The organism is Ciceribacter thiooxidans (genome assembly GCF_014126615.1).
Classification (GTDB): Bacteria; Pseudomonadota; Alphaproteobacteria; order Rhizobiales; family Rhizobiaceae; genus Allorhizobium; species Allorhizobium thiooxidans.
In genome coordinates, this window is the sequence record NZ_CP059896.1 from 1,965,729 (window position 1) to 2,190,398 (window position 224,670).

General features: G+C 63.0%; 224 protein-coding genes, 5 tRNA genes, 3 pseudogenes and 1 riboswitch (1 of these 233 cut by a window edge). Of the genes and pseudogenes, 121 read left to right on the forward strand and 111 right to left on the reverse strand.

Features of this window, described 5'->3' with window-relative positions:
* Positions 1–495 precede the first annotated feature (495 nt).
* Both H4I97_RS09440 and H4I97_RS09445 read left to right on the forward strand, forming a co-directional pair.
* Positions 496–714 (forward strand): hypothetical protein, encoded by a 219-nt coding sequence (locus H4I97_RS09440; RefSeq protein WP_148175404.1) that lies wholly within the window; start codon positions 496–498, stop codon positions 712–714.
* A gap of 73 nt (positions 715–787) precedes the next feature.
* The gene (locus tag H4I97_RS09445) at positions 788–1,396 is read left to right on the forward strand and encodes a hypothetical protein (RefSeq protein ID WP_148175403.1); all 609 of its coding nucleotides are present in this window, start codon (positions 788–790) and stop codon (positions 1,394–1,396) included.
* A 49-nt stretch (positions 1,397–1,445) separates the two neighbouring features.
* Here H4I97_RS09445 and H4I97_RS09450 read toward each other — a convergent pair whose 3' ends face one another.
* The 4 genes from H4I97_RS09450 to H4I97_RS09465 all read right to left on the reverse strand — a co-directional run bounded on the left by H4I97_RS09450 (position 1,446) and on the right by H4I97_RS09465 (position 3,073).
* Positions 1,446–1,964 carry a hypothetical protein gene (locus H4I97_RS09450; protein ID WP_148175402.1) on the reverse strand — a complete coding sequence of 173 codons (519 nt, stop codon included), beginning with the start codon at positions 1,962–1,964 and terminating at the stop codon, positions 1,446–1,448.
* Between the two features lie 16 nt (positions 1,965–1,980).
* Entirely contained in the window at positions 1,981–2,184 is a 204-nt protein-coding gene (locus tag H4I97_RS09455) for a hypothetical protein (protein WP_182304398.1), read from the reverse strand.
* Positions 2,185–2,218: 34 nt separating this feature from the next.
* Entirely contained in the window at positions 2,219–2,560 is a 342-nt protein-coding gene (locus H4I97_RS09460; RefSeq protein ID WP_182304399.1) for a hypothetical protein, read from the reverse strand.
* A gap of 78 nt (positions 2,561–2,638) precedes the next feature.
* Complete coding sequence (locus tag H4I97_RS09465) at positions 2,639–3,073, reverse strand: Arc family DNA-binding protein (protein ID WP_148175399.1); 435 nt, start codon at positions 3,071–3,073, stop codon at positions 2,639–2,641.
* Between the two features lie 107 nt (positions 3,074–3,180).
* Here H4I97_RS09465 and H4I97_RS24915 point away from each other — a divergent pair, with 107 nt between their 5' ends.
* From H4I97_RS24915 to H4I97_RS09490, 5 genes are all read left to right on the forward strand, one after another.
* On the forward strand, positions 3,181–3,369 hold the full coding sequence (locus H4I97_RS24915) for an Arc family DNA-binding protein (RefSeq protein WP_182307597.1): 189 nt from the start codon (positions 3,181–3,183) through the stop codon (positions 3,367–3,369).
* A 10-nt stretch (positions 3,370–3,379) separates the two neighbouring features.
* Positions 3,380–3,766, forward strand: coding sequence for an Arc family DNA-binding protein (locus H4I97_RS09475; RefSeq protein ID WP_182304400.1), 387 nt, complete (start codon positions 3,380–3,382; stop codon positions 3,764–3,766).
* Positions 3,767–3,770: 4 nt separating this feature from the next.
* Positions 3,771–4,520 carry a hypothetical protein gene (locus H4I97_RS09480; protein ID WP_182304401.1) on the forward strand — a complete coding sequence of 250 codons (750 nt, stop codon included), beginning with the start codon at positions 3,771–3,773 and terminating at the stop codon, positions 4,518–4,520.
* Between the two features lie 241 nt (positions 4,521–4,761).
* Positions 4,762–4,941 (forward strand): hypothetical protein, encoded by a 180-nt coding sequence (locus tag H4I97_RS09485; RefSeq protein ID WP_182304402.1) that lies wholly within the window; start codon positions 4,762–4,764, stop codon positions 4,939–4,941.
* Positions 4,942–4,945: 4 nt separating this feature from the next.
* Entirely contained in the window at positions 4,946–6,037 is a 1,092-nt protein-coding gene (locus H4I97_RS09490) for a tyrosine-type recombinase/integrase (protein WP_182304403.1), read from the forward strand.
* 2 nt (positions 6,038–6,039) lie between these two features.
* Here H4I97_RS09490 and H4I97_RS09495 read toward each other — a convergent pair.
* Positions 6,040–6,115 (reverse strand) — tRNA-Thr (locus H4I97_RS09495).
* A 173-nt stretch (positions 6,116–6,288) separates the two neighbouring features.
* Between H4I97_RS09495 and H4I97_RS09500 the strand changes: the two genes are divergently transcribed.
* Positions 6,289–7,062, forward strand: a complete 774-nt coding sequence (locus H4I97_RS09500) for an NAD kinase (RefSeq protein ID WP_182304404.1) — start codon at positions 6,289–6,291, stop codon at positions 7,060–7,062.
* 12 nt (positions 7,063–7,074) lie between these two features.
* Positions 7,075–7,590, forward strand: a complete 516-nt coding sequence (locus H4I97_RS09505; RefSeq protein ID WP_182304405.1) for a hypothetical protein — start codon at positions 7,075–7,077, stop codon at positions 7,588–7,590.
* A 31-nt stretch (positions 7,591–7,621) separates the two neighbouring features.
* Here H4I97_RS09505 and H4I97_RS09510 read toward each other — a convergent pair whose 3' ends face one another.
* Positions 7,622–8,275, reverse strand: a complete 654-nt coding sequence (locus H4I97_RS09510) for a TetR/AcrR family transcriptional regulator C-terminal domain-containing protein (RefSeq protein WP_182304406.1) — start codon at positions 8,273–8,275, stop codon at positions 7,622–7,624.
* A 160-nt stretch (positions 8,276–8,435) separates the two neighbouring features.
* Here H4I97_RS09510 and H4I97_RS09515 point away from each other — a divergent pair, with 160 nt between their 5' ends.
* Positions 8,436–9,650: a multidrug effflux MFS transporter gene (locus H4I97_RS09515; protein WP_182304407.1), complete on the forward strand. Its 1,215-nt coding sequence runs from the start codon at positions 8,436–8,438 to the stop codon at positions 9,648–9,650.
* Between the two features lie 60 nt (positions 9,651–9,710).
* Here H4I97_RS09515 and prfB read toward each other — a convergent pair.
* From prfB to H4I97_RS09530, 3 genes are all read right to left on the reverse strand, one after another.
* Positions 9,711–10,842 (reverse strand): peptide chain release factor 2 gene (prfB, locus tag H4I97_RS09520; RefSeq protein WP_182304408.1). Its coding sequence is split into 2 segments (ribosomal slippage): positions 9,711–10,772 and positions 10,774–10,842, totalling 1,131 coding nucleotides; the frame shifts between segments, so codons are not numbered across the junction.
* Between the two features lie 91 nt (positions 10,843–10,933).
* Positions 10,934–13,393, reverse strand: coding sequence for a penicillin-binding protein 1A (locus H4I97_RS09525; protein WP_182304409.1), 2,460 nt, complete (start codon positions 13,391–13,393; stop codon positions 10,934–10,936).
* A gap of 272 nt (positions 13,394–13,665) precedes the next feature.
* Positions 13,666–14,862, reverse strand: a complete 1,197-nt coding sequence (locus H4I97_RS09530) for an N-acetylmuramoyl-L-alanine amidase (protein WP_244658770.1) — start codon at positions 14,860–14,862, stop codon at positions 13,666–13,668.
* Positions 14,863–15,523: 661 nt separating this feature from the next.
* On the opposite strand from H4I97_RS09530, the gene H4I97_RS09535 reads away from it, so the two are divergent.
* Complete coding sequence (locus H4I97_RS09535; RefSeq protein ID WP_182304410.1) at positions 15,524–18,346, forward strand: Rne/Rng family ribonuclease; 2,823 nt, start codon at positions 15,524–15,526, stop codon at positions 18,344–18,346.
* A gap of 90 nt (positions 18,347–18,436) precedes the next feature.
* On the opposite strand, the gene H4I97_RS09540 is transcribed toward H4I97_RS09535, so the two are convergent.
* Positions 18,437–18,997: a GNAT family N-acetyltransferase gene (locus tag H4I97_RS09540; protein WP_182304411.1), complete on the reverse strand. Its 561-nt coding sequence runs from the start codon at positions 18,995–18,997 to the stop codon at positions 18,437–18,439.
* Positions 18,998–19,093: 96 nt separating this feature from the next.
* A complete protein-coding gene (locus H4I97_RS09545) occupies positions 19,094–20,251 on the reverse strand; it encodes a pyridoxal phosphate-dependent aminotransferase (RefSeq protein WP_182307599.1) in 1,158 nt (385 codons plus the stop codon).
* Positions 20,252–20,451: 200 nt separating this feature from the next.
* Between H4I97_RS09545 and H4I97_RS09550 the strand changes: the two genes are divergently transcribed.
* From H4I97_RS09550 to aat, 5 genes are all read left to right on the forward strand, one after another.
* Positions 20,452–21,213 (forward strand): DsbA family protein, encoded by a 762-nt coding sequence (locus H4I97_RS09550; RefSeq protein WP_182304412.1) that lies wholly within the window; start codon positions 20,452–20,454, stop codon positions 21,211–21,213.
* Positions 21,214–21,343: 130 nt separating this feature from the next.
* Positions 21,344–21,781, forward strand: coding sequence for a type II 3-dehydroquinate dehydratase (gene aroQ, locus H4I97_RS09555; protein ID WP_182304413.1), 438 nt, complete (start codon positions 21,344–21,346; stop codon positions 21,779–21,781).
* 21 nt (positions 21,782–21,802) lie between these two features.
* Positions 21,803–22,276, forward strand: coding sequence for an acetyl-CoA carboxylase biotin carboxyl carrier protein (gene accB, locus H4I97_RS09560; RefSeq protein ID WP_182304414.1), 474 nt, complete (start codon positions 21,803–21,805; stop codon positions 22,274–22,276).
* Positions 22,277–22,281: 5 nt separating this feature from the next.
* Complete coding sequence (accC, locus tag H4I97_RS09565) at positions 22,282–23,631, forward strand: acetyl-CoA carboxylase biotin carboxylase subunit (RefSeq protein WP_182304415.1); 1,350 nt, start codon at positions 22,282–22,284, stop codon at positions 23,629–23,631.
* Between the two features lie 9 nt (positions 23,632–23,640).
* Positions 23,641–24,258: a leucyl/phenylalanyl-tRNA--protein transferase gene (gene aat / locus H4I97_RS09570; protein WP_182304416.1), complete on the forward strand. Its 618-nt coding sequence runs from the start codon at positions 23,641–23,643 to the stop codon at positions 24,256–24,258.
* A 498-nt stretch (positions 24,259–24,756) separates the two neighbouring features.
* Here the strand turns inward: aat and H4I97_RS24550 are convergent.
* From H4I97_RS24550 to H4I97_RS09585, 3 genes and pseudogenes are all read right to left on the reverse strand, one after another.
* A pseudogene (locus H4I97_RS24550) lies at positions 24,757–25,194 on the reverse strand (DUF2155 domain-containing protein); the annotation flags it as partial.
* 97 nt (positions 25,195–25,291) lie between these two features.
* Positions 25,292–25,690 carry an NADH:ubiquinone oxidoreductase subunit NDUFA12 gene (locus tag H4I97_RS09580; protein WP_129331190.1) on the reverse strand — a complete coding sequence of 133 codons (399 nt, stop codon included), beginning with the start codon at positions 25,688–25,690 and terminating at the stop codon, positions 25,292–25,294.
* Between the two features lie 105 nt (positions 25,691–25,795).
* Positions 25,796–26,263 carry a GNAT family N-acetyltransferase gene (locus H4I97_RS09585; protein ID WP_182304418.1) on the reverse strand — a complete coding sequence of 156 codons (468 nt, stop codon included), beginning with the start codon at positions 26,261–26,263 and terminating at the stop codon, positions 25,796–25,798.
* A gap of 100 nt (positions 26,264–26,363) precedes the next feature.
* On the opposite strand from H4I97_RS09585, the gene H4I97_RS09590 reads away from it, so the two are divergent.
* On the forward strand, positions 26,364–26,756 hold the full coding sequence (locus tag H4I97_RS09590) for a hypothetical protein (RefSeq protein WP_210297073.1): 393 nt from the start codon (positions 26,364–26,366) through the stop codon (positions 26,754–26,756).
* A gap of 6 nt (positions 26,757–26,762) precedes the next feature.
* On the opposite strand, the gene H4I97_RS09595 is transcribed toward H4I97_RS09590, so the two are convergent.
* From H4I97_RS09595 to H4I97_RS09605, 3 genes are all read right to left on the reverse strand, one after another.
* Complete coding sequence (locus tag H4I97_RS09595) at positions 26,763–27,260, reverse strand: GNAT family N-acetyltransferase (protein ID WP_182307600.1); 498 nt, start codon at positions 27,258–27,260, stop codon at positions 26,763–26,765.
* 8 nt (positions 27,261–27,268) lie between these two features.
* Positions 27,269–28,771, reverse strand: coding sequence for an Asp-tRNA(Asn)/Glu-tRNA(Gln) amidotransferase subunit GatB (gene gatB / locus H4I97_RS09600; RefSeq protein WP_182304420.1), 1,503 nt, complete (start codon positions 28,769–28,771; stop codon positions 27,269–27,271).
* A 123-nt stretch (positions 28,772–28,894) separates the two neighbouring features.
* Positions 28,895–29,404, reverse strand: a complete 510-nt coding sequence (locus tag H4I97_RS09605) for a GNAT family N-acetyltransferase (RefSeq protein WP_182304421.1) — start codon at positions 29,402–29,404, stop codon at positions 28,895–28,897.
* 407 nt (positions 29,405–29,811) lie between these two features.
* On the opposite strand from H4I97_RS09605, the gene H4I97_RS09610 reads away from it, so the two are divergent.
* On the forward strand, positions 29,812–30,069 hold the full coding sequence (locus H4I97_RS09610) for a YjhX family toxin (RefSeq protein WP_182304422.1): 258 nt from the start codon (positions 29,812–29,814) through the stop codon (positions 30,067–30,069).
* Positions 30,070–30,103: 34 nt separating this feature from the next.
* On the opposite strand, the gene H4I97_RS09615 is transcribed toward H4I97_RS09610, so the two are convergent.
* From H4I97_RS09615 to H4I97_RS09630, 4 genes are all read right to left on the reverse strand, one after another.
* The gene (locus H4I97_RS09615) at positions 30,104–30,559 is read right to left on the reverse strand and encodes a GNAT family N-acetyltransferase (protein WP_244658612.1); all 456 of its coding nucleotides are present in this window, start codon (positions 30,557–30,559) and stop codon (positions 30,104–30,106) included.
* Between the two features lie 20 nt (positions 30,560–30,579).
* Positions 30,580–32,058 (reverse strand): Asp-tRNA(Asn)/Glu-tRNA(Gln) amidotransferase subunit GatA, encoded by a 1,479-nt coding sequence (gatA, locus tag H4I97_RS09620; protein ID WP_182304424.1) that lies wholly within the window; start codon positions 32,056–32,058, stop codon positions 30,580–30,582.
* A gap of 92 nt (positions 32,059–32,150) precedes the next feature.
* Positions 32,151–32,438 carry an Asp-tRNA(Asn)/Glu-tRNA(Gln) amidotransferase subunit GatC gene (gatC, locus tag H4I97_RS09625; RefSeq protein ID WP_148155654.1) on the reverse strand — a complete coding sequence of 96 codons (288 nt, stop codon included), beginning with the start codon at positions 32,436–32,438 and terminating at the stop codon, positions 32,151–32,153.
* Positions 32,439–32,508: 70 nt separating this feature from the next.
* Positions 32,509–33,213 (reverse strand): metal-dependent hydrolase, encoded by a 705-nt coding sequence (locus tag H4I97_RS09630; protein WP_182304425.1) that lies wholly within the window; start codon positions 33,211–33,213, stop codon positions 32,509–32,511.
* A 220-nt stretch (positions 33,214–33,433) separates the two neighbouring features.
* Between H4I97_RS09630 and H4I97_RS09635 the strand changes: the two genes are divergently transcribed.
* Entirely contained in the window at positions 33,434–33,730 is a 297-nt protein-coding gene (locus H4I97_RS09635; protein ID WP_129331198.1) for an alkylphosphonate utilization protein, read from the forward strand.
* 8 nt (positions 33,731–33,738) lie between these two features.
* Positions 33,739–34,236 (forward strand): Holliday junction resolvase RuvX, encoded by a 498-nt coding sequence (gene ruvX / locus H4I97_RS09640; RefSeq protein WP_182304426.1) that lies wholly within the window; start codon positions 33,739–33,741, stop codon positions 34,234–34,236.
* Here the strand turns inward: ruvX and H4I97_RS09645 are convergent.
* From H4I97_RS09645 to H4I97_RS09655, 3 genes are all read right to left on the reverse strand, one after another.
* Positions 34,170–34,505: a DUF6105 family protein gene (locus H4I97_RS09645; protein WP_182304427.1), complete on the reverse strand. Its 336-nt coding sequence runs from the start codon at positions 34,503–34,505 to the stop codon at positions 34,170–34,172. The genes ruvX and H4I97_RS09645 overlap by 67 nt on opposite strands.
* Positions 34,502–34,672: a hypothetical protein gene (locus H4I97_RS09650; RefSeq protein ID WP_182304428.1), complete on the reverse strand. Its 171-nt coding sequence runs from the start codon at positions 34,670–34,672 to the stop codon at positions 34,502–34,504. Before H4I97_RS09650 ends, H4I97_RS09645 begins: the two co-directional genes overlap by 4 nt.
* A 222-nt stretch (positions 34,673–34,894) precedes the next feature.
* Positions 34,895–36,547, reverse strand: coding sequence for an acyl-CoA dehydrogenase family protein (locus tag H4I97_RS09655; protein ID WP_182304429.1), 1,653 nt, complete (start codon positions 36,545–36,547; stop codon positions 34,895–34,897).
* A gap of 124 nt (positions 36,548–36,671) precedes the next feature.
* Here H4I97_RS09655 and H4I97_RS09660 point away from each other — a divergent pair, with 124 nt between their 5' ends.
* Genes H4I97_RS09660 through dprA form a run of 4 tightly spaced genes read left to right on the forward strand, consistent with a single transcriptional unit; the run spans position 36,672 to position 40,721 of the window.
* Positions 36,672–37,628 (forward strand): aspartate carbamoyltransferase catalytic subunit, encoded by a 957-nt coding sequence (locus tag H4I97_RS09660; protein ID WP_182304430.1) that lies wholly within the window; start codon positions 36,672–36,674, stop codon positions 37,626–37,628.
* Positions 37,625–38,923 carry a dihydroorotase gene (locus H4I97_RS09665; protein ID WP_182304431.1) on the forward strand — a complete coding sequence of 433 codons (1,299 nt, stop codon included), beginning with the start codon at positions 37,625–37,627 and terminating at the stop codon, positions 38,921–38,923. Before H4I97_RS09660 ends, H4I97_RS09665 begins: the two co-directional genes overlap by 4 nt.
* Positions 38,924–38,944: 21 nt before the next feature.
* Positions 38,945–39,562, forward strand: a complete 618-nt coding sequence (plsY, locus tag H4I97_RS09670; RefSeq protein WP_182304432.1) for a glycerol-3-phosphate 1-O-acyltransferase PlsY — start codon at positions 38,945–38,947, stop codon at positions 39,560–39,562.
* 4 nt (positions 39,563–39,566) lie between these two features.
* On the forward strand, positions 39,567–40,721 hold the full coding sequence (gene dprA, locus H4I97_RS09675) for a DNA-processing protein DprA (protein WP_182304433.1): 1,155 nt from the start codon (positions 39,567–39,569) through the stop codon (positions 40,719–40,721).
* Here dprA and H4I97_RS09680 read toward each other — a convergent pair.
* Positions 40,695–40,907, reverse strand: coding sequence for a hypothetical protein (locus H4I97_RS09680; protein WP_148155662.1), 213 nt, complete (start codon positions 40,905–40,907; stop codon positions 40,695–40,697). The genes dprA and H4I97_RS09680 overlap by 27 nt on opposite strands.
* Positions 40,908–41,164: 257 nt before the next feature.
* Between H4I97_RS09680 and topA the strand changes: the two genes are divergently transcribed.
* From topA to rpmG, 6 genes are all read left to right on the forward strand, one after another.
* Positions 41,165–43,825 (forward strand): type I DNA topoisomerase, encoded by a 2,661-nt coding sequence (gene topA / locus H4I97_RS09685; protein ID WP_182304434.1) that lies wholly within the window; start codon positions 41,165–41,167, stop codon positions 43,823–43,825.
* Positions 43,826–43,885: 60 nt separating this feature from the next.
* Positions 43,886–46,180, forward strand: a complete 2,295-nt coding sequence (rnr, locus tag H4I97_RS09690; protein WP_244658771.1) for a ribonuclease R — start codon at positions 43,886–43,888, stop codon at positions 46,178–46,180.
* Between the two features lie 30 nt (positions 46,181–46,210).
* Positions 46,211–46,663 carry a DUF983 domain-containing protein gene (locus tag H4I97_RS09695; RefSeq protein ID WP_182304436.1) on the forward strand — a complete coding sequence of 151 codons (453 nt, stop codon included), beginning with the start codon at positions 46,211–46,213 and terminating at the stop codon, positions 46,661–46,663.
* On the forward strand, positions 46,660–47,346 hold the full coding sequence (locus H4I97_RS09700) for an NUDIX hydrolase (protein WP_182304437.1): 687 nt from the start codon (positions 46,660–46,662) through the stop codon (positions 47,344–47,346). The genes H4I97_RS09695 and H4I97_RS09700 overlap by 4 nt, the downstream gene beginning before the upstream one ends.
* An 11-nt stretch (positions 47,347–47,357) precedes the next feature.
* Complete coding sequence (locus tag H4I97_RS09705; RefSeq protein WP_182304438.1) at positions 47,358–48,542, forward strand: MFS transporter; 1,185 nt, start codon at positions 47,358–47,360, stop codon at positions 48,540–48,542.
* 92 nt (positions 48,543–48,634) lie between these two features.
* Positions 48,635–48,802: a 50S ribosomal protein L33 gene (rpmG, locus tag H4I97_RS09710; RefSeq protein WP_112687186.1), complete on the forward strand. Its 168-nt coding sequence runs from the start codon at positions 48,635–48,637 to the stop codon at positions 48,800–48,802.
* A gap of 561 nt (positions 48,803–49,363) precedes the next feature.
* On the opposite strand, the gene H4I97_RS09715 is transcribed toward rpmG, so the two are convergent.
* Complete coding sequence (locus H4I97_RS09715; RefSeq protein WP_182304439.1) at positions 49,364–50,737, reverse strand: PleD family two-component system response regulator; 1,374 nt, start codon at positions 50,735–50,737, stop codon at positions 49,364–49,366.
* 18 nt (positions 50,738–50,755) lie between these two features.
* A complete protein-coding gene (locus tag H4I97_RS09720) occupies positions 50,756–51,127 on the reverse strand; it encodes a response regulator (protein WP_182304440.1) in 372 nt (123 codons plus the stop codon).
* A gap of 124 nt (positions 51,128–51,251) precedes the next feature.
* Here H4I97_RS09720 and H4I97_RS09725 point away from each other — a divergent pair, with 124 nt between their 5' ends.
* Complete coding sequence (locus tag H4I97_RS09725) at positions 51,252–51,545, forward strand: DUF3572 domain-containing protein (protein ID WP_148160807.1); 294 nt, start codon at positions 51,252–51,254, stop codon at positions 51,543–51,545.
* 20 nt (positions 51,546–51,565) lie between these two features.
* On the opposite strand, the gene H4I97_RS09730 is transcribed toward H4I97_RS09725, so the two are convergent.
* Positions 51,566–52,147: a GNAT family N-acetyltransferase gene (locus H4I97_RS09730; protein ID WP_182304441.1), complete on the reverse strand. Its 582-nt coding sequence runs from the start codon at positions 52,145–52,147 to the stop codon at positions 51,566–51,568.
* Between the two features lie 72 nt (positions 52,148–52,219).
* On the opposite strand from H4I97_RS09730, the gene H4I97_RS09735 reads away from it, so the two are divergent.
* Positions 52,220–53,503, forward strand: a complete 1,284-nt coding sequence (locus tag H4I97_RS09735) for a DNA polymerase IV (RefSeq protein WP_182304442.1) — start codon at positions 52,220–52,222, stop codon at positions 53,501–53,503.
* Between the two features lie 219 nt (positions 53,504–53,722).
* Complete coding sequence (locus H4I97_RS09740; RefSeq protein ID WP_182304443.1) at positions 53,723–54,967, forward strand: L,D-transpeptidase family protein; 1,245 nt, start codon at positions 53,723–53,725, stop codon at positions 54,965–54,967.
* A 30-nt stretch (positions 54,968–54,997) separates the two neighbouring features.
* Here H4I97_RS09740 and dnaE read toward each other — a convergent pair whose 3' ends face one another.
* From dnaE to H4I97_RS09875, 27 genes are all read right to left on the reverse strand, one after another.
* Positions 54,998–58,486: a DNA polymerase III subunit alpha gene (gene dnaE, locus H4I97_RS09745; RefSeq protein ID WP_182304444.1), complete on the reverse strand. Its 3,489-nt coding sequence runs from the start codon at positions 58,484–58,486 to the stop codon at positions 54,998–55,000.
* Between the two features lie 457 nt (positions 58,487–58,943).
* Positions 58,944–59,633, reverse strand: a complete 690-nt coding sequence (locus H4I97_RS09750; protein ID WP_182304445.1) for an ABC transporter ATP-binding protein — start codon at positions 59,631–59,633, stop codon at positions 58,944–58,946.
* 14 nt (positions 59,634–59,647) lie between these two features.
* Complete coding sequence (locus H4I97_RS09755; RefSeq protein WP_182304446.1) at positions 59,648–60,955, reverse strand: lipoprotein-releasing ABC transporter permease subunit; 1,308 nt, start codon at positions 60,953–60,955, stop codon at positions 59,648–59,650.
* Positions 60,956–60,975: 20 nt separating this feature from the next.
* Entirely contained in the window at positions 60,976–62,298 is a 1,323-nt protein-coding gene (proS, locus tag H4I97_RS09760; protein ID WP_182304447.1) for a proline--tRNA ligase, read from the reverse strand.
* 545 nt (positions 62,299–62,843) lie between these two features.
* On the reverse strand, positions 62,844–63,113 hold the full coding sequence (locus H4I97_RS09765) for a DUF1467 family protein (RefSeq protein WP_182304448.1): 270 nt from the start codon (positions 63,111–63,113) through the stop codon (positions 62,844–62,846).
* Between the two features lie 155 nt (positions 63,114–63,268).
* Positions 63,269–63,673 carry a methylmalonyl-CoA epimerase gene (gene mce / locus H4I97_RS09770; RefSeq protein ID WP_182304449.1) on the reverse strand — a complete coding sequence of 135 codons (405 nt, stop codon included), beginning with the start codon at positions 63,671–63,673 and terminating at the stop codon, positions 63,269–63,271.
* Positions 63,674–63,752: 79 nt separating this feature from the next.
* The gene (locus H4I97_RS09775; protein ID WP_182304450.1) at positions 63,753–65,420 is read right to left on the reverse strand and encodes a ribonuclease J; all 1,668 of its coding nucleotides are present in this window, start codon (positions 65,418–65,420) and stop codon (positions 63,753–63,755) included.
* Between the two features lie 17 nt (positions 65,421–65,437).
* Positions 65,438–66,205 (reverse strand): biotin--[acetyl-CoA-carboxylase] ligase, encoded by a 768-nt coding sequence (locus H4I97_RS09780; protein WP_378143785.1) that lies wholly within the window; start codon positions 66,203–66,205, stop codon positions 65,438–65,440.
* The gene (gene nuoN, locus H4I97_RS09785) at positions 66,202–67,647 is read right to left on the reverse strand and encodes an NADH-quinone oxidoreductase subunit NuoN (RefSeq protein ID WP_182304452.1); all 1,446 of its coding nucleotides are present in this window, start codon (positions 67,645–67,647) and stop codon (positions 66,202–66,204) included. The genes H4I97_RS09780 and nuoN overlap by 4 nt, the downstream gene beginning before the upstream one ends.
* Positions 67,648–67,665: 18 nt before the next feature.
* The gene (locus tag H4I97_RS09790) at positions 67,666–69,177 is read right to left on the reverse strand and encodes an NADH-quinone oxidoreductase subunit M (RefSeq protein ID WP_182304453.1); all 1,512 of its coding nucleotides are present in this window, start codon (positions 69,175–69,177) and stop codon (positions 67,666–67,668) included.
* A complete protein-coding gene (nuoL, locus tag H4I97_RS09795; RefSeq protein WP_182304454.1) occupies positions 69,177–71,168 on the reverse strand; it encodes an NADH-quinone oxidoreductase subunit L in 1,992 nt (663 codons plus the stop codon). The genes H4I97_RS09790 and nuoL overlap by 1 nt, the downstream gene beginning before the upstream one ends.
* Positions 71,169–71,175: 7 nt before the next feature.
* Positions 71,176–71,484 (reverse strand): NADH-quinone oxidoreductase subunit NuoK, encoded by a 309-nt coding sequence (gene nuoK, locus H4I97_RS09800; RefSeq protein WP_112687152.1) that lies wholly within the window; start codon positions 71,482–71,484, stop codon positions 71,176–71,178.
* A gap of 28 nt (positions 71,485–71,512) precedes the next feature.
* The gene (locus H4I97_RS09805) at positions 71,513–72,127 is read right to left on the reverse strand and encodes an NADH-quinone oxidoreductase subunit J (protein WP_182304455.1); all 615 of its coding nucleotides are present in this window, start codon (positions 72,125–72,127) and stop codon (positions 71,513–71,515) included.
* A 156-nt stretch (positions 72,128–72,283) separates the two neighbouring features.
* Positions 72,284–72,775, reverse strand: coding sequence for an NADH-quinone oxidoreductase subunit NuoI (gene nuoI, locus H4I97_RS09810; RefSeq protein WP_112687148.1), 492 nt, complete (start codon positions 72,773–72,775; stop codon positions 72,284–72,286).
* A 39-nt stretch (positions 72,776–72,814) separates the two neighbouring features.
* Positions 72,815–73,858, reverse strand: coding sequence for an NADH-quinone oxidoreductase subunit NuoH (gene nuoH, locus H4I97_RS09815; protein ID WP_129331226.1), 1,044 nt, complete (start codon positions 73,856–73,858; stop codon positions 72,815–72,817).
* Between the two features lie 12 nt (positions 73,859–73,870).
* Complete coding sequence (gene nuoG, locus H4I97_RS09820) at positions 73,871–75,952, reverse strand: NADH-quinone oxidoreductase subunit NuoG (protein WP_182304456.1); 2,082 nt, start codon at positions 75,950–75,952, stop codon at positions 73,871–73,873.
* Between the two features lie 182 nt (positions 75,953–76,134).
* On the reverse strand, positions 76,135–76,839 hold the full coding sequence (locus H4I97_RS09825; protein WP_182304457.1) for an NADH-quinone oxidoreductase subunit E: 705 nt from the start codon (positions 76,837–76,839) through the stop codon (positions 76,135–76,137).
* 13 nt (positions 76,840–76,852) lie between these two features.
* Positions 76,853–78,157 carry an NADH-quinone oxidoreductase subunit NuoF gene (gene nuoF, locus H4I97_RS09830; protein WP_182304458.1) on the reverse strand — a complete coding sequence of 435 codons (1,305 nt, stop codon included), beginning with the start codon at positions 78,155–78,157 and terminating at the stop codon, positions 76,853–76,855.
* A gap of 11 nt (positions 78,158–78,168) precedes the next feature.
* Entirely contained in the window at positions 78,169–79,335 is a 1,167-nt protein-coding gene (locus H4I97_RS09835) for an NADH-quinone oxidoreductase subunit E (RefSeq protein ID WP_182304459.1), read from the reverse strand.
* 18 nt (positions 79,336–79,353) lie between these two features.
* Complete coding sequence (locus H4I97_RS09840; protein ID WP_182304460.1) at positions 79,354–79,596, reverse strand: hypothetical protein; 243 nt, start codon at positions 79,594–79,596, stop codon at positions 79,354–79,356.
* Positions 79,596–80,786: an NADH-quinone oxidoreductase subunit D gene (locus H4I97_RS09845; protein WP_182304461.1), complete on the reverse strand. Its 1,191-nt coding sequence runs from the start codon at positions 80,784–80,786 to the stop codon at positions 79,596–79,598. The genes H4I97_RS09840 and H4I97_RS09845 overlap by 1 nt, the downstream gene beginning before the upstream one ends.
* Before the next feature lie 56 nt (positions 80,787–80,842).
* The gene (locus H4I97_RS09850; RefSeq protein WP_148155684.1) at positions 80,843–81,181 is read right to left on the reverse strand and encodes a four helix bundle protein; all 339 of its coding nucleotides are present in this window, start codon (positions 81,179–81,181) and stop codon (positions 80,843–80,845) included.
* Positions 81,182–81,277: 96 nt separating this feature from the next.
* The gene (locus tag H4I97_RS09855; RefSeq protein WP_182304462.1) at positions 81,278–81,880 is read right to left on the reverse strand and encodes an NADH-quinone oxidoreductase subunit C; all 603 of its coding nucleotides are present in this window, start codon (positions 81,878–81,880) and stop codon (positions 81,278–81,280) included.
* 18 nt (positions 81,881–81,898) lie between these two features.
* A complete protein-coding gene (locus tag H4I97_RS09860) occupies positions 81,899–82,480 on the reverse strand; it encodes a NuoB/complex I 20 kDa subunit family protein (protein WP_129331235.1) in 582 nt (193 codons plus the stop codon).
* The gene (locus tag H4I97_RS09865; protein ID WP_112687300.1) at positions 82,471–82,836 is read right to left on the reverse strand and encodes an NADH-quinone oxidoreductase subunit A; all 366 of its coding nucleotides are present in this window, start codon (positions 82,834–82,836) and stop codon (positions 82,471–82,473) included. The genes H4I97_RS09860 and H4I97_RS09865 overlap by 10 nt, the downstream gene beginning before the upstream one ends.
* Before the next feature lie 233 nt (positions 82,837–83,069).
* Positions 83,070–83,146 (reverse strand) — tRNA-Asp (locus tag H4I97_RS09870).
* A gap of 86 nt (positions 83,147–83,232) precedes the next feature.
* Positions 83,233–83,309 (reverse strand) — tRNA-Asp (locus H4I97_RS09875).
* A gap of 342 nt (positions 83,310–83,651) precedes the next feature.
* Here H4I97_RS09875 and H4I97_RS09880 point away from each other — a divergent pair.
* The 22 genes from H4I97_RS09880 to H4I97_RS09985 all read left to right on the forward strand — a co-directional run bounded on the left by H4I97_RS09880 (position 83,652) and on the right by H4I97_RS09985 (position 102,024).
* A tRNA-Val gene (locus H4I97_RS09880) sits at positions 83,652–83,727 on the forward strand.
* 93 nt (positions 83,728–83,820) lie between these two features.
* Positions 83,821–85,386, forward strand: coding sequence for a site-specific integrase (locus tag H4I97_RS09885; protein WP_182304463.1), 1,566 nt, complete (start codon positions 83,821–83,823; stop codon positions 85,384–85,386).
* 103 nt (positions 85,387–85,489) lie between these two features.
* Positions 85,490–86,722 carry a phage portal protein gene (locus tag H4I97_RS09890; RefSeq protein ID WP_182304464.1) on the forward strand — a complete coding sequence of 411 codons (1,233 nt, stop codon included), beginning with the start codon at positions 85,490–85,492 and terminating at the stop codon, positions 86,720–86,722.
* Positions 86,719–87,126, forward strand: coding sequence for a gene transfer agent family protein (locus tag H4I97_RS09895; RefSeq protein ID WP_182304465.1), 408 nt, complete (start codon positions 86,719–86,721; stop codon positions 87,124–87,126). Before H4I97_RS09890 ends, H4I97_RS09895 begins: the two co-directional genes overlap by 4 nt.
* On the forward strand, positions 87,123–88,697 hold the full coding sequence (locus tag H4I97_RS09900) for a phage major capsid protein (protein WP_182304466.1): 1,575 nt from the start codon (positions 87,123–87,125) through the stop codon (positions 88,695–88,697). Before H4I97_RS09895 ends, H4I97_RS09900 begins: the two co-directional genes overlap by 4 nt.
* 3 nt (positions 88,698–88,700) lie before the next feature.
* Positions 88,701–89,312 (forward strand): hypothetical protein, encoded by a 612-nt coding sequence (locus H4I97_RS09905; protein WP_182304467.1) that lies wholly within the window; start codon positions 88,701–88,703, stop codon positions 89,310–89,312.
* Positions 89,309–89,695, forward strand: coding sequence for an HNH endonuclease (locus tag H4I97_RS09910; RefSeq protein WP_182304468.1), 387 nt, complete (start codon positions 89,309–89,311; stop codon positions 89,693–89,695). The genes H4I97_RS09905 and H4I97_RS09910 overlap by 4 nt, the downstream gene beginning before the upstream one ends.
* Positions 89,692–90,312, forward strand: a complete 621-nt coding sequence (locus H4I97_RS09915; RefSeq protein ID WP_182304469.1) for a hypothetical protein — start codon at positions 89,692–89,694, stop codon at positions 90,310–90,312. The genes H4I97_RS09910 and H4I97_RS09915 overlap by 4 nt, the downstream gene beginning before the upstream one ends.
* Positions 90,309–90,611, forward strand: coding sequence for a head-tail connector protein (locus H4I97_RS09920; RefSeq protein ID WP_182304470.1), 303 nt, complete (start codon positions 90,309–90,311; stop codon positions 90,609–90,611). Before H4I97_RS09915 ends, H4I97_RS09920 begins: the two co-directional genes overlap by 4 nt.
* Positions 90,601–91,026: an HK97-gp10 family putative phage morphogenesis protein gene (locus tag H4I97_RS09925; protein WP_182304471.1), complete on the forward strand. Its 426-nt coding sequence runs from the start codon at positions 90,601–90,603 to the stop codon at positions 91,024–91,026. The genes H4I97_RS09920 and H4I97_RS09925 overlap by 11 nt, the downstream gene beginning before the upstream one ends.
* 3 nt (positions 91,027–91,029) lie before the next feature.
* Positions 91,030–91,443, forward strand: coding sequence for a DUF3168 domain-containing protein (locus H4I97_RS09930; RefSeq protein WP_182304472.1), 414 nt, complete (start codon positions 91,030–91,032; stop codon positions 91,441–91,443).
* A complete protein-coding gene (locus H4I97_RS09935) occupies positions 91,443–91,760 on the forward strand; it encodes a phage head closure protein (protein WP_182304473.1) in 318 nt (105 codons plus the stop codon). Before H4I97_RS09930 ends, H4I97_RS09935 begins: the two co-directional genes overlap by 1 nt.
* Complete coding sequence (locus H4I97_RS09940; RefSeq protein WP_182304474.1) at positions 91,757–92,152, forward strand: phage terminase small subunit P27 family; 396 nt, start codon at positions 91,757–91,759, stop codon at positions 92,150–92,152. Before H4I97_RS09935 ends, H4I97_RS09940 begins: the two co-directional genes overlap by 4 nt.
* Complete coding sequence (locus H4I97_RS09945; RefSeq protein WP_244658614.1) at positions 92,152–93,789, forward strand: terminase large subunit; 1,638 nt, start codon at positions 92,152–92,154, stop codon at positions 93,787–93,789. The genes H4I97_RS09940 and H4I97_RS09945 overlap by 1 nt, the downstream gene beginning before the upstream one ends.
* An 11-nt stretch (positions 93,790–93,800) precedes the next feature.
* Positions 93,801–96,509: a D-alanyl-D-alanine carboxypeptidase family protein gene (locus H4I97_RS09950; RefSeq protein ID WP_182304475.1), complete on the forward strand. Its 2,709-nt coding sequence runs from the start codon at positions 93,801–93,803 to the stop codon at positions 96,507–96,509.
* Positions 96,510–97,326: 817 nt separating this feature from the next.
* Positions 97,327–98,004, forward strand: coding sequence for a hypothetical protein (locus H4I97_RS09955; protein WP_182304476.1), 678 nt, complete (start codon positions 97,327–97,329; stop codon positions 98,002–98,004).
* A 125-nt stretch (positions 98,005–98,129) separates the two neighbouring features.
* The gene (locus H4I97_RS09960; protein ID WP_182304477.1) at positions 98,130–98,366 is read left to right on the forward strand and encodes a hypothetical protein; all 237 of its coding nucleotides are present in this window, start codon (positions 98,130–98,132) and stop codon (positions 98,364–98,366) included.
* 140 nt (positions 98,367–98,506) lie between these two features.
* Positions 98,507–98,977: a hypothetical protein gene (locus tag H4I97_RS09965; protein WP_182304478.1), complete on the forward strand. Its 471-nt coding sequence runs from the start codon at positions 98,507–98,509 to the stop codon at positions 98,975–98,977.
* A 101-nt stretch (positions 98,978–99,078) separates the two neighbouring features.
* Positions 99,079–99,612 carry a hypothetical protein gene (locus H4I97_RS09970; protein WP_182304479.1) on the forward strand — a complete coding sequence of 178 codons (534 nt, stop codon included), beginning with the start codon at positions 99,079–99,081 and terminating at the stop codon, positions 99,610–99,612.
* The gene (locus H4I97_RS09975; RefSeq protein WP_182304480.1) at positions 99,609–99,824 is read left to right on the forward strand and encodes a hypothetical protein; all 216 of its coding nucleotides are present in this window, start codon (positions 99,609–99,611) and stop codon (positions 99,822–99,824) included. Before H4I97_RS09970 ends, H4I97_RS09975 begins: the two co-directional genes overlap by 4 nt.
* Before the next feature lie 150 nt (positions 99,825–99,974).
* Positions 99,975–101,162, forward strand: coding sequence for a DUF262 domain-containing protein (locus H4I97_RS09980; protein WP_182304481.1), 1,188 nt, complete (start codon positions 99,975–99,977; stop codon positions 101,160–101,162).
* A 10-nt stretch (positions 101,163–101,172) separates the two neighbouring features.
* The gene (locus H4I97_RS09985) at positions 101,173–102,024 is read left to right on the forward strand and encodes an MAE_28990/MAE_18760 family HEPN-like nuclease (RefSeq protein WP_182304482.1); all 852 of its coding nucleotides are present in this window, start codon (positions 101,173–101,175) and stop codon (positions 102,022–102,024) included.
* Positions 102,025–102,242: 218 nt separating this feature from the next.
* Here the strand turns inward: H4I97_RS09985 and H4I97_RS09990 are convergent, their stop codons facing one another.
* The gene (locus tag H4I97_RS09990) at positions 102,243–103,031 is read right to left on the reverse strand and encodes a carbon-nitrogen hydrolase family protein (protein WP_182304483.1); all 789 of its coding nucleotides are present in this window, start codon (positions 103,029–103,031) and stop codon (positions 102,243–102,245) included.
* 245 nt (positions 103,032–103,276) lie between these two features.
* Entirely contained in the window at positions 103,277–104,293 is a 1,017-nt protein-coding gene (locus tag H4I97_RS09995; RefSeq protein ID WP_182304484.1) for an NAD-dependent epimerase/dehydratase family protein, read from the reverse strand.
* 256 nt (positions 104,294–104,549) lie between these two features.
* Here H4I97_RS09995 and H4I97_RS10000 point away from each other — a divergent pair, with 256 nt between their 5' ends.
* On the forward strand, positions 104,550–105,536 hold the full coding sequence (locus tag H4I97_RS10000) for an aldo/keto reductase (protein WP_182304485.1): 987 nt from the start codon (positions 104,550–104,552) through the stop codon (positions 105,534–105,536).
* Positions 105,537–105,615: 79 nt separating this feature from the next.
* Here the strand turns inward: H4I97_RS10000 and H4I97_RS10005 are convergent, their stop codons facing one another.
* Together H4I97_RS10005 and H4I97_RS10010 are read right to left on the reverse strand one after the other, a co-directional pair.
* Entirely contained in the window at positions 105,616–107,814 is a 2,199-nt protein-coding gene (locus tag H4I97_RS10005; RefSeq protein ID WP_182304486.1) for an esterase-like activity of phytase family protein, read from the reverse strand.
* Positions 107,815–107,917: 103 nt separating this feature from the next.
* Positions 107,918–108,817 (reverse strand): DMT family transporter, encoded by a 900-nt coding sequence (locus H4I97_RS10010; RefSeq protein ID WP_182304487.1) that lies wholly within the window; start codon positions 108,815–108,817, stop codon positions 107,918–107,920.
* Positions 108,818–108,998: 181 nt separating this feature from the next.
* A riboswitch (FMN riboswitch) is annotated at positions 108,999–109,149 on the reverse strand.
* Between the two features lie 75 nt (positions 109,150–109,224).
* Here H4I97_RS10010 and H4I97_RS10015 point away from each other — a divergent pair.
* Positions 109,225–109,740 carry a VHL beta domain-containing protein gene (locus H4I97_RS10015; RefSeq protein ID WP_182304488.1) on the forward strand — a complete coding sequence of 172 codons (516 nt, stop codon included), beginning with the start codon at positions 109,225–109,227 and terminating at the stop codon, positions 109,738–109,740.
* Between the two features lie 109 nt (positions 109,741–109,849).
* Here H4I97_RS10015 and hupB read toward each other — a convergent pair whose 3' ends face one another.
* The 4 genes from hupB to H4I97_RS10035 form a co-directional block, all read right to left on the reverse strand.
* Positions 109,850–110,125: a DNA-binding protein HupB gene (hupB, locus tag H4I97_RS10020; protein WP_182304489.1), complete on the reverse strand. Its 276-nt coding sequence runs from the start codon at positions 110,123–110,125 to the stop codon at positions 109,850–109,852.
* A 205-nt stretch (positions 110,126–110,330) separates the two neighbouring features.
* Positions 110,331–112,751: an endopeptidase La gene (gene lon, locus H4I97_RS10025; RefSeq protein ID WP_182304490.1), complete on the reverse strand. Its 2,421-nt coding sequence runs from the start codon at positions 112,749–112,751 to the stop codon at positions 110,331–110,333.
* 447 nt (positions 112,752–113,198) lie between these two features.
* Positions 113,199–114,476 carry an ATP-dependent Clp protease ATP-binding subunit ClpX gene (clpX, locus tag H4I97_RS10030; protein ID WP_182304491.1) on the reverse strand — a complete coding sequence of 426 codons (1,278 nt, stop codon included), beginning with the start codon at positions 114,474–114,476 and terminating at the stop codon, positions 113,199–113,201.
* A gap of 301 nt (positions 114,477–114,777) precedes the next feature.
* Entirely contained in the window at positions 114,778–115,410 is a 633-nt protein-coding gene (locus tag H4I97_RS10035) for an ATP-dependent Clp protease proteolytic subunit (RefSeq protein WP_182304492.1), read from the reverse strand.
* A 486-nt stretch (positions 115,411–115,896) separates the two neighbouring features.
* Between H4I97_RS10035 and H4I97_RS10040 the strand changes: the two genes are divergently transcribed.
* The 3 genes from H4I97_RS10040 (at position 115,897) to H4I97_RS10050 (ending at position 120,379) form a co-directional block, all read left to right on the forward strand.
* Positions 115,897–117,159 (forward strand): GGDEF domain-containing protein, encoded by a 1,263-nt coding sequence (locus H4I97_RS10040; protein WP_182304493.1) that lies wholly within the window; start codon positions 115,897–115,899, stop codon positions 117,157–117,159.
* A 159-nt stretch (positions 117,160–117,318) separates the two neighbouring features.
* A complete protein-coding gene (gene ggt / locus H4I97_RS10045) occupies positions 117,319–119,076 on the forward strand; it encodes a gamma-glutamyltransferase (protein WP_182304494.1) in 1,758 nt (585 codons plus the stop codon).
* A gap of 55 nt (positions 119,077–119,131) precedes the next feature.
* Positions 119,132–120,379: a cytochrome P450 gene (locus tag H4I97_RS10050; RefSeq protein WP_182304495.1), complete on the forward strand. Its 1,248-nt coding sequence runs from the start codon at positions 119,132–119,134 to the stop codon at positions 120,377–120,379.
* Here H4I97_RS10050 and H4I97_RS10055 read toward each other — a convergent pair.
* Positions 120,327–121,376, reverse strand: a complete 1,050-nt coding sequence (locus H4I97_RS10055; RefSeq protein WP_182304496.1) for a helix-turn-helix transcriptional regulator — start codon at positions 121,374–121,376, stop codon at positions 120,327–120,329. The genes H4I97_RS10050 and H4I97_RS10055 overlap by 53 nt on opposite strands.
* A 106-nt stretch (positions 121,377–121,482) precedes the next feature.
* On the opposite strand from H4I97_RS10055, the gene H4I97_RS10060 reads away from it, so the two are divergent.
* The gene (locus H4I97_RS10060; protein WP_182304497.1) at positions 121,483–122,145 is read left to right on the forward strand and encodes a glutathione S-transferase family protein; all 663 of its coding nucleotides are present in this window, start codon (positions 121,483–121,485) and stop codon (positions 122,143–122,145) included.
* A 40-nt stretch (positions 122,146–122,185) separates the two neighbouring features.
* Here the strand turns inward: H4I97_RS10060 and H4I97_RS10065 are convergent, their stop codons facing one another.
* Both H4I97_RS10065 and H4I97_RS10070 read right to left on the reverse strand, forming a co-directional pair.
* Positions 122,186–122,530: a cupin domain-containing protein gene (locus H4I97_RS10065; protein WP_182304498.1), complete on the reverse strand. Its 345-nt coding sequence runs from the start codon at positions 122,528–122,530 to the stop codon at positions 122,186–122,188.
* Positions 122,531–122,581: 51 nt separating this feature from the next.
* Complete coding sequence (locus H4I97_RS10070) at positions 122,582–123,865, reverse strand: O-acetylhomoserine aminocarboxypropyltransferase (RefSeq protein ID WP_182304499.1); 1,284 nt, start codon at positions 123,863–123,865, stop codon at positions 122,582–122,584.
* Between the two features lie 164 nt (positions 123,866–124,029).
* Between H4I97_RS10070 and H4I97_RS10075 the strand changes: the two genes are divergently transcribed.
* On the forward strand, positions 124,030–124,458 hold the full coding sequence (locus tag H4I97_RS10075) for a DUF6455 family protein (RefSeq protein WP_182304500.1): 429 nt from the start codon (positions 124,030–124,032) through the stop codon (positions 124,456–124,458).
* Here the strand turns inward: H4I97_RS10075 and H4I97_RS10080 are convergent.
* Positions 124,455–124,883, reverse strand: a complete 429-nt coding sequence (locus H4I97_RS10080; protein ID WP_182304501.1) for a CoA-binding protein — start codon at positions 124,881–124,883, stop codon at positions 124,455–124,457. The two genes, H4I97_RS10075 and H4I97_RS10080, sit on opposite strands and share 4 nt — an antisense overlap.
* A gap of 131 nt (positions 124,884–125,014) precedes the next feature.
* Between H4I97_RS10080 and H4I97_RS10085 the strand changes: the two genes are divergently transcribed.
* A complete protein-coding gene (locus H4I97_RS10085; protein ID WP_182304502.1) occupies positions 125,015–125,365 on the forward strand; it encodes a hypothetical protein in 351 nt (116 codons plus the stop codon).
* Between the two features lie 116 nt (positions 125,366–125,481).
* Here the strand turns inward: H4I97_RS10085 and H4I97_RS10090 are convergent, their stop codons facing one another.
* Positions 125,482–125,913, reverse strand: a complete 432-nt coding sequence (locus tag H4I97_RS10090; protein WP_182304503.1) for a VOC family protein — start codon at positions 125,911–125,913, stop codon at positions 125,482–125,484.
* A gap of 190 nt (positions 125,914–126,103) precedes the next feature.
* Entirely contained in the window at positions 126,104–126,934 is an 831-nt protein-coding gene (locus H4I97_RS10095) for an enoyl-CoA hydratase (protein ID WP_182304504.1), read from the reverse strand.
* A 104-nt stretch (positions 126,935–127,038) separates the two neighbouring features.
* On the opposite strand from H4I97_RS10095, the gene H4I97_RS10100 reads away from it, so the two are divergent.
* The 7 genes from H4I97_RS10100 (at position 127,039) to H4I97_RS10130 (ending at position 132,199) form a co-directional block, all read left to right on the forward strand.
* Positions 127,039–127,515 (forward strand): PaaI family thioesterase, encoded by a 477-nt coding sequence (locus tag H4I97_RS10100; RefSeq protein WP_182304505.1) that lies wholly within the window; start codon positions 127,039–127,041, stop codon positions 127,513–127,515.
* 231 nt (positions 127,516–127,746) lie between these two features.
* Positions 127,747–128,211: a 50S ribosomal protein L13 gene (rplM, locus tag H4I97_RS10105; RefSeq protein WP_112687076.1), complete on the forward strand. Its 465-nt coding sequence runs from the start codon at positions 127,747–127,749 to the stop codon at positions 128,209–128,211.
* A gap of 2 nt (positions 128,212–128,213) precedes the next feature.
* Complete coding sequence (rpsI, locus tag H4I97_RS10110) at positions 128,214–128,684, forward strand: 30S ribosomal protein S9 (RefSeq protein ID WP_182304506.1); 471 nt, start codon at positions 128,214–128,216, stop codon at positions 128,682–128,684.
* Positions 128,685–128,835: 151 nt separating this feature from the next.
* On the forward strand, positions 128,836–129,789 hold the full coding sequence (gene speB, locus H4I97_RS10115; RefSeq protein WP_182304507.1) for an agmatinase: 954 nt from the start codon (positions 128,836–128,838) through the stop codon (positions 129,787–129,789).
* A 68-nt stretch (positions 129,790–129,857) separates the two neighbouring features.
* On the forward strand, positions 129,858–130,790 hold the full coding sequence (argC, locus tag H4I97_RS10120; RefSeq protein WP_182304508.1) for an N-acetyl-gamma-glutamyl-phosphate reductase: 933 nt from the start codon (positions 129,858–129,860) through the stop codon (positions 130,788–130,790).
* Positions 130,791–130,830: 40 nt separating this feature from the next.
* Positions 130,831–131,220, forward strand: a complete 390-nt coding sequence (locus tag H4I97_RS10125; RefSeq protein WP_182304509.1) for a VOC family protein — start codon at positions 130,831–130,833, stop codon at positions 131,218–131,220.
* 151 nt (positions 131,221–131,371) lie between these two features.
* Positions 131,372–132,199, forward strand: a complete 828-nt coding sequence (locus tag H4I97_RS10130) for a DODA-type extradiol aromatic ring-opening family dioxygenase (protein ID WP_182304510.1) — start codon at positions 131,372–131,374, stop codon at positions 132,197–132,199.
* 17 nt (positions 132,200–132,216) lie between these two features.
* Here the strand turns inward: H4I97_RS10130 and H4I97_RS10135 are convergent, their stop codons facing one another.
* On the reverse strand, positions 132,217–133,320 hold the full coding sequence (locus H4I97_RS10135) for a COX15/CtaA family protein (RefSeq protein WP_182304511.1): 1,104 nt from the start codon (positions 133,318–133,320) through the stop codon (positions 132,217–132,219).
* Positions 133,321–133,460: 140 nt separating this feature from the next.
* On the opposite strand from H4I97_RS10135, the gene H4I97_RS10140 reads away from it, so the two are divergent.
* Positions 133,461–133,670 carry a DUF2842 domain-containing protein gene (locus tag H4I97_RS10140; protein ID WP_112687064.1) on the forward strand — a complete coding sequence of 70 codons (210 nt, stop codon included), beginning with the start codon at positions 133,461–133,463 and terminating at the stop codon, positions 133,668–133,670.
* A gap of 133 nt (positions 133,671–133,803) precedes the next feature.
* Positions 133,804–135,069, forward strand: a complete 1,266-nt coding sequence (locus tag H4I97_RS10145) for a GNAT family N-acetyltransferase (protein WP_244658615.1) — start codon at positions 133,804–133,806, stop codon at positions 135,067–135,069.
* Between the two features lie 21 nt (positions 135,070–135,090).
* Here H4I97_RS10145 and H4I97_RS10150 read toward each other — a convergent pair whose 3' ends face one another.
* Positions 135,091–137,304, reverse strand: a complete 2,214-nt coding sequence (locus H4I97_RS10150) for an exopolysaccharide transport family protein (protein WP_182304512.1) — start codon at positions 137,302–137,304, stop codon at positions 135,091–135,093.
* Positions 137,305–137,487: 183 nt separating this feature from the next.
* On the opposite strand from H4I97_RS10150, the gene H4I97_RS10155 reads away from it, so the two are divergent.
* Together H4I97_RS10155 and H4I97_RS10160 are read left to right on the forward strand one after the other, a co-directional pair.
* Entirely contained in the window at positions 137,488–138,063 is a 576-nt protein-coding gene (locus H4I97_RS10155) for a polysaccharide biosynthesis/export family protein (protein WP_182304513.1), read from the forward strand.
* 3 nt (positions 138,064–138,066) lie between these two features.
* Positions 138,067–139,209, forward strand: coding sequence for a glycosyltransferase family 4 protein (locus H4I97_RS10160; protein WP_182304514.1), 1,143 nt, complete (start codon positions 138,067–138,069; stop codon positions 139,207–139,209).
* Between the two features lie 12 nt (positions 139,210–139,221).
* On the opposite strand, the gene ftsH is transcribed toward H4I97_RS10160, so the two are convergent.
* The gene (gene ftsH / locus H4I97_RS10165) at positions 139,222–141,045 is read right to left on the reverse strand and encodes an ATP-dependent zinc metalloprotease FtsH (protein WP_182304515.1); all 1,824 of its coding nucleotides are present in this window, start codon (positions 141,043–141,045) and stop codon (positions 139,222–139,224) included.
* A 204-nt stretch (positions 141,046–141,249) separates the two neighbouring features.
* Between ftsH and H4I97_RS10170 the strand changes: the two genes are divergently transcribed.
* The 4 genes from H4I97_RS10170 to H4I97_RS10185 are packed head-to-tail and all read left to right on the forward strand — an operon-like array spanning position 141,250 to position 145,548.
* Entirely contained in the window at positions 141,250–142,806 is a 1,557-nt protein-coding gene (locus H4I97_RS10170; protein WP_182304516.1) for an undecaprenyl-phosphate glucose phosphotransferase, read from the forward strand.
* Positions 142,803–144,041: an O-antigen ligase family protein gene (locus H4I97_RS10175; protein WP_182304517.1), complete on the forward strand. Its 1,239-nt coding sequence runs from the start codon at positions 142,803–142,805 to the stop codon at positions 144,039–144,041. Before H4I97_RS10170 ends, H4I97_RS10175 begins: the two co-directional genes overlap by 4 nt.
* Complete coding sequence (locus H4I97_RS10180; protein ID WP_244658616.1) at positions 144,038–145,240, forward strand: glycosyltransferase family 4 protein; 1,203 nt, start codon at positions 144,038–144,040, stop codon at positions 145,238–145,240. Before H4I97_RS10175 ends, H4I97_RS10180 begins: the two co-directional genes overlap by 4 nt.
* A complete protein-coding gene (locus tag H4I97_RS10185) occupies positions 145,237–145,548 on the forward strand; it encodes a hypothetical protein (RefSeq protein ID WP_244658617.1) in 312 nt (103 codons plus the stop codon). The genes H4I97_RS10180 and H4I97_RS10185 overlap by 4 nt, the downstream gene beginning before the upstream one ends.
* 149 nt (positions 145,549–145,697) lie before the next feature.
* Here H4I97_RS10185 and H4I97_RS10190 read toward each other — a convergent pair.
* The 7 genes and pseudogenes from H4I97_RS10190 to H4I97_RS10220 form a co-directional block, all read right to left on the reverse strand.
* Positions 145,698–145,774, reverse strand: a tRNA-Pro gene (locus H4I97_RS10190).
* A gap of 94 nt (positions 145,775–145,868) precedes the next feature.
* Positions 145,869–146,402: a MerR family transcriptional regulator gene (locus H4I97_RS10195; protein WP_182304519.1), complete on the reverse strand. Its 534-nt coding sequence runs from the start codon at positions 146,400–146,402 to the stop codon at positions 145,869–145,871.
* Positions 146,403–146,537: 135 nt separating this feature from the next.
* A complete protein-coding gene (locus H4I97_RS10200; RefSeq protein ID WP_129331273.1) occupies positions 146,538–146,876 on the reverse strand; it encodes an integration host factor subunit alpha in 339 nt (112 codons plus the stop codon).
* A 107-nt stretch (positions 146,877–146,983) separates the two neighbouring features.
* Positions 146,984–147,954 (reverse strand): annotated as a pseudogene (locus tag H4I97_RS10205) (beta-ketoacyl-ACP synthase III).
* 18 nt (positions 147,955–147,972) lie between these two features.
* Positions 147,973–149,019 carry a phosphate acyltransferase PlsX gene (gene plsX / locus H4I97_RS10210; RefSeq protein ID WP_182304521.1) on the reverse strand — a complete coding sequence of 349 codons (1,047 nt, stop codon included), beginning with the start codon at positions 149,017–149,019 and terminating at the stop codon, positions 147,973–147,975.
* A gap of 109 nt (positions 149,020–149,128) precedes the next feature.
* The gene (locus H4I97_RS10215; RefSeq protein WP_182304522.1) at positions 149,129–149,692 is read right to left on the reverse strand and encodes a YceD family protein; all 564 of its coding nucleotides are present in this window, start codon (positions 149,690–149,692) and stop codon (positions 149,129–149,131) included.
* On the reverse strand, positions 149,689–150,240 hold the full coding sequence (locus tag H4I97_RS10220; RefSeq protein WP_244658618.1) for a ubiquinol-cytochrome C chaperone family protein: 552 nt from the start codon (positions 150,238–150,240) through the stop codon (positions 149,689–149,691). Before H4I97_RS10220 ends, H4I97_RS10215 begins: the two co-directional genes overlap by 4 nt.
* A gap of 252 nt (positions 150,241–150,492) precedes the next feature.
* Here H4I97_RS10220 and H4I97_RS10225 point away from each other — a divergent pair, with 252 nt between their 5' ends.
* Positions 150,493–150,987: an outer membrane protein assembly factor BamE gene (locus H4I97_RS10225; protein ID WP_182307604.1), complete on the forward strand. Its 495-nt coding sequence runs from the start codon at positions 150,493–150,495 to the stop codon at positions 150,985–150,987.
* A gap of 114 nt (positions 150,988–151,101) precedes the next feature.
* Here H4I97_RS10225 and H4I97_RS10230 read toward each other — a convergent pair whose 3' ends face one another.
* The 4 genes from H4I97_RS10230 to ribH all read right to left on the reverse strand — a co-directional run bounded on the left by H4I97_RS10230 (position 151,102) and on the right by ribH (position 155,612).
* Positions 151,102–153,240, reverse strand: a complete 2,139-nt coding sequence (locus H4I97_RS10230; protein ID WP_182304524.1) for a sodium-translocating pyrophosphatase — start codon at positions 153,238–153,240, stop codon at positions 151,102–151,104.
* A gap of 179 nt (positions 153,241–153,419) precedes the next feature.
* Positions 153,420–154,643 carry an MFS transporter gene (locus tag H4I97_RS10235; RefSeq protein WP_182304525.1) on the reverse strand — a complete coding sequence of 408 codons (1,224 nt, stop codon included), beginning with the start codon at positions 154,641–154,643 and terminating at the stop codon, positions 153,420–153,422.
* 21 nt (positions 154,644–154,664) lie between these two features.
* A complete protein-coding gene (gene nusB, locus H4I97_RS10240; protein ID WP_182304526.1) occupies positions 154,665–155,150 on the reverse strand; it encodes a transcription antitermination factor NusB in 486 nt (161 codons plus the stop codon).
* 3 nt (positions 155,151–155,153) lie between these two features.
* Positions 155,154–155,612, reverse strand: coding sequence for a 6,7-dimethyl-8-ribityllumazine synthase (gene ribH / locus H4I97_RS10245; RefSeq protein ID WP_182304527.1), 459 nt, complete (start codon positions 155,610–155,612; stop codon positions 155,154–155,156).
* Positions 155,613–155,913: 301 nt separating this feature from the next.
* On the opposite strand from ribH, the gene H4I97_RS10250 reads away from it, so the two are divergent.
* A complete protein-coding gene (locus H4I97_RS10250; protein WP_182304528.1) occupies positions 155,914–156,255 on the forward strand; it encodes a hypothetical protein in 342 nt (113 codons plus the stop codon).
* Positions 156,256–156,343: 88 nt separating this feature from the next.
* On the opposite strand, the gene H4I97_RS10255 is transcribed toward H4I97_RS10250, so the two are convergent.
* The 7 genes and pseudogenes from H4I97_RS10255 to H4I97_RS10285 all read right to left on the reverse strand — a co-directional run bounded on the left by H4I97_RS10255 (position 156,344) and on the right by H4I97_RS10285 (position 162,737).
* Entirely contained in the window at positions 156,344–156,979 is a 636-nt protein-coding gene (locus tag H4I97_RS10255) for a riboflavin synthase (RefSeq protein ID WP_182304529.1), read from the reverse strand.
* Positions 156,979–158,064 carry a bifunctional diaminohydroxyphosphoribosylaminopyrimidine deaminase/5-amino-6-(5-phosphoribosylamino)uracil reductase RibD gene (gene ribD / locus H4I97_RS10260; RefSeq protein WP_378143736.1) on the reverse strand — a complete coding sequence of 362 codons (1,086 nt, stop codon included), beginning with the start codon at positions 158,062–158,064 and terminating at the stop codon, positions 156,979–156,981. The genes H4I97_RS10255 and ribD overlap by 1 nt, the downstream gene beginning before the upstream one ends.
* A 3-nt stretch (positions 158,065–158,067) precedes the next feature.
* Positions 158,068–158,544, reverse strand: a complete 477-nt coding sequence (gene nrdR, locus H4I97_RS10265) for a transcriptional regulator NrdR (RefSeq protein ID WP_182304530.1) — start codon at positions 158,542–158,544, stop codon at positions 158,068–158,070.
* A gap of 9 nt (positions 158,545–158,553) precedes the next feature.
* Positions 158,554–159,842 (reverse strand): annotated as a pseudogene (glyA, locus tag H4I97_RS10270) (serine hydroxymethyltransferase).
* A gap of 166 nt (positions 159,843–160,008) precedes the next feature.
* Positions 160,009–161,346, reverse strand: a complete 1,338-nt coding sequence (locus tag H4I97_RS10275) for a L,D-transpeptidase family protein (protein ID WP_182304531.1) — start codon at positions 161,344–161,346, stop codon at positions 160,009–160,011.
* 312 nt (positions 161,347–161,658) lie between these two features.
* On the reverse strand, positions 161,659–162,168 hold the full coding sequence (gene ldtR / locus H4I97_RS10280; protein ID WP_182304532.1) for a transcriptional regulator LdtR: 510 nt from the start codon (positions 162,166–162,168) through the stop codon (positions 161,659–161,661).
* 131 nt (positions 162,169–162,299) lie between these two features.
* Positions 162,300–162,737: a DUF6163 family protein gene (locus H4I97_RS10285; protein ID WP_182304533.1), complete on the reverse strand. Its 438-nt coding sequence runs from the start codon at positions 162,735–162,737 to the stop codon at positions 162,300–162,302.
* Positions 162,738–162,942: 205 nt separating this feature from the next.
* Between H4I97_RS10285 and hemB the strand changes: the two genes are divergently transcribed.
* From hemB to H4I97_RS10310, 5 genes are all read left to right on the forward strand, one after another.
* Complete coding sequence (gene hemB, locus H4I97_RS10290; RefSeq protein WP_182304534.1) at positions 162,943–163,956, forward strand: porphobilinogen synthase; 1,014 nt, start codon at positions 162,943–162,945, stop codon at positions 163,954–163,956.
* A 79-nt stretch (positions 163,957–164,035) separates the two neighbouring features.
* Complete coding sequence (locus H4I97_RS10295) at positions 164,036–164,494, forward strand: RDD family protein (RefSeq protein WP_182304535.1); 459 nt, start codon at positions 164,036–164,038, stop codon at positions 164,492–164,494.
* A gap of 180 nt (positions 164,495–164,674) precedes the next feature.
* Positions 164,675–166,504, forward strand: coding sequence for an SLC13 family permease (locus H4I97_RS10300; RefSeq protein ID WP_182304536.1), 1,830 nt, complete (start codon positions 164,675–164,677; stop codon positions 166,502–166,504).
* Positions 166,505–166,531: 27 nt separating this feature from the next.
* Positions 166,532–167,299 carry an arginyltransferase gene (locus H4I97_RS10305; protein ID WP_182304537.1) on the forward strand — a complete coding sequence of 256 codons (768 nt, stop codon included), beginning with the start codon at positions 166,532–166,534 and terminating at the stop codon, positions 167,297–167,299.
* A gap of 1 nt (position 167,300) precedes the next feature.
* Positions 167,301–168,185: a DMT family transporter gene (locus tag H4I97_RS10310; RefSeq protein ID WP_182304538.1), complete on the forward strand. Its 885-nt coding sequence runs from the start codon at positions 167,301–167,303 to the stop codon at positions 168,183–168,185.
* A gap of 2 nt (positions 168,186–168,187) precedes the next feature.
* Here the strand turns inward: H4I97_RS10310 and H4I97_RS10315 are convergent, their stop codons facing one another.
* Together H4I97_RS10315 and parC are read right to left on the reverse strand one after the other, a co-directional pair.
* Complete coding sequence (locus tag H4I97_RS10315) at positions 168,188–169,282, reverse strand: Acg family FMN-binding oxidoreductase (RefSeq protein WP_244658619.1); 1,095 nt, start codon at positions 169,280–169,282, stop codon at positions 168,188–168,190.
* Positions 169,283–169,490: 208 nt separating this feature from the next.
* Positions 169,491–171,767, reverse strand: a complete 2,277-nt coding sequence (parC, locus tag H4I97_RS10320) for a DNA topoisomerase IV subunit A (RefSeq protein ID WP_182304540.1) — start codon at positions 171,765–171,767, stop codon at positions 169,491–169,493.
* Positions 171,768–171,986: 219 nt separating this feature from the next.
* Between parC and H4I97_RS10325 the strand changes: the two genes are divergently transcribed.
* The 3 genes from H4I97_RS10325 to H4I97_RS10335 all read left to right on the forward strand — a co-directional run bounded on the left by H4I97_RS10325 (position 171,987) and on the right by H4I97_RS10335 (position 175,768).
* On the forward strand, positions 171,987–173,180 hold the full coding sequence (locus H4I97_RS10325; RefSeq protein WP_182304541.1) for a YdgA family protein: 1,194 nt from the start codon (positions 171,987–171,989) through the stop codon (positions 173,178–173,180).
* 158 nt (positions 173,181–173,338) lie between these two features.
* Positions 173,339–174,748, forward strand: a complete 1,410-nt coding sequence (locus tag H4I97_RS10330; RefSeq protein ID WP_182304542.1) for a cytochrome P450 — start codon at positions 173,339–173,341, stop codon at positions 174,746–174,748.
* A 12-nt stretch (positions 174,749–174,760) separates the two neighbouring features.
* Positions 174,761–175,768: a lysophospholipid acyltransferase family protein gene (locus H4I97_RS10335; protein WP_182304543.1), complete on the forward strand. Its 1,008-nt coding sequence runs from the start codon at positions 174,761–174,763 to the stop codon at positions 175,766–175,768.
* A 716-nt stretch (positions 175,769–176,484) separates the two neighbouring features.
* Here the strand turns inward: H4I97_RS10335 and aspS are convergent.
* Positions 176,485–178,275, reverse strand: a complete 1,791-nt coding sequence (aspS, locus tag H4I97_RS10345) for an aspartate--tRNA ligase (protein WP_182304545.1) — start codon at positions 178,273–178,275, stop codon at positions 176,485–176,487.
* A 221-nt stretch (positions 178,276–178,496) separates the two neighbouring features.
* Between aspS and H4I97_RS10350 the strand changes: the two genes are divergently transcribed.
* The 6 genes from H4I97_RS10350 (at position 178,497) to H4I97_RS10375 (ending at position 184,928) form a co-directional block, all read left to right on the forward strand.
* Entirely contained in the window at positions 178,497–179,732 is a 1,236-nt protein-coding gene (locus H4I97_RS10350) for an MFS transporter (protein ID WP_182304546.1), read from the forward strand.
* 87 nt (positions 179,733–179,819) lie between these two features.
* On the forward strand, positions 179,820–181,232 hold the full coding sequence (locus tag H4I97_RS10355; RefSeq protein ID WP_182304547.1) for a multicopper oxidase family protein: 1,413 nt from the start codon (positions 179,820–179,822) through the stop codon (positions 181,230–181,232).
* Between the two features lie 35 nt (positions 181,233–181,267).
* Positions 181,268–182,152 carry an MBL fold metallo-hydrolase gene (locus tag H4I97_RS10360; RefSeq protein WP_182304548.1) on the forward strand — a complete coding sequence of 295 codons (885 nt, stop codon included), beginning with the start codon at positions 181,268–181,270 and terminating at the stop codon, positions 182,150–182,152.
* 135 nt (positions 182,153–182,287) lie between these two features.
* Positions 182,288–183,433 carry a ribonuclease D gene (gene rnd, locus H4I97_RS10365; RefSeq protein ID WP_182304549.1) on the forward strand — a complete coding sequence of 382 codons (1,146 nt, stop codon included), beginning with the start codon at positions 182,288–182,290 and terminating at the stop codon, positions 183,431–183,433.
* A 4-nt stretch (positions 183,434–183,437) separates the two neighbouring features.
* Complete coding sequence (locus tag H4I97_RS10370; protein WP_182304550.1) at positions 183,438–183,914, forward strand: GNAT family N-acetyltransferase; 477 nt, start codon at positions 183,438–183,440, stop codon at positions 183,912–183,914.
* 3 nt (positions 183,915–183,917) lie between these two features.
* The gene (locus H4I97_RS10375; RefSeq protein WP_182304551.1) at positions 183,918–184,928 is read left to right on the forward strand and encodes a small ribosomal subunit Rsm22 family protein; all 1,011 of its coding nucleotides are present in this window, start codon (positions 183,918–183,920) and stop codon (positions 184,926–184,928) included.
* An 82-nt stretch (positions 184,929–185,010) separates the two neighbouring features.
* Here the strand turns inward: H4I97_RS10375 and H4I97_RS10380 are convergent, their stop codons facing one another.
* Together H4I97_RS10380 and H4I97_RS10385 are read right to left on the reverse strand one after the other, a co-directional pair.
* Positions 185,011–185,280, reverse strand: a complete 270-nt coding sequence (locus tag H4I97_RS10380) for a hypothetical protein (RefSeq protein ID WP_182304552.1) — start codon at positions 185,278–185,280, stop codon at positions 185,011–185,013.
* Positions 185,281–185,408: 128 nt separating this feature from the next.
* The gene (locus H4I97_RS10385; RefSeq protein ID WP_182304553.1) at positions 185,409–185,816 is read right to left on the reverse strand and encodes a DUF2000 family protein; all 408 of its coding nucleotides are present in this window, start codon (positions 185,814–185,816) and stop codon (positions 185,409–185,411) included.
* On the opposite strand from H4I97_RS10385, the gene H4I97_RS10390 reads away from it, so the two are divergent.
* A complete protein-coding gene (locus H4I97_RS10390; protein WP_182304554.1) occupies positions 185,815–186,720 on the forward strand; it encodes an AraC family transcriptional regulator in 906 nt (301 codons plus the stop codon). The genes H4I97_RS10385 and H4I97_RS10390 overlap by 2 nt on opposite strands.
* A gap of 9 nt (positions 186,721–186,729) precedes the next feature.
* On the opposite strand, the gene ppx is transcribed toward H4I97_RS10390, so the two are convergent.
* The 7 genes from ppx to queC all read right to left on the reverse strand — a co-directional run bounded on the left by ppx (position 186,730) and on the right by queC (position 194,261).
* Complete coding sequence (gene ppx / locus H4I97_RS10395) at positions 186,730–188,250, reverse strand: exopolyphosphatase (RefSeq protein ID WP_182304555.1); 1,521 nt, start codon at positions 188,248–188,250, stop codon at positions 186,730–186,732.
* Positions 188,251–188,260: 10 nt separating this feature from the next.
* Entirely contained in the window at positions 188,261–190,453 is a 2,193-nt protein-coding gene (locus H4I97_RS10400) for an RNA degradosome polyphosphate kinase (protein WP_182304556.1), read from the reverse strand.
* Positions 190,454–190,518: 65 nt separating this feature from the next.
* Positions 190,519–191,232 carry a DnaA regulatory inactivator HdaA gene (hdaA, locus tag H4I97_RS10405; protein ID WP_182304557.1) on the reverse strand — a complete coding sequence of 238 codons (714 nt, stop codon included), beginning with the start codon at positions 191,230–191,232 and terminating at the stop codon, positions 190,519–190,521.
* Positions 191,233–192,357: an AI-2E family transporter gene (locus tag H4I97_RS10410; RefSeq protein ID WP_182304558.1), complete on the reverse strand. Its 1,125-nt coding sequence runs from the start codon at positions 192,355–192,357 to the stop codon at positions 191,233–191,235.
* A gap of 106 nt (positions 192,358–192,463) precedes the next feature.
* On the reverse strand, positions 192,464–193,198 hold the full coding sequence (gene queE / locus H4I97_RS10415) for a 7-carboxy-7-deazaguanine synthase QueE (RefSeq protein WP_182304559.1): 735 nt from the start codon (positions 193,196–193,198) through the stop codon (positions 192,464–192,466).
* Positions 193,195–193,551, reverse strand: a complete 357-nt coding sequence (queD, locus tag H4I97_RS10420) for a 6-carboxytetrahydropterin synthase QueD (RefSeq protein ID WP_148174816.1) — start codon at positions 193,549–193,551, stop codon at positions 193,195–193,197. Before queD ends, queE begins: the two co-directional genes overlap by 4 nt.
* The gene (gene queC / locus H4I97_RS10425) at positions 193,551–194,261 is read right to left on the reverse strand and encodes a 7-cyano-7-deazaguanine synthase QueC (RefSeq protein WP_182304560.1); all 711 of its coding nucleotides are present in this window, start codon (positions 194,259–194,261) and stop codon (positions 193,551–193,553) included. Before queC ends, queD begins: the two co-directional genes overlap by 1 nt.
* 220 nt (positions 194,262–194,481) lie before the next feature.
* Between queC and purM the strand changes: the two genes are divergently transcribed.
* Entirely contained in the window at positions 194,482–195,555 is a 1,074-nt protein-coding gene (purM, locus tag H4I97_RS10430; protein ID WP_182304561.1) for a phosphoribosylformylglycinamidine cyclo-ligase, read from the forward strand.
* Positions 195,552–196,208, forward strand: coding sequence for a phosphoribosylglycinamide formyltransferase (gene purN, locus H4I97_RS10435; protein WP_182304562.1), 657 nt, complete (start codon positions 195,552–195,554; stop codon positions 196,206–196,208). Before purM ends, purN begins: the two co-directional genes overlap by 4 nt.
* A gap of 24 nt (positions 196,209–196,232) precedes the next feature.
* On the opposite strand, the gene H4I97_RS10440 is transcribed toward purN, so the two are convergent.
* On the reverse strand, positions 196,233–197,033 hold the full coding sequence (locus tag H4I97_RS10440; protein ID WP_182304563.1) for an SDR family NAD(P)-dependent oxidoreductase: 801 nt from the start codon (positions 197,031–197,033) through the stop codon (positions 196,233–196,235).
* A gap of 235 nt (positions 197,034–197,268) precedes the next feature.
* Between H4I97_RS10440 and H4I97_RS10445 the strand changes: the two genes are divergently transcribed.
* Entirely contained in the window at positions 197,269–198,219 is a 951-nt protein-coding gene (locus H4I97_RS10445; protein WP_182304564.1) for an omptin family outer membrane protease, read from the forward strand.
* 35 nt (positions 198,220–198,254) lie between these two features.
* Here the strand turns inward: H4I97_RS10445 and H4I97_RS10450 are convergent, their stop codons facing one another.
* On the reverse strand, positions 198,255–198,878 hold the full coding sequence (locus H4I97_RS10450; protein ID WP_182304565.1) for an NUDIX domain-containing protein: 624 nt from the start codon (positions 198,876–198,878) through the stop codon (positions 198,255–198,257).
* Positions 198,875–200,995, reverse strand: coding sequence for a molybdopterin-containing oxidoreductase family protein (locus H4I97_RS10455; RefSeq protein ID WP_182304566.1), 2,121 nt, complete (start codon positions 200,993–200,995; stop codon positions 198,875–198,877). The genes H4I97_RS10450 and H4I97_RS10455 overlap by 4 nt, the downstream gene beginning before the upstream one ends.
* Positions 200,996–201,071: 76 nt before the next feature.
* On the opposite strand from H4I97_RS10455, the gene H4I97_RS10460 reads away from it, so the two are divergent.
* The 4 genes from H4I97_RS10460 (at position 201,072) to H4I97_RS10475 (ending at position 203,701) form a co-directional block, all read left to right on the forward strand.
* Positions 201,072–201,923: a 23S rRNA (adenine(2030)-N(6))-methyltransferase RlmJ gene (locus H4I97_RS10460; protein ID WP_182304567.1), complete on the forward strand. Its 852-nt coding sequence runs from the start codon at positions 201,072–201,074 to the stop codon at positions 201,921–201,923.
* An 81-nt stretch (positions 201,924–202,004) separates the two neighbouring features.
* A complete protein-coding gene (locus H4I97_RS10465; protein ID WP_182304568.1) occupies positions 202,005–202,409 on the forward strand; it encodes a hypothetical protein in 405 nt (134 codons plus the stop codon).
* Between the two features lie 9 nt (positions 202,410–202,418).
* Positions 202,419–203,084: a ribonuclease T2 family protein gene (locus H4I97_RS10470; protein WP_378143711.1), complete on the forward strand. Its 666-nt coding sequence runs from the start codon at positions 202,419–202,421 to the stop codon at positions 203,082–203,084.
* Positions 203,085–203,104: 20 nt separating this feature from the next.
* On the forward strand, positions 203,105–203,701 hold the full coding sequence (locus H4I97_RS10475; RefSeq protein ID WP_182304570.1) for a glutathione S-transferase: 597 nt from the start codon (positions 203,105–203,107) through the stop codon (positions 203,699–203,701).
* Positions 203,702–203,771: 70 nt separating this feature from the next.
* Here the strand turns inward: H4I97_RS10475 and H4I97_RS10480 are convergent, their stop codons facing one another.
* Positions 203,772–204,413, reverse strand: a complete 642-nt coding sequence (locus H4I97_RS10480) for an outer membrane protein (RefSeq protein ID WP_182304571.1) — start codon at positions 204,411–204,413, stop codon at positions 203,772–203,774.
* Between the two features lie 368 nt (positions 204,414–204,781).
* On the opposite strand from H4I97_RS10480, the gene H4I97_RS10485 reads away from it, so the two are divergent.
* The 5 genes from H4I97_RS10485 (at position 204,782) to H4I97_RS10505 (ending at position 209,054) form a co-directional block, all read left to right on the forward strand.
* A complete protein-coding gene (locus H4I97_RS10485; RefSeq protein ID WP_182304572.1) occupies positions 204,782–205,546 on the forward strand; it encodes an SDR family oxidoreductase in 765 nt (254 codons plus the stop codon).
* Entirely contained in the window at positions 205,543–207,567 is a 2,025-nt protein-coding gene (gene uvrC / locus H4I97_RS10490) for an excinuclease ABC subunit UvrC (protein WP_182304573.1), read from the forward strand. Before H4I97_RS10485 ends, uvrC begins: the two co-directional genes overlap by 4 nt.
* Positions 207,568–207,752: 185 nt before the next feature.
* A complete protein-coding gene (pgsA, locus tag H4I97_RS10495; RefSeq protein WP_182304574.1) occupies positions 207,753–208,334 on the forward strand; it encodes a CDP-diacylglycerol--glycerol-3-phosphate 3-phosphatidyltransferase in 582 nt (193 codons plus the stop codon).
* Positions 208,335–208,339: 5 nt separating this feature from the next.
* The gene (gene moaD / locus H4I97_RS10500; RefSeq protein ID WP_129331325.1) at positions 208,340–208,591 is read left to right on the forward strand and encodes a molybdopterin converting factor subunit 1; all 252 of its coding nucleotides are present in this window, start codon (positions 208,340–208,342) and stop codon (positions 208,589–208,591) included.
* A gap of 1 nt (position 208,592) precedes the next feature.
* The gene (locus H4I97_RS10505) at positions 208,593–209,054 is read left to right on the forward strand and encodes a molybdenum cofactor biosynthesis protein MoaE (protein ID WP_182304575.1); all 462 of its coding nucleotides are present in this window, start codon (positions 208,593–208,595) and stop codon (positions 209,052–209,054) included.
* Between the two features lie 9 nt (positions 209,055–209,063).
* Here the strand turns inward: H4I97_RS10505 and H4I97_RS10510 are convergent, their stop codons facing one another.
* Positions 209,064–209,960, reverse strand: coding sequence for a branched-chain amino acid ABC transporter permease (locus H4I97_RS10510; RefSeq protein ID WP_182304576.1), 897 nt, complete (start codon positions 209,958–209,960; stop codon positions 209,064–209,066).
* A 64-nt stretch (positions 209,961–210,024) separates the two neighbouring features.
* Between H4I97_RS10510 and H4I97_RS10515 the strand changes: the two genes are divergently transcribed.
* Together H4I97_RS10515 and H4I97_RS10520 are read left to right on the forward strand one after the other, a co-directional pair.
* A complete protein-coding gene (locus tag H4I97_RS10515) occupies positions 210,025–210,573 on the forward strand; it encodes a CGNR zinc finger domain-containing protein (RefSeq protein ID WP_182304577.1) in 549 nt (182 codons plus the stop codon).
* A complete protein-coding gene (locus H4I97_RS10520) occupies positions 210,570–211,091 on the forward strand; it encodes a hypothetical protein (protein WP_182304578.1) in 522 nt (173 codons plus the stop codon). The genes H4I97_RS10515 and H4I97_RS10520 overlap by 4 nt, the downstream gene beginning before the upstream one ends.
* Before the next feature lie 93 nt (positions 211,092–211,184).
* Here H4I97_RS10520 and ndk read toward each other — a convergent pair whose 3' ends face one another.
* Entirely contained in the window at positions 211,185–211,607 is a 423-nt protein-coding gene (ndk, locus tag H4I97_RS10525) for a nucleoside-diphosphate kinase (protein ID WP_182304579.1), read from the reverse strand.
* Positions 211,608–211,776: 169 nt separating this feature from the next.
* Between ndk and H4I97_RS10530 the strand changes: the two genes are divergently transcribed.
* Together H4I97_RS10530 and H4I97_RS10535 are read left to right on the forward strand one after the other, a co-directional pair.
* Complete coding sequence (locus tag H4I97_RS10530; protein ID WP_182304580.1) at positions 211,777–212,643, forward strand: helix-turn-helix transcriptional regulator; 867 nt, start codon at positions 211,777–211,779, stop codon at positions 212,641–212,643.
* 44 nt (positions 212,644–212,687) lie between these two features.
* Positions 212,688–213,233 carry a YbhB/YbcL family Raf kinase inhibitor-like protein gene (locus H4I97_RS10535; protein ID WP_280527675.1) on the forward strand — a complete coding sequence of 182 codons (546 nt, stop codon included), beginning with the start codon at positions 212,688–212,690 and terminating at the stop codon, positions 213,231–213,233.
* Between the two features lie 6 nt (positions 213,234–213,239).
* Here H4I97_RS10535 and H4I97_RS10540 read toward each other — a convergent pair whose 3' ends face one another.
* Positions 213,240–213,923, reverse strand: a complete 684-nt coding sequence (locus H4I97_RS10540) for a glutathione S-transferase family protein (RefSeq protein WP_182304581.1) — start codon at positions 213,921–213,923, stop codon at positions 213,240–213,242.
* 146 nt (positions 213,924–214,069) lie between these two features.
* Between H4I97_RS10540 and H4I97_RS10545 the strand changes: the two genes are divergently transcribed.
* The 5 genes from H4I97_RS10545 (at position 214,070) to H4I97_RS10565 (ending at position 218,516) form a co-directional block, all read left to right on the forward strand.
* Positions 214,070–214,579 carry a DinB family protein gene (locus tag H4I97_RS10545; protein ID WP_182304582.1) on the forward strand — a complete coding sequence of 170 codons (510 nt, stop codon included), beginning with the start codon at positions 214,070–214,072 and terminating at the stop codon, positions 214,577–214,579.
* Positions 214,580–214,733: 154 nt separating this feature from the next.
* A complete protein-coding gene (locus H4I97_RS10550) occupies positions 214,734–215,795 on the forward strand; it encodes a GGDEF domain-containing protein (RefSeq protein WP_182304583.1) in 1,062 nt (353 codons plus the stop codon).
* 130 nt (positions 215,796–215,925) lie between these two features.
* Entirely contained in the window at positions 215,926–217,812 is a 1,887-nt protein-coding gene (locus H4I97_RS10555) for an ABC-F family ATP-binding cassette domain-containing protein (protein WP_182304584.1), read from the forward strand.
* A gap of 58 nt (positions 217,813–217,870) precedes the next feature.
* Positions 217,871–218,131, forward strand: a complete 261-nt coding sequence (locus H4I97_RS10560; RefSeq protein WP_182304585.1) for a type II toxin-antitoxin system VapB family antitoxin — start codon at positions 217,871–217,873, stop codon at positions 218,129–218,131.
* A complete protein-coding gene (locus tag H4I97_RS10565; protein WP_182304586.1) occupies positions 218,118–218,516 on the forward strand; it encodes a type II toxin-antitoxin system VapC family toxin in 399 nt (132 codons plus the stop codon). Before H4I97_RS10560 ends, H4I97_RS10565 begins: the two co-directional genes overlap by 14 nt.
* 16 nt (positions 218,517–218,532) lie before the next feature.
* Here the strand turns inward: H4I97_RS10565 and H4I97_RS10570 are convergent, their stop codons facing one another.
* Together H4I97_RS10570 and H4I97_RS10575 are read right to left on the reverse strand one after the other, a co-directional pair.
* Positions 218,533–218,982: a DNA polymerase III subunit chi gene (locus H4I97_RS10570; RefSeq protein WP_182304587.1), complete on the reverse strand. Its 450-nt coding sequence runs from the start codon at positions 218,980–218,982 to the stop codon at positions 218,533–218,535.
* 17 nt (positions 218,983–218,999) lie between these two features.
* Positions 219,000–220,499 (reverse strand): leucyl aminopeptidase, encoded by a 1,500-nt coding sequence (locus tag H4I97_RS10575; RefSeq protein WP_182304588.1) that lies wholly within the window; start codon positions 220,497–220,499, stop codon positions 219,000–219,002.
* 187 nt (positions 220,500–220,686) lie between these two features.
* Between H4I97_RS10575 and H4I97_RS10580 the strand changes: the two genes are divergently transcribed.
* The 5 genes from H4I97_RS10580 to H4I97_RS10600 all read left to right on the forward strand — a co-directional run.
* Positions 220,687–221,460 carry a phosphatase PAP2 family protein gene (locus H4I97_RS10580; RefSeq protein ID WP_244658620.1) on the forward strand — a complete coding sequence of 258 codons (774 nt, stop codon included), beginning with the start codon at positions 220,687–220,689 and terminating at the stop codon, positions 221,458–221,460.
* A 110-nt stretch (positions 221,461–221,570) separates the two neighbouring features.
* Entirely contained in the window at positions 221,571–222,623 is a 1,053-nt protein-coding gene (locus H4I97_RS10585) for an LptF/LptG family permease (protein WP_182304589.1), read from the forward strand.
* Positions 222,587–222,748, forward strand: coding sequence for a hypothetical protein (locus tag H4I97_RS10590; protein WP_182304590.1), 162 nt, complete (start codon positions 222,587–222,589; stop codon positions 222,746–222,748). The genes H4I97_RS10585 and H4I97_RS10590 overlap by 37 nt, the downstream gene beginning before the upstream one ends.
* Positions 222,745–223,830, forward strand: a complete 1,086-nt coding sequence (lptG, locus tag H4I97_RS10595) for an LPS export ABC transporter permease LptG (protein WP_182304591.1) — start codon at positions 222,745–222,747, stop codon at positions 223,828–223,830. Before H4I97_RS10590 ends, lptG begins: the two co-directional genes overlap by 4 nt.
* Positions 223,830–224,670: the start of an LPS-assembly protein LptD gene (locus H4I97_RS10600; RefSeq protein ID WP_244658621.1), read on the forward strand. The gene runs 1,505 nt beyond the window's last position; only the first 841 of its 2,346 coding nucleotides appear in the window; the start codon lies at positions 223,830–223,832; its stop codon lies off the right edge, out of view. Before lptG ends, H4I97_RS10600 begins: the two co-directional genes overlap by 1 nt.

Sequence of the window (224,670 nt, forward strand, 5' to 3'; positions counted from 1 at the left end):
GCCAGCGGGCGGAAACGGGCCCGGGTTTCTGTCAGACAGACAGGTCGAAAAGTTCGGTTAACGGGGTTAACGGTTAACGGCAGATGGTTAACGCGGACCTAGACCGTATATCGTGCGGGCAACCAATGCGACATCCGGGGATCTTGCGCGAAGCTGACCGTCGCATAAATTCAGAACTTCCCCATCTGGCATTTTTTAGACTTGTTGTTAAACTGCAGTTAAGGGCAGACGTTATAGAGTCTCTTGACTGCAAAGCTATTTTGCGGTAGCGCGCGGCAGATTTTTCTGATGTTTCCTTGATGTTGCCACTTTGCAACATCATATGAATGTCGGTGGTTTTTGCCGCAAAAGCAGGGCGAAGATCTTGCTGCTCGCAGGTTTTGTGCGTAGCGATGCGCGCGAAGAAGTTAGGTGGGCGGAATGTCGCAAGTGGCGTTTCGTTCTCATTGTAGTGGAGAAGGGAGAGCTCCATTGCCGAACCAGAAGGAGTGTATCATGAAGCAGAGCAACCAAAGGAAGCTCCACTCCCTTCTTTTCGAAGAGGGACGTGAGCTTGTTAACATCAAGTTTATGCCCGGAAACGACCGTGGGTTGACGCCTGCGAAGCTGTCAGACGCAGCCGCGCGCGCCATCGGCGACGCCTTGGATAGCGGCTTGGTAAGCCAGCCGCCCCGTACAGGCATGAACAAGTGCAGGCTTGATGCATTTGCCTGAAGCCGTTATCTAGAAAAATCTCGAATCGCAAAAACCCGGATTCGTCCGGGTTTTTTTATGTGCCGGTGGCAGGATGTACCTGAAGAATCTGATTAATGCTGTTGCGTCTCTCGATTCTATGCCGATAGAGGTCGAAGAGCTTACGAAGCATATCATTGCAGCTGGATGCCAAGACTCGATAATATTCCATCCTGTCGATGAAGATCCCGGCGCGTTTCAAGGCTTGTTTTATCAATACACGACGCATGCCGGCGTTTACTCCACGCCCGATTTCGTGACGCTAATTGTCTTCTCCAAGCATCTGCCGTTGGAATGGCAGCGCTTGGTGTGCTGCAAGGAGCTGATCCACGCGTGCGACAGTGATGTGGAGCGAACTAACACTGCAGATGAGGTTGAGGCCCTGCTCGAAAAGGTTCTCGGGCCTTTGACGTCTCAGGATTTCGGCTTGGCAGACCTCATGGCTGCGAAAGACAAGTTGGCTATCTACCAAGCCCTCGCTCTCCTGTTTCCACCAGAGGCGTGGGCTCAGGCATTGGCTTACGTGAAGGCGGCAGACGATGAAGCCGCCGCAGTTGAACGGGTAGCCCGATGGGCGTGCATCCCTAAAGACCTTGTAGCATTCGCCCTGACGGATGATTGGCCGTCGCTTCGAACGGCACTGCTGGATAGCTGGGGCGAGTAGCCTTCTCTCGCGTATCCCGCGAACACCTCTCGACAGTCATCTGTTGGGTTCAGCCTGCATGAAGTACCTGGACGATGTTCACGGCGCTGGCGACGAGACACCACAGGGAAAGCAGGCCTGCCATCATCGCAAGGAATCGTGTCGCTCCCACCGGATCCCTCTTTTCGCTCCCAAGGTCCAGCCAGGTGTCCTTCCGATACATCATCGAGGGGTTGGCGAGACGGGAATAGAGGGTCGCCGCATACTGGAAATTCAGCCAGGCGGCAAAGCCGGCAATCAGTACAAAAAATATCCCGGCAGCATGGAAGGCAACGCTGTCGAGGATGCCGTTGATGCGAGCCGCCTGACCGTTCGTCGCAAGCGTGTTCAAGGCGAAGATTGCGCCGCCGTGAACCGCGAGGCCGGACGCCAGAAGCCATTTGCCGTATTCGACGTTGCTCTTGAAGGAGAAGTCCCGCAGGGCCTTTGCGTCCTCATAGACCTCCCGCGCATGGAGGCGGTAGCGTTCCTTATATCCCTCGTCGGTCCATTCGTGGACCCAATCAGAATCATTCGGGTCGTCGCTCATCGGTTCAATGCCTCGCCTACTTGAAAAGCCTGCGCAGGATATCCCACACGCTGACGGTCGTCCGGTTGTAGACACGGTTTCGCGCAGCGCGCTTCGGGTCAGTCAGCCATCCCCAGCCTCGAGGCGCCTTGAGGCCCGCCTGATGCCGGACCATGCGCTTGACCGAGGTGCGCGCGGCGATGCTCTTTTTCAGGCTCGGCTTGCGAATGCCGAATTTCATGATTTTGCCCCCCTTTTTTACCCCCCGGCCGCGACTACTCCTTGCCGCCCCGGACAATGGTGAACGCCGGCAGCTCGGGAGCGTTGAATTCGGTCACCATAAGGATCTTCATGGTTTCGACGTAGGCGTCTATGAGCGCCCTGGTGTTGTCATCGTCATAGCTTCCGGCGACGGCAATCATCTCGTCGATGCGCTTTCTCGCCTGTTCCTCGAAAAAAGCCTTGAGTTCGCCATCGCCAATGACGTGCCGCAGGATTGTCACCACCGACTTCAGGGCGAGGTTCTCGCCCTCGACCTTGATCAGCCTGGCGTCCATCCGCCCGAGCTGCTCATTCATGTATTCGATTGCATCGCGCTCGTTGTCGAAGGTTGGCATCTGGTCACCCGCAGTGATCTCGACAGGTTTGCTATCGAGAGGTTGTGGAAGGGTTCGACGAGCGGACGACCGAACAGCCTATTTCTTCGTAACTTGATATCCTAAGCGCTCCGCTATGCGCTTCATGATCACCTCGTCGCTCTCGTGCGCTGCCGGCACCGTCCTGTCTGAACTGAGCACCGCCGCCAACTCATCCAGCTTCCGCATCAATGCGTCCGTCTTAGTCGCGAACTCATGTTGTTCAGCCTCAGCCCGGCGCGCGAATTCACCTCGGGAGGCGGACTTTGAGCCCGACTCAAGGTCTTGCTTCGAAAGCTCTTCGTTGATTGTCGCCTCATCCGGAAACGGCACGAGTGCCAATGCATCGTGGCGCTCGATCGTGTCGAGCGCATACTCGACGAGATAATTGATCTCAGCGTTGATCGAGCGATTGTTTTCCTTCGCCGCGGCCATGACGCGCTCTTTCAGATCTTCAGAGATGCGCAGCCGGAAATGGGGATCTGTTTTTGCCATGACGCACCTATGACGCACATTCCGCTTGACATCAATGACGCACAATGCGCTATGTAAGCACAAAGACGCATTGTGCGTCATGGAGAGCCAACATGTCAGCTACACCTATGAGGAAAATTTCTCCTGTGGCGGTGCGTCTGCCGCCCGAGTTTCGGGCACGATTGAGCGAACTTGCGGCCCAAAACCGGCGTTCGATGAACTCGGAAATCGTCGTCTTGCTTGAACGCGCTTTGTTCGACCAATTTGGGGTCCGTAACGACGGCGCTACTTGTAAGCCGGACCAGACGCGAAACTGAGGCCGTGCCCATGAAGCCCAAGAAGCCCAAGGCGCGAGCGCCCAAACTGATGCTGCAGTTCGATGACGTCGATCTGCGCGGCATTCTCAAATGGCGCGACCGGATCGGCCTGAAGACTACCGAAGGCGCGATCAAGCTGGCGGTGAAGGCTGGCATGAGCGCGCTCGCCTACGAGCCGCGGCAGGGTGACCCGGAGGAGACGAGCGCTTTCGTATTGCGCCTCAGCCGGTCGCAGTGGTCGCGTCTTCTGGAGGCATCCAGATCCAACGGACGGTCGATGCGCGAAGAGGCGCTGCACCGTCTTGAGAAGAGTTTCGACAAGCCCAAAAACGAAAAAGGCGGAGCACCGGCCTCAGAAACCCGCTCCGCCCTTTCGAAATCACAACCCGAAAGGTGATGAAATGCAGAATATTGATAGCGCAACTCATACCCTCAATGCAAGCGCCGGCGCGATGAAACGCCGCGTCTTCCTTGCTGCGGCCGGCACCGCCGCACTGCCGGCCGCAGCCTTTGGCCGGGCGATCGCAGTCTCTCCGCAGTCTCCCGGCCTCTCGTCCGAGCTGGCGACGATGATTGCAGATTACCGTGCAACCACCAAAGAACGGGAAGCAATCAACAAACGGATCGGCGTGCTCGTCGAAGATGAACCAAGCGTCATGGTCAGCGTGTCGGAGGTTATGACGAATCCGAGCGATTACTATCCTCGCTGGCGCGAAGAAAAGCTGTACTCCCAATCCGCCTTGGTGAAGGCCTTCCACCACTATTCACACCCTCTGATCCTGGTCAACGAAGCGGCCGGCAAGCGGGTCATTGCCGACGGCGTTCGCGCGGAGGAGCTGATGCGCGAGCGCATGAGCCAGCAGTTGCTGTGGGCGGAAAAGAGTGGCGTCTCGGCCCTGGAGGATAGAGACGGGAGGCTGTACGAGCACCAGAACGGGCTCAGGGATGCGATCTGCAAATTCCCCTGTCGGTGTATCGGTGACGCTATCGCTAAGGCGCATTTCGCCCAGTCGTACCTGATCGACTTCCACAACGAATATTCCGAGGAGCTGGCGAGCATTGTGCGTTCGATGTTGCCGCTGTCGTCCGTGGACGAGCAGGTGTCATCGCTGCGCTCAATGAGCGAGGCACTGAACGCCTCGCCAATTTGACGGGGATTGCGAATTGCCGGGCCGGTTCTCCTGAAGCCCGGCATAGGGATGGGCGACACCTCCGGTCCCATCCAAGGGTGGAAAGAATGTTTGCTGGGATGCATCGTCTTTCTACCGCCCTCCTTTCGAGGCGGGCAAAAGCGTGAAGCGGCACTTCTCCTTGTCGTCGCTTCGTGTGGCGGCCCCATGCTGACAGGCGACGGGGCCGCCCGACACCATCAAGGAATTGAGGAACGGCGAAATGGCGCAACAGGTTGGTTTCCGAAAGTCAGAAGTCCGGCAGTTGGCCGAGATCGCGAGGCGTGACGGCGTCAGAATTGAACTGGAGCGCAACGGCGTCATCCTCCGGGTGGGGCCTGGTACCGATCCAGAGGCCACGTCCGAGAAGAAGAATGATCCCGAAACACTGACATTGATGTGACACCATGCCTCGCAAGCTTCCCCTCCACGTCACGGTCCAGCGGACCCGCCATGGAAAGGTGACGTTCTACTTTCGGGTTGGCAAAGGCAAGCGTATCCGGCTTCCGGCTCCGACAGACCCTAATTTCACGGAATCGTACCGGGCCTGCCTGAAGGGCGAGCCTCTGCCGAACCGCGAGCGCGAGGATCCCCGTACAATCGCTTGGCTGATTGCGCGCTACATGGAAAGCGGCCACTGGCGCACTTTCAAGGACGGAACCCGTAGACAGCGCAGCAACATCTTCAAGATCATCGCCGACAAGGCTGGACGGCAACCTTTCACTTCGATCACCCGAAAGTCGATCGAGGTCACCATGGACTCGAAAGCGGATACCCCCGCACAGGCCAACAATTTCCTCAAAGCAATGGCTGGCCTTTGCGAGTGGGCCGTTCGCAACGAATTCATGGCGAGCAATCCTACGGTCGGGGTAAGGAGACTTGAAATCAAGTCTGACGGCTTCCCTGCCTGGAATGAGGATGACGTCCGGAAATTCTGTGAACGATGGCCCATCGGCACGTCACAACGCCTCGCTCTTGAGCTCGCGCTCAACACCGGACTGAGACGCTCCGACCTTTGCCAGATCGGTCGCCAGCATCTTCGCGGCGGCGTGCTGACAATCAAGACCAAGAAAACTGGCACGGTCGTGACGGTGGAGCTTTCCCAACGGGTGATCGACATTATCGACGCGACACCGACCGGCGATCTTCATTTCCTCGTCACCAGCTTCAAGAAACCGTTCACCGACGCGGGCTTCGGAAACTGGTTCGGCGCTGCCGCCCGCGACGCAGGCATCGAAAAGAACACGCACGGCTTACGAAAACTGTCCGCTACTCTGGCGGCGGACGGCGGTGCGACGGCCCACCAACTGATGAGCCAATATGGATGGGCTACGCCGAAACAGGCGGAAGTCTACACGCGAGGAGCCGACAGAGCGAGGCTCGGAAAGCACTCTTCTAGGATCGTTTCGGAACAAGTCGACAACATCTTTGCCCCTCACCCGGAACCCGGTGAGGGACTGGGGGCGGAAACAATAATCAATTCAAATAGGAGGAAATAGGATGGTGCCCCCGCCAGGACTCGAACCCGGGACCCCCTGATTACAAATCAGGTGCTCTACCAACTGAGCTACAAGGGCATCATGAGCCCGTCGGATAAGCAGATTTTGCCCGGCTGTAAAGCAATTTCTGCGGCGTGGCGACCGACGGACCGGCTGCATTTCGCCGTGGAACCCGGCAGGCAGGGCAGTGAAACACCTTGTCGCTCTCGGTCTTTTTCATGTACCACAGAGCCCGTCACCGAGGGCCCCCGATGTCTCGTTCCTTCCAGTCGCTTTCCTTCATAGCTTCCACCGCACCGGAAGCGCAGGCCGCCCGGCAGGAGCTGATTCGCGTCTATGGAAACGTCGCGGCGGAGGAGGCCGACGTGGTCGTTGCGCTCGGCGGCGACGGCTTCATGCTCCAGACGCTGCACGACACGATGAACACGGGCAAGCTCGTCTATGGAATGAACCGCGGTTCGGTCGGTTTCCTGATGAACGATTTTCACATGGAGAAGCTGCGCGAGCGGATTGAAGCCGCCGTCGAGAATGACTGTCATCCCTTGAAGATGACAACCGAGAGCGCCGACGGAACGGCGTCGGTGGCTCTGGCGATCAACGAGGTCTCGCTCTTTCGCCAGTCCTATCAGGCGGCGAAGCTCCGGGTCATCATCGATGGCAAGGTTCGGCTCGACGAGCTCATCTGCGACGGTCTCATGGTCGCGACGCCTGCGGGATCCACCGCCTACAATCTCTCCGCCCACGGGCCGATCCTGCCGCTGGAAGCGCCGCTGCTCGCACTGACCCCGGTCAGCGCCTTTCGTCCGCGGCGCTGGCGCGGCGCACTGCTTCCGAACAAAGTGAGCGTCGACATCCACGTGCTCGAAGCGGACAAGCGGCCGGTGAACGCGGTCGCAGACCACACGGAGGTGAAATCGGTGACGAGGGTGCAGATCACCCAGTCCGAGGACACGACGGCGCGGATCCTCTCCGACCCCGACCGCTCCTGGTCCGACCGTATTCTGGCCGAACAGTTTTCCAACTAGGGAGGTTTCGGGATGGCTGTACACATCGTCTCCCGCCTGGCCTTCGCCGCACTGGCAATGGCTGCCGCCCCTGCTTTCGCCGGCGATATCGACGAACTTCCGGTCACGGCGACCTTCGTCGTCAGCACCGGTTTCTGGGAGGAGGTCGGCGGTGAGCCGAGCGGAAAGACCGAAGCCAAGAGTACGACCGGCACAGACGACACCGCTGCGGAAGCAACAACGCGCCACGGCTATTACAAGCTCGTCGCCATCCGCCAGCCGGACCGAACGGCCAAGGTCTATCTCCAGCAGATCGCGCTTGACGAGACCGGCCCGCAGGTGGTCGAGAGCGTCGAACTCGAAGAGTTCACGGCGATCAAACCCTATGTCACCGACATCCGGCCGGAGGATTCGACCGGTATCAGTCGGCAGCCCGGGCTCTTTGCCACCGTCTACCTGAAAACCGATCCGGCAGCGACCGAACCAGAAAGCTGGACGGTGCTGATCGACGAGTTCGGTGAGATCAAGATCGAGAAGGCAACGAACTGACCGGCGACACAGGGCGGCAGAAGCTTCCCTCTCAATGCTTTCCGAATGCCCTGAGGAAAGTTCGGACGGCATTACGTGCGAGCCCGTCCAGCTCGCTTTCGGCGATCGGCAGGCCGAGTTGGAGGTCGGCGCGCACGTCACTCATGACGAGTGCCATGAACTGGCGCGCCGCGAGCGACGGATCATCAAGCTGGAGATAGCCGCCGTGGGCGAGCTGCGCGAATCGGGCGGCGAGCGCGGGATATTTGCGTCCCGGACCGTATTCCCGCCAGCTCGTGAACAGCTCCGGATGCCGCGCGCCCTCGAGCGACAGGATACGGAAGAGCCAGCGTCCGCAGTCCTCGCAGATCGCCACCTTCAGCAGCCGCTTGGCGAAGGCGGCGAGATCCGTCTCGATGTCCTTCGGCGTGTCGGGGAAGCTGTCGAGAACGGCGAAAAAGCGGGCGCTGGAGCGCTGCGTGACGTCCTCCACGACCGCCTTGAAAACCTTATCCTTGTCGCCGATCTGGTTGTAGACGGTCTGGCGGGACACCCTGGCGCGGGCGGCGATGGCGTCGATGCTCGCGCTCGAATAGCCGCTGTCGGCGAAGATCGCCGCCGCCGCGTCGATGATTGCGGCGCGCTTGCCCGGTGCGCCGGCGCGGTGACCGTCCGATGATTTTCGATGATCCGTAATCTGATCCATGCCTCACCATAAAGGGGCTTGACGAATTGGACAATTGTGTCCAATAATTTATACATCATAGTCACCGCTCGGCATAGGCCGACGCGTCTCATTCATTCATTCCGCATCAGATTCAACCTCCTCGCGGCCCGCCTGCCGCGGAGCAACGAAGGTTTTTTCCATGCAACAGCAAAACATCAAGGCATCCCTTCCGGTCGTCCTCGGCCTGCTCACTGCCATCGGCCTATTCGCGATCGACATGTATCTTCCTGCCCTCCCCGAGATCGGCGAAGGGCTGCATGCCGGCAGCGGCGCAGTGCAAGCGAGCCTCGTCTCATTCTTCGTCGCCATGGCCCTCTCGCAGCTCGTCTACGGCCCGGTCTCCGACATGATCGGCCGCAAGAAGCCACTTTATTTCGGCCTTTCGCTCTTCTCCATCGGGGCGATCGGCTGCGCACTTTCCCCCACGATCGAATGGCTGGTCGCATTCCGCGCGCTCCAGGGCGTCGGTGCCTGCGCCGGCGCCGTCATCTGCCGCGCCATCGTCCGCGACCTCTTCACCGGTGTCGCGGCGGCCCAGCTCATGTCACGCCTGTTGCTGGTCTTCAGCGTGTCGCCGATCCTGGCGCCGCTCGCCGGCAGCGCCGTGACGCTCGCGGCAAGCTGGCGCGCGATCTTCTGGGTGATGGTTCTCGCCGCCGCACTCGGCGCGGTGCTCGTCACACTGCTGCTTCCCGAAACCCGCTCGGAGGAAGCCCGCAGCCAGAGCAGCTTCGGCAGCGCCCTTGCCTCTTACGGAACGCTTCTGCGCGATCCCTATTACCTCGGGCTCGTCCTCATCGCGTCCTTCGGTATGGCGAGCTACATGATCTACGTCGCCAACTCGTCCTTCGTGCTGATCGAGCACTACGGGCTCTCGCCCAGCCTCTACAGCGTCGTGTTCTCGATGAACGCCGTCTCCTTCATCGGGGCATCGCAGATGAACGGCCGGCTGTCGCGCCGGTTCGGCCTCAGACGACTGATCCGCTTCGCGGTTGCCGGCTTTGCGCTCGCCTCGACAATGCTTTTCGTGGCCTTCGCCTCCGGCTTCGGCAGCCTGCCCGTCCTCTCCGCACTGCTCTTCGTCGCCTACGGTTTCCTCGGCATGGTCATTCCGACGTCGGCGGTGCTCGCTCTCGAAAGTCACGGGCGGATCGCCGGCACCGCCTCGGCGCTCATGGGGACGCTGCAGTTCGTCACCGCATCGAGTGTGATCGGGGTCGCAAGCCTGTTTTTTGACGGCACGGCCATGCCGATGGTGGCGACCATTGCGGCCTGCTCGCTGATGGTGCTCTTCCTTGCCGCACTGACATTGCGGCCGGCGGCGGCAGCCGAGACGGCAGAGGAACGCCTCTGAAACACAAAAGCGGCGGGATTTTCGTCCCGCCGCCTCGCCATTTCTGCAATCTTCCGGAAGTCAGTCGATGTCCGCGACCTCGACGTCGGCGCCACCCGAGATGCGATGGGCCAGTGCCGCCTCCATGAACTCGTTGACGTCGCCGTTCAGAACGCTGTCCGGATCGGTGCTCTCGACGCCGGTTCTCAGATCCTTCACCAGCTGGTACGGCTGCAGCACGTAAGAGCGGATCTGGTGCCCCCAGCCGATCTCGGTCTTCGACGCGGCTTCGGCGTTCGCCGCTTCTTCCCGCTTCTTCAGTTCCGCCTCGTAAAGACGGGCACGCAGCATGTCCCAGGCCTTGGCGCGGTTCTTGTGCTGCGAGCGTTCCTGCTGGCAGGCAACGACGATGCCGCTCGGAATATGGGTGATGCGCACCGCCGAGTCGGTAGTGTTGACGTGCTGTCCGCCGGCACCCGACGAGCGGTAGGTATCGATGCGGCAATCGCTCTCGTTGATGTCGATCTGGATCGAGTCGTCGACCACCGGATAGACCCAGACGGACGAGAAGGACGTGTGGCGTCGCGCGTTCGAATCATAGGGCGAGATGCGCACCAGCCGGTGCACGCCGGATTCGGTCTTCAGCCAGCCGTAGGCGTTATGCCCCTTGACGTGGATCGTCGCCGACTTGATGCCGGCTTCTTCACCTTCGTGCACTTCCAGAACCTCGACCTTGAAGCCCTGCTTCTCGGCCCAGCGGATGTACATGCGCAGCAGCATGTTCGCCCAGTCCTGGCTCTCCGTGCCGCCGGCGCCGGAATGGACTTCGAGGTAGGTGTCGTTGCCGTCAGCTTCGCCCGAGAGCATTGCTTCGACCTGCAGCCGTCCGGCCTCAGTCTTCAGCGCCTTCAGGGCGTTTTCGGCCTCGGTCACGATCTCCTGATCGCCCTCTTCCTCACCCATTTCGATGAGTTCAACGTTGTCGGTGAGCTGCCGCTCCAGCGCCTTCACGCCGCTGATGCTGTCATCGAGCTGCTGGCGCTCGCGCATAAGCTTTTGTGCTTCGGAGGCATCGTTCCAGAGGTTTGGGTCCTCTGCCTTGTTGTTCAACCAGTCCAGTCGTCTTATCGCCTGGTCCCAGTCAAAGATGCCTCCTCAGCAGGCTTATGGCCTGCTTGATTTCGTCGACGACGTTCTCGATTTCCGTACGCATGTGCTTGCTATTTCACCTCGCTGAAAAGGAGCCCCGTGCATAGTGGCGGTCGCCGCTCCTGTAAAGGGGCGGCAAGCACGCGTCCAGCATCTTAGAAGAGACCGCCCGAGCCGGAGGTTACGGCCTCGTTCGCCTGCGGCGACGTGCGCAGGATTTCCTCCGGAGCCATGTAGTTTTCCATGCCTATGACCGAGAAACTGTCGGCCGGACCGGTGCCGGGCTTGAAGGCCTCAATGATGGTATCCGGCTCGCCCTGCACCGCCGCCATACCGGTCTTGCGGTTGATCGCGATCAGGCTCATGCCTTCCGGAATGTGGAACTTGCCCGGCGGCGTTCCGGCGACGGCCGCCTGCATGAAATCGTTGAAGATCGGGGCGGACAGCGAGCCACCGGTCGCACCACGGCCGAGCGGCGCCGGATTGTCGTAGCCAACATAGAGACCCGCAACGAGATCGGGGGTGTAGCCGACGAACCACGCATCCTTCTCGTCATTGGTGGTACCGGTCTTGCCGGCGACGGGGCGGTCGAGCTTGACCTTGCCGGCTGCCGTGCCGCGCGTAATCACCCCTTCCATGATCGAGGTGATCTGGTAGGCGGTCATCGGATCGAGCACCTGTTCGCGATTGTCGACGACCGCCGGCTCTTCCTGATTGTTCCAGCCGTCGGCATTGCAGCCTTCGCAGACCCGTTCTTCGTGGCGGAAGATCGTCTTGCCGTAGCGGTCCTGGATGCGGTCGATGAGCGTCGGCTTGATCTGCTTGCCGCCGTTGGCGAGCACGGCATAGGCCGAGACCAGCCGCAGCACCGTCGTTTCTCCCGAGCCGAGGGACATCGCCAGAACCGGGTTCATCTTGTCATAGATGCCGAAGCGTTCAGCGTATTCCGCGACGATATTCATGCCCATGTCGTTGGCAAGGCGCACCGTCATCTGGTTACGCGACTTCTCGATGCCGAGCCTGAGCGTCGAAGGACCGGCCGAACCACCGCCATAGTTCTGGGGGCGCCAGACCTGGCCGCCCTGCACGATCTCGATCGGCGCGTCCATGATGACCGAAGCGGGGGTATAGCCGTTATCGAGCGCCGCTGCATAGACGAACGGCTTGAAGGACGAGCCGGGCTGGCGCATCGCCTGGGTGGCGCGGTTGAATTCGGACTGTGCATAGGAGAAGCCGCCGACCATCGCGAGGACACGGCCGGTATGCGGGTCCATTGCGACGAGGCCACCTTGAACCTTCGGCGGCTGGCGCAGGCGGTAGCGATCCTTCTGCCCTTCTCCTCCGAGCGGTTCGACGAAGACGACATCACCGGGTTTCAGCACGCCTTCGGGAGACTTCGCAGTCTTGCGGTCACCGCTGGCGGAGCGATAGGCCCAGTCCATGTCCTCGGCCAGGATCTTGCCCGTCCCGCGCTCGGCCGCCACCTTGCCGCCTGCCTCGGTCGCCGGCTGCAGGCCGATATCGACGCGGTCGCTGGAGACGGCGAGGACGACGGCCAGCTTCCATTCCGGAACGTCGCTCAGGCCGGCCACTTTTGCGAGCGGCGTGCCCCAGTCACCGGAAACGTCGATCTGGCTCACCGGCCCCCGATAGCCGCGGCGCTCGTCATAGGTGATCAGGCCCTTTTGCAGGGCCTTGCGCGCGGCGATCTGCATCTTTGGATCGAGGGACGTGCGGACCGACAGCCCGCCTTCATAGAGTGACTTGTCGCCGTAGCGTTCGATGATCTGGCGACGGACCTCTTCGGCGAAGTAGTCCGAGGCGAAGAGGTGGGCACCGGTGCGGCGCAGGGTGACGCCGAGCGGCTGCTTCTTCGCCTCCGCGCCGTCCTCCTTCGAAACGAAGCCGTTCTCCACCATGCGATCGATGACCCAGTTGCGGCGCTCGAGCGCGGCGTTGGGGTGGCGGAACGGATGATAGTTGGAGGGTCCCTTCGGGAGCGACGCGAGATAGGCGGCCTCGGCGATGGTGAGTTCAGTCACCGACTTGTCGAAATAGGTGAGCGCGGCACCGGCGATACCGTAGGCGTTCATGCCGAAGAATATCTCGTTGAGGTAGAGTTCGAGAATCTTGTCCTTCGAATAGGCCTGTTCGATGCGGAAGGACAGGATCGCTTCCTTCACCTTGCGGTCGATCGTCTGGTCCGACGTCAGCAGGAAGTTCTTGGCGACCTGCTGGGTGATGGTCGAAGCACCGACCGGACGCCGGCCGGACCCGAAATTCTGCAGGTTGACGAGAATCGCGCGGCCGAGACCATAGATGTCGACGCCGGGGTGATTGTAGAAATTCTTGTCTTCGGCCGACAGAAAAGCGGCCTTCACGCGGTCCGGGACTGCTTGGATCGGCAGGAACAGCCGGCGCTCGCGCGCATATTCCGCCATCAGCGAGCCGTCATCGGCGTGGATGCGGGTAGCGACCGGAGGTTCGTAGCTCGACAGGACGGCGAAATCCGGCAAATCCCTCGTGAGGTTGGTCAGATAGATCGCGACCACCACCGCGACGGCGAGCGCAAGCACGGAGGCAAGTCCGAAGAAGTATCCAATCAGTCTGATCATAATCGAGCTACCGGCGTTCGCTTTCGGTTCGGCGCGCAATGGCAAACATCGCACATGTCGTCGCGTTTTGCACGTCAAGCGCCTATTGGCAAGACTTCGGGGACGGCCAGGCGACGTTGCGGCTACGCTCCTCGATGCCTCTCCGGAGTAAAGGCGCGATTGTGAGGAAAATAGGGCCGGTCATCGCTTGTCCGCATTCGTTCCATAAGGCTGGCGGCAAAATCCACCTCCGCCTCGATGGTGTCGCGCATCGCCTGTCGCGAACGCTCGCATCACCCACCGTTCGCAAGCACCGGCTCGCGGTAGCGCCTGATCGCGGCGGTCAGCAGTTCGGCGATCTTCTCGCGCCAGCTTTCGTCGAGCAGTACCTTCTCATCGTCCTTGTTCGACAGAAACCCGAGCTCGAGCAGGATCGACGGGACGTCGTGGGCCTGCAGGACACGGAAACCGGCGAAGCGGTGCGGATTGTTGATCAGCGCGACCTGCCCGTCGAAGGAAGACACGACTTGCTCCGCCATCGCCACGGAAAACGCCTGGGTTTCGCGCCGGGTGAAATCGAGGAGGATGTCGGTGACCTCGGCCGGCTCGGCGGCGAGATCGACACCGCCGATGGCGTCGGCGAGGTTTTCCCGCTCGGCCAGCTCGGCCGCCATCTTGTCGGAGGCCTTGTCGGAGATCGTGTAGACGGTTGCGCCGCGGATGTTGTCCTGTCGCAGTTTGTCGGCGTGAAGCGAGACGAAGAGGTTCGCATGGTGCTGGCGCGCGATCGTCACCCGCTCCGACAGCGACAGGAACTCGTCGCCCTCGCGAGTCAGAAAGGCAAAGATTCCCGGCTCCCTCGCAAGGCGTCGCTGCAACGCCTTGGCGAAGGCGAGCGTGATGTCCTTCTCCGGCGTCTTGGTTTCGCTGGCGATCGCGCCATTGTCGATACCGCCGTGACCGGCGTCGATGGCTATCACGAAGGTGTTGCCGGGCACCGGGCTCGACGTTCCGGGCCGATCTCCGCGTGCCGCCGCATCGGAGGCCGGCACGTCGACAACTACCCTTCCGCCGCTCCAGGCCTGGCGCTTGACGAGGTCGTCGAAGACTCCCCTCTTCACCATTTCGGCATCCAGCACCAGGCGAAAACCCTTGCCGGCCTCGTCGGCCTGGACTTCAGCAAGTGCGAGCTGCGCAGGACGTTCGGTCGTCAGCACGATTCGTGCGGACCGGGCGCCGACCGCACCGTAACGGACGTCTTTGAAAAGCCCGCGCGCCTTCAAGTCCTCCACGGGGAAAGCAAACGCCGTGGCGGGCAGATCGACGACGATGCGATCTGGCTTTTCCAGGTAGCGGACTTCAAAGACGGGCTTGCGATCGAGATCGAGCACGATTCGCGTCCGCGCGCGGTCGCCGGCAATTCTCGCGGCATAGGCGAGCACCGGCGGCTCCCGATCTTCGTCGGCGGCCGGCGCCCTTTCCGGTATCATCAGCGACAGCAGCGCCACCATCAGGAAGCCGAGCAACCACGCACTACGGCGCGACCACGGCCGACCGATTCCAGACTGATGCAACACTTGCCCCTTTCAACGATATCACCGAGCCCGCCGCGGCCCGCCCGCACGGGAGAATCACACCGGCGCGCTAAACACCACTAATCCATGGGTATTATGGCACAAATGGGTTTTCCCTTGCTATTGCGGTGGAGAAAACATACAACGCAACCGAGGGATAGAGATGCCCACGGGATAGAATCATCGCCGCGGCTGCCAACCACAATCAGGTTTGGCGCCAGCTTGCCGGACATTCATCCACCGTATCTGCAGCTTTGTCCTGAAACTGGATCACAAGCCGGCACTCGGCCGGTTTCATCTACTGGTGGGCAACCACCAAGCGCTCTTTGCGAGCATTCATCGGGCCCAAGGGCCTATGGCATTGTCGTTTTTGTTCGGTCTTTGATGTCGTTGCAGCAGGTAGTCAGAAACATCAGCGGATTTGGAGCGCCCGGCGCCCCGGAAGCTGTTCAGTTGCTGCTCGCTCACCCCACCGGACGAAGACATCTATATCCGGCGCATCCCCAAGATATCTCTCGCCCGTTCAAGCAGCGTGCGACTCGATCTTGCCGAGAAGGCGCCGAGGAGCACAGCTTACATGGCAGACAAAATGCTTATCGACGCGTCTCACGAGGAAGAGACGCGCGTTGTCGTCGTTCGTGGTAACCGGATAGAAGAATTCGATTTCGAGTCCCAGCATAAGAAACAGATCAGGGGCAATATCTATCTGGCAAAGGTGACGCGGGTCGAGCCCTCGTTGCAGGCTGCCTTTGTCGATTACGGCGGCAATCGCCACGGTTTCCTGGCCTTCGCCGAAATCCATCCCGATTACTACCAGATCCCGCTTGCAGACCGCCAGGCGCTGCTGAGCGCCGAGGCCGAGGAGCACCGCCACGCCGACGACGGCGACGCGGAAAACGAAGCGCCCGTCGCGGCACAGGCGGCAGAAGCCGCCTCCCCGGCTGAAGATAGCGAACCCGTTGCCGAACCCGCGCCGACCGAGGATGCCCCGGTCGAAGCCGCCGAGGAGCCGGCCGCCAAGCCGAAGGCGCGGCGCGCCCGCAAGCCGCGCAGCAAGAAGGCCGCAGACGCGGCTGCCGAGCAGGCGGACGAAGCCGGAACGCAGGCGACGGACGAAGACGGCGGCGACGAAGGCGGGAAGACCATGGCCGCCATGGTCGACATGGACGAAATCTCCGAAGAGGCCGGCGGTCGCCGGGGCCGCGATGACGATTTCGACGATGACGACGACGATCATGTCGAAGAAAAGGAAGAAATCGAATCCGTCGGCGCCGAGGACGCGATGGAAGAGGTTCCGGACCGCGTCGTTCGCAAGCCGCGCAAGCAGTACCGCATCCAGGAAGTCATCAAGCGCCGGCAGATCCTGCTGGTGCAGGTCGCCAAGGAAGAGCGCGGCAACAAGGGCGCGGCTCTCACCACCTATCTTTCGCTTGCAGGCCGCTATTCGGTGCTGATGCCGAACACGGCGCGCGGCGGCGGCATCTCCCGCAAGATCACCAATCCGGCCGACCGCAAGCGGCTGAAGGAAATCGCCCGCGGCCTCGAAGTGCCGCAGGGCATGGGCGTCATCCTGCGTACCGCCGGTGCAAACCGCACCAAGGTCGAGATCAAGCGCGACTTCGAATACCTGATGCGCCTTTGGGAGAACGTCCGGACGCTGACGCTGAATTCGACGGCGCCGTGCCTCGTCTACGAGGAAGGCTCGCTCATCAAGCGCTCGATCCGTGACCTCTACAACAAGGATATCAGCGAGATCGTCGTTGCCGGCGAAGATGGCTATCGTGAAGCGAAAGACTTCATGAAGATGCTGATGCCGAGCCACGCCAAGGTGGTCCAGCCTTATCGCGACATCCACCCGATCTTCTCGCGTTCCGGCATCGAGGCCCAACTCGACCGCATGCTGCAGCCGCAGGTAACGCTGAAATCCGGCGGCTACATCATCATCAACCAGACCGAAGCGCTGGTGGCGATCGACGTCAACTCCGGCCGCTCGACGCGCGAACACTCGATCGAAGACACCGCGCTGCAGACGAACCTCGAAGCGGCGGAGGAAGTCGCACGCCAGCTTCGCCTGCGCGACCTCGCCGGCCTGATCGTCATCGACTTCATCGACATGGAAGAAAAGCGCAACAACCGCGCCGTCGAGAAGAAGCTGAAGGATTGCCTGAAGAACGACCGTGCCCGCATCCAGGTCGGCCGGATCTCGCATTTCGGCCTTCTGGAAATGTCGCGCCAGCGCATCCGCGCCTCGGTTCTCGAATCAACGACGCAGCTCTGCCCGCATTGCGGCGGCACGGGCCTCATCCGCTCGCAGTCCTCTGTTGCGCTGCACGTCCTGCGTGGCATCGAAGAGTTCCTGCTGAAGAGCACGACGCACGACATCACCGTGCGCACGACGCCGGAAACGGCGCTCTACCTGCTGAATCACAAGCGCGGGACGATCGTCGACTACGAACGCCGTTTCGGCGTGTCGATCGTGATCGACTCCGACGACACCGTCGGATCGCAGCACTTCGCCATCGACCGCGGCGAGCCGGTCCTGAACCCGGTCAAGATCGAAAGCCTGATGCCGGTAATCTCCGAGCCCGAAGAGGAGGAAGAGATCTACATCGAGCCGGAAGAAGAGGATGAAGACGAAACCGTTGAAACCTCAGCCGCGCCGCAAGCAAGCTCCGGCGACGAGCAGCAAGGACGCAAGCGCAAGCGTCGTCGGCGCCGGCGTGGTCGCAACGGAAACGGTAACGGCGAGGCCTCCTCTGCATCCGCGGACAATGGCGCCGATGAGGATGAAGACGAGGATGAAGGCGAAGAGGAAGGCAGCGTAGCCGCCTCTGCCGGAGCCGACGAGACGTCCGAAGAAGGCCAGAAGCGCAAGCGCCGCCGTCGTGGCAAGCGCGGCGGACGACGCAGCCGTCCGGGCGAAGAAGGTGCAGCGGACGCCGCGGCTGAAGGTGACGAGACCGACACCGCGGAAGACGAGGCGGAAGGTGCGGAAACCGCAGCCGAAGTGATCGAGGCGATCGCCGAAGAAACGGTGGCCGAAGAGCCATCCGCTATGGCGGCCATCGAATCGGCGGAAGAACCGGTAGCCCGCAAGCCGCGCCGTACCCGCAAGGCAAAGGTCGCCGTTTCGCCGGTTGAGGAACCGATCATCGCCGAAGAGGCGCCGCCGGTCGAACCCGAGGTTGCCGAGAAGAGCGCGACGCTCGCCGAGGAACCGGTCGCCGAGGAAACCGTGATGGAAGAGGCCGCGGAACCGGCAAAGCCCGCCCGTGCCAATCGCCAGTCGAATGTCACCACGTCCGAGCCGGTCGTCACGTCGGTAAAATCGACCACGCCGGAAGCCGAAGGTGACAAACCCAAGAAGGGTGGCTGGTGGCAGAAGCGCGGCTTCTTCTGAGACCGCCTCCGACATCTGAACACGCGATGGCCGCCCCTCGGGCGGCCGTTTTGCATTCGTGCTTCCCCTGGCGCCAGTCCCAGGCAGGCGTCAGGGAAGCGGTCTGCGGCGCGACATCAGAAGAGCCCTGTTACCGGCGACCGTCGCCTCCCCTTGCACGACGAAGCCGCACCGCGCGGCGAGGCGGATGGAGCGCCCGTGTGCGGGATCGAAGATGGCGGCAATTCTGTCGCCAATGAAATTGGCGTCCGCCCATCGGAGAACCGCCGTCATTGCTTCAGTCGCGATTCCCTGCCCCTGAGCCTCAGGCGCAAGAAGCCAGCCCGCCTCCGGAATGCGGTCGAGCGAAGGAGTCATCGCGCGCTTGAAATCAGCAAAGCCCAGTTCACCCAGATATTCGCCCGTGTGACGGTCCTCGATCGCCCAATAGCCGAAGCCGAGAAGACGCCAGTGCCCCACATAGCGCAGCAGTCGCGCCCAGCTTTCCTGCCTCGTCGAGGGTTTCGCGCTGATGTAGCGGACAACGTTCTCATCGGCCCACATGCGCGCCAGCGCGTCGAGGTCGGAAACACGGTGCCCGCGCAGTCGCGTGCGCTCCGTCAGCAGTTCCGGAGCCTCGAACGACGGCTGTCTCACCCACGAAATAGTCATCAGCACCTCCCGCCTTGTCGACAGATCCAATCCAGACGTTAGAGCCTGACTTGGCCTATGACGGCAAGAGATCAAAGGCGAACTTGTCGCCGGGCGCTATTTCAGCCAGCGCTCGATGCGGTCGAGCGCCTCGACCATTTCCGCCATCGTTCCGGCATAGGAAAAGCGCATGGCGCGATGCCCCTCCACCGGATCGAAGTCCAGGCCGGGCGTCGCCGCGACGTCGATCGCCGAGAGCATTTCTCGGGCGAAGGTCATGCTGTCGTTGGTGTGACGGCTGACGTCGACATAAGCGTAGAACGCTCCGTCCATCGGCGACAGCAACGGAAGCCCGAGCCTCGGCAACCGCTCCATGAGATAATCGCGATTGGCACGGCAACTCGCCTTGTAGTGCTCCAGTTCCTCACCGGCCGTGAGCGCCGCCACCGCCGCGATCTGGGAGAGTTCCGGGGCGGAGATGTAGAGGCTTTGCGCCAGGCATTCGAGCGGGCGCACGAGCTCCGGCGGAACCACCATCCAGCCGATGCGCCAACCGGTCATGCAGTAGTATTTCGAGAAGGAGTTGATGATCACCGAGCGGTCGCCGATCTCCAGCGCGCTCGCCTCGTCGCCGGAGAAGGTCAGGCCGTGGTAGATCTCGTCGGAGATCAGGTTGATCCCCTCGCCCTCGCAATAGCGCGCGAGCTCTGCAAGCTGCGCCTTGCCCGTCACCGTTCCGGTCGGATTGGCGGGGCTGGCGAGCAGAACGCCCTTCAGCCGGAGCCCGGCTTCGCGCTGCGCCTCTTCGAGGCTCTCGGGTGTCAGGGTGAAGTGCGTTGCGGCGTTGACCGGCACCTCGACGACCGTCAACCCGAGCGCCTTGAGGATATTGCGATAGGCCGGGTATCCGGGTCTGGCGATCGCCACGGCGTCGCCCGCATCGAAGAGGCCGAGAAAGGCGAGATTGAAGGCCGCCGACGAGCCCGTCGTGACGATGACCCGTTCGGCGTCGACGGTAACCCCGTGTCGCTGCTGGTAGTAGTCGGCGAGCGCCTGGCGCAATTCTCCGGTGCCGAGCGCGTCCGTGTAGCCGATCCGGCCATGTTCGAGCGCGGCCCGCGCCGCCGCAAGCGCCGCCTGTGGGGCCGGGTGTCCGGGCTGGCCGACCGCCATGGAAATGACCGGCTGCCCCGCCTGCCGGCGCCGAGTGGCTTCGGCCAGCACATCCATGGCGTGAAACGGTTCGACGGCACTGCGTTTGGAAATGGTGACCACTGTCAATTCTCTCGCTTCTGCTGGGGCGCCTGACATTTGCCGTATTATTGCTGTGTTCACAATGGCGAGATTGGCGCGGAGGGGCCATTTTTCGACCTTCCATTCCGCGTTCCAGACACTACATTGATCCCGAATCCAATCGGTTCCGGCGGAGCCAGCCGGCTGTCGGCTACCTGCCGGCGACCCTTACGAGGAATGACATGCCCCTGACGTTCAAACATCTCGCCGTTGCGGCTCTCGCTCTCCTGCCCGCAGCACTGCCGACAACGGTGAATGCGCTCGACGACCAGCAGAAGAAAGAATTCGGCGAGTTCATCAAGGAATACCTGATCGCGAACCCCGAGATCATGCTCGACGTGCAAGACGCGCTCGAAAAGAAGCAGCAGGAGGCACGTCAGCAGCAGGCCTCGGCCGCGGTCGAAACCAACAAGGAAGCGCTCTTTGCCTCGAAGTACGATCTCTCTCTCGGCAATCCGCAGGGCGACATCACGATCGTCGAGTTCTTCGACTACAATTGTGGCTACTGCAAGCGCGCCCTTTCCGACATGGACAGCATCATCGCCGGCGACAAGAACGTTCGCTTCGTGCTGAAGGAATTCCCGATCCTCGGGCCGGATTCAGAAGCCGCGCACAAGGTCTCGGACGCCTTCCGGAAGATCGCGCCGGAAAAATACGGCGAGTTCCACCGCGCGCTGCTCGGCGGCGAGGGCCGCGCCAATGAGGCGCGCGCGCTCGAAGTCGCCGCCTCGCTCGGTGTCGAAGAGGCCGATATCCGCAAGAAGATGGCCGAGAGCCCGAACGACGAATCCGTCCACGAGGCCTATCAGCTCGCCACCAGCCTCGGCATCACCGGCACCCCCTCCTACATCGTCGGCAATGAAGCCGTATTCGGGGCCATCGGCTCGAAGGCGATCGAAGAGAAGGTCGCGAACGTCCGCAGCTGCGGCCGCACCGCCTGCTGAGTGCCGGAGAAGCGTCTCAACCCCTCTCTCCCCCGCAAAGTCGGGGGAACTCAGGCGTCTGGCCCGCAGGGGGCTTTCCCTTGCGGGCCTCTCAGTCTATAGGAGGCGCTTGAAGAGAGACGGACCCCTCATGAGCAAAACGATCTTTGTGCTGAACGGCCCCAATCTGAATATGCTCGGCAAGCGCGAGCCCGGAATCTATGGCGGCAAGACCCTCGTCGATATCGAGGCCGACTGCAAGGAAGCGGGTGACGCGCTCGGCTTCCATGTCGACTTCCGCCAGAGCAATCACGAGGGCAAGCTCGTCGACTGGCTGCATGAGGCCAATGACGTCGCGGTCGGCGTTGCGATCAATCCCGGCGCCTACGGACACACCTCCATTGCCATGCACGACGCGATCCGCGCGATTTCCGTTCCGGTCGTCGAAGTGCACATATCCAATATCCACGCGCGGGAAGAATTCCGCCACAAGTCGATGATCGCACCGGCCGCCAAGGGCATGATCTGCGGCTTCGGCCCCCACAGCTACATCCTGGCGCTGCATGCGCTGAAAAACATCACGCAATAACAAGAATATAGGACCTCACCCATGGCTGAAAAGAAATCGGGAATCGATCAGGCGCTGATCCGTGACCTCGCGAACATCCTCAACGAGACCGATCTGACCGAGATCGAAGTCGAACAGGACGACCTGAGAATCCGCGTCTCGCGCTCCGGTCCGCAGATGGTCGCCATGCAGCAGGCCCCGGCCTACCAGTTTCCCGCGGCCGCCCCTGCCCCGGTTGCCGCCGCTGCTCCGGCAGCCGCTGCCGAGCCGGCACGCAATCTCTCGAATGCGGTCACCGCCCCGATGGTCGGCACCGCCTATCTCTCCCCCGCCCCGGGCGCTCGTCCCTTTGTCGAGGTCGGTTCGATCGTCAAGGAAGGTCAGACGGTTCTCATCATCGAAGCGATGAAGACGATGAACCAGATCCCGGCCCCGCGTTCCGGCAAGGTCGTGGAAATTCTGATCGAGGACGCCCGGCCCGTCGAGTACGGCGAGCCCATGCTGATCATCGAGTGAGGCCCATGAGCGGTATTTCGAAGATCCTGATTGCCAATCGCGGCGAAATCGCCCTTCGCGTCCTGCGCGCCTGCAAGGAGCTCGGCATCGCCACGGTGGCCGTTCACTCGACGGCGGATGCCGACGCGATGCATGTCCGGCTCGCCGACGAGAGCGTCTGCATCGGCCCGCCGCCGTCGCGCGAAAGCTACCTCAACATCCACCAGATCGTCGCTGCCTGCGAGATTACCGGCGCCGACGCCGTCCATCCGGGCTACGGTTTCCTTTCGGAAAACGCCAAGTTCGCCGATATCCTCGATGCGCACGGCATCACCTTCATCGGGCCGACGGCAGAGCACATCCGCCTGATGGGCGACAAGATCACCGCCAAGCTGACGGCGATGGATCTCGGCATTCCCGTCGTTCCGGGTTCCGACGGCGAGGTGACGGAAGACAACCTGATGGCCACCGCGCACCGCATCGGCTTTCCGGTTCTCATCAAGGCGACGGCAGGCGGCGGTGGCCGCGGCATGAAGGTGGCCAAGACCGAGGAAGACCTCGAGGAAGCCTTCAACACCGCCCGGACCGAAGCGGCAGCCGCTTTCGGCAATCCGGCCGTCTACATGGAAAAGTACCTCGGCAAGCCGCGGCACATCGAGATCCAGGTCCTCGGCGACGGTGAAGGCAACGCCATCCACCTCGGCGAGCGCGACTGCTCGCTGCAGCGGCGCCACCAGAAGGTCTGGGAAGAGGCCAACTCTCCGGCGCTCAACGTCGAACAGCGCATGAAGATCGGCCAGATCTGCGCCGACGCCATGATGAAGATGAAGTACCGCGGCGCCGGCACGATCGAGTTCCTCTACGAGAACGGCGAATTCTACTTCATCGAAATGAACACCCGTCTGCAGGTGGAGCATCCGATCACCGAAGCGATCACCGGCATCGACCTCGTGCACGAACAGATCCGCATCGCTTCCGGCGCCGGTCTCTCGGTCACGCAGGACGAGGTGACCTTCTCCGGCCACGCCATCGAATGCCGCATCAACGCCGAGGACCCGCGCACCTTCGTGCCCTCCCCCGGCACGATCACGCATTTCCATGCTCCGGGCGGTCTCGGCGTGCGCGTGGATTCGGGCGCGTACCAAGGCTATAAGATCCCGCCCTACTACGACAGCCTGATCGGCAAGCTGATTGTGCACGGGCGCACACGCGTCGAATGCATGATGCGTCTGCGCCGCGTGCTCGATGAATTCGTCATCGACGGCATCAAGACAACCCTGCCGCTGTTCCAGGACCTGATCGCCAATCAGGACATCGCGAACGGCGACTACGACATCCACTGGCTGGAGGATTATCTGGCCAGAACTTCAGCCTGAAGAACGCCGATGGCAGGGCCGCGCAGCAGAGATTACTCGATCACTCCGGAGATCCTGCTGCGTGCCTATTCCATCGGCCTCTTTCCGATGGCGGAATCGGCGGACGACCCGGAAATCTTCTGGGTCGAGCCCGAACTTCGGGGCATCATCCCGCTTGATGCGCTTCACGTCTCGAAGAGTCTTGCCAAGGCAATGCGCCACAAGCCCTTCGACATCCGTTATGATACCGCCTTCGACCTTGTCCTCGACAAATGCGCAGAAGCAGCCGAAGACCGGCCGAGTACCTGGATCAACCAGACAATCAAGGATCTCTACCGCGCGCTTCACCGGATGGGCCATGCCCATAGCGTCGAAGCCTGGGACGGAGACGAACTCGTCGGTGGGCTGTACGGCGTCTCGCTCGGCTCTGCTTTCTTCGGCGAGAGCATGTTTGCCCGGCGCACCAATGCCTCGAAAATCTGTCTTGTCCACCTCGTCGAACGCCTGAGGGAGCGTGGCTTCACGCTGCTCGACACGCAGTTCACGACGGAGCACCTGAAGACCTTCGGCGCGATCGACGTGCCGAAGGACCAGTATGCGCGTCTGTTGGAAAAGGCCGTGGCGGGACCGGACCTCCCCTTCGCCTGACGGAACGAATTCGACGTTTACGCCAGAACGTCAGAACAGCCCGACACTACCCGGCTTCGCTCCGGGAACCTGCGGCAGCGGCTGCCCCTGCGGCATCTCCTCGCCCCCCTGCGGGATGTCGAGCGGCGGCAGCAGGTCGCCCGGTGCATTGTCCGGCACCGGCTGAGGTTCGTCGAGGGGCGGCAAGGCATCGCCCGGGGCGATATCCTGCATCTGTTGAGAATCACCAAGCGGCGGCAGGGAATCGCCGGGAACGTTGTCGGGAATTTCCTGCGGGGCACCGAGCGGCGGAACCGCGTCCTGCTGCTGCTGCGGCGGCTGCAGCACGCCGCTGTTCTGCGGGTCGGGTGGGTTCTCTGCAGGCGCCATGGCACCCTCGCCCACCGGCTGCGACTGCTCGCTTACCGATGCCGGCGTCTGGCTTTCCGAACTTGCGGCCCGCTTCTGCGCCTCGGTGGCCTTCTCTGCCTCCGAGACCGGCACGGGAGCGGGATGAGCGGCGACGACTCCTTCCGGCGCCGGAACGTCCGACGACTGCTTGCAGCCCGTCAGCCACACGTCGTAGATCGCGTGCTCGACGGCATTCAGCGCCGGGCTGTCGGCGAACATCCAGCCGGAAAAGATGCGGCGGATCTTGCGGTCGAGGGTGATCTCATCGACTTCGATGAAGGCGTCGATCTTCTGGGCTTCTGCCTCGTCGCGGGAATAGCAGACCTTCGGCGTCACCTGCAGCGCGCCGAACTGCACGGTCTCGTTGACGTAGACATCAAAGGAGGTGATGCGCCCGGTGATCTTGTCGATGCCGGCGAACTGCGCGACCGGGTTGGCGATACGCTCCGCTCTCGCCGCACTCGCGGCCGAAAGCAGGGAAACGGCGGTCGTCAGCGCAAGGAGAGAGGCCGCGCCAAGCCCGATGCCGTTTCCGAAAAGCTTCATATCTCCAGTCTCCAGCCGTTCTGCCGACGATGCTCCTCCCCGGGAGAAGGCAACGTCCAGCAAAGCGGCTAAACGTCAATTGTGGCCAAAACCGGTGTCAGTTGCCGGGCGTCCAGGCGTCGTAGTCGCCGGTTACGCGCGGACGCTCGCCCGGAACGGCAATCGAACCCTGCGGACGATAGGCGAGCGAGGAACCGGTGTAGTTCGGCCGGTGGGGCTTCTGCCACTCGCGCGCCTTGTAATCCTCCTTGGTCGGAGGAACGTCCGTGCGGTGATGCATCCAGCCGTGCCAGTCCGCCGAAATCTTCGAAGCCTCGGCATAACCGTTGTAGATGACCCAGCGGCGCGGGAGACCAAAGGAGGTCATGCCGCCTTCGTAATAGACATTGCCGAACTCGTCTTCGCCGACGCGCTTGCCATTGCGCCAGGTGAAGAAGCGCGTGCCCATTGTCTGGCCGTTCCACCAGGTGAAAAGTTGCAACAGAAGCTGCTTCATGTCTCGTCCTTCGGCTCCGACGCCCGAACGGCGCTCGGGTTCAACAGTTCCCCGCTTATGCCGCCTTGGGGGCCGATTGTCCAGTGTTTCGCGGGCCGTCAACCGTCATTTCAGCTTGAACTTGAAGCCGATGTGACTGGCCTCGAAACCGAGCCGTCCGTAGAAGCGGTGGGCATCCGTGCGCTTCGCATTGGAGGTGAGTTGCACCTGACGCAGCCCCTGCCGCCTCGCCTCGTCAAGACAGAAGCGGATCATTGCCTCGCCGACGCCCTGCCCGCGGCAATCCGCCCGCGTATGCACCGCCTCGACGATCATCGAGGAGCCGCCGCGGCCGGTCAGGGTCGTGGTGATCAGGGTCTGAAAGGTCCCGACCACCTCCCCGCCTTTCACGGCCACATAAAGCGTTTCGTTCGGGGATTGATCGATGAGGCGGAATGCCGCCCGATAGTCCGGCAGTGCTGAAGGGTCCGTGGTGTCGCCGTGGCCGCCGAGCGAATCGTTTGCGAACATCGCGACGATCGCCGGCACGTCGCCTTGGCCGGCCTTCCGGATGGTGACAGACTCAGTTTCCATATATGGTCCTTCGCGAGCGGGAGCACCCGCAAATCAGGGGAACTGGGGGAAGACTTACATGATCTGTCGCAGCGCTTGCACTTTCTTTCTTGCGCTAATCTTGTCCATACCGGCAGCATCCGCCGAGGAAGGCGGACGCAAGGGGATCGCCTTCGTCCAGGCACCCGAGATGAGCAGCGGTGTCTGCACCGGAGCCAACGCCGACGAGGCCTTTGCCTGCGCCCGCAAGCAGTGCGTCGACGGCGGCGGCACGGACGAGGATTGCGTTGCGATGAGCTACTGCTTCCCGGCGCTCTATAGCGTCGAGGTTTCGATCCTGCACACCGAAGGCCTCCACTGGGAAGAATTCTATTGCGGCTGGGAGAGCAAGGAAGCGGCGCTCGCCGCGGCGAAGGTCGCCTGCGACCGGGAACGGCGTCCAGACCTCGCCGAATGCGCCGCCGTCCTCCTCTATGACGAGGACGGCAAGCAGGAAGAAGTCCCCCAGGAGTGAGGACGCTCAGCCGAGCGGCTTTTCCATGATGATCGCCGGCAGGCCCGAATCCGGGCCGCCGCAGCTCGTCGTGCGGTCGACCTCGGTGAAGCCGTGCGCCTCGTAAAAGGCGATGGCCGCGGCGTTTCGCGGCTCGACCTCCAGACGCATGATCTCCGCATCCGGAAAGCAGGTCTCGAGCTCGGCAAAGAGATCACGGCCGATGCCCATGCGCTGGCAGGAAGGCCGCACGTAGAGCTGGTGCAGCATGGCGGTCTTCGTCATCGTCTTCGACATGGCGGCATAGGCCATGCCGCCGAGCCGCCGCCCGTCGTCGGCGACGAGGAACTCGCCGCCCTTCTTCTCCACCCGCGCCTTCAGCGCCGGCAGCGAATGCCAGGCATCGATGAGCTGTTGCACCTTCTCCGGTCCGTAGAAGCCGTCATAGGTGGAATGGAAGGACTCCGCCAGCAGGCCACGCAGCGCTTCGACATCGCGCTCGCTCGCCGTGCGGACGAAGAACATCGCTGCCATCACTCCTCGATTCCGAGCTTCAGCTTGACGAGCGCCTGCACGGCCTGCGGATTGGCCTTGCCGCCGGTCGCCTTCATCACCTGGCCGACGAACCAGCCGGCGAGCGTCGGCTTGGCAAGCACCTTGGCGACCTGGTCGGGATTGGCGGCGATGATGTCGTCGACCGCCTTTTCGATCGCGCCGGTATCGGTCACCTGCTTCATGCCGCGGCTCTCGACGAGCGCCGCCGGGTCACCGCCCTCGTTCCAGACGATCTCGAAGAGATCCTTGGCGATCTTGCCGGAGATCGTGCCGTCCTTGATGAGGTCGATGATGCCGCCGAGCTGGGCGGGCGAAACCGGAGTCTCTTCAATGGTTTTTCCGGCTTTGTTCAACGCACCGAGCAGGTCGTTGATGACCCAGTTGGCTGCGGCCTTGCCGTCGCGGCCTTCGGCCACGGCCTCGAAATAGTCGGCGATCGCCTTTTCCGAGACGAGCACGGAAGCGTCGTAGACGGACAGGCCGAGATCGGCGACGAAACGGGCCTTCTTGTCGTCCGGTAGTTCCGGCAGGTCCTTCTTCAGCGCCTCGACGAAGGCATCGTCGAATTCGAGTGGCAGGAGGTCCGGATCGGGGAAATAGCGGTAATCATGCGCCTCTTCCTTCGATCGCATGGCGCGGGTTTCACCCTTGCCGGGGTCGAAGAGGCGGGTTTCCTGGTCGATCTCGCCGCCGTCCTCGAGGATGGCAATCTGGCGACGGGCCTCGTATTCGATCGCCTGGCCGATGAAGCGGATGGAGTTGACGTTCTTGATCTCACAGCGGGTGCCGAAGGCGCCGCCCGGCTTGCGTACGGAGACGTTGACGTCGGCGCGCATCGAGCCTTCGTCCATGTTGCCGTCGCAGGTGCCGAGGTAGCGCACGATCGAGCGCAGCTTGGTCATGTAGGCCTTGGCCTCGTCGGACGAGCGCATGTCGGGCTTGGAGACGATCTCCATCAGCGCGACGCCCGAGCGGTTGAGATCCACATAGGACATGGTCGGATGCTGGTCGTGCATCGACTTGCCGGCGTCCTGCTCGAGGTGCAGGCGCTCGATGCCGATCTCGATATCCTCGAAATTGCCCTGACGGTCGGGACCGAGCGAGATCACGATCCTGCCCTCGCCGACGATCGGATCCTTGAACTGCGAGATCTGGTAGCCCTGCGGCAGGTCCGGATAGAAATAGTTCTTGCGGTCGAAGATCGAGCGGTTGTTGATCTTCGCCTTGAGTCCGAGGCCGGTGCGCACAGCCTGCCTGACGCATTCCTCATTGATCACCGGCAACATGCCCGGCATCGCCGCGTCGACGAGCGAAACGTTGGAATTCGGCGCGTTGCCGAAGGTGGTCGAGGCCCCCGAGAAGAGCTTGGCGTTGCTGGTCACCTGGGCATGGACTTCCATGCCGATCACCACCTCCCAATCGCCGGTGGCGCCGGGGATCAAGCGTTTCGGGTCAGGCGTGCGCGTGTCAACAATGGTCATCTGGAGCTCTTGTCATGCTTGGGATTTCTGACCCCGTTGGGTAGAGCAAATGGCGCTGCGGCGCAAGGCTCGACACGGTGGCGCGGATGGTTATGTCACGCCTCGCGCCAACCGTCGGCGATGTCAGAATTCCTGGCCGTATCCGACCGGCTCCGGTGCGACGAAAGCCTTGGCGAGGCCGACCGTCTGGATGTCGCGGTCGAGCTTGGGGTTGTAGGCGACCGTCAGCCAGTGCACGGAATAGCCGTGCTTCTCGAAGAAATGCAGACCTTCGCGGTTCATCGCGTGTGTCTCGAGGGTCGCCTTCTCGAAGCCCAGATGGCGGATTTCGCCTTCGACGGCTGCCAGCAGGGCCGTGCCGAGGCCCTGCCCCTGGAAAACCGGGTCGATCCAGAAATCCGTGATGTCCTCGTCGAGGTTTTCGCGCGCTGCCCAGCCGGCGACGTCGCCGTTCTGCTCGATCACCGTGATCGTAAGCCATTCGGAGCTGACGAAGTTCCAGAAGGCAAGGCGCGCGTTCTCGACCATGGCTTTCGTTTCGCCGACGGGGATCATCGCCTTCTCCCAGGCGCGCAGCCCGACATCGGCGAGGATCGCCGCCTCATCCTGCCGTGCACTGCGGATCGTGATCATGAAGTGCCCCCCGCTTTGCGTCAGTAGAACACCGGCGATGGCGATTTACCAGCCCATCGCGACCTGCGCCCGTGTGACGATGGTAATCTCAACATTTCCAGTGTCTTGTAGATCATTCTGCATCTCGACATCACGTTACGGAAGTTGCGACGGGGCGCGCCCCTGATTCGCCGGAGGATTTAGAGGCGTTTCCTCCTGCGCTTGACGCGCGCCGAGGCATGCGGCAAAAACAGCTCCGCACGATGGAGTGTTGATGTACGGATTGTCACAGACCCGGTGAAGGCCCTGCCCGCGATCGATACGATCCGCGCGCATGGGCCCGACGAGAACAGAACCCCGATGCCTGACCGGCAACGGATACGTTTTCGTGCGTCCTTTCGAAGGACGCGAATACCGGATCAACGACAATGGACATCTCGCGCAACGAACAGCGCATCCTTCACCTGCTCGCCCAGGGCGGGCGGATCGAAATCTATCGCAATGACAGACGCAAGATCGAGAACGCCCGGTGCTTCTCGCGCGACGGCTGGCTCTATCCCGGCTTCGACCTTCTCCTCTTCCGAAAACTGAAGCGGCTGAAGGCGATCAGCTCGAAGGCCGGACACCCTTACCGGATCACCGAAAGGGGGCTGCGGCTCGTCAGGGCGGAACTGGACAACAGGTAACGACGACGCCGGCCTTCCTCGTGAAGGCCGGCAGCTACAGTGCCTTTTCCAGGTGGACCTTTTCGACGTCCATCTGCATCGCCGCAGAACGCTCCATGCCACGCCAGACGAGGACGAAGCCGCAGCGCTCGTACAATCGGATGGCGCCGGCATTGCGGGCGTGGGTGGCGATGCGTGCGCGTTCTATTCCCTCGCCCCGCATCAGGGAGAAAACGTGTTCGAGAAGCGCCCTGCCGGCGCCCCTTCCCTGATGATCGGGATGAACCCACAGGTCCGAGACATAGTCGGCATCGCCCTCGCGGGCGGTCCAGCCGACGATCTCGCCGGCGCGTTCGGCGACGAGAATGACCGGTGAACCGGTCGCCGCGAAATCGCAGAAGGCGCGGTGCACACACTCCGGCATCTCAGTGCCGAAGTCATTCAGGACGGGGTTCGCCGCCCAGGCGGCAAAGCCGACTTCGCCGACGCTTTCGGCGTCGGCCTCGGTCATCGGTCGGATCAGAACCCGGCTTACCACCACTTCGCCGGGCGGAAGGTGCCGGCGGCCTGTTCGATGACGTGCGCGGCCTTGAAGAGCGTGCTCTCCTCGAACGGCCGGCCGATGAGCTGCAGGCCGAGCGGCAGGCCCTTGGCGTCGAGGCCGGCGGGAACGGAAAGGCCCGGAAGCCCGGCCATGTTCACCGTCACCGTGAAGACGTCCTGCAGGTACATCTTGACCGGATCGGCGGCGAGTTCCTTGTCGCCGATGGCAAAGGCAGACGACGGCGTGATCGGCGCGAGCACGGTATCGACATCGTTGAAGGCGAGCTCGAAATCGCGCTTGATCAGCGTGCGGACCTTCTGGGCTCTCAGGTAATAAGCGTCGTAATAGCCGGCCGACAGCACGTATGTGCCGATGAGGATACGCCGCTTGACCTCGGTGCCGAAGCCCGCGGCGCGGGTCTTCTCGTACATGTCGGCAATGTCCTTGCCGTCGACCCGCAGGCCGTAGCGGACACCGTCATAGCGGGCGAGGTTCGACGAGGCTTCCGCCGGTGCCACGATATAGTAGGCGGGCAGCGCGTATTTGGTGTGCGGCAAGGAAATGTCGACGACCTCGGCACCGGCGTCCTTCAGCCAGGCCACGCCCTGCGCCCAGAGTTTTTCGATCTCTTCCGGCATGCCCTCGACGCGGTATTCCTTCGGGATGCCGATCCGCATGCCCTTGAGCGACTGGCCGAGCGCCGCCTCATAGTCCGGAACCGGAATGTCGACCGAGGTCGTGTCCTTGGCGTCGACGCTCGCCATCGACTTCAAGAGGATCGCGGCGTCGCGAACGTCGCGGGCGATCGGGCCGGCCTGATCGAGGGAGGACGCATAGGCGACGATGCCCCAGCGCGAGCAGCGGCCATAGGTGGGCTTGATGCCGACGGTGCCGGTGAACGCGGCCGGCTGGCGGATCGAGCCGCCGGTGTCGGTCGCCGTCGCACCGGCGCAGAGATGGGCTGCGACCGCAGCCGCCGAGCCGCCCGACGAACCGCCGGGCACGAGGCGCTGATCGGAGCCGCTCGCCTTCCACGGGTTCGTCACCGGACCGTAATGGGAGCTTTCGTTCGACGAGCCCATGGCAAACTCGTCCATGTTGAGCTTGCCGAGCATGACGGCGCCGTCGTCCCAGAGGTTCTGGGTGACGGTCGATTCGTATTTCGGCTTGAACCGGCTGAGGACCGCACTGCAGGCCTGGGTGTGGACGTCGCGGGTCGCAAACAGGTCCTTTACACCGAGCGGAATGCCCTCGAGCGCGCCGGCCTTGCCGGCGGCGATGCGCGCGTCGGAGGCCTTGGCCATCTCCAGCGCCTTCTCCGGCGTGACCGTCACAAAGGCGTTGATCGCATCGTTCGCGGTCTCGATCGCCTGCAGATAGGCTTCGGTCAGCTCGACGGCTTTGAATTCCTTCGCCGCCAGTTTGGCGCGGGCTTCGGCAATGGTCAGGCTGGTCAGTTCGCTCATGATCGGTTCACTTCAAAATGAAAGGCGCCTTGGCAGCGCATCAATGCTGGATACGGCCCGGAGACGGCCGTCACGCACGGAATAGGCGACGGTTATTCGACAACCTTCGGCACGAGGAAGAAATTGCGATCGGTCTCCGGCGCATTGGCGACGATATCGTCCGCCTTGCTGCCGTCGGTGACCTCGTCCTTGCGCTTCTTCATCGCCATCGGCGTGACCGACGTCATCGGCTCGACGCCGGTGACATCGACCTCGGAGAGCTGCTCGACGAAGCCGAGAATGCCGTTCAGCTCACCCATCATCCGCTCCGCATCCTCTTCATTGAGGGCAATGCGGGCAAGATGCGCAACACGCTTCACGGTGGCGAGATCAACGGACATGGGTATTCTCCAGACAGACTGTTTCCCCCGCTATAATGGCCGCGGGACGCATGCGCAACGGGGGAAATCGTCAGAGGTCGAGGCTCTCGCCGGGCTTCGGCGTGGCGACCTTCGTCTTCGTTCCCTCCATGCCGGCGACGAACTTCTCCGGCGTCTGGTCGATGATCGGGAAGGAGCCGTAATGGCAGGGTAGCGCAACCTCGAAATTGAAGAAACGCTGGCAGGCGAGCGCGGCGACGGCACCGCCCATCGTAAAGCGGTCGCCGATCGGAACGATGCCGATGTCGGGGCGATGCAACTCGTTGATCAGCGCCATGTCGGAGAAGATATCTGTGTCGCCCATGTGGAGCAGCGAGGCGCCGTCGTCGAAATGCAGCATCAGGCCGTTCGGATTGCCGAGCGAGTGGGAAACACCATCCTCGGTGATCGAGGCGGAGGAATGCAGCGCATTTGTGAAGGTGACGGTGAAGCTATCCATGTCGATGGTGCCGCCGGTATTGCCCGGCGAATAGTTTTCCAGCCCCTTGTGGGCGAGCCACATGCAGAGGTCGAAATTGGCGACGACCGTCGCACCGCTTTCCTTCGCGATCGCAAGCGTATCGCCGACATGGTCGCCATGGCCGTGGGTCAGCAGGATGTGGGTGACGTCGGCAGCCGCTTCTTTGAGGTCGAGACCCTCGAAGCCCGGATTGCCGGTGAAGAAGGGATCGATGAGAATGCGGGCCTTGCCGGTTTCGATGCGGAAGGCGGAATGCCCGAGCCAGGTGATTTTCATTGTCGTCTCTTCCTTTCGAATCTTCTGCCGTGCGGCCACGATCTCATTAGAGTATTTTGGCCGACAGCGGCAGCAGGGCAAGTGCGCAGACACCGTCTGCGCTCGTATTGCGCTACCCTGCCCGGTAGGATATGCGACGTCATCCCCTCGATGGACGGAGTTTGCGGCGCACGCGGCGTCATTCATCGGGTTTTCGAGTGACGGCCGCAAGGAGGCAAGAATGTCCGACGATGATTATGTATACGACGAAGTAACCGGCGAATGGCGGCCGGCCTCCGAAATGGCAGCGCAGGCCGCAGCAGCGGCCGAGGTTCGCGACAGCGCCGGCAACGTGCTCGCCGACGGTGATTCCGTCACCCTCATCAAGGACTTGAAGGTCAAGGGCACCAGCACGACCCTGAAGCAGGGGACCGTCATCAAGTCGATCCGCCTCACGGAGAATCCGGAGGAGGTCGACTGCCGCCACGACGCCATCAAGGGCCTGGTGCTGCGCACCGAATTCTTGCGCAAGCGGTAAGGAACGGCATGGCCACGCTGACGATCGAGCAACTCGCAGGCTTCCTGAAGCCCGGCCAGGCGATTGCCGGTCTCGATCTCGGCACCAAGACGATCGGGGTCGCGATGTCGGACCTCGGTCGCCGCTTTTCCACCCCCCGCCCGGTCATCAAGCGCGTCAAGTTCACCAAGGACGCCGAGGTGTTGCTCGATTTCGCGGCACGGGAGAAGGTCGCCGCCTTCGTCATCGGCCTGCCGATGAACATGGACGGCTCGTCAGGACCACGCGTCCAGGCGACGCGGGCCTTCGTGCGCACGATGTCCGACAAAACCGATATTCCCTTCATCCTGTGGGACGAGCGGCTTTCGACGGTCGCAGCGGAACGCGCACTTCTCGAAATGGACGTGTCACGGGCCAAGCGTGCCGAACGCATCGACTCGGCGGCCGCGGCCTTTATCCTTCAGGGTGCCCTCGACAGGCTTTCCGCGCTATCGAGAATGGGCGCTTCCGACACGGACGTGCCCTGACGCGTCCGCCACCAGGCGGCAATCGCACGGCGCTTGCGCAAGGCGATGATCGCGAAGACGAACAGGCTGTCGAACACGATGGCGCGTGCGACCAGCGGCGGAATGGTGTCCGGCGGGATGCCGAGAATATCCCCGTAGATCTGGAAGACCATGTCATGCGCCTGTCGGGTCAGCATGAAATAGCCGAAACTGATGTCGTTGTAGGAAAGGCCGTACCAGCCTCCGAGCAGCACGATCGGCGTCGCCCAAAAAATCAGGAACGTCTTCATGCCGCCCTCCCCTTCCATTCTTGTGACGGCGTCCAGTTGCGGACGAGCCATGTCGCCAGAGCCATCGCGCTGAGCACGACGGCAGGCACGGCGATGTCGAGCGCCAGGCCGGCGAAGAACATCATCACCATGAGCATTCTCGCGATCCGTGCGGCGTTGTTAACCATCTTGCCATCGGCTCCGGCATCAACCGGTCCGAAACTCGCGCGTTAACCGACCTCGCGCAACGTAAACCATTTATTAAGGTTAACGCGCCCTGGGGATAACCGGCACACCGCCCACCCCCTTCGAGATCACGGTAGTAGACGGATAGTTATTTAGCTTGAGAGCTAACCATCGACTCAGGAGGGAAAGCTGTCGCTCAGCGGTCCGGATATCGTGCGGCCCGCCTACCCTGCCGCCGGATAAAGGAGATCGAGGACGTAGCGGGCGTCGAAGCGGGCGTCGATGGCGCCGTAGGTGTGGCGCCAGCCGCCGGCGAGGCGCGTCTCGAGGAACGCATCGGCGATTTTGCCGGCACCGAGGCGATAGAGTTCCGCCGCGGCGGCGGCGAGCGCCAGTTGCTCGACGAGGAGCCTTGATGCCGCCTCGTCGCGCTCGGCAAGGGCCGTCGCCGCCCTCAGGACCTCGACGGTCTTCCTGCCGGAGACGCCGAGGTCGCGTTCGAGCCCTGCAAAGATCGTCTCGAAGAGATCCTTGCCGCGGTTCAGCACCCTGAGCACGTCGAGCGCCATGACGTTGCCCGACCCTTCCCAGATCGCATTGACCGGCGCTTCCCGGTAGTGGCGGGCGATTGCCCGCTCCTCGATGTAGCCGCTGCCGCCGATGCATTCCATCGCCTCGTAGATCAGCGCGGGCGCCATCTTGCAGACCCAGTATTTGACGACCGGCGTCATCACCCGCGCAAAGGCGGCATCGGCGGGGTTGTCGCGCGCCTGGTCGAAGGACTGCGCGAGCCGGAAGACGAGTGCGGTCGCGCCGGCGACGTCGAGCGCCATGTCGGCGAGCACGCGGGTCATGATCGGCTGGTCGATCAGCATCTTGCCGAAAACGCTGCGGCCACGAACATGGTGGACGGCTTCCGCCATCGAGGCGCGCATGATGCCGGCAGACGCGACGGCGCAGTCGAGCCGGGTCAGCGTCACCATGTCGAGGATCGTGCGGATGCCGTCGCCGGGCTGGCCGAGGATATAGCCGAACGTGCCGTCGAACTCGACTTCCGAGGAGGCGTTGGAACGGTTGCCGAGCTTGTCCTTCAGTCGCTGGAACTGCAGCCCGTTGGCCGATCCGTCTTCGAGGAGCCGCGGCACGAGGAAGCACCCGATTCCCTCCGGCGTCTGGGCGAGCATCACGAAGGCGTCGCTCATCGGCGCCGACATGAACCACTTGTGGCCGGAGAGACGGTAGATGCCCTCGCCCACCCGCTCGGCGCGGGAGATATTGGCGCGAACGTCTGTACCGCCCTGCTTCTCCGTCATGCCCATGCCGAGCGTTATTCCCGTCTTCTGCATCGGCGGCTTGTTGGAGGAGTCGTATTTGCGAGAAAGGATTTTCGGCACCCACTCCTTCTGCACCTGCGGCGAAGCCATCAGCGCAGCGACGGACGCGCTCGTCATCGTCAGCGGGCAGAGATGACCGCATTCGAGCTGGGCGGTCAGGAAGAAGCGGACCGCGCGGGCCCTGTGCTCGTAGCCGCGGGTGTCGGGATGGTTTTCCCAGGCGGACGAATGCAGCCCGTTCGCCATCGAGCGGCGCATCAGCGCGTGCCAGGCCGGATGGAATTCGACGACGTCCAGCCGTTCGCCGCGCACGCCGTGGGTCCGCAACTGCGGCACGTTCTGGTTCGCCATGCGCGCCAGTTCCTGCGCCTCCGGCGAGGTCACGTAGCGGCCGAGCGCGTCATATTCCTCCCGCAGCGAGCGGTGAAGTCCGGAGCTCAGATCGACGATCAGCGGATCCGACCGGTAGGCATTGACGCCGGACCAGGGTTTCGGCTGATTCAGTTCGGCGAGTTTGTCTTCTGTCCGGCTCATTTCGCTCATTTTTGTCTTTTGAAGGATCTGATTCGTTTAACATGGGGAACAAAGTCCAATCCACATAGCACATGCTTGCCCCCCCGGCTGGCAATCTTTATAGACCGCGTGACTATCTCAGGAGGACAGTCCCATGGTCTTCTTTCCCCACCGCCACCTCCTCGGCATAAAGGGCCTCACCGAACAGGACATCACCTTCCTGCTCGACAAGGCCGACGAGGCCGTCAAGATCAGCCGCCAGAGGGAAAAGAAGACCTCGACGTTGCGTGGTCTCACCCAGATCAATCTCTTCTTCGAAGCCTCGACGCGAACGCAGTCCTCGTTCGAGCTCGCCGGCAAGCGGCTCGGCGCGGACGTCATGAACATGTCCGTCGGGAACTCCTCGGTGAAGAAAGGCGAAACGCTGATCGACACGGCGATGACGCTGAACGCCATGCGGCCGGACGTGCTGGTCATACGGCATTCCTCCGCGGGCGCCGCCGCCCTCCTCTCCCAGAAGGTCGCATGCTCGGTGGTCAATGCCGGTGACGGCCAGCACGAGCATCCGACGCAGGCGCTCCTCGATGCGCTGACGATCCGTCGCGCCAAGGGCAAGCTCTCGCGCATCATCGTCGCGATCTGCGGGGACGTCCTGCATTCGCGCGTCGCCCGTTCGAACATCCTGCTGCTGAACGCCATGGGCGCCCGCGTCCGGGTCGTGGCGCCGGCAACGCTGTTGCCCGCAGGCATCGCCCAGATGGGCGTCGAAGTCTTCCACGACATGAAGGAGGGCCTCAAGGACGCCGACGTCGTGATGATGCTGCGCCTGCAACGCGAGCGCATGTCGGGCGCCTTCGTGCCTTCGATCCGTGAATATTTCCACTTCTACGGCCTCGATGCAGAAAAGCTGAAGGCGGCGAAGGAAGACGCGCTCGTCATGCACCCCGGACCGATGAACCGCGGGGTCGAGATCGCCTCGGAAGTCGCCGACGGCCCCCAGAGCGTCATTGAGCAGCAGGTGGAAATGGGTGTCGCTGTGCGCATGGCGGTCATGGAGGCCCTGCTCGTCTCCGGCAACCAGGGTCCGAGAACGGAAGGAATGGGCGCATGAGCACGACCACGCCCCTCGTCTTGAAGAATGTCCGCATCGTCGATCCGTCGCGCAGCATCGACGAGGTCGGAACGATCGTCGTCGGGGCTGACGGCCGCATCGCCGCAGCCGGCGCCGACGCACTCAACCAGGGTGCACCCGACGGCGCAGAGGTGCGCGACTGCCGCGGGCTGACCGCAGTGCCGGGTCTCGTCGACGCGCGCGTCTTTACCGGCGAACCGGGCGCGGAACACCGCGAGACCATAGCCTCGGCGAGCCGGGCTGCGGCAGCCGGCGGCGTCACTTCCTTCATCGTGATGCCGGACACCGACCCGGTGATCGACGACATCGCGCTGGTTGAATTCGTGCGCAAGACCGCCCGCGACACCGCCCTCGTCAACGTCTATCCGGCGGCGGCCCTGACGAAGGGGCTCGATGGCGTCGAGATGACCGAGATGGGGCTTCTCCAGGAAGCGGGAGCCGTCGCCTTCACCAACGGCCGTCACGGCCTCCACGACACGCAGGTCCTGCGCCGCGCGATGACCTATGCACGGGAATTTTCCGCCGTCATCGCGCTTGAGGCGAAGGACAAGTATCTCGGCGCCAACGGCGTGATGAACGAGGGCCTGCTTGCCGGTTGGCTCGGACTTTCCGGCGTTCCCAAGGAGGCCGAGATCATCCCGCTCGAACGCGACCTAAGAATCGCGACGCTCACCCGCGCGAAGTATCACGCCGCAAAGATCTCGGTGCCGGAATCTGCCGAGGCGATCCGCGTCGCCCGCGAACGCGGCGCGAACGTCACCTGCGCCGTCTCGATCAACCACCTGTCGCTCAACGAGAACGACATCGGCGAATACCGCACCTTCTTCAAGCTGTCGCCGCCGCTGCGCTCGGAGGACGACCGCATGGCCATGGTCGAGGCGATCGCCGACGGCACCATCGACATCATTGTTTCCTCGCATGATCCGCAGGACGTCGACACCAAGCGCCTGCCCTTCTCCGATGCCGCGGACGGTGCGATCGGGCTCGAGACGATGCTTTCAGCCGCCCTTCGCCTGCACCACAGCGGCCAGGTGTCGCTGATGCGTCTCATCGATGCCATGTCGACGCGGCCGGCCCACATCTTCGGCCTCGACGCCGGGACGCTGAAGCCGGGCGCTGCGGCCGACATCACGCTCATCGACCTCGACGAGCCGTGGCTCGTCTCCAAGGAGGCGATTGTCTCCCGCTCGAAGAACACGCCGTTCGAGGATGCGCGTTTTTCCGGACGGGCGGTGTCGACCTATGTCCGCGGACGGTGCGTGCATTCGCTATAAGATAAATAACGGGGGGACACAGTGGCGAACGTCAATTTCCTGCAAATCGGCCTGCCGGCTCTGATCGCGGTGCTGAGTCTGGGCTATCTCCTGGGCTCCATCCCCTTCGGCCTCCTGCTCACCCGTATGGCCGGCCACGGCGACCTGCGGCAGATCGGCTCCGGCAATATCGGCGCCACCAACGTGCTCAGGACCGGCAACAAGAAGCTCGCGGCCGCAACCCTGCTGCTCGACGCACTGAAGGCGACGGCCGCTGCGGTGGCCGCACAGGCGGTGTTCGGTGCCAATGCCGGCCTTCTCGCCGGGTTTGCCGCTTTTATCGGACACCTCTTTCCGGTCTGGCTCGGCTTCAAGGGCGGCAAGGGCGTCGCGACCTATATCGGCACCCTGCTCGGGGTTACGCCGCTGATGGTGCTCGTATTCGCAGCCGTCTGGCTGTCGATCGCCTTCATCACCCGCTACTCCTCGTTGTCTGCACTGATCGCGACTCTTGTCATTCCGGTTGTATTGTGGATTACTGGCGCCGAGGAAGCCGCCATCGTGACGGCGATCATGACCGTCGTTTCCTGGTGGCGGCACAAGGCCAATATCGAGCGCCTGATCGCGGGAACGGAAAGCCGGATCGGACAAAAGGGATAGGCGCATGCCCGAGCGCAGCGCAAGACGGAACGGGATTGCGCTGACGGAAAGACAACGGATCGCCTGGCTGCGGCTGATCCGAAGCGACAATGTGGGGCCGGCGACCTTTCGCGACCTCATCAACCATTTCGGAAATGCCGAAGCGGCGCTCGCCGCCCTGCCGGAGCTGTCGCGGCGCGGCGGCTCGACGCGGCCTATCCGCATCGCCAGCGAGGCCGATGCCGTCCGCGAACTCGAAACAGCCCGGCGCCTCGGCGCAACCTTCATCGGCATCGGCGAACCGGACTATCCGCCGGCCCTGCGACAAATCGACGGCGCACCGCCCCTCCTTGCAGCCCGCGGCGACCTTTCGGCGACACGGCTTGCCCATGTCGGCATCGTCGGCTCCCGCAATGCCTCGATTGCCGGCGTCAAGTTCGCGAGCCTCATTGCACGTGAACTCGGCAGGGCCGGCTATGGCATCATTTCCGGACTGGCGCGCGGCATCGACACCGCCGCCCATCGTGCGAGCCTCGAAACGGGGACGATCGCCGCCATGGCCGGGGGGCTCGACCGTCCCTACCCTCCCGAGAACATCGGGCTTCTCGAAGAAATCTGCAGCGGCCGCGGGCTCGCCATCAGCGAAATGCCGTTCGGTTGGGAGGCGCGGGCGCGCGACTTCCCGCGCCGCAACCGCCTGATTGCCGGCGCGGCCCTCGGCGTCGTCGTCATCGAGGCGGCGAGCCGCTCCGGTTCACTGATCACCGCACGCCTTGCCGGCGAGTTCGGGCGGCTCGTCTTCGCGGTGCCGGGCTCCCCTCTCGATCCCCGATGCCACGGCACCAACGGACTTCTCAAGGACGGGGCGATCGTCACCACCGGACCCGAGGACATCCTGCAGGCGCTGGCGCCGATAGCAGGCGTGGCAAACCTCGCGCCACGGCAGGCCGAGGAACCGGATGGAGACGGAGAGGAGAAGGCGTTGGAGCCGCCACCGACCGCAAACGAACGGACGCGCATCATCGACGCCCTGGGACCGACGCCCGTGGAGATCGACGACATCATCCGTCATACCGGCCTGTCCGCGTCAGCGGTCTATTTGGTCTTGCTGGAGCTCGATATCGCCGGGCGCCTTCACCGCCACGCCGGCGGCCTAGTCTCCCTGGCCATGGCGGACTGAAAGGCCGCGGCGCCCCGCCTGGATGTCCCCCGCCTCCAGGTAGGCCATCTCGATGAGGTAGCAGAGCATGTCCGCACCTTCCCGCTGCGCCACGTTGCGCAGCTCGCCGAGTATCTGGCGGACGTAAGCGATGTTCTCGCGCACCCGCAAGCCGTCTCCATTACCGTCAAGAAAATTCGGAACCATCGTCCAAGCCCCCAGATCCAAAATTGCCCGGTCACGCCGGACGGCTGCACATCAATGGAGTCGAGGATAGACAATTTATCTAGAATTGCAACTTTAACGATTGCTCCCTTTAGTTGTATTGCGTTGAACTTGAGAAAATGACGGCTCCCCCTTGACCGGAAGCGAATCCCTGTCCATGTCGGGAGGCCTGTAACGCAACGTACCCCTCTCAGCCGTGCTGAAGATCAAAGGTCCGCTGGCTTGTACCGAGAAAAAGTATGAATGTCGTAGTCGTTGAATCTCCAGCCAAAGCCAAGACGATCAACAAGTATCTCGGATCGGGATACAAGGTCCTCGCATCGTTCGGTCACGTTCGTGACCTGCCGGCGAAGGACGGCTCGGTGCGGCCGGACGACGATTTCGAGATGGTCTGGGAGGTCGACGGCGCCTCCGCGAAGCGGATGAAGGACATCGCCGACGCGGTCAAGGACTCCGACGGCCTCTTTCTCGCGACCGACCCGGATCGCGAAGGTGAAGCGATCTCCTGGCACGTTCTCGATCTCTTGAAGAAGAAGAAGGTGCTGAACGGCAAGCCGGTCAAGCGGGTGGTCTTCAACGCGATCACGAAGAAGGCTGTTCTCGATGCGATGGCGCAGCCGCGCGACATCGACGAGGCACTGGTCGACGCCTATCTCGCCCGCCGGGCGCTGGACTATCTCGTCGGCTTCAACCTGTCGCCGGTCCTCTGGCGCAAGCTTCCGGGTGCGCGTTCGGCCGGCCGCGTGCAGTCGGTAGCGCTTCGCCTCGTCTGCGACCGCGAAACGGAAATCGAACGCTTCGTCGCCGAGGAATACTGGCAGATCTCCGCGCTTCTGAAGACGCCGCGCGGCGACGAGTTCGAGGCGCGTCTCGTCTCGGCCGACGGCAAGCGCATCCAGAAGAACTCGATCAAGAACGGCGAGTCCGCCCACCGCATCAAGGACCTGCTGGAAGGCGCCCGCTACGTCGTCGAAAGCGTCGAGGCAAAGCCCGTCAAGCGCAATCCGGGCCCGCCCTTCACCACCTCGACGCTGCAGCAGGCGGCGTCCTCGCAGCTCGGCTTCTCCGCCTCCCGCACCATGCAGATCGCCCAGAGGCTCTACGAGGGCATCGACATCGGTGGCGAGACAGTCGGTCTCATTACTTATATGCGTACCGACGGCGTGCAGATGGCGCCGGAAGCGATTGACGCGGCGCGGCATGCGATCGGCGACCAGTTCGGCCCCCGCTACCTGCCGGAGAAGGCCCGCTTCTATTCCACAAAGGCGAAGAACGCGCAGGAAGCCCACGAAGCGATCCGCCCGACCGATTTCAACCGGATCCCGGCCAAGGTCCGCAGCCACCTCGATTCCGACCAGCTGCGGCTTTATGAACTGATCTGGAAGCGCGGCATTGCCAGCCAGATGGCTTCGGCCGAGATCGAGCGCACGACGGCCGAAATCCTCGCCGATCGCGACGGCGAGAAGGCGGGCCTGCGCGCTGTCGGCTCGGTCGTCCGCTTCGACGGCTTCCTCGCCGCCTATACCGATCAGCGCGACGAGAACGAAAGCGGTGAGGACGACGACGAAAGCGGTCGCCTGCCGGAAATCAACGCCCGCGAAATGCTGGAAAAGCGCAAGGTGAATGCCAGCCAGCACTTCACCGAGCCGCCGCCGCGCTATTCGGAAGCCTCGCTGATCAAGAAGATGGAAGAGCTCGGCATCGGCCGTCCGTCGACGTATGCGGCGACGCTCGCGACGCTCCGCGACCGCGACTATGTGACGATCGACAAGCGCAAGCTCATTCCGCAGGCGAAGGGCCGTCTGGTGACGGCCTTCCTCGAAAGCTTCTTTACCAAGTATGTCGAGTACGACTTCACCGCCGACCTCGAAGAGAAGCTCGACCAGGTCTCCGCCGGCGAGCTGAACTGGAAGGACGTGCTGCGGGACTTCTGGCGCGATTTCTTCTCGCAGATCGAGGATACCAAGGAGCTGCGCGTCACCAATGTGCTCGACGCGTTGAACGAGGCGCTCGCACCGCTGGTCTTCCCGAAGCGCGAGGACGGCTCGGATCCGCGCATCTGCCAGGTCTGCGGCACCGGGCAGCTGTCGCTGAAGCTCGGCAAGTACGGCGCCTTCGTCGGCTGTTCCAACTATCCAGAGTGCAACTATACCCGCCAGCTGTCCTCGGAGGGCGGTGCCGATGCCGAGGCATCCGGCGTGCCCGAGACCAAGAACCTCGGCAAGGATCCCGTCACCGGCGAGGAGATCACTCTTCGCAGCGGCCGCTTCGGGCCTTATGTCCAGCGCGGCGAAGGCAAGGAGGCCAAGCGTTCCTCCCTGCCCAAGGGCTGGACGCCGGCGACCGTCGACTATGAAAAGGCGCAGGCGCTGTTGTCGCTCCCGCGCGACGTCGGCAAGCATCCCGAGAGCGGTAAGATGATCTCCGCCGGTCTCGGTCGCTACGGGCCGTTCGTCCTGCATGACGGCACCTACGCCAATCTCGACAGCATCGAGGATGTGTTCTCGATCGGCCTCAACCGCGCGGTCACAGTTTTGGCGGAAAAGCAGAGCAAGGGACCCGGAGCCCGCGGGCGTACCGCCGCGGCGGCGCTGAAGGAGCTCGGAGACCATCCCGACGGCGGCGCGATCACCGTTCGCGACGGACGCTATGGTCCCTACGTCAACTGGGGCAAGGTGAATGCCACCCTGCCGAAGGGCAAGGACCCGCAGTCCGTGACCGTCGAGGAGGCGCTGGCGCTGATCGCGGAGAAGGCCGGCAAGTCCGGCGGCAAGGCGGGCACGAAGGCGAAGAAGCCCTCGGCCAAGACGACGAAGGCCGAAGGTGGCAGCAAGACCACCAAGGCGAAGACGGCAGCGAAACCGAAGGCCAAGACGGCCACGAAAGCGAAAAAGAGCTGACGATTGAAGAAGCCATCGCGCGATACGAGCCGCCCCGCAGACACCCGCAAAGGCAAGCCCCTGCGGGGAGAAGCTGATACGGCAGGCGATGACCTGCCGATCATCCACGGCGCGGTTCCCTCGCGCGAAGTGCTTTTGCGATTCATCGCGGAAAATCCGGACCGTGCCTCCAAGCGCGAGATCGCCAAGGCCTTCGGCCTCAAGGGCGAGGCGCGCGTCGAGCTCAAGGACGTACTGCGCGCGCTCGAAGACGACGGTCTCGTGCAGAAGAGCCGCAAGACATTGACGCGCCCCGGCGCCCTGCCCTCGGTCGCAGTCCTCGACATCACCACCCGCGACAAGGATGGCGAGCTGATCGCGCGACCCGCCGAATGGGCGGACGAGCTCGGTGTCGCGCCTGCCGTCGCGATCCGCCAGTCGAGTTCGGACCGCGCGAAGGGCAAGGCGCCCGTCGGCGGGCTCGGCGACCGCGTTCTCGCCAAGATTTTCGTTGCCAAAGATCGCGCAGGGCCTGCCTATACCGCTCGCGTCATCAAGATTCTCGACAAGCGTCGGAACGCCATGCTCGGCGTCTTCCGCGAAACGCCGGGCGGCGGCGGACGGCTGATGCCGATCGACCGGCGCGACGAGGAATTGTTGATCGACAGCGCCGACCTGGGCGAGGCAAAGGACGGCGATCTCGTAGAGGTGGAAATCGCCCGCAGCGGCCGCTTCGGCCTGTCGCGGGGGCGTGTGCTTTCGGTGATCGGCTCCGTCGCATCGGAAAAGGCGATCTCGATGATCGCGATCCACGCGCACGGCATTCCGCATATATTCCCGCAGGCCGTGATCGCCGAGAGCGAAACCGTGAAGCTTGCCGGCATGTCGCATCGGGAGGACTGGCGCGACCTGCCGCTGATCACCATCGACCCGGCGGATGCGAAGGACCACGACGACGCGGTCTATGCCGAACCCGATACGTCTCCCGACAATCCGGACGGCGTGATCGTTACCGTCGCGATCGCCGACGTCTCCTGGTACGTGCGGCCGAAATCGCAGCTCGATCGCGAGGCGGTGAAGCGCGGCAATTCGGTCTACTTCCCCGACCGCGTGGTGCCGATGCTGCCCGAGCGTATCTCGAACGATCTCTGCTCGCTGCGGGAAGGCGTCGACCGGCCCGCGCTCGCGGTCCGAATGGTCTTCTCGAAGGAAGGCCGCAAGGCCGGCCACACCTTCCACCGGGTCATGATGAAGAGTGCGGCCAAACTCTCCTATGCGCAGGCGCAGGCGGCGATCGACGGCGCACCGGATGACAAGACCGGACCGCTTCTCGACACGATCCTGAAGCCGCTCTGGCACGCCTACGCGGTGCTGAAGCGCGGGCGCGACCGCCGCCAGCCGCTCGAACTCGACATGCCCGAGCGCAAAATCCTGCTGAAGCCCGACGGCACCGTCGACCGGGTCTTCATCCCCGAACGGCTCGATGCGCACAAACTCATCGAGGAGATGATGATCCAGGCGAACGTCGCAGCCGCCGAGACGCTCGAAAAGAAGCGGCAGCCGCTCGTCTACCGCATCCACGACGCGCCGGCGCTTTCCAAGCAGGAGGCGCTTCGCGAGTTCCTTGCGACCATCGGCATCAACATGGCGAAGGGCGGGCAGCTGCGTTCCAACAGCTTCAACGGCATCCTGGCGAGCGCCCTCGATACGCCGCACCAGACCATGGTCAACGAGATGGTCCTGCGCTCGCAGAGCCAGGCGATCTACAGCCCGGAAAACATCGGCCATTTCGGCCTCAACCTCTTGAAATATGCCCACTTCACCTCGCCCATCCGGCGCTATGCCGACCTCATCGTGCACCGGGCGCTGATCGGCTCGCTCGGCCTCGGCGAAGGCGGCATCACCCCGGACGAAGAGGCGACGCTCGACGATATCGCCGCCGAAATCTCGACCTTCGAGCGGCGGGCGATGGCGGCGGAGCGCGACACCGTGAACCGGTTGATTGCCCATCATCTCGCCGGACGCATCGGTGAGGAGTTCGACGGACGCATTTCGGGCGTCACCAAGGCGGGCCTATTTGTCGCATTGCCGCAGTTCGGTGCGGATGGTTTCGTCCCCGTGTCAACGCTGGGGCGGGATTACTATATCTATGACGAGGCGCACCAGGCACTCTCCGGCGAGAAGACCGGCCTCGGTTACCGGCTCGGAGACGCGGTCCTGGTGAAGCTCGTCGAGGCGGTGCCGCTCGCCGGCGCGCTGCGATTCGAAATGCTGAGCGAGGGCCGCGAGATGCCGACGGCGATCCGCTCGTTCCACAAGACCACCCGTCGCGGCAAGAAGCTGCCGGGCACACGGGCACGGCGCGGGCGACGCTGAGCGCGCGCCCGACGAGAAAGGAAGTTCGACATGCAAGACAACACGGCCGATACGGTGCTTCATCTCGGCGGACAGGAAGCGAACCGCCCCGTCGGGCGATCGATCATGCGTGGCATGCTGAACACCTGCCCCGCCTGTGGCGGCGGCAAGCTCTTCCGCGCCTTCCTGAAGCCTGTCGACCACTGCGCTGTCTGCCAGGAGGAAATGTTCCATCACCGCGCCGACGACCTGCCGCCCTATCTGGCGATCCTCGTTCTCGGCCACGTGCTGCTCGGCGGCTTCATGATGACGGACCTCATCTTCCCCGCCTCGGACTGGGTTCACCTCGCCATCTGGGCGCCTCTCGGCGTCATCACCACCCTGCTTGCGATCCAGCCCATCAAGGGTGGTGTCATCGGCCTGCAATGGGCCTTGCGCATGCACGGTTTCGGCGGCGAGAGCGACGATCCGGCCGAATACGATCCGTTGCCGAAGGATCAATGAGCCGCTCCGCATTTCCTGACCCGACTGCTACCGCTTCGCCGACGACGCGCCTGACGCCGAAGGACGCGGCGACGCTGATCGTGATCGACCGCAGCGACGGGCGCCTGCGCGTGCTCTTCGGCAAACGCGGCGAGCGCCACGTCTTCATGCCGAATCTCTACGTCTTTCCGGGCGGCCGGCGGGACCGCGGCGATCACGCCCTGCCCTATCTGCGCGATCTTCATCCACAGGTCCTCGCAAGGCTCGCCGCTGGCAGGAGCGATCCCACGGCCCTGCGGCGTGGTCGCGCACTGGCGCTTGCCGCCATACGGGAGCTTTACGAAGAAACTGGCCTCTTCATCGGACGACCGGCAGACGGCGCGGCCGCCGATCTCGCGAGCCTGCGCTACGTCGCCCGTGCCATTACGCCACCCGGCAATGTCCGCCGTTTCGACACCCGCTTCTTTCTCACCTTCACCGACGAGGCAGGTATCGATCCGACCAACATCCGTGATTCGGCGGAGCTACATGATCTTACATGGCTTGACATTGACGCGGCGTCGGGTCTGAACATGCCGCTGATTACCAGGACCATTCTCGAAGACGTCATCGACCGGATGAAGGCCGATCCGTCACTGCCATTCGGAAGCCCGGGTCCCTTCTACTACAGCCGTCGCGGACGAACGTTCCGTGGCGACATCTGAGGAACCGTCCCATGTCCAAGCCGAAGAACGGCGCCAACGGTCACCGCGAAGACATCCACTGGCCCTCGCTGGTCGCCGCCATTTCGGCTATCACCGCGGTCGGTATTGCGATCGGCCTCGGTCTGCCGCTCCTCAGCATCATCCTGGAGAAACGGGGTATCCCCTCGACGCTGATCGGCCTCAACTCCGCCATGGCCGGCATCGCCGCCATGGCTGCGGCCCCAGTGACGACCAAGCTCGCCCATGATGTCGGGGTCGCCCGCACCATGCTCTGGGCTGTCGTGCTTTCGGCGGCAAGTGCTCTCGGCTTCTATTATGCCGAAGCATTCTGGATGTGGTTTCCCCTGCGGCTCGTCTTCCACGGCGCGACGACGACACTCTTCATCCTTTCGGAATTCTGGATCAACGCGGCAGCCCCGCCTTCCCGCCGCGGTCTCGTCCTCGGGATCTATGCAACGGTGCTTTCGGTGGGCTTCGCCTGCGGTCCCCTGCTCTTCTCCGTCCTCGGCAGTGACGGCGTCTTACCCTTCCTCGTCGGCGCGCTTGCGATCCTCGTCGCCGCCGTGCCGATCTTCATCGCCCGGCGGGAAAGCCCGGTTCTCGACAGCAAGCCGGAGCAACACTTCCTCCGCTATATCTTTCTCGTCCCGACGGCGACGGTCGCGGTCTTCGTCTTCGGTGCAGTGGAAGCGGGTGGCCTGTCGCTCTTTCCGATCTACGCGACGCGTACCGGCTTTACAGAGGCGCAGGCGGCGCTGCTGCTGACGGTGATGGGGATCGGCAACATGGTGTTCCAGATCCCGCTCGGAATGCTCTCCGACAAGCTGAAGGACCGCCGGCTGCTGCTCTCGATCATGGCGGTCATCGGCCTCTGCGGATCGCTGGCGCTGCCCTGGCTGTCACAGAACTGGGCGCTGATGGCGCTCGTACTGCTCTTCTGGGGTGGCTGTGTCTCCGGTCTCTACACCGTCGGCCTGAGCCATCTCGGCTCGCGACTCACCGGAGCGGACCTCGCCGCCGCCAATGCCGCCTTCGTCTTCTGTTACGCCGTCGGCACGGTCGCGGGGCCACAGGGGATCGGTGCCGCGATCGACATCGCCGGAAATCATGGTTTTGCCTGGGCAATTGCGGGCTTCTTCGGCCTCTACGTCCTGGTTTCGATGGCGAGACTGCTTTTTAAACCGAAACAGGCTTGACTTTTTGGGCGTGATTTGTAGTTTCGCGCCAGAATTTGCCGTGGGCTGCTCTGGTCGTCCACGGCTTGATTGTTATTAAAGGCAGGACGACCATGGCGAAAGCGACCACGATCAAGATCAAGCTGCTGTCGACAGCCGACACCGGTTTCTTCTACGTTACCAAGAAGAACAGCCGCACGATGACCGACAAGATGACGAAGACGAAGTACGATCCGATCGTCAAGAAGCACGTCGAATTCAAGGAAGCCAAGATCAAGTAAGGCTTGATCTCTTCCTTTCTTTAAAGGCGCGTGGCTCCGGCTCCGCGCCTTTTTCGTTTTCGGCGGCTCCGACATTCCCCTAGGCCCAACAAAAAAGCACCGCTCCGGAACCGGATGGCGGTGCTTATTTGCTCGAATGGGGGTCGGTCGGCATGCCTGCGGTACGAGGAACCGCGTTTACAGCATGCCAACCGACCGACCCCACGACCCAGGAGATGCGGCGGACCTGAGCATCATGGGGTATATCCGGCCTCCCCGGAGGCCTTCTTTCTCGGTGACGTCAAACTTGCGCAACTGGAGAGAAAAATCAACAATTTCTTAACCGTTTCATTCTTTGTCCTGAACTATGGTTAAGATCCGCAAATTCACGCGGGCAAATAATAGCACTATACAAATTGTTGGACAGAACAACAAAACGCGAATACTTCCACCCACTTGTCCCGCTCGTGAACAAGAGATGACAGTCGGTCGATGGCAATATTTTGCAGCTGACGCGTCTACGGCGTCGCCGGCCGTCGGCGCGGCCGCCGTGCCTCGTCCGCGGTTTTCTCAGCGAAACGGTCAGGCTGCTGCGGCAACGACCCGGTTACGGCCGGCGCTCTTTGCCTGGTAGAGCGCGCGGTCGGCCTGCTTCAGCAGTTGCTCCGGTGTCTCGATATCCGGCGTCAGCGTCGCGATGCCCATCGAGGCGGTAACGTCGAGCGAGGACGCGCTGGCCTTCAGAGCGAACGGACGATGTTCGATCATGCCGCGAAGGCGCTCGGCGATGACCGCAGCCGCCTCTGCCGTCGTATCCGGCATCACAACGACGAATTCCTCGCCACCATAGCGGCAAGCGAGGTCGGCTCCGCGCACCGTCGAGCGGATACGGGTGGCGAACTCGCGGATGACGTCGTCGCCGGCGTCATGGCCGTAGGTGTCGTTCACCAGTTTGAAGCGATCGATGTCGGTGATGCAGATCGAGAGCGGGCGGCCCCTCGCCTGCGCGCGATTGAAGAGCACCTTGAGATGGTTGTCGAGGTAGCGGCGATTGTGGAGGCCGGTGAGCCCGTCGGTGACGGCGAGCTCTATGCTCTCCTTCACGCTGAGGCGAAGGCGGTCGTTGTAGCGCTTGCGGCGGATCTGCGTCAGCGTGCGTGCGACCAGTTCGTTCGGATCGATCGGGCGCGCGAGATAGTCGTTCACGCCGAGATCGAGCGCACGGATGATCATCGGCTCGTCGCCGTTGTCCGTCACGAGCAGGACCGGAATGAAGCGCGTGCGTTCGAGGGAACGCAGCTGCGAGCAGAGACGCAGCGGATCGTAATCATCGAAATTCGCGTTGACGATCACCAGGTCGAAACTGTTTTCTGCCGCCTCGAACAGGGCCGCCTGCGGATCGGAGCTCGCGGTGACCGCTGCCACCGGCTTCAGCGCCTTGACGATGCGTTCCTGGCTGTTGGCCCGGCCGTCGACGAGCAGGACCTGGGCAATCTCGTCGAGTCGTCCGTCCCCTACCCGCAACATGTCCTCAACGCCCATATTGCGCGCCGCTTCCGTGCGGATACGCAGTTCGTCGGTCAGCGTCTTGAGACGCACGAGGCTCTTCACGCGCGATATGAGTTGCAGATCGTTGACCGGCTTCGTCAGAAAGTCGTCCGCACCCGCCTTCAGGCCGCGTACGCGATCGGAGGGCTGGTCGAGCGCGGTCACCATCACGACGGGGATGTGCGACGTCCTCGGATTGGCCTTCAGCCGCTCGCAGACCTCGAATCCATCCATGCCCGGCATCATGACGTCGAGCAGGATGACGTCGACGTTTGTCTTGTCGCAGATTTCGAGGGCGACAAAGCCGTTCTCGGCCGTGAGTACGTCGAAGTACTCGGCGAGCAGCCGCGCTTCGAGCAGCTTCACATTGGCTGGAATATCATCGACGACAAGAATTCTGGCGGTCATGACAATTTGTCCGGTGTTTCAGGCATCACCGAGATAGATTTTGATCGTCTCGATAAATTTTGGCACAGAAATGGGTTTCGATACATAGGCTTCGCAGCCGCCCTGGCGAATGCGTTCCTCGTCGCCCTTCATCGCGAACGCAGTAACAGCGATGACGGGAATGACATGCAGCTCCGGGTCGTCCTTGAGCCACTTTGTGACTTCGAGGCCGGAGACCTCGGGCAGCTGGATATCCATCAGGATGAGGTCGGGCCGGTAGCGGCGCGCGAGATCGAGCGCTTCCATGCCGTTGCGCGTCTGAATGGTCTCGTACCCACAAGCCTCGATGAGATCGCGGAAGAGCTTCATGTTGAGCTCGTTGTCTTCGACGATCATGACCTTCTTCGGCATACGATACGATCCTTCAGCCCCGGCGTTCCAAGCCGCCGCGGCAAGTTGCGGTTGGCTGTTGCACCTTCCTCTCGATGGAATATTAAGTTCATTTGGTTGAGAAAAAGGTAACTCGGAACACAACATGAAACCTCTCGAACTACCTCCCGGTCCGGAAGAAACCGCGATTGCCGTGCTCACATGGCTTGCAGGTGAGCCGGAAATGCTCGGTCGCTTCCTGGCTTTGACCGGCACCCGGGCCGATCAACTCCGTCAGGCGATCAACGATCCCGGCTTTCTCGCCGGCATGCTCGACTTCCTCATGGGCCACGAGCCCACGCTCATCGCATTCTGTGACGCCTCCGGCATCGCACCGGAGACGGTCGTGAAGGCCTGGCGGCATTATTCCGGCCCGGGACTTGATTCGGGCGAATATTGAGGCGGCACTGGTCTCGCGACTCAGAGCACCAGACGCACCAGGGGCCTGCCCTCCTTTCTCGACGCGACTTCGGAAAATCCGGCCGCTTCGAAAATTCGTCTCGATCCGACATAAAGCCCGACTGACTTCGATTGTTTCGTCCGTTCGATCGGACAGGCGTCGATGACGCGCGCGCCGGCGGTGCGGGCATGGGCGACGGCAGCGTCGAGCATCCGATGGCTCAATCCCTTGCCGCGCTCCTTCGACACGATGAAGAAGCAGCTCACCGCCCATACTGCCGGGTCGCCGGCATCCGCCTCCTCGAGCGGCCGTGATACGGTACGCGGCGAATTCCAGTTCGGCACATCGGCGCGAGGGCCCACCTGCACCCAACCGACGGGCCGCTCGCCGAGGTAGCCGATGAGGCCGGGAGGCGGTCCCTCGTTCACGCGCTGACGCATGAAATCCTTCTTTTCGCTGCCGGTGAAGCTCTTGCGCTCGGCAGGCACCAGCCGGAAATAGGTACACCAGCAGTCGTAGCAGGCGCCGCGCGGGCCCATCACGGCTTCGAAGTCGCCCCAGCGGTCGGCCGAGAGAGGCTGGGCATGAAATCCGTCGTTCATCGCATTTCCCTTGCCACCCGAGTCGAGCAAGAGTAACGCTAAGCGTGCGAATGTTCAACATTTGTTCCAGCGATGACAACCGACCTGACCGCGTATCCAGCCTTCTGCCGCGACTGCCTCAGAGGCCAGCCGCAAGGCAACCGTCGCTGCAGCAGCTGCGGCAGTCCCCGGCTCGTCTATCATACGGAACTCTACGGGCTCACGCTTGCCCACATCGATTGTGACGCCTTCTACGCCTCGATCGAGAAGAGGGACAATCCGGAACTCGCCGACAAGCCGGTGATCGTCGGTGGCGGCAAGCGTGGTGTGGTCTCGACCGCCTGCTACATCGCCCGCATTCACGGCGTCCGCTCCGCGATGCCCATGTTCAAGGCGCTGGAGGCCTGCCCCGACGCCGTCGTCATCAAGCCGGACATGCAGAAATACGTACGCGTCGGACGCGAGGTGCGGGCGATGATGGAGGAACTGACGCCACTCGTGCAGCCACTCTCGATCGACGAGGCGTTCCTCGAGCTTTCCGGCACCGATCGGCTGCACCATGATCCGCCGGCACGCGTGCTCGCACGCTTCGCCCGCCGCGTCGAACAGGAAATCGGCATCACGGTCTCCGTCGGCCTTTCCTACTGCAAGTTTCTGGCGAAGGTCGCCTCCGACCTGCAGAAGCCGCGCGGCTTTTCGGTGATCGGCGAGGCAGAGGCGCTGGATTTTCTCGCCCCGCGCCCGGTGACGACGATCTGGGGCGTCGGAAAGGCGTTTGCGGCGACGCTCGAAAGCGACGGCATCCGTACCGTCGGGCAGCTGCAGACCATGGAGGAAGCCGATCTCATGCGCCGTTACGGCTCGATCGGCCAGCGGCTCTACCGTCTTTCCCGCGGGATCGACGATCGCGACGTCCACCCGAACGAAGCGGCGAAGAGCGTTTCCGCCGAGACGACCTTCTTCGAAGACATCAGCCGCCGGGAGGATCTCATCATCCACCTGCGGGCTCTGTCGGAAAAGGTCGCCTGGCGGCTGAAGAAGCACGGGATTTCGGGGCAAACCGTCGTCCTGAAGCTCAAGACGGCGGATTTCAAGGGACGGACGCGCAACCGTCGCCTAGAGGACCCGACGCAGCTTGCCGACCGCATCTTCCGTACCGGGCTGGCGCTCATGGAAAAGGAGGCTGACGGTACGCGTTTCCGGCTGATCGGGATCGGCGTGACCGACCTCAAGGAAGCCTCGGTCGCCGATCCGCCGGATCTGGTCGACCAGCAGGCCGGCCGACGCGCCGCCGCTGAAGCCGCGATGGACAAGCTGCGCGACAAGTTCGGCAAGTCGACGGTGGAGACCGGCTACACCTTCGGGCGGCGGAAATAGCGCTCGGACGACGGTCCGATCTTGAAGTGGTTTGCCGTCCGTCTGTGATGGTGATGCTGTCGCACCCACGGCAAGAAGGTCACGTCGCGCAAATGCAGCGATACACCGACTCGTGATTGCAGTGCTTGCCCGAGAAAACCTTCCTTAAACTTCGCGCGATATTTTAACGACCAGCACAAGCACTCGCCCGGTCAGTTTTGCGTTGAGGACGATAATAGCATGCTGAAGTTCCTGCACGTCGCGTGTCTGCTTTCCGCGACAGCGCTTGCCTCTCAGAGCTTCGCCGGAGACGGCGGCGCGCTGCAAATCTATGTTTCGAAGGCCGAGCAGAGCCTGACGGTCTATGATGGCGACCAGGTCGTCGCCACCTCCCGCGTCTCGACCGGCAAGCCGGGCCACTCCACGCCGTCGGGAATCTTCTCCATCCTCGAGAAGCGCAAGTATCACGAGTCCAATCTCTATTCGAACGCGCCGATGCCCTGGATGCAGCGGCTCACATGGTCAGGCGTGGCGCTGCACGAATCGAACAGCGTGCCAAGCTATCCGGCGTCCCACGGCTGCGTCCGCCTGCCGCGCGCCTTCGCCAAAGCGCTCTATCAGATGACCGAGCGCGGCGCCCACGTCATCATCACCGACGAACCGGTCGTTCCGGCACCTGTGCGCCATGCGGCACTCTTTCAGCCGCGGCAGCCGGTCGCCGAAGGACAGCTCCTCTCGGATGCAGAACTGCGGCCGTCCACCATCGAGGCGGGACGGAAGCCGGTTCAGGTCGCGATGGTCGAAAAGGAAGCGACGAGCCCGGTCCAGTCGGCCGAGGCCTTCGCCGACATTCCGCCCGTGCGCATTCTGATCACAAGACGCGGTCAGCGCGAGACCCTGATGGACGTGCAGGCGATGCTCACCGATCTCGGTTTCGACGCCGGCATCATCGACGGCTATCTCGGCCGCCAGACCATCTCGGCCGTCAACGGCTACAAGCGGTGGAAGGGGCTCGCAACCAAAGGTGAAATCCTGACGCCCGAATTTCTGGCGCAGCTCTATGCGAGCGCCGGCAAGGGCGAGCCGCCGCTCGGTCAGATCATGGTGCGGCAGAAGTTCAAGCCCGTCTTCGAGGCTGCAATCGCGATTGCCGATCCGCAGAAGCCGCTCGGCACCCATTTCGTCGAGGCGACGCATGTCGACATGCTCGCCGGCAGCGCCGAATGGCGCGGCGTCACGCTGGAGAACAACCTCTCCAACGCGACGATGAAGCGCCTCGGCATCGAAGCGCCGACGGCCGGCGAGACCGCGCCGACGCTTGCGCAGGCGCTCGACCGCATCTCCATCCCGGATGCCGTGCGCCGGAAGATCGAGCCCATGCTCGGGGAAGGCAGCTCGATCACCATTTCGGATTCGGGGATCGGGCCGGAAACCGGCGACGGGACCGACTTCATCACCGTGACCCGCAAGGTGCCGCGCGGCTGACGCGGGCAACCCGCCGGCATCCACCAGCGGTTACACCAGCTCGACGTCGACGATCCCAGGCGCCGACCGCAGCGCTGCCGCGATCTCCGGCGAGATGCGGTACTTTTCCGAAAGCTCGACCTCGATCTCGCGCTGGCCGTCTTCCTTGATGACGACGAAGGAGACGAGGCCGTCGCCCCTGGTGTTGAGGTGGGCGCCGACCGCCTTCAGCGGACCGGAATCGCGAACATAGACGCGTAGCGCCTTCTGCATCTGCAGCGATTTTTCTTCGAGCGACTGGGCCGTCTGGATCCTGAGCCCGATGCCCTCCGGCCGCTCTTCCGCAGCAACGGTGATCACCACGGATTTGCCGGACTCCAGAAGGTCGCGATACTGGTTCAGGCCTTCGGAAAACAGGACCGCCTCGAACTGCCCGGAGGAATCCGAAAAGGTGACGATGCCCATCTTGTTGCCGGTGCGGGTCTTGCGTTCCTGACGCCCCGTCACCGTGCCGGCGAGACGCCCGGCCGTCGCGCCCTGCTTCACCGCGGCGGAAAAATCGGCAAAGGTCTGGACGCGCATCTTTTCGAGGAGCGAGCGATAGGTGTCGAGCGGATGCGCGGAGAGATAGAAGCCCAGCACCTGGAATTCGCGGTGCAGCTTCTCCGAGGCGAGCCACGGCGTGTACGTCGGGAAGGCGATCTTCTCCGGCCCGGAGGCGCCGCCGGCACCGAACATGTCCGACTGGCCGCTGACGGCATTTTCCTGCGCGCGCTGCGCATAGCCGAGAATGCGGTCCAGCCCGCCGATCAGTTCGGCACGGTCGTGGCCGAAGCAATCGAAGGCGCCGGCACAGATCAGGCTTTCGAAGACACGGCGGTTGATCTGCTTCGGATCGATGCGCAGACAGAAATCCTCGAGGCTCTCGAAGGGCTTGTCGCCACGAACTTCGACGATGTGGTCGACGGCCGACTCGCCGACGCCCTTGATCGCAGCGAGCGCATAGTAGATGCAGCGATCGCCGGTCTGAAAGTGGCGGAACGAGGTCTGCACCGACGGTGGGATGACCTTGATGCCGAGACGCCCCGCATCCTGGCGGAAGTCGTTGAGCTTCTCGCTGTTGGCCATATCGTAGGTCATCGTGGCGGCGAGGAACTCGACCGGATAATGCGCCTTCATGTAGGCCGTCTGGTAGGAGACGATCGCGTAGGCCGCAGCGTGTGACTTGTTGAAGCCGTAGTTGGCGAACTTGGCCAAGAGTTCGAAGATGTTCTCGGCCTGAGGCTTGGACACGCCGTTCTTCATCGCACCATCGACGAAGCGGGCGCTCTGCTGGTCCATCTCGGCCTTGATCTTCTTGCCCATGGCGCGGCGCAGAAGGTCGGCTTCGCCGAGCGAATAGCCCGACAGGACCTGGGCGATCTGCATCACCTGTTCCTGGTAGACGATAACCCCTTGCGTCTCCTTCAACAGGTAGTCGATCTGCGGGTGGATGGAGGCAATTTCCTCCTCGCCATGCTTGCGGGCATTGTAGACCGGGATGTTCTCCATCGGACCCGGACGGTAGAGCGCCACCAGCGCGATGATGTCCTCGATACAGTCCGGTCGCATGCCGATCAGCGCCTTGCGCATGCCGGCACTTTCAACCTGGAACACGCCGACGGTTTCGCCGCGGGAGAGCATTTCGTAGGTCAGCTTGTCGTCGAGCGGAATCGCTGCCAGGTCGACGTCGACGCCTCTCTGCTCCTTGACGAAATCGACAGCCGTCTTCAGCACCGTCAGCGTCTTCAGGCCGAGAAAGTCGAACTTGACCAGCCCCGCCTGCTCGACCCATTTCATGTTGAACTGGGTCACCGGCATGTCGGAACGCGGATCGCGATACATCGGCACCAGCTTCGACAACGGGCGGTCGCCGATGACGATACCGGCGGCGTGGGTCGAGGCGTGGCGGTAGAGGCCCTCGATCTTCTGGGCGATGTCGAGAAGACGGGCGACGACCGGCTCCGCTTCCGCCTCCTCGCGGAGCTTCGGTTCCTCCTCGATCGCCTTGGAAAGCGGCGTCGGGTTCGCCGGGTTGTTCGGCACCAGCTTGCAGATCTTGTCGACCTGGCCGTAGGGCATCTCCAGCACGCGGCCGACATCGCGCAGGGCCGCACGCGCCTGCAGCGAACCGAAGGTGATGATCTGCGCCACCTGCTCACGGCCGTACTTCTGCTGGACGTAGCGGATCACCTCTTCGCGCCGGTCCTGGCAGAAGTCGATGTCGAAGTCGGGCATCGACACGCGTTCCGGATTGAGGAAGCGTTCGAAGAGCAGCGAGAAGCGCAAGGGGTCGACGTCGGTGATGGTGAGCGCATAGGCGACCAGCGAGCCCGCGCCCGAACCGCGGCCCGGACCGACGGGAATGTCGTGCTGCTTCGCCCACTTGATGAAGTCGGAAACGATCAGGAAGTAGCCGGGAAACTTCATCCGCTCGATGATCGAGAGCTCGAATTCGAGCCGTTCGCGGTAATCCTTCTCCTCGTAGCCCGCCGCCATTCCGAGCGCGGCGAGCCTCCGGTCGAGCCCCTCGACCGCCTGCCGCCGCAATTCCTCCGCCTCGGCTTTCTCCGCCTCCTCCGGATCGGCGCCGACGCCGGCAAAGCGCGGCAGGATCGGTTTGCGCGTGTTGAGCACGAAGGAGCACCGCATGGCGATCTCGACGGTGTTCTCGATCGCCTCCGGCAAGTCGGCGAAGAGCGCCTGCATCTCGGCCCGGCTCTTCAGATAATGGTCGGGCGTCAGGCGGAAGCGGTTGTCGTCGGAAACGATCGCATTGTGGGCGACGGCCATCAGCGCGTCATGCGCGTCGTAGTCCTCCCGGGTGAGAAAGAACGCTTCGTTGGTCGCAACCAGCGGCAGGTCGTACTGATAGGCGAGCTGCACCATCTTCGTCTCGTGGCGACGATCGTAGTCGCCGTGACGCTGCAACTCGACATAAAGCCGGTCGCCGAAGAGCCGCTTCAGCGTCGAAAGCCGCGCCTCGGCCTGCGCCCCGTGCCCTTCCTGAAGGGCGACATCGACCGGTCCGCCCGAAGCCCCGGTCAATGCGATCAGCCCGTCCGTGCCGCGTTCTTCCAGCCACGACGTGGTGACATGCACCGCCTGGTGCCCCTCTCCTTCGAGGTAGGCACGGCTGACGAGATCCACGAGCCGCTCGTAGCCGGCGGCATCCGCCGCAAGCAACACGATCGCAGGGTATCTGGCGGGCGCATGCGACGAACGTTTATCGTCCCGCGCATCCTCCATATCGATCGACAACTGGCAGCCGATGATCGGTTGCAGCCCGTCACCGACGGCATATTGCGAAAACTCGAGCGCGACGAAGAGATTGTTGGTGTCAGTGATGGCGACCGCCGGCTGGCCGTCGGCGGCGGCCTTGCGGAGAATCTTCTTCAGCGGCAATGCGCCTTCGAGCAGCGAATAGGCCGAATGGAGGCGCAAATGCACAAAACCCGGCGACCCTGCCTCGTGCACACCTTCGCCAACTGCTTCGCCCATATCCGTCTACCCGCATCCGATGAATCGGTGCGATTTTCGGTCGCCCCGACAGGGAAGTCCAGCCTTCGCGACCGGACACGGGTCACTCTCTACAGGATAGGTGCGAGAACCTCAAATCGCGGAGACGATCACCGAGAAACCGGTGAGGAACATGAGGATCGAGGCGAATGCGGCGACATCACGGAAAACATCAGTCATGGCTCACTCCTTACTCTTTATGTTTTTATTTTGTTCCGTGTTTGTTCTCTTGTCAACCCAAAAAGGGTCATATACTTCCATTCACGATGCGAATGCGCTGGAACATAGAGGAAACGCAGCAGACGGTGCGGTCGGCCGCATCGCTTTGCCCGGCGCCGCAGAGTTCAGACAGGATAGATGAGGGTGGTAACCGTCAGAGCCCGGTGCGCCGCATGACATGCATCGGCCGGGGCCTTCGTCAGATCTCGGCCCGAAGTCGTCAGACGGCGTAGTCGACGATCTTGCCGTCGGCGATCGTCACGCAACGGTCCATGCGCTGGGCCAGTTCGTGATTGTGGGTGGCGATCAGCGCTGCGAGCCCCGACTGGCGGACCAGAGCGCGCAAGGCGGAGAAAACGTAGGATGCCGTCTCCGGATCGAGGTTGCCGGTCGGCTCGTCGGCGAGCAGCACGAGCGGCGCATTGGCGACGGCGCGGGCAATCGCCACCCGCTGCTGTTCTCCGCCGGAAAGCTCCGCCGGGCGATGATCGGCGCGATGGCCGATCCGCATATAGTCGAGAAGTTGTGCGGCCCGCTCCTTGGCCTCGGCCATGGAAAGCCCGGCGATGAGCTGCGGCATCATAATGTTTTCGAGCGCGGAGAATTCCGGCAGCAGGTGGTGGAACTGGTAGACGAAGCCGATCGAGCGGCGCCGCACGGCCGTCCGGCGATCCTCCGACAGTGCCGAACAGGCCTCGCCACCGATCACGACTTCCCCGGCGTCGGGATGTTCAAGCAGGCCCGCCACGTGCAGAAGCGTCGACTTGCCCGTGCCGGACGGCGCGACGAGCGCCACCGTCTCTCCGGCCGTGAGGCTGAAGTCGGCGCCTTTCAGGATCGTCAGAAGCGTATCGCCCTGCCCGTAATTGCGATCGATCCCGGTGAGCGCGAGAACTTTGTCGGTGGCCATGGAAAGCGGCATCCTTATTCGTATCGGAGGGCTTGCACGGGGTCGAGCCGCGAGGCGCGCCAGGCAGGGAAGAGCGTCGCAATGAAGGAGAGCGTCAGCGCCATGATGACGACGGACATCGTCTCGCCGACGTTCATGTCCGCCGGAAGCTGGCTGAGGAAATAGAGTTCGGGATCGAAGAGCACCGTGCCGCTCACCCAGGAGAAGAAGCTGCGGATCGATTCGATGTTGAGACAGACGACGACGCCCAGCGCCACGCCGGCGAAGGTGCCGGTGACGCCGATCGCGGCACCCGTCATGAAGAAGATGCGCATGATCGAGCCGGAGGTTGCACCCATGGTGCGCAGGATCGCGATGTCGCTCCCCTTGTCCTTCACCAGCATGATGAGGCCCGAGATGATGTTGAGCGCCGCGACCAGCACGATCAGCGTCAGGATCATGAACATGACGTTGCGCTCCACCTGCAGGGCGGAAAAGAAGGTCTGGTTGCGCTGGCGCCAGTCGGTGATGAAGATCTGCCGGCCGGCCGCTTCCTCGACCTTTGGCCGCAGTTCGTCGACCATGTCCGGGTCGTCGACGAAGAGTTCGATCGACTGAACGATGCCTTCGGCATTGAAATAGAGCTGCGCCTCCTCGAGCGGCATGTAGATGATCGAGGCATCGTATTCCGACATGCCGATCTCGAAGATGCCGGAGACGGTGTAGGACTTCACCCGCGGATTGACACCGAGCGGTGTCACGTCCCCCTCGGGCGAGACGAGCGTGATGGAATCGCCGGCGGTGAGTCCGAGTTCGTTCGCCATGCGCGAACCGATCAGAACGCCCTGCCCCGCGGCAAAGCCGACCATGTCGCCGGCGCGGATGTTGTTCGAGACGGTCTTGAGCTTGGTGAGGTCGTCGGCGCGGATGCCGCGCACCAGCGCGCCGGTGCCTGCCCCGCCGCGGCCCGACGCAAGGGTCTGCCCCTCGACGAGCGGCAGCGCCATCGTCACCCCGGCGATGCCGGAGAACTTGTCGGCGAGCTCCGCATAGTTGTCGAGCGGCCCGTCGACGGGCTGAATGATCATGTGACCGTTGATGCCGAGGATGCGCGAGATGAGCTCGGTGCGGAAGCCGTTCATCACCGCCATGACGATGATGAGTGTTGCGACACCCAGCATGATGCCGATGAAGGAGAAGCCGGCGATCACCGAAATGAAGGCCTCCTTCCGCCGGGCGCGCAGGTAGCGCCAGGCGACGATGCGCTCGAAGGCGGAGAACGGCCGCGCCGACGGGCTCGGGGTGACCTTGTCCGCCTCGCGGCCTTCGACTGCGCTTGTCATCTCGCCTCCTCGACCGGCAATCAGCCGACCAGCTTGTTGATGGCTGCCTCGACCGTCATCGTTTCACGCGCGCCGGTCTTGCGGTCCTTGAGCTCGACCTCGCCGTTGGCGACCGAACGTGGGCCGGCAATGACCTGAACGGGAACGCCGATGAGATCCGCCGTGGCGAACTTGGTGCCGGCGCGATCGTCGGTGTCATCGAGCAGCACGTCCTTGCCGGCGTTCGAAAGCGCAGCGTAGATCGCGTCACAGGTGGCGTCGCAGGCCGCATCGCCGGCCTTCATGTTGATCACGACGGCATCAAAGGGCGCGACCGAGGCCGGCCAGATGATGCCGGTGTCGTCGTGCGAGGCTTCGATGATCGCCGGAACGAGGCGGGTCGGGCCGATGCCGTAGGATCCCATGTGAACGGTATGCTCCTTGCCGTCGGGGCCCTGAACCTTGGCGCCCATCGGCTCGGAATACTTGGTACCGAAGTAGAAAATATGGCCGACCTCGATACCGCGGGCGGAAAGGCGCTCACCTTCCGGAACGGCGGCAAAGGCCGCCTCGTCATGCATTTCGGAGGTGGCGGCGTAGAGCGAGGTCCACTTGTCGAAGATCGCCTGCAGGCCCCGCACATCGTCGAAGTCAGTGTCGGCGCCGGGAATGTCGAAGTCGACGAAATCCTTGTGGCAGAAGACCTCCGACTCGCCGGTCTCGGCGAGGATGATGAATTCGTGGCTGTGATTGCCGCCGATCGGGCCGGTATCGGCGCGCATCGGGATCGCCCGCAGCCCGAGCCGGTCGAAGGTGCGCAGATAGGCCGCGAACATCTTGTTGTAGGAGTGCACCGCCGCTTCCATGGTGAGGTCGAAGGAATAGGCGTCCTTCATCATGAACTCGCGCGAGCGCATGGTCCCGAAGCGAGGACGGATCTCGTCGCGGAACTTCAACTGGATATGGTAGAGGTTCAGCGGCAGGTCCTTGTAGGACTTGACGTAGGAGCGGAAGATATCGGTGACCATCTCCTCATTCGTCGGGCCATAGAGCATCGGCCGGTCCTGGCGGTCCTTGATGCGCAACATCTCCTTGCCGTAGTCGTCATAACGGCCGCTCTCCTGCCAGAGCTCTGCCGACTGCAGCGTCGGCATCAGGATTTCGATGGCGCCGGCGCGGTTCTGCTCCTCGCGGATGATCTTGTTGACCTTGTCGAGCACGCGCTTGCCCAGCGGCAGCCAGGAATAGATCCCCTGGCTCTGCTGGCGGACCATGCCCGCGCGCAGCATCAGGCGATGCGAGACGATCTCCGCTTCCTTGGGATTTTCCTTGAGGATGGGCATGAAGTAGCGTGACAGACGCATAACGAATTCCAGACAGGTAATGGCGCCCGCGCATTTTTCGCGGAATCAGCCGTGACAACGGTTGGTGTGGCTGCGTTCATAGCTGTTTCCGCAGGGGAAGAAAACCCGCAACCCGCCAGCCGCCCGACGTGCTTGCCGACAGGCACCCTCGCCCGTCACAGGCCCCGCCCGCGAGGCTTGCGCCGGTCGTCGCGAGGCCGATTTGGGGCTCTCGGCCTGCGACATTTGGACATCATCAAATTTTTTCGCGAACTGTAGCAAAAATACAAAAATTCGGCGTGACAACGTTTAAACTTTGGGCTAGCGTGAGCCCACAAAACAGGCAGGGAGCTTAAATTCTTGCCGTACTCGCGGTTAAATCTTGGGAGGATCAGATCTTTGGCGCGCTCGTTCGCTGCCCCGTAACAGGTTAAGGATCACGCGATACTTTCAAACAAGGTCATACGACCTTGTTTTTTTTTGCTTTCAGCACAGCAAGATCGAGTCGGGCACGGCCGAAAGCCTGCCCACGGCGGGTGTCAAGATCACCTCGGACGGACGTCCCCTCACTCGAAGCGCGGCATGATCTGCGGCAGGCTGTCGACACTGATGCCGAAATAGGTCGAGGCGATGAACCAGGCCGCATAAATAGCACCCGAGATGACCGTCGTCAGCAGGACGACCCGCCCCCCGCGGAACCGCGCCGGCGCGCTGCCGACGCTGCCCGGCACCACGTCCTTCTCCTCGTCCTGCGTCTTCAGACCGATCGGCAAAACGGCGAACAGGGTGATCCACCAGATGATGAAGTAGACGGCAAAGGACGAGAGAAAGGGCATGTCGAGAACTCCGGGACACCCGCCCGGGTGTCGTCATTTTTCCAGCCGCGGCACGCCGCGTCGGCACCTTATAGCCGAACCGGCAGCGTGCACAAACCCCGCCCCCGACGATCGCCGAAACAAGCCGCTCTCGCCGTCCCGCGACGATGCAGGGATCAGAGCTGTTCGAGCTCGATCAGCGTTCCGTTGAAATCCTTGGGATGCAGGAAGAGCACCGGCTTGCCGTGTGCGCCGGTCTTCGGCTCGCCGCTGCCGAGCACGCGCGCACCCTTTTCCGTCAGCCGGTCGCGAGCGACGAGAATGTCATCGACCTCGTAGCAGATGTGGTGCATGCCGCCGGAAGGGTTCTTGGCGAGGAAGGCCGCGATCGGCGAGTCGGTGCCGAGCGGTTCGAGAAGCTCGATCTTGGTGTTCGGCAGTTTCACGAAGACGACCGTGACGCCATGCTCCGGCAGCGATTGAGGCGCAGAGACGGCGGCGCCCAGCGTATCGCGATAGGAAGCCGTCGCGGCCTCAAGATCCGGTACGGCGATGGCGACATGATTGACCCGTCCAAGCATGGAACACTCCCCTAGCGGCCGAACGACACAACGGGTTCGAATGCGGCGGACCCTATACCGAGAACCGCTCGTCCGTCACTCAGACTTTCGTCACGAAAACCGTCACCACCGGCTTCTTGCCCCAGGCCTCGTTGGCGGCGGCACGGACGGCGCGACGGATACTCTCGCGCACGAGTTCCAGGTCCTTGCGCCGCACCCGCGGAATGCTCTCGACCGCACCGAGAATGGCGTCATAGAGGGCGTCCTCCATGTCCTCGCCCTCCTCGTCGACTTCCGGCAGCCCGCAGGCGACGACATCCGGATCGCCAAGGAAATCGTAACGGCTGTCGAGCAGCACATTGACCGAGACATGGCCGACATAGGAGAGCTTGCGGCGCTCGCCGATCCCCATCTCCTCGAAATCGCCGACGAGCTTGCCGTCCTTGTAGACGCGGCCGAACGGCGCACGGTCGATCACCTCGGCCGGACCGGGTGCCAGGCGCAGGATGTCGCCGTTGCGCACCTTCGGAACGGTGTTGACGCCGGCCTGCTGCGCGAGTTCCGCCTGCGCGGTCAGATGTGCCGCCTCTCCGTGCACCGGCACGACCATTTGCGGCCGCGTCCATTCGTACATCTGCAGAAGCTCGTTGCGCCGCGGATGGCCGGAGACATGCACCAGCGCCTCGCTGTCGGTGACGATATGCAGGCCCTGGTCGACCAGGCCGTTCTTGATGTCCTGGATCGCCTTCTCGTTGCCCGGGATCGTGCGCGAGGAAAAGACGACCGTGTCACCTGCTGCGAAGGCGACGTTGCGCATCTCGTCACGGGCGATCTTGGCGAGCGCTGCCCGCGGTTCGCCCTGACTGCCGGTCAGGATAACGACCACCTTGTCGCGCGGAATGTAGCCGAACTCGTCTTCTGCGATGAACGGCTTCACACCTTCCATCAGCCCGACATCGGCAGCGACGGCAACGACGCGCTTCAGCGAACTGCCGAGCAGGAGAACCTCGCGGCCGGCCGCCTCCGCGGCCTGCGCAATCGAGCGGATGCGCCCGACATTCGACGAGAAGGTGGTGATCGCGACACGGCCTTCCGCCGTCTCGATAATCTGGCGCAGACCGTCGGACACCTGCTGCTCGGACGGAGACACGCCATCACGCATGGCGTTGGTGCTGTCGCACATCAGCGCCAGCACGCCCTCGTCGCCAAGCTCGCGGAAACGCGTTTCGTCGGTCAGCGGCCCGAGCGAGGGCGCATGGTCGATCTTCCAGTCGCCGGTGTGGATCACGTTGCCGAGCGGCGTGCGGATCACCAGCGACATCGGTTCGGGAATGGAGTGGTTGACGCCGACCGCCTCGATGCTGAACGGCCCGACATTGATCCGGTCGCCCGCCTTGAACGGGGTCACCGGAATGTCGGCGCGCCCACCCTCGTAGTCGCGCTTGGCTTCCAGCATACCGGCGGTGAAGCCCGAGGCGTAGACCGGAACGTTGAGGCCCGGCCAGACGTCGTTCAGACCGCCGTAGTGGTCCTCATGGGCATGGGTGATGATGATGGCCTTGAGATTGCGCTTCTGCGCCTCGACAAAGCGGATGTCGGGCAGCACGAGGTCGACGCCCGGCAGATCCGGCCCGGGGAAGGTCACCCCGCAGTCGACCATGATCCATTGGCGGTTCGACGGCGTTCCATAGCCGTATAGTGCGAGGTTCATGCCGATCTCGCCGACGCCGCCGAGCGGCAGGAACACCAATTCTTCTTTCTTTGCCATTCTTCCCTTGTACCAGTTCAACCAAAGAACACATCACCGGCCGCGATCGCCATCTGCCCTTCCGGGCCGCGATCGAGCAGGAGATAGCCTTTATCATCAATTCCTGCAAAGTAACCGGAAATCGACCGGTCCGGCAGGTTGACCGTTATTTTTTCGCCGATGCCGCAGGCGTGCCGGCGCCAGCGTTCGACGACCGCTGCCGTTCCTCGCCCCGCGTCCCAGAGGTTCAGCACCGCGGCCATGGACGAGAACAATCTGGCGAAGAGTTCTTCCGGCGAACCCGACACGCCGTGCTCCGAAAGCGAGGTGACGGGATAGGCCGTACCCTCCGGTTTCCGGATCATGTTGATGCCGATGCCGATCGCAATGGCGTGCCGGCCGTCCGGCATCGCCTCCCCTTCCAGAAGGATGCCGCAGGTCTTCGCCCGGCCGATCAGGATGTCGTTCGGCCACTTGATCTCGAGCGGCGGCGCGTCGCTCGGCAGTACGGCGCGGATCGCGTCGTGCACGGCAAGCGCAACGGCGAGCGGCAGCGAGGAGATGTGCTCCATCGGCGCCGCATCGACCAGCAGCAGCGACGCGTAGAGGTTTCCTGGTTCGGAGACCCATGCCCTGCCGCGGCGGCCGCGACCGCCCGTCTGGCTTTCGGCCGTCAGCCACAGAAAACCGGAATCGCCCGCGCGAGCGCGGGCGAGACATTCACTGTTGGTGGAGGCGAGGACGCGATGCGCCTCGTGCCGGAAGTCGTCGACCGACAACCGGCGGCCCGTGCCGCGGCCGCTCAATAGAAGAGGGTCTTGGCTGCGGCCTCGGCCATGACGTCGAGCGGACCACCGACCAGCAGATAGCCGACGACGAAGAGGCCGGACAGACCGAAGACCAGGCGAAGTTCGCCGGCGATGCGGGTGAACTCGACCTTCGCGTCATCGAACCACATGACCTTCACGACGCGCAGGTAATAGTAGGCACCGACGACCGACGAGAGCACGCCGATGATGGCGAGGCCGTAGAGCTGCGCCTCGACGGCTGCGACGAAGACGAAGTACTTCGCGAAGAAGCCGGCGAGCGGCGGGATGCCGGCGAGCGAGAACATCAGCGCACTCAGCACCACGGCCATGAACGGCTTGGTGGTGGAAAGGCCGGCGAGATCGTCGACGTTCTCGACATTGCCGCCTTCCTTGACGCGCATCGCCATGATGCAGGCGAAGGTGCCGAGCGTGGTGATCAGATAGATCGCCAGGTAGATGATGACGCCCGTGACGCCCGTCTTCGAACCGGCAGCAAGGCCGACGAGCGCGTAGCCCATGTGGCCGATCGAGGAATAGGCCATCAGTCGCTTGATGTTGCGCTGGCCGATCGCGGCGAACGAGCCGAGCAGCATCGAGGCGATCGAGATGAAGACGACAACCTGCTGCCATTCGACGAAGATCGGCTGGAAGGCGCCGATCACGAGGCGGACGAAGATCGCCATCGCACCGATCTTCGGGGCGGCGGCGAGGAAGGCGGTGACCGGTGTCGGCGCACCTTCGTAGACGTCCGGCGTCCACATGTGGAACGGAACGGCGGAAATCTTGAACGCGAGTCCGGCGAGGATGAAGACGAGGCCGAAGATAAGGCCGAGCTGCGGCTTGCCCGCCATCAGGACCTTGGCGATCTCGTCGAAGCCGGTGTTGCCGGTGAAACCGTAGACGAGCGACATGCCGTAGAGCAGCATGCCGGACGACAGTGCGCCGAGAACGAAGTACTTCAGACCGGCTTCCGTGGAACGCAGGCTGTCACGGTTGATCGCGGCGACGACGTAGAGTGCCAGCGACTGCAGTTCCAGCGACAGATAGAGCGAGATGAGATCGTTTGCCGAAATCATCAGCATGATGCCCAGCGTCGCCAGCACCAAGAGGACCGGGAATTCGAAACGATCGAGGTGGTCGAAGCGGGCATGGCCGACCGCCATGATCATCGCCGTCACCGAACCGATCAGCGCGAGAACCTTCATGAAGCGGGCATAGCCATCCGCCAGATAGGCACCGCCGAAGGCGGAACCTTCCCCGGGTATCAGCACCATCCACAGGCCCGAGGCGATCAGCAGCGCCACGGCAAGTCCGGTCACCGTCGGCGTGGACTTGTCTCCGGAGAATACGCCAACCATCAGCAGCACCAGGGCACCGACCGCGAGGATCAGTTCCGGTGTGACGAGATGCAGGCTTGCAACGAGTGTTTCAGCGTTCATGTCCAAAGGGTCCTGTCGTCAATTCACCGTGAGCGCAACGTTTTGCGCCGCCTGCAATGCAGCCGAATAGTTGTTCACCAGAAGCTCGACCGAAGCGGCCGTGGCATCGAAGATCGGAGCCGGATAGACGCCGAAGAAGATGGTGAGCGCAATCAGCGGATAGAGAATGAACTTCTCGCGGAGCGAGAGGTCGAGCATGGCCTTCAGGCTTTCCTTCTCGAGCGCGCCGAACACGACCCGGCGATAGAGCCAGAGCGCGTAGGCGGCCGAGAGGATGACGCCGGTCGCGGCGAAGAGCGCAACCCAGGTATTGGCGCGGAAGACGCCGATCAGGGTCAGGAACTCGCCGATGAAGCCGGATGTGCCCGGAAGGCCGACATTCGCCATGGTGAAGACCATGAAGGCGACGGCGTATTTCGGCATGTTGTTCACAAGGCCACCATAGGCCGCGATCTCGCGGGTATGCAGGCGGTCGTAGATCACGCCGACGCAGAAGAAGAGAGCGGCCGACACGAAGCCGTGGCTCAGCATCTGGAAGATCGCGCCCTGCACGCCCTGCATGTTCGCCGCAAACGTACCCATGGTGACATAGCCCATGTGCGCGATCGACGAGTATGCGATCAGCTTCTTCATGTCCTCCTGCATCATCGCCACCAGCGAGGTGTAAATGATCGCGATCACCGACATGGTGTAGACGAGCGGCGCAAAATAGTCGGACGCCAGCGGGAACATCGGCAGCGAGAAGCGCAGGAGACCGTAGCCGCCGAGCTTCAGCAGGATGCCCGCAAGGATCATCGAGCCGGCCGTCGGTGCCTGCACGTGCGCATCCGGAAGCCATGTGTGAACCGGCCACATCGGCATCTTCACCGCGAAGGAGGCGAAGAAGGCGAGCCATAGCCAGGTTTGCATCTGCGCCGGGAACTTGTGGGCGAGGAGCTGCGGGATGTCGGTCGTGCCGGCATCCCAGTACATCGCCATGATGGCGATCAGCATCAGCACCGAGCCGGCGAGCGTGTAGAGGAAGAACTTGTAGGACGCGTAGACGCGATCCTTGCCACCCCAGACGCCGATGATGATGAACATCGGGATCAGGCCTGCCTCGAAGTAGACGTAGAACAGCACGATGTCGAGCGCCACGAAAACCCCGATCATCAGGGTTTCGAGGAGCAGGAACGCAATCATGTAGTCCTTCAGGCGCTTCTCGACCGAGACCCAGCTCGCAAGGATGCAGAAGGGCATGAGCAGCGTCGTCAGGATGACGAACAGCATCGAGATGCCGTCGACGCCGACGTGATACGAGATGCCGGTTCCGAGCCAGGCGTGCTTTTCCACCATCTGGAAGCCGGGGTTCGAGTTGTCGAAGCCGATCCAGATGAAGAGCGAGACGACGAAGGTGAAGACCGTCGTCAGCAGCGCCACGTTACGGATATTGCGGCGGCCGAGCGCCGTATCCTCCCGGGTCAGCAGGAGAAGCGCCACGCCGACCAGCGGCAGGAAGGTGACCGTTGTAAGAATGGGCCAATCGGTCATCAGAAGGAACTCCCGAGCATCATCCAGGTAATGAGGGCCGCAACGCCGATCAGCATCGCGAAGGCATAGTGATAGAGGTAGCCAGACTGCAGGCGGACGACCTTCTGGGTCACGTCGACGACGGCCGCGGCGACGCCGTTCGGGCCGTAGGTATCGATGACGCCGACGTCACCCTTCTTCCACAGGAAGCGGCCGAGGGTCTTGGCCGAGCGGACGAAGAGAAGATCGTGGAGCTCGTCGAAGTACCACTTGTTGAGCAGGAACTGGTAGAGCACACGGTGCTGTTCGGCCAGGACCTTCGGGGTCGAGGGCGACTTGATGTACATGTACCAGGCCGTCACGAAACCGGTCAGCATCGCAACGAACGGGCTCCACTTCACCCAGGTCGGGACGCCATGGAACTGTTCAAGGATCTCGTTCTCCGGCAGGGTGAAGAGCGCACCCTTCCAGAACTCGCCGTATTCGTGGCCGAAGAAGTAGCCTTCGAAGGCGAGACCGGCGAAGACCGCACCGATCGCCAGAAGCGCGAGCGGCACCAGCATCACCATCGGTGATTCATGCACATGGTGCATGACGTCGGCGGATGCCCGCGGCTTGCCGAAGAAGGTGAGGAAGGCAAGACGCCAGGAATAGAAGCTGGTGAACAGCGCCGCGATAACGAGCAGCGTGAAGGCGAAGCCCGAGATCGCCGAATGCGAGGCATAGGCCGACTCGATGATGACATCCTTCGAGAAGAAGCCGGCGAAACCGATCATCGTTCCCGGGATGCCGACGCCGGTCAGCGCCAGCGTACCGATGGTCATCGCCCAGAAGGTGAGCGGAATGTGCTTCCGGAGGCCGCCCATGTAGCGCATGTCCTGCTCGCCGTCGACGGCATGGATGACCGAGCCGGCGCCGAGGAAGAGCAGTGCCTTGAAGAAGGCGTGCGTGAACAGGTGGAAGATCGCCGCGCCATAGGCGCCGACGCCGAGCGCCACGAACATGTAGCCGAGCTGCGAACAGGTCGAATAGGCGATGACGCGTTTGATATCGTTCTGCACGAGGCCGACGGTCGCCGCGAAGAAGGCGGTGATCGCACCGATCAGCGTGACGAAGGTCAGCGCGTCCGGCGAGAGTTCGAAGAGCGGCGACATGCGGGCGACGAGGAAGACGCCGGCGGTGACCATGGTGGCCGCGTGGATGAGGGCCGAAACCGGGGTCGGGCCTTCCATCGCGTCCGGCAGCCAGGTGTGCAGCAGGAACTGCGCCGACTTGCCCATCGCGCCCATGAAGAGCAGCAGGCAGACGGCGGTCATCGCATTTGCCTTGTCGAGGCTCATGCCGAAGAGATTGATGACGGCGTCGCCTTCCGCACCCTCGGCCGGCAGATAGCTCTGCGCAGCGGCGAAGATGGTCTCGAAGTTGATCGAGCCGAAGAGCACGAAGATGCCGGCGATGCCGAGGATGAAGCCGAAGTCACCGACGCGGTTGACGATGAAGGCCTTCATGGCCGCGGCGCAGGCCGACGGCTTCTTGAACCAGAAGCCGATGAGCAGGTAGGAGGCAAGACCGACGCCTTCCCAGCCGAAGAACATCTGCAGGAGGTTGTCGGAGGTCACCAGCATCAGCATGGCGAAGGTGAACAGCGACAGATAGGAGAAGAAGCGCGGCCGGTCCGGATCGTGGTGCATGTAGCCGATCGAGTAGACGTGGACCAGCGTCGAGACGCTGTTGACGACGACCAGCATGACCGCGGTCAGCGTGTCGATCCTGAGCGACCATTCGACGTCGATGCCGCCGGACTGGATCCAGCGCAGCACCGAGACCTTGATGACCTCGTGCCCCTCGCCGAAGCCGACGTTGACGAAGACGACCCACGACAGAACCGCCGTGACGATCATCAGGCCGCTGGTGATGTATTCGGAGGCCTTGGCGCCGATCTGGCGACCGAGCAGGCCGGCGATCAGGGCGCCGATCAGCGGAAGAAAGACGATAGCCTTATATAAAATCATAGCCTTATCAGCCCTTCATCATATTGATGTCTTCAACGGCGATGGAGCCGCGATTGCGGTAGAAGACAACGAGAATAGCAAGACCGATCGCCGCTTCCGCCGCAGCGACGGTCAGGATGAACAGGGCGAAGACCTGGCCGACCATGTCGTTGAGGAAGGCGGAGAACGCCACCATGTTCAGGTTGACCGCGAGCAGGATGAGCTCGATCGACATGAGAATGACGATGACGTTCTTGCGGTTGAGGAAGATGCCAAACACGCCGAGGGTGAAGAGAATGGCACTGACCGTCAGGTAATGGGAAAGACCGATTTCCATATTTTCTGTTCCTTGACCTCGTGCTGCCTCAGACGCCCTGCCCCGGCTTGACCTTGACCACCTTGACGGCGGTCGCGGGCGTGCGGGCAACCTGTCTGGAAATATCCTGCCGCTTGATGTTGGTGCGGTGGCGCAGCGTCAGCACGATTGCGCCGATCATCGCCACCAGCAGCACCAGGCCGGCGATCTGGAAGAAGTAGACGTAATTCGTATAGAGCACATCGCCGAGGGCCGCGGTGTTCTGGCGTTCGGCAAGGGCCGGGATCGGCATGGTCACCGCGTTCATCGCTTCCGGCGAGATGACGCTGCCGCCGATGACGAACACCAGTTCCGCCGCCACGACCACACCGATGAGCGTGGCGATCGGCGCATATTTCAGCGCTCCGGACCTGAGCTCGGCGAAGTCGATGTCGAGCATCATGACGACGAAGAGGAAGAGCACCGCCACGGCGCCGACATAAACCACCAGCAGGATCATCGCCAGGAATTCCGCGCCCGTCAGGAGGAACAGGCCGGCGGCGTTAACGAAGGTCAGGATGAGGAACAGAACCGAGTGGACCGGGTTCCTCGCCGAGATCACCATGAACGCCGAAGCCACGGCGACAAAGGCAAAGAGATAGAAAAAAAGAGCCTGAAGACCCATGTTGGTGCCTTTTCATCTTCCCCGGGACGCGCGTCCGCGCCGCCGTCCGATGGGACGCTGCCGGTAATCCCCTACCGGCTGGACGCCCCTGTTCAAAACTCATGTGCCGTGGCGGCCCCGCTTGCCGGCGCCGCCTTCGGTCGATGTCCCCGCCGATCAGCGGTACGGAGCATCCAGCGCGATGTTGCGCGCGATTTCCCGTTCCCAGCGATCGCCGTTGTCCAGCAGTCGCGCCTTGTCGAAATAGAGTTCTTCGCGCGTCTCGGTGGCGAACTCGAAGTTCGGCCCCTCGACGATCGCCTCGACCGGGCACGCTTCCTGACAGAAGCCGCAATAGATGCACTTCACCATGTCGATGTCGTAGCGCACCGTGCGGCGGGTGCCGTCATTGCGGCGCGGGCCGGCCTCGATGGTGATTGCCTGGGCCGGACAGATCGCCTCGCAGAGCTTGCAGGCGATGCAGCGTTCTTCGCCGTTCGGGTAGCGGCGCAGCGCATGCTCGCCACGGAAGCGCGGCGACAGCGGCCCCTTCTCGAAGGGATAGTTGATCGTGGCCTTGGGTGCGAAGAAGTAGCGCATCGACAGGAAGAAGGCGCCGACGAACTCCTTCAGGAACAGGGAATTGATAGCCTGGGAGAGACCAGCCATCTTAACCTCCAAATCTGCCGAGGGACGGAACGGACATCATCATGCCCATCCCATCAGCTTCAGCACGAATGCAACGATGACGACCATGGCGAGCGAGAGCGGCAGGAACACCTTCCAGCCGAGACGCATCAGTTGGTCGTAGCGGTAGCGCGGCACGAAGGCCTTCACCATCGCGAACATGAAGAACACCATCGACGCCTTGAGCACGAACCAGACGATGCCGGGCACCCAGTTGAGGATGGCGATATCGACCGGCGGCAGCCAGCCACCGAGGAACAGGATCGTCGTCAGCGCACACATCAGGACGATGGCGGCATATTCGCCGAGCATGAACATCATGTACGGGGTCGAGCCGTATTCGACCATGAAGCCGGCGACCAGTTCCGATTCCGCTTCCGGCAGGTCGAAGGGCGGGCGGTTCGTCTCGGCGAGCGCCGAGATGAAGAAGACGATGAACATCGGGAACAGCGCCAGCCAGTGCCAGTCGAGGAAGGAGCTCGGCATGCCGAGCATGGTGCCAATACCGTCCTTCTGGGCATAGACGATGTCCGAGAGATTGAGCGAACCGACGCAAAGCAGGACGGTGACGATCACGAAGCCGATCGAGACTTCATAAGACACCATCTGCGCTGCCGAGCGCAGCGCGCCGAGGAACGGATACTTCGAGTTCGAAGCCCAGCCGCCCATGATGATGCCGTAGACTTCGAGCGAGGAGATCGCGAAGACGTAGAGGATGCCGACATTGATGTTGGCGATCACCCAGCCGTCGGCGAGCGGCACGACCGCCCAGGTGGCGAGTGCCAGCATCACGGCAACGAGCGGCGCGAGTAGGAAAACGCCCTTGTTGGAGCCGGCCGGAATGACCGGTTCCTTGAAGACGAATTTCAGCAGGTCGGCGAAGGACTGGAAGAGACCCCACGGACCGACGACGTTCGGACCGCGGCGCATCTGCACGGCTGCCCAGATCTTGCGGTCGGCAAGCAGGACATAGGCAATGAACAGCAGCAGGGCGACCAGCAGCAGCAGCGACTGGGCGATCATGATGGCCGCCGGCCAGACATAGGTTGAAACGAAAGAATCCATGTTCCCCTGCCCTTACTCTGCCGCAGCCTTGAAATTGTTGCGGGCCAATGCCGAGCATTCGGCCATCACGGCCGAAGCACGCGCGATCGGGTTCGTCAAATAGAAGTCTTTGATCGGTGACGCAAACCCGGATTTGGTCATCTGCCCGGCTTTTTTCGCAAGCGCGGCAATTTCGTCACCCGAACCTGTCGCGATCTCGTCAATCTCGGCGAAATGCGGGTAAGCGGCATGGAGCTTGGCGCGAAGGGCCTGCAGTGAGTCGAACGGCAGCTTCTTGCCGAGCACGTCGGAAAGGGCGCGGATGATGGCCCAGTCCTCGCGGGCCTCGCCCGGCGCGAAGCCGGCGCGGTTGCCCATTTGGACGCGACCCTCGGTGTTGACCCAGATGCCGGACTTTTCCGTATAGGCGGCACCCGGCAGGATGACGTCGGCGCTGTGTGCACCGGCATCGCCGTGGCTGCCGATATAGACGGTGAACGTCGACCCCTTCTTGCCGAAGTCGAGCTCGTCGGCGCCGAGCAGGAAGAGCACGTCCATCGAGCCCAGCATGGCGACGGCGGACGTACCGTTCGCACCCGGCACGAAGCCGAGGTCGAGGCCACCGACGCGAGCGGCAGCGGTGTGCAGGACGGAAAGGCCGTTCCATTCCGGCGAGACGGCTCCGACGGCGGTCGCGAGCTTTGCGACGTTTGCGAGGACGGCGGCACCGTCTTCACCGGCGAGAGCCCCCTGCCCTACGATGATCATCGGGGCCTTGGCATTTTTCAGCGCATCGACGAAGGCGCCCTTGCCGGCGACGAGGTCGGCGAGCGTCTCGGAGCCTGCACCGAGGTAGTCGTACTGGTAGCGCAGTTCGCCGGCTTCCCCGATCACGCCAATCGGGAAGCCGCCGCGGCGCCAGCGCTTGCGGATGCGGGCGTTGAGGACAGCCGCTTCGAAGCGCGGATTGGCGCCGACGATGAGCAGCGCGTCAGCAGCTTCGATGCCTTCGATCGTCGGGTTGAAGATATAGGTTGAGCGGCCGAGCGACGGATCGAGGGCGGCACCGTCCTGGCGACAATCGAGATTGGTCGAGCCGAGAGAGGTAACGAGCTCCTTCAACGCGTACATTTCCTCGACCGATGCGAGATCGCCGGCGATCGCGCCGATCTTGTCGGCGGTGGTCGCGGCAACGGCGGCCTTGACAGCGGCAAATGCCTCGCTCCAGGTCGCCAGCTGAAGGCGGCCGTCACGGCGGACATAGGGCCGGTCGAGGCGCTGGGTCTTCAGGCCGTCCCAGATGAAGCGGCTCTTGTCGGAAATCCACTCTTCGTTGATCGCCTCGTTGACGCGCGGCATGATGCGCATGACTTCGCGACCGCGGGTGTCGACGCGGATGGCCGAGCCGAGCGCGTCCATGACGTCGATCGATTCGGTCTTGCCGAGTTCCCACGGACGGGCGGTGAAGGAGAACGGCTTCGAGGTCAGTGCGCCGACCGGGCAGAGATCAATGACGTTGCCCTGCAACTCAGAGGTCATCGCCTGCTCGAGATAGGTGGTGATCTCGGCATCCTCGCCACGGCCGATCAGGCCGAGTTCGGCGATGCCGGCGACTTCGGTGGTGAAGCGGACGCAGCGCGTGCAGTGGATGCAGCGGTTCATCACGGTCTTGACGAGCGGGCCGATATACTTGTCCTCGACGGCGCGCTTGTTTTCCGTATAGCGCGAGCTGTCGACGCCGAAGGCCATCGCCTGGTCCTGCAGGTCGCATTCGCCGCCCTGGTCGCAGATCGGGCAATCGAGCGGATGGTTGATCAGCAGGAACTCCATCACGCCTTCGCGGGCCTTCTTGACCATCGGCGTGTTGGTGAAGACTTCCGGCAGCTCGCCGTTCGGGCCGCCGCGGATATCGCGCACGCCCATGGCGCAGGAGGCCGCCGGCTTCGGCGGGCCGCCCTTCACCTCGACGAGGCACATACGGCAATTGCCGGCAACCGACAGCCGTTCATGGAAACAAAAGCGCGGGACTTCGGCGCCGGCTTCCTCGCACGCCTGCAGCAGCGTGAAATGATCCGGGACTTCGATCTCTTTACCGTCGACTTTCAGCTTTGCCATATTCGCCTTCCTGCCTCACGCATAGTGCGCATTGCACCGCAGCTTTCGCAGCGGCAAGCGGAACCGGCCAACCTGCATTGGCTCGTCCCCGCCGTTTAATTCCTCTCCCCGACTCCGCTTGACGAAGCCGAAGATATTGACCTTCGCAAACCGCGGACCGCCCTGCAGGGTCGTCCCGATTCCTATTTCCTGCCCCGCGCCAACTTGCGGGCTTGACCTGCCCAGTCGTCGCGGACGGCGCGGCCGTCCAGACCGATCGCCTGATCGAGCGCTTCGAGATCCGCAGCATCGAGCGCTGCGAGATCCGCAAAAAGCCGAATGCCGCGACCGTTCAGCACCTGCTCGAGCTTCGGGCCGATGCCTTCGATCCGCTTCAGGTCGTCGACCTTGCCCTTCGCCTTTGTCGGCCTTGCGGCCGCCGCCGGCTTCTCCGCAGCCGCCACCTTGCCGGTGTCGGAGGACTTAACCGCCGTCGCCTTGCGCGCAGCAGGCCTCGCCTGTGTGGTTCCAGTCTTTGCCGACGCAGTCGTGGGCCGCGGCGCACGCTTCGGCACGGCACCCTGTGCGGCGGTCGCGGGCTCGAGCGGGGCATCCGCAACTGCGGCACCGCCGGAGACTTCGTCGGCCCCCGCCTTTTCTTCATCGAGCCGACGCGCCAGCTTGTCGGTCACCTCCAGAGCGCCCTGCAGCGAACCGAGGAATGCGCTCGCCATCTGGGTCGCGAAACCGAAGCCGACCGCCGTCATCGCGGCAAGTGTTGCGGCGGGATGGGCCATCAGCGGGTGTAGCGGCAGACCGGATGCTTCCGGCGCGGCATCGAATGCACGGCCGAAGTCGGCCGGCTTCGCCGCAACTCCCTCCCGTGTCTGGTCCTTTGCCTTCGCCATCGTCCGGTTGTCCTTACTCGGCGGCTTCCATCACGACGCCATGCGCCATGGCGTTGCGGGTGTACTGGTCGATGCGGGCTTCCATTTCCGGGCGGAAATGCTTGATGAGGCCCTGGATCGGCCAGGCGGCGGCGTCGCCGAGCGCACAGATGGTGTGCCCCTCGACCTGCTTGGTCACCTGGAAGAGCATGTCGATCTCGCGCTTCTGCGCGTTGCCCTTCACCATGCGTTCCATGACGCGCATCATCCAGCCGGTGCCTTCGCGGCAGGGCGTGCACTGGCCGCAGCTCTCGTGCTTGTAGAAGGCCGAGAGACGCCAGATGGCCTTCACGATGTCGGTCGACTTGTCCATGACGATGACCGCTGCCGTGCCGAGCGAGGAGCCGACTTCGCGCAGGCCGTCATAGTCCATGATGGCGTCCTTCATCTGGGCGCCCGGTACGCAAGGTACCGAGGAACCGCCCGGGATGACGGCGAGAAGATTGTCCCAGCCGCCGCGGATGCCGCCGCAATGCTTCTCGATCAGCTCGTGGAACGGGATCGACATCGAGTCCTCGACCGTGCACGGCTTGTTGACGTGACCGGAGATCGAATAGAGCTTGGTGCCGGTATTGTTCGGACGGCCGAAGCTGGAATACCAACCCGCGCCACGGCGCAGGATGGTCGGCGTCACGGCGATCGACTCGACGTTGTTGACCGTCGTCGGACAGCCGTACAAACCCATGTTCGCCGGGAACGGCGGCTTCAGGCGCGGCTGGCCCTTCTTGCCTTCCAGGCTTTCGAGCAGCGCGGTTTCCTCGCCGCAGATATAGGCGCCGGCGCCGTGATGGACGACGATGTCGATGTCGTAGCCGAGCTTGTTGTTCTTGCCGAGCAACCCGTATTCATAGCACTCGTCGATCGCCGCCTGCAGCGCCTCACGCTCGCGCATGAACTCGCCACGGACGTAGATGAACGCATGGTGGGCGCCCATGGCAAAGGAGGCGACAACGCAGCCTTCGATCAGCGTATGCGGATCGTGGCGCATGATGTCGCGGTCCTTGCAGGTGCCGGGCTCCGATTCGTCGGCATTGACCACGAGGTAATGCGGGCGGCCGTCGCTTTCCTTCGGCATGAAGGACCACTTGAGGCCGGTCGGGAAGCCCGCACCGCCGCGGCCGCGCAAGCCGGACGCCTTCACCTCGTTGATGATCCAGTCACGGCCCTTTTCGAGCAGCTGCTTGGTGCCATCCCAATGGCCACGGCTCATGGCGCCCTTCAGGGACTTGTCCTTGAGGCCGTAGATGTTGGTAAAGATGCGATCCTGATCCTTCAACATATTCTAACCTCTTACCGCGGCTTCTTGCCGAAGACCTTGATGTATTCGGCCTCGCCACCCTTGGCGAGCGCCTTGGCCTGCTTGACCCAGTCGTCCCGCTCGATGCGGCCGCCGAACTTCAGATAGCCGTCGACCCATTCGCGTTCTGCTTTCTTCCATGAGGCGATCTGCGCGAACGTGTAGATGCCGAGCTCGTGGAGAAGGGCCTCGATCTTCGGTCCGACGCCGGAGATCATCTTCAGATCATCCGGCGTGGCCGGCTTCTCGATGCCGGACGGACGGTTCTTGTCGTCCCGGGAGATCTCATCGACTGGTCCCTTGCCGGCGGCATCGGCCGCGGCAGTTTCGGAGATGACTTCCTTGATCTCGTCGCTCGCCGGCGTTGCGCGCTTGCGGGCCGGTTTCACTTCCGGACCGCCCGGAACCGCAGTCTTGCCGTTGGCGGGCGTACGGGCCGCCGGATTGGTCTCGTCAGCCGACTCGTCCACCCTGCCGGCATTCGCCGGCGGAACGTAAACGGTCTCTTCGCCGGCAGGCGCCGCCTTCGCCGTCGTCTTCTTGGCGGAGGACGCGTCGACCAGCGTGGTCGGGCCGCCGACCGGCGCCGAGTAGATGCGGTCGACTTGAGGGCCCGGCGTCACCTCGGCACCCCTGCCCGCCTCGAAGCGGTCGATGATGTCTTCGAGCTGCTCCGGCGTCAGGTCCTCGTAGCTGTCCTTGAAGATCATCACCATCGGTGCGTTGACGCAGGCGCCCTGACACTCGACCTCTTCCCACGACAGCGTGCCGTCGGCGTTGAGCTCGAAGGGATCGTGATGGATCTTGTGCTTGCAGACCTCGATCAGGCCCTCGGCGCCGCGCAGCATGCAGGGCGTCGTGCCGCAGACCTGGATGTGGGCGCGGGTACCGACCGGCTTCAGCTGGAACTGGGTGTAGAAGGTCGCCACTTCCAGCACGCGGATATAAGGCATCGCGAGCATGTCGGCGACGTGTTCGATCGCCGCGCGCGTCACCCATCCTTCCTGTTCCTGCGCCCGCATGAGCAGCGGGATGACCGCCGATTGCTGGCGGCCTTCAGGATATTTGCGAATGGTCTTCCCGGCCCAGGCCGCATTCTCCTCGTTGAAGGAGAAGCTGGCGGGCTGGACGCGATCTTCGGCTAGTCGACGAACGGACATTCTTCCTCACGCCTTGTCTCAGTTTATGGATCCACACCTGGAATTCTGCAGAGATGCGAATTCACAGGCATAGGCCGAGTTCTCTTTCTGCAGGAACACGATGAACTTGGAGCCGTTTGGGACGGCTGTCTTGATCTCGTATCCCTGCTTGATGAGTTCCGCCATGGTCGTCGACGAGCCCTTCGACGAGACGGCCGCATCCTGGGCGAAGACGCCCGGAGCAACGGCCAGAAGAGCAAGCGTCAACAAACCGCGGCGCATTACCGGTCCACCTCTCCGAACACGATGTCGAGCGAGCCGAGGACCGCCGAAACGTCGGCGAGCTGGTGGCCACGGCAAATGAAATCCATCGCCTGCAGGTGGGCATAACCCGGAGCGCGGATCTTGCAGCGGTACGGCTTGTTGGAGCCGTCGGAGACGAGATAGACGCCGAACTCGCCCTTCGGCGCTTCGACCGCGGCGTAAACCTCGCCTTCCGGAACGTGGTAGCCTTCGGTGTAGAGCTTGAAATGGTGGATGAGGGCTTCCATCGACCGCTTCATCTCGCCGCGCTTCGGCGGCACGACCTTGCCGTCGAGCGAGGAGACCGGGCCGGTCTTGGCGTCGCCAAGCAGGCGATTGACGCACTGCTTCATGATCTTCACCGATTCACGCATCTCGAACATGCGGATCAGGTAACGGTCGTAGCAGTCGCCGTTCTTGCCGACCATCAGGTCGAAGTCGAGATCGGCGTAGCACTCGTAGGGCTGCGACTTGCGCAGGTCCCAGGCGGCACCGGAGCCGCGGACCATGACGCCGGAGAAGCCCCAGGCCCATGCATCCTCGAGGCTGACGACGCCGATGTCGACGTTACGCTGCTTGAAGATGCGGTTGTCGGTCAGCAGGCCTTCGATGTCGTCGCAAACTTTCAGGAACGGATCGCACCAGGCGCCGATGTCCTCGACGAGCTTCTGCGGCAGGTCCTGATGAACGCCGCCGGGACGGAAATAGGCGGCGTGCATGCGCGAGCCCGAAGCGCGCTCGTAGAACACCATCAGCTTCTCGCGTTCCTCGAAGCCCCAGAGCGGAGGCGTCAGCGCGCCGACGTCCATCGCCTGCGTCGTGACGTTCAGCAGGTGCGACAGGATACGACCGATTTCCGAGTAGAGGACGCGGATCAGCTGGCCGCGGATCGGAATCTCGAGGCCGAGCAGCTTTTCGACCGCCAGCGAATAGGCATGCTCCTGATTCATCGGCGCGACGTAATCGAGCCGGTCGAAATAGGGCAGCGCCTGCAGGTAGGTCTTGGTCTCGATCAGCTTCTCGGTGCCGCGATGCAGGAGGCCGATATGCGGGTCGACGCGCTCGACGATTTCACCGTCGAGCTCGAGAACCAGGCGCAGAACGCCGTGCGCGGCCGGATGCTGCGGGCCGAAGTTGATGTTGAAGTTGCGGACGTTGTGTTCAGTCATTGCGATTCGCTCCGCGCATCGAGGCACTAGCCAATAGGCAGTAGCCAGTAGGGCGTCTATTCACTCGTGCGACCATTCCGTTCATCCTGCAAGCTGCGGATCAGCGACCTCAGCATTTTCCCGACCTCTTCGCTGATTGCCATCGCCTTCGACACCCGGTCTTGCGACGTCAACCCGATACGCGAGCTCAGAAGAATATGCGTTTCCAACTCCTTGAGCGATCCTTGAGCGATTTTCAGGTGCTGGACGTAAGAGCCTGCACCATCCCGACCGTATCCTTCCGCTATGTTGGCGGGCACCGAGGCGGCAGCCCTCCTCACCTGCGACGTCAGTCCGTAAACCTCTTCGCGCGGAAAATACTTCGTCAGCTCATAGCTCTCTACCGCCAGATCCATGGCGCGTTGCCACACCTTCAGATCCTGGTAGGAGTTGATAGCCGTCTGATGTCTCCCTTTCCTACTGCCTAGTGGCTATTGCCTACTGCCTCATTCCTACTGTTTCGCCTTCTCATCACCGGGCAGCACGTAGTCGGCGCCTTCCCACGGCGAGAGGAAGTCGAAATTGCGGAATTCCTGCTTGAGTTCGACCGGCTCGTAGATCACGCGCTTGGCCTCGTCGTCGTAGCGCACTTCGACGAACCCGGTGGTCGGGAAGTCCTTGCGCAGCGGATGGCCTTCGAAACCGTAGTCGGTCAGGATGCGGCGGAGGTCCGGATGGCCGGTGAACATCACGCCGTACATGTCCCAGGCTTCGCGCTCGAACCAGTCGGCGCCCGGGAAGACCGGACAGGCCGACGGCACCGGCTCGAATTCGCCGGTCGCGACCTTGATGCGCACGCGCAGGTTCTGGCGCGGCGACAGCAGATGGTAGACCACGTCGAAACGCTTCTCGCGCTTCGGATAGTCGACCCCGCAGATATCCGTCAGGTTGACGAAACCGCACTGCACGTCGTCGCGCAGGAAGGTCAGGAGCGGAATCAGGTTCTCGGGCGTCGCCGTCAGCGTCAGCTCGCCGAACTTGACCTCGCTGGACGCGATCAGCGTGCGGCAGACCTCGCCGAGATGGGATGCAAGCTCGTCCAGGGCTTCACTCATTTGTCTCGTCCCTCGCCGTTACCGTTCAATCGTGCCGGTGCGGCGGATCTTCTTCTGCAGCAGGAGCACGCCGTAGAGCAGCGCTTCGGCCGTGGGCGGACAGCCCGGTACGTAGATATCCACCGGTACGACGCGGTCACAGCCGCGCACCACCGAGTAGGAATAGTGATAGTAACCGCCGCCGTTGGCGCACGAGCCCATCGAGATCACGTAGCGCGGCTCGGGCATCTGATCGTAGACCTTGCGCAGCGCCGGCGCCATCTTGTTGGTGAGCGTGCCAGCGACGATCATCACGTCGGACTGGCGCGGAGACGCGCGCGGCGCAAACCCGAAACGTTCGGCGTCGTAGCGCGGCATGGAAAGCTGCATCATTTCGACGGCGCAGCAGGCGAGACCGAAGGTCATCCACATCAGCGAGCCGGTACGGGCCCAGTTGATCAGATCATCCGTCGAGGTGACGAGAAAGCCCTTGTCGGCGAGTTCGTTGTTGATCTCGCCGAAGAACGCATCGTCGCTGCCGATCGGCTTGCCGGTATTGGGATCGATGATCCCCTTGGGCTGCGGCGCGATCAGGGTCGAATTGCCTTGGGTCATTCCCATTCCAGCGCCCCCTTCTTCCATTCATAGATAAAGCCGACGGTGAGAACGGCGAGGAATACCATCATCGACCAGAACCCGAACCAGCCGAGGTCGCCGAAGGACACCGCCCAGGGAAACAGGAAGGCGACTTCGAGGTCGAAGATGATGAAGAGGATCGACACCAGGTAGAAGCGGATGTCGAACTTCATGCGGGCGTCGTCGAAGGCGTTGAAGCCGCATTCGTAGGCGGAGAGTTTTTCCGAGTCGGGCGCCTTGAAGGCTACGGCGAACGGCGCGATCAACAGCGCCAGGCCGATGACGAGGGCGATACCGATAAAGATTGCGATCGGAACGTAGGAACTGAGCAGTTCAGTCATCATATCCATCCCTGCTTGCTGTGAAATGCCGGGAGGCACCGTGCCCGGAGGCGGACAAGCCGAAAAGAGAGTTGTAACGCGCCGTGGTTAGCGCAGGTGCCGCCCCAGCGCAAGACCGCAAAGGCCTTTTCACGCGCCGCATCCCGACTTTCTCAGCCGACTTTAGGACGACAAAACCAAACGCCGGATCACACCTTCGTGTTTCCGGCAAACTCGCTTCTGGAAGAAAAAAGTGGCGCGAGTGACGGGGCTCGAACCCGCGACCTCCGGCGTGACAGGCCGGCACTCTAACCGACTGAGCTACACCCGCGCATAGTGTTCCGCATTGAAGCGGAACCTGACTTCTCGACGGGGTATGTTACCACATCGCGACGTCATCAGAAACATGTCCAGGAATGGCGCGAGTGACGGGGCTCGAACCCGCGACCTCCGGCGTGACAGGCCGGCACTCTAACCGACTGAGCTACACCCGCACTTCCTGACCGAAACCGGCGAACCGGCCCGACCGAGCGGCCTCGGCCGTTCGATGAGCGGCTAACTAAGGGGTTCGCGAATGGGTGTCAAGCACGTTCGAAGACAAAACAATGACGGAACGAAAATTGTTCGGCCCGCCGGTCGGAGCGTCCAAATCCACAGCCGCGCGCGCCGCGCGCCCTCCCCCGTCACAGGCCTGCAAATCCGGGCATTTTTCCGGGACGCACCGGGAGCGGCAGAAAAAAAGACAAAAAAACTTCTAAAATCCTCTTGCGGATTTTCTGCGATCCGCATAGATCACGGCCACCGACGCGGCGGGCACCTGACCCGCTTCCGCGAAAGGGCGATTAGCTCAGTTGGTAGAGCGCCTCGTTTACACCGAGGATGTCGGGAGTTCGAGTCTCTCATCGCCCACCATTCCATCCCTTTGATTTCATTGAGACCACTTGCGCCGTAAGGCGTTTCGCCCATATTGACGTCACAAATCGCGTCACAAAAAATGGGTTTCGAATGGCTGGCAAACTCCGGCACTGGAAAGAGCGCAATGGTCGGTTCTCGGCCCGGCTCGTTATTCCTCCCCACCTTCGGCCATACCTCGACAACAAAGCGGAACTGGAAATCCAACTAGGCGGCGACCGCCGCACGGCTCTTCGGAACCACGCAGCCGCCGTCGCTTCGATCCAAAGACAGATTGGAATCGCTCGGCAGAAGCATGAGGCCGCTACCGAGCAACAGGCGAAGCCAGCCCCCTATCCGCTCACGGCCCAACAGATCGCTTTGCGCGATTATGAAAGCCAAATCACCTTTGATGCAGAGATACGGGCGCACGATCCCCGCTATTCGCAGATGGGTATAGATGCCGCCGAAGGCCGCAGGTTCCGGGACGGATTTGCGGGGAAGCTCACAGACGAAGAGCTAGACGATCTTGTCGGCGCGCGGGTAGAGCGCGCCCGGCTCGCCGGTAACACCGATGCCGTCCGGGGGACGCCAGCTTGGCGCGCACTGGCACAAGCCCTTTGCGTGGCAACATATGAGGCGATGCTTCGGCAGGACGAACGGGACGAAGGCAACTTCACCGGCTCGCCGGTCCATCCCCTGCTTGCCGAAGCGCCGCCCTTATATAATGACGAGCCGGACCCGATCACGTTCGATTCGACCATTGACGACGAAGTGAAGCGCCGGGCGCGCGGGAAGAACGCTAAGCCCCTACCAGATCGCACAGTGAAGAAGTATCGCGACCATTGCGCGGCCTTTGCCAAATGGCGCAAGAGCGATAACGCCCTGACTGTCACCGCCGCCGAAGGCAAGGGGTGGATCGAATCATTGCAGGACGTTGGCGAACTCAGCAACCGCACCGTCAAAGCGATGCTTCAGAACCTCCGCACGGTCATGAATTGGGGAAGGCAGAACGACCCCGAAACGTTCTTCCCGGCTGGCAATCCGCTGAACGGCATCAAGGCCCCGGACTACACCACCCTTCCCTCATATCTCCGCGCCTTCACCATGGACGAAGCCAAGCTTGTGCTTTCCGCCGCCCGGAAAGAAGAGAAGGCCATGTTCCGTTGGATACCCTGGCTATGTGCCTATTCAGGGATGCGCGTTAGCGAAGCCGGAAACCTTCGCAAGGAAGACTTCTTCGAACTCAATGGCCGTTGGTATTGGAAGGTCACGACCGTTGGCGCACGCTCTTTGAAGACAGCCAGCAGTGAGCGGCGCATTCCGGTTCACAAGGCCCTGTCCGACGAGGGCTTGATTGAATTCGTCAGTGCCGCGGAGCCGGGTCGCCTGTTCAAGGGCGACACCAAAGACGCCGTTCTTATCCAGCCAAGAATCAGCACATGGGTTCGCGGCCTTATCCCCTTCGACAAACGCCCCGAGCTATCCCCAAATCATGGCTGGCGTCACCTGTTCGAAGACCTTTGCCGCCGTGACCATGTCCCGGAAGACGCCCGGAACTACATCACCGGGCGCACCGATGGCGGTTCACAAGAGCTTTACGGTCGCAGCGAGGTAATGCTCCCCGGACTGGCAAACGCGATTGATCGAATCGCGCCCCTGCCGATAGACAACAAATAATCATTGGTTTTCGAAATTCATCACTTTTTGTGATTTACGGGATTCACACCCGAATCTTCATATGAGACAATATTCCTAGATCGAAATAGGAATAACGTCCCATATGGGTTTTCTTGACGACGTGAAGCGGAAGATTGGCTGGACGGAAAGCAAAGCCCTCGCCCTTTCCGATCCCGGCATTTCCGACCTCTTCGGCATTCGCTCGACTGTTAGCGGCGTGAACGTCGGCGGCATGTCGGCACTCAACATTCCCGCCGTTCTTCAGGCCGTCCGGTTGATTTCCGAAAGCGTCGGCTCCTTGCCGATCAAGCTTTACCGCGACGGCAAGGACGGCAAAGAAGTCGCCAAGGCACACACGGCCTACAAGATCGTCCGTAAGCGCGCGAACGAATGGACCGGCGCGGGCAAGCTCCGCACCGAACTTACCGCCGACGCCCTGATTTACGGTAACGGCTTTGCCCGTGTCGCCCGGTATCCTGATGGACGCCCGTTCGAATTGATCCGGCTGAAGCCCGGCACCGTGTCCGTTGTCGAAGACCTCTATGCCGCAGCGCCGCCGATCTACCGCGTTTCGGAAAATGGCGGCTCGACCGACTACCCCCACACCGAAATTCTTCACATTCCGTCCTTCCTTGGCCGTTCGCCCGTTGCCTTCGGCAGGGAAGCCATCGGCCTTACAGCCGTTCTTGAACGTGACGCCGCGCAACTGTTCGGCAGCGGGCGGCGACCGTCTGGCGTGATCTCGAATGAGAAAGCCCAGATGGGCGAAGCTGGCGCAAACGCCATCACCAACATTCGCAAGAGCTTCCGGGAGTGGCAGCGCAGCGCCTCCGGCGATCCGCTGATTATGGATAGCGGGTGGAAGTATGACACCCCAGCAATGACCTCGACCGATGCCCAATTCCTTGAGCATCGCCTTGAGCAGGTTCGGGAAATCGCCCGCGTCTTTGGCGTCCCGCCGACCATGCTTTTCGAGCTTACGCGCGGCACATGGTCGAACACCGAACAGATGGGCGCGCAATTCCTTCAGCTTTGCCTTCGCCCGTGGCTGGACACATGGCAGGACGCCCTTGCGACTGTCCTTCTCAGCGAAGACGAACAGGATGCCCATTACTTCGAATTCGTGACGGACGATCTCATGCGCGCCGACGCGGCAAGCCGCACCGCGAACATGACGGCGCTTGTTGCCGCCCGTGTCCTTTCCCCAAACGAAGCCCGCGCGATCCTCAACCTTCCGCCGCTTCCCGGTGGCGATGAACTGATCAACCCCCACACCACCAGCAGCGCCGCGCCTGTCCAAAATCTGGACACGGCCCCGGCGAAGGAACCCGCATGATCGAACACCGCGCATTTTTCGGCGACGGGGAAAAGGTCTTCGCCTTCCCGACCCTCGAAATCATCCGGGAGCTTGAAGCCGCGACCGGCCACGGCATCGGCGCACTTCATCGCCGCTTCCACTTCGAAGACTTCAGCCTGTCCGACATTGAACACGTCATCCGGCTTGGCCTGATCGGCGGCGGCACCCCGCCCGCCGACGCCGCCCGCCTTGTCACCATTTACCTTGTCGGTCGCCCGTTGCGCGAAACCCTGGACCTCGCCAGCGACGTGATTTCTGTCCTGTTCTACGGCAACGAACCCGACGACACGACCGACCAGACAACCGACGCCGTCAAGGATGCCGCCAAGACCGGCGACCTCGCCGCCGCGATCAACGCAGCGTATCGGGACGTGGCCGAATGAGCGAAGCCGCCGCCCTCCCGGAAGTCGAAAACCGCGAAATCAAAGCGGAAGTCTCGATTGACGACACCGGCACCGTGACCGGCATCGCGTGGCCGTTCGGTAAGCCGGACAGCATCGGCGATCTTATCGAGCCGTCCGCTTTCAACTTCGCACCGGAAGTCCCGATGCTCATGGAGCATGACGGGCGGAAGGTTGTCGGCATCTGGAATTCCTATGCCGTCACGGACAAGGGCCTTGAGGTGAAGGGCCGCTTGTTTGTCGAAGGCGTGGACCCCGCCAAGCAGGCCCGCCGCCACATGAAGGCGGGCGTCATGTCTGGCCTGTCCATCGGCTACCGGCTCCACGAACACAAAGCCCGACCTGAAGGCGGGCGCGTTCTGACCAGCCTGACCATCACCGAAATCAGCCTTTGCCGCCGCCCGGTCCACCCGGACGCTCGGACCATCGAAGTCAAATCCATCATTGAAGGAAACAGTATGGAAAACGAACTGCAGAACGAGCCGGAACAGAAGTCCGACCCGGTTGTGAGCGCCGACGAAATCAAGGCCCTCAAGGACGAAATCGCCACCATCAAGGCGAAGATGAACCGCCGCCCCGTTGCCGCCAACAACAATCACCCGGACGCCAGCAACGACAACGACGAGCGCAAGGCGTTCGTTTCCTATCTTCGCCGTGGCGTCGAACGCATCGCCCCGGAAGAAGCCAAGGCACTCACCGTCTCGACCGACGCTAACGGCGGATACCTGGCACCGGAAGAATTCGGCAGCGAACTGATCAAGTTGCTGAACGAATATTCGCCGATCCGCAACTATGCCCGCGTTGTCAGCATCTCTTCGCCGTCGATCAAGTATCCGCGCCGCGTGACCGGCACCGCCGCAACGTGGGTGGATGAAACCAGCGCGCGCACCGCTTCCGGCATGACCTTCGAACAGGTCACGTTGACCCCGTTCGAACTGGCGACCTTCACCGACGTTTCGAACCAGCTTCTCGAAGACAACGCCTATGGCCTTGAGGGCGAACTTCTCGCCGACTTCGCCGAAAGCTTTGGCAGGACGGAGGGCGTTGCCTTTGTGAAGGGCACGGGCGTCGGCCAGCCGAACGGCATCATGACGGCGACCGGCATCAAGGAAGTGAAGACCGGCCTTGCCGCCGCCTTCCCGGCCACGAACCCGGCTGACGTGATCATCGGCATGTATCACCAGATCGCCACGTCGCACGCTCAGAACGGCGCATGGCTCATGAACCGCAACACCCTGTCCGTCATCCGGCAGTGGAAGGACAGCACGGGCCGCTATCTCGTTCTCGACCCGATCACCGCAGGCGGCGTCATGACCCTGCTTGGCCGTCCGATTGTCGAAATGCCCGACATGGACGACATCGGCGCTGGCAAGTTCCCGATCCTGTTCGGCGACCTGTCCGGGTATCGCATCATCGACCGCGTGGGCCTTTCGACCCTTCGCGACCCCTACAGCCTCGCCGCAAACGGACAGGTCCGCTTCCATGCGCGCAAGCGCGTCGGCGCTGACCTGACGCATCCCGACCGTTTCGTGAAGCTGAAGGTTTCGGCCTAAGCCATGAACAAGCGGCGCGCATACGAAGAGGTTACGATTGTGCACGGCGACCACGCCGTGACGCTTCGCCCTTCCTTGCGCGCCGCCACCATCCTTGAAGAGCGTCACGGCCTCCCGAACCTGTTCCGGGCGCTGGACGATCTCAGCCTTACGATCATTTCCGAAATCATTCTGGTATCCTTTAGCAGTGGCAACCAGAATGCAGCGGCCTTCCTGTCTTCACTCCGTGGAAGGCCGCTTCTCCCCTTTTTCCTGTCCGTTCGCGCCCCGCTCGCCGAACTCGTTTCCATGCTCACCCCGGCACCCGATCCGAAGGCGAAGCACAAGCCGACCACCGCCAAGCCCATGACATGGGCCGAAGTGTTCGCCGCTCTCTATGAGCGCGCGACCGGCTGGCTTGGCTGGACACCCGAACAGGCATGGAACGCCACCCCGACCGAAATCGACCGGGCCTATAGGGCGCACCTCGAAAAGCTGAAGGCCATCAACGGCGGCACCGACGAAGACAAGGAACCGGACCCCGAACAGGTTGAGCGCAACATTGCCGCTGGCCTCGATCCCGAATTTGACCGTGCCGCTCTTCACGCCCTCAAAGGCAAGGGAAAGGACGCATGATCAAGCCGCCCCGCCTTTGCGCTTGTGGCGCAATCGTTCCCCATGGCCTGCTTTGCGAATGCCAGCAGAAGGCCAAGCGCGAACGTAGCGCCCGCCACGACGCCCGCCGCCCTTCAACCCGTGCGCGCGGCTATGATCATGAGTGGCGCAAAGCCCGCCTCGAATACCTTCAGGCGCACCCTTTTTGCCGCATGTGCGGGAGGCCCGCTTCGGTGGTTGACCATGTCATTCCGCACCGTGGCGACAAGCGCTTGTTCTGGCATCGGGCGAACTGGCAACCGCTTTGCCAGCCCTGCCACGACAGCGTCAAACAGCGGCATGAGCACGGGATCTACATCCAGCCGCTGTGTCTCGATTCCGGGATCGGAGTGGCAGAGAATTGAAACAGGTGGTTCGTATCGGATTGGCACCTTTTATAATCACCGGTTCCTTGCAAGTAGCTGATGAGCCGATCTCTGTTCAAGCAGACCGGACAGATGAAGTGTGCGGGCTGTCCATTCGCCATTTCCTCCTTAAGCTTCAAAACGATATCGCCTTCTGGGGTTTGGTAGAGCTCGTATCTGGCCTTCTCCCGTTCGAACTCGTCTTGACGCTGCAGTTCTCCGCTCAGAGTTTTCAGTCCTTGACTAAGCTGAACGTTTGTCATGTTCGCCATAGTCAGTTCGGTGGCGAGTTCATTGAGCAGCTTCGTTGCCTCGTTGTTGTCGGGCGACTTCCCTCCATCGAACAGCCCTTTGATGACCGAAATGGTAGAAGCAGCTTTGCCAGTCAGCCCTACGGCGCTCGACGCAAGGCCAAGGGCTTCATTCATCGTCGTGAGGTCCATTTCGCAGTTCTCCGCGCGCACCCGCCTGAACTTAAATCCTACTCAGGTTCGCGTGAAAGACACAAGAACCCCGGCGGGGTGGTCCTCAATTATCCCCTTTCAAAGGGGACCGGCGCGGGGAGCACTGCACAAGAGACACCGAATTTAGAATTTTCAAAGGAAGCAGCCGAATGACAGGCATCACGCCGGAACTGGCGAAGCAGCACATGCGTATTGATCACGGCGACGAAGACGCCTTGATCATGCTCTACATCGAAGCCGCCGAACAATATGTCGCGAACTACATCGGCAAGCCGCTCGCCGACCTCGACCCGTTCCCGGCAGACCTGAAGCTGGCCATTCTCCGGCTTGTCGCCTTCTATTATGAGTGCCGGAACATCGCCACCTTCGGCCTGTCTTCCCAGATCGCGCCGCAGGGCGTGGCCGTCACCCTCGATAGCTACCGTGAGAAGTGGTTTCACGATGGCGAATGACGGCCTCGACAACGTCATGGCGGCGTTTGATCGCGTGAAGGCAGCACCCCGGAAGGGCATCAACAAGGCGCTTATGTCGGTGGCGGAAGACCTTGCCTCGATGCAACGGCACCTTGCGCCCGACGATCCGGCGACCAGCGCGCCCGACCTCAAGACGTCAATCACCGTCACCGGCCCCGGCGAACAGACCCCGCCTTATAGCCAGCCGGGTGGCTCCCGCGTGGCCGGTGAACATGAGGTGATCGTTACCGCTGGCAATACGGAAGTTCGATATCCGCACCTTGTCGAATACGGGACCAGCAAGACCGAAGCGCAGCCGTTCTTTTGGCCCGCCGTTCGCCTTCTCCGCAAAAGCCTTCAGCAGCGCATTGACCGTGCCGGGCGCAAAGCCGTCCGGGACGCATGGAAAGGATAGCCCATGGAACCCGTCACCGCCCTTCAGACTGCCATTCGCGCCCGGCTTCTCAGCAAGCCGGAAGTCACGGCGCTTGTGCCTGCCGATCATATCCGCGCCGGTTCCACCCGGCCCGACAAGACCCCGTGCATCATCATGAGCGACGGCAACACGACCCTTCACGGCAACGACTACCGTGCGCAGAGCGCTGCGTGGGTTTACCTCGACCTTCACGTTTGGACGCTGGACGCCGGACAGGATGCCGCCAAGGAAATCGCCGGAACCGTCGCCGCCGCCCTGTCCAAATACAATCTGCCAATCGACGGCGGCTATTGCGACCATTTCAAAGTGACCGGAACCCGGTTCCCGCGCGACCCGGACCCGGCCTATGGGCATGGCGTCCTGTCCGTCGAAGCGCTCATTCGTTGGGTGGCCTGATGCTCAACATCGGGAACATGGATCGCCGCATCACCATCGAGCGGGAAACCGAAACAGTGAAACCATCCGGCGACGTATCCAAAGTTTGGACGCCCGTCGCGGTGGTATGGGCCGAAGTGCTTCAGCAGACGGCAACCGAATTCTTCACCGGCTACGGCGAGGCCGAAACCGGGACCATGATTTTCCGCGTCCGTTATCGCCCTGGCATCACGACCGCCGACCGTGTCACCTACAACGGGACGGCCTACGGCCTGAAGGAAATCAAGGAACTCGGCAGGTTTGAAGCCCTTGAGCTTCGCGGCGAGACCCTGAAATGACGCACCTTCGCGGCGTGAAGCCAGCCGTCCAACCCGCCGCCGACCCGCTGAAGAAGGCACCGGCAGCACCGAAGCACTTTTCGGAATACGCCCGTGCGGAATGGAAGCGCATCATCCCGGAGGTAATCGCCCGTGGCATCGTGACGAAGGCCGATCTTGGCGGCATCGAAGAACTTTGCATGGCGCGCGGCCTTGCCCGTGAACTGGAAACGAAGCTTCGCGACCCGGCAACCGGCGACATTGACCTGAAGATTGCCCGTGCGCAGGACAAGGCCGTCCAGACAGCCCGGCAGCTTGCGGCGGAATTCGGTTTGTCGCCCGTGTCCCGTTCGCGTGTTGCCAGTGCCGGACCCGCCGATGATGACGACGACAACCCGCTTATGGTGCGCTGATGAAAAGCGCGTTTCCGGCATGGGTTTTTGACGACAGCCCGATTGACGATCCGCTTGGTTATGGTGACAGGGCCGTGCGTTTTCTTCGCGCCTTGCGTCACCCGGCCAGCACCGCACCGAAGCACGCTTTCCAGCTTTACACGCCCTTTGAGAGGATGACGAAGCGCATTTACGGGCCGCGCAACCCCGACGGCACCCGCGTCGTGAAGAAGGCATTCGTCATGCTTGGCCGTGGCAATCGGAAGACCAGCCACGCCGCCGCGTGGTCGCTCTTGCATTTGCTTGGCCCTGAAGCCGTGCCGGCCGGACAGGTGATCTTTGCCGCGTGCGACCGCGAACAGGCCGGTATCGGTTTTCGCGAGGCGGCGAATATTGTTCGCATGGATCGCCGGCTTGTTGCCGCGACGAAGATCAACGACGCTTTCAATTCCGCCAAGCAGATTTTGAACCGCCAGACCGGCGCGACCCTGAAGGCGATTTCCAGCGACGGAAGGGCGCAGCACGGCACCACGCCGAATTTCATCCTCATGGACGAAATTCACCAGTGGCCGAACCGCGATCTTTTCGAGGCTCTGGACTCTGGCACGACGAAGGTGGCCGACCCGCTCACGATCATCTGCACCACGGCAGGGCGCGGGCAGGATAATCTCGGCTTTGAGCAATACGATTACGCCTACAAGGTCGCGACCGGCGAGATTGATGATCCGACCGTGTTGCCGATCCTGTTCCAGCTTGAACCCGGCGACGACTGGCGCGACGAGGCGAATTGGGAGAAGGCGAACCCCGGCCTGCCTTATGGATTTCCTAACATCGTCGGCTTGCGCAACAAGTCGAAGGAAGCGGAAAACAGCCCGCCTGCCCGCTATCAGTTCCAACAGTTGAACCTGAATATTTGGCAGGCCGCTTCCCGCGACCCCCTCTTTGATATGGCCGTCTACGACGCCGGGCGCGATCCCCATTTTGACCTTGCCGAACTGGAGTCGCTGCCGTGCTGGCTTGGCGTTGACCTGTCCCGGTCCGGCGACCTAACCGCCATCGTCGGCGCTTGGCGGCATGACGACGGGCGCGTGTCCGTCCACCCGTGGTTCTTCCTGCCGTCCGATGGCTTGGAAGACAAAGCCAAGGTTGAACAGGTTCCCTATCCCCGGTGGCGCGACGACGGCCTCTTGAACGTCATCGACGGCCCCGTGATCGAACCCGACGCCATCGCCGACAAGATCATTGACCTTTGCGGCACCTATGACGTTCGCGAGGTGGTCTTTGACCCGTCGCTCGCCGGGCCGATCATGTCGAAGCTCATGGATCACGGCATCAACGTGCTTCAGGTCCGACAGACGCCCGTCAACATGCACGGCCCGATTTGCGACCTTGAGCGCGTCGTGAATGGCCGTCGCATCCGCCACGGCGCGCACCCGATCCTTCGCAATCATTTTGACAGCGTCGTGGTGAAGCGCGCCGCCAACGCGGGGGAGCTTGTCACGATGCACAAGGGCACCCGGCATTCAAACCATATCGACGGCGCTATTGCATCGGCCTTGGCCGTGTCCCGTGCCGCCGCGAACGACGACACCCGATCCATTTTCGATCTTTCCCCGGAAGAATTCGACAGGCTCCACGAGGAAGCCGAAGCAGCATAGGAGCCTAGCAGATGGCAGACGACGAACAGCGCCTTTTGGTCTCGTTTGAGGCCCGCCTGACAAAATTCGAACGCGACCTTGAGCGCGGCAAGAACCGGACCCGCCGCGACTTCCGGCAGATGCAGAAGGACGCCGAACAGGCCGGTTCCGGCATCACCAAGGCCATGAACGGCGCAATGAAAACCGTTGGCGCATTCGGCAAAGGATTGGCCGGTGGCATCGTCGGCGGGCTTGCGATTGGTGGCCTCGACCAGATCATTTCGCGCGTCGGCGACATTGCGAAGGGCGTGGCGAATATCGGCAGCGAAGCCAAGCGCGCCGGTCTTGGCACCAAGGCGTTTCAGGAACTCGGCTATGTCGCCGAACAGAACCGTATCCCGGTTGATGCCCTTGTTGACGGCATGAAGGAATTGAACCTTCGCGCCGACGAATTCATCACCACCGGCAAGGGCAGCGCAGCCGAAGCATTCCAGCGCCTCGGCTATTCGGCGCAAGACCTGAAGCGCAAGCTCGCCGATCCTTCCGCCCTGCTTGTCGAAATCATCGGCAGGCTTGAGCAACTGGACCGGGCCGCACAAATCCGCATCACCGACGAGATTTTTGGCGGGGTAGCGGGAGAGCGCTTTGTCGAGCTTCTCGACCGGGGAGCGGAAGGCATCCGGGCCACGATCAACGAAGCCAATGACCTTGGCCTTGTCATGGACGAACAGCTTATCAAGCGCGCCGACGAATTTAACCGCAAGTGGATGGCGATCGGCGGGACGATCGGCACCTACGTAAAGCAGGCCGTGCTTGGCCTTGCCTTCGCCGCCGACGATTTCCTTGACCGTTTCCATGGCTTTGAGGAGCAGACGACCCGAAACGTTCAATCCGCGTTGACGGCCACCTATGACAAGTTGGCGGAAGCGAAGGCGCTGCTTTCCGACCTTCAGCTTGATAAGGGCATCTATCCCGATGACCCGACCATTGACCTCAACATTGAACGCCAGAAGCAGCTTATCGAAGAACTGTCCGGCGAGGCCCTGAAGCTTCGCGACATTCTCGACCGGCGCAACGGTTACGATGAAGGCTTCATCTACAAGACCGGCGAGGATGCGAAGGGCGCGAAGGCTCCCCTCGACAATCTGAACAATGCCCTGTCCGGCACCGGCAGCGCCGCCGACAGGGCCGTTTCCGGTATCAACAGCTATACGGACGCCATTCGCGCCCTGAAGAACGAAGTCCCGGAACTCGCCGCGTCCCTCAAGGATCTCGACGCCAAGGCCAAGATTGAAGCGATCTATCAGCAGGCCCTTGCCCGTGCGCAGGGACAGCGGGAAATCGCCCTGGCTAACGAGATGCGGGGCAAGGCGCTTTCGTCGCTCGGCCTGAAGAGTGTGACCGACAACCCGACCACCTACCTTTCTTCGGTGCTGGCTTCCGGCAACGGGCAAAGCCATATCGACGGCATGGCGGATGCCTTCGCGGGGAAGCTGGCGAAGATGCTGGCATCCATGCCCGACGACCTGAAGGGCAGCGTCACCATCACGTCGGGCTATCGTTCCGTTGAGCGCCAGCAGCAGCTTTGGCTTGAAGCCCTCAAGAAGCATGGGTCCCCGGAAGCGGCCCGGCAGTGGGTGGCACCGCCCGGCAATAGCCAGCACAACAAGGGCAACGCCGCCGACCTCGGCTATTCGTCCGATGCCGCCCGGCAGTGGATGCACCAGAACGCGGGCAACTTCGGCCTGTCCTTCCCGTTGTCGAACGAGAACTGGCATATTGAAGACGCCAACGCCCGGAACGGACAGGTTGCCGCCGAAATCGACCGCCTGACACAAGCCGCGACCCGGCAGGCCGACGCCTATAGCCAGATCACGCAAGGCGCTAAGGAATACGCGAGCGCCCAGCAGTTCGAACAGCAAGCCCTTGGCATGACCGCCCAGCGGGCGGCAGCGCTTCGATACGAACAGCAAATGCTCAACGAAGCGCAGCGGGCGGGCATCACCTTGTCGCCGCAGCAACGGCAACAGATCGCCCAGCTTGCGCAGGGGATGGCGCAAGCCGAAATGGCGACCGAAGGGCTTCGGCAGAAACAAGAGGGCCTTGCCGAAGCCGGGCAGTTCTTCGGCACCCAAATCACCGACGCCTTGACCGGGCTTCTCACGGGCACGATGACGGCGGAACAGGCGCTGCAATCCATGCTGCAAACCCTGATCAAGGTCGGGCTTCAGGCCGTGCTGATGGGGCAAGGCCCGCTTGCTGGCCTCTTCGGTGGCGGCGCATCGGGCGGCGGCTTCGGTGGCCTTCTCGGCGGCTTGTTTGGTGCGCTCTTCGGGTTCGCGGATGGCGGATGGACCGGCCCCGGCTCGAAGCACCAACCGGCGGGCGTTGTCCATGCCGACGAATTCGTCTTCTCCAAGAAAGCCGTCAACCGGATCGGCGTTCGAAACCTCGCCGCGTTGCACAGTGGCGCGCTGAAGGGCTATGCCGAAGGCGGGCACGTCACGGCCACGCCGACACTTTCCACGCCCGCCCTTCGCGGCGTCGGTGCAGCCCCGGTTCAAGCGATCTCGATTTCGGCGCCCGTGACGGTGAACGGTTCGGCGGGCACTCCCGAACAAAACGCCGCCCTTGCGAAACAGGTCGCGAAGCAAATGGAAAACACGATGCGTGGTGTCGTGGCTGACGAAATGCGCAAGCAAACAAGGCCCGGCAACTTCGCAAATAACAGGAGTCGCTAGAGCGCCTGATCAGTCACCTTTGTAGGTGTTCACACCGATGACGCCACAGATTCCTGCGCCACAGATGATTGCGGTTGCCGGCAGGCTCCACCATTCCGCCCTGTAATGGCCGAAGAACAGTAGAGCGGCGACCGCGGAAGTCGCAAATATGCAGCCAGCCACCGAATATCGAATGAGCATCACCGCCCATTGGGGAGGTGGACGTTGCCCCACGAATGCGCCCGCGCTCCACATCATTGCGAGTGGCAGTGTCACGGAGATGGCAACAAACAATATTGTCAAAAAGAATGCCAATTTCTTCCCCAAGCCCTCGGATCACTATAACGAGATTTGATTTGCAGGCGCAATCGCCCGCAGCGAGTCACCAGCACGCATTGAAGACACCAGACAAGGGAAGTCCCCCAGAAGAACCGGAGGGCTCTCCACGACTCTCTATGAGTCTTTCGGTAGAGGCGAGCCAATTTTCGGACCGGAGAAGGGTTATTGCGTCAAAAGGCGCCCGGCTTACTGTTCTTAGTAAGATAACAAACTTAATAATAAACATAACAGTATGAAGCACCCTTTTTGACGCAAAAACTCTCCCGGCCCGGAAAGGGAGTTACCCGGACAGCTATTGAAGCCAAAACCCTCCCGGAACCCAAAGACCTTCCGCTTCCCAGAAAGTTCGCCGGCCATTCATTTCCCCGAGCGTGCGATTTCCGGAACGCTATAGGCCCGGACGTGCACAGCGTGTCACCACGCGAAGGTCGGGCGGTTCTTTCATCCTTTCTTGCCGCCCAACCTGTCTTTGAGAAAGGGCGGAAGCAAAGGAACTGCGATGGCGAGACCTCGCAAATACAAGACAGAGGCAGAGGCCAAGGCCGCCAAGGTTGAGCAACGACGCCAGCAGCGCGCCGCCGAACACGCCCGCAAGATTGACCCCACGAAACGTAAGGACGCCGCCGTGAACTATCCCGCCGCACCGATCAACGCCGAAACCCTCGAAATCATCGAAGCGATTTGTGCGATAGCTGGCGATCTCAGTTTCTCCGGCAGGCCGATGAAGAGCGACAATCTCCACGCCGCCGCAAAGATCATGGCGCAATGGGAGCGCGAGAACCGGCAAACGCTTCCGGTCCTTCCCGACGACGCCCCGGTTTACGCCGCCGTGAAGGGCCGTCCGGTGAAAGAGCGCGTTGACCTGCCTTACAAGTGGGGCAAGCTCCGCACTCACGTCCGCTATGACGCCGCCATTGCGCTTCCCCGTGCGTCCCGCAACTCGACCGCGAACAAGAGCCGGGACGCGAAAGACCAAGCCGCCGCCGACACTGCCGGACTCTCCCTTGCCGACTATCGCGCCCGCCGCCAGGCCGCCGCGATTTCCGCATGGAACGACAAGGCCGCGACCGCCGCACTTAAGGTCAAGGGCGAAGCCACCCTCGCCAAGCGCAAGGCCCGGATCGACCGGCAGGATGCTCGCCGCATGAAAGAGCATGAGACGTTCGGTCGTTTCTAGCACCCACCAAGTAAGCACTTACTTAGCCTAGGCATCTGATTTATCTAATAAATATTTCATCTTGGCCCTAGACGCGGATTCGCCGCCCCTTAAGATTCTGCCATCACCAACAGAAAGGACGCACCATGCAAACCACCTTCATCCCCACTGAAACCTATGACGCCCTGACCAACGGCCTCGCCGCCGATCTTTCCGCCTTGACCCCGGAAGTTGACGGCGGCATTGCGCACAAGGTTGCGGAAGTCCTGTCCCGCTACGGCCTGTTCCCGGCAGACATGGCAAAGCAGATCGTTGACGATATGTGCGACAGCGCCACCCGGCAGCTTGAGGCCGGTATTCCGGCGATTTCCCGGCCCGCCTGATCGGGCCACGGTAGCCGCCCCAAGCCCGCCCGGTTCACGCCGTGGCGGGTTATTTTTTTACGACCCCTGTTGACTTTCGCATGGTAACGTCAGATACCGTTACCGTGGTAACAACATATCACGTTACGAAGGTGAAGCAGATGGCGAAAACGCGAGCAGAAATTCAACGCGAATACCGGGAGCGGAAGAAGGCACTGGCAAAGGCCGAACGCGCCAAGCCCGCCCCGGCGCTCGACCCGAACATGACGACCCCGACCCGGTCCTTCGCTGCCTTCCTCAAGGAACGCGAAGGCAACCTGATGTTCCCCGAAAATCTGCATTGGGTAGGTGTTGAGGTGGATATGGACCTGACGCGCGAACCGCCGAACCTTGAGACGGCGGGCGACTGGCAGGACATGGGCCTTGACGTCAACAGCCTGACCATCGCCACGGGCATGGTCGGCGTCTTCATCGACGCCGCGAAGGAACTGGCGGAACTGATCAACGCCTACAAGACCGAAGAGATTGAACGGCAAATGAGCGGCGCGACCCCGGCAAAGGGGGAACAGCTTGAAGCCCGTCGTGCCCGGCTGGCGAAGAAGACCAGCCATTTCTTCCCGGTCATCGAATAGCGATGGGCTGAAGAGTTGCCGTCAGACGGTTGCAGCCATCTGACGGCGGTTAGCGAGGCAGGCGCTTTCACCTGCCACCCCATAACGAAAGGATTTATAGCATGAAAGCACCGGAACTGCATCCCAGTGCCGCCCCGGCAATTGCCGATCCGAGTCCTGTAAGAGTCATCTTGGTTCAAGGAGCCGCCGCCCGCTATATGCCCTTGGCCAAGCAGATTGCCGAACACCTCCTCAACTTTTTGAACAATTTCCCTTATCTTCGCGACGGGCAGGGAAATTGCGGCGAGGTTGCGGCAATTGCGCATGCCGTTGCCACGTGCGCAGGCTACGAGCCGCGCTTGCTTGGGGGTAATTGCCTCGACGCTAACGGTAGGGCGCCGTTTGGTCGTCGTGGCGGGCACTATTGGGTGGAAATGCCAGACGGCACGGTGATCGACGGTGCAGGCACTAATCGCGTTCAAGTCTATCGCCCCGGCGACCTGAACCTTCGCATGATCCCCATCGTTGGTTACAGGCGCGGTGCTGCATGTATGCGCAAGGTCAAATCGTGGTTGGATTTGAGCGCGACGCTTCAAGAAAAGATTGGCAAATCGGGCAATTACCCTGGCTTGTCGCAGATGGAGGCCGCGTCGTGAACATGGAAGAACGCCGCCATTTCCCCGAACTCCACCGCCGCAGCGATATCTATGGAACTTTAACCTGCGAACAGTTGGTGCACCGGCTGGACGTTCTGGAAAGCTTCATTCTCGGCACGATTGGTGAACCGTCCCCGCTGATCGGTCTGCCGGGCGAGGAAGAAGCGGATTTCCTTGAAGATGGCGACCCCGACTCTGACTCGCGCATCTGACGCCGGACCATGAGGGCAACATTGCGTCACTTTTCTATTGAGTTTTGAGTCAATCCTCCCGCCGATCAACATCGGCGGGCTTTTCATTTGCCGATTTTTGCCCATACGCTATGAGTCGTCCCATTGCCTGGCGGAGCGAGAAGAGAGTCCATGACGGAAAAAGAGATTATAATCGGTGACGTAGAAGAAGCCATTGAAGAGATTCCTTCTCCAGAAGCCATCGACCCTGACGAGTTTTTTGCAAAGAACGCTTTTCGGATCATTTACCAGACGAATAACTTCTTCCTCACTCAGATCCATGAGTTGGTTACAAAAGGCGAAGTTCTGAACATTCGACCCGAATATCAACGGCGACTGGTATGGTCTACAGCGCAAAAGTCGCGTCTTATCGAGTCCCTGTTGCTGAACATCCCCATTCCGCCCGTTTTCTTCTACGAAAGCTCGGCTGCTCGCTATGAAGTGATGGATGGACAGCAAAGATTGAACTGCATACGCGAATTCATCGCGGGCGATTTCGCACTTGCCGGTCTCCAAGTTCTCAAGCCGCTGAATGGCATAAGGTTCTCGCGATGCCCTCCCCGTATAAAGCGGGCATTAGAACGTTCCTCGGTCTCTGCAATTATTCTTCTTCTTGAAAGCGATACTGGCGACGTGGCAGACCGCTTAAGCATGCGCGATATCAGGCGTTTCATTTTCGACAGGCTTAACACTGGCGGCAAGAAACTAAACGCGCAGGAGATCAGAAATGCGTTGAACCCGGGCCCCTTCAATCAAGCTGTAATCAACATATCGCGATCGCGGCTATTTACGGACATTTTCGACATACCGCCATATGTCGAGACGGATCCAAACGACTATTATGAAAACCCTGTTCGACAGAGGAACTCACTTTATTCCTCCATGGGCGACTGCCAGCTAGTGCTTCGTTACTTCGCTTTGAAAGACGATACCAACATCCGCGGATCAATGAAGTCGATGCTTGATAGGGCAATGGAGCGCCAGTTGTCCGATGACGAGGCCACTCGCGCAGTAAACGACTATCTGGAGCGATTGAATTTTCTCTACACTCTTTTTGACCAGGAGCCATTTCAACTACTGCCAGACGAGAAGAACCGCATCCGCGTTTCTGCCGCGATCTACGACGCATCTATGGTCGCGATCGATAAGCTCTGGCATTCCCGCGTGGCAATTGAGCAGAACAAGCAGGGAGTCTTACAACGGATGAAAGCGGCGTTGAGCGACCCGAAGGATCTCACAACTCTCACCGGACAAGGGAATACCGCCCAAGCAGTTCGCGACCGGATCAGTTTGATGGAACGCGTCCTCACACCAGCTTGAAGTGTCAGCAATGACCACGGAATTTTCAGTTATATATGAAGAATTCGCTGAGAATTTGGAGGCGCTAAAGGCGGTTGTTACTGCGTTTTCTACGCCCGGGGCCGGTTCAGGGAAGACACGCGTTGCTGCCGCGAATTCCGCAACGTTGCTTCTCGCCGCCACTTTCGAAGAGTTTGTCCGCGAGATGGCTCGAGCCTATGCGAAGGCAGTTATCGCATCGTGCGCGACTATCGATGACGTTCCGATGAAGTTTATCAAGCATGTCTGGAGCCGATACGTAGACGGCTTTGCGAAAATGCAGTTCGACAACAAAATTAAACGAGAGGAGAGTATATCAGCGGCACACTCCCGATTTACACTATTTCACGAGTTTTCTCTGGGCGACCTTAGTAAAGATATATACAAGGAGCTTATTCACAACGAAAACAACATGAGGCCGCAGCAAATAAACAATCTGTTCACAATCAGCAACCTCTCCAATCTTTGCTTACAAATATCAGAGACATATCCACTTAGTGGCCATTTTAATTCTCCCGATCAAGGAAAAATTCACGGGCTTCTACTGGACGATCTGAACGACTTCATGCAACGCAGGAATGACGTCGCACATGCAATCGCGATGTCGAGTTCTAGTGGCTCGGATCAGTTGGCGAAAGATATCGAGTTCCTGCGCTGCATCGGCGAGGCCATGAGCATTACCCTGGGCGCGCTCGCACCGAAGCCCTACTGCTCCCTTGAGCACGCCCAACCAGCCACCTCGCCGATTGCCATGCAGGCGGCTCCAGCACCCTCAAATGGGCAGCAAGGAATGCTCGCGCGGCTCTTTCACCGTTTGAGAGCGTCCGGTAACGGACCGCATTAAAAATCTGCCCCAAATTCCAGCCTTCACAATGTCCCAATTCACGATACGCTAATATTATCTTTTTGGTTATTTATCAATAGATTACCTCTTGTATTTTTGAGAGATTCGAGTTTTCGAGTCTCTCATCGCCCACCATTTTTCCAAGTTTTAAGCTTTTGATGTGTTTGAGCAGAATTATGTAGCCAATGCTACAGCGACTGCTTTTTGGCACGAAGCGGTCACCGGACGCGACGAAACCATTCCTTTTCCTGAGCGGCCCTTAGCTGGTCGAGATCGAAGTCCGTGTAGATGATGCCCTGTTGCTTGCCTCCCATTGCGAGCATCTGCCCCGACGCACCCACAGCAAAGGAATGTCCGTCATCTTTAGGTTCGGGGTAATTTGCGACCGCGATTCCGATTACTGATTGAAAAGCTGTTGCACGGACCCCCGCAACGCGAATGTCGCCAACCTCGACATCATCGACAAGAGGGCTGCTGTTCGGCACGAGGATGACTTCTACTCCAGAACGAACTAGATCGGATGCAACATCCGGAAACTCGCGATCCATGCAAATCATGATCCCGACAGCCACCTGCCCACGGCGGGTGTCAAGACGAAAAACTGAAGAACTATCCCCAGGCGCGCAGGCCTCTTCGGGCGCATCGAAAAAGCAGATATGCCGCTTTCGTTGATGAAGTACGATGTCACCGTAACGATCGATCAGAACGGCGGAATTGAACGGTTTAGGCTCCGCCTCCTCTAGGAAGGTTGCAACAACCGCAATTTCTGTTCTGCGCGCGGCGGCACGAAATTTTTCAATAAACGCTCCCTGCAAATCTACAGCGCCATCGAGCCACGCAGCACGCGCGGCGGCGTCTTGAGGATTAAATTTGCTGTATCCGTTCGAGAACATCTCAGGAAACACGATAATATCTGCCGCTGCGTTGGACGCGCTGTTGATGACGGCATCAATGTCTGCATCCGATAGAACCTGGGCGAGCGCCACCCGAAAAGACTTGGTCGACAAATGCACCCACTCCTCAGCTAGCGTGACTTCATTTATTGCTCAGCGGCCTACGCCACGGGCAAACATCTGGTCGGGAAGATATGCTAGCAGACGCGCCTGTGGCTTCAACGGCCGCTGTTGACGCAAACCTGCCAACGCCGCGCCGGCCTCGCCTGGTGGCATTTGCTGCCTAATTTCGCTTTTTGCTGGAAGTGTTTGGCCCATACAGACATCACGGCACGGCAATGCGCCGCCGTCCCTCCCCCTTACAGTCCCAGCTCCTCGCGGTGTTCGAGATACCATTCGACGAAGCGGCGGACGCCGGTGTCGACGCCGGTTTCAGGCTTTTTGCCGGTGAGCGCGACGAGGAGGTCGGGGCTCGCATAGGTGCGCGGCACGTCGCCCTGCTGCATCGGCAGCATCTTGCGTTTGGCGGGCTTGCCCATGACGCTCTCGATCACCTCGATGAAATCGAGGAGCCCGACCGGCTGGCCGCCGCCGATGTTGACGACGCGGAACGGCGCCTGGTGCGACAGCGTGTCCTTCACGCTTCCCCCGACCCGATTCTCCTCCGACGGGGCGATCCGTGAAAGGTCGATGATCGAATCGACAAGGTCGTCGATATAGGTGAAGTCTCTGCTCATCTTGCCTTCGCCGTAGACCTCGATCTCGCGGTCCTCGATCATCGCCTTGACGAACTTGAAAAGCGCCATGTCCGGGCGTCCCCAGGGGCCGTAGACGGTAAAGAAGCGGAAGGCCGTGGTCGGCACGCGGTAGAGGTGCGAATAGCTGTGGGCCATCAGCTCGGTCGCCTTCTTGGTGGCGGCGTAGAAGGTCAGCGGCTCGTCGGCGCGGTCGGTCTCGCGGAAGGGCACGTCCGGGTTGGCGCCATAGACCGACGAGGTCGAGGCGAGCATCAGGTGTCCGACCTTCAGGGTCTTCGCGAGTTCCAGGATGTTCCAGGAGCCGATGAGGTTGGAATCGAGATAGGCTTTCGGGTTTTCGAGGCTGTAGCGCACGCCCGCCTGGGCGGCGAGATGGATGATCACGTCCGGCTGGAAGTCGATCATCGCCTTCTCCAGTGCCGCACGGTCCTCCAGCATGGCGAGCGTCGGGCGGAAGGCCGGGAACTGCGCGAGCGCCGCGTGCCGCGCCTCCTTGAGTCGGAGATTGTAATAGGCCGTCATGCCGTCGAAGCCCGCGACCTCGTGGCCGTCCTGCAGCAGCCGGCGCGCCAGATGGAAGCCGATGAAGCCGGCCGTGCCCGTGATGAAATAGCGCATGATGTGACCTCGAAGAGAAAAAGCGATCCCGCCGGGCCGTCGCGCCCGCGCGTCTGCCCGAAGAAAGGGACTAGAGGCATTAGCGCCGGTTGCGGCGGCCTGTCCAGCGCTCGCCGCCCCGCCGCATTGCCGCAGGCGGAAAACGGCTCCCGGCTGTGACCGCTGCGCCACCGGCCGACCGCACCCGCCGGCTGCCTTGCTCAGGCCCCCTCCGTTTGCTAGTGGCAGGCGGGACCGGAAATATAGAGGAGACACTATGCGACATCATTCGTTCGGAAGGACACCCTTCACCGTCAGCGAGATCGGCTTCGGGGCCTGGCAGATCGGCGGCTCGTGGGGCGACGTCTCCGAGGCCGACGGCCGGGCGGCGCTCAATGCCGCGCTCGACGCCGGCGTGACCTTCATCGACACCGCCGACGTCTACGGCGACGGCCGCTCGGAAAAGATCATCGCCGACGTGCTGAAGTCGCGCGGCGGTCAGCGCCCGATGGTGGCCACCAAGGCCGGCCGCCGCCTCGATCCGCATGTCGCGGAAGGCTATACCAAGGCCAATATCGAGCGCTTCATCGATCGCTCGCTCACAAACCTAGAGGTCGATTCGCTCGACCTCGTGCAGCTCCACTGCCCGCCGCAGGACGTCTATTACGATCCGGCGCTCTTCGAAGGCATGGAGGAGCTGCGCAAGGCCGGCAAGATCCGCAACTACGGCGTCAGCGTCGCGCGCGTGGAGGAAGCGCTGAAGGCGATCGATTATCCGGGCGTCGTCAGCGTCCAGATCATCTACAACATCTTCCGCCAGCGGCCCGCCGACCTCTTCTTCAAGGAAGCGAAGCGGAAGAACATCGCCGTCATCGTCCGCGTGCCGCTCGCAAGCGGCCTGCTCTCGGGAAAGATCTCGGCGAAGACCGCCTTCTCCGCCGACGACCACCGCAGCTTCAACCGCCACGGCGAAGCCTTCGACGTCGGCGAGACCTTTGCCGGCGTACCTTTCGAGGTCGGCCTGCAGGCGGTCGAGGAAATCCGCAAGCTGGTGCCCGAGGGCGCGTCGATGGCGGCCTTCGCGCTCCGCTGGATCCTGATGAACGAGGCGGTGACTGTGGTCATCCCCGGCGCCCGCAATGCCGAGCAGGCCCGCGCGAACGCAGCAGCCGCGGAGCTGCCGGCGCTTTCGGCGGACGTGATGAAGGCTGCGCGCGACACCTACGACCGGCTGGTCGCACCCCACGTCCATCACCGCTGGTAAGATTTCCGACGCAAGTCCGAAAAAGGAGGAGGCCAGGTGATCGCTCACCCGGCCTCCAATCGTCTTGGGAGGACGATAATCAGTTGGTGGCCTCAAGGGCGACCGGGAAGAACAGCGTTTCGCCGGAAGAACCGTCGACGCCGTCATTGTCGGTGACGGCATAGGCGGTGCCGGCGGCGTCGAAGGCGAAGCCTTCCAGCTTATCGACAACATAACCGTTGGTGGCGGCCTTCAGATCCGGGACGAAGTCGTGGACCTCTTCCTTGGCGACCGTCGGAAGCACGCCGCCGATCGCGGCCGGTTTCAGGTCGGCGATCGCGACGCGGTAGAGCTTCTTGATCTTCGCCTGGTCGCCGATCTGGTTGTCGCGCTCGACGACGTAGAGATGGTCGCTATGGGCGGTGATTTCCGAAAGACCGACCCAGCCGGCTTCCGTCTTGTCGAGCGGATAGCGCACCGCGCCCCACTCCTTGCTCTCCGGCTTGTAGGAGAGAAGCTTGACGGTGCCCTTTTCGTCATCCGTCCACTCGCGCTGGACGGCCATCCACAGCACCGCCTCGTCGCCGGTGCCGACCCGCGTCACGCCTTCGAGGCCGAAGCGGGTCTCCCCCTTCAGCAGTTCGGCGGGGAGCGCAATCTCTTCCTTGATCTCGCCCTTAGCGTTCACATGGTAGAGCGCGTGCGGCAGGAGCTTTGCGCTGTTGCCTTCGGAGGCGAGCCAGAAGCCGCCATCGCCGTCGAGCGTGATGCCCTCGATGTCGAGCTTCTGGGCGGGCTCGCCGTTACGGGTCACGGCGAGCGCGTCGGTGATCCGGGCGGGCGTCGCCGTGGCGTCGATCGTGAAGATCCGCGGCTGCATGCCGTAGAAGCTGTCGTTGACGGCATAGAGCTGACCTGCCTTTTCCGCGTCGCCGACGAGGCCGGAAAGCGCACCCCAGCCGATCGGGTTGCCGTCGACCGTTTCCGAACGAATCGTCGGATAGACGGCTTCGCCTTCGGCCAGTTCGTAGAGCATCACATGCGAGCGGGCGCCGCCGTCCTCGACGAGGTCCGTCTCGTTGGCGGTGACGAACAGGTTGCGGCCCGGAATGGCGACTGCGCCCTCCGGCCCGATGCCGGACGGCAGGATCTGAACCAGCTCAGGCGCGGTGCCGGTGTCCTTGTAGACGCCGACGACGGATGCACGTTCCGAAAGGACGAAGAAGTACTTCTCTCCGCCGAAGGTCGCAGCTTCCAGTCCTTCGAGCTCGACGCCCTTCGACTTTGCGCGCTTCTCCGGGAAATGGCCGATCGACGCAATCTCGCGTTCGAGTGCGGGGCCTGATTCGAAGAGCACCTTGCCGCTCTTGTCGAAGATGGTGAAGCTGCGCGAGCCGCCTTCGTAGTCGCCCTCGTTGGCGACGACAAGACGATCGTCGTCCAGCCATTTGACGGCATCCGGCTCGCGCTTCACGCCCGCCTTCTTGCCGGTGAAGTTCAGCGCGCCGTCCGACTTGGTGTCGATGCCTTCGAGATCAACCGTGCCGGCGGAGAAATGCGACGTAACCGCCCCGGTCTTACCGTCGACGATCACGACGTGGTTGTTCTCCTGCAGGGTCAGCGCGATTTCGCCGCGGCCGTTGATCGCGACGAATTCGGGTTCGGGATCCTCGCCGCCGATTTCGGCCAGGCCGGTCAGCGTGACGTGCTTCATCGTGGCGCAATCGGCAGCACTGTCCTTCAGCGTGACGATCGCGAGATCGCCTGCCGGCATCTGCGGCAGCTTGCCGTCGTTGAGCTCCTCGTCGCGCTCGTTCTCGATGGCGATGGCCGCGAAGGTCTTGTCCGCGGAGATCGCGACCGAATCCGGCTGGCCGCCGAGGTCGCAGGAGGTCTCGACCGTCTTCGAGGCCATGTCGACGACCGCGAGCTTGCCCGACGGCTTCGCGTAACTCTCCGACGTGTTCACGGCGACGAGTGCCTTGCCGCCGAGGATGGCGACCGACGTCGGCTCGCCGTCCATCATAACCGCGCCGACGGCCTTCGGGGCGCGGGCATCGGAAATGTCGACGAAGCCGATCGCACCAAGCGGACTGTCGGAGTAGACGAGCGTGTTGCCGTCCTCCGTCGCGGCGATGATCTCGGCCGAAGTGGCGGTGGACTTTTCCTTGTCGGCCGGAAGATTGGCGGCGACGGGGAAGGATGCGATGCGATTGAAAACCTGTTCTGCGGTGGCGGGCATCGCCGCGGATGTCAGCAGCGCAGTCATGAATGCTGCGCGCGAAATGCGGTACTTCATCGGAAAACCTCCAGCTTCCTCAAACGAGACAGGAGGCTTTTGCCGGTTCGTCGTTACAGGCGCATGACATGCCTGCGAAAATGCGGGGATATCACGGTCCGGCTCAGCCTCTCCCCTTCTCCTTCGAGAACTCGCTCGCCATCAGGAAGAGCGAGGCGCCGAGGATCATCGCAGCCCCCACCCAGAGATAGCCCGCCGGCGCGTAACCGAAGGCAATCCAGCCGGCGAGCACGTTGAGCGGCAGCTTGAGGTCATCGAAGGGCTGGACGTAGGCGGCATCGGCCGCCCTGTAGGCGGCCGTCAGGAAATATTGCCCCACCACCGTCAGGAGCCCCGCCAGCAAGAGCACAACCAGCCCGCTGCCGGTCGGGACGGCGAAACCTGCGACCGTGGCGAGCCCGGCATTGATCGGCGTCAGCAGCAGAAGAAGCCAGATGGTGATCGTCTCCGGCCGCTCGTGCGCCGTCAGATCCTTGACGAACAGCGAGGATGCGCCCCAGAGCAGGGCTGCGAGCACCGGGAGCAGCGAGGCCGTGGTGAAGGTCTCCGACCACGGTTGCAGGATGACCATCGCCCCTGAGAAACCAATGAGGGTCGCCGTCCAGCGCTTCCAGCCGACCTGCTCCCCGAGGAAGAGCTTGGCGCCGACGATGATGAAGAAGGGCGAGGTCATCACGAGCGCGATCGCCTGCCAGATCGGTACTGTGGCGAGCCCCTCCACCCAGGCCTGCACGCCAAAGGCAGCAAGCAGCACGCGGGCAAGGTGGCGGCCCGGAAAGCGGGTGCGCATGGCCCGCAGGCCGAGCCGCCGCAACAGCGGAACGGAAAGGACGAGCGCGAAAGCGTATTGCCAGAAGGCGATCGAGGTGGCTGGAAAACCGGCGACCATCGCCACCCACTGGGTCGCGACGTTGATGACGGCGAAGGCAATCCCCGCCAGGACCATGAAGACGGCGCCGAGGACGGCACTGGAACGGGTGAGCACAAGGGGGCTCTGATTCATGTCTTTTCCCTTCGACACAAAGGACCAACACAAATCAGGACGCATGAGGGCGTTGGCGAAAGGGCCCGCTTGCGCGAGCCAATGCGCATGCGCCGCCGTCCGGCAAACCAGACGACCTGCGCGGGCCACGCTGCCGGCACCCGGACAGTCTCAGCCGGATACACGGTGCCTCAACCCATTGCCTCATTCTCTTTCATCCGGACTATGACCGTCGGCTCCGGAGTTCAACCGGATCTGCTGACCCTCCCGGAACAGGCCGGAAAGCGCTCGCGGGCTTGGAGGAAAACCTCCTTACCGCCGGTGGGGACTTTCACCCCGCCCTGAGAACGAATGCCGGCAAAGCCGGCGTCTCGCCACATAAATCAAATGATATCGGGGCACAAGGGTTGCGAAAGCGAGCGTTTGGCGTGCTCCTTGAAACACAGGGGGCGAAGCTGGAAGAAACGGCCATCGCGTGTCCATTGCTTCACTTCGGCTTTCATGTAGAAATCGGCTGTCATCGCCTGCCACCCAGAAAGACTCCCATGAACACCAAGTTTTTGCTGAATACCTGTACTCTAGCCTTGCTTCTGCTGTCGACCGATCCGCTGAAGGCCGACGATTGTGTTGTGGGGAATGTTTCATCACCCGAAACTAATATTCCGACCGGCATCCGTTTCCACAATGACACCGCTTATGCCTTCCGCGTTTATTGGGCCGACTTCGACGGAAACCTGCGCGAATATGCCCTGGTGCAACCGGGCGAGGAATCCGGCTTCCAGACCTATGTGCACCATCGCTGGTTCGTCGAGGTCTATGCGCCGGATGGATCTTATTGTGCCGGACCGATTTCCGCACCCGACACCGAGACCTGCGACATGCGCGTCCTCTTCGATAATCACGACCCGTCCGTCGGTCTCGATGGCGGCTACTGCGACTATTAACGCAGCCTCATTTCGGAAAAGGCAAAGCCCGGCGCGTTTCCGCACCGGGCTTTGCTATGTGTATCAACAGAACCATTGCGCACCTATCGGCGCAAAGGGCCTCAGCGCATCAGCTGTTGACGGCGTCCTTCAGGCCCTTGCCGGCCGTGAACTTCGGAACGTTACGAGCCGGGATGTCGACTTCCGCGCCGGTCGAGGGGTTACGGCCCTTCGAAGCTTCGCGGCGGGAAACGGTGAAGGCACCGAAACCGGCGAGGCGGATGTCGCCGCCCTTCTTCAGTTCGCCCTGAACGGTTTCAAAAACGGCGTCGACGGCAGAAGCGGCGTCAGCCTTGGTCAGACCGGCCTTCTCGGCAACCGCGGATACGAGTTCGTTCTTATTCATGTTTCCACCCTTTCTGATTGGTATGAAACGACTCAATGGATAAGTCAGGCGGAGAATACGTAAGCATCTGCCCTGAGCAACCCAAAAGCACCGCTATCGCCCGGAAAACAAGGGGTTTCGGCCTATTTACACAAAAAAGGCTGGCAAAAATGCCAGCCTTTTCGAGCTCTGTGTGCCATTTTGACAGGACTATGGCAGAAAGTCCTCAGTGGGCGATGGTCTGCCCGGCATCGTCGGTGACGTCGACGGCAGCCACAGTCGGGCCTTCGACGGTGCCGTCCCACTCGATCGGCTCGGGGACGCGGACCAGCGCCTGGCGGATCACCTCACCCATACGCGAGACCGGAACGATCTCCAGACTGTTCTTCACATTGTCCGGAATGTCCGCCAGATCCTTGGCGTTTTCTTCCGGGATCAGAACCTTCTTGATACCGCCCCGCAGCGCCGCGAGGAGCTTTTCCTTGAGGCCGCCGATAGGCAGGACGCGTCCGCGCAGCGTGATTTCACCCGTCATCGCGATGTCCTTGCGGACCGGAATGCCGGTCATCACCGAAACGATGGCAGTCGCCATCGCGACACCGGCCGAGGGACCATCCTTCGGAGTGGCGCCTTCCGGCACGTGGACGTGGATGTCCGACTTGTCGAAGCGCGGCGGCTCGATGCCGAAGTCCACGGCGCGCGAACGGACATAGGATGCCGCCGCCGAAATGGACTCCTTCATCACGTCGCGCAGGTTGCCGGTGACCGTCATGCGACCCTTGCCCGGCATCATCACGCCTTCGATCGTCAGCAACTCGCCGCCGACCTCGGTCCAGGCCAGCCCGGTGACGACACCGACCTGATCCTCGCCCTCGGCCTCGCCGTGCCGGAAGCGCGGCACGCCGAGATAGTCGTGAACGTTCTGCGCGGTGACCGCGACCGACTTCACATTGCCCTTGATGATCTCGGTGACCGCCTTGCGGGCGAGCTTCATCAGCTCGCGCTCGAAGTTACGGACGCCGGCCTCGCGGGTGTACTGCTGGATCACCGCCATCAGCGCGTCGTCGCTGACCGAGAACTCCTCGGGGCGCAGCGCATGCTCCTTGATCGCCTTCGGCAGAAGGTGACGCTTGGCGATTTCCCGCTTCTCGTCCTCGGTGTAGCCGGCGATACGGATGATCTCCATGCGGTCCATCAGCGGCGCCGGAATGTTCAGCGTGTTCGCCGTGGTGATGAACATCACGTTCGACAGATCGTATTCGACCTCGAGATAGTGGTCCATGAAGGTCGCGTTCTGTTCCGGATCGAGCACTTCGAGCAGTGCCGACGACGGGTCGCCGCGGAAATCCATGCCCATCTTGTCGATCTCGTCGAGCAGGAAGAGCGGATTGGTGCGCTTCGCCTTCTTCAGCGACTGGATGACCTTGCCGGGCATCGAGCCGATGTAGGTGCGGCGGTGGCCGCGGATTTCGGCTTCGTCGCGCACACCGCCGAGCGCCATGCGGACGTATTCACGGCCGGTGGCCTTGGCGATCGACTTCGCAAGCGAGGTCTTGCCGACGCCCGGAGGGCCGACGAGGCAGAGGATCGGGCCTTTCAGCTTCGTCGCGCGCGCCTGTACGGCGAGGTACTCGACGATGCGTTCCTTGACCTTGTCGAGGCCGTAATGATCCTCGTCGAGGATCTTCTCTGCGGCGTTGAGGTCGATCTTGACCTTCGACTTCTTGCCCCACGGCAGGCCGAGCAGCCAGTCGAGATAGTTGCGCACGACGGTCGCTTCCGCCGACATCGGGCTCATGTGGCGCAGCTTCTTCAGCTCGGCTTCCGCCTTTTCCTTGCCTTCCTTGGAAAGCTTGGTCTTGTTGATGCGCTCCTCGAGTTCGGCCATCTCGTCGCGGCCGTCCTCGCCCTCGCCGAGTTCCTTCTGGATCGCCTTCATCTGCTCATTGAGGTAGTACTCGCGCTGGGTCTTCTCCATCTGGCGCTTGACGCGCGATCGGATGCGCTTTTCGACCTGCAGAACGGAGATCTCGCCTTCCATGAAGCCGAGTGCCTTTTCGAGGCGCGCCTTGACGCTCACCGTTTCCAGCATTTCCTGCTTTTCGGTGATCTTGATCGACAGGTGCGAGGCGACCGTGTCGGCGAGCTTCGAGTAATCCTCGATCTGGCTCGCGGCACCGACGACTTCCGGCGAAATCTTCTTGTTGAGCTTGACGTAATTTTCGAATTCCGAGACCACGGAGCGGCTCAGCGCCTCGATCTCGACCGCATCCTCGGCGGGCTCAGCGAGAATCTCCGCACGGGCCTCGTAGAATTCCTCCCGGTCGGTGTACTCCTCGATATTCGCACGGGCGCGGCCTTCGATGAGCACCTTCACGGTCCCGTCGGGAAGCTTCAGCAGTTGCAGGACATTGGCAACGGTCCCGACCTTGTAGATCGCCGAGGGCTCCGGATCGTCATCACCGGCGTTGATCTGGGTTGCCAGCATGATCTGCTTGTCGGAACCCATGACTTCCTCGAGCGCGCGAATGGACTTCTCGCGGCCGACGAAAAGCGGCACGATCATGTGCGGGAAGACCACGATGTCGCGCAGCGGCAGCACCGGGTAGGTATTGCTCTCGGCCGCGACAGACGTAACTTCGGTCATGTTGTTTCCTTTCAATCGTCCCCCTTGCGGGGAGACTGTTCCCGTCGGGCGAGGCCGGGCGGGCATTCCTTTTTTGCTCCCCCAACAAGTGGATAGGCGCGGGGGTGAATTCAAGCCTGCTTAAACACCGCCCGCCCGGTTTGTGACGGAAGCGTTACAAATGGAAAATCATCACTCCCAGGTAACGCCCGGAGCTAGTCCGAGGCTGAAGCCGGGGCGGATGCCGCAGATGCCGATGATGTATGATACCGGATTCGGGGGCCCGGAACACCACTCTCGCACATGCATGTTGCCCATGTTTTCTAGCCGATGTGAGGCGCAGGCGAAACCTGCCGCGAACGCAATGGATCGCGTTCTGTCGCACTTTTTTGGCCGATTCCACGAAAAAGAAAGAGGCCCGCACGAATGCGGGCCCGCTGAAAAACTCTCGGTTGCAGATCGAACAGCTTACGCCGAGGCGTTTGCCTTTTCTTCCTGGCGATCGGCGTAGATGTAGAGCGGCCGGGAAGTGCCGCGGACGACCTCCTCCGAGATGACGACCTCGCGGACGCCTTCCAGCTCCGGCAGTTCGAACATCGTGTCGAGCAGGATCTTTTCCATGATCGAGCGCAAGCCGCGGGCGCCGGTCTTGCGGACGATCGCCTTCTTGGCGATCTCGCGAAGGGCGTCCTCGTGGAAATTCAGTTCCACGTCCTCCATCTCGAAGAGGCGCTGATACTGCTTGACGAGCGCATTCTTCGGTTCCGACAGGATCTGGATCAGCGCATCCTCATCGAGATCCTCGAGCGTCGCCAGGACCGGCAGACGACCGATGAATTCCGGGATGAGGCCGAACTTGACCAGATCTTCCGGCTCCAGTTCGCGCAGGACTTCGCCAACGCGGCGATCTTCCGGAGAAGTAACCGTCGCGCCGAAGCCGATCGAGGTCTTTTCACCGCGGGCCGAGATAATCTTGTCGAGACCGGCAAAGGCGCCACCGCAGATGAACAGGATGTTCGTCGTGTCGACCTGCAGGAATTCCTGCTGCGGATGCTTGCGGCCACCCTGCGGCGGTACAGAGGCAACCGTGCCTTCCATGATCTTCAGAAGCGCCTGCTGGACCCCCTCGCCCGATACGTCACGGGTGATCGACGGGTTGTCGGACTTGCGGGAAATCTTGTCGACTTCGTCGATGTAGACGATGCCGCGCTGGGCGCGTTCGACATTGTAGTCGGCGGCCTGCAGGAGCTTCAGGATGATGTTCTCGACGTCCTCGCCGACATAGCCGGCTTCGGTCAGCGTCGTCGCATCCGCCATGGTGAACGGCACGTCGATGATGCGTGCGAGCGTCTGGGCAAGATAGGTCTTGCCGCAGCCGGTCGGGCCGACGAGCAGAATGTTCGACTTGGCGAGTTCGACGTCGCCGCCCTTGGAGGCGTGCGCCAGGCGCTTGTAATGGTTGTGCACGGCGACCGAGAGAATCTTCTTCGCCTGCTGCTGCCCGATGACGTATTCATCGAGAATCTTGATGATGTCCTGGGGCGTGGGTACGCCGTCGCGGGACTTCACCATCGAGCTCTTGTTCTCCTCGCGGATGATATCCATGCACAACTCGACGCATTCATCGCAGATGAACACCGTCGGTCCGGCAATCAGCTTCCGGACTTCGTGCTGGCTCTTGCCGCAGAACGAACAATAGAGGGTATTCTTGGAGTCACCGCCGTTGCTTCCGCTGACCTTGCTCATGTCTCTTTCCTTCCAGCACGCCGCGCCGCCCTCGAAACGGAACACGGACCACTTACACCGCCCCAACCGCAAAACGCCGCAATCGGCTGGAGCCAGTTCGATTTGGGGGTACTAACCGGTAGACGCACCATGCGCCTGTTGACCGGCGGCAACGAAAACCCCTTCAAATCGCAAGGCTATGTCACAAAACTTCAACACAGCCTTAATCTCTACTATTAGCGCGTTCCCCGGGAGATTAAACCCCCTCCTTCGTTCACAAGGGGGTCAACAACCGATCCCGGGCCGCGCTGGCAGGCGGCCCTCAGGCCGCCGGCGTTCCCTCGAGTTCCTGGCGGGAGGTCAGGATCTTGTCGACGATCCCCCAGTCCTTCGCCTCGCTCGCTTCCATGAAATGGTCTCGATCGAGCGTTTGTTCAACCTCGTCATAGGTGCGGCCGGTGTGCTTCTCGTAAATTTCGTTCAGGCGGCGCTTCATCTTGATGATGTCGCGGGCATGCCGCTCGATGTCGGACGCCTGCCCCTGGAAACCGCCCGAGGGCTGATGCACCATGATGCGGGAATACGGCGTGGTAAAGCGCATGCCCTTCTCGCCGGCGGCCAGCAGCAACGAACCCATCGAGGCAGCCTGACCAATGCAGAGCGTCGACACGGCCGGACGAATGAACTGCATCGTATCGTAGATCGCCAGGCCCGCGGTGACGACGCCACCGGGAGAGTTGATGTAGAGCGCGATTTCCTTCTTCGGATTTTCCGCTTCCAGGAACAGCAGCTGCGCGCAGACGAGCGACGCCATCTGGTCTTCGACGGGACCCGTCAGGAAGATGATCCGCTCCTTCAGCAGGCGCGAGAAAATGTCGTAGGACCGCTCCCCACGGTTGGTTTGCTCGACAACCATCGGCACCAGAGCCATGGCGGTATCAACTGGATTTGTCATGTCCGTCCTTCTTCGCACTGTCTTCCCGGACACGGAAGCCGCAGCGGGAATCATGTATTGTCGTGTCAATCCCTACATAGAGTGTCCAAGCCCCGGACTTCAAGACGTGAGAAGCCGATATCCTTAACCGTCGCAGGTGAATACTGCGGCCTCGGAACGGCCGACAATCCCCCGTCTCCCGCTGCCTCGCATTCTCCGCGCGCGGCCGGAACAGAGTGCCGCAAACGGCATCTCCGGCCTTGTTCGACCCGATCCGCGCAACGCCGGCGGATGCGAGCCACCACCCTCGCAGTCACGGCCCGAGACGGGGCGTGTCCCGTCCGTCCTGCACAGGAACGGAGACCTATGGTGAACAGCAAGTAAAAATCGCCAAACACATCGAGAAAACCGGATGTAAGGGAAAAACAGGGACCGCCGGTAGCAACTGTTTAACGAGTATTGATTCACCTTGCTCGACGTATCCTTCCATTACCAAGGCTCACGGCTGTGCTCGACGTCAGAACGGGGTTTCTCCTCTGGACCATACAGGCCGCCTCGCTGGGCGCGCTTCTCATCGCCGTATGGCTGCACAGATTGAAGGATAGGCACTTCCTGCTGTTCGGGCTGGGGTTGATCTCCCATGCATCCGGACTGGCGCTGGTCGGTGCGCGCGGGATGATCCCGGATTTTCTTTCCATCCAGATCGCCAATGCCGTCACCCTCAGCGCCTTCGCCTTCTTCGTCGGAGCGCTCAGAAGGTTCGACGGCAAGACCACGCCGCCCTGGGCCGTTCTTCCACCCCTTCTCTGGGTCGCGGGAAACCTCTTTCCGTTCATCCGTGACGATTTCTCCAATCGGGTCATGCTCTACAGCCTCAGCGCGGCACTCGGTTTCGGCCTGATGAGCGTTGTCATCGCGCGCGGCGGCACAAGCTCGCTGCGCTATCGCTATATCCTGAGCGGTGTCTGGGCGATCCACGTGATCAGCAACCTCCTTTTGGCAGCACGGACCTGGCGGCAGGACCCGCAGGCCTTTCAGGACGTCGGCGTCAACGGCTTCGTCGTCATCGTCGGAATTACCGGCTTCATCACCGCGATCGTGATCCTCGCCAAGCTGCTGATCGACCGTTCGGAAGAGCGTCTGAAGGAACTGGTCCGGACAGACCCGCTCACCGGCGTCTACAATCGCCGCGGTCTTCTGGAGGTCTACGAGCGGCTGCGTTCGGTCCCCTTTCGCGAGCGGCCGCTGCTTGCGGTCATCGTCTTCGATCTCGACCACTTCAAGCAGATCAACGACACCCACGGTCATCAGAGCGGCGATGCGGTCCTCGTCGAATTCGCCCGCAGGGCCACCGGCCTGATCCCCGAAGGCGGCGTCTTCGGTCGCAGCGGCGGCGAGGAATTCGCAGCCATCCTGCGCGTGGGGGAACCGCGCCATGCCGCCCTCGTCGGCGAAACGATCCGCCAGTCGCTCGCCGCCTCCCCCGTCGCCGCACCTTCCGCCGAAATAGAAGTGACGACGAGCATCGGCATTGCGACCATGCCGGCCGGCAGCGCCGATCTCGACCGCTTGCTGAGTGGTGCCGACCGTGCGCTCTATGTCGCAAAGGACAGGGGCCGGAACCGATGTGCAGTCTGGACCGGAGACAAGATCCTTTCCGTGCACACCGACACGGCCGACCTCATCGATGACCAAACGGACCGCCAGGTCGCAGCCTTGCGCATGCTCGCGCAGGCGGCATCCGACGAGCACGACGTGCTAGGCTCCTGACCCGCCTGTTCTCGTCGGTGGCGATGGCGCGACAGAAGCCATCTTGAACAAAGATGCTCCCGGCACGCGCAAAAGCCTTGCCGTCGAACGACCGCGACCTACAATCCTCACGTGTGAAGAAACGAACCCGGTCTGGATGATCGGGAGAACGGAGTGGTCATGCGGAAATTCCTTCTCAACAGCGCCTTCGTTTCCCTCCTCGTCCTGCCGGTCGGCGGTCTTGCCCAGCAGGCGTCAGACACTGTCGCGCCGGAACGCGCAACGGGATTTGCTGCTGCCGCCCGCACCGAGGCGAAAAGCTTCATGGTCGCAGCCGCCAATCCTCTCGCAGCGGAGGCCGGGCTGGCCACCCTTGCGAAGGGCGGAAATGCGATCGATGCGATGGTCGCCGTCCAGACCGTGCTCGGCCTCGTGGAGCCGCAGAGCTCCGGCCTCGGCGGCGGCGCCTTCCTCGTCTATTACGATGCCGCGTCGGGCAGACTGACGACCTTCGACGGGCGCGAGACGGCACCCATGGAAGCGACGCCAAAGCTCTTCCTCGATGCCGAGGGGCAGCCGCTGAAATTCATGGATGCCGTGGTCGGCGGACGCTCCGTCGGCACGCCGGGCACCGTGAAACTCCTGTCCGAGGTGCACAAGCGCTACGGCAAGACGGACTGGGCGCAACTGTTTGAACCAGCCGAAAAGCTCGCCACCGACGGCTTTGCCGTTTCACCTCGTCTCGCCTCGCTGGTCGCGGCGGAAGGCGAGCGGCTCAAGAAATACGACGGTGCACGCAGCTACTTCTACGACGCCTCCGGCGCGCCGCTCACGGAAGGCACGATCCTCAAGAACCCGGCCTATGCGGAGACCCTGAAGGCGATCGCGGAGGGCGGTGCCGATGCGTTCTACAGCGGACCGATCGCCGAAGCGATCGTCAAGACCGTGCGCGAGGCCGCCGACAATCCCGGCGTCCTTTCACTTGCAGACTTCGCTAATTACCGAATTGTCGAACGATGGCCGGTCTGCGTGACCTACCGGGCGCTGGACGTCTGCGGCATGGGGCCGCCCTCCTCCGGCGGTGTCGCCGTCGGGCAGATCCTCGGAATGGTCGAGAATTTCGATCTCAAGGCGCTGGGCCCCGACAGCGTCGAGAGCTGGCGCATCATCGGCGATGCGCAGCGCCTCGCCTTCGCCGACCGCGAACGCTATCTCGCCGACACCGATTTCGTCCCCTCGCCGATCAAGGGCCTCGTCGGCAAGGACTATCTCGGCCAGCGCGCATCCCTTCTCGACGGTGACAAGGCGCTCGCCCCCGACGCGGTGAAGGCCGGAGAGCCGGAATGGGATCATGCCCTGCTCTTCGGCCGGGGCCAGGCGATCGAGCTTCCCTCGACCAGCCATTTCGTCATCGTCGACAAGGACGGCAACGTCGTCTCGATGACCACCACGATCGAAAGCGGCTTCGGCTCGCGGCTGATGACCGACGGCTTCCTGCTCAACAACGAGCTTACCGACTTTTCCTTCAAGACCCATGACGGCGGCCTGCCGGTCGCCAATCGCGTCGAGCCGGGCAAGCGTCCGCGCTCTTCGATGTCGCCGACGATCGTGCTCAAGGACGGAAAGCCCCTGCTGGCGATCGGGTCGCCGGGCGGCAGCCAGATCATCGGCTACGTCGCGCAGGCGCTGATCGCCTATGTCGACTGGGGCATGCCGGTGGAAAAAATTGTCGCCCAACCCCACTTCATAAACCGCTTCGGTCCCTACGAAGTCGAGGCCGGGACGTCGGCAGAACAGATGGCGGAGCCGCTGAAGGCGCTCGGATACGAGATCAAGGCGGGCGAGATGACGTCCGGCCTCCACGCGATCGAAATCACCGCCGAAGGGCTTGCCGGCAGCGCCGACCCGAGGCGCGAGGGGGTCGCACTCGGAGAGTAACGGATAGGGCCGCGGCGGCCTTTCGGATCACAGTGGATTGCGCTAGGCATCGGGCATGTCCAGTCTCTCGTCGTTTCTCCGCATCGATCCCGAAACCCGCCGCGTCTTCCTCGACGCCCGCGATCCCGCCTTTTACAGCGATCCGAATCGCACCTATGCAGCGCTACATGCCGCCTGCCCGACCTTCTACTGGGAAGAGCAGCGGCAATGGTTCTGCACCGGCTACGACACGGTGAACGCGCTGCTTCGGGACCGGCGTTTCGGCCGCCAGATCCTTCACATCGCGACCCGCGAGGAGCTCGGAATGCCCGAGCCCCTCGCCCACACCCGCCATTTCGATGCCGCCGAGGCGCATTCGCTGCTCGAACTCGAGCCGCCGGAGCACACGCGGCTCAGGACACTCGTCAACCGCGCCTTCGTCTCCCGCCACATCGAGAAGATGACGCCGGAGATTGAGGCGCTTGCAAACAGCTTGATCGACGGGTTCGAAAAGGACGGCAAGACCGAGCTTCTCACCTCCTTCGCCGACATCATTCCGGTGACGATGATCGCCCGCATGATCGGCATTCCCGAGGAGATGGGGCCGCAGCTCCTGAAGTGGAGCCACGACTATGTCGGCATGTACATGTTCAAGCGCGGCCGCGCCGACGAGGAGGCCGCGGACCGTTCGGCGCGTGAATTCGCCGATTACGTCCGCTCGATGATCGCTGCGCGGCGGGCCGAACCCCGTGACGACCTACTCAGCCACATGATCCACACCGAGCACAAGGGACAGTTCCTCACCGAGGACGAACTCGTCTCGACGACGATCGTGCTGCTTAATGCCGGGCATGAGGCGACGGTACACCAGATCGGCAATTCCGTACGGGTGATCCTCGAAAGCGGCATCGAGCCAGCGACGCTGTTCTGCGATCCGAAGACCACGGAACGGACCGTCGAGGAAACGCTGCGCATCTGTGCGCCCGTTCACATCTTCCAGCGCTATTGCCTCGAACCGGCAGAGGTCGACGGCGTCAGCTTCCAACGCGGTGACAAGGTGAGCCTGATCCTCGCCGCCGCCAATCTCGATCCGGCCAAGTTCACCGATCCGCTGACCTTCAGGCCTGATCGCGACGAGGGCGTGAACCTTTCCTTCGGCGCCGGCATCCATTTCTGCATCGGCGCGCCGCTCGCGCGACTCGAACTCAATCTCGTCTTGCCAATCCTCTTCCGGCGCCTGTCGGGCCTGAAGCTCGCCCGCCAGCCGACGGTCAAGGACGTCTACCACTTCCACGGTCTGGAGCGGCTCGATCTCGAATGGTAGCGCCGGGCGGCGGTGCTCCGCCCGCACCCTGTCTGTAGCGCTCGGCCAGTCTTTCCAGCGCCTCCCGCGTCGCCTCGCGCAGCGTGTCGGGCGCCAGCACCTCGGCTTCCGTGCCGAGCCGCAGGAATTCCGAGATGGCGTGCTGCGCCTGACCACAGGGCAGCGTGACGATCCACCGGTCTTCACCCTGCTCGTCCTTCTCTATCTCTGTCTCCATGCGGGCACGGACATAGGAGGGAGAGATGTGTTCGAGGAGCCGCAGGCCCCATTTGGAGACGCGCAGGGTCGCCGTGTTCGGATGCAGTTCCGCCTCCAGCCTCAGCGTGTTCTCCGTCCAGTAGCCGGCAAGGTCGAAATCCTCCGGGCGTTCGAATCTCTCTTCCGTGACGACGAGGTCGAGGATCCGCGCGATGCGATAGGTTCGCACGTCGCCGTCGACGCGCGCCGCCATGTACCAGGCACCGCCCTTCAGGACGACGCCGAGCGGCGCGGCCTCGCGGTTCTTCTCCGCCTTCCAGCTGCGATAGCGCATGCGGACAAGCTTGCAATTCCAGACCGCATCGGCGATCGCCTGCAGATGCTCCGGACGCTCGCTCTCTCCGAACCAGGTCGGCGCGTCGAGATGGAATCGACCCTGCATGCGGGCAGCACTCTGGCGAAGGTCCTCGGGCAGCGCCGCCGTCAACTTCTTCTGGGCGCCCGCCATCAACGATCCGAGGCCGAGGTCCGCGGCAGCGCCCGGCACGCCGGAGAGGAACATCGCTTCCGCCTCTCCCGGAGAAAGGCCGTTCAGGCGCACGCGGTAGCCGTCGAGCAGGCGATAGCCGCCCTCCGAGCCACGCTCGCTGTAGACGGGAACACCTGAAAGCGACAGCGCATCGATGTCGCGGTAGATCGTGCGGACCGAAACACCGTTCTCCGCAGCAAGCGTCTCGGCAGTCACCAGGCCCTTCGCCTGCAGAGTGGTCAGGATGTTGATCAGCCGTACCGCGCGCATCGCAAAAATCTCCGTTGCAGCGATTATCCTAAACCAACATGACAAAAACTGACAGGTATGGTGCGCCACACTGCCGTCATTGCTTCAAACCATGAAGGAGAAAACGATGACCAAGCGCGAACCGATCACCCTCTTCTATTCGCCGCAGACCCGTGCCACCGGCGCGCGCCTGCTTCTCGAGGAACTGGGCGTTCCCTACGAGATGCACATTCTCAACATGAAGGCCGGCGAGCAGCGCCAACCCGACTATCTTGCCGTCAATCCGATGGGCAAGGTTCCTGCCATCCTGCATGGCGGGACGCTCGTCACGGAACAGGCGGCGGTCTACCTCTACCTCGCCGATCTCTTCGCGGAGAAGGGCCTCGCGCCCGCCATCGACGATCCCGACCGCGGGACCTATCTCCGCTGGATGGTCTTTTACGGCAGCTGCTTCGAGCCGGCCGTGATCGACCGCTACCTGCAGCGCGAACCGGCAAGCCCGAACGAAACGCCGTACAGCAGCTACAACGACATGCTGGACGCGCTGGAGGACGCACTGAAGGCAGGCCCCTATCTCCTCGGAGATCGCATGACCGCCGCCGACCTGCTCTGGGGCGTGGCGCTTCACTGGACCACCGTGTTCGGGCTGGTACCCGATCGTCCCGTCTTCCGCCGCTACATCGACCTGATGACCGCGCGTGACGCCTACCAGCGGGTGACGGAGGAAGATGCGGTGCTCGCGGCCGAACACCAGGCGGAAGCCGAGCGCAGGACCGGCGCTGCGGCCTGACGTCCATCCGGCCCGGCAACGGTCGGGCCGGTCTCTCCGCTCAGAGCCGGATCACGTAATCCTTGCGAGTCGTTTCAACGACTTCCCAGGTTCCCTTGAAGCCCGGCCTCAGAATCATCCGGTCGCCGGCTTTGAGATGGACCGGCTCGCCGCCGTCTTCCGTGACGACCGAATACCCTTCGAGGACGTGGAAATACTCCCACTCGTCATAGAGGATGCGCCACTTGCCCGGTGTCGATTGCCAGACGCCGGCATAGACGCCGCCCTCCGCTTCCTCGAGGTTCCAGGTGAGGAAATGCGGATCGCCCGAAATCAGCCGGTCGGGTGCTGGCGCCCCCTCCTCCGGCTCGACGGCAGAAATGTCGAATGCGATCATATGACTCATGGATCATCACCTGCGCCGCGCCCTGCCGGGCGCGGCATCCCTTGCTACCCGTCAGACCTTGGCGAGCGACTGCTCGAGGTCGGCGATGATGTCGGCCGCATCCTCGATGCCGATCGAGAGCCTCACCACGTCGGGGCCGGCACCGGCGGCGATCTGCTGCGCCTCGGTGAGCTGGGCGTGGGTCGTGGACGCCGGATGGATGACGAGCGAACGGGTGTCACCGATGTTGGCGAGATGGGAGAAGAGCTGCAGCCCTTCGACCAGCGCCTTGCCGGCAGCATAACCGCCTCTCACGCCGAAGGTGAAGACGGCGCCCGCGCCCTTAGGCGAATAGCGCTGCTGGAGCGCATGGTTGGGGTCGCTGTCGAGGCCGGCATAGTTCACCCACGCGACCTTCGGATGCTGCTTCAGCCATGTTGCGACCTTCAGTGCGTTGTCGCAGTGACGTTGCATGCGCAGCGGCAGGGTTTCGATCCCCGTCAGGATCAGGAAGGCATTCATCGGCGCAATCGCCGGCCCGAGATCGCGCAGGCCGAGCACGCGGCAGGCAATCGCGAAGGCGAAATTGCCGAAGGCCTCATGCAGGACCACGCCGCCATATTCCGTGCGCGGCTCCGACAGGGCCTGATAATTGCCGGACTTCGACCAGTCGAACGTGCCGCCGTCGACGATGATGCCGCCCATGGAATTGCCGTGGCCGCCGAGGAATTTCGTCGCCGAGTGGACGACGATGTCGGCACCGTGCTCCAGCGGCCGCAGGAGATACGGCGTCGCCATGGTGTTGTCGACGATCAGCGGCAGGCCGTGCTTACGCGCGACCTCGGCGATAGCGGCGATATCGACGAAGGTGCCGCCCGGATTGGCGAGGCTCTCTATGAAGATCGCCCGCGTGCGGTCGTCGATCTCCGCCTCGAAGCTCTCCGGATCGGCAGGATCGGCCCAGCGGACCTGCCAGCCGAAGCTCTTGAAGGCATGGCCGAACTGGTTGATCGAACCGCCATAGAGTTTTCGCGCCGCGACGAAGTTGTCGCCCGGCTGCATGATGGTGTGGAAGACGAGCATCTGCGCGGCGTGACCGGAGGCGACCGCCAGAGCCGCAGTTCCGCCTTCGAGGGCCGCGACCCTCTCCTCGAGAACCGCCTGGGTGGGGTTCATGATTCGAGTATAAATATTGCCGAACTGCTTCAGCCCGAAGAGTGCTGCCGCATGGTCAGCGTCGTTGAAGACGTAGGCCGTCGTCTGGTAGATGGGGGTGATCCGGGCACCGGTCGCCGGGTCCGGCTGCGCTCCCGCATGCACCGCCAAAGTCGAAAATCCCGGGTTTCTGTCGGGCATTCAAGCCTCCCTTTTCTGGAATCCAGTCAGTCTTAACGGCTGTCGGCGTGAGTTAATCGCGATTTCTTCTTTCCCGCAAGGCGGCACCATCGACGAATGTTGATCGAAATCAATGCAACTCCGCCGCCGCGGCAGATCATCTCATCAAACGATGGAGGTTTGCCATGGGCCAGATTACGAATGACCATTCCCGCGGGCCACTTGCCAGGATCGTCGAATGGATCACGAGAGGCTGGGAAGGCGCGAGCGAAGCGGAAATGATCGCCGCGCTGGATGAAAAGACCATCAGCGACATCGCCCAGGACTGCGGCATCTCGCCCGAACAGCTCGTCGAGCTCGCCAAGGCCGGCCCGCACGCCGCCGACGAGATGCCGGAAATGATGCGGGCGCTGCTCATCGACCCGACCGAGGTCGAGCTTCGCTTCCGCGCCCTCTTCCGCGACATGCAGATCAACTGTTCACGTTGCCATGCCAAGCGCCAGTGCCGCACCGACCTCAAGGACGGGACGGCACCGACGGAATTCGTAGATTACTGCGCCAATTCCGACGACCTCAACGTGCTCAGGGCGATCCCCGAAGTGCGGATGCACTAGAGGCCGAGGCGAGGAATCTCGATTGCCGGGCAACGGTCCATGACGACCTTGATCCCGGCGGCCTCGGCCCTTCCGGCTGCGGCGTCGTCGCGAACGGAGAGCTGTCCCCAGAGCACCTTGGGCAGCGGCTTCATCTGAAGCACCTCGTCGACGACGGCATCGAGATACTCGGCGGCGCGGAAGACATCGATCATGTCGACCGGCTCTCCGATTTCGGCGAGCCGTCCGACAACGGGCTGACCGAGGATTTCCTTGCCCGCCTGCCCCGGGTTGACGGGAATGACCTTGTAGCCCCTGGAGAGCAGAAAGCGCATGACTCCGTAACTCGGCCTTGCCGCGTTTGGAGATGCCCCGACAAGCGCGATGATTCGCGTCTTGGTCAGAATGTCGGAGAGGTAGGCGTCGTCGTACCGGTTATGATTCATGAGCTCACGGGTCCTTTCTTTCCTCTTTTTATTAGCTTGTTCTTATTTTCTAAACTATAATGACAACATTCGGGCACTGCTATTCGAGACTACGCATGAGGAACATCGAAACGCCTGAAAGGAAGACGAAGATGAGACCGCTGTTTCTTGCCATTCCACTCGTCGCCCTGGCCACCTCGGCCTTCGCGCTGCCCAAATATACCTCCACCAAAATGACCTGTGCTCAGGTACAGGAGACCGTTCGCGCCCGCGGAACCGTCATTCTCACCTATCCGTCGCCGCGCCTGCGGGGACACATGCTCTACAACACCTATGTCTCCAGCCGGCAGTTCTGCAAGCCGAACGAAATCACCAAACGGGTAAGCGTGCCGAGCCGTGACCTCCGGTACTGTCCAGTCCTGACCTGCACGCAGGATCGACGCGAGCCCCAGCGGCAGGAACAGAGAGACCAGCAGCCAACCGACCCCGGCGGCATCTTCTGAACGTTCTCCCGCGAGATCGGCCAGCTCACGCCGAATGAGCTCTTGTGATGCCCGTTCGCGAAGAGCGGGCGTCACATGCGGGTGCGGCCCCCGAGGCGGACCCGGGGACCGCCCCGTCAATCGGGCAAGACAAGGTGCCCCTCTTCGTCGAGAGGAAAGAAGGGATTGTGCGCAACTTCCCAGAGGTGACCGTCCGGATCGGCGAAATAGCCTGAATAACCGCCCCAGAAGACTTCTCGGGGTGATTTCACCAGGCTTGCGCCACAGGACACCGCGAAGTCGATGACGCGGTCGACCTCTGCCGGGCTTTCGACATTCTGTGCCAACGTCACCCCGGAAAAACCACCGGTGCCGGGAGCCACGCCCGCATCCGCGGCCAGCGCCTCCCGAGAGAAAAGCGCCAACACGATTCCCTTGAGCTTCATGAAGGTGATGGCCTCCTGCGACGCCGCCGAATGCCTCCAGCCAAGCTTCTCGTAGAAGGCGGTGCTGCGCTGCAGATCCTCGACGCCGAGGGTAATGATCGAAATGCGCCGCTCCAATGCCATGACACGATCCCTTCCATACAATGCGACGTATGCTTCGTTCTTTCTATGTATTCTTTTTGTTCACTGCCATATTAGGTGAAACTTATTCGTAAGCGCCTAAAATTCAACAGGTTTTGACGGTCGTCAATTTTTCCCGCGATCAGGTGGGTCGCGAGACATCGCCGACGCGGGAAAGAGGCACGCGACGCCGCTATTCGCCCTTCCATTCGGGGTGACGCTTGTCGAGGAAAGCCCCGATCCCCTCCTCCGCATCGCGGACGAGCATGTTTTCCACCATTACCCGAGCGGCATAGTCGTAGGCCTCTTCGAGCGGCATCTCGATCTGGCGGTAGAAGGCCTCCTTGCCGATCTTCAGCGTCAGCGGCGACTTCGAGGCGATGACGGCGGCGTATTTCGCGACCACCTGGCCCAGGTACTCCTTCGGCACGATGCGGTTGACGAGACCGAAATCCTTGGCAGTCGAGGCATCGATCGTCTCGCCCGTCAGCAGCATTTCCATCGCCTGCTTGCGGTGCGCGGCGCGGCTGACTGCGACCATCGGCGTCGAGCAGAAGAGGCCGATATTGACGCCCGGCGTGCAGAACCGCGACGTGTCCGTGCAGACGGCAAGATCGCAGGAGGCGACGAGCTGGCAGCCCGCCGCGGTCGCCAGCCCGTCGATCTCGGCGATGATCGGTTTCGGCAGGTAGGTGATCTTCAGCATCAGGGCGGCACACAGGCGCATGGTTCTGTCGAAGAAATCACGTCCGCGATCGGGATCGCTGCGATGTGCCGTCATCTCCTTCAGGTCATGGCCGGCGGAGAAGAGCTTGCCGGCCGCAGCGATCACCACGACGCGCACCGCCTTCTCGGCGGCAGCCTTGTCGAGTTCCGCCATCATCGCCTCCATAAGGGCGATCGACAGAACGTTCGCCGGCGGATTGCTGAGGGTCAGACGCAGGATGCCGTCGGCGAAATCGACGAGAACCGGCCCCCGCCGTTCCTCTCCGCCTTCTCTCTTCAGTGGCACAACTTCGGACATGACCTCTCCCTTCGTCGTGTTTGCATCGTCGCCGAAGCCTGCCATAAAAACGCACCGGCGCACCAGAGCCTCCTTGACCGTAACCGAACCGGACGGAACCCGCCATGCAGCCCGTCATGACCATCGAGGAAATCTCCGCTTTCCTGGAGACGGATTTCCCGCAGATCCACACCGACGGGCGAGTCTTCACCGTCACCGCAGTCGCACCCGGCAGCGCCTCGATGCGGTTCGATCCGACCGACCGACACCTGCGTCCGGGTGGAACCGTCTCCGGCCCGTCGATGTTCGCGCTCGCGGACGTCGCCGCCTATGTGGCGATCCTCGCCCATATCGGACCGGTGGCCCTCGCCGTTACGACCAGCCTCAACATCAATTTCCTGCGACTGCCGAAGCCGGAGCCGATCACCTGCGATTGCCGTATCCTGAAGCTCGGCAAGCGGCTCGCCGTGGTCGACGCCGTTCTCCACCAGGGCGACCAGGAAACGTTGATCGCGCAGGCGACGGCCACCTATTCGATCCCACCCCGGCAGGCCCCGGGGCCACATTCGGCAGGCATTCGTCCGCAAAACGACGTCAAATAATGCGGTATTATTTTACCACATAGATAACCAATTGATTTTAGAGGATAAATTCTTCAGCCCCCGAAAGCCGTCGTCTTGACCGCTTCCGGCCACCACAGTATAAGCCTGCCCAGTCTGCGGCCCTTTCGGGCTGCATTCTTTTTCGTGGCCTTCGGGCTCACGAAACCAAGCAACAAGAAACGCCCCTGACGCGTCTCGCGTAGAGGGGTCCAAAACGGAAAGTGAAGAAAGATGTCTACTTTCGTTCAGAAGCCTGCAGAGGTGGAGAAGAAGTGGATCCTCATCGATGCCGAAGGCCTCGTTGTCGGTCGTCTCGCCACCCTCATCGCCATGCGCCTGCGTGGCAAGCACAAGGCCACCTACACGCCCCACGTTGACGACGGCGACAATGTCATCGTCATCAATGCCGACAAGGTCGTCTTCACCGGCAAGAAGTACTCCGACAAGAAGTACTACTGGCACACCGGTTACCCGGGCGGCATCAAGGAACGCACCGCTCGCGCCATCCTCGAAGGCCGTTTCCCGGAACGCGTCCTCGAAAAGGCCGTCGAACGCATGATCCCGCGTGGCCCGCTCGGCCGTCGCCAGATGAAGAACCTGCGCGTCTACGCCGGCTCCAACCATCCCCATGAAGCGCAGCAGCCGGTCGCTCTCGACGTGGCCAAGCTGAACAGCAAGAACGTAAGGAGCGCCTGATAATGGCTGATCTCTCTTCCCTGAAGGACCTCGGCACGACCCAGGAAGCATCCGCTGCTCCGGTTCACGTCCGCAAGGTCGACTCGCTCGGCCGCTCCTATGCGACCGGCAAGCGCAAGAACGCAATCGCCCGCGTATGGGTCAAGCCGGGCACCGGCAAGATCACCGTCAACGGCCGTGAATTCGGCGCCTATTTCGCCCGTCCGGTCCTGCAGATGATCCTGCAGCAGCCGATCGTCGCCGCTGCCCGCACCGGTCAGTTCGACGTCGTCGCCACGGTTACCGGCGGCGGTCTCTCCGGCCAGGCCGGTGCCGTTCGTCACGGCATCTCCAAGGCGCTCACCTACTTCGAGCCGGGCCTGCGCTCGGTCCTGAAGAAGGGCGGCTTCCTGACCCGCGACAGCCGCGTCGTCGAACGCAAGAAGTACGGCAAGGCGAAGGCCCGTCGTTCGTTCCAGTTCTCCAAGCGTTAATCGCGGAAAACCGGAAACGGAAATCAAGGCGGGGCTTCGGCTCCGCCTTTTTCGTTTGTGCGAGTTTCGTTCGCCGCAAGAAACCTCTGGCGTTCGCTCCTCCCGCCCCTAATATCCGCAGCAATACGGCAACGACCTCCCGAGAGACACCATGGTCAGCAAATCCATCGACAACGCCTTCACGGCCAGGGCCGTTCGCGGCGCGGCCACCGACCCGACCTATGCCGGCGCCCTTTCCTTCATGCGGCGTAAGTACAGCAAGTCGCTCAAGGACGTCGACGCCGTGGTGCTCGGCATTCCTTTCGATGCCGCCGTCTCCAACCGTCCCGGCGCCCGCTTCGGACCGCAGGCAATCCGCCGTGCCTCCGCCATTTTCGACAACGATCCGCAATATCCCTTCTCGCGCGATCTCTTCGAGCAGATGGCCGTGATCGACTACGGCGATGTGCTTCTCGACTATGGCAATCACCAGAAGACCCCTGCCCTGATCGAGAAGGAAGCGGCGAAGATCATCGCCTCCGGTGCCTATCTGCTCGGGCTAGGCGGTGACCATTTCGTCACCTGGCCGCTTCTGAAGGCGCATGCGGCGAAGCACGGGCCGCTGGCGCTCGTCCATTTCGACGCGCATCAAGACACCTGGGACGACGACGGCAAGCGGATCGACCACGGCTCCTTCGTCTGCCGGGCCGTGCGCGAAGGCGTGATCGATCCGACCCGTTCGATCCAGATCGGTATCCGCACCCACGCACCGGAAGATTTCGGCATCCGCATCGTCCACGGCTGGGAAGTCGAGGACATGGGCGCCCAGGCGATCGCCGACACCGTCCTCTCCCATGTCGGAGACCGTCCCTGCTATCTGACCTTCGACATCGATTGCCTCGATCCGGCCTATGCGCCCGGAACGGGCACGCCGGTCGCGGGCGGGCCGTCGTCGGCGAAGATACTCTCGGTGCTGCGCAAGCTCGGTCCCCTCGATATCCGCGGCTCCGATATCGTCGAGGTAGCGCCGGCCTATGACCACGCCGACATCACCGCAATTGCTGGCGCGACGGTCGCGATGTATATGCTCGGGCTGCGCGCGGAAAAGCTTGCGACACGCGCCTGACACATTGATTCAACACACTCACAAACAGAGTCCACATTCTCATCCAAAGCTCTGACAGGACAGGAAAAATGGCAGCGAAGATCTTCATCGATGGCGAACACGGCACCACGGGTCTGCAGATCCGCACGCGCTTGGCTGATCGTCGCGACATCGAGCTGCTGTCGATCCCGGAATCGGAACGGCGCAATGAAAAGATGCGGGAAGACCTGCTGAACGGCGCCGACATCGCAATCCTGTGCCTGCCGGACGACGCCTCGAAGCAGGCCTATGAAATGACGGCTGCGAACAACAACGTGCGGCTGCTCGACGCCTCGACCGCCTTCCGGGTCCATCCGGACTGGGCCTACGGCTTTGCCGAGATGGACAAGGCGCAGAAGGAGAAGATCCGCTCCGCCCGCTATGTCTCCAATCCCGGCTGCTATCCGACCGGCGCCATCGGCCTCATCCGGCCGCTGCGCGCTGCGGGTATCCTGCCGGACGGTTACCCGGTTACGGTCAACGCGGTCTCGGGTTATACAGGCGGCGGCAAGCAGATGATCGCCCAGATGGAAGACCAGAGCCGGCCGGACGCGATTTCGGCCAACAACTTCCTCTATGGCCTCACGCTGAAGCACAAGCACGTACCGGAGATGACGGTCCACGGCCTTCTCGACCGCGCACCGCTCTTCTCGCCTTCCGTCGGCCGCTTTGCCCAAGGCATGATCGTCCAGGTACCGCTCTTCCTCGACGGCCTGAAGGAAGAGACGACGATCGAAGCGATCCACGCCGCCCTCGTCGCGCATTATGCCGGCCAGGACATCGTCAGCGTCGTTTCCCTCGAGGAGAGTGCGGCACTTGCCCGCGTCGACGCCGAGGAACTGGTGGGGCAAGATACGATGAAGCTCTTCGTATTCGGCACGCCCGGTGGAGCCCATGTCAACCTCGTCGCCCTCCTCGACAATCTCGGCAAGGGTGCCTCGGGGGCGGCGGTGCAGAACATGGACCTGATGCTCTCGGCCTGACGAAACCGGCGGGCATCGCAACGACGAAAAGGAGTTCACGATGCTCGACCATATCGGACTTTCCGTTTCGGACTATGCCAGCTCGAAAGCCTTCTACGACGCCGTCATGCCATCGATCGGCGCCTCCTGCGTGATGGCGGTGACGGCCGAGGAAACCGGCGGCACTTACGAGGGTGCCGGCTATGGCTCCGCCGGTGAGCCGTCCTTCTGGATCGGCACAGGCGGACGCAGCACGGGCCAGGTCCACATCGCCTTCACCGCCCCGGACCGTGCGGCCGTCGATGCCTTCTACCGGGCAGCGATGGCGGCCGGTGCGCGGGACAATGGCGGGCCGGGACTACGGCCACACTACCACCCGGACTATTACGCCGCCTTCGTGCTCGATCCGGACGGGCATAATATCGAGGCGGTCTGCCATAAGCCGGTGTAACCGGCCGAAGCGCTCACGCGGCATCGTTCACAGCATATTCCGGCACGACGCGCTTGCGTTCGAAAACGTCGAACAATTCGTCGCCGGAACGACGGATCGTCGCCACGACCGCCGATCGCTATATCTCATCCAGCAACAGATGAGGCGCGACATGAGCAGCGAACGTTTTCCAGTCTATTTCATACCCCACGGCGGCGGTCCCTGGCCGTTCATGGATTTCCCGGCCGGTCCCGACGGCAAGAAGCCCTGGGGCGACCTTGATGCCTTCCTCAAAGGGCTCGATGCAGAGATCGGCCGTCGCCCGAAGGCCATTCTCGTGATCTCCGGCCACTGGGAAGGAGAGCCCGTTCCGACCGTCTCCACCGCGGCCCGGCCCGGTATGCTCTACGACTACTCCGGTTTTCCGGAGGAAACCTACCACCTGAGCTACCCGGCCCCCGGTTCGCCCGAGGTGGCGCGCCGCGCAAAGGCGCTTCTCGAGAAGGCGGGCATTCCGGCCGCAGAGGACGCGACCCGCGGTTACGACCACGGTGTCTTCGTACCGCTGATGGTCGCCTATCCCGATGCGGACGTGCCGATTGTTATGATTTCGCTGAAGAACACGCTGGACGTCGAGAGCCATGTGGCGATCGGCAAGGCGCTGGAGCCGCTGCGTGACGAAGGCGTCCTGATCCTCGCCTCCGGCATGAGCTATCACAACATGCGGATGTTCTTCCGCGATGCGCCGGAGCATCGGCAACAGGCGGTCCGCTTCGACGACTGGCTTTCCGAGACGGTTGACATCGCCGATCCGGGTGAACGCACGGCACGGCTGGCGACCTGGGATCGCAACCCGGATGCGCTCGCTTGCCACGTGCCCGACCACGATCACCTCGTTCCGCTCTTCGTCGCGGTGGGCGCGGCCGGAGCGGATGCAGGCCGCCACGTATTCCGTGGCGAATTCCGCGGCAAGCCCTATTCCGGTTACCGCTTCGGCTGAGGCATCGGCGGCGATCGTCAGTCGCGGACGGCGATCGCCACCTCCGGCGGATAAGCGCCGACAAAGCCCCGCCAGTGCGCGACCGCGAAGCCGAGCACGATCAGCGCGCCTGCCTGATGGGCGAGCGCGACATGGAGCTGCACCTGCGTGAGCAGCGTAGTGATGCCGAGCGCCGCCTGAACCGTGATCAACAGGAAGAGCACGACCGAGCGCCTTGCATGCGTCGTTTCCGGTGCCGCCCGCAGCGATGCGATCATGTGCGTCAGCGCGGCGGCGAAGAGCACGTACGCACCCAGGCGGTGGACGAACTGGACGGTCTTCGGGTTCTCGAAGAGATTGATCCAGGCGGGCTGCTGGATGAAGAGGTCGCCCGGGATGATCGCGCCGTCCATCAGGGGCCAGGTGTTGTAGGTAAGGCCGGCATCGAGCCCCGCGACCAGCGCGCCCAGATAGATCTGAAAGAATGCGAGGATCGCGATTGCCGCCGCCCAGGTGCGGGAGCTCTCCGTCGGCGGCTCGTCGTTCGAATGCGGTGCAAGCCCCCGCATGATCCACATGCAGGACGAAAAGATCAGGCAGGCCATCACGAGATGGGTCGCCAGCCGGTACTGGCTGACATCGACACGTTCAGCAAGGCCGGAAGAGACCATCCACCAGCCGATGAAGCCCTGCAAGCCGCCGAGCGCCAGAATGCCGAGGAGCGGCCCCTTGAGCCGCCGCTCGATACGGCCGGTCACCCAGAAGAAGAACAGCGGAACGGCAAAGATCACGCCGATGCCGCGGGCGATCAGCCGATGCGCCCATTCCCACCAGAAGATCCGCTTGAACTCGTCGACCGTCATATCCTTGTTGATCTGGGAGTATTCGGGGATCCGCTGGTAAAGGCGGAATTCCTCCTCCCACTGCTCGGCATTGAGCGGCGGGATGACGCCGTGGATCGGCTTCCATTCCGTGATCGAAAGGCCCGAGTCGGTGAGCCGCGTCGCTCCGCCGACGAGCACAAGACAGAAGAGCGCAAGGAGCACGAAGGCGAGCCACAGCCGGATCGCCCGCCGGTTCCTCTCTCCCCGCTCGATCGTTTCGATCACACTTGCTTCAACAGGATTGGTCGTGCTTGCCATGTCGCTTCCTCTTATCGGCTGTTGATTTGCCCGAGTTCCCCGTGCAAAACAAGCCCCGGATGGGTGAGACCGCCGCCGCTCCGGCATTCGTGATCTGCGGATCGCGGGGCGGACGCATCCGCAACAGAGGACAAGTGACGATGCCTGCGAAATTGCGTTCATTCATCGGGACGATTCTGATCATCTGCCTCGTCATCCTCTATGCTCTGGTCGCGACCACGATCGCCTCCGCCCTGCTCGCCACCTCGCCGTGGTGGGTTCACTTCCTTTATTTCCTGCTCTCGGGCCTTCTCTGGGTGCTTCCGGCCATGCTCATCATCAAGTGGATGGCGGGTCCCGTCCGGAAATAGCCCGTCCCACCACGTCAAGTTACCACTTGCTAACCGCGTTGCGCGGAAGTTGCGTTCAGGGCGCTGCGTTTAAGTGTTTGTACGGCTGCGAAGGATTAGCATTCGGCACGAATTTCCGCGCCGGAGAAAACCCTTGCAAACCTCGATCCTTGACAACCGCAGCCTGGTTGCCGAACCTCTTTCGCCGGGGAAGCCGAAGGCTGCGGGGGCCGGCAGGACAATGGTGATCGGCGTCGCCGAGGATCTTAAAATCGAAGTCTTCGACCGCATGGAGCCGCTCGAAACCGAATGGCGGCGCCTGCAACGCGATTCGTTCACCTCCCTGCACCAGGGCTATGACTGGTGCGACGCCTGGGTACGAAGCCACGGCCATCCGCTCGCCATCCTGCGCGGCACGATCGCCGGCGAGACCTGCTTCATACTGCCGCTCGAAATCGTCACCGTGCGCTCCGTCCGCATCGCGCGTTACATCGCCAGTCCGTTCAACAACATCAACAACGGTCTCTTCACGCCCACCTTCCGCGCGCGCTGCAGTGCGCAGGTCGCCCGATCGGTAGCTCAGGCAATCGTTCGGGCGCTGGGCGGGCACGCCGATCTCGTCTCGTTGCAGAACATGCCCCTCGACTGGCGTGGCGAGCGCCATCCCTTCGCGGCGCTGCCATCCGTCGAGAACCAGAACCATGCCTTCCAGCTGACGCTCGCCGCGGACATGGAAGCGACAATCCGCCAGTTGAATGCCAAACGCCGTCGCAAGGTATATCGCAGCCAGTGCCGGAAAATCGAGGCACACGGCGGATTCGAGCATGTCGTCGCGGAGACCGACACGGAAAAGGCGGCAATGATCGACCTCTTCTTCCGCCAGAAGGCCGTCCGTTTCGACGCGCACGGGCTTCCGAACGTCTTCCGGCCCTGCGAGATCCAGGCGTTCTTCCGCAGCCTGCTGCAGGTCGCGCCGGAGGACTGCGATACCCCGCTGCAGCTGCACGCGATCCGCCTCAACGGCGAGAACGACGGAAAGATTGCGGCGATCGCGGGCCTTTCGCGCAAGAATGACCACGTGATCTGCCAGTTCGGCTCGATCGACGAACACCTCGTCCCCGACACGAGCCCCGGCGAACTGCTCTTCTTCCTGATGATAGAGAAGGTGATCGGCGAAGGTGCCGCGATCTTCGATTTCGGTGTCGGTGACCAAGGCTACAAGCGCCGCTGGTGCACCATCGAGACAGTGCAGCACGACGTTCTGCTGCCCGTCTCCGCCAAGGGCCGGATTGCTGCCGCAGGGCTGCAACTGGTGACGAGGACGAAGGCTGCCATCAAGCGTCACCCGACACTCTACGCCTTCATCCAGCGTCTGCGCGCTCGTGCTGCAAAGGAGCCGACCGGCGAGAGCGAGGGTTGATACCGCAATTGCCGGACGAAATCAGGCGGCGCTGCGCTCGCGATTGCGCTGGTTCTCAAGGCCACCCGCCGTCATCAGGACCAGATCGGTGTAACCGACCTTTTCGAACTCGTCCATGATGACCGCGAGGTCCTTCATGTCCGGCCGGGGTGCCGAAAGGATGATCTCGTAGGGGTGGTTGCGGCTCATTCGCGCCACGCCTTCCGCATTGGCCGGGCCGCATTCGACGATGACGAGATCATAGGCCTCGGCCAGCGCATCGGTGATCATCGACAGGCGGTCGGCGCCGCGCATAGCGCGACGGATATCGGAGGTGCCCTTCGGCACGATATGGGCGGAGGAGAGCCGGTCGGGATGGATCGTGTCGCCGAAGGCGGCCGTGCCCGAGAGGAGGTCCGTGATCCCCGGCAGGTCCTTGCGCGAGGCCATCAACGTGGTCGGACATCCGGACCCGGTCATGTCGATCAGTACGACCTGACGGCCGTTCTCGGCGATTTCGCGGGCCAGCATGACGGTCGCGGTCGATCCGTCGTCGCCGGTCGGGGAAATGGCAAGCGCGGTGCGAACGCCGCTCGCCACCAGATAGCTTGCAACGGACTCGATCGAGAATTCGTCCTTGTCTTCAGCAACAGCTGCCGGAGCTGCAGTCACGGGAGCCGGAGGCAGGTCGAGCGCTTCTTCCATTTCGGCAGTCAGCGCCTTGTCCGGTGCGACCGACAGCAGGTTGGCGGGCAGGTCACGGCGCGCGCGCGCCGTCCGCGGCTCCTCATACGCATCAAGCTCGCGCTCCGGCGGCCGTTCGCGGTCGCGGTTTCCATCTGGGCCGCCGCCATTGGCGGGCTTGAAGGCCCGACCGCTGAAGAGCTCCGTCAGCATGACGGCAACGACGCAAAGCACCAGGACGGCGAGTGCCGCGACGATGGTGATCGGGATCACCTTCGGGAAATCGGGTTCGATCGGTTCGCTCGCCTTGGAGATCACTCGGGCATCTGCCGGGCTCGCGGCGCTTTCCATACGGGTGGTCGCCTCGCGATAGCGGGCGAGATAAGTTTCGAGAAGCTGCCGCTGTGCCGCCGCCTCGCGTTCTAGCTCGTGGAGACCGACCTGGTTCGAGTCGGCCTGGGCATAATCGGCCTTCAGCATGTTGAGCTTGGCGACGAGTTGCTTTTCACGCAGTCGGGCGACGCCCGCGTCGTTCTCGAGGCTCGCCGCGACGTTCGCCGCCTCCGCGGCAATCTGCTGGCGGATGCCGGCGACCTGCGCCCGCAGGGCCTTGATCCGCGGATGGCCGTCGAGCAGCGTGATCGAGAGCTCGGAAATCTGCGCGCGGATGCCGGCTTCGCTTTCCTTCAGCCGCTGGATCGTCGCATTGCTGGCGACGGCATCGATCATGTCGGCGGAACGGCCGGCGGCGAGTGCGGCGCGCACGTTCTCGGCCTTAGCCTCCGCGTCCGCCATTTCGCTGCGCACCCGGGCGAGTTCGGCCGAGATGTCGTTCAGCTGCTGGCCGGAAAACGTATCTTTTTCGGTGGTCTGTACGATATCGTGGGCGGCGCGATAGTCCGCGACCTTCTGCTCCGCCTCCTTCACCTTCTCGCGAAGGTTGGCGATCTCTGGTTCGAGCCAGCGGGCGGCTTGCGAATTCGAGTCGAGCTTGGCGCCGCGCTGCAGGGAAAGATAGACCTGGACCATCGCGTTCGGGATTGCCGCCGAAAGCTCCGGATCCTTGGAGGTGAAGGCGACGGCGATCACGCGCGAGCGCTCGACCTGATAGACGGAGAGCTTTTCGAGGAAGGTGTCGACGACACGATCCTCCGGTGCGCGCTCCAGCGGGTTCTTCTTCAGACCGACGAGGATCAGGAATTCGTCGACCGCCGAGGGGCTGGCGACCGGATCGAATTCCTTCCGCTCATAGAGCTTCAGGTCGCGGGCGACCTGCTTGATGAGATCGACCGAGCGCAGCACCTGCACCTGGCTTGCAATGTTCAGTTCGTCGAGAAGCGGCTGCAGGTCGGCGCTGTTTGTGCCCTGCCCCATGAAATTCGGCTCTCGCGCCTCGATGAGGATGCGCGTTTCGCCCTTGTAACGTGGAGAGATGGCATTCGCCCCGACGAATGCCACACCCGCGGCAAGCGCCGTCGCGGCAAGGATCCGCCCCTTCCGCTGCCAGACGGCACGGAACAACTGGGCAAGATCGATATCCTCGTCCTGACGACTGCTGCCTACGCTCGACATACTGCACTCCCGGTCCGGATTTCGGCCAAACGTAAACGACTATGGTAACGCAAGAGTTAATCCGACCGGCCTGCGTGTGCGTCTGTGCTCCATTCTGCCGAGACTTCTTTACCGGCCATTAACCCTAACCGAAGGATAACAGGACAAGTTTGGAAGCACCGACTCGGGAGCGCAAACAGCGCAATGGAACTGGCTGTCATAAAGCGGATCATGTCTATCGTCTTCGCCGTGGCGTTGGCGGCACTTGCCGGCTGCACCAGCTATCAGCCGGCGCCGAAAGCCTTTCACGAGTCGACGATCGCGCCCTATCGCCTCGGCAGCGGCGACCGCCTGCGAATTACGGTCTTCGAACAGGATAACCTCACCAATACCTATACGGTCGACCAGGCCGGCTATATCGCCTTCCCGCTCGTCGGACAGGTCGCCGCCCGCGGCTCGACCCTCTCCCAGCTCGAGGGCACGATCGCCCAGAAACTTCGCCAGGGCTATCTGCGCGATCCCGACGTCAGCATCGAGATTGATCGCTATCGGTCCATCTTCATCATGGGCGAAGTCGGTCAGCCGGGCCAATACTCCTACGTGCCCGGCATGACGGTTCAGAACGCCGTCGCCGTCGCTGGAGGCTTCACGGCCAGAGCGAACCAGAGAGATGTCGACATCACGCGCAACGTCAATGGCGAGATCATGACCGGCAGCGTGCCGATCACCGATCCGATCCTCGCGGGTGACACCGTCTATGTGCGAGAACGGCTTTTCTGATCCATGCCTGAAGGACCACCGCTCCGCATCGTCCACTGCTTCCGATCACCCGTGGGCGGCATCTTCCGCCACGTGCGCGACCTCGCCGAGCAACACAGCCGCGCCGGCCACCAGGTCGGTATCGTCTGCGACAGCCTGACGGGCAGCGAGCATGAGGAGAGGCTCTTCGAACAGATACGGCCGTTCCTCTCGCTCGGCCTCACGCGCATACCCATTCACCGTTCCGTCGGCCTCAGCGATCTCGCAGCCGTCAAAAAAAGCTACAACCAGATAAAGAGCTTGCAGCCTGACATCCTGCATGGCCACGGCGCCAAAGGTGGCGCCCTGGTCCGCATTGTCGGCTCAGCCCTGCGGGTTCGAAGGTATCGCGTCGCCCGCTTCTATACGCCCCACGGCGGGAGCCTGCATTACGAGCAGGCGACGTTCGCCGGACGGGGTATTTTCGCACTCGAACGGCTGCTCGAGCGCTTTGGCGATGCACTGATCTTCGTCTGCGATTTCGAGCATCAGACCTACGAAAACAAGGTCGGCAAGCCGCGATGTGACTGGCGGACGATCCACAACGGAATCAGCGACACCGATTTCGAGGCGATTCCTACCCGCTCCGACAGCGTCGACTACATTTATGTCGGCATGTTGCGCGACCTGAAGGGCCCGGACGTCTTCATCGATGCCTTCGCCCGCACGGAGCGGCTGGTCGGCCGGCCGCTGTCGGCGCTGGTCATCGGCGACGGCCCGGACCGCGACAAATACGAGACCACGTTGATACAGAAGGGGCTCGGACGTCGCGTCGGCCTGCTCCCGGCAATGCCGATCAAGGACGCCTTCGCGACCTCGGACATGGTCGTCGTTCCTTCGCGGGCCGAATCCATGCCTTACATCGTGCTCGAAACGCTGGCCGCCGGAAAGACGCTGATCGCCTCGCGCGTCGGCGGCATCCCGGAGGTCCTCGGCCCCGACAGTGAAGCGCTGGCAGAGCGGGGCGATGCCGCCGACCTCGCCCGCGTGATGGCGCAGGCGCTTACGACCCCCGGATGGGCGAAGTCCGTGATGCCAGACCCCGTGGCGTTCAAGGCGAAATTCTCCGCGTCCGTCATGGCCGAGAAGATGCTCGGCTTCTACCGCGAGCGGCTCGCCGCGATCTGAACGGCATTCGCCTCAGTCCCCGGCTTTCGCCGGAACGACCCGCTTGACGAGCGGCGGATAATCGTCGGGCGTCAGGGTTTCCTTCTCGAGCAGCAGCTTCGCGCCTTCCCTGAGCCGGTCGATCCTGACGTTCAGGATGCGCTTCGCCTGGGCATAGGCCTCCTCGATCATCGTGCGGATGGCAAGATCCACTTCCCGCGCCGTCGCTTCCGAATAATCCTTGGGGCGCATGCGCATCTGGCTGTCGTCCAGCCACTGCATGCGCTGTGGTTCGAGGACGGCCTGCCCGACGGACTCGTCCATTCCGAAACGGGTGACGATCTCGCGGGCGATGTCGGTCACCTTGGCGAGGTCGTCGGCAGCCCCCGTCGAAATCTCGCCGAAGATCAGGTCCTCCGCCGCGCGACCGGCAAGCAGCGCCACCATGCGCTCTTTCAGTTCGCCGGCGGTGATCAGGAAGCGATCCTCCGTCGGCCGCTGCAGGGTGTAACCGAGAGCGCCGATCGAGCGGGGAATGATCGACACCTTCTGCACCGGATCGGCGCGCGTGAGCGACGCCGCGACCAGCGCATGGCCCATTTCGTGGTAGGCGACGCGCTCGCGCTCCTCCGGGTTGAGGATGCGGCTCCGGCGCTCCGAACCGGCGATGATCCGCTCGACGGCCGCCACGAAATCTTCCATGGCGACCTTCGTGGCGCCGCGGCGTGTGGCGACGATCGCCGCCTCGTTGATGAGGTTGGCGAGATCGGCTCCGGTGAAGCCGGGCGTCAGGCCGGCGATATCGTCGACGCTGACGTCCTTGTCGATCAGGACGCCTTTCATGTGGACCTTGAGGATCGCCTCGCGACCCTTGCGGTCCGGCCGGTCAATGACCACCTGGCGGTCGAAACGGCCCGCCCGCATCAGCGCCGGGTCGAGGACTTCGGGCCGGTTCGTCGCCGCAAGCAGGACGATGCCGACGCGGGGATCGAAACCGTCGAGCTCCGCGAGCAGCTGGTTCAGCGTCTGCTCCTTCTCGTCGTTGCCGCCGAAACCACCGAAGGAATTCCTCGCCCGCCCCAGCGCATCGAGTTCATCGATGAAGATGATGCACGGGGCGGCGGCGCGAGCCTGTTCGAAGAGGTCGCGCACGCGCGCCGCACCGACGCCGACGAACATCTCGACGAATTCCGAGCCGGAGATGGAGAAGAAGGGAACACCGGCCTCGCCCGCCACCGCGCGCGCCATCAGCGTCTTGCCGGTGCCGGGTGGCCCGACCAGAAGAATACCCTTTGGAATGCGCGCCCCGAGGCGGCCGTAGAGGTCCTTGTCCTTCAGAAAGGAGACAATCTCCTGAAGCTCGGCCTCGGCTTCGTCGATGCCTGCGACGTCGTCGAAGGTGACGCCCGTCTTGCGCTCCAGATAGATCTTTGCCCGCGACTTGCCGATGTTGATGAGGCCGCCCATGCCCTGCCGTTCGGCGATGCCGCGGAAGAAGAAAGACCAGAGCGTGAAGAAGAGGATGACCGGCAGGACCCAGGAGAGAAGGGTCGTCAGCCAGTTGCTGTCGGTCGCCCCCGAAACCTTGACGCCTTCCTTCTCGAAAATTGCGGCGAGTGCCGGATCGACGCGATTGGCGATGAAGTACTTCTTGCCGTTCTGCGGCTCCTTGAACTCGCCTTCGATCCTCGTCTCCGTGAGCGTGACCGAGGCGATCCGGCCATCCTGGGCCATCTTCATCATTTCGCTGTAGGAGACCTGCGCATAGTCGCGGTAGCCGAGCCAGGCCTGGAATGCCAGCAGGAGCGTGAAGACAAACAGGAAATAGCCGATGTTGAATGCGTGCTTCTTGTCCATGAGCCTCGCTCTCTTTTTATCTTGCTGTCTTTTCAGCCACGATGCGTCTCATGCTTCCTTGATCGGTGTCAAATTTCCCGGTTTCGGCGCAGCTGGACTGTCGTGAAGACGAGCAGTGTCGTATCAGAACGGGACAATGGACGCACCCTAAAGGATTTTTAGGACCTTCCTGCCAGAATGTGGCCGACGGGGCCCAAGGCGGCGATGAATCAGATGGAAAAGCATCAGCAATTCGACATCGATAGACTGCGCCGAAAGGTTACGCAGGGCAGCGGCGGTGACGCCACCAGTGCGCCGGAGGACAACGGCAGCATCAACGCGCTCGCAAGACAGGTCGCCAACCATCTGAGCGAGGAAAACTACTCGCCGGCGATCATCATCGGACAGATGAGGCTCTTCGAATTCCTCTGCCTCCTCGCGCTCGGCCTGGGTACGCTCTATTTCTTCTACGGTGCGCAGACGGCAAATCTCTGGGTCGATCTCTCCATCGTCGTTCTCGCTTCGGGCGCGACCGTCCTCATGATGCAGATGGCGGACTGCTACCACGTCCCGGCGCTGAGGGCGCCGCTGCGGTCCGTTCTGCGCATCTGGGGCTCGTTCTTGGTAGCGATGGTGGCCTCCGCCCTCGCCCTCTTCCTTGCGGGCGATCACGCCCTCTCCCTCCGCAACTGGCTGATCGCGTGGTTCGCACTCGGTAGCGCCGTCCTGCTGACGGAGCGGGTGCTCTTTGGCTTCCGCATCCGCCGATGGGCGCGCAACGGCGTCATGGAGCGCCGCGCGGTCATCGTCGGAGGTGGCCAGCCGGCGAAGGACCTGATCCGCGCCCTCGAGATGCAGCCGGACAACGACATACGCATCTGCGGCATCTTCGACGACCGCGGCACCGCCCGTTCGCCGACCGTCGTCGCCGGCTATCCGAAACTCGGAACCTTCGCCGAACTCGTCGAATTCGCGCGCCTCGCCCGCATCGACATGCTGATCATCGCCCTGCCGCTCAGCGCGGAAGAGCGCATCCTGCATCTTCTGCGCAAGCTCTGGGTGCTGCCCCTCGACATCCGCCTCGCCGCCCATTCGAACAGCCTGCGCTTCCGTCCGCGCGCCTATTCGCATGTCGGCGCAGTTCCGATGCTCGACATCATGGACAAGCCGATCCGCGACTGGGATTCCGTCGCCAAGCGGGTGTTCGACATCACCTTCAGCCTGCTCGCCCTCGCCGTCTTCTGGCCGGTTATGATCGCCACCGCCGTCGCCATCAAAGCCACGTCCAAGGGACCGGTTTTCTTCATCCAGGAGCGGCACGGCTTCAACAACGAGATCATCCGCGTCCTGAAGTTCCGCTCGATGTACACGGAAATGAGCGATCCGACGGCCCGGCAGGCGGTCACGAAGAACGACCCGCGCGTGACACCCGTCGGACGGTTCCTGCGCAAATCCTCGATCGATGAACTGCCGCAATTCTTCAACGTCCTGCAGGGCAGCCTGTCGCTCGTCGGACCGCGTCCGCACGCCGTACTCGCGCAAACCCGCGAGCGCAAATATTCCGAGATCGTCGAAGGCTACTTCGCCCGCCACCGCGTCAAGCCCGGCGTCACCGGCTGGGCGCAGATCAACGGACTGCGCGGCGAGGTCGATACCGACGAGAAGATCAAGCTGCGCACCGCCTACGATCTCTATTACATCGAGAACTGGTCGCTGTTCCTCGATCTCAAGATCCTGTTCCTCACGCCCTTCCGGCTGCTCAACACGGAAAACGCCTATTGAGCGCGAACCATGCCCTTGCCGGCCAGCGGCCGCCCTCGTCCGCGGCGATCGTATCGCTGATCGGTGCGGCAAGCCTCGCCGTCGGCGTCTTCCTGTCGGGCTTCGTCATCTCCGAGCCGGCACCCTATGAACTCTGGATGGTGGCGCAGATTGCGCTGTGGTTCCTCTTCGGCCTCAGGATTTCCCGCGGAACGGCGCCGCTGCTCGCGCTGCTCCTCGTCTTCAATGTCGGCGGCATCCTCTCGCTGACGGTCATGCAGGATCTCGGCGACGGGCCGATGTATCTTGCCGTATCGACCTTTCTCGCGCTCACCGCGGTCTTCTATGCGGCCGTCATCGAGGACGACGCACGGCGTCTCAAACTCATCTTCGATGCCTGGGTGGTCGCGGCGATCGTCACCTCCATGCTCGGCATCCTCGGTTATTTCCATGCCTTTCCTGGTGCCGAGGTGTTCACCCGCTACGACCGCGCCATGGGCGCCTTCCAGGACCCGAACGTCTTCGGCCCCTTCCTCATCGCTCCCTCGCTCTACCTGATCCACGGTCTTCTGACCGGGCGCCTGATCGATGCGCCCTTCAAGGTCGCGGGTCTGCTGGTGGTGGCGCTCGGCGTCTTCCTGTCCTTCTCGCGCGCCGCCTGGGCTCTCTTCCTGTTCTCCGCCGTCGCGCTCGTGTTCATCCTGTTGCTCAAGGAGCGCACCGGTGCCTTCCGGCTGAAGATCCTGTTGCTGACAATCGCTGCGGTCGTCGTGCTGGTGCTCGCGCTTGTGATCGCGTTGCAGGTCGAACAGGTCCGCGACCTCTTCCTCAGCCGCACCGGAATCCAGGAATATGACAGCGGCCATCTCGGCCGTTTCGAGCGCCATCGTCTCGGCTTCCTGATGTCGATGGAACGGCCGCTTGGCATCGGCCCGATGGTCTTCAGCACGATCTTTCCGGAAGACGAGCACAATATCTGGTTGAAGACGCTGACGAGCTACGGCTGGCTCGGCTTCGTCACCTTCATCCTTCTCATCCTCTGGACGCTCAGGATCGGTTTTCGCTTCCTCCTGCGCGATCGCCCCTGGCAACCGCATCTGATGATCGCCTGGATCACCATCATCGGCCATGCGGCAATCGGCAATGTCATCGATATCGACCACTGGCGCCACTTCTACCTGCTGCTCGGCATCGTCTGGGGATGCGGAGCGCTCGAGCGACGCCATCAGAAAAGCCTCGGAAGGCGAATGATTTGACTGCCGCGCCACAACAGCCGGAACGCCCTCTCTCCGTTCTCCAGGTGCTGGAGCCGAGCGGCGGTGGATCGGGCCGCCACTTCATCGACCTGTGCGGCGGGCTCGCGGCACAAGGTCATGCCGTGACCGCCGTCTACTCGCCGGTGCGGGCGGAGGCGCGCTTCGTCGAGGACCTCCTCTCCCGCAATCGTCACCGCGTCATCGCCCTGCCGATGCAGCGGGCCGTCGGGCCGTGGGACGCGGTTGCCTGGTGGCAGTTGCGAGAGATCATCAAGCGGGAAGGCCCCTTCGACATCATCCACGGCCACAGTTCCAAGGCCGGCGCGCTCACGCGCCTGCGGCTGCCGGGACGCCACACGCCCCGGGTCTATACTCCGCATGCTTTCCGTACCATGGACCCGACGCTCGGCGACAAGGGGCGGCTCGTCTACGGCGCGGTCGAACGCTTTCTCGGCCGTCATCTCAGTGAGCGCGTAATCTGCGTCTCCGACAGCGAATACGACCACGCGATCTCGCTCGGCATCCCGGCCGGGAAGCTGCGGGTCGTCGTCAACGGCGTGGCGCCGGTTCCGAGCGATCGTCGCGCAGAACTGCGTGCCGGCTGGGACATCCCGGACGAGGCCGTCGTCTTCGGCTTCGTCGGCCGCCTGCAGCCGCAAAAGGCGCCGGAACGGCTGGTCGCCGCCTTCGCCAGGACGGCGGCACAGATGCCGCAGGCACACCTGCTGATGATCGGCGCCGGGGAAATGGAGGCGGAACTCCGCCGGCAGATCGCCACGACGGGCGTCTCCGATCGCATCCGCCTCACCGCCGAACTTCCCGGAAACGAAGCGATCCAGGCCTTCGACGCACTCGTGATGCCGAGCCGCTACGAGGCGATGTCCTATGTCATGCTGGAGGCGGCGACCGCAGGCAAGCCGCTGATCCTCTCAGAGGTCGGCGGCGTTTCGACCGTGCTCGAGGACGGTGTCAACGGCATCCTCGTCGGCAATGACGACGACCCGACGGAACTCGCCGCAGCCATGGCATCGCTTGGCGACCCGGCCACGCGCACGCGGCTGACGGCCAACGCGGTGGCTCGCGCCGGCCGCTACGGGCTGGACGTCATGGTGAGCCAGACGCTGTCGGTCTATCGGGAACTCGTCCTGCGGCCGGCCGGTTTGATTTTGGAGAACGCAGGAGCATATACTGTATCATGATGATGAACACGATCTCGCCTGCACAGGTCCGCGCCGCAAGGGCGCTTCTCGGTATCAGCGTCGATGAACTGTCGGCGGAAAGCGGCGTCTCCGCTTTCGTCATCCTGCAATGCGAAACACCGGTCGCGGGAAAGGCCGTCGATGCTGGCGCGCTCACCGCGCTCCATGGTGCACTCCAGCGCCTCGGCGCCACGTTCCTCGCCGACGGAGACTGCACGATCGGCGGCGACGGGGTGCGCCTGACGAAACGGGAGCCCGGTGACGAAGGTATTCCGCCGGAGAGGCTCAACGCCACCAACGACGACTGACAACATCTGATTACGACCGGTATCGGGCGCGTCCGCCACAGCGCTGAAGGCCGCCGCGCGGTTGTGACATACGCTCGCCTGCGGCCCCGCCGGGCGGTGCAACATGTCTATCCGTTCGGATGATTGTACTGGGATATCAAGAATTTAAATGGTCGGGGCGACTGGACTTGAACCAGCGACCCCTTGACCCCCAGTCAAGTGCGCTACCGGGCTGCGCTACGCCCCGACCAGCTTCTTGCAAAGCACGTTCTCCATAATGGCTAGGTTACGGCTGTGCAAGGGAAAAAGTACGCGAGAGAAGATTTGCCGCCAAGAATGGCTCAACGCACCTGGTCGAGCAGGCGCTTGCATTCGAGGAGGTCGAAAAGCGCCTCCTGCAACAGCGCGCGGTCTTCCTTGCCGACCGAACCCTTGCCGTTGGTCACCTCCGGCGTGTCGTCGCCGTTGCCGCCGAAGCCGAAGAAACGGCCGGTGCTGCGTGCCTTCGGGCGGCCGACGATCTGGTCCTCTTCCGGCCCGGCAAGACGCGGTTCTTCCTGCTTGCCGCTGCTTGCAGCCACCAACGCCTCCATCGCCGCGACGTCGCCACTCGCGACCGCCATGACGAACTTGTTGCCGTTGGTCTTCAGAAGCTTCTGCACGCCCTTGATGGTGTAGCCCTGATCATAGAGCAAATGGCGGATACCCTTGAGGAGCTCGATGTCGTCGGGCCGGTAATAGCGTCGCCCGCCTCCCCGCTTCATCGGCTTGATCTGCGGAAAGCGCGTCTCCCAGAAACGCAGCACGTGCTGCGGCAGATCGAGGTCGTCGGCGACCTCGCTGATGGTGCGAAACGCATCCGGGCTCTTGTCCAAGGCTCAGCTCCCGTCCTTTACGCGGCTCGTGCGGAGCACCGCTCCGAACCATGATTCGGAGCATTTCAACGATTTATCCAGAAGAATTCAAGTATCCGGAGAGCCAAGAGGCCCCGCGGTCCACCGCAATCGCTCTCAGGAGGCCGGGTTTTGCGGCTTCTGCTTGGCCTTGCGTGAAAGATGCGCCCGCAGGATGCGCTGTTTCAGCACGTTCGATGCCTTGAAGGTCATCACGCGACGCGGCGAGATCGGCACTTCCTCGCCGGTCTTCGGATTGCGGCCGATACGCTCGTTCTTGCTGCGCACCTGGAAGGTGGCGAACGACGACAGCTTCACGGTTTCGCCGCGAACGATGGCATTGCAGACTTCGTCGATGATCGTCTCGACGAGTTCAGCCGATTCCGTGCGGGACAGGCCCACCTTACGGAAAACCGACTCTGCCAAATCCGCTCGGGTAACTGTCTTCCCAGCCATGTGATCCGCCCGCCTGAAACAGTCATCTTCTCAAATCGCGATGACAGTATTGCCGAAGAGCTTGACGGTCAAGCTCTTGTTCGACATTCGATTTTTGGTCGCCGCTGTTACCAGCGGACGAGCACGGCGCCCCAGGTGAAGCCGCCGCCCATCGCCTCCAGCAGGACGAGATCACCCTTCTTGATGCGACCGTCGCCGGCAGCGGTCGCCAGAGCGAGCGGAATGGAGGCGGCCGAGGTGTTGCCGTGCAGGTCGACGGTGACGATGACCTTCTCGATCGGGATGCCGAGCTTCTTGGCCGAAGCGTCGATGATGCGCCGGTTGGCCTGGTGTGGCACCATCCAGTCGATGTCGTCGGCGGTTGCTCCGCCTGCCTCGAACGCCGCTTCGATGACGTCGGTGATCATGCCGACGGCGTGCTTGAAGACCTCGCGGCCTTCCATGCGCAGATGGCCGACCGTACCCGTGGTCGACGGTCCGCCGTCGACATAGAGCTTTTCCTTGTGGACGCCGTCGGAGCGCAGCTGCGCGGTCAGCACGCCACGGTCGGCATTGGTGCCGCTGCCCTCTTCCGCTTCGAGCACCAGCGCGCCCGCGCCGTCACCGAAGAGAACGCAGGTGGTGCGATCCTTCCAGTCGAGGATACGCGAGAAGGTCTCCGCGCCAATGACGAGCACGCGCTTGGCCATGCCACCGCGGATGTAGAGATCGGCGGTCGCCATCGCATAGACGAAGCCGCTGCAGACCGCCTGCATATCGAAGGCAAAGCCGTGATGGATGCCGAGACGGTTCTGGATGTCGACCGCGGTTGCCGGGAAGGTATTGTCCGGCGTGGAGGTCGCACAGATGATGAGGTCGATACTGTCGGCGGACATGCCGGCATTCTCGAGCGCGGCGCGCGCCGCATCTGCCCCGAGGGAGGCAGTCGTCTCCCCCTCGCCTGCGACATAACGCTGGCGAATGCCCGTGCGCTGCACGATCCACTCGTCAGAGGTTTCGACAATGTCTTCCAACTCGCGGTTGGTCATCACCCGTTTCGGGAGCGCTGCCCGAAACCGCGAACGACAGAACGGATCATGCTTTCAAACTCCACCGATCATGCTGCTTCGGGCCCTGCACTGGAGGAGTGCCGTGCATGATACTCTTTCAAGTCGTTTTCAATCTTTTGTGTGAGGCCGTTGCGGGCCATGTCATAGCCGACGTCGATCGCGGCCGCAAAGCCCTCCGCATCGGTGCCGCCATGGCTCTTGATCACAATCCCGTTAAGGCCGAGGAAGACCGCGCCGTTGACCTTGCGCGGGTCCATCTTCTCGCGCAGGCGGTCGAAGGCTTCCTTGGCGAGGAGATAGCCGAGCCGCGCGAGCAGGGTGCGCGACATTGCGGCACGCAGGTATTCTGCGATCTGCCGTGCGGTACCCTCGGCGGTCTTCAGCGCGACGTTGCCGGTGAAGCCCTCCGTCACCACGACGTCGACCGTCCCGCGGCCGAGGTCGTCGCCCTCGACGAAGCCGTAATAGTTGATCGTGTCGAGACCGGCCTCGCGGATCAGGCGGCCGGCTTCCTTGACCTCTTCCTGCCCCTTGACCTCCTCGACGCCGACGTTCAGCAGGCCGACCATCGGGCGCTCGATCTCGAAGAGGGCGCGGGCCATCGCACCGCCCATGACGGCGAAGTCGAGAAGCTGCTGCGCATCGGCCCCGATGGTGGCACCGACGTCGAGCACGATGCTCTCGCCCTTCAGGGTCGGCCAGATGCCGGCGAGTGCCGGACGTTCGATGTTCGCCATGGTGCGAAGACAGAAGAGCGACATGGCCATCAGAGCGCCGGTATTGCCGGCGGAGACTGCGACATCGGCTTCCTTCGCCTTTACCGCCTCGATCGCCTTCCACATGGAAGACTTGTAGCGGCCGCGGCGAAGCGCCTGGCTCGGCTTCTCGTCCATGGCGACGGCGATCTCACAGTGATGGAAGACCGATTTTTCTCTCAGCTGCGGATACTGCGCGAGGATCGGCGCGCACTTTTCCTGCTGGCCAAACATCACAAAGCTGACGCCCGGATGACGTTCCAGCGCCTTGGCGGCGCCGGGAATGACAACCTCAGGGCCGAAGTCGCCTCCCATCAAATCAAGGGATATTCTGATCACTCTCGTCTGATCCTTCCTTTCGCTGCCCGGCGAAATTTCGGCCAAAATACCGTTTTTGCGGTCCCGCACAACCGATTTGTGGCGCCCGTTTCTGTTTGCGAACCGCGAATTAGTCCTTCTTCCAGTCCTTCAGGACAGCAAACGGCGACGGCTTGCGGTCGCTCTCGCCGCTGTCCTCGACATGGCCGTCGAAGGCGGCGCCGGACTTGCGCGGATAAGGATCGATCGCCAGTGCGGCGAATTCCGCGACCAGCGCGCCTGCATCGATCGTATCGCCGGTGAAGGTTTCCGGCACGTCCGGACCTTCCGGATCGAGAATCATCTCACCGGCTTCGTTGGTGAGTATCCGCGCGAGGCGTGATCCTTCCGGCACGAATATCTGGTCGAGTTCCTGATCGATCTGCGAAATCACCGGCTCGAGCGTGACCACACAAGCCTGCACCAGTTCGGCCCTGACCCGGCCCTTGATGCGGATGCCGTCCTTCTTCCAGCGGGCAATCTGCAGATCGGCACCGAGGCTCTCGACCGCTTCCACGTTCCAGAGCGCGGCCAGCGCACGGCGCTCGCGCTCATCTGCCTCGACATGAACCTGGACGGGATTCGCCGAAACGTGGCCGACCTTCACCAGATAGGAAAAGGCCGCGTCGCCGGCATGCTTGTGGTGTGAACTCATTGCAGTCGAGGCCCTCCGGGAACGGCCAATGTGACGGATCCGGTCTCGACGCTCTCTTCCGGGATATCGCGCAGGTGCGCTTCCTCCTCGATCATCCAGCGGGCCAGTCCATGCATGTCGGGGGCGTCCTCGCCCCTTTCGGGATATATATTGCGCGTGAGCGCCTGCGCCAACAGTTCGCCATCACCTTTGTCGAGCGCGGCGCCATAGGATTCGGCGCGACCGTAGAAGCGGCCGGCGAGCTTCTTCATCCGTTTCGGCACGCCGGGGTCACCGACACCGAGTTCGCGGATCGAATGATCGACGTCCTGGAAGAAGGCGTCGATGATCTCCTGGGCGAGTTCCTGGCCGCTGCGCGCGGACTTTGCCGTGCGCCGAAAGAACAGAATCAGCACGATCGACAGCATCTCGAGACGGCCCATGACCGTGTCGGGAACCGACAGGTCACTATATAAGTACGGTGTACGCGCCGCCGCCGTGAGCGCCGCATATTGCCGTTCCATGATCTGCCGGTTGTGCTTTTTCTGCCGGAAAAATCCGAATAGCATCGATTCTGCCAAAAAGGGCCGCGGGAACATCCGCGCCGGCCCATGGTCGTGTTGCATGATTGCGAAAGCTGGTTTACCGAAGCAGACGCGAATTGCAATGCCGTTTTGCGCCGCCTGCCACGCATCCCATGCGTCGGACGAGCCGAAGCGAGGAGCTTCGTTGTGCCGCCGGTCTTCCCCGGAAAGGCCACAATGATAGAGCAACAGGTTCGCGGGCGCCCCGGCGCTCCAACGGAAAAGTCATTGGGAGACGTGTGGTTGGAAATGCGATACATCAGATCGGACAGGCGATTTCTTGGCGCCGCCCTCGCCCTCGCCCTCGCAGCGGGTGGTCTCTCCGGCTGCAAGACCTCCGAAGTCTTCCACAACGGCTACATCGTTGACGAGGCCGCACTCGACCTCGTTCCCGAAGGTTCGAGCCGCGAGCAGGTCCTCCTCTCGCTCGGCACGCCTTCGACGACCGCCACCTTCGATGGGGAGGTCTTCTACTACATTTCGCAAACACGCACCCGTTCGGCCGCCTTCATGAAGCCGAAGCTGGTCGATCAGCAGGTGCTCGCAATCTACTTCGACAAGGACGGCGTCGTCGCCCGGCGTGCCAACTACACGCTGAAGGACGGCAAGGTGTTCGACACCATCTCCCGCACGACGCCGACGGGCGGCAAGGACCTCACCTTCCTGCAGCAGATCCTTTCGGGCGGCGGCGGTGCGGCGAACTCCGTCAAGAACCTGTTCAACAATCTCTGATCCGACTGGTGCCGGCGCCCGAAGGGGTGCCGGCCGAATGTCCGGAACGGCAAAAAAAGCAAACCCGCGGAAATCGCTTTCCGCGGGTTCTTTCTTGTCTCTTGCTTGGTCGCCTCAGGCGGCGAGCATCGCCAGCAACAGCAGCGCGACGATGTTGGTGATCTTGATCGCCGGATTGACGGCGGGGCCTGCGGTATCCTTGTAGGGATCGCCGACGGTATCGCCGGTCACGGAAGCCTTGTGAGCGTCCGAACCCTTCAGGTGCTTGACTCCATCCTTGTCGATGAAGCCGTCCTCAAAGCTCTTCTTGGCATTGTCCCATGCACCACCGCCGGAAGTCATGGAAATCGCGACGAAGAGCCCGTTGACGATCACGCCGAGCAGCGAGGCGCCGAGTGCGGCGAAGGCCGAGGCCTTGGAGCCGGAGATCAGCAGAACGCCGAAATAGACGACGAGCGGTGCCAGAACCGGCAGCAGCGATGGCACGATCATTTCGCGGATCGCCGCCTTGGTCAGCAAGTCGACGGCGCGGCCGTAATCCGGCTTCACCGTACCCTGCATGATGCCGGCATTCTCGCGGAACTGGCGGCGAACCTCCTCGACGATCGAGCCGGCCGCGCGGCCGACGGCGGTCATGGCGATACCGCCGAAGAGATACGGGATGAGGCCGCCGAAGATCAGGCCGGCGACGACATAGGGGTTCGACAGGCTGAACGAGATGTCACCGATGCCCGCGAAATACGGATAACGGTCGCTGTTGGTCGCAAAGAACTGCAGGTCGTTCGAATAGGCGGCGAAAAGCACCAGCGCGCCGAGGCCGGCCGAACCGATCGCATAGCCCTTGGTCACCGCCTTGGTCGTGTTGCCGACGGCATCGAGCGCGTCGGTGGACTTGCGGACTTCGGACGGCAGGCCCGCCATTTCCGCGATACCGCCGGCGTTGTCGGTGACCGGGCCGAAGGCGTCGAGCGCGACGATCATGCCGGCGAGGCCGAGCATGGTCGTCACCGCGATGGCGGTTCCGAACAGGCCGGCGAGCTGGTAGGTCGCGACGATGCCGCCGACGATGACGATCGCCGGCAACGCCGTCGATTCGAGCGATACGGCCAAGCCCTGGATGACGTTGGTGCCGTGGCCGGTGACGGAGGCCTGGGCGATCGAGTTCACCGGACGCTTGTTCGTGCCGGTATAGTATTCGGTAATCACCACGATGAGGGCCGTGACGACGAGACCGAGAATGCCGCAGAAGAAGAGATTCCATCCGGTAACGTCGGCACCTGCGACCGTACCGATCGTACCCCAGCCGATGGTGAACGACGTCGCCGCGCCGAGCCCGAGGAGCGAGAGGAGCCCGGTGACGATCAGTCCCTTGTAGAGCGCACCCATGATCGAGCCGTTGGCTCCGAGCTTGACGAAGAAGGTGCCGATGATCGAGGTGATGATGCAGGCGCCGCAGATCGCGAGCGGATAGATCATCGCTGTTTCGAGCGCCGGAGTCCCGGCGAAGAAGATCGCCGCGAGCACCATGGTCGCGACGACGGAGACAGCGTAGGTCTCGAAGAGGTCGGCCGCCATGCCGGCGCAGTCGCCGACATTGTCGCCGACGTTGTCGGCGATCGTCGCCGGATTGCGCGGGTCATCCTCGGGAATGCCGGCTTCCACCTTGCCGACGAGGTCGCCGCCGACGTCCGCACCCTTGGTGAAGATGCCGCCGCCGAGACGGGCGAAGATGGAAATAAGCGAGGCCCCGAAACCGAGAGCGACCAGCGAGTCGATGACTTCGCGAGAACCCGGTTCATGGCCGAGCACCGCCGTCAGGACGTAGAAGTAGATGGAGACGCCGAGAAGCGCGAGGCCGGCAACCAGCATGCCGGTGATCGCACCAGACTTGAAGGCGATGTCGAGGCCTGCCGAAAGGCTACCCGATGCAGCCTGCGCGGTGCGGACATTGGCGCGCACCGACACGTGCATGCCGATGAAGCCCGCCGCGCCCGAGAGGACCGCCCCGATGAGGAAGCCGACGGCAGCGGTTCCCGAGAGCAGCAGCCATGTGCCGACGAACACCACGGCCCCCACCGCGGCGATCGTCATGTACTGCCGCGCGAGATAGGCCTGCGCGCCCTCACGGATGAAGCCCGCGATTTCCTGCATACGCGTATTGCCCTGATCGGCGGCAAGCACCGAACGGGTCGCCCAGATCGCGTAGGCGATCGAGAGCAATCCGCATAGAATAACGCCTACAAGTACTGTCATTCGCAATACCTCCAATTTCGCCCGGACGCACTGTCGCGCCGGGCGGTCCCTTCGCCGGACTCAAGCCCCTCCTCAGAAGCTGATCGGCCCGGACGCGAGATTGCGTGGAGGATCGAATGGCGTCAAGAGCCGCATTTTGCGGTCGACGCGATGGAAACAGACGAAATGTCGCGGTTTTTTCAGGCCCTTGCGCGGGCAGCACGCATCTGGAGCAGCACCAGAACCAGGCAGATGATGGTGACCGGCCAGATGACGAGGTTCATGAAGGACCAGCCATAGGCGGTGAAGACCTTGCCCGACGAAAACGAAGAGAGCGCCACCAGCCCGAACAGGATGATGTCGTGGAAACCCTGAACCTTGTCGGCTTCCTGCGGGCGGTAGCTGGATGCGACGATCGCAGTCGCGCCGATGAAGCCGAAGTTCCAGCCGATGCCGAGCAGCACCAACGCGCCCCAGAAGTTCCAGAGTTCCACGCCCATATGGGCGACAACGGCGCAGACCATCAGGATCAGGAGCCCGGCAATGACCACCTTCTCGGTGCCGAAACGCGAGATCAGCACGCCTGTGAAGAAGCTCGGCGCAAACATCGCGATGACGTGCCACTGGATGCCGAGGGTGGCGAGATCGGAGGAAAAGCCGCAACCGACCACCATGGCGAGCGGTGCGCCCGTCATCATGAAGGTCATCAGTGCATACGAGCTGACGCCGCAGATCATGCCGGTGATGAAGCGCTGTGTCATCACGATCTCGCGCAGCGGGCGGGCCGGCTCGGTGTCGGCACCGGCACGACCGTTCATAGCCGGCAGATTGAGGAAGGAGAGCACGACGATCGCCGCCAGCATCAGCGGCACCATTGCCGTGAAGGCGCCGGCGAAGGTGACCGGGGCGAAGTAGTCCTTCATCCAGATTGCAAGCTGCGGGCCGACAATCGCCGAAACGATGCCGCCCGCGAGAATCCAGGAAATCGCCTTGCCCTTGTAGAAGGTCGGCGAGGCATCGGCCGCGGCGAAGCGGATCTTCTGGGTGAAGCCGCCGGAAAGCCCGATCAGCATCAGACCAAAGGCGAAGAGCCAGAATTCGGCGCGGAATAGCGCGAGAGTGGCGACGGTGCCACCGACCGCCCCCATAAGCGCCCCGAACATGAAGCTCGTCCTGCGCCCGAGGAAACGCGAAGCCAGCGCCACCACGATGGCGCCGATGGCGACGCCGATATTGAAACCGGTGAGCGGAGCCGTTGCGAGCGACTTGTCGGCTCCGAGGAGCTGGAAGCCGGCGAGGCCCCCGACGGAGAAGCTCAACGGTGCGGCCGAGCCGAGAATCGACTGGGCGGCTGTGAGGATGAAGACGTTGCGCTTGGCTAAACTAACCTGCGCTTCCAGCCCGCCTGCTTCGACCGCGCTCATTCTGGCTCCTGATGCCTGTTCTTACTTTCCGGAAGGTCCGCGAACCTGCTTGGCGATACGGTCGAGGACCGCATTGACGAGCTTCGGCTCCTCCCCTTCGAAGAAGGCCCGTGCGATCTCCACGTATTCGGTGGCGATCACGGCGACGGGAACGTCCTTGCGCTCCAGAAGCTCGAAGGTACCGGCGCGCAGAATGGCGCGGACGGTGCTGTCGATCCGCGACAGCAACCAGTCGTCCTGCAGGGCGTTGCCGATCAGCGGGTCAATCTTGGTCTGGTCGCGCACGACGCCGGAGACGATCGAGCGGAACCACGAAGGATCGGCCTTCACATAGGTTTCGCCGTCGATTTCCTGTCCCAGCCGATGTGCTTCATATTCTGCGACAACTTCAAGTACGCCGGTGCCGCCGATATCCATCTGGTAAAGCGCCTGCACGGCCGCGAGGCGGGCAGCGCCCCGCTGGTTTGCGACCTTGATCGTCGGCTGCTGCTTTTCGTCCTTGCCCATCGGTCAGCCACCCAGTTTCTGCTTGAGCGTGATCATCGTCAGCGCGGCGCGAGCGGCAAAGCCGCCCTTGTCCAGATCCGAGCGACGGGCACGCGCCCAGGCCTGTGCCTCGTTCTCGACTGTCAGGATGCCATTGCCGATCGGCAAGGATTCCGAAACGGCCAGGTCCATCAACGCGCGGGAGGATTCATTGGACACTATGTCGAAATGGTAGGTTTCACCCCGGATGACCATGCCGAGTGCGACGAAACCGTCATACTCAGTACCGCCGGCATCGGCACCGTCGAGCGCCATGGCGATCGCTGCGGGAATCTCCAGCGCGCCGGGAACGGTTACGATGTCATAGGTCGCGCCCGCGCCGTCAAGCGCCGTCTTGGCTCCGTCGAGCAGCGCATCCGACATATCGTCGTAGAAACGGGCTTCTACGATCAGAAGATGGGGAGCCGATTGCGTCTGTGGCATGGGTATGATCCTGGAAACGGGAAAAATCGGGCTCGGCCCGAACAGACCGCGGTCAAACCATGCCGGCCCGCCATTGGCAAGTGTTTTTAGATCGGCCTTTCGCAAATGCCGGACAGCGCCGCAGGCACAGCTTGCGGGCGACGCCTGCAAAGAGGCGATTTGATGGCATCGCTCATTACGACTGTTTAATCGAATTCAACGGGTTAGTGATTGGAACTTGATCGGGAAGCGGCTCATATCTCTGTCCGTAAGCGCCACGGAAATCCTCCCGTTCCGCTGACTTCATCAAAGGAGAAGAGTCATGAACCGCTTTACCAAGATTGCCTCCACCAGCCTGTTTGTCGCGCTTTCCGCCGCCGGCTACAGCCATGCGGCGACGCCGCGTACCGTCGATGAGGCCCTGCGCTCGACGGCAAACCCCGCGTTCAACGTTGTCGAATTGTCGTCGCTCGGCCATCGCAGCCCGATCCTCGCGGAATACAAGGACCTGAGCCCAGCCTCGATGTCCGCCCGCGGCCTGCATGCTGCAATCGAGTCGAACCGCGGCCTCGACCGGCAACTGACCGCCGAGAACGTCGAGGTCGGCAACATCGTCGGCGCCGAACGGGCCGCCGATGGCAGCTTCGTCTTCTATCTCCGCTGACTAGCTCTTACGGCGATATCCACGGCGCCTCGCGGGTCTTCCCGCGGGGCGTCCGCATGTTCCGGCCTGTCACGCAGAAACACCGGCGTCAGCCGGCGGAAACGGAGCCGGTCGTCCGGTCGGGGAATTCGGCAAGCCGCGCCGCATAACGCGCCATGGTGTCGACCTCGAAGTTCACCTTGTCGCCCGCCTTGCGTTCGCCCCAGGTGGTGACCTCCAGCGTGTGACGGATCAGCAGGATGTCGAAGTCGGTGCCGTCCACCGCATTGACGGTGAGCGAGGTGCCGTCGAGCGCCACCGAACCTTTCGGCGCGACGAAACGGGCAAGATGCTCCGGCACCCGCAGGCGGATGCGAACGGCATCGCCTTCCGATGCCACGGAGAGAATCTCGGCGGTACCGTCGACATGACCCGAGACGATATGGCCGCCGAGCTCGTCGCCGATCTTCAGCGCCCGCTCGAGATTGACGCGGGTTCCCTTCGTCCAGCTGCCGATGGTGGTGAGCCGCAGCGCCTCTTCCCAGGCTTCGACCTCGTACCAGCGGGCGTTGCTGCCCTGCTCCGGCAGGCCCGTCACCGTGAGGCAGGTGCCGGCATGGGCGATCGACGCCCCCATGTCGATGGTCGCCGGGTCGTAGCTGGTGGCGATCCGCAGCCGGACGCCCTCCTTCAGGGGCGTGACGGACTCGACCGTGCCAATATCGGTGACGATGCCGGTGAACATCAGATCCCTCTCTCGTAATCGTCGAAGCGGTCGGCGTCGAAAACGGCCGTCCGCACGTGCTTGAAACCTTCCGGTATATGGTCGGTGTCGACCGGTGCGACAATACCGTCCGAACCGATCGCGCCCGGTCCATGGAACAACAGGATGCGATCGACCAGCCCCGCATCGAGGAAAGCCCTCGCGGTCTTCGCCCCGCCCTCGACGAGGACGGAGGAAATGCCGCGCGAGACCAACCCGAAGAGCAGGCCTTCCAGATCGCTCGCTTCTACCACCTCGACGCCTTCGGCCTCCAGCGCGGCGCGGCGGCCTTGCAGGCTTTCGGCAGAGCCTTCGCCGGCGACTGCGATCACGGGAACCTTTCGCGCGGAGCGCACGAGCTTCGAGGTGAGCGGCAGGTCGAGGTTGCGATCGAGGACGACGCGAACAGGTGAATAGAGTTCAAGACCCGGCAATCGGACGGTGAGTTCCGGGTCGTCGGCGAGAGCCGTGCCGATGCCGACGAGAATGGAGTCAGTCGCGGCCCGCAGGAGATGCACCTGTTCACGCGACTGATGTCCGGTAATGGCAATCTGGCCCTCGCCTCTCCTGCCGATCATGCCATCGGACGATATAGCAAGCTTCAGAATCACTTGCGGACGTTTCTTGATTTGGCGTGTGAGATAGGCGGCAAGCGCCCGGCGCCCCTCCTCCTCGAGAACGCCGGTGACGACCTCGATGCCCGCATCCTCGAGGATCTTCACGCCGCGTCCGGAGACGCGCGGGTCGGGATCGAGGACTGAAATCACCACGCGGGCGACACCGGCGCCAACGATCGCATTGGCGCAGGGTGGTGTCCGGCCGTAGTGCGAACAGGGTTCGAGGGTCACATAAGCGGTCGCGCCCCTCGCCTTCTCGCCGGCCTCGGCCAGCGCCTGCGGTTCCGCATGGGGACGTCCGCCTTCCGCGGTAACGCCGCGGCCGACGATTTCACCGTCCTTGACGATCAGGCAGCCGACGGAGGGATTGGTGGAGGTGCGTCCCAGATGCGTGAGCGCGAGACGCAGTGCCGCTTCCATGAACCGCCGGTCGTCGGAAGCGGCGTCCAAGATTCACTCCAGCCCGTGGTCGCGGGAGATCTTGGCGTTGATTTCGGCGATGACGTGCTCGAAATCCTCGGCGTGCGAGAAATCCCGGTAGACCGAGGCATAGCGGACGAAACCGACGTCATCGAGGCTCTTCAGCGCTTCGAGCACCTGCAGGCCGATCGCCTCCGACGAGATTTCCGTCTCGCCGGAGCTTTCGAGCCGCCGGACGATGCCGGAGACCGCCCTTTCGATCCGGTCGCGGTCGACCGGCCGCTTGCGCAGCGCGATCTCGAAGGAGCGAACCAGCTTGTCGCGGTCGAACGGCACCTTGCGGCCGGTCTTCTTGACCACCGTCAGTTCACGCAGTTGCACCCGCTCGAAGGTGGTGAAACGACCGCCGCAATCCGGGCAGATGCGGCGCCGACGGATGGACGTGTTGTCCTCCGCCGGCCGCGAGTCCTTGACCTGAGTCTCGTCCGATCCGCAGAAAGGGCAGCGCATCCGCTCTCCTTACATGTACGGGTACATCGGGAAGCGGCCGGTGAGAGCCACGACCTTCTCGCGGACGGAAGCCTCCACGCCGGCATTGCCCTCGTCGGAATTGGCGACCTTAAGGCCGTCCAGAACCTCGATGATCATGTTGCCGATCTCGCGGAACTCGGCTTCCTTGAAGCCGCGGGTGGTGCCTGCCGGCGTGCCGAGGCGAACGCCCGAGGTGACGAAGGGCTTTTCCGGGTCGAAGGGGATACCGTTCTTGTTGCAGGTGACGTAAGCGCGACCGAGAGCGGCTTCCGCACGCTTGCCGGTGGCGTTCTTCTTCCGGAGGTCGACCAGCATCAAGTGGTTGTCGGTGCCGCCCGAAACGATGTCGACGCCGCCGGCCATCAGCGTGTCGGCCAGAGCCTTGGCGTTCTTGACGATCTGCGCCGCATAGTCCTTGAACTCGGGCTTCAGCGCTTCGCCGAAAGCGACCGCCTTGGCGGCGATGACGTGCATCAGCGGGCCGCCCTGCAGGCCCGGGAAGACGGCCGAGTTGATCTTCTTGGCGATATCCTCGTCATTGGTGAGCACCATGCCGCCGCGGGGACCACGCAGCGACTTGTGGGTCGTGGTGGTCGCGACGTGGCAGTGCGGGAACGGCGACGGATGCTGGCCACCGGCGACGAGACCGGCGATGTGGGCCATGTCGACCATCAGGTATGCGCCCACTTCGTCGGCGATCTCGCGGAAGCGCTTCCAGTCCCAGATGCGGGAATAGGCGGTACCGCCGGCGATGATCAGCTTCGGCTTGTGCTTGCGGGCCTTTTCGGCGACGTCGTCCATGTCGAGCAGGTTGTCGCCTTCACGGACGCCGTAGGAAACGACGTTGAACCATTTGCCGGACATATTGACCGGCGAGCCGTGAGTCAGGTGCCCCCGGAATTGAGGTCGAGACCCATGAAGGTGTCGCCCGGCTGCAGGAGCGCCAGGAACACCGCCTGGTTCATCTGCGAACCGGAATTCGGCTGAACGTTGGCGAAGTTGACGCCGAAGAGTTTCTTGGCGCGCTCGATCGCCAGTTCCTCGGCGATGTCGACATACTGGCAGCCGCCGTAGTAGCGCTTGCCCGGATAACCCTCGGCGTACTTGTTGGTCATGATCGAACCCTGCGCCTCGAGCACGGCGCGCGAGACGATGTTCTCGGAGGCGATCAGCTCGATCTCATGGCGCTGGCGACCCAGTTCCTTCTCGATCGCGCCGAAGATTTCGGGATCGACCTCGGCGAGCGGGCGGGAGAAGAAGGCATCGGTGTTCGACATAATAGAAGGCTCCTGAACGGGTTGATGCCAAGGGGTCTTAGCCTCCCGCAGGACCGAGGGCAATACGGCTTACGACATTTGAGCATCAAAGAGCGATAACGCTCCGCCCGGACGAAAAAAGCCGCGCTCCGGAGAGGCGCGGCTTTGAAGAAGAGTGCAAACGCCCTTACTGCTGCGGCACGAGGTCGTCGTCGACGGAGATCGAGCCGGCGGCCTGTTCGACGCCGATATTGGTGTCGAGCGCAAGCTGAACGTTGCCGTCGAGCTGGTAGATGTCGTCGCGGAACTGGACGACGTTGTCCTTTGCCGACCAGGCGGTCAGGTACACCCAGTGGACGCCGACGTCATCGCTGACCGGGATCGGGGTGTTGACGCGCGACGCGATGACCTGCTCGATCTGCTGGCGGCTCCAGCCAGGCGTGTACTTCAGTACCCAAACGATGAGGTCGCGGACGTTCTGGACGCGCACGCAGCCCGAGGACTCGAAGCGCATGAGCTTGTTGAAGAGCCCTTGCGTCGGCGTGTCGTGCATGTAGACGGCTTCCGGGCTCGGGAAGTTGATCTTGGTCGCGGACATCGCGTTGATCTTGCCCGGATCCTGACGGAACATCAGGTTCGGCGCCTTGGGCGCGAACCAGTCGATCGTTTCCGGAGAAACTTCGTTACCCTTGCCGTCGATCAGCCGGATGTTGTTGCGCGCCAAATAGGTCGGATCCTTCTGCATCAGCGGCACGATGTCCTTCTCGACGATCGAGCGCGGGGCCGTCCAGTACGGATTGAGGATGATGTCGGAGACCTTGGAGCTCACCAGCGGCGACGGGCGGCTAATCCGGCCGACGATTGCGGTATTGCGAAGCGCCACGCGGTCGTTCTCGACGGCCTCGACATAGGCGGCCGGAATGTTGACCATGATGTAGCGCGCTTCGAGCTGCTTGCTGACGACATCCTGCAGGCGCTGCAGGTTGACGTTGAGCTGCATCAGGCGGGTATCGGCCGGAACGTTGAGCGCCTTGAGCGAGAATTCGCCGAGCACGCCGTCGTCCGGCAGGCCGTGCCGGGCCTGGAAGCGCTTGACCGCGCCGTCGACATAGGTGTCGAATGAGTTGGAAAGCCCGGCCGAGCGCGGCAGGTCTCCGGAGATCATCAGGCGCTGACGCAGTACCTGCACCGACGGATCGCTGACGCCGAGCTTCAGCTTTACGCCGGGATTGACCTGCGGCCAGCCGCCATTGGCGACGATGGCCTGGTAGTTGGCGATCGCCTGCTGCACATGCATGACGTTGCTGGGGCTCAGGACCGGCGTATTCGAAACGACGTTGGCGTTTGCGCGCGAAACCTGCGCATCGAACTGGTCGTCCCAGTTCCCGCGGCGCGGCGCATTGATGACGTCTTCGATCGCCGTCTGCGCTGCCGCCTGTCCGGCGACCACGGCAGCACCGGCAACGGCGGCACCACGCAGCAGAGCACGACGCGACATCGCAAGATTTGCAGGCTTCTTCGACATATTTTCTACCATTTTCCCAAAAGGACAGACAGCCAGGCTATACACAGGCATGGTTAACAAACGCGCACGCGTCTCGCCGGCACATCCGGAAACGGCCGTCCTGCCAGGAGGGCCACGCGGCGTTTTCTCATCCCCGGCGCTCCCATATCAATATGGCCAATTCGTGTCACCGGTGGCCACTCACGAATGCGTGTCGTTCCGTGTCACCCAAACGCACGCAGGCGCCGTGGCGGGCAGATTGCCGCGCCAGGCGCCTCGTCGTGCGGCTGCATGACTGGAGGAAAATGCAGTACCTCGAAGTGCCCCGGTGGATCAGAGGCGGTAGAGGATCTGGTCGTTCCAGAAGCGGTCGAGGCGCTGCAGGAGCTTGTTCATATGGGTGAACTCGTCCGAACCGATGCCGCCGACCTTCTGGATCGAGCCGATATGGCGCTCGTAGAGGCGGGCGACGGTCTCGGCGACTTCCTGGCCCTTGTCGGTCAAGCTGATGCGGACCGAGCGGCGGTCGATGCGCGAACGCTGGTGATTGATGAAGCCGAGGTCGACCAGCTTCTTGACGTTGTACGACACGTTCGAGCCGAGATAGTAGCCCCGCGAGCGCAGCTCGCCGGCGGTCAGCTCCGAATTGCCGATGTTGAAGAGAAGGAGAGCCTGGACGGCGTTGACGTCCGAGCGACCCTGACGGTCGAACTCGTCCTTGATGACGTCCAGAAGGCGGCGATGCAGCCGCTCGACCAGGTGGAGCGATTCCAGATAGAGCGAGCGGATTGCATCGTCATGCGGTTCATGTGTTGCCGGCTGCGGCTTCAGTTTCGTGTTCATGTCGATCTGCCTCACTGTTTGTCTGGCGGCTTTTGGTTTTCTTCCCGCCTTGTGAGAGACACTATCGAATGCGCCTAAAATTCTATTTAAAATGCAGGCTTAACAGGAGCTTACCAAAACCGGACCGTCGATCAGGGTAAATCAACCCTTATCTCCCGGGCCTTGCGGCGCTGTTCCAGCCAGAGCGCGGCGCGAAACGCGAGGTAGACGACGACCACCGCCGAGTGCATGGGAACGACGAGGCTGTCGCCGCCGTAGATGTTGCTCCATACACCGTACATCAGGACCTGGCCGCCGGCGGCGAAGACCCAGATGACCGGCCCCCAGGAGACGGCGAGCCAGAGCCCGAGGGCCGCCACGGGAAAGACGACCGCGAGGCTGCTGGCGGCGACTTTCCACGGCAGGTTCAGGAGATCGAAGCGGGCGCTGCCGCCGAACGAATAGCCGACGAGCATCGCCCAATACTGGAGGCCGAACCACAGGCAGGAGACCGCGACCAACCGGAGGAAGGTCACGAACAATGTCTCCGTCAGGCTGCGCTTCGGCACATGTGGCGAATCAGCTTCCATTGGCAAAACATAGGCGGACGCCCGAGCCGCCGCCAGCGACTTGCGGTGAAAAGGCGGGGACGAACGGCCTTCGCCCACAGGCCATGAGCAGAAGAACCGGCGAACCCGAGGCATGCCGGCTCACTGCGACGACGTTTGCTTTTGCACGGCTCCGGTCTCGTGCTATGCAGCCGGCGGTTTGAGCCACCAAGCGAGGACGAGCGCCATGACGCAGGACAAAACCCACCTTGTCGACGAGATCACTGGTCACCGGCGGATGCGACGCAACCGCAAGGCCGACTGGACGCGGCGACTGGTACTCGAGAACCGGCTGACCGTCGATGACCTGATCTGGCCGATCTTCATCATCCCCGGCACAGGCATCGTCGAACCGATCGCCGCAATGCCTGGCGTCAACCGCATGTCGGTCGACAAGGCCGTGGAAGCGGCGAAGGCGGCTGCCGATCTCGGTATCCCGGCGCTCGCGACCTTCCCCAACGTCGAGATGGAACTGCGGGACCAGACCGGATCGCAGATCCTCGAAGCCAACAATCTCATCAATCGCACGACCGCGGCGATCAAGAAGGCGGTTCCGAATATCGGCGTCATCACCGATGTCGCCCTCGACCCCTTCACCAGCCACGGCCACGACGGCATCCTGCGCGACGGTGAGATCGTCAACGACGAGACGGTCGACCAGATCGTCCGCGCGGCTGTGCTGCAGGCGGATGCCGGCTCCGACATCGTCGCCCCCTCCGACATGATGGACGGCCGCATCGGAGCGATCCGCCGCGGTCTCGACGCCGCCGGCCACCAGTCGGTCGGCATCATGTCCTACGCGACGAAATTCGCCTCCTGCTATTACGGCCCCTATCGCGAGGCGATCTCGACGGGCGGCCTGCTGAAGGGTGACAAGAAGAGCTACTATATCGATCCGGCGAACGGCACCGAAGCGATGCGCGACGCAGCCCTCGACGTCGAGGAAGGCGCCGACATGCTGATGGTGAAGCCGGGCCTGCCCTATCTCGACGTCTGCTGGCGGATGAAGGAAGCCTTCGGCCTGCCGGTCTTCGCATACCAGGTCTCCGGCGAATACGCGCAGATCAAGGCAGCCGCAATGAACGGCTGGCTCGACGAAGAGAAGGCGATGATGGAAACGCTGCTCTGCTTCAAGCGGGCCGGCTGCGACGGCATCCTCACCTACTTCGCGATGGATGTCGCAAGAAAGCTTGCAAAATAAAGGCGATGCCCTGTCGGGGCGGATTGCCAACGTCCGCCCGGCACCCCATATGCGTCTTCAAGCGAAAGGAGCGCATGTCATGACCTACAATCCCAATCCGCTCTATGCGGCCCCCGACGACTGGCGGGCCTATAGCGGGGTTCTGTCGCGGCGTGTGTTCGCCTTCATCATCGATTACCTGATCATCGCGCTCCTGTGGATTCCGGCGGCCGTGCTCGTCTTCTTCGTCGGCATCCTGACGCTCGGCCTCGGCTTCCTGCTCTATCCGATCCTGTTTTTCATCGTCGCCGGCCTCTATTTCGGCATCTCGCTTGCCGGTCCGTTCCAGGCGACGCCCGGCATGCGCGCTATGGGGATCGCCATGGTCCGGCTCGACGGACGCAAGATCGACTTCGTCACGGCGATCGCGCATCTTGCGCTTTTCTGGATCCTCAACTCCGTTCTGACGCCGCTGATCCTGCTTGCCGGCCTCTTCACCGAGCGCTCGCGTCTCGTCCACGATTTCCTCGTCGGCACCGCCACCATCCGCACGGCCTGAGACGGGCTGCGAGAACGGGGCGGCGCACAGCGCATCCGCCCCGCGCCGTGCCCGTGCAAGAATATTCCCTGGACCTCGCGACATTTGAAACGCTAGGACTGTTCCGCTTGCCCTTGGATCGACATAAAGGGCCGTGCCCGGACCGCCCGATCCGGCCGGCCCCTGCAGCGGAACCATCGAATGCCGGATTTCCATCTCGTCGCCACCGTCGTCGTCATCCTTGCCACCATCATCGCCTTCGCAAGCGACCGTTATTCGGTCGAGGCGGTTTCGCTCGGATCGCTCGCGACGCTTCTCGCGATCTTCGGCGCCTTTCCGATGCGCACCCCGGACGGAAGCATCCTCGGGGCGGATGCGCTGCTTGCAGGCTTCGGCAATCCGGCGCTTGCGACGATCATCGCTCTGCTCATCGTCGGCCAGGGCCTCTTCGCGACGGACGCCCTGGAGCGCCCTGCCCGCGTTCTCGGCAATCTCGGCGCCAACCGGCCATGGCTCACCATCGCCATCATCCTCGGCGTGACCGGCACGACCAGCGCCTTTCTCAACAACACACCGGTGGTGGTGATCTTCATTCCGATCCTCACGGTGGTGGCGGCGCAGCAGCGGGTGCCGAACTACAAGATCTTCATGCCGCTCTCCTTCATCACGATTCTCGGCGGGATGACGACGATCATCGGCTCGTCGACTAACATGATCGCGGCCGGACTTGCGGCACAGCAGGGCCTGCAGATCGACTTCTTCGACCTGACCGGTATGGGCGTGCTGCTCGCGGCCGTCGGCGGTGTCTACGTGCTCGTGCTGATGCCCCGCCTTCTCAAGGACCGTGTGTCGGCAGCGACGCGCGAGAATCAGGTCACCGGCATGCAGTTCGTCGGCGAAATCCTCCTGACGGCAGGCCACCGCTATATCGGCATGACCTCCAAGGCCGGCTTCTTTCCCGAGATCCGCGATCTGACGCCGCGTCTGCTCCTGCGCCGTGACGTGCCGATTCGCCCGCCCTTCGAGAACATCACCCTGATGCCGGGCGACACTCTGATCGTGACGGGAACGCGCAAGGCCTTCATGGACGCGATCGCCAAAGGCGAGAAGGGAACGGCCGGGCTCGAAGGCGAGGACGGCTACAGCAGCAATATCGACGTCGTGCCGCCCGGCGCCCATTACCACATCATCGAGGCCGTGATCGCGCCCGGGTCACGCTATGAAGGCCGCACCATCCAGCTCTCGGGGCTTCAGGCCCAGTTCGACGTCGCGGTCTTCGGCGTGCAGCGCAAGAGCCGCATGGCCCGCACTGCGCTTTCCGAGATCCGGCTGGAAGCAGGCGACACGCTGCTGATCGGCGGCACGATGGACGCCCTCGCCGCGATGCGAGGCAACCACGACATTCTCCTGCTCGAGCACTCTGCCGAATCCGTGCCGCAGAAGCGCAAGGCGAGGATCGCCGCAGCAATCTTCGCCGGTATCGTGCTCCTCTCGGCCTTCGACATCTCGCCGATCGTCGTCAACGCGATCGTCGGCGCCGGCCTCATGATCGCGCTCGGCTGCCTGACGCTCAACCAGGCGAGCCGCGCCTTCGACAAGCAGATCTACCTGATGATCGGAACGGCCATCGCGCTCGCGACCGCTCTCGAGCACACCGGCGGCGCCTCGCTGATCGCCCGACAGACGATCGCGGTGATGGACGGCGCACCGCCTGCGATCGTGCTTTCGGTGCTCTTCCTGCTGATGGCGGTGCTGACCAACATTCTTTCCAACAACGCCGTCGCCGCTCTCTTCATGCCGATCGCGATCGACGTCGCCCGTCGCGTCGGCGCACCGCCCGAGGCCTTTGTCGCCGCCGTGATCTACGCCGCCAACTGCTCCTTCGCCACGCCGGTCGGCTACCAGACCAACCTGCTCGTGATGGGCCCCGGCCACTATCGCTTCGCCGATTTCGTGAAGGCGGGTACCCCGTTGGTCATCATCATATGGTTGACGTTTTCCATTCTTGCGCCATGGTATTATGGATTATAGCCGCGAGAGGATCGGGCCCCGGCCGCGATGAACACCCAGACCACCCCTTCCCCACAGTTCTACCTGACGGCGCCGGCGCCGTGTCCATACCTGTCGGGTGAAAAGGAACGGAAGGTCTTCACCCACCTCGTCGGCCCGCGGGCGACCGAGATGAACGATCTGCTGACGCAGGGCGGTTTCCGCCGATCCCAGAACATCGCCTACCGGCCGGCCTGCGAATCCTGCCGCGCCTGTGTCTCCGTGCGTATCCTCGCGAAGGAATTCACACCCGGCCGGTCCTTCCGGCGGGTACTGGCCGCCAACCGGGACATCGTCGCGACCGCCCTCCCGGCGCAGCCCTCCTCGGAGCAATTCAGTCTCTTCCGGCGCTACCTCGATCATCGTCACCAGAGCGGCGGCATGTCCGACATGACGGCGCTCGACTACGCGATCATGGTCGAGGACACGCATGTTCAGACCAGGGTCATCGAGTACCGGGTGCGCGCGCCGGGCGACGGACTCAAGGGGCAGCCCAAAGGCGAATTGGTCGCCGTGGCCTTGAGTGACCTCATGAGCGACGGGCTGTCGATGGTCTATTCCTTCTTCAACCCTTCCTTGGAGAAGCGTTCCCTCGGCACGCTGATGGTCCTCGACCACGTGAACCGGGCGAAGGCACTCGGACTGCCGCACGTCTATCTCGGTTACTGGGTCAACGGCTCCGACAAGATGGGCTACAAGATCCGCTTCCAGCCGCAGGAGCACCTCCTGAGCCAGGGCTGGCAGCGCTACACTCCCTCCGAAAGCGCCCGGGACTGACATGCCTTCAGAACAATTCGACGCGCGCAGCAAGGGGCTCGTGCTGACCACGGCCGGCGGGCTGGCTCTGTCCTTCGACATTCCGCTCGTGCGCCTCGCCGACGGCGACATTTGGCCGGTGCTGGCGCTGCGCAATCTTTCGACCTTCGCCCTGGCATTCGTGATCCTTCTGATCCTGCGCCGGGTCGGTGACGGCCGGGTGCCCTTCCGGCTCTCGATCCGTAGCCTCGCCGCGAGCGCACTTTATGGCCTCTCGACCATGGCCTTCATCGCCGCCGTCTACCAGACGACCACGGCGAACCTCGTCTTCATCGTCGCGTTCAACCCGATGTTCGGCGCCCTTCTCTCCTGGTTCTTCCTGAAGGAGCGCCCCTCCTCCGCCACCCTCGCCACGATGGCGATCATGGTCTGCGGCGTGGCGCTGATCGTCGGCGACGGCATGGCCGCGGGGCATCTCTTCGGCGATCTGCTCGCACTCGCCTGCGGGTTCCTCATCGCAGCTGCGCTGACGATCGGCCGTGCCTCGAAGGAGCCGATGGGATTTGCACCACTGATGGGAACCCTGCTGCCCGGGATGACCGGCCTCGTCATGGCCAGCCAGACCGGTTTTGCCATCAGCGACCCGCAGTGGGTGCTGCTCGACGGTGCCGTGATGATGCCGCTCGCATTCTGGTGTCTCGCGACGGGCCCGCGCTACCTGCCGGCGGCCGAGGTCGGCATGTTCTATCTCCTGGAAACGATCCTCGCCCCCATCTGGATGTGGCTGATCTTCACCGAGGCTCCGAGCCGGATGACGCTGGTCGGCGGCACGATCATGCTCCTCGGCCTCATCGGAAACTCGGTGTTGCAGGTCTGGCTCTCCCGCCGCGTGCAGCCCGGCGTCTGAACTCAGGCGTCGTGCACGATCACTGCCTCGACCGGCCGTCGAGGCGAATAGGGCAAGGCGGGCGCATAGCCGAAGCGAAGCACGAGGTCGGGGCGGCGTCCCTCCAGCCCGGCGACTCGCGCCACGTCCGCACGCAGGCCGGCGACTTCCACCGGCTGATTGACGAATGCGGTCCGAATGCCCAGCGCTGTCGCCGTCAGGCAGAAGCGCTGACAGGCGCGCCCCGCCGCGATCCAGCCGGCGGGGCTTTCCGATGCGGCGGAAAAGACGACAATTCCCGCGGAGCTGTCCATCTGCCTGGAATATTTATCCGCCTCGCCGGGCGCGCGGAATGCGAGGTCGAAGGCGCGCGGCCCGATCCATTCCGGCAGGGCCGGATTGCCGCTCGCCGCAGCATAGAGCCCGTCACCCCGCGTGATCGCCGCAGAGGGGCTGAAGCGGATCCATCGCTTGAGTTCGGCCACGAAGGCGCGATCCGCCATCTGCGCATCGTTGCCGGCGATGACGAGGTCACGCATGCTGCCGATTGCGCCGCGCTCGGTCAGCAGGGCCAGATGGACACCGTCCACGGTGGCACTTTTTTGGAGGCGATCGAGGTCGGTGGATGGCACCGGACGACCGTCGTAGGCGCTACGCGTCGACTGCCGCCGGGGGATTGCGGTGAACATCTTCCAGGTGTCCGCATCGGCGGACATGCCGTCGCTGATGAAGGCCAGCGATGCTCCCGTTTCATCGCCGTCCCGTGTCACCCTGACCGCGCCGGGGCGGCCCGTTGCGATCGCGGCGATGGCGAGATTTTCGACGGCACAGCCGAGGCTGACATAGAGATGATGGTCGTCCGGATCGACCACCGGGGTGCGGCGGGAAAAATCCGGCCGGATGGCGATGCCCCGATCCGACGTGTGAAACAGCCAGGGTTGAGTGTTGTGTCCGTTGGCCGCGAGGGTGGCATAGCGCACGAGGCCGCGGTCGGTCGCCGGGGCGGTGAGCGGAACGCGGATGTCTCTCGCGTAGCGCTCGTAGCGAACCGCCGCGCGCCTTGCCTCGACGAGGATACCGACGCCGCCGAGCGCCAATGCCGCGGAGCCTCCGGTCAAGATTCCACGTCGCGTCAACATCCGGCTGCCTTCCATTGAATAAGGAACGAAATATGCAACCGAAAGATAACGATATGGCGCCGACGATCAACCCCTACGCGAAGAAAACTCACCGGCAAAATTGATGATAACGCACACGAATGGCGGCTATCCGGCTTCCGGCTTGACCGGCGGTTCTTGCCGGTCATACCGTCCCGCGTCGCTGATCTCAGCCTGAGAACTTGCCGCTTCTCGGGAAGCCCTTCGGTACCAGCCGCCCGGCGGAGGCGCGGTCGCCCAGCCATTCGACCAGTTCGTCCTTGCTCTTGGTGAAGACGCGCCCCGCACTGTCCTCCCAGGTCAGGCCATCGGCAATCGCGAAGCATTTCACGTCTGAGATGCCGCCGTCCTTGTAGCGCTGCAGGCGCACGCCCTTGCCGCGCGACATCTCCGGCACCTGCACGAGCGGAAAGACCAGGAGCTTGCGGTTTTCACCGACGACGGCGACATGGTCGCCTGCGACCGGCACGACGAGTTTCGTCTCGTCCGGCATGCCGACATTCATGATCTGCTTGCCCTTGCGGGTATTGGCGATCATCTCGCTTTCCGGGATCACGAAACCGTTGCCTGCCGTGGAGGCGAGCAGGAGCTTGCGCGACGGATCGTGGACGAAGGCGGTCAGGACGTCCTGATCATTCTCCATGTCGACCATGATGCGGATCGGCTCGCCGTGGCCGCGGCCGCCGGGCAGTTTGTCGCCGCCGAGCGTGAAGACCTTGCCGCCGGTGGTGACGAGCAGGATCTTGTCGGTCGTCTGCGCCGGGAACGCGACCCTGAGCCCGTCGCCCTCCTTGAAGGTGAGGCTCGACGTATCGGAAATATGGCCCTTGAGGGCACGGATCCAGCCCTTTTCCGAGACGACGACAGTGATCGGCTCCTTCTCGATCATCGCCTGCTGGATCGCCTCGATATCGGCGTCCGGCGCATTCGAGAACATTGTACGCCGGCGACCGAGTTCCGTCGCCTTGGCATACTTCTTCTTGACCTCGCCGATCTCCCAGGCAACCGTCTGCCACTGCTTGTCGTCGGAGGCGAGCAGGGACTCGATCTCGGCCTTTTCGGCGGAGAGTTCCTCATGCTCCTTGCGGATCTCGAACTCCTCGAGCTTGCGCAGATTGCGCAGCCGCATATTGAGGATCGCCTCCGCCTGCACGTCGGTCAGATCCCATTTGGCGATCATGACCGGCTTCGGCTCGTCCTCCTCACGGATGATGCGGATCACCTCGTCGAGGTTGAGATAGGCGATCAGCAGGCCGCCGAGAACCTCGAGGCGCCGGTCGATGGCGGCGAGCCTGAAACGCGAACGGCGGACGAGTACGTCCTTGCGGTGCTCGAGCCACTCCGTCAGGACCTCGTTCAGGGCCATGACCTTCGGCACCTTGCCCATCGAGAGCACGTTCATGTTGAGCGGAATGCGGCTTTCGAGTTCCGTCAGCTTGAATAGCGATTCCATCAGCAGCGTCGCGTCGACGGTACGGCTCTTCGGCACCAGCACGATGCGCACGTCCTCGGCCGACTCGTCGCGAATGTCTTCCAGCAACGGCAGCCTGCGGGCGATCAGCAGTTCGGCGATCTTTTCGATGAGCCGCGACTTCTGCACCTGGTAGGGAATCTGGGTGACGACGATCTGGTAGCCGCCACGACCGAGGTCCTCGGTCTCCCACTTCGCCCTGACGCGAAAACCGCCGCGGCCGGTGCGATACGTCTCGACCATGCTTTCGCGGCTCTCGATGATGATGCCGCCGGTCGGGAAATCCGGGCCTTCGATGCCGCCGCGCTGCGGGTTCGCCGGGTCGGCGATCAGTTCCTCGACGGTGGCACCGGGATTCTTGATGAGGTAGAGCGCCGCGTCGCAGATCTCATGGACGTTGTGCGACGGAATGGAGGTTGCCATGCCGACGGCAATCCCCGAGGAGCCGTTGGCGAGCAGGTTCGGGAAGGCGCCCGGCAGAACGACCGGTTCCTCATCTTCCTCGTTGTATGTCGGGCGGAAGTCGACGGCATCCTGGTCGATGCCTTCGAGCAGAAGCGCCGCGACCTCGGTCATTCGCGCCTCGGTGTAACGGTAGGCGGCGGCACTGTCGCCGTCGATATTGCCGAAATTGCCCTGCCCGTCGACGACAGGATAGCGTTGCGAGAAGTCCTGCGCGAGACGCACCAGCGCATCGTAGACAGACTGGTCGCCATGCGGATGGAACTTGCCGATGACGTCGCCGACGATGCGGGCGCACTTCTTGAAGGCCGAATTTGGCCGGATGCCCATTTCGCTCATCGCATGGATGATGCGCCGGTGCACCGGCTTCAGTCCGTCGCGCACGTCCGGGAGTGCGCGGTGCATGATCGTCGACAGCGCATAGGCAAGGTAGCGCTCCTCGAGCGCCGCCCTCAAATCCACCGGTTGAATATTGTCGCCGCCGTCACCGGGCGGCAAAAGGCTCTTTCCCATGTACCCTTGCTAGCGGAGATGACCCCGGACGGCAAGGAATCCGGCCGATCCGATTGTGGATTACGACCGTTTCGGGACATAGCGCCGCAGCGATGCCCGATGCGCGGTTAACCTTGCCGGAACGGCCCAACTTTCCCGCTATACTTCTCCCGCAGCAGACAGTAGGCTCCCGCCCAACCAAAAGGTTCAGTGATTACACCGATTTCAAGAGGATTCATTATGACAACGTCCCGGGCGACCACTCTTTTCCTCGCCGGAACCTTCCTGACCTCTCTCTCCGGCCATGCCTGGGCGCTGGACGGCCAGGACCTGCTGAAGAAGATCAACGCCGCCTATGCGGCCGGCAGCGCGACGATCTCGGCCGAGTCGGTCGAAGTCACCGGCAGCGACGTCCTGCTGAAGGGCGCCAAGTTCACGACGCTCGGCGAGAACCAGTCGAGCGTCAAACTCGGTGACCTGACGCTGAAGAACGTATCCGAGGAAGACGGCGGCGCCTATTCCATCGAGCGCATCGACTTTCCCCCGGTCAATTTCACCGAAGAGAAGTCGAGCGTAACGGTCGAGGACCTCTACCTCGCCGGCGTCTGGGTGCCCGGCAGCACCGAAGGCAACGACCTTTCCTCGATGATGCTCTACGAAGAGGCTCATAGCGGCCCGGTCAAGGTCGTCGTCGACGGCAAGGAAGTCTTCTCCATGGCCGAAGCGAGCGGCACGCTCGATGTCGCCGAGGACGAGGAGTCGATGAGCTTCGAGGCCGACATCAGCGGCATCAAGGCCGATCTCGCCTCGGTCGAGGACGCCAAGAGCAAGGAAGCCATCGAGGCTCTCAACCTCAAGACGATCGACGGCGAAGTCACCATGAAGGGCAGCTGGGAACTCGCCACCGGCACCATCAAGGTCGAGGAATACGCCTTCGACTTCGCCAATGTCGGCATGCTGAACTTCGCCTTCAGCGTTTCCGGCTACACTATGGACCTCGTAAAGCAGCTGCAGGAGACTGCCCGCACGATGCAGTCCCAGCCGAAGAACGAGCAGGCACAGCAGGCCGCCGGCCTCGCCATGCTCGGGCTGATGCAGCAGATGTCGTTCAACAATGCCGAAATCCGCTTCGAGGACGACGGTATCACCAGCCGTGGACTGGAATATGCCGGCAAGCAGCAGGGTACCTCTGGCGCGGACATGGCACAGATGGTCAAGGCCATGGTGCCGATCATGCTCGGACAGGCCAATCTCGGCGCCTTCGCCAACGAGGTCTCCGCGGCAGTCAATACATACATCGACGACCCGAACAGCCTGACGATCTCCGCCACCCCGGAAAAGCCCGTGCCCTTCCCGATGATCATGGGCGCCGCCATGGGGGCTCCGGACACGCTGCCGAAGGTGCTCGGCGCCAAGGTGACGGCGAACGACTGACGAACCGTTTCGCCAAAACATTTTTTGCTCTCGAAAGGGCGCGGCTTGCCGCGCCCTTTCGTCACGGATAGTGGTACTTTCAGCGCCGCGCGATTGACGGGACCGACCCGTGCCGCCAATCCTTGGTTGCTCATCGACAACCATGGATTTATCGCGCAATGTTTGCCTGGCGGCCACGACCGGTCGAGATCACCGAAAAACTGAACGATAACTCGTTCGAGCCCGCGCACGCCGCCTATTACGACGGCAAGAGCGGCGACTGGCTCCGGCTCCTGTTGCAGGCGCGCGTCGACTTCCTGTCGATCTGGCGCCCCGCCGATTTCACCGAGCGGGTGACGGCCACCCGCGTGCTGGGCCGGCAGATCGTACTGGTCAACGCGCCGGATCTCATCCGCCAGGTCGTGGTGAAGCGGCACGAGAATTATGAGCGCAAGAGCCCGCAGATGCGCCGGGCGCTGGAATACCTGCTCGGCGACGGCCTCTTCATTTCCGACGGAGAGACGTGGAAACAGCGGCGCGCGCTCGTCAACGACATCGTCCACACCAACCGGGTGCCGAGCTTCGGCCCGGTGATGGAAAAGACTGCCGGCGAACTCGTCGAACGCTGGAGCCGGATGCCGGACGGCGCGAGCGTCAATGTGCTGCACGAGATGGCGGGACTGACGGCGGAGATCATCGCGCGCAGCGTCTTCGGCAACAATCTCGGCAAGGAGAGCGCCGATGCCGTCACCGACAGCTTCACGAGCTACCAGTCACTGATCGACTCCATCAATCTCGGTTATTTCATCGGCTTCGACGAAGGCCTGCCGGTCCTCCGTACGCCATCGCTCCGCCGCTCGGTCAAGCGCATCCACCGCATCATCGACAAGGTGGTGGAGGACCATCTCGCGGGACGCGGCGACCATAACTCCATGGTCGAACTGCTGATCCGCCGGCAGGAGCGCAGCCCTGAACTGAAGCTGGACCTCGTCGCGCTCCGCAACGAGGCGGCGACGATCTTCATGGCCGGACACGAGACGACGGCAGCAACGCTCACCTGGGCCTGGTACCTGCTGTCGCGCGCTGGCTGGGCGGAACAGGCGGTGCATGAGGAAATCGCCCGCGTCTGCGGCGACCGCATGCCGACCATCGACGACGTGCCGAACCTCGACTATTGCCGCGCGGTGATCGAAGAAACGCTCCGGCTCTATCCGCCGGTGCCGATCCTCGCCCGCCAGACGAAACAGGCCGACACCATCGGCGACATGCCGATCGAACCGGCCTCGCTGGTGCTCATCGTGCCCTGGCTCCTGCACCGCACGCCGAGCCTCTTCGAGGACCCTCATCTCTTCCGGCCCGAGCGCTTCCTCGACGGTCGCCGGCCCGTTCCCTACAGCTATATTCCGTTCGCCAGCGGCCCGCGGGTGTGCCCGGGCATGAACTTCGGCCTCACCGAGGCGATCCTCTGCCTTGCAGTCCTTGCCCAGCGTTTCCGCGTTCGCGTCGATGCCGGCCACAAGGTGGAACCGCTCTGCCGCCTCACCCTGCGCCCGAAGGGCGGGCTGCCGGTGACGCTGCACCGGCGCTGAAGGAGACCGACAATGGCATCGGAAGACAAGACATCGAGCGCGAAAGCGGCCAAGCGCAAGGCGTGGATCTATTCGGAGGAACAGCGGCCTGCATTCGCCGACTGGTTCGCCGGTGGCGACCGACGCAAGCGCTTCGTCCGCTACTGGTTTTCGGACAACGTCTGGAACCTCCTACACCTTGCCGGGCATTTCGGGCTGAAGCTGCTGCCGATGGACGCGTGCTCCCGGTTCGGCGCCCGGCTCGGCATCTATGCCATCCCCCGCTTTCACAAGGTCGCGGAGAAACGTGCGCGCGCCAATATCGCCCAATTGTGCCCGCACTTGAACGGCGATGAAAAGGAAGCGCTCTTCCTGAAGAACTGCCGCACGCAGGGACGCCTGATGACCGAATTCTCCGTCATCAATCGCCTCAACCGGCACCCCGAGCGGATCGGCATCCACAACATCGAATGGGTGATTGATGCCGCCAAGCGCGGCCCCGTCATCTTCGTCGGCATGCATCTCGGCAATTGGGAGATCGGCCCGATCATTCTGCACCGTGTCGGGCTGGTGCCCTACATCAACTACACCCCGCCGCCGGGGCGCGCCAAGGCCTGGATTGCCGACCGCGTCCGACGCAAGAACTGGCTGAACTTCCTGCCGCCCGGTCTTGAAGGCATACGGCCCGCCGTGCGCGTGCTGAAAAGCGGCGGCATCGTCTCGGCCTTCTGCGACGAGGGCGTCAACGGCAAGATCCGCGGTCCGCTGTTCGGCCGCAAGCCGCATCTCGAAGGCAATCTGGCGATGACCATTCGCCTGGCGCGGATGACCGGGGCAACGCTCTGCCCCTGGTACAATCTGCGCACGGACGGCTTCCGCTTCGAGGCCTATGCGCTGCCGCCGATCGTGCTGCCGCCGGAGGAGAAGAACGGCGAACGCCTGCTCGACGATATCCAGTTGCTCAACGACGCGATCGAGCCTGTGATCCGCGAGCATCTGGATCAGTGGTTCTTCCTCGACAATGCGCTTGTGAGGGAGTGACGCGATTCCTCATCGACCCGTCCCTATTGTTGAGCTTCCGTGCATCGGGAAGTTTAGATGCCCCGACTGCGCGCTTGAAATTCCAGCCTGGCGATCTTCCGGGATGAGCCAGATCTGCCCGCATTTCTACTGCTCAGAATGCAGCAACGCAATTTTCCGCAGAGAAGACCAGCGCTTGGCATGGGACAGTGAAAGCCAGGAGGTGTTGGAGAAGATTGCGTCAACACTTCCCGCTTGCGGATGCGGTGGAAGGTTCGTGCCCGGCGCAAATCCGAAATGCCCGCGCTGCAGGCACGAATTTCGTCATCAATCATCGACGCTCAAGCGATTAAGCGATCCGCACGTTATTTTAGTCGATGGTGCGGAGATGTACGGAGACGACGGACCGGAATATCGTGCCGTAATTGCGACCGATAGCGCCAAGATAGAACATTGAAGCACTGAACCGCCACCTCCGCAGCCTCGCTTTCCGTGAGCCACGCGAAGTCGGCGAAGAGAAATGGATGCTTTGGCAGACCATATCGTTGGCAATAACCTGCTGCAGACAATTCAGCGGAACAACCTGTTGGAATGGCCCTGAAGGCGACATTATCCGCGCACGGGCCGAGGTCATGGCCAATGTCGTTCCTGGAGAAATGAACCTCTTGGAGAAGCTCAAAAAGAAGGCCCCAAAAGCAAGAGCTTCCGGGGCCTTTCTGATATCAGCGAGGATCGGCTCAGTCCTTTTTCGGCTGCGGAACGACGCGCAGCGCGAGTTCGCGCAGCTGCGTCGGGGTCGCTTCCGAGGGCGCGTTCATCAAGAGGTCCTGCGCCTGCTGGTTCATCGGGAACAGCGTCACCTCGCGGAGGTTCTTCGCGCCGACGAGCAGCATCACCACGCGGTCGATGCCGGCTGCCATGCCGCCGTGCGGCGGGGCGCCGTACTGGAAAGCGCGGTACATGCCGCCGAAGCGTTCCTCGACGTCGTCCCTGGAAAGGCCGACCATCTCGAAGGCCTTGACCATCAGTTCCGGCGACTGGTTACGGATCGACCCGGAGGCGATCTCGAAGCCGTTGCAGACCATGTCGTACTGGTAGGCCTTGATCGACAGCGGATCGGCGCCTTCCAGTGCCTCCATGCCGCCCTGCGGCATCGAGAACGGGTTGTGGGCGAAGTCAATCTTCTTCTCTTCCTCGTTCCATTCGAAGAACGGGAAGTCGACGATCCAGCACAGTTCGAAGCGGTCGCGGTCGATGAGGTTCAGTTCCTCGGCGGCGCGGTTGCGCGCTTCGCCGGCGAACTTGTAGAACTTCGCCGGTTCGCCGGCGACGAAGAAGCAGGCGTCGCCCTCGTCGAGGCCGAGCTGCGTGCGGATCGCTTCGGTGCGTTCCTCTCCGATGTTCTTGGCGAGCGGGCCGGCCCCTTCGAGGACCGCGCCTTCCTGGCGCCAGAAGATGTAGCCGAGGCCCGGCTGGCCCTGCTGCTGCGCCCAGCCGTTCATCCGGTCACAGAAGGCGCGCGAACCGCCGGTTTTCGCCGGTATCGCCCAGACCTCGACCTTCGGGTTCGAGGCAATCATGTTGGCGAAGACCTTGAAGCCCGAACCGGCGAAATGCTCGGTCACGCTTTCCATGATAATCGGGTTGCGCAGGTCCGGCTTGTCGGAACCGTATTTGCGGATCGCCTCGTCATAGGGGATGCGCGGGAATTCCTGCGTCACCGGCTTGCCGTCGGCGAACTGCTCGAAGACGCCGCGCATGACGGGTTCCATGGTCGTCCAGACGTCTTCCTGGGTGACGAAGCTCATCTCCAGGTCGAGCTGGTAGAATTCGCCCGGCAGGCGGTCGGCACGCGGGTCCTCGTCGCGGAAGCACGGTGCGATCTGGAAATAGCGGTCGAAGCCGGCGACCATCAGCAGCTGCTTGTACTGCTGCGGCGCCTGCGGCAGGGCGAAGAACTTGCCCTGATGGATGCGGGAAGGCACGAGAAAGTCACGGGCGCCTTCCGGCGAAGAGGCGGTCAGGATCGGCGTCGAATATTCGGCAAAACCGATCTCGCCCATGCGCCGGCGCATGTCGGCGATGATCTGGGTGCGCTTGACGATGTTCCTGTGCAGCGTCTCGCGGCGCAGGTCGAGGAAGCGATACTTGAGGCGCACGTCTTCCGGATAGTCCGGCTCGCCGAAGACCGGCAGCGGCAGTTCCTTGGCCGCCGACAGGACTTCGATCTCCTGGGCGTAGAGCTCGATTTCGCCGGTCGGCATGTTCTTGTTGATCGTGTCTTCCGACCGGGCCTTGACGAGGCCGTCGATGCGGATGACCCATTCGCCGCGCACGGTTTCCGCGAGCTTGAAAGCCGGGCTGTCCGGATCGGCGACGACCTGGGTGATGCCGTAGTGGTCGCGCAGGTCGATGAAGAGCACACCGCCGTGGTCGCGGACGCGATGAACCCAGCCGGAAAGCCGGACGGTGTTGCCGACATCGGACTTGCGGAGAGCGGCACAGGTGTGGCTGCGGTAACGATGCATTTTGCTAAATCCTGGACTTGGGCGCCGGCAAGAAAGGCGGAAAAGCGCCCCGAACTGCCGAGAGAAAATCGGGCGGAAAAGCGCACGTGCCGTCCGATTTGTCAAGGCTGGAGCAGATATGGTCGCTATTTCGGCTGTAACGGCAGAACCCTCTGGTCTAGAAGTGGCATCCTGTCTCGGCAGCGACTCAGAGACGGCACCGCCAATCCGCCCAGGCCCTCATGAACGACATCCGCCCGCTCATTCCCCTGCTCATCACCGCCGGCATCCTGATCGGGGGCAACGGCCTGCAGGGCACGTTCATCTCGCTCCGTGCGCTCCAGGAGGGATTTTCCACCTCCACCATCGGGGTGATCGGCACCGGCTACAATATCGGCTTTGCGATCGGCTGCATCTACGTCACCCGCATCATCCGTTCGATCGGCCATATCCGCACCTTCTCCGCGCTCGCAGCAATCGCCTCCGCCGCCTCGATCTCGATGCTGCTTGCGATCCATCCGGCCTCGTGGTTCGCGATGCGGTTGCTGCAGGGCCTCTGCTTCGCAGGTCTCTTCGCGGTCGTCGAAAGCTGGCTCAACGCCCGCGTCACCAACGCCACGCGCGCCCGCACGCTTTCCGTCTACCGCTTCGTCGACCTCGGCGCGGTAACGCTCGCGCAATACCTGATCCCGGCCGTCGGCATCAGCGGATTCGAGCTCTTCGCAATCGTCTCGATGGCGCTCACCCTTTCGCTCGTACCGATCTCGTTTGCCGACCGATCGAGCCCGGAAGCTCCGGAGGCGGTGCGCTTCGACCTGAAACTGCTCTGGAAGGTCTCACCGCTCGCGACGGTCGGCTGCATCGTCGTTGGGCTCACCAATTCAACCTTCCGCTCGCTCGGGCCGATCTATGCCGACGGCATCGGCTTTTCCGTGACGTCGATCGCCACTTTCATGAGCCTCGGCATCTTCGCGGGCGTCGTGCTGCAATACCCGCTCGGCCACTATTCCGACAAGCTCGACCGCCGGCGGATCATCCTGATCGCCACTTTCGGCGCCTTCGCCGCGGGGCTCTTCATCACCTTCGTCGCCGGAACGAACGAACTGCTGAACTATGTCGGCATCTTCATCTTCGGGGCCTTCGCGATGCCGCTCTATTCGCTCTGCTCGGCGCATGCCAACGACCACGCGGCACCCGGGCAGCATGCGCTCGTCTCCGCCGGCACGCTGTTCTTCTGGTCGGCCGGTGCCGTGGTCGGGCCGCTTTTCGCCTCCTTCATGCTCGACTACTTCGGGCCGCAGGCGCTTTTCATCTACACGACCGTCGTGCTCGGCGTGTTCATGGTCTACACGCTGCTCCGGATGACCGTCCGCGAAGGAGTACCCGCCACCGCGCGGCGGCCGCGCTTCCGCAACCTCCTGCGCACCTCGACCTTCTTCAGCAAACTCGCGGCGCCACCTTCCGAGAAACAGGACTGACTGCGGCAGTTTGGTGGACGATGCCGTATTGATGAATTTTCCTCTCAACTTTAAAAGAGAAGAAATGTCATCAGTCCGGTATCCCGAATGCTTCCGCTGACCCGCCGCAATCTCCTCAAGACCGCCGCCGTCGGCGGCGCCTATGCCTCGGGCGTCGCGCTCGCACCAGGCATCACCCGCGCACTCGCCGGTGCGACGGCGGACCCGTTGTTGCTGGAAGCTCACGAACTGACGGCGATGATCGACGGCAAGGCGCCGAGCGACGGCGTGATGAGCTACCGGACAGTCGCCTCGCCGGCGGACGTGGCACCGCCGGTGCTCCGGGCGCGGCGCGGCGAGCCGTTTTCCGTGCGGTTCGAAAACCTTCTCCAAGAGCCGACGACGGTGCACTGGCACGGATTGCGGATCGCCAATGCCATGGACGGCGTTCCTTTCCTGACGCAGCCTTACGTCTATCCCGGCGACGGCTTCGACTACGCCTTCACGCCGCCGGATGCCGGCACCTTCTGGTACCACCCCCACTGCAATACGCTGACCCAGATCGGCCGCGGGCTCGCCGGCATGCTCGTCGTCGAGGACCCGAACGACCCGGTGTTCGACGGCGAGATCGCGCTCAACCTGCGCGACTGGCGGCTCGGCGGCAATTCGCAGTTCATCGCGCAGTTCAAGGCGCGTGATGCCGCGAAGGCCGGCACCTTCGGCACGGTGCGCACTGCCAACTGGCAGGTAGAGCCGAGCTACGACGCAGCGGCCGGCGGGCTGATCCGGCTTCGTCTCCTCGCCTCCGACGTCACGCGCATCTTCAACCTGAAACTCACCGGCGGCGACGCGGTGGTCGTCGCGATCGACGGCCAGCCGGTGCCCTCTATCATGCCGCTCGACACCGCGATCATCTCGCCCGGCCAGCGACTCGATCTCGTGCTGCGCATGCCCGATGACGAAGGGGCGACGGTCGCGATCGAGGACATCCGCCCATCGACGCCGAAGACGGTCGCGCGGCTCAGGGCCGTCGGCACCTCGCTCAAGCGGAGCCTCGGCGACGTGCCGCCGCTCACCGCCAATCCGCAGGCCGAACCCGACCTTTCGGCGGCGATCGAGGTGCCGCTGATCCTCAGCGCCACCGCCGAACAGGCGGCGAAGGATTCAATCTGCGGCTCCCTCGGCTATTCCTTCTGGGCGATCAACAAGGTGCCCTATCCCGGCGACAGCGCCGATCCGATGGCGCCGCTCGCGGAAATGAAGCTCGGGAGGACCTATGTCTTCAATCTCGAGAACGTCACGCCGCACGCGCACCCGATCCACCTGCACGGCATGAACTTCAAGGTGATCTCCTCGTCGACGCGGCAAGTCCTGCCGCTCGTCTCCGACACCTACCTCGTTTTGCCCGACGAGAAGGTGCAGCTCGCCGTCGTCGCCGACAATCCGGGCGACTGGGTGCTCCACTGCCATATCATCGAGCATCAGAAGACGGGTATGACGAGTTTCGTGCGGGTGGTATAGCGGGTCTTCCCGCGCTGCCCGACCGGAGACGTTCCATGCCGTCGCTCACCGACACCCTGCGCATCCACGAACCCTATCCCGGCCTTTACGCCTATTATGACGGCAGGATCGAAGGCGTCCGGCTCTGGTCGAAGGAGCGCAACTGGATGGACGACGGGGCCTATTCGCTGGGCGTCGCCAGCTTCTCGATCGTCTCCGGAAGCGAGGCCGTCGTCTACGACACCCATATCTCGCTCGACCATGCCCGCGCGATCCGCGCGCATCTTTTGAGCCTCGGCGTCGAGACGATCAGGGTCGTACTCAGCCACTGGCACACCGATCACATCGCCGGCAATGCTGTCTTTTCCGATTGCGAGATCATTGCCAACCGGCTGACGCACGAGGCGATGGTGGCAAACCGCGAAACCCTTGCCGCGAAAACCCCGCCGATCTCGCCGGTCATTCTTCCGACCCGCCTTTTCGAGGACGAGTTCACGCTCGACCTTGCGGGACTCGAACTTCGGCTGATGCGCTTCGACGTCCACAGCGCCGACGGCACCGTGGTCCTCGTCCCCGCGCTCGGCGTGCTGCTTGCCGGCGACACGCTGGAGGACACCATTACCTATATCTCCGAACCCGAGCACACGCGCACCCACATCGGCGAGCTCGACCGGCTGGCGGCCCTGCCCTTCCGGCGCATCCTGCCGAACCACGGCGCCGAGGCGGTGATCGCGGCCGGAGGCTACGAGCCAAGCCTCATCTCGGCGACCAAAGCCTATCTCGAACGCCTGCTTTCCCGTCTTGACGACCCGGCAATCGACAGCGAACCGCTCTCCACCTTCGTTGCACCGGAGGTCGAGAAGGGCTGGATCGGCTATTTCGCTCCTTACGAAGAGGTGCACCGCGCAAACATCGCGGCCCTGCGCGAGGCTCGCCGCTGATCCTCTTCTGTCGCTTTGCCGCGTCACTTCGCCCGGAAATGCCCCCGCGGCGACCGGAACCGGCCGTTCATATTGACATCGGAGGGCGAACGCGGAAGGAAGGTGGATCGCAAATTCCATCAAGACCGAGACGACATGATCGAAACGACCGCTGCCCTCGAGGAAGCCTGCAAACAGCTCGCCAAGTCCGACTTCATCACCATCGACACCGAATTCCTGCGTGAATCCACGTTCTGGCCGGAACTTTGTCTGATCCAGATGGCGAGCCCGGACCTCGAAGTGATCGTCGATCCGCTCGCCAAGGGCATCGATCTCGCGCCCTTCTTCGCGCTGATGGCGGACACTTCGGTCGTCAAGGTGTTCCATGCCGCACGGCAGGACATCGAGATCATCTTCCACCTCGGCAACCTGATCCCGCATCCGATCTTCGACACGCAGGTTGCAGCGATGGTCTGTGGTTTCGGCGATTCGGTCTCCTACGACCAGCTCGTGCAGAAGGTGAAAAACGTCCACATCGACAAGACCTCGCGCTTCACCGACTGGAGCCGGCGACCGCTTTCCGACAAACAGCTCGAATATGCGCTCGCCGACGTCACCCATCTGCGCGACGTCTACCTGAAGCTCAAGGACGAACTCGAGCGCGAGGGACGTGCCGGCTGGCTGACCGAGGAGATGAACATCCTTGAGTCGCGCGAGACCTACGACCTGCACCCGGACGACGCATGGCAGCGGCTGAAGATGCGGCTCCGCAAGCCACAGGAGCTCGCCGTCATCAAATATGTCGCCGCCTGGCGCGAGCGCGAGGCGCGCAACCGCAACGTCCCGCGCTCCCGCGTGCTGAAGGACGATGCGATCTACGAGATCGCCCAGCAGCAGCCGAAGGATGTCGAGGCGCTCGGCCGGCTGCGCACCATCCCCAAGGGCTGGGAACGCTCGAATGCGGGTGCTGCCATCATCGAAGCGGTCAACGAGGCGCTCGCCCTGCCGAAGACGGAGATGCCGCATGTGCATCGGCACGTCCAGGCGCCCGACGGGGCCGCCGCCTCGGTCGAGCTTCTCAAGGTTCTCCTGCGGCTCACCTCCGAAAAGCACGGCGTCGCCGCGAAGGTTATCGCCAACAGCGAGGACCTGGAAAGGATCGCCGCCGAAGGCGACAAGGCCGATGTCGGCGCAATGCACGGCTGGCGCCGCGAACTCTTCGGCGACCTCGCCCTGAAGCTCATCTCCGGCGGCGTCGGCCTGCGCTTTGTCGACAAGCGCGTCGAAGCGGTGGAGTTCTGAGGCAGTGACCACCCTTCGGTGCGCCACGGCGGACGACATCCCGTTCATCATGCGAACGGAGCGGCTGCCGGGCTATGACCTCGTGGTCGGGCGCTTCGGGGAAGCAGAACACCACGCAAGGATTGCCGATCCCGCCTGGGCCTATCTCGTGGGTGATGACGGTTTCGCCATCCTCAACGACCTCGACAACCGCGACGGCAATGTCTGCCTCAAGCGCTTCGCGGTGACCGAGAGGGGTCGCGGCTTGGGTTCGCGGCTCATGCCCCTCGTGGTCGACTGGAGCTTTACCCACACGCCTGTCCACCGCCTGTGGCTCAACCTCGTCGAAGGTAACGAGGCGGCCTGGCGCGTCTACGGGAAAAATGGCTTCCTCAAGGAAGGCGTCCGGCGCGAGGCGGCCGTGCTGCCGGACGGCAGGCGTTCCAACATGATCATGATGTCCATCCTGCGCCCCGAATGGGACGCGCGGCAGCGAGGCTGAACCGTGGAACTGCCCGCCGTCCTGCGCCGCGCCGTCGATGAAGCTCTCGAAGGCGAGCCGCTCGACCGTCTGACCCGCGCCAGCCAGACCCTTTCCGATCGATACCGCCGCGAAGTGCGCGACGGGCGTTTCCATATCGACGGGACGCTCGCCGCCAAGGCCTATCTCGCCACCCGTCTGCCGGCGACGTTTGCCGCCGTCCGGGCGGCGCTCGACATGGTCGCCGAGGCTTCTCCCTCTTTCGTGCCGAAAACGCTGCTCGATGTCGGTGCCGGCCCCGGCACCGCGCTCTGGGCGGCCGCCGACTGCTGGCCGGAACTCCGCCAGGCGACGATCGTCGAGGCGAGTGCATCTATCCGCGCCGTCGGCGAGACGCTCGCCAGATCGTCGACGGTAGATTCGACATGGCTTGCCGGCGACGTCACCGCGGCACTTCCCGTCCAGGCGCCGGCCGACCTCGTGACGCTCGCCTATGTGCTCGACGAAATTGCCGAGACGGCCGTCGCCGCGGTGACGGAAAAGCTCTGGATGCTGACCGGACAGACGCTGGTGATCGTGGAACCGGGCACGCCGGCCGGCTGGCGGCGTATACAGATCGCCCGAGACACCCTGATCAGGACTGGCGGGCATCTGGTGGCCCCCTGCCCGCACGCCACACCTTGCGCGATCACCGGCAGCGATTGGTGTCACTTTTCGCGGCGCGTGGCGCGCTCTCGCCTTCACCGGCTGGCGAAGCAGGCGGACGTGCCTTGGGAAGACGAGAAGTACATCTTCATCGCCGCCTCGCGGATGCCGGCCGAGCCGCCCCCGGCACGGATTCTTGCGCCACCGCGCGTCGCAAGCGGCCTCGTGCGCCTCAAGCTCTGCCGTTCGGACGGCGCCATAGGGGAACTCACCGTCAGCCGGCGCGACGGCGATCTCTTCCGTGAAGCGCGGCGGGCCGACTGGGGCGACGGCTTCCATCTCCCGCCAGTGGAAATCGGCCCGGAAGGCGATCTTCTCGACGGGGTATAGCCCCCGACTCAGCCATTGACGGAATCGCAAGGGCCGGCGCATGGTCGTGCACCGGCCCCGCAATCTCCAGCTTTCGCGCAGGTCAGAGCTTCAGAACGAAGGTCGGTCCGCTCTCCAGCGACTGAAGCGCTCCGTTCGGATCATAAAGAGCCACACCCGATGCGCCCGGCGCTGCCGACGGATCGCTCGTCGTGTACTCCACAGTCCAGTCAACCTGGATCTCCGGGCTTGCGAGTGGCGACTTCGTCTGCCAGGCGACGCTGGACTGATCGCCCGTCTTCGGCGCTTTCTGATAGATCGTGATGCCGGACGAGCCGGCATTATTGTTGAAGTTGATGCTGTAGGTCGACACGATAAGTACCTCGTTGTGTTCGGTGGCCGCAGACTACGCCGCGAGACGCCCGACACAACGGCCGAAACTGGGCCCACCTCAGCGAGGAGACATAAGGTTACGGCAAGGATAACGGCACGCGTCCATTCTCAGCCGTGCAGCCTGGCACCTTTGGTGATCTTGTCGACGAGCTTCTTCTCGGCCCTGAGGCCGATACCGACTACCTTCGCATTGTCCGGCGCAAACTCGGCAAAGACGGCCCGGTTGGCGGCGTCGTGGCCCGTCGAGAACATTTCCTCGATGTAGAGCGAGGCGGTCACGCCGCGTTCCAACGAACGCCGGTGGATCGTAGATAGCGTCGACGCATCGGCGGAGAGCACGACGATCGGTTGACCAGCCATGGCGTTGTAGACGTTGCCGGCCGCATCGCGGTAAGGTTCACCGATAATGGATGCTTCCTGCGCGACGATGCCGCTCGTCACGAACGCGGTGACGTTGAGCTTCTGCCAGCTGGCGAGATCCTCCCTGAGGACGACGACAATCTTGGTATCGAACATGGACGACAATTCCCTCCGCGGTTTCAAGGGCACACCCGCCCCTGCCGCCGCTATAGCGAAGGTCGTGGCGGGCGGTCTTGAACGATCCTGCACTTCGGTCACGGAGGACCGCTTGCGCCTTCTCGGCGGCTCGGCGGGGCTCGAACATATCGAGGCGGCCTTCAGGGGCGACGGATTTTCCCCGCATCGCCACGACACCTACGGCATCGGCGTAACGCTCTCGGGCGTGCAGACCTTTCAATATCGCGGATCACGCCGCGCGAGCCTGCCCGGCAATATTATCGTCCTGCATCCCGACGAGTTGCATGACGGCGCGGCCGGAACCGAGAGCGGGCTTTCCTACCGCATGATCTACGTCGCTCCGGAAAAGATTGCCGATGCCCTCGGGAGGCGGGGCGCGCTACCGTTCGTCGCCGACCCCGTCGTCGACGATCAGGGTTTCCGTCGCGGCCTCGCCGAAGCGATCATCCAGCTGGACGAAGTCCCCTCGGAGCTCGCCGTCTCCGCGGTCGTGGCAATGATCGCCGACGGCCTCAAGCTGCATTGCGACGACAGGGGCCGACCTGCGACGCGAGGCGTATCGGCGGGCATCGCCGCCTGCCGGGACTTTCTCGCGGCGCATTGTACACGGGAGGTTCGTTCTTCCGAGCTGGAGGCGATCGCCGGCCTCGACGGCTACACGATCGCCCGGCAGTTCCGCCGCGCCTTCGGCACGAGCCCGCATCGCTATCTCGTCATGCGGCGACTGGATCTCGCACGCTCGCTCATCCGCGAACGTGAAGGGCTGGCGCAGGTCGCGCTTGCCGCGGGCTTTGCCGATCAGGCGCGTTTCACCCGGCATTTCAAACTGGCCTATGGCATGACGCCCGGCCGCTGGCAGGCGCTCATTTCGACGGTACGATGAACCTGAGGCCTATTCGAAACGGAAGGCGAGCCGCTTGCCGGTCAGCCGCGCGAGCTGCTGCAGGCGTCCGTCCAGCCGTTCGCCGGCAAAGCCGCGATACTGCGGCGGCACGACGAATTCGAGATCGAGGTTCGGCTTTGCCGAGCGCTCGAAGGTGAGACTGTCGACCACACCCGGCATCGAGGCGGAGAAGAGATAGACGACCCGCAACAGACCGCCGACGAGCTTCGCCCGCTGCAAGAGACGCTCGGTCGCGATCGCGGCGAGCGGGCCGGTCTGGCCGTCGTCGTTGAGCCCTTCGAAGCGGTAGTAATTGGTGAGCGCGATGAACGCGCGTCCCGGATGGGTGATCCCGATGAAGGACGAATGGGCGATGATGTTCAGCGCCTGCAGGCCACGGTAATCCGGATGCGCCCGCCAGCTGATGTCGGCGAGCAGGCAGGCGGCCTGCCGGTAGCGGCCCTCCTCCACCGTCTCGTCGATGTCAAAGAACGGCATCATCCGGCCGGTCCAGTCGGCAAGCTCGCGTGCGTGCTCGGGTGAACGGGCTCTCAGGATCGCCAGTTCGTCGGCGGCGGCGAGCAACGGGTCGGCGGCGCGGTCTTCTTCCGAGAGAAGTGCATAGAGATAGCCTTCGCGCACGCCCTGTGCCGAGAAGGAAACCTTCGCCGGCCTCATCGCGTCGAGCACCTCGCGCATGGCGATGGCGCCGTAGGGAAGAAGCGCCCGGCGGCTCTTGGAAATCGCCTGCCAGGCCGGATCGCGGCTGTCGCCGTTGGCGACGATCTCGTCGAGGAAGCGGGCGACCTCGTCGTAGGGCAGTTCGTAGCCCTGCATCATGTGGAGTGGGTAGTTGCGCTTCTCCATGTGCAGCTTGGCGACGTTTCGCCAGGTCCCGCCGACCGCGTAGAAGGTGCGCCCCTCACCCTTCTCGAGCATGGTGGTCTCCCGGATCAGCCGACGGGCGATCGTGCGGGCCTTGGCGATAGAACCTTCGGCGGTCTCGGACAGGCGGATACCGCCGAGCGGCAGGGTGATGCCCTTGCCGAGCTCCCGGCCGCGAATGTCGATGAGTTCCAGCGATCCGCCGCCGAGGTCGCCGGCGATACCGTCCGGATCATGGAAGCCGCTGACGACGCCGAGCGCCGAATAGAGCGCCTCTTGTTCACCGCTCAGCACTTCGATCGGGTGTCCGAGGATCGCCTCGGCCTCGCGGATGAAATCCGGGCCGTTGGCGGCTTCCCGCGCTGCGGCGGTCGCCAGCACGTACATGGATGTGGCCTGCGCCTGCTCGGAGAGCGCACGAAAACGCCGGAGTGCCGCGAGCGCACGGCGCACGCCCTCCTCGTCCATGCGCCCGGTCGACGCAAGCCCCTTGCCGAGGCCGCAGAGGACCTTTTCGTTGAACAGGATGGCAGGCGACCTGGAAAGACCTTCATAGACGACGAGGCGGATCGAGTTCGAGCCGATGTCGATGACGGAGACAGGGGCGATACCGGGTAAACGTCCCTGCGCTTCTGATCGTGTCATGAAGTACCAGTTATTTCTTTCGGCCGGAGATGATGCCGGCGATCAGCTTCGGCGCGCTCGATTTCAATGCTTCGCCCCGGCCCGAAAGGCTGGGATTGGTCATGAAATACTGCTGCGCATTGAACGGTTCCTCTCCCGGGCGCACTTCCATGCGGCGGGAGGTACCGTCGGGCAGTATCTCGTAGCTCTGCTGGTTGTCAATCAGATTGCCGAGCATAATCTGTGAAAGAACCTGCTCGTGAACCGTCGGATTTATCAGGGGAACCAGCGTTTCCACGCGCCGGTCGAGATTGCGCGGCATCATGTCCGCAGAGCCGATATAGACGAGCGCCTTTTCCGACGGCAGGCCGTAGCCGTTGCCGAAGCAGAAGATGCGGCTGTGCTCCAGGAAGCGGCTGACGATCGACTTCACCCGGATATTGTCGGAAAGCCCCGGCACCTGCGGACGCAGGCAGCAGATGCCGCGCACCACGAGGTCGATCTCCACGCCCGCCCGGCTTGCTCTGTAGAGCGCATCGATGATCTCGGGATCGACGAGCGAGTTCATCTTCATCCAGATCGCCGCCGGACGACCGGCCTGGGCATGCTCGATCTCTTCGGCGATATGCTTGAGGATGCGCGGCCGAAGTGTATAGGGCGAGACGGCTAGCTTCATGCTTTCCTCCGGCTCGCCATAGCCGGTGATGAAGTTGAAGACGTTCGCCATGTCGTGGGCGATCTTCGGATTGCAGGTGAAGAAGGAGAGGTCGGTGTAGATCTTCGCCGTGACCGGATGATAGTTGCCGGTGCCGAGGTGGCAGTAGGTCCTGAGCTTGCCCTCTTCGCGGCGCACCACCATCGACATCTTGGCGTGTGTCTTCAATTCGATGAAGCCGAAGACCACCTGTACGCCAGCGCGTTCGAGGTCGCGCGCCCAGCGGATGTTCGCTTCCTCGTCGAAACGCGCCTTGAGCTCGACGAGCGCCGTCACCGACTTGCCGGCATCGGCCGCATCGATGAGGGCGCGGACGATCGGGCTATCGTTCGAGGTGCGGTAGAGCGTCTGCTTGATCGCCAGCACGTCCGGATCGCGGGCCGCCTGCAGGAGGAACTGCACGACGACATCGAAGGATTCGTACGGATGGTGGACCACCATGTCCTTCTCGCGGATCGCCGCCAGGCAATCGCCGGCATGTTCGCGCACGCGCTCGGGGAAACGGGCATTGTAGGGTTCGAAGCGCAGGTCGTCGCGCGGCGCCTTGGCGATCTCGGAAAGCGTGTTGAGCGCCAGCAGACCGGGCAGGATCGCCACCCGGTTCTCCGGCACGCCGAGCTCGTGGACGACGAACTGGCGCAGCGCGGCGGGCATTTCCGAATCCGTCTCGATGCGGATCACCGAGCCACGGCGGCGACGCTTCAGCGCCGTCTCGAAGTAGCGCACCAGGTCTTCGGCCTCTTCCTCGACTTCGATATCGCTGTCGCGGATGATCCGGAACGTGCCGAAGCCCATGACTTCGTAGCCGGGATAGAGCCGGTCGATGAACATGCCGACGACATCTTCGAGCGTGATGTAGCGGAGCATATTCCGGTCGTCGGGCAGCCGGATGAAGCGGTCGAGCGTCGTCGGCAGGCGCAGGAGCGCGGTCATCGGCTCACGGCCCTGCTTGCGCTCGAGCTGCAGCCCCATCGAGAAACCGAGGTTCGGGATGAAGGGGAACGGGTGCGCCGGATCGATCGAGAGCGGCGTCAGCACCGGAAAGATCGACTCCTCGAATTCCGTCTCGATCCATGCCCGGTCCTCGTCCGAGAGGGCCGCCGGGCGGACGATGAGGATGTCCTCCTTGGCGAGGTACTGCTGCAGGACGGCGAGCGAGGCCTGCTGCTCCATCTGGAGATTGTCGATCTCCTTCAGGATTTCCTCGAGCTGTTCGAGCGGCGTCTTGCCGTCGGGGCTACGGATGGCGATGCCCTGGCGCACCTGCCCTTCGAGACCGGCAACGCGCACCATGAAGAACTCGTCGAGGTTGGTCGCGGAGATCGACAGGAAACGGACCCGCTCGAGTAGCGGATGGGCCGTGTTCAGCGTCTCTTCGAGGACGCGACGATTGAATTGCAGCCAGGAAAATTCGCGGTTGATGAAGCGCGAAGGACTGGTCATCAGGTCTTCCGTTTCGGCGCTCGCCTCGACCCCGACCGTTTCCATCCCGGTTGCAACGTGATCCATAATTCCGTCCTTATGTTCGCCCTCTGGCGCCCACTATAGCAGCTTCAAGACGGCACTGTGACAACTCAATCGTGATGGTCATCGCCGTGGAGTTCGTCGAGAATCTCCCCGACCAGGGCCCGCGAAATCTTCGCCCGGCGCGCCAGCGCCAGCCGGTCGATGCGATCGACCACGTCCTGGGCGGCGGCAAAGGAGCGCTCCATCCGCTGCACGATATAGCCGACGATGCGGTCGTCGATCGCAAGCTGCCGGTCGGCGAAGAGCTTGACGATGAGCTGGGCGAGGAGCTCCTCCTCCGGCTCGCCGATCTCGACCATGGTCGCGGCCTTCAGCCGCGAACGCAGGTCGGGCAGCGCGACGGCCCAGGAAAGAGGCCAGGTGCGGGACGTCATCAGAAGGCTCGTGCCGTTCTCGCGCACGCTGTTGATCAAGTGGAAGAGCTCGACCTCGTCGAAACCCCGCCGCTCGGCATCCTCGAAGAGGACCGGGCCTGCGGCAGCGGCAAGGGCCGCCTCTGCTCCGGCGACCGGATGGATATCGACGGCACCGCTCTGCTCGCGCCAGATTTCGGCAAGATGCGACTTCCCCGAGCCCGCGGGGCCGGCGAGGATCACCACGGGCGACGGCCAGTTCGGCCAGGAATCGATGATGGCGACGGCCGCTTCGAGACGTCCGGAGACCAGGAGGTCGTCGCGGCCTGTCGCGGCGGCATGGCCGAACACCAGCGGAAGCTGTTCCGCCACTTTCAGCTTCGCCTCGGCCTTCTTGTTTTCACTCATTTATTTCTCTGAGACATCCGGCTTCTGCTCAACGCCGCGCGCCGGTGTCTGCCCATAATACAAATCGCTTTCAAGATACCGTGAGAGGGCAAAGCGGACAAGGACGCCGATCGCTGCCGCGGCGGGAACCGCCACGAGCACGCCGACGAAGCCGAAGAGCGCACCGAAGGCGAACAGCGCGAACATCAGCCAGACCGGATGGAGCCCGACGCTCTGGCCGACCAGCTTCGGCTGCAGGATGTTGCCTTCGAGGAACTGGCCGGAGAAGAAGAAGACCACCACGATCACGACATGGACGTAATCGGGCCAGAACTGCACCAGCGCGACACCTGCGGCGAGCACCAGGCCAACCGTCGAGCCGACATAAGGAATGAAGCTGATCATGCCGGTGAAGAAGCCGATCAGCAGCCCGAAATTGAGGCCGATCAGCGAAAGGCCGACGGCATAATAGATGCCGAGGATGAGGCAGAGCGATCCCTGCCCGCGCACGAAACCGGCGATCGTCTTATCCATTTCGGTGGCGATCTCGCGGACCGCGCCGACCTGGTTGCGCGGGATCCAGTGGTCGACCTTCGCCACCATCCGGTCCCAGTCGAGCAGGAGATAGAAGGCGACGACCGGCGTGACGACGAGGAGCGCGGCGATATCGACCAGTGCCTTGCCGGAGTTCCAGATCTGCGCCACCAGCGTCGCGACGAAGCCGGCGCCCTCGGTCAGCAGCTTGGAGAAGTTCTCCTTGATCGTCCCCATTTGGCCGTCCAGCCACTGCGGCAGCCAGCGGGCGTTTGAGGTGGCGATGAAGTTCTGCAACTCGCTGACATAGCCCGGAACATGCTGGATGAAGTCATTGAGCTGCGTGGCCAGCACCGGAATGATGATCATCAACGCCAGCACGAAGACGAAGATGAAGGCGACCAGAATGAGCGTCGTCGCCATGAACCGGTTGAGGCCGAGCCGTTCCAGCCTGTCGGCGACGGGATCGAGAAAATAGGCGAGCGCCATGCCGACGATGAACGGCAGCAGGATGGTGCGGAACAGGAACAGGAACAGGATGAAGCCGGCAAGCGCCGCGAGCCCGAAGAAGGCCTGCCGCTTCAGGGTAACGCCGGAAATGTGCTGGGTCATGCTCGATGCTCCGCTGCGGTGGTCGGCATAGCAAGTAGAATGGCCGGGGCTCGAGGGTCAAGGGCCGCGGCAACCCATCCCTCTCCGCCGCTCAGCGAAGGGCCGCTCAGACGCCCCGGCGGTTTCCCCAGAGCATGACGTGAAGCTGCGGCAGGACGCGCGCGGAAAACCAGCGCTCTCCTGCAACCGCGTCCACCAGCCAGCGCATCCGCTCCGTCAGGCCGTCGATGTCGATCGTTCCCTCACCATCGGCCGGCGGCGGAGTGTGGTTGCCCGGCTGCAGGTAGACGGGGAGCGCCGGGAAGTGCGCCGAAACCTCGCGGGCGAAGGCGAAGTCCTCCGCGTCGAAAACGACGAATTTCAGGACGGTCTGCGGTCCCTCTCCCGCCGCTTCAACGCACCCGGTGAGAGCAGTCAGGTCGCACGCCATGCCGCTCGACGGTGGCTTGGGGCTCAGCACCAGCGTGTCGAGCCGGGCAAACCACGGCCTTGCCAGCGACCCCTGCGTCTCGAGCGCGAAGCGGTAGCCCTCGCCGTGACCACGGTCGATCAGGTCGCCGAGCGACTGGATCGCCGGATTGCCGCCGGAGAGCGAAACGGTAAGCGGCTCGCCGCCTGACAGCCGAGTGACTTCGCCCCAGATGTCCTCCGCCGTCATCGGCTTCCAGTCGTGGCGGAAGCGGCTCTCGACCGCATGCAGGCTGTCGCACCAGCTGCAACGGTAGTCGCAGCCGCCGGTGCGCACGAAGACGGTCGGCAGGCCGATCAGTACCCCCTCGCCCTGGATCGTCGGCCCGAAGATCTCGCTCACCAGGACGGGCGAGTTAGATGCCTCCGTCATGGCCGGTATTCCGCCCAGGTCTTCGGCGTCTCGCTGACCCTGACTGCCGAGGTTTCCGGCAGCCGCGCCCTGCACCAGTCGTAGAAATGCCGGGCGAGGCACTCGGCCGTCACCTTGTCATGGCCGAGGACGTCGTTCAGGTGACGGTGGTCGAAGACCTCGTCGATGTAGCGCTTCAACGGTGCCAGCTCGTGATAGTCGCGCACGAAGCCGTGCTCGTCGAGTTCGGCGGCCGAAAGCTCAACCTCGACGACATAGTTGTGGCCGTGCAGACGCGCGCATTGATGATCCGCCGGCAGGCCCTTCAACTGGTGCGAGGCGGAGAAATGGAATTCCTTGGTGATGCGGTACATCAGCGGACCTCTTCCGCCCTGAAAGTGCCGGTCGCTGCCACCCAAAAATCCGGATCCTGGTAGTCCGTCGGATCGCTCACGCCGGCGAGATGGAAGGCCTCGCGCCGCTCGACGCAGGTGCCGCAGCGGCCGCAATGGCGCTCGCCGCCCTTGTAGCAGGACCAGGTCCGCTCGAAGGGCGTGCCGTGCCGCGCTCCGTCGGTCACGATGTCCGCCTTCGAGACGTTGACGTAAGGGGCGTAGAGCCGCACCGCCGCGTAGCCGTCGAGGGCAGCGTCCTGCATCACCTGGAAGGCGTCGATGAAGCCCGGACGGCAATCGGGATAGATAAAGTGGTCGCCGCCATGCACAGCCACGGCCACGGCATCGGCCTTGCGGGCCGCGGCGACGCCGAAGGCGATCGCCAGCATGATGGCGTTGCGGTTCGGCACGACGGTCACCTTCATCGTATCCTCGGCATAGTGGCCGTCCGGCACGTCGACGGCATCGGTCAGCGCCGAACCGCTCAGATGCCGGCCGACGCCGGAGATGTCGATGATCTCGTGCGGCACCCCGAGCCGGGCAGCGCAGTCGACCGCATGGTCCAGCTCCTTTTTGTGGCGCTGTCCGTAGTCGAAGGAAATGAGGGCCAGAAGTTCGTGTTCCGCCGCGATCCGGTGGGCGAGCGAAACGGAGTCCAGTCCGCCGGAGCAGACCACGATGGTTTTCATGTTGTTCGTCCTTGTTTTGACCGGGTAGGCTGCGACCGGTATGCGTTACGGCGCGCTCCTTAGCCCATGGCCGGCCGCTTGGGAACGAAAAACTTCCCCGGCCGCCGAGAAGACGCCCGCACGGGAGCTTTTTCACCGGGATTTCCCGGTATTTCCCTTGAATCCCCGCCCCGGTCATGCCATTGCGCGGGAGAACGACGACACCCGATTGGAGAGCCCCATGTCCGAGAACGGCAAGAACGGTCTGACCTATAGCGACGCCGGTGTGGACATCGATGCCGGCAACCTGCTGGTCGAGAAGATCAAGCCCGCCGTCCGGTCCACGCGCCGCCCCGGCGCTGACGGCGAGATCGGCGGCTTCGGCGGCCTCTTCGACCTCAAGGCCGCCGGCTTCAAGGACCCGGTCCTCGTCGCCGCCAATGACGGCGTCGGCACCAAGCTCAAGATCGCCATCGACGCCGGCATTCACGACACGGTCGGCGTCGACCTCGTCGCGATGTGCGTCAACGACCTCGTCGTGCAGGGCGCCGAGCCGCTGTTCTTCCTCGACTATTTTGCCACCGGCAAACTCGATCCCGACCAGGGTGCGGCGATCGTCGGCGGCATTGCCGATGGCTGTCGGGAAGCCGGCTGCGCGCTGATCGGCGGCGAAACCGCCGAAATGCCGGGCATGTACGCCGGCGGCGACTACGACCTCGCAGGCTTCGCCGTCGGGGCGGCCGAACGCGGCCAGCTCCTGCCCGCCGGTGATATCGCCGAAGGCGACGTTATCCTCGGCCTCTCCTCCTCAGGCGTCCATTCCAACGGCTTTTCGCTGGTGCGCAAGATCGTCGAACTTTCCGGCCTTTCCTGGGACGCGCCGGCGCCGTTTGCCGAAGGTGCAAGCCTCGGCCGGGCGCTGCTTGCGCCGACACGCATCTATGTGAAGCCGCTCCTGAAGGCGATCCGCGAAACGGGTGCCCTGAAGGCGCTTGCCCACATCACCGGCGGCGGCTTTCCGGAAAACATTCCGCGCGTGCTGCCGAAACATCTTGCCGCGGAAATCGACCTCGGCGCCTTCCGCGTGCCCTCCGTGTTCTCGTGGCTCGCAAAGACCGGCGGCGTCGCGCAGAACGAGATGCTCCGGACCTTCAACTGCGGCATCGGCATGATCGTCGTCGTCGCCGAGAAGGACGCCGCCCGCGTCAGCGAAGTGCTTGCCGGCGAAGGCGAGACGGTCGTAACTCTCGGCAGCATGGTCGCCCGGACAGAAGGTGCGGCGGGCACCGTCTACAAGGGCACGCTCGCTCTATGACCACCCCGCGCAAACGCGTCGTCGTCTTCATCTCCGGCGGCGGCTCCAACATGATGGCGCTGCTGGCGGCGACCGAAGCCACGGATTTTCCGGCCGAAATCGTCGGCGTGATTTCCGACAAGGCGTCCGCCGGCGGTCTCGCCAGGGCAGCCGCGAAAGGCATTCCGACCTTCGTCTTCGAACGCAAGGCCTATGCCGGGAAGGCGGAGCACGAAGCGGCGATCCTCGCGAAGCTCGGCGAACTCGCGCCGGACCTGATCTGCCTCGCCGGATACATGCGCCTTCTGTCGGCCGATTTCATCCGGCCCTATGAGGGGCGAATCCTCAACATTCACCCTTCCCTGCTGCCGCTCTTTCCGGGGCTGCACACCCATCAGCGGGCGATCGATGCCGGCATGCGCGTCAGCGGCTGCACCGTGCACTACGTCACCGCCGGCATGGATGAAGGCCCGGTGATCGCCCAGTCGGTCGTGCCGATCCTTCCCGGAGACACTGAAGACAGCCTCGCGGCGCGCGTGCTCACCATCGAGCACAGGAGCTATCCGCTGGCGCTGAAACTCGTTGCGGAAGGCAAGGTGCACATGCTCGCCGACGGCACGGTCGAACGCACCGGGTTTTTCGGCGACCCCGCCGCGACGCTCGTTTCCGCCTGAAATCGCGTCGCCGGCGCGCCGGCGCTAGCCCTTCTTCTTGCCCGATGCCATGAACACTTCCGCCGCCTTCGCCTGCAGGCTGCGCGGGGCAAGGCGCGTCGAAAATGCCATGAGGCGGTTGGCAAGACCGGCGACGACCGCCGGCTTTCCGGCATAGAGCGCCCGAAGCCCCTCCTCCACGACAGGCCCGGGCTGCATCAGATCGGCCCGTGCGCCCCATTTGAGCTCGTGGTCGGCCCGCGCCCAGAATTCCGTCGCCGTCGGCCCCGGACACAGGACCGAGACGACGACCTTGCGCCGGTGCAGTTCCTCGTGCAGCGCGTGCGCGAGCGAAAGCACGTAGGCCTTGCTGGCGGCGTAGACGGCGTAACCGGGGATCGGCTGGAAGGCCGCGGTGCTTGCGACGAGCAGGATGTGGCCACCGCCACGCTCGGCCATGTCGGCGGCGAAGGCGTGGGTGAGCTCGGTGAGGGCGCCGACGTTGACCGCCACCATGCCGCCGACCGCCTCGGCCGGCTGGGCGTGGAAGCGCCCGTGGAGCCCGAAGCCGGCATTGTTGATCAATGTCTCGACCGCGATGCCGCGTGCCTCTACCGCCCGCTTCAGCGCCTGCGCAGCACCGGCCCCGGCGAGATCGGCCGGCTCGACCGCGATCTCCACCCCATGGCCGGCACGCAGCACTTCGGCGAGCTCCTCGAGAGGAGCCGCGTGCCTCGCCGAAACGACGAGATTATAGCCGCGCCGCGCCAGCGCCTCGCAAAAGGCGCGGCCGAGACCGCCCGTCGCGCCGGTGACAAGGGCCCATTTCGGCGCGCCGTCCGCCATAACCGTTTCCTTCCGTCCGAGAGAGATGCCGCAAGATAACGGCCGCGGCGGGAGCGTCAACAGCGGCCGTCAAAACGCACGTCGGAGCGCCGACATACCCTCTCTGCTGCAGAAAACGGGCTTAGGTCCAGTTTTGGACGGCAACAGACCCAGATATGGCCCCTGCAAACCATTGATGCGAAATGCCTTCCTCTCGTATTGAGAGTCCACGAAACGTTCAGCCTTGGGGGTACTCATGCATCATCGGAACTTCAAATCGGCAGCGGTCTGCTGTCTCTTGCTCACCGCACCGACTGCAGCACTCGCAGAGGACACACTGTTTTCCTCTTCCGACGGCAGCTTCGTGATCTTCGGCGGCGTCGGGCTGGCCAACGTCAAGGCCGACGAATTCGTTTACAACAACGGCAAGAAGCTCAGCGAGCTCAACTGGGAAAGCAAGGGCATCACGCTCTTCACCATCGGCGCCGACGCCCAGCTCGACAAGAACTGGAGCATCCGCGGCGACTTCAACGTCGGCACCGGCGGCGACGGCCACATGGTCGACTATGACTGGATGAGCGCGACGCATGACGACTGGAGCGATCGCTCCACCCATCCCGATACGCAGCTGGACCACTATTTCAGCGGCTCGCTGGAACTCGACCGCGCCGTCTACAGCGACGACAGCACCAATCTCGCCGTCGGTCTCGGTTTCCGTTACACCGACGTGAAGTGGACCGCGTACGGCGGCTCCTACATCTATTCGAGCGGCGATCCGCTCTTCCGCGACCTGACCGGCACTTTCACACCCGGCGAAAAGGGCATCAGCTACCAGCAGCAGATCCCGGTCGGGTTCCTCAGCGTCAACGGCGAGCACAAGGTCGGCAAGTTCACGATCAGCGGCGGCCTGGAAGGCGGCCTGAGCTTCGGCATCGACGACATCGACGATCACTGGCAGCGCGACCTGCGCTTCTATGACAGCATGAAAGCGGCCCCGATGGTCGGTGCCAAGCTCTCCGTCGACTATGCACTGACCGAGAGCGCCTCGCTCTACGTCTCCGGTGCCTACCAGCAGGTATTCCACGCCTATGGCGACATGAAGTATTACGACACGACGACGGATACCCTCGTGGGTTCGGAGAAGGACGCGGCCGGCGCAACCTTCCAGTCGATGTCGGTATCCTTCGGCCTCAAGGGCACGTTCTGACGACGCTTCCGGGGCGGTGCGACGCGCGCCGCCCCCTAGCCTTCCTGGGACTGCAACTGCGCTGCCCGGACAAGGTTTTCCCGGTTCAGCGCCGCCCATTGCAGCAACATGATCGTCTTGGCGTCGCAGATCGCGCCCGTCCCGATCATCGCAAGCGCCTCGTCGAGGGCGATTTCCGAGAGTTCCAGATCCTCATGCTCGTGGTCGAGGCCACCACCATCGGCCACCTTATCGGCGGACGTCACAGTCGCTGCGTAGAAATAGACCTTCTCCGTCAGCGATCCGGGCGACGTATAGGCGGCAAACAGGAAACGCGGACTGTCGATCCGGTAGCCGGTTTCCTCGAGCACCTCGCGGCAGACCGCCGCTTCGGGGTCGTCCTCCTCGACGCCGCCCGCCGGAACCTCCAGCAGGAACGCCGGATCACCCATCAGATGGACCGGAATGCGGAACTGCCGCACGAGAACGACGGTCTCGCGCGTCGGATCGAAGAGCAGGATCGCCACCGCGCGGCCGCGGTCGAAGACCTCCCATACGAGTTCGGTCTCGCGGCCGTCATCACGGCGATAGTCGAAAGTGACGCGCCTGAGATGGCTCCAGCCCTTCCAGAGCGTCTCGTCCTTGCGGATGGTGATCCCGGTACGGTCGAATTTGCTCATGCCGGGTCCTTAGCGAGCCACACCTTGTTGTCGTGGAAGGCCGCGCCGCCGTGGGGCGCGACCGCGTCGGCGCCCGTCAGCACGTTGATGCCCTCGCCGTCGACATGCGCCTTGTTCGGCCAGATTCCTTCCGCGACCAGCACGCCCGGCTTCACCGCGTCCGTCACGCGGGCATGGATGCGCAGCGTGCCGCGGCGGTTGCCGAGGCGGACGAGGTCGCCGGGTCCGATGCCGAGACGTGCGGCGTCGGACGGACTGACCATCACCTCCGGCCTGCCCTCCTTCTCGGCCGAGGTGCGGGTCTCGGAGAAGCTCGAATTCAGGAAGTTGCGCGCGGGAGAGGTCGCGAGCCGGAAGGGATGTTCGGCATCAGTGACCTCGATGATGTCCACCTGATCGGGGAAGGCCGGGAGTTGATCGACCGGCCCGAGAATGCCGACCGAGGCCGGCGGCCGGTTCGGCGCCGGAGCTCCTGCCCAATCGGGACTAAAGCGGAATTTGCCGTCCGGATAGCCGAAGCCGTTCAGGAAATGCGCCTCCTCGAACGGAGGCTGGCATTCGATCCACTTTTCTTCGGCCAGCACGTCGAAGCCGGGCTTGCCGCTCGCCTTCAGCATGCGGTCGATGTGCTCGCGCTCCGTCAGCCCGAAGCCCGCGCGATCGGCGACGCCGAGGCGTTTTGCCAGCTCCTCGATGACGAAGAGATTGGTGCGCACCGTCGCCGGCGGCTCGACGATCTTCGGCCCGAGCAGGATATGGCTCTGCCCGCCGGCGCGGTAGATGTCGTCGTGCTCGACGAACATGGTAGCCGGCAGCACTATGTCGGCAAGCTCGGCCGTCTCGGTCATAAACTGCTCGTGGACCGCGACGAAGAGATCGTCGCGCAGGAAACCCCGCTTCACCAGGCGCTGCTCCGGCGCGACATTGGCCGGATTGGTGTTCTGGATCAGCAGCGCCGTCACCGACCCGCGATGGCGCAGCGCCTCCGGGTCACCGGTCAGCACGCGGCCGATCTGCGACTGGTCGAGGACGCGGACGTCGGGATCGAGATAGGCCGTGCCCATCAGCTCCGCCTTGTTCAGACGGAAGATGTCACCGTTGTTGTGGAAGGCGCCGCCGCCTTCGTATTGCCAGCTGCCGAGGACGGTCGGAACGCTGAGCGCCGCGTGCATCTGGGCGACGCCGTTGCGGCTGCGGGCAAAGCCGTAGCCGAGGCGGAAGAAGGTCTTCTTCGTCATGCCGACGAGCCGGGCGAAGGCCTCTATCTCCTCGACGGACAGGCCCGTGATTGCTGCCGCCCATTGCGGCGTGCGGGTTTTGAGATGTGACTCCAGTCCAGCCGGATCGTCGGTGAACTTCTCCATGTAGGCGCGGTCGGCATAGCCGTCGCGGAAAGCGATGTGCATGACCGCGCAAGCGAGCGCCGCATCGGTGCCGGGCCTGAGGATCAGGCGGATATCCGCCTGTTTCATCGTCGGGTTATCGTAGACGTCGACGACGGCGATCTTGGCGCCGCGTTCCTTGCGGGCGCGGGTCGCATGCGTCATCACGTTGACCTGGGTGGCAACCGCATTGGTACCCCAGATGACGACGCAATCGGCCTTAGCCATCTCGCGGGGATCGACGCCGCGCAGTACACCCGTTCCCATCACGTAGCCGGTCCACGCCATGTTGGTGCAGATCGTGCCCATGAAGCCGGAGTAGCGCTTGGCATGGCGCAGGCGCTCGATCGAGTCGCGCTGCACCTGTCCCATCGTGCCGGCGTAGAAATAGGGCCACACCGCCTCGCTGCCATGCGCCTGCTCGGCCTTGACGAAGGCATCGGCGATCTCGTCGAGAGCCTCGTCCCAGGAAACCTCTTGCCAGACACCCTCGCCCTTGCCGCCCTTGCGCCGCTTCGGCGTCAGCAGCCGGCCCGGATGGTAGAGCCGCTCGGCATAACGAGCGACCTTGGCGCAGATGACACCCGCCGTGTAATCGTTGTCGGCGGCCCCGCGGACGCGTCCGATGCGGCCGTTTTCGTCGATATCGACATCGAGCGCGCAGGTGGATGGACAGTCGTGCGGACAGGCCGTATGACCAACGGAACGGGTTCGGATGGGGCTCGCGATGTTCATGCCCGCATGTATATGGCAAGCGGCAGGCGCCTTAAAGGTCCATTCCAAGATTTCATAAGAGCCATCGGAAACACAGATGAACTACCGCCACATCTACCATGCCGGCAACTTCGCCGATGTGCTGAAGCACGCCGTTCTGGCGCGCCTGATCGTCTATCTGCAGCAGAAGGACAAGGCTTTCCGCGTGCTCGACACGCATGCCGGCATCGGGCTCTACGACTTCTCCTCCGACGAGGCGCAGAAGACCGGCGAGTGGCGCGACGGCATCGGTCGGCTGCTGGAAGCCGATCTTCCGGACAACGTCGCGGCTCTTCTGGCACCCTATCTTGACGCGATCCGCGCACTCAATCCGCAAGGGCCGATCACCCTCTATCCGGGATCGCCGAAGCTCGCGCGGATGCTCTTCCGCCCGCAGGACCGGCTTTCGGCGATGGAGCTCCATCCGGACGACAGCCGCGCGCTCGCCCGCCTGTTCGAAGGCGACTACCAGGTGCGGGTGACCGAACTCGACGGCTGGCTGGCGCTCGGCGCGCACCTGCCGCCGAAGGAGAAGCGCGGCGTCGTGCTCGTCGATCCGCCCTTCGAGGCGGAGGGCGAATACGAGCGGCTGGTCGACGGTCTCGCCAAGGCCTATCGCCGCTTCTCGACCGGCACCTACTGCCTCTGGTATCCGATTAAGAAGGGTGCGCCCATCGCCGAATTCCACGAAGCCCTGAAGGCGCTCGAGATCCCGAAAATGCTCTGCGCCGAGCTTTCCGTGCGCAGCGACCGCGAGACGACCGGGCTCAGCGGTTCCGGGCTCATCATCGTCAATCCACCCTTCACGCTGAAGGACGAGTTGCACCTGCTGCTGCCCGAACTGAAGCGTGTCCTGGCGCAGGATCGCTTCGCCTCGCAGCGCTGTTTCTGGCTGCGCGGGGAGAACTGAGGAAGCGCCTCTTCCGCGGCATCAATCGCCCTTGACCTCGTTCCTGTTTGACAACATTCTGGCGGCAAACGGGAGACAGCCATGGGTGCGAAATTCCTCGTCAGCGCATGCCTTGCGGTCGTCGCCACCGCGCTTTCGGTCACGGACAGCCAGGCCGGGACGCCGCGTTGCGACGATGCGGCTGTCGTCGGTTCCGTCGAGAGCCGCTTCACCCGCAACAACCGGCAATTCCTGAAGATGGATCTCTCGATCGCGGACATCGGCATCATCCGCGAAACCGGTTTCCGGCCGACCGACGAGACGCATCGCGTCGAGCGGCGCTTCTGCCATGCGACGGTCACCACCAGCGACGGCCTCGGTCGCAATCTCTGGTATCTGATCGAAAGCACCTGGGGCTTTGCGGGTCTCGGTTCGTCCGTCGAGTTCTGTGCCGACGGCCTCGATCCGTGGCACGTCTACGGCGCCCGCTGCGCATCCCTCCGCTGACCGATGCGATTGCCTGCCAAACTGAACCCGCTGCGCGCGGTGGCTCTCGCCGGTGCCGTCATCATCCTTCCGAACGGTGCGAGAGCGGACGATCCGCCAAAGCGTTCCGGTTTCGACTTCTATGTGCTGGCGCTTTCCTGGTCGCCGACCTTCTGTGGAAGCGCCAAGGCCGCCGGCAACCGGGACCAGTGCGGCGACGGAAAACGTTACGGGCTCGTGGTGCACGGTCTCTGGCCGCAATACGAGCGCGGCTATCCGGAAGATTGCCCGAGCGACCAGCCACGCCGGGTGCCGGACAAGCTCGGACGCACGCTCTTCGACATCATGCCGAGCATGGGGCTGATCGGCCATCAGTGGCGCAAGCACGGCACCTGCTCCGGGCTCGCTCAGGCGGACTATTTCGCCCTCACCCGCGCGGCCTATGAGCGCGTGCGCATTCCCGACAGTCTGCGCAACGCCGAACGTCTAACGAACCTCGACGTCGATGCGATCGAGACGCAGTTCACGAGCGCCAATGCCGGCCTCTCTCGCCAGGCACTGGCCATTACCTGCGAACGCGGAAAGCTCTCGGAAATCCGCGTCTGCCTGACACCGCAACTCACTTTCCGCGACTGTCCGGAGATCGACGCGCAGGCCTGCTCCCTCCCCTCCGTTGCGGTGCCGCCGGCACGCTGAACAACCGAACTGGAACAACGATGAAACTCCTCTATTCCTCCACCTCGCCCTATTCCTCGAAGGTGCGCATGGCGCTCCGCTATCTCGGCATGGACGCAGAGGTGGTAGCGGTCGCCACCAATGACGACCCGCCGGAACTGATCGGCAACAATCCGCTCGGCAAGATCCCGACGCTTCTCACAGGCGGGGATGGACCGATCTTCGACAGCCGCGCCATCATGCACTATCTCGACCGCCGCTCGAAGGGTGGCCTTTACCCCCGCAAGGACCGCAAGCGCACGGAGGCGGAGGTATTGGAGGCGCTCTGCGACGGGATCACCGACTGCCTTCTCGCGATCGTCTACGAACGGCGCCAGCGGCCGGAAGAGCGCGTGCACCAGCCCCATATCGATCGGCAATGGCAGAAGGTGAGCCGCGGGCTCGATCACCTGAACGCCCATCTGCCGAAGACCGGCAAGTCGCTCCACGGCGGGCATTTTTCGCTGGCCGCGCTGATCGGCTATCTGATGCTCCGCTTCCCCGGCGAGTGGGAGGACGGGCGCACGGCGCTCGCCGCCTGGCCGCAGAAGTTCGAGAAGCGTTTCGAGGACTATTCGGAACTGAAGCCGCAGGCGTGAAGCGGGTAGACGCGCAACAAAAAAGCCGGGCGCAGGGCCCGGCTTTTCTCGTGATGTCGTCTTGCGGCGATCAGAACTTGACGCCGATACCGACCTTGACGCTGTGATCATCGAAACCACGCGAAACGGTTGCGCCGTCGAGGCTGAAGTCGCGCTTCTGGTAGTCGCTGTAGCGGTATTCGATGCGAGCCGTGATGTTGTCGGTTACCATGGCTTCGACACCGGCACCGACAGTGTAGCCGGCAGCGATCTTCTCATCCGAGTCCGTGGCGCTTTCGAGCTTGTTGTTCGAAAGTGCGAGACCGGCGGTACCGTAGATCAGGAAGGGGTTCATGTCGTAGCCGACGCGGCCACGGAGAGACCCGTTCACGCCCTGCTTGCCGGTCAGGCCGGTGCCGGCGCTGCCGTCTTCGCCAGTGTAGGCGATGTCGGCTTCCGCACCGTAGACGATCTGGCCGTTCTGGAAGTTGTAACCACCGTAGAGCGAGCCACCGAAGCCCTTGGCGTCATAGTCGCCGCCGCCGAAGCGGCCCCAGTCGTAGTTCGCGGTGGCACCGACATAGGCGCCGGACCAGTTGCTGACGGGGGCGGTGTAGCTTTCGGTCGCGGCAGGAGCCTCGGGGATCTGGTCGACGGCGTCGGCGGCCTGAGCGGTCGAGAACGTAGCGACACCGGCGGCGGTTGCCATGAGGATCATAACGAGTTTACGCATACTAGTCTCCTTTTCAGTCCGTTGCCGCAGGCGAACATTTCAAAGTGGCGGCATGAACAATTGAGCGGGTTACCTCGCCCGTTCCGAGAGTAAATGTGGCGGCCAATTGAGGAATTGGAAGAGCCGAATTGTGAATTCATTGTGGCACAGAAATGACGGAAATTAGATGTTGCTAAACCGCAACAAACTTTTTGTTAACTACGTTTGCTATGATTTCGATTAATACTCGTTAATTTCGCAACTAAACTTCAGTCTTACCAAGTAGAGCGCAAGCGAGGATATCGAAAAGAATTTGCATTCCCTATTTAAGATTGAGCGATGCGACATATATGCGAGGCAGTTCATCAGAAGTCGAAAGCAGAGCGGAAATGGAAAAAGGCATAGCGAAGACCGCCCTCGTCACCGGTTCGGGAAAAAGACTTGGCCGCGCAATCGTCGAGGACCTCGCCCGCCACGGTTTCGCCGTCGCCATCCATGTCAACGGTTCGATGGACGAGGCCGAAGCGCTTGCAGACGACTTGCGGCGCGACGGCGCACGGGCGGCGGTGCTTGCCGCCGATTTCCGTGACATCGCGCAGACGGCCGCGCTGATGGATGCCGCCAATGCCGCTCTCGGGCCGATCGGGCTGCTCGTCAACAACGCCTCGGTGTTTCTGGAGGACGCGGCCGACGCCTTCGATGCGGAAAGCTTCTCCGCGCATTTCGACCTGCATGTCCGCGCGCCGTCGATCCTCGGCGCGGCCTTCTTCCGGCAGGTGCCGGACGATGCGCATGGGCTGATCGTCAACATCGTCGACCAGCGGGTGCTGGCGCCCACGCCCTCCTTCTATTCCTATACGCTGTCGAAATCGGCCCTGCTTGCGGCGACTCGCACGATGGCGCAGGCTTTCGCGCCGAAGGTGCGCGTCAACGGCATCGGCCCGGGCCCCACCTTTCGCAGCACCCGGCAGGAGGAAGCGGACTTCCAGGCGCAGATCGACGCCCTGCCGCTCGGCCGCGGACCGGAGCTTGCGGAATTCGGGCGGACGATCCGCTTTCTTTTTGACACGCCGTCGATCACCGGCCAAATGATTGCCGTCGACGGCGGCCAGCATCTTGCCTGGCAGAGGCCGGGAACGGAGATTGTGGAATGACGGGAGGAAAGCTGCCGGACGGCGGCGTTCTCTATGACGGCACAGAGGACGAGGACGAAGGCGTCGTCGAGAGCGAATCGCCGGTGTCGGCGCTTTCGATCGACTGGAACGAGGGCGGCATCGACCACCAGGGCCTCTCCGGCGCGGAACTGATCGGCGAATTCGTCAAGAAGCTGCCGAACAGCCCCGGCGTCTACCGGATGATGAATGCAGACGGCGACGTGCTCTATGTCGGCAAGGCCCGCAGCCTCAAGAAGCGCGTCGGCAACTACGCGCAGGGCCGTGTCCACTCCAACCGCATCGCCCGCATGGTGCGCGAGACGGCGCACATGGAATTCGTCACGACCCGGACCGAGGTCGAGGCGCTGCTGCTCGAGGCCAATCTCATCAAGCGGCTGAGGCCGCGCTTCAACGTCCTGCTGCGCGACGACAAGAGCTTTCCCTATATCCTGGTCACCGGCGACAGCCGCGCTCCGGCGATCTTCAAGCACCGTGGCGCACGTGCCCGCAAGGGCGACTATTTCGGACCCTTCGCCTCGGCAACCGCCGTCGGGCGCACGATCAACTCGCTGCAGCGGGCCTTTCTCCTGCGCACCTGCACCGACAGCGTCTTCGAGACGCGCACGCGCCCCTGTCTGCTCTACCAGATCAAGCGCTGCTCCGGCCCCTGCACCGGCGAGATCAGCGACGAGGGCTATGCCGGGCTCGTCCGGGAGGCGAAGGATTTCCTCTCCGGCAAGAGCCAGAACGTCAAGGCAGCGATCGCCAAGTCCATGAACGAGGCGGCGGAGAACCTCGACTTCGAGCGCGCCGCGGTCTTCCGCGACAGGCTGGCGGCTCTTTCCCACGTGCAGAGCCATCAGGGCATCAACCCCGCCGGCATCGAGGAGGCCGACGTCTTCGCGATCCATCACGAGGGCGGGTTCTCCTGCATCCAGGTCTTCTTCTTCCGCACCGGTCAGAACTGGGGCAACCGCGCCTATTTCCCGAAGGCGGACCCGCAGCTTTCCGGCGCCGAGGTGCTTGGAGCCTTCCTCGCGCAATTCTACGACGACAAGCCGTGCCCGCGGCAGGTGCTGCTCTCCGAAACGATCGAGGAACAGGACCTGCTCGCCGCCGCGCTTTCCGAGCGTGCCGGCCACAAGGTGCAGGTGCTCGTGCCGCAGCGCGGCGAAAAGAAGGACATTCTCGACCACGTCGTGGCTAATGCCCGTGAGGCACATGGCCGCAAACTCGCAGAGACGGCCTCGCAGTCACGCCTGCTCGCGGGCCTTGCCGAGACCTTCGGCCTGCCTTACGTCCCGCGCCGCATCGAGATCTACGACAACTCCCACATCATGGGCACCAACGCCGTCGGCGGCATGGTGGTGGCGGGGCCGGAAGGCTTCGTGAAGAACCAGTACCGCAAGTTCAACATCAGATCGACGGACATTACGCCGGGCGACGACTTCGGCATGATGCGTGAGGTGATGACGCGGCGCTTTTCGCGCCTCCTCAAGGACGAGGGCAAGCCCGACCGCAGCCAGCCATCGGCAGAGGACGCCGACAACCCGTTCCCGGCCTGGCCGGACGTCATCCTGATCGACGGCGGTCAGGGCCAGATGACGGCCGTGCGCGCCATCCTCGACGACCTCGACATCCGCGACTGCGTGACGGCGATCGGCGTCGCCAAGGGCGTCGACCGCGATGCCGGCCGCGAGCGCTTCTTCATCGAGGGGAAGCCCGATTTCACCCTGCCGCCGCGTGACCCCGTGCTCTATTTCATCCAGCGGCTGCGCGACGAAGCGCACCGGTTCGCAATCGGCTCGCACCGGGCACGGCGCAAGAAGGAGATGGTCAAGAACCCGCTCGACGAGATCGGCGGCATCGGCCCGTCCCGCAAGCGGGCGCTTCTCCAGCATTTCGGGACGGCCAAGGCCGTCTCGCGGGCAGCGATCAGCGACCTCATCTCGGTTGAAGGCATTTCCGAGGCCGTCGCCCGCCAGATCTACAATCACTTCCACGAGAGCGGCGCCGACTAGGGCCGATGGCTCGAAAGCCGATCCCGGTACCGGTATGCCGGCAATAGCGGGTGTCGCAATCGGAAGCATCTCAGTTCCGCCGCAGGTCTATGTGACGGAAGACAAAAAAAACCCGTGGGTGACCAGTTGACGGTGAAGAGAGAAAGCCGTCATCTACACCCGAATTGAGAAATCACAGGTCTTTCATGGCGTCCCGCGCATTAAACATCCCCAATCTGCTGACCTATGCCCGCATCGTTGCGGTTCCCGTCATCGTTCTCTGCTTCTTCGTCGAGGGACGACTCGCGAGCTCCGACTGGGCTCGCTGGACCGCCCTGACACTCTTCATCATCGCCTCGGTCACCGACTTCTTCGACGGCTATCTGGCGCGCATCTGGAACCAGACCTCGAACATCGGCCGCATGCTCGACCCGATCGCCGACAAGCTGCTGGTCGCCTCCGTCCTGCTGCTGATGGCAGCCGACGGCACCATCGCCGGGTGGTCGCTCTGGGCGGCGATCACCATCCTCTGCCGCGAAATCCTCGTCTCGGGACTCAGGGAATATCTGGCGGCGCTCAAGGTCAGCGTGCCGGTCACCCGCATCGCCAAGTGGAAGACGACGATCCAGATGGTCGCCATCGCCTTTCTGCTCGCCGGCCCCGCCGGTGACAAAGTCCTGCCCCATACGACAGAGATCGGCATCACGCTCTTGTGGGTGGCAGCCCTGCTGACGATCTATACCGGCTACGACTACTTCCGTGCCGGCGTGAAACACATGGTGGACTGACTGCGATGAAACTTGTCTATTTCGCATGGGTGCGGGAGAGGATCGGCAAGGGCGAGGAAGAGCTCGACCTGCCGGAGAGCGTCGTCACGGCCGGCGACCTCATCCAGTACCTGAGCGGGCTCGGCGAGGAATACGAGGCCGCCTTCCAGTTTCCGCAGGCGATCCGCGTCGCGGTGAACCAGGAACACGTCGAGCACCACGAGCCGATCGCCGGCGCCCGCGAGATCGGCCTGTTCCCGCCGATGACCGGTGGCTGAGATGACTGCCGCGCCGAGCATCCGCGTCCAGCGCGAGGATTTCGACGCCACTGCCGAGACTGCCGCGCTGACGGCGGGGCGCAACGATATCGGCGCCGTCGTCAGTTTTGTCGGCCTCTGTCGCGACGAAGCCGGCACGCTTTCCGCACTTGAGCTCGAACACTATCCCGGCATGGCGGAAGCGGAGATGCGCCGCATCGCCGGGATCGCCGTCGAGCGCTTCGGGCTCATGGGCCTCACCGCCGTCCACCGCTACGGCAAGATTGCCCCCGGCGAGAACATCGTGCTGGTCCTCGCGGCCGCGCCGCACCGTCAGGCCGCCTTCGACGGCGCCGCATTCATGATGGACTATCTGAAGACCTCCGCCCCGTTCTGGAAGAAGGAACACCGGCGCGACGGTACCGCCGGCGACTGGGTCTCGGCGAAGGACGCCGACACGCAAGCCCTCGACAAGTGGCGGTGAGCGACCCCATCAGGGGATCGCCCGCTCCTGCCGGCTGAGGACGAGAACCGTCACAAGCCCTCCGACGATGACCAGATCGCGCCAGAGAATGGGGCCGTAGCCGCTCCAGAGCGTCTCGGCGAGCGCGACGGCGGCGGCACCGAGCGCCGAGCGCAGCGGCACGGAATACCCGCCGGCAGCCGCCACCAGCACCACCTTGAGGCCGAACATCAGCCCCGCACCGAAATCCATCGTGCCGTAATACGAAGTCGCGAGCACACCGCAAACGGCGGCGATCGCCGCCGAGGCGACGTAGGACCAGACGAAGACGGCGCGCGCATCCGTCCCGCACATCTCCGCGGCCAGCGGGTCGTCGGCGACGCCGCGCCAGACCCGCCCGAGACGGGTGCGTGTGAGAAGCAGGTGCCCCGCCGCGACGAGCGAGATCATAAACGCGGCGTTCACGAGTTGGATCGCCGTCAGCGTCACCTTGAAGCCACCGTCGGTCCAGAAGACGACCTCGCGGTTGAGGAAGGGCGAGAGCCACAGGCTGCGGCTCTCCATCGCGATCCGCACCATCTCCTCCAGCACCACCAGCGCGCCGAGCGATGCGACGATCACTGTGTTCGGCGACGCCCGCCGCAGCGGCAGCATCACGTGTCGGCCAATCAGAACGGCGGCGCCGAACGTATAGAGCAAGGAAGCCGCGGCGCCGAGAGCGAGCGCCGCCGGCAGCACGAGATAGAGCTGGTTCCAGCCGGCATGGGCAAAGAAGACATAGATCTGGCCGGCAAAGGCGAAGAGCGCGCCGAAGGTGATGTCGGCGCGGCGCGTCATGGCGAAGGCGAGCGAATAGCCGAAAGCAAGCGCCGCATAGAGCGCGGCGACCGGCACGGCATTGGCGAGTTGTTGCAGCAGATAGGCCACGGCCCCCTCCCTCCTCGGCAGATTTATAACTATCATTTTCGATTTTACCAGTTATATTTCTGCCATGACCTTCGCCTGGACCCCTCATCGCTTCTCCGGCGGAACGCTGGCATTCGACGTCGCCAACAGCGTCGTCCTGCGTTGCGACCCCGACCGCCGCATCGATCGTTTCGACGATCCGGCGCAACTCGACCTGTTCGTTCCGGCCGCCCGCACGCACGGCGCGGAACGCGATCTCCTTGCCAAGCTCGCACCGCTTTCGCCCGGCGCCCGGGAGCGGTTCATCCGTCTGCGCGAGGAGATCGACGGCTATTTCCGCGCCCGTGCGGCCGGCCTCGACACGCGCGAGCGTCTTGCCTCGCTTCTGGAGGCGATCGCCGCGAACCTGCGTGCGGCGGAAAGCGGCGATGCGCTCGACGCGGCGACCGCGCTCTCGGCGCTCCGGCTCGTGTCGGCGCCGGAACGGGACCGGATCAAGATCTGCGCCAATTGCGGCTGGCTGTTCCTCGACCGCAGCAAGAACCGCAGCCGCACCTGGTGCGACATGGCGGTCTGCGGCAACCGCACCAAGGCGCACCGCCATTATCGCAAGAAAAAGGAAGCCTTGTCATGAAAACGAGATGGATCGCGGCAGCCCTGCTCGCAACGCTGCCGCTTGCGGGCTGCCAGCGCGAGGATGCGAACGAACCGCTCCAGGTCTCGGGCCGGGTCTTCATCTTCAACTACCGCGTCGCCGCGGCGACCTACGTCATCACGCTCGCGCGCAACGGCCCGCTGCCGGAGGAGAGCTTCGCCGAGACGACCTACGAGAACCCGGCCGGCGGCCCGCCGCTCGTCATGCGCTCGAAGATCTTCCCGTTCTGGGAGAAGGTGTCGCTCGAAAGCCCGCCGGTCCATTGCGTCGTCAAGGACAAGCCCTACGCGGTGACGATCCGCATCCTCGACGCCGAGGACGCAGTCATCCAGACGATCGAAACCAGCGTGACCTCGACGCTCGACCAGAGCATCCTGCCGGCCAAGCCGCTGATCGTCGGGCCGATCTACACGCCCAATCCGGAAGTCTTCAAGGGCGACGGCAGCCAGGATTTCGACCCGGAGAAGAATTGCCCGGCGCCGGCTTCCGGGACGTGACCAGCCAGCCCCCAAAAGCCGGAAGCCGGAGCGTTTCCGCCCCGGCTTCCAAAATGTCTTCAATGACTTGAGGCGACTGCCTCAGGACTTGATTCAGCCGACGATCTCGGTGTCGGAGAACCAGTACTTGATTTCGTCGGCGGCGGTTTCCGGGGCGTCCGAGCCGTGAACCGAGTTCTCGCCGATCGACAGCGCGAAGGTCTTGCGGATGGTGCCTTCGGCGGCCTGGGCCGGGTTGGTGGCGCCCATGATCTCGCGGTTCTTCAGGATGGCGCCTTCGCCTTCGAGGACCTGAACGACGGTCGGGCCCGAGGTCATGCCTTCAACGAGTTCGCCGAAGAAGGGACGTTCCTTGTGAACGGCGTAGAAGCCTTCGGCTTCGCGCTTGCTCATCCATACGCGCTTCGACGCGACGACGCGAAGGCCGGCATCTTCGAGCATCTTGGTGATCGCGCCCGTCAGGTTGCGCTTCGTTGCATCCGGCTTGATCATCGAAAAAGTGCGTTCAATCGCCATGGGTCTCATCCTTTTGTCCTACGGGAAAGTGGGCGGTATCTACCCGCCCCAAGGCCCGAAAACAAGGGGGATGGACGAATTTCACGAGACCGTCATATCATGACCCGCCGACATGGCCGGCCGTTGTTTCCACGCTGATCGGCCGGGCGGCAATCGACAGGAGTCCTCCATGAAAAGCCCTCCATACGGCGCCGGCCGCGCCATCGCGGCCCTGCCGGGACTTGCCGTCCACTGCTCGATCCTGCAGGCGTCGAGCAGCCGCTTCCGGAAGTTCCAGATCGACGAGCCGGCGGTGATCCTCGTGAGGCAGGGCTGGAAGCGCGTCATCGCGGACCATGACGAGGTCGTCGCCGGTCCGAGCGAAGCCGTCTTCGTGCCGCAGGGGCTCGAATGCGTGATCGTCAACGGCGTCGGGGAGACGGGCGCCTATCACGCCGAGGCGCTCAGCCTCGCACCGGCGCTCGTTGCCGCCTATGCCGATCCCGCGGCGAGGCCCACGACCGGCGCCGTCCACATCGCCCCGGACGACGGCTTCCTCGATGCGCTCGCCCGGGCAAGGCAGACCATCGCGGCGGGCACCTCGACGCCGGAAAGCGTTCATCGCCATGTCCTCGGCGAACTGGTGATCCGCCTTGAGGCCCTCGGTATCGGGCTGCTGCCGGACATGCGCGAACATCTCGTCTGGCGCGTCCGCGCGCTGGTGCGGACCGATCCCGCCGCAGACTGGCCGGCGGCAAGCGTCGCCGGCGCGCTTGCGATGAGCGAGCAGACGCTCCGGCGCAAGCTCGCCCTTCTCGGCACCAGCCTCACTGAAATCATCGCCGACGTCCGCATGACAACCGCGCTTGCCCTCCTCCAGGCGAGCGAACTGCCGATCAACCGCGTGGCGCTCGATGTCGGCTACGGCTCGGCATCGAAATTCGCCGCACGTTTCCGCGCACGCTTCGGGCTCTCGCCGCGCGATATCCGATCTGCGGCGGATGACGGCGAGCGTTCCGGGACAGAAGTCGAGCGTCCGAGAGCCGCGGCGGAATGATGCTCCGGCTATGGTCGGGCTCTCTAAAGCAAAGGAGCCTGACCATGTTGAAATCCCTCGTTTTCGCAACCGCCATCGCGAGCCTTTCCGGCTTTGCCGCGTCGGCTGCCGATTTCACCCTTTCGAGCCCGGACATCCGCGACGGCAGCACGCTTGGCGAAGCCCAGGTCGCCAATGCCTTCGGCTGCACCGGCGGCAACGTCTCGCCGCAACTCACCTGGTCGAATGCGCCGGAGGGCACGAAGAGCTTCGTCGTCAGCGCCTATGATCCCGATGCGCCGACCGGCTCCGGCTTCTGGCACTGGGTGATGTTCAACATCCCCGCCTCGGTCACCGGGCTGGAACGCGGTGTCACCCCCGACAAAGGCGCGCCGGACGGCGCCGTCCAAAGCCGGGCGGATGCCGGATTCACAAGCTATATCGGCGCCTGCCCGCCGGCCGGAGAGACGCACCGCTACATCTTCACCGTGACCGCGCTCTCGGTCGACAAGCTCGATCTCGACCAGAATGCCAGCGGCGCCCTGATTGGCTTCATGACGAATGCCAACGCGCTCGCCAAGGCCGCGATCACCGCGACCTACGGTCGCTGACGAAGCTCACGCCACCTTCCGGGCCTCACCGTCGTAGAGGTCGAGGCAACGCTCGTACCAGGCATAGGCCGGATCGTCCTGCGGCAGGTGTACCGAACCGGTGGTGATCCTGAGCCACTGCAGCGCGCCGAAAAGAATATAATCGGCAAAGAGCGGCCCGTCGCCGCCGATGAACGGCTGGAAGGTGAGCGTGTGGCGCAGCGGCGTGAATTTGCCGGGGAAGGCGGCGATCTCCTGTTCGCGGGCGGTCGCGACCTCCTCGATCGGCATGCCGAAACGTTGTTCGCGACTGTTGCGGAAATAGGCCTGGTCCGGCTCGTCGAGCATGTCGTGGATGTCCATGATGGCGATCCGGGTGACGGCAGGATGGATCACCGTCTGCGAAAAGCCCTCGACGAAACGGGCAAGCGCCTTGCCGCCCTCGCCGCCGAACAGCGTCGGCTCGTCGGGATAGGCATCGTCGAGATAGAGCGCGATGGCGAAACTGTCGGAGATCAGGCGGTCGCCGTCGCGCAGCAGCGGCACCGTCCGGGTCGCGCCGTTCTCGATATCGGGAATGGCCGTGAACGGCAGCGGCCGCTCGGAATAGGAGAGCCCCTTGTGCTTCAGAGCCATCACCACTTTCCAGCAATGGGGAGAGAACGGGCGGGAGAGATCGCTGCCGCAAAGCGAGTAGAGGGTTCTGGACATCGCGAGGCTCCTTGTTCCAAGACTAGACGGCGGCATTCAAGGGCATGACCGCGGCGCAATCAAATCAGGAAATTTCATCGAACCCATCACCCACGCTTCAGTTCCCCTCGCCTAGACTGAGGCATCATTCGTTCCGGAGACCCGAAATGTTGCAGCACTGCCAGATGTTCGCCGCCTACAACCGCTGGGCCAACGAGCGGGTCTACGCCGCCGCCGCTGAGCTCACCGAAGACGAGCTCTTCCGCGACACCGGCGCCTTCTTCGGCTCGCTCTTCGGCACGCTCAGCCACATCCTCGTCGGCGACCGGGTGTGGATGCGGCGCTTTACCGGCGATGGTCCCACCCCGCGGGCGCTGGACGAACGCCCCTATGAAACGCTCGCGGACCTTACAGCTGCCCGAAAGACCGAGGACGAGCGCATCATCCGCTGGGTCGACAGGCTCGACGAGCCGTCGCTCGACGCCCGCATCTCCTACAGGACGATCGTCAACCCGGAGCCGATCAGCCACAAACTCGGTGCCGCCGTCGCGCATTTCTTCAACCACCAGACCCATCATCGCGGGCAGGCGCACATGGCGCTGACGGCGCTCGGCAAGCCGTCCCTCGTGCTCGACCTCGTCTACTTCCAGCGGCAGGAAGGAAAGCAGTGGATCTGACGCGGCTGGAGACGGTCCCTTAACCCTCCCGGCAAACTCCGTTGCACATCGCACGCCAGTGTCCCCAGCCGTTTACCGATTGCACAGGCTTTCCGCCTCATCTGGTCTCCGAAAAAGCCAGGGAAGCAAACGAGCTTTGGACGGGGAAAGCGGGATGGGCCATCGCAACGAAGAGACAGCATCGGCGGAGAGCGAGACGACCGATCGTCTGCAGCGCGTCACGCAGGCGATGACGCGGCTCAGGGTCGATGCCCTGCCGCGCAATTACGAGCTCTTCCACGAGGCGCTCTTCGGCCATGATCCGGCGCTTGCCCGCGACGTGGCATCGCTTGCGCCGAACCCGCCACAGCATGCGCTCGACCGGATCGGCCTCGCCTACCGGCTCACCGGCCATTGCGGGCTGATCGAGGAAAAATCCTGCGTGGAGGCCACGCGCGTTCTCTCCGGGGCCGCAGACGAGATGGCCGCCGCCATTCGCGATAAGCAAGCCTTCGTCAAGGCGATGGAAATGATCCTGCATTCGGTTCGCGAGGACCGGGACCGCGGGGTCGACGATCTCCTCGCCGACATCGATTTCCTGCAATCCTCCGCCGCCGAGCTTCTCCGCAGCGAAAGCAGGGCCGAGCAGGCGCTGAAGGCCGGGCTCGACCGGCTCGACGCCGCCGACCGGGCGACGCATGCTGCCAGGGCGGCAATCCTCCGCGACCGCCTGACAGGTTTGCCGAACCGCATCGCCTTCGCAAACCGCCTTGAAAGCCTCTACGAGCCCGGAGCGCTGCCGCGTGGCACCGCCCTTCTCATCGCCGACATTGACGGCTTCGGTGCCGTCAACCGCGATTACGGCACGGAGGCGGGTAACCGCATCCTCAAGCGGCTTGCCGCGATCCTGCGCAAATCGATCAAGAAGAACGACTTCGTCGCCCGCATCGGGGCGGACGAGTTCGCCTTCCTCTTCGCCGAGGTCGATATCGCCGCCGCGCGGACGATCGCCGGACGCATCCACGATTCGGTCGAAACCGGGCTGGTCTTCGCGACCGCGGCCGGCGAGGACAACGGCGCGCTCGGGCTGTCGATCGGGATCGCCCTCAGTGACGGCGCCGAAAGCGCGCAACACCTCGTCGCCCAGGCGGAACAGGCGCTCGCCGCCGCGAAGGCCGACCCGCGCGCACCCATCGCGTGTTTCGGATCCGGCATCGGCGGCCGCCGCGCCGCCTGACGCTCCGAGGCGAAGACAGCCGGAAAATGTTGCCCGCCGGACACCCCGGCGAAGTGGCCGCATACCGGCGCGCCCCGCAAGGCCGCTCCCGTCTTGCCTTTGGCGAGCGCTTCCGCCAAAAGCCAAGGCCATGATTACCATCAACGACATCTCGGCCCGCATTGCCGGGCGGCTCCTGATCGACCACGCGACCGTTTCGCTGCCCGAAGGCACCAAGGCAGGCCTCGTCGGCCGCAACGGCGCCGGCAAGTCGACGCTCTTCAAGATCATCACCGGCGAACTCTCCGCCGAAACGGGATCGATCACCATCCCGAAGAACGCCCGTATCGGTCAGGTGGCGCAGGAAGCGCCGGGCACCGAAGACGCGTTGATCGAGATCGTCATGGCTGCCGACAAGGAGCGCGCGGCACTCCTCAAGGAGGCCGAAACGGCTACCGATCCTCACCGCATCGCCGAGATCCAGACGCGGCTCGCCGATATCGGCGCCCATTCGGCGGAGGCGCGCGCCGCGACCATCCTCGCCGGCCTCGGCTTCGACCATGAGGCACAGCTTCGCCCGGCCTCGTCGTTTTCCGGCGGCTGGCGGATGCGCGTGGCGCTTGCCGCCGTGCTCTTTTCCGAGCCCGACCTCCTGCTCCTCGACGAGCCGACAAACTATCTCGACCTCGAAGGCACGCTCTGGCTCGAGGAGTATGTACGGCGCTATCCGCACACCGTCATCATCATCAGCCACGACCGCGACCTCCTGAACACCGCCGTCAACGCCATCATCCATCTCGACCAGAAGAAGCTCACCTTCTATCGCGGCGGCTACGACCAGTTCGAGCGGCAGAAGGCGGAAGCCGACGAATTGCAGATGAAGGCGAAGGCGAAGAGCGACGCCGCGCGCAAGCACCTGCAGAGCTATATCGAACGCTTCCGCTACAAGGCGTCGAAGGCTCGGCAGGCCCAGAGCCGCATCAAGGCGCTGGAGCGCATGGGAACGGTCGCTGCCGTGATCGAGGATCACGTCCAGCCGATCACCTTTCCCGAACCGGAAAGGCAGCCGGCCTCGCCGATCGTGGCGATCTCCGGCGGCGCCGTCGGCTACGAGCCCGGCAAGCCGATCCTGAAGAACATCAACCTGCGGATCGACGCCGACGACCGCATCGCGCTCCTCGGCTCGAACGGCAACGGCAAATCCACCTTCGCCAAGCTGATCGCCGGGCGCCTCAACCTGCAGGCCGGCGAGATGAAGCTCGCCCCGAACCTCTCCGTCGGCTTCTTCGCCCAGCATCAGCTCGACGACCTCGTGCCGGACGAGACGCCGGTCGACCACGTGCGCCGGCTGATGCCGCAGGCGGGCGAGGCGCAGGTGCGCGCCCGCGTCGCGCAGATGGGGCTTGCGACCGAGAAGATGGCGACCGCCGCCAAGGATCTTTCCGGCGGAGAAAAGGCGCGTCTGCTGATGGGGCTCTCCGCCTTCCACGCGCCGAACCTCCTGATCCTCGACGAGCCGACCAACCATCTCGACATCGACAGCCGCCGTGCGCTGATCGAGGCGCTCAACGACTACAACGGCGCCGTCATCCTGATTGCCCACGACCGGCACCTGATCGAGGCGACGGTCGACCGGCTGTGGCTCGTCAACAACGGCACGGTCAGCGTCTTCGACGGCGACATGGAGGACTATCGCAGCCTTGTGGTCGCAGCAGCGCGCAAGCCGGACGACAAGGACAAGGCCGATGCCGGCGCCCAGGTCAACAAGGCCGACCAGCGCAAGGCCGCCGCCGACAAGCGGGCGAGTCTTGCGCCGCTCAGGAAAAAGATCAACGAAATCGAGTCTTTGACGAAGAAGCTGGAGACTTTGATTCAGGCGCTTGATGCGGAACTTGCAGATCCGGCGCTTTACGAGAAGAACCCGGCCAAGGCAGCGGACAAGGCAAAGCAGCGCGGCGAGGCCGCAGCGAAGCTTTCGGCGGCCGAGGAACAGTGGCTCGAACTCTCCGCCGAATACGAAGAAGCGATGGCCGGATGAGGTTTGAACACCCCGGAATATACAGTATATTGATGTTGTATATTCCGGAGGAATCACCATGCCTCTCTATGTGCGGGACGAGAGCGTCAACGCCCTGGCCGAACAGGCGCGAACCATCCTGAAGGCACCGACCAAGACCGAGGCGATCCGCCTTGCGCTGCAGCGTGTGATCGATGAGGAGCTGGCAAAGCCCTCGCTCGGCGAACGGGTCTCCCGGCTGCGCGAGAAATACGCGCTCGCCGACCATGCGAACCTGCACCCGTTCGACGACAAGGCCTTCCTGGACCAGATGTGGGGAGACGCCGATGTTCGTCGATAGCTCAGCCATCGTCGCCATCCTGATCGACGCACCGGAGGCCGGCGCGCTCATCGAACGGCTCGACGCCACCGCCACGCCGCGCATAACGACGCCGACCGCCGTCTTCGAGGCGACGACCGTGCTCGGCAAGAGGCTGGACCTCGAACCTCCGACGGCCGACCGGCTGGTGAAAGAATTCCTCGATGTCCTCGAAATCCGCATCACCCCGGTCACCGAGGAGATGGCGGCAAGCGCGCTCGAGGCCTTCGCCCTCTACGGCAAGGGCCGTCATCCGGCGGCTCTGAATTTCGGCGACTGCTTCTCCTATGCCGGCAGCCGGGCGGCGAACGTGCCGCTCCTCTACGCCGGCGACGGCTTCTCTCAGACCGATCTGCGCCAATACTGAAGGCAGGTCGGCAGGTTCAGGCCTTCTTTTCCCAGCGTCCTTCGGCCGTCTGCTGCCAGTAGGTCAGCGCATGGCCCTCGCCTTTCAGCTTCTTCCACTGCGCGCGGGCGGCTTCGAGCTGCGTCTGGTCGTAGCCGTCGAAGACGAAGACGACGCGGTCGTAGTCCAGCGCTCCCGGCGGCTCGGCGCCGTCGACGAGGAAGCGGACGCTCGCCGCATTGAGGTTCTCCGGCGAGACGGTCAGCAGCACCGGCTGCTGCTCGGCGCCTTCGGCGGCATCCGTTCCGTGCGGCAGGAAGCTCTCGTCGCGCCATGTCCAGAGATGGGCGTCGAGCGTATCGCGGCGGGCGGGATCGGCGGTCTGCACCGCCACCCGCCAGCCACGTTCGACGCTCTTTTCGAGAAGCGGCGGCAGGGCATCCTCGAGCTTCGATTCCGTCAGATGGTAGAAGAGGATCTCGGCCAAGATGCCCGCCCTTCCCGTCACGCTTCGTAGTTCGCGCGCACCAGCTCGTCGAGGAGCCGGACGCCGAAGCCAGATCCCCACGAGCGATTGATCTCGTCGCTCGGCGAGCCCATGGCGGTGCCGGCAATGTCGAGATGCGCCCACGGCGTTTCCTGCACGAAACGCTTGAGGAACTGCGCCGCCGTGATCGACCCGGCCTGACGGCCGCCGGTGTTCTTCATGTCGGCGAACTTGGAATCGATGAGCTTGTCATAGTCCTTGCCGAGCGGCATCCGCCACAGGCGCTCGTTGGTCGCGAGACCCGCCGCCAGCAATTGTTCCGAAAGCGTGTCGTCGTTCGAAAACAGGCCGGCATGCAGGTTGCCGAGCGCGACGGTGATCGCACCGGTGAGCGTCGCGAGATTGATCATGAAGGCGGGCTTGAAGCGGTCGTTGCAATACCAGAGTGCGTCCGCCAGCACGAGGCGACCTTCAGCATCGGTGTTGATGACCTCGATCGTCTGCCCGGACATCGAGGTGACGATGTCGCCGGGCCGCTGGGCATTGCCGTCCGGCATGTTCTCGACGAGGCCGATGACGCCGACGACGTTCACCTTCGCCTTGCGGGCGGCGAGCGTGTGCATGAGGCCGGTGACGGCGGCGGCACCGCCCATGTCGCCTTTCATCTCCTCCATGCCGCCGGCCGGCTTGATGGAAATACCGCCGGTATCAAAGACCACGCCCTTGCCGACGAAGGCGATCGGCTTGTCCTTGTGCTTGCCGCCCTTCCACTGCATGACGGCGAGCCGCGGCGGCCTGACCGACCCCTGGGCGACGCCGAGCAGCGCGCCCATGCCGAGCTTCGTCATGTCCTTCTCGGTGAGGATGTCGACCTCGACGCCGAGCGCTTCCAGCGCCTTCGCCTTGTCGGCAAACTCCTCCGGCCCGAGAACGTTGGCCGGCTCGTTGACGAGGTCGCGGGCGAGCACGACGCCCTGGGCGACCGCCTCGCTGTCGGCAAACGCCTTGCGCGCCGCGGACGCCTCGACGGTGACGATCGTCACCTTGACCTCCTTCGGCTCGGACTTTCCGTTGCCGTTATCGTCGCCCTTGCGGGTCTTGTAGGTGTCGAAATCATAGTTGCGCAGCAGCATGCCGAGGGCGAAGTCGGTGGCGGCCTTGCCGTCCGCATCGAGACCCGGTGCGTCGAAGAAGACCGTCACCTTTTCGGCGGACTTGAAGATGCCGGCTGCGGCACCCCCGGCGCGCAACCAGTCGTGGGCGGTGATCTCGGCCGTCTTGCCGAGGCCGAGAACGACGATCCGGTCGGCCGGCGAACCATGCGGTGCGAGGATGTCGAGCACTGCGCGGGCCTTGCCGGTGAACCTGCCAGTCCTGGCCGCCCTGGCGATTACGCCCTCCGGGTCGGCGACGTCGGCGCCGGCGACCGCGTCGGCTCCCTGAAGCTGAAGGAGGACGGCGAGCCCACCGCTGATCCGGTGGTCCTTGGCGAAGGAAATGTCGAATTTGGAAGACATGGAGACTCCGGGGGAAGGTCGAAACGAGAGCCGGGATCATGGCCCTTTCGGTCATGAACGCAAGCGTCAATTGTCCCGACATACCGCTCTTTGCACCGTTGGCAAGACCTGCCGCCTCCCCCTCTTGCCTGACGGGCGGGGAAGCGGATAGGGTCGCGCCGCCTCGAAAGGACCGGGAACAACCGACGTGAAGATCGACATCAAAGCCGCGGAGAGCGGACACCTGCAACAGCCCGGAACGCGAAAGATGTTGCGTGCCGCCGTTGCCCTCTTCGTTCTCTGGTGGGCACTGCTGCTCGTCTTCTATCTATGGCCGGACATCGACCTTTCCGTCGCGGGTGCCTTCTTCGAGCCCGGTCCCTGCACCGGGACCCACACGCCAGCCACCGTTTGCGGCAGCTTTCCCTGGAGCAAGGATTCCCTCGCCGTCGCCGTGAGGAAGGTTTTCTTCTACATTCCGGCCGCCGCCGGCGTGCTGCTGCTCGGCATTCTCGTCGACGGTCTCGCCCGGCGCGGTGCGGCCTATGGTGCGGCGAGGCTGCAGCAACTCGGCCTCTCGCTCGCGGCTCTCCTCCTCGGTCCCTATGTGCTGGTGAACCTACTCCTCAAGAGCTTTTCCGGGCGGCCCCGCCCCTACCAGACCGACCTCTTCGGCGGCGACCTGCCCTTCGTCCCGGCCGGCTCCTTCATGGGGCAGTGCGACAACAACTGCTCCTTCATTTCGGGCGAGGCCGCAGGTGCAGGCTGGGTCGCCTGCCTCCTTCTCTTCCTGCCGGCGAAGCTCCGTCCGGTCCTCGCGCCGCCGATCCTCGTCGTCGCGCTGGTGACGCCGGCGATGAGGATCGCCTTCGGCGGCCATTATCTCTCCGACGTCGTGCTCGGCTGGCTCTCTTCGCTCGTCGTCTTCACAGCCGTCTTCGCCGTGTTCGAAATAGCGCGAAAACGGAAAATTGAGCGGTAGAGACACGAAAATCCGCATCGATCCTGTCGCCAAATCGTCGCAACCGTCGTAGAGAACCCGGTGTCCTCAGTCGCCGGCACGGCCCGACCGCCACGCCCTCGGGAAATGGAATGAAGCTTCTCGAACACTACATCCTGCGGCGCGTCTTTCAGATGATGCTCACCGCCCTGCTGCCGGTCCTGGCGATCATCTGGACCACGCAGGTGCTCGGGCGAATCAATCTGGTGACAGACAGCGGACAATCGGTCGGTTCGTTCATGAAGCTCGCCACCCTGATCCTGCCGACGATCATTCCGGCGGTGCTGCCTTTCGCGCTGGTGATCGGCATCACCCAGACGCTCTCGGCGATGAACAACGATTCCGAACTGGCGGTGATCGATGCGGCCGGCGCACCGCGCAGCATCATCAACCGCCCGATCGTCGTCTTCGCGATCCTGCTTTCGATATTTTCCTTCTTCATGGCGAACTTCGTCGAGCCGAAGCTGCGGGTCGCCGCCCGCGAGATGGTCGCCGCCGCCTATGCCGACCTTCTGTCGACGGTCATCGAGGAGAAGACTTTCCGCCGCATCGAGGACGGCCTCTACGTGCAGATCTCGGAGCGGCTGTCCGGCCGCGTCCTCAAGGGACTTCTCGTCGCCGATTCGCGCGATCCGGCCTATGATCTCATCTATTATGCGCGCGAGGGCGCGGTCGACGAGACAGGCACGGCCCTGGTGATGCGCGACGGCGAAGTGCACCGCAAGGCCCCGGACGGCAACGTTTCGGTCGTGCGTTTCGATTCCTACTCTTTCGACCTTTCGGATCTGACGCAGACACGCGGCCAGGCCCAGTTGCACGCCCTCGACCGCGACCTGCCCTATCTCTTCAATCCCGACATGACCGACCCCGACGTCAAGAGGAACTACGGCGAGTACAGGAGCGAGCTGCACAAGCGGCTTACGAGCTGGGCTTTCCCCTTCGTGTTCGCGCTGATTGCGCTTGCCCTCTCCGGCAATGCCCGTTCCCATCGCGAGGCACGCATTCCGCCGATGGCGACGGCGCTGACGATCGCGCTCGTCATCTTCTGGCTCGGCAATTACACGGTCAAGCTCACGGAGAAGAACGAGGCTTATGCCCCCTCATCTACATGCTGCCGCTTGTCAGCAGCGGCATCGCGGCGCTGAAACTCTGGCGGGGCAAGGCCTGGCGCCTGCCGCGCCCGCTCTCCGACAGCGCAACGCGCGCCCTGCGCGCGATCAACCTGCGTTTTGCCGGTAACGAAACCGACGGAAAGGGCGAGGTGCGATGATCTTCACCCTCGGCCGCTATTTCTTGCGGCGCTATGTCGTGACCACGCTCTGGTTCCTCGTCGGCGTGACGTCGATCATCTATCTGATCGATTTCAGCGAGACGACAGGCCGGTTTGCCGGGCTCACGGGCTATTCGCTGCCCGGCGTCCTCTACCTGACCGCGCTGCGCCTGCCGCTGATCCTGCAGCAGACAATCCCGTTCGTCGCTCTCTTCGTCGGCATGACGACGCTGATTGCGCTCAATCGCAAGTCGGAACTCGTCGTCGCACGCGCCGCCGGCATATCGGTCTGGCAGTTCATGATGCCCTTCATCGTCGGGGCTCTGATGGTCGGCCTCGTCACCACGCTGGTCATCAATCCGCTGGCGGCGTGGGGACAAAGCCAGGCACTCAACATCGAATCGACCTGGCGTGAGGCGAGTAACCGCCGCAAGGAGACGACCGCCGTTCCGTGGCTGCGCCAGATCAGCGGCAAGGATGACGTGGTCATCGGCGGAAGGACCGTTCTGGAGAACGGCACCCTGATTACGGATGCCGTGCTCATCCACTTCGACAGCGACGGCCGGATCATCCTTCGGCAGGATGCACGGTCGGCAAAGTTGAAAGATGGTTACTGGCTCCTTACCGACGTCACCGAGACGCGGCCGGGCGAAGTTCCGACAAGGCTCGCTACAGCCAAGGTCAGTACCAATCTGAAACAGGAGTTCGTCCAACAGCGTCTCGCACAGCCGGAGACTGTTGCTTTTTATGATCTTTCTCAGAAAATTGCCGTTGCGCGATCGTTCGGCGTCTCCACCAAAGCGCTTGAAACGCAGTTTCACTCGCTGCTGTCGCTTCCGTTCCTGCTCGTCGCCATGACCCTGATCGCCGCCACCGTCTCGTTAAAATTCAGTAGATTCAACCAGTCCCGGTCGGTGATTCTGGGTGGAATCCTTTCGGGCTTCGTGCTTTATGTTGTAACCACGCTTGTCAAAGCATTCGGAAGCAGCGGTGTCGTGCCGCCATTCGTCGCGGCATGGGTACCGGTCGTCGTGGCGATGGCACTCGGAGCGACGATCCTGCTTCACCAGGAGGATGGTTAGTGGCGGTAACAGACCGCGGAAATATCAGAAGGCTGTTTCTGGCCCTGCTGACGAGTGCCGCTGTGTGCTCCTACCTGTCCTCGACGGTCGCTGTGCGCGCGCAGGACAGCGGGCAGCTGCGCAATCTCGAGCCCAGTATTCCCGAAGACGCAAAGCTTCTGCTCGCCGCCAACGAACTCGTCTATGACCGTGATGCCGAGCGCGTCATCGCGCGTGGCGCTGTACAAATCAATTATGCCGGCTATCAGATGGTGGCCCGGCAGGTTGAATACGACCAGAAGAGCGGTCGCATGACGGCCACCGGAAACATCGAGCTCGTCGAGCCGGGCGGCAACCGGCTCTATGCCGACACAATGGACGTCACCGACGATTTCGCGGACGGCTTCCTCAAGGCGCTCCGGATCGAAACGACCGACAACACCCGCCTGGCCGCGGAAAGTGGTCAGCGCGTCGGCGGCCGGGACATCATTCTCAACAAGGGCGTCTATACGGCCTGCCTTCCCTGCGCCGATCACCCGGAACGGCCGCCGCTCTGGCAGGTCAAGGCCGAGCGCGTCGTGCAGAACGGCGAGACCCATACGATCCGTCTCGAAAAAGCCCGTTTCGAGCTCTTCGGCAGGACGGTCGCGGTACTCCCCTTCCTCGAAGTGCCGGATCATACGGTGAAGCGCAAATCGGGCTTTCTGTTCCCCGAGATGCAGACCTCGCAGAACCTCGGCTTCGGCCTGACGGTTCCTTACTACATCGCGCTTTCCAACCAGCGTGACGCGACGATCCGCGCCACCGGCTTCACCAGCCAGGGCCTGCTTCTGGAGACGGAAGTCCGCCAGCGCTTCGAGA

Excerpts from the sequence above, each read along its gene's own strand:
- H4I97_RS09440 (WP_148175404.1), top strand. The coding sequence starts at position 496 with ATGAAGCAGAGCAACCAAAGGAAGCTCCACTCCCTTCTTTTCGAAGAG.
- H4I97_RS09445 (WP_148175403.1), top strand. The coding sequence starts at position 788 with ATGTACCTGAAGAATCTGATTAATGCTGTTGCGTCTCTCGATTCTATG.
- H4I97_RS09450 (WP_148175402.1), bottom strand. The coding sequence starts at position 1,964 with ATGAGCGACGACCCGAATGATTCTGATTGGGTCCACGAATGGACCGAC.
- H4I97_RS09455 (WP_182304398.1), bottom strand. The coding sequence starts at position 2,184 with ATGAAATTCGGCATTCGCAAGCCGAGCCTGAAAAAGAGCATCGCCGCG.
- H4I97_RS09460 (WP_182304399.1), bottom strand. The coding sequence starts at position 2,560 with ATGCCAACCTTCGACAACGAGCGCGATGCAATCGAATACATGAATGAG.
- H4I97_RS09465 (WP_148175399.1), bottom strand. The coding sequence starts at position 3,073 with ATGGCAAAAACAGATCCCCATTTCCGGCTGCGCATCTCTGAAGATCTG.
- H4I97_RS24915 (WP_182307597.1), top strand. The coding sequence starts at position 3,181 with ATGAGGAAAATTTCTCCTGTGGCGGTGCGTCTGCCGCCCGAGTTTCGG.
- H4I97_RS09475 (WP_182304400.1), top strand. The coding sequence starts at position 3,380 with ATGAAGCCCAAGAAGCCCAAGGCGCGAGCGCCCAAACTGATGCTGCAG.
- H4I97_RS09480 (WP_182304401.1), top strand. The coding sequence starts at position 3,771 with ATGCAGAATATTGATAGCGCAACTCATACCCTCAATGCAAGCGCCGGC.
- H4I97_RS09485 (WP_182304402.1), top strand. The coding sequence starts at position 4,762 with ATGGCGCAACAGGTTGGTTTCCGAAAGTCAGAAGTCCGGCAGTTGGCC.
- H4I97_RS09490 (WP_182304403.1), top strand. The coding sequence starts at position 4,946 with ATGCCTCGCAAGCTTCCCCTCCACGTCACGGTCCAGCGGACCCGCCAT.
- H4I97_RS09500 (WP_182304404.1), top strand. The coding sequence starts at position 6,289 with ATGTCTCGTTCCTTCCAGTCGCTTTCCTTCATAGCTTCCACCGCACCG.
- H4I97_RS09505 (WP_182304405.1), top strand. The coding sequence starts at position 7,075 with ATGGCTGTACACATCGTCTCCCGCCTGGCCTTCGCCGCACTGGCAATG.
- H4I97_RS09510 (WP_182304406.1), bottom strand. The coding sequence starts at position 8,275 with ATGGATCAGATTACGGATCATCGAAAATCATCGGACGGTCACCGCGCC.
- H4I97_RS09515 (WP_182304407.1), top strand. The coding sequence starts at position 8,436 with ATGCAACAGCAAAACATCAAGGCATCCCTTCCGGTCGTCCTCGGCCTG.
- H4I97_RS09525 (WP_182304409.1), bottom strand. The coding sequence starts at position 13,393 with ATGATCAGACTGATTGGATACTTCTTCGGACTTGCCTCCGTGCTTGCG.
- H4I97_RS09530 (WP_244658770.1), bottom strand. The coding sequence starts at position 14,862 with ATGATACCGGAAAGGGCGCCGGCCGCCGACGAAGATCGGGAGCCGCCG.
- H4I97_RS09535 (WP_182304410.1), top strand. The coding sequence starts at position 15,524 with ATGGCAGACAAAATGCTTATCGACGCGTCTCACGAGGAAGAGACGCGC.
- H4I97_RS09540 (WP_182304411.1), bottom strand. The coding sequence starts at position 18,997 with ATGACTATTTCGTGGGTGAGACAGCCGTCGTTCGAGGCTCCGGAACTG.
- H4I97_RS09550 (WP_182304412.1), top strand. The coding sequence starts at position 20,452 with ATGCCCCTGACGTTCAAACATCTCGCCGTTGCGGCTCTCGCTCTCCTG.
- aroQ (WP_182304413.1), top strand. The coding sequence starts at position 21,344 with ATGAGCAAAACGATCTTTGTGCTGAACGGCCCCAATCTGAATATGCTC.
- accB (WP_182304414.1), top strand. The coding sequence starts at position 21,803 with ATGGCTGAAAAGAAATCGGGAATCGATCAGGCGCTGATCCGTGACCTC.
- accC (WP_182304415.1), top strand. The coding sequence starts at position 22,282 with ATGAGCGGTATTTCGAAGATCCTGATTGCCAATCGCGGCGAAATCGCC.
- aat (WP_182304416.1), top strand. The coding sequence starts at position 23,641 with ATGGCAGGGCCGCGCAGCAGAGATTACTCGATCACTCCGGAGATCCTG.
- H4I97_RS09580 (WP_129331190.1), bottom strand. The coding sequence starts at position 25,690 with ATGAAGCAGCTTCTGTTGCAACTTTTCACCTGGTGGAACGGCCAGACA.
- H4I97_RS09585 (WP_182304418.1), bottom strand. The coding sequence starts at position 26,263 with ATGGAAACTGAGTCTGTCACCATCCGGAAGGCCGGCCAAGGCGACGTG.
- H4I97_RS09595 (WP_182307600.1), bottom strand. The coding sequence starts at position 27,260 with ATGTTCTTCGTCCGCACGGCGAGCGAGCGCGATGTCGAAGCGCTGCGT.
- gatB (WP_182304420.1), bottom strand. The coding sequence starts at position 28,771 with ATGACCATTGTTGACACGCGCACGCCTGACCCGAAACGCTTGATCCCC.
- H4I97_RS09605 (WP_182304421.1), bottom strand. The coding sequence starts at position 29,404 with ATGATCACGATCCGCAGTGCACGGCAGGATGAGGCGGCGATCCTCGCC.
- H4I97_RS09610 (WP_182304422.1), top strand. The coding sequence starts at position 29,812 with ATGGACATCTCGCGCAACGAACAGCGCATCCTTCACCTGCTCGCCCAG.
- H4I97_RS09615 (WP_244658612.1), bottom strand. The coding sequence starts at position 30,559 with ATGACCGAGGCCGACGCCGAAAGCGTCGGCGAAGTCGGCTTTGCCGCC.
- gatA (WP_182304424.1), bottom strand. The coding sequence starts at position 32,058 with ATGAGCGAACTGACCAGCCTGACCATTGCCGAAGCCCGCGCCAAACTG.
- gatC (WP_148155654.1), bottom strand. The coding sequence starts at position 32,438 with ATGTCCGTTGATCTCGCCACCGTGAAGCGTGTTGCGCATCTTGCCCGC.
- H4I97_RS09630 (WP_182304425.1), bottom strand. The coding sequence starts at position 33,213 with ATGAAAATCACCTGGCTCGGGCATTCCGCCTTCCGCATCGAAACCGGC.
- H4I97_RS09635 (WP_129331198.1), top strand. The coding sequence starts at position 33,434 with ATGTCCGACGATGATTATGTATACGACGAAGTAACCGGCGAATGGCGG.
- ruvX (WP_182304426.1), top strand. The coding sequence starts at position 33,739 with ATGGCCACGCTGACGATCGAGCAACTCGCAGGCTTCCTGAAGCCCGGC.
- H4I97_RS09645 (WP_182304427.1), bottom strand. The coding sequence starts at position 34,505 with ATGAAGACGTTCCTGATTTTTTGGGCGACGCCGATCGTGCTGCTCGGA.
- H4I97_RS09650 (WP_182304428.1), bottom strand. The coding sequence starts at position 34,672 with ATGGTTAACAACGCCGCACGGATCGCGAGAATGCTCATGGTGATGATG.
- H4I97_RS09655 (WP_182304429.1), bottom strand. The coding sequence starts at position 36,547 with ATGAGCGAAATGAGCCGGACAGAAGACAAACTCGCCGAACTGAATCAG.
- H4I97_RS09660 (WP_182304430.1), top strand. The coding sequence starts at position 36,672 with ATGGTCTTCTTTCCCCACCGCCACCTCCTCGGCATAAAGGGCCTCACC.
- H4I97_RS09665 (WP_182304431.1), top strand. The coding sequence starts at position 37,625 with ATGAGCACGACCACGCCCCTCGTCTTGAAGAATGTCCGCATCGTCGAT.
- dprA (WP_182304433.1), top strand. The coding sequence starts at position 39,567 with ATGCCCGAGCGCAGCGCAAGACGGAACGGGATTGCGCTGACGGAAAGA.
- H4I97_RS09680 (WP_148155662.1), bottom strand. The coding sequence starts at position 40,907 with ATGGTTCCGAATTTTCTTGACGGTAATGGAGACGGCTTGCGGGTGCGC.
- topA (WP_182304434.1), top strand. The coding sequence starts at position 41,165 with ATGAATGTCGTAGTCGTTGAATCTCCAGCCAAAGCCAAGACGATCAAC.
- H4I97_RS09695 (WP_182304436.1), top strand. The coding sequence starts at position 46,211 with ATGCAAGACAACACGGCCGATACGGTGCTTCATCTCGGCGGACAGGAA.
- H4I97_RS09700 (WP_182304437.1), top strand. The coding sequence starts at position 46,660 with ATGAGCCGCTCCGCATTTCCTGACCCGACTGCTACCGCTTCGCCGACG.
- H4I97_RS09705 (WP_182304438.1), top strand. The coding sequence starts at position 47,358 with ATGTCCAAGCCGAAGAACGGCGCCAACGGTCACCGCGAAGACATCCAC.
- rpmG (WP_112687186.1), top strand. The coding sequence starts at position 48,635 with ATGGCGAAAGCGACCACGATCAAGATCAAGCTGCTGTCGACAGCCGAC.
- H4I97_RS09715 (WP_182304439.1), bottom strand. The coding sequence starts at position 50,737 with ATGACCGCCAGAATTCTTGTCGTCGATGATATTCCAGCCAATGTGAAG.
- H4I97_RS09720 (WP_182304440.1), bottom strand. The coding sequence starts at position 51,127 with ATGCCGAAGAAGGTCATGATCGTCGAAGACAACGAGCTCAACATGAAG.
- H4I97_RS09725 (WP_148160807.1), top strand. The coding sequence starts at position 51,252 with ATGAAACCTCTCGAACTACCTCCCGGTCCGGAAGAAACCGCGATTGCC.
- H4I97_RS09730 (WP_182304441.1), bottom strand. The coding sequence starts at position 52,147 with ATGAACGACGGATTTCATGCCCAGCCTCTCTCGGCCGACCGCTGGGGC.
- H4I97_RS09735 (WP_182304442.1), top strand. The coding sequence starts at position 52,220 with ATGACAACCGACCTGACCGCGTATCCAGCCTTCTGCCGCGACTGCCTC.
- H4I97_RS09740 (WP_182304443.1), top strand. The coding sequence starts at position 53,723 with ATGCTGAAGTTCCTGCACGTCGCGTGTCTGCTTTCCGCGACAGCGCTT.
- dnaE (WP_182304444.1), bottom strand. The coding sequence starts at position 58,486 with ATGGGCGAAGCAGTTGGCGAAGGTGTGCACGAGGCAGGGTCGCCGGGT.
- H4I97_RS09750 (WP_182304445.1), bottom strand. The coding sequence starts at position 59,633 with ATGGCCACCGACAAAGTTCTCGCGCTCACCGGGATCGATCGCAATTAC.
- H4I97_RS09755 (WP_182304446.1), bottom strand. The coding sequence starts at position 60,955 with ATGACAAGCGCAGTCGAAGGCCGCGAGGCGGACAAGGTCACCCCGAGC.
- proS (WP_182304447.1), bottom strand. The coding sequence starts at position 62,298 with ATGCGTCTGTCACGCTACTTCATGCCCATCCTCAAGGAAAATCCCAAG.
- H4I97_RS09765 (WP_182304448.1), bottom strand. The coding sequence starts at position 63,113 with ATGCCCTTTCTCTCGTCCTTTGCCGTCTACTTCATCATCTGGTGGATC.
- mce (WP_182304449.1), bottom strand. The coding sequence starts at position 63,673 with ATGCTTGGACGGGTCAATCATGTCGCCATCGCCGTACCGGATCTTGAG.
- H4I97_RS09775 (WP_182304450.1), bottom strand. The coding sequence starts at position 65,420 with ATGGCAAAGAAAGAAGAATTGGTGTTCCTGCCGCTCGGCGGCGTCGGC.
- nuoN (WP_182304452.1), bottom strand. The coding sequence starts at position 67,647 with ATGAACGCTGAAACACTCGTTGCAAGCCTGCATCTCGTCACACCGGAA.
- H4I97_RS09790 (WP_182304453.1), bottom strand. The coding sequence starts at position 69,177 with ATGACCGATTGGCCCATTCTTACAACGGTCACCTTCCTGCCGCTGGTC.
- nuoL (WP_182304454.1), bottom strand. The coding sequence starts at position 71,168 with ATGATTTTATATAAGGCTATCGTCTTTCTTCCGCTGATCGGCGCCCTG.
- nuoK (WP_112687152.1), bottom strand. The coding sequence starts at position 71,484 with ATGGAAATCGGTCTTTCCCATTACCTGACGGTCAGTGCCATTCTCTTC.
- H4I97_RS09805 (WP_182304455.1), bottom strand. The coding sequence starts at position 72,127 with ATGGGTCTTCAGGCTCTTTTTTTCTATCTCTTTGCCTTTGTCGCCGTG.
- nuoI (WP_112687148.1), bottom strand. The coding sequence starts at position 72,775 with ATGGCTGGTCTCTCCCAGGCTATCAATTCCCTGTTCCTGAAGGAGTTC.
- nuoH (WP_129331226.1), bottom strand. The coding sequence starts at position 73,858 with ATGGATTCTTTCGTTTCAACCTATGTCTGGCCGGCGGCCATCATGATC.
- nuoG (WP_182304456.1), bottom strand. The coding sequence starts at position 75,952 with ATGGCAAAGCTGAAAGTCGACGGTAAAGAGATCGAAGTCCCGGATCAT.
- H4I97_RS09825 (WP_182304457.1), bottom strand. The coding sequence starts at position 76,839 with ATGGCGAAGGCAAAGGACCAGACACGGGAGGGAGTTGCGGCGAAGCCG.
- nuoF (WP_182304458.1), bottom strand. The coding sequence starts at position 78,157 with ATGTTGAAGGATCAGGATCGCATCTTTACCAACATCTACGGCCTCAAG.
- H4I97_RS09835 (WP_182304459.1), bottom strand. The coding sequence starts at position 79,335 with ATGTCCGTTCGTCGACTAGCCGAAGATCGCGTCCAGCCCGCCAGCTTC.
- H4I97_RS09840 (WP_182304460.1), bottom strand. The coding sequence starts at position 79,596 with ATGCGCCGCGGTTTGTTGACGCTTGCTCTTCTGGCCGTTGCTCCGGGC.
- H4I97_RS09845 (WP_182304461.1), bottom strand. The coding sequence starts at position 80,786 with ATGACTGAACACAACGTCCGCAACTTCAACATCAACTTCGGCCCGCAG.
- H4I97_RS09850 (WP_148155684.1), bottom strand. The coding sequence starts at position 81,181 with ATGGATCTGGCGGTAGAGAGCTATGAGCTGACGAAGTATTTTCCGCGC.
- H4I97_RS09855 (WP_182304462.1), bottom strand. The coding sequence starts at position 81,880 with ATGAGTGAAGCCCTGGACGAGCTTGCATCCCATCTCGGCGAGGTCTGC.
- H4I97_RS09860 (WP_129331235.1), bottom strand. The coding sequence starts at position 82,480 with ATGGGAATGACCCAAGGCAATTCGACCCTGATCGCGCCGCAGCCCAAG.
- H4I97_RS09865 (WP_112687300.1), bottom strand. The coding sequence starts at position 82,836 with ATGACTGAACTGCTCAGTTCCTACGTTCCGATCGCAATCTTTATCGGT.
- H4I97_RS09885 (WP_182304463.1), top strand. The coding sequence starts at position 83,821 with ATGGCTGGCAAACTCCGGCACTGGAAAGAGCGCAATGGTCGGTTCTCG.
- H4I97_RS09890 (WP_182304464.1), top strand. The coding sequence starts at position 85,490 with ATGGGTTTTCTTGACGACGTGAAGCGGAAGATTGGCTGGACGGAAAGC.
- H4I97_RS09895 (WP_182304465.1), top strand. The coding sequence starts at position 86,719 with ATGATCGAACACCGCGCATTTTTCGGCGACGGGGAAAAGGTCTTCGCC.
- H4I97_RS09900 (WP_182304466.1), top strand. The coding sequence starts at position 87,123 with ATGAGCGAAGCCGCCGCCCTCCCGGAAGTCGAAAACCGCGAAATCAAA.
- H4I97_RS09905 (WP_182304467.1), top strand. The coding sequence starts at position 88,701 with ATGAACAAGCGGCGCGCATACGAAGAGGTTACGATTGTGCACGGCGAC.
- H4I97_RS09910 (WP_182304468.1), top strand. The coding sequence starts at position 89,309 with ATGATCAAGCCGCCCCGCCTTTGCGCTTGTGGCGCAATCGTTCCCCAT.
- H4I97_RS09920 (WP_182304470.1), top strand. The coding sequence starts at position 90,309 with ATGACAGGCATCACGCCGGAACTGGCGAAGCAGCACATGCGTATTGAT.
- H4I97_RS09925 (WP_182304471.1), top strand. The coding sequence starts at position 90,601 with ATGGCGAATGACGGCCTCGACAACGTCATGGCGGCGTTTGATCGCGTG.
- H4I97_RS09930 (WP_182304472.1), top strand. The coding sequence starts at position 91,030 with ATGGAACCCGTCACCGCCCTTCAGACTGCCATTCGCGCCCGGCTTCTC.
- H4I97_RS09935 (WP_182304473.1), top strand. The coding sequence starts at position 91,443 with ATGCTCAACATCGGGAACATGGATCGCCGCATCACCATCGAGCGGGAA.
- H4I97_RS09940 (WP_182304474.1), top strand. The coding sequence starts at position 91,757 with ATGACGCACCTTCGCGGCGTGAAGCCAGCCGTCCAACCCGCCGCCGAC.
- H4I97_RS09945 (WP_244658614.1), top strand. The coding sequence starts at position 92,152 with ATGAAAAGCGCGTTTCCGGCATGGGTTTTTGACGACAGCCCGATTGAC.
- H4I97_RS09950 (WP_182304475.1), top strand. The coding sequence starts at position 93,801 with ATGGCAGACGACGAACAGCGCCTTTTGGTCTCGTTTGAGGCCCGCCTG.
- H4I97_RS09955 (WP_182304476.1), top strand. The coding sequence starts at position 97,327 with ATGGCGAGACCTCGCAAATACAAGACAGAGGCAGAGGCCAAGGCCGCC.
- H4I97_RS09960 (WP_182304477.1), top strand. The coding sequence starts at position 98,130 with ATGCAAACCACCTTCATCCCCACTGAAACCTATGACGCCCTGACCAAC.
- H4I97_RS09965 (WP_182304478.1), top strand. The coding sequence starts at position 98,507 with ATGGCGAAAACGCGAGCAGAAATTCAACGCGAATACCGGGAGCGGAAG.
- H4I97_RS09970 (WP_182304479.1), top strand. The coding sequence starts at position 99,079 with ATGAAAGCACCGGAACTGCATCCCAGTGCCGCCCCGGCAATTGCCGAT.
- H4I97_RS09980 (WP_182304481.1), top strand. The coding sequence starts at position 99,975 with ATGACGGAAAAAGAGATTATAATCGGTGACGTAGAAGAAGCCATTGAA.
- H4I97_RS09985 (WP_182304482.1), top strand. The coding sequence starts at position 101,173 with ATGACCACGGAATTTTCAGTTATATATGAAGAATTCGCTGAGAATTTG.
- H4I97_RS09995 (WP_182304484.1), bottom strand. The coding sequence starts at position 104,293 with ATGCGCTATTTCATCACGGGCACGGCCGGCTTCATCGGCTTCCATCTG.
- H4I97_RS10000 (WP_182304485.1), top strand. The coding sequence starts at position 104,550 with ATGCGACATCATTCGTTCGGAAGGACACCCTTCACCGTCAGCGAGATC.
- H4I97_RS10005 (WP_182304486.1), bottom strand. The coding sequence starts at position 107,814 with ATGAAGTACCGCATTTCGCGCGCAGCATTCATGACTGCGCTGCTGACA.
- H4I97_RS10010 (WP_182304487.1), bottom strand. The coding sequence starts at position 108,817 with ATGAATCAGAGCCCCCTTGTGCTCACCCGTTCCAGTGCCGTCCTCGGC.
- hupB (WP_182304489.1), bottom strand. The coding sequence starts at position 110,125 with ATGAATAAGAACGAACTCGTATCCGCGGTTGCCGAGAAGGCCGGTCTG.
- lon (WP_182304490.1), bottom strand. The coding sequence starts at position 112,751 with ATGACCGAAGTTACGTCTGTCGCGGCCGAGAGCAATACCTACCCGGTG.
- clpX (WP_182304491.1), bottom strand. The coding sequence starts at position 114,476 with ATGAGCAAGGTCAGCGGAAGCAACGGCGGTGACTCCAAGAATACCCTC.
- H4I97_RS10035 (WP_182304492.1), bottom strand. The coding sequence starts at position 115,410 with ATGACAAATCCAGTTGATACCGCCATGGCTCTGGTGCCGATGGTTGTC.
- ggt (WP_182304494.1), top strand. The coding sequence starts at position 117,319 with ATGCGGAAATTCCTTCTCAACAGCGCCTTCGTTTCCCTCCTCGTCCTG.
- H4I97_RS10050 (WP_182304495.1), top strand. The coding sequence starts at position 119,132 with ATGTCCAGTCTCTCGTCGTTTCTCCGCATCGATCCCGAAACCCGCCGC.
- H4I97_RS10055 (WP_182304496.1), bottom strand. The coding sequence starts at position 121,376 with ATGCGCGCGGTACGGCTGATCAACATCCTGACCACTCTGCAGGCGAAG.
- H4I97_RS10060 (WP_182304497.1), top strand. The coding sequence starts at position 121,483 with ATGACCAAGCGCGAACCGATCACCCTCTTCTATTCGCCGCAGACCCGT.
- H4I97_RS10065 (WP_182304498.1), bottom strand. The coding sequence starts at position 122,530 with ATGAGTCATATGATCGCATTCGACATTTCTGCCGTCGAGCCGGAGGAG.
- H4I97_RS10070 (WP_182304499.1), bottom strand. The coding sequence starts at position 123,865 with ATGCCCGACAGAAACCCGGGATTTTCGACTTTGGCGGTGCATGCGGGA.
- H4I97_RS10075 (WP_182304500.1), top strand. The coding sequence starts at position 124,030 with ATGGGCCAGATTACGAATGACCATTCCCGCGGGCCACTTGCCAGGATC.
- H4I97_RS10080 (WP_182304501.1), bottom strand. The coding sequence starts at position 124,883 with ATGAATCATAACCGGTACGACGACGCCTACCTCTCCGACATTCTGACC.
- H4I97_RS10085 (WP_182304502.1), top strand. The coding sequence starts at position 125,015 with ATGAGACCGCTGTTTCTTGCCATTCCACTCGTCGCCCTGGCCACCTCG.
- H4I97_RS10090 (WP_182304503.1), bottom strand. The coding sequence starts at position 125,913 with ATGGCATTGGAGCGGCGCATTTCGATCATTACCCTCGGCGTCGAGGAT.
- H4I97_RS10095 (WP_182304504.1), bottom strand. The coding sequence starts at position 126,934 with ATGTCCGAAGTTGTGCCACTGAAGAGAGAAGGCGGAGAGGAACGGCGG.
- H4I97_RS10100 (WP_182304505.1), top strand. The coding sequence starts at position 127,039 with ATGCAGCCCGTCATGACCATCGAGGAAATCTCCGCTTTCCTGGAGACG.
- rplM (WP_112687076.1), top strand. The coding sequence starts at position 127,747 with ATGTCTACTTTCGTTCAGAAGCCTGCAGAGGTGGAGAAGAAGTGGATC.
- rpsI (WP_182304506.1), top strand. The coding sequence starts at position 128,214 with ATGGCTGATCTCTCTTCCCTGAAGGACCTCGGCACGACCCAGGAAGCA.
- speB (WP_182304507.1), top strand. The coding sequence starts at position 128,836 with ATGGTCAGCAAATCCATCGACAACGCCTTCACGGCCAGGGCCGTTCGC.
- argC (WP_182304508.1), top strand. The coding sequence starts at position 129,858 with ATGGCAGCGAAGATCTTCATCGATGGCGAACACGGCACCACGGGTCTG.
- H4I97_RS10125 (WP_182304509.1), top strand. The coding sequence starts at position 130,831 with ATGCTCGACCATATCGGACTTTCCGTTTCGGACTATGCCAGCTCGAAA.
- H4I97_RS10130 (WP_182304510.1), top strand. The coding sequence starts at position 131,372 with ATGAGCAGCGAACGTTTTCCAGTCTATTTCATACCCCACGGCGGCGGT.
- H4I97_RS10135 (WP_182304511.1), bottom strand. The coding sequence starts at position 133,320 with ATGGCAAGCACGACCAATCCTGTTGAAGCAAGTGTGATCGAAACGATC.
- H4I97_RS10140 (WP_112687064.1), top strand. The coding sequence starts at position 133,461 with ATGCCTGCGAAATTGCGTTCATTCATCGGGACGATTCTGATCATCTGC.
- H4I97_RS10150 (WP_182304512.1), bottom strand. The coding sequence starts at position 137,304 with ATGTCGAGCGTAGGCAGCAGTCGTCAGGACGAGGATATCGATCTTGCC.
- H4I97_RS10155 (WP_182304513.1), top strand. The coding sequence starts at position 137,488 with ATGGAACTGGCTGTCATAAAGCGGATCATGTCTATCGTCTTCGCCGTG.
- H4I97_RS10160 (WP_182304514.1), top strand. The coding sequence starts at position 138,067 with ATGCCTGAAGGACCACCGCTCCGCATCGTCCACTGCTTCCGATCACCC.
- ftsH (WP_182304515.1), bottom strand. The coding sequence starts at position 141,045 with ATGGACAAGAAGCACGCATTCAACATCGGCTATTTCCTGTTTGTCTTC.
- H4I97_RS10170 (WP_182304516.1), top strand. The coding sequence starts at position 141,250 with ATGAATCAGATGGAAAAGCATCAGCAATTCGACATCGATAGACTGCGC.
- H4I97_RS10185 (WP_244658617.1), top strand. The coding sequence starts at position 145,237 with ATGATGATGAACACGATCTCGCCTGCACAGGTCCGCGCCGCAAGGGCG.
- H4I97_RS10200 (WP_129331273.1), bottom strand. The coding sequence starts at position 146,876 with ATGGCTGGGAAGACAGTTACCCGAGCGGATTTGGCAGAGTCGGTTTTC.
- H4I97_RS10215 (WP_182304522.1), bottom strand. The coding sequence starts at position 149,692 with ATGAGTTCACACCACAAGCATGCCGGCGACGCGGCCTTTTCCTATCTG.
- H4I97_RS10220 (WP_244658618.1), bottom strand. The coding sequence starts at position 150,240 with ATGCTATTCGGATTTTTCCGGCAGAAAAAGCACAACCGGCAGATCATG.
- H4I97_RS10230 (WP_182304524.1), bottom strand. The coding sequence starts at position 153,240 with ATGACAGTACTTGTAGGCGTTATTCTATGCGGATTGCTCTCGATCGCC.
- H4I97_RS10235 (WP_182304525.1), bottom strand. The coding sequence starts at position 154,643 with ATGAGCGCGGTCGAAGCAGGCGGGCTGGAAGCGCAGGTTAGTTTAGCC.
- nusB (WP_182304526.1), bottom strand. The coding sequence starts at position 155,150 with ATGGGCAAGGACGAAAAGCAGCAGCCGACGATCAAGGTCGCAAACCAG.
- ribH (WP_182304527.1), bottom strand. The coding sequence starts at position 155,612 with ATGCCACAGACGCAATCGGCTCCCCATCTTCTGATCGTAGAAGCCCGT.
- H4I97_RS10250 (WP_182304528.1), top strand. The coding sequence starts at position 155,914 with ATGAACCGCTTTACCAAGATTGCCTCCACCAGCCTGTTTGTCGCGCTT.
- H4I97_RS10255 (WP_182304529.1), bottom strand. The coding sequence starts at position 156,979 with ATGTTCACCGGCATCGTCACCGATATTGGCACGGTCGAGTCCGTCACG.
- nrdR (WP_182304530.1), bottom strand. The coding sequence starts at position 158,544 with ATGCGCTGCCCTTTCTGCGGATCGGACGAGACTCAGGTCAAGGACTCG.
- H4I97_RS10275 (WP_182304531.1), bottom strand. The coding sequence starts at position 161,346 with ATGTCGAAGAAGCCTGCAAATCTTGCGATGTCGCGTCGTGCTCTGCTG.
- ldtR (WP_182304532.1), bottom strand. The coding sequence starts at position 162,168 with ATGAACACGAAACTGAAGCCGCAGCCGGCAACACATGAACCGCATGAC.
- H4I97_RS10285 (WP_182304533.1), bottom strand. The coding sequence starts at position 162,737 with ATGGAAGCTGATTCGCCACATGTGCCGAAGCGCAGCCTGACGGAGACA.
- hemB (WP_182304534.1), top strand. The coding sequence starts at position 162,943 with ATGACGCAGGACAAAACCCACCTTGTCGACGAGATCACTGGTCACCGG.
- H4I97_RS10295 (WP_182304535.1), top strand. The coding sequence starts at position 164,036 with ATGACCTACAATCCCAATCCGCTCTATGCGGCCCCCGACGACTGGCGG.
- H4I97_RS10300 (WP_182304536.1), top strand. The coding sequence starts at position 164,675 with ATGCCGGATTTCCATCTCGTCGCCACCGTCGTCGTCATCCTTGCCACC.
- H4I97_RS10305 (WP_182304537.1), top strand. The coding sequence starts at position 166,532 with ATGAACACCCAGACCACCCCTTCCCCACAGTTCTACCTGACGGCGCCG.
- H4I97_RS10310 (WP_182304538.1), top strand. The coding sequence starts at position 167,301 with ATGCCTTCAGAACAATTCGACGCGCGCAGCAAGGGGCTCGTGCTGACC.
- parC (WP_182304540.1), bottom strand. The coding sequence starts at position 171,767 with ATGGGAAAGAGCCTTTTGCCGCCCGGTGACGGCGGCGACAATATTCAA.
- H4I97_RS10325 (WP_182304541.1), top strand. The coding sequence starts at position 171,987 with ATGACAACGTCCCGGGCGACCACTCTTTTCCTCGCCGGAACCTTCCTG.
- H4I97_RS10330 (WP_182304542.1), top strand. The coding sequence starts at position 173,339 with ATGTTTGCCTGGCGGCCACGACCGGTCGAGATCACCGAAAAACTGAAC.
- H4I97_RS10335 (WP_182304543.1), top strand. The coding sequence starts at position 174,761 with ATGGCATCGGAAGACAAGACATCGAGCGCGAAAGCGGCCAAGCGCAAG.
- aspS (WP_182304545.1), bottom strand. The coding sequence starts at position 178,275 with ATGCATCGTTACCGCAGCCACACCTGTGCCGCTCTCCGCAAGTCCGAT.
- H4I97_RS10350 (WP_182304546.1), top strand. The coding sequence starts at position 178,497 with ATGAACGACATCCGCCCGCTCATTCCCCTGCTCATCACCGCCGGCATC.
- H4I97_RS10355 (WP_182304547.1), top strand. The coding sequence starts at position 179,820 with ATGCTTCCGCTGACCCGCCGCAATCTCCTCAAGACCGCCGCCGTCGGC.
- H4I97_RS10360 (WP_182304548.1), top strand. The coding sequence starts at position 181,268 with ATGCCGTCGCTCACCGACACCCTGCGCATCCACGAACCCTATCCCGGC.
- rnd (WP_182304549.1), top strand. The coding sequence starts at position 182,288 with ATGATCGAAACGACCGCTGCCCTCGAGGAAGCCTGCAAACAGCTCGCC.
- H4I97_RS10390 (WP_182304554.1), top strand. The coding sequence starts at position 185,815 with ATGGACGACAATTCCCTCCGCGGTTTCAAGGGCACACCCGCCCCTGCC.
- H4I97_RS10385 (WP_182304553.1), bottom strand. The coding sequence starts at position 185,816 with ATGTTCGATACCAAGATTGTCGTCGTCCTCAGGGAGGATCTCGCCAGC.
- ppx (WP_182304555.1), bottom strand. The coding sequence starts at position 188,250 with ATGACACGATCAGAAGCGCAGGGACGTTTACCCGGTATCGCCCCTGTC.
- H4I97_RS10400 (WP_182304556.1), bottom strand. The coding sequence starts at position 190,453 with ATGGATCACGTTGCAACCGGGATGGAAACGGTCGGGGTCGAGGCGAGC.
- hdaA (WP_182304557.1), bottom strand. The coding sequence starts at position 191,232 with ATGAGTGAAAACAAGAAGGCCGAGGCGAAGCTGAAAGTGGCGGAACAG.
- H4I97_RS10410 (WP_182304558.1), bottom strand. The coding sequence starts at position 192,357 with ATGACCCAGCACATTTCCGGCGTTACCCTGAAGCGGCAGGCCTTCTTC.
- queE (WP_182304559.1), bottom strand. The coding sequence starts at position 193,198 with ATGACGGAGGCATCTAACTCGCCCGTCCTGGTGAGCGAGATCTTCGGG.
- queD (WP_148174816.1), bottom strand. The coding sequence starts at position 193,551 with ATGTACCGCATCACCAAGGAATTCCATTTCTCCGCCTCGCACCAGTTG.
- queC (WP_182304560.1), bottom strand. The coding sequence starts at position 194,261 with ATGAAAACCATCGTGGTCTGCTCCGGCGGACTGGACTCCGTTTCGCTC.
- purM (WP_182304561.1), top strand. The coding sequence starts at position 194,482 with ATGTCCGAGAACGGCAAGAACGGTCTGACCTATAGCGACGCCGGTGTG.
- purN (WP_182304562.1), top strand. The coding sequence starts at position 195,552 with ATGACCACCCCGCGCAAACGCGTCGTCGTCTTCATCTCCGGCGGCGGC.
- H4I97_RS10440 (WP_182304563.1), bottom strand. The coding sequence starts at position 197,033 with ATGGCGGACGGCGCGCCGAAATGGGCCCTTGTCACCGGCGCGACGGGC.
- H4I97_RS10445 (WP_182304564.1), top strand. The coding sequence starts at position 197,269 with ATGCATCATCGGAACTTCAAATCGGCAGCGGTCTGCTGTCTCTTGCTC.
- H4I97_RS10450 (WP_182304565.1), bottom strand. The coding sequence starts at position 198,878 with ATGAGCAAATTCGACCGTACCGGGATCACCATCCGCAAGGACGAGACG.
- H4I97_RS10455 (WP_182304566.1), bottom strand. The coding sequence starts at position 200,995 with ATGAACATCGCGAGCCCCATCCGAACCCGTTCCGTTGGTCATACGGCC.
- H4I97_RS10460 (WP_182304567.1), top strand. The coding sequence starts at position 201,072 with ATGAACTACCGCCACATCTACCATGCCGGCAACTTCGCCGATGTGCTG.
- H4I97_RS10465 (WP_182304568.1), top strand. The coding sequence starts at position 202,005 with ATGGGTGCGAAATTCCTCGTCAGCGCATGCCTTGCGGTCGTCGCCACC.
- H4I97_RS10475 (WP_182304570.1), top strand. The coding sequence starts at position 203,105 with ATGAAACTCCTCTATTCCTCCACCTCGCCCTATTCCTCGAAGGTGCGC.
- H4I97_RS10480 (WP_182304571.1), bottom strand. The coding sequence starts at position 204,413 with ATGCGTAAACTCGTTATGATCCTCATGGCAACCGCCGCCGGTGTCGCT.
- H4I97_RS10485 (WP_182304572.1), top strand. The coding sequence starts at position 204,782 with ATGGAAAAAGGCATAGCGAAGACCGCCCTCGTCACCGGTTCGGGAAAA.
- uvrC (WP_182304573.1), top strand. The coding sequence starts at position 205,543 with ATGACGGGAGGAAAGCTGCCGGACGGCGGCGTTCTCTATGACGGCACA.
- pgsA (WP_182304574.1), top strand. The coding sequence starts at position 207,753 with ATGGCGTCCCGCGCATTAAACATCCCCAATCTGCTGACCTATGCCCGC.
- moaD (WP_129331325.1), top strand. The coding sequence starts at position 208,340 with ATGAAACTTGTCTATTTCGCATGGGTGCGGGAGAGGATCGGCAAGGGC.
- H4I97_RS10505 (WP_182304575.1), top strand. The coding sequence starts at position 208,593 with ATGACTGCCGCGCCGAGCATCCGCGTCCAGCGCGAGGATTTCGACGCC.
- H4I97_RS10515 (WP_182304577.1), top strand. The coding sequence starts at position 210,025 with ATGACCTTCGCCTGGACCCCTCATCGCTTCTCCGGCGGAACGCTGGCA.
- H4I97_RS10520 (WP_182304578.1), top strand. The coding sequence starts at position 210,570 with ATGAAAACGAGATGGATCGCGGCAGCCCTGCTCGCAACGCTGCCGCTT.
- ndk (WP_182304579.1), bottom strand. The coding sequence starts at position 211,607 with ATGGCGATTGAACGCACTTTTTCGATGATCAAGCCGGATGCAACGAAG.
- H4I97_RS10530 (WP_182304580.1), top strand. The coding sequence starts at position 211,777 with ATGAAAAGCCCTCCATACGGCGCCGGCCGCGCCATCGCGGCCCTGCCG.
- H4I97_RS10535 (WP_280527675.1), top strand. The coding sequence starts at position 212,688 with ATGTTGAAATCCCTCGTTTTCGCAACCGCCATCGCGAGCCTTTCCGGC.
- H4I97_RS10540 (WP_182304581.1), bottom strand. The coding sequence starts at position 213,923 with ATGTCCAGAACCCTCTACTCGCTTTGCGGCAGCGATCTCTCCCGCCCG.
- H4I97_RS10545 (WP_182304582.1), top strand. The coding sequence starts at position 214,070 with ATGTTGCAGCACTGCCAGATGTTCGCCGCCTACAACCGCTGGGCCAAC.
- H4I97_RS10550 (WP_182304583.1), top strand. The coding sequence starts at position 214,734 with ATGGGCCATCGCAACGAAGAGACAGCATCGGCGGAGAGCGAGACGACC.
- H4I97_RS10555 (WP_182304584.1), top strand. The coding sequence starts at position 215,926 with ATGATTACCATCAACGACATCTCGGCCCGCATTGCCGGGCGGCTCCTG.
- H4I97_RS10560 (WP_182304585.1), top strand. The coding sequence starts at position 217,871 with ATGCCTCTCTATGTGCGGGACGAGAGCGTCAACGCCCTGGCCGAACAG.
- H4I97_RS10565 (WP_182304586.1), top strand. The coding sequence starts at position 218,118 with ATGTTCGTCGATAGCTCAGCCATCGTCGCCATCCTGATCGACGCACCG.
- H4I97_RS10575 (WP_182304588.1), bottom strand. The coding sequence starts at position 220,499 with ATGTCTTCCAAATTCGACATTTCCTTCGCCAAGGACCACCGGATCAGC.
- H4I97_RS10585 (WP_182304589.1), top strand. The coding sequence starts at position 221,571 with ATGAAGCTTCTCGAACACTACATCCTGCGGCGCGTCTTTCAGATGATG.
- H4I97_RS10590 (WP_182304590.1), top strand. The coding sequence starts at position 222,587 with ATGCTGCCGCTTGTCAGCAGCGGCATCGCGGCGCTGAAACTCTGGCGG.
- lptG (WP_182304591.1), top strand. The coding sequence starts at position 222,745 with ATGATCTTCACCCTCGGCCGCTATTTCTTGCGGCGCTATGTCGTGACC.